We start from the raw sequence: 229688 nt of genomic DNA on the forward strand, positions 1-229688 counted from the left end.
GTCGTCCTATCCTTCCACAAATTCCTCGCGCCGATAGCCTTGCGCGTACAACAGCGCGGTGAGGTCGCCGTAGTCGATCCGCGCCGCTGCCGCCGCCGCAACCGCGGGCTTCGCGTGATAGGCGACGCCAAGCCCCGCCGCCTGGATCATGCCGAGGTCGTTGGCGCCGTCGCCGGTCACCAGCGTATCGATCTTGTCGAGGTCGAAGGTTTCGCGCAGCTCGATGAGGGTAGCCAGCTTGGCGGCGCGGCCGAGGATCGGCTCGGCAACCTCGCCGCTGAATTTTCCGTCTCGCACCTTCAGCTCGTTGGCGCGGTTTTCCTGGAAGCCGATCTTGGCCGCGACCGCATGGGTGAACAGCGTGAAGCCGCCCGAAATCAGACAGGTCCAGGCGCCGTTGGCGCGCATGGTGGCAACCAATTCGCGGCCTCCCGGCGTGGGTGTGATGCGTTTGGCGAGGACCTCATCGACCACGCTGACCGGCAGGTCCTTCAGAAGCGCGACACGCTCGCGCAGCGCCGGCTCGAATTCGATTTCGCCGCGCATCGCGCGCTCGGTGATGGCGGCGACATGCGCTTTCAGCCCGGCGAAATCGGCCAACTCGTCGATGCATTCCTGTCCGATCATGGTGGAATCCATGTCCGCCAGAAAAAGCTTCTTGCGCCTGAACGCGGCGGGCTGCACGACAATGTCGATCGGCAGGTCGCCGCGCGCCTGTTGCAGGCGGGTTTCGATCGCCTTGATCGCGTCCGGGCTCTTGACCTGGCTGTCAAAGGGAATGTCGACTGCCACTTCGTCAAACAGCCATTGCGCCGTTCCCGGCGAGGGGAGTACGGCCAGCGCGCCGTCGACAATGGTGGTGTCGAGCGCGGGATTGGCCGGATTGCAGATGAGGGTGGCGACCAGGGACATGCAGGCGTATCAGCTAGATTTGAGCAAGGCCGTGCTTATCGCAGGGCCGACCGCCAGCGGCAAGTCGGCCCTGGCGCTCGAACTGGCGCAAAGGACCGGCGGGGTCATCATCAACACCGATTCCATGCAGGTCTACCGAGATCTCCGCATCATCACGGCGCGACCGACAATGGAGGAGGAGGCGCGGGTGCCGCATCGGCTCTATGGCCATGTCGATGCGTCGGTCAATTTCTCGGCGGGCGCCTGGGTGGCGGACGCGGAAAAAGTGCTGTCGGAGGCGCGCGCGGCAAAGCGTCTGCCGATCTTCATCGGCGGCTCCGGCCTGTACTTCAAGGCATTGACGCGCGGTCTGTCCGCGGTGCCGCCGATCCCGGCCGAGGTGCGGGATGCCGTTCGCGCGCGGCTGGAATGCGATGGCGTCGAGGCGTTGCACACTGAGCTGGCGCGGCGCGATCCGGTCTCCGCCGAACGGCTGAAGCCACGCGACCGCACCCGGATTGCGCGTGCGCTGGAGGTCGTCGAAGCCACCGGACGCGCGCTGCCGGACTGGCATCGCGAAGGGCTGCCGCCGCTATTGCCACCGGGCGAATTCTCCGCGCTGTTCCTGGCGCCCGAACGCGAACAACTCTATGCGCGCATCGATGCACGGTTTGACGTGATGCTGGGGGGAGGCGCCCTCGAGGAGGTCGCTGCATTAGCGGCGCGAAAGCTCGATCCGCTGTTGCCGGCGATGAAGGCCCATGGCGTGCCGGCGTTGATCCGGTACTTGCACGGCGAGATCACGCGCGAGCAGGCCGCCGAAATCGGCCGCGCCGACACCCGCCATTACGCCAAGCGCCAATTCACCTGGTTCAGGCACCAACTGCCGGAGTTCGAATGGATCGCGCCGGAGGCGGCGAGGGGGTGGGTTGCCACCGTCATTACGGGGCGCTCGTGAAACGAACGAACTAAGATGTGCAATTGCACATCTGAGAACCTCGAGATTCCAGGTCTGGTCCTTCGGACCATCCCGGAATGACGTCGGACTGACGGCGCCCGCATGGCTGCACACATGAAATTCCCCCTCGCCGAATGCCCGGAACACCGCTACACTGGCCAAATCGCGCGGAAAGCGTCCGTCTCTTGACTTTCGAGGGCCGAACGGTATAACCCGCGCAACCTTTGGGAAGTCCGAGCCGCAAGATGCGTAATATTATTACCAAACTCCTTATCGTCGTCGTACCCAGGCGCACCGCCGGGGATGGCTAGCGGCCATCCAAATTCAGGCGGTGTGCATGGGGCCTCTCGGGCCCTTTTTTATTTCCCAAAACAGACAACCGAAAGAAGCCGCGCCCACAGCGCATCCGGAGCAGACCATGACCGACAAGAGCCACGACCCCAATCAGATGACCGGCGCCGCGATGATCGTGCGCGCACTCATCGATCATGGCGTTCAGCACATCTTCGGCTATCCCGGCGGCGCGGTGCTCCCGATCTATGACGAGATTTTCCAGCAGAGCGAGGTCGAGCACATCCTGGTGCGGCACGAGCAGGGCGCCGGCCACGCCGCGGAAGGCTATGCGCGCTCGACCGGCAAGCCCGGCGTGGCGCTGGTGACATCGGGCCCCGGCGCCACCAACATGGTGACACCGCTGACGGATGCGCTGATGGATTCGATTCCGTTGGTCTGCATCACCGGCCAGGTCCCGACCCATCTGATCGGCAACGACGCGTTCCAGGAATGCGACACGGTCGGCATCACGCGTCCTTGCACAAAGCACAACTGGCTGGTGCGCGACGTCAACGATCTGGCGAAAGTGTTGCACGAGGCGTTCTATGTCGCGACCACGGGTCGTCCCGGCCCGGTGCTGGTCGACGTGCCCAAGGATGTGCAGTTCGCAACGGGCACTTACCATCCGCCGCGCAAGGACGACGTCCATGTCTCCTACACGCCGCGGGTGAAGGGCGATGCCGCGCAGATCCGCAAAGCCGTCGCACTGCTCGCGTCTGCCAGGCGCCCGGTGATCTATTCCGGCGGCGGCGTCATCAATTCCGGACCCGAAGCCTCGAAGCTGCTGCGTGAGCTCGTAGATGTCACGGGATTTCCGATCACATCGACCCTGATGGGCCTCGGCGCTTACCCGGCCACCGGCAAGAACTGGCTCGGCATGCTCGGCATGCATGGCACCTACGAGGCAAACATGGCGATGCATGATTGCGACGTCATGCTGTGCGTCGGCGCGCGTTTCGACGACCGTATCACCGGTCGCGTCGACGCGTTCTCGCCGGGCTCGAAGAAGATCCACATCGACATCGATCCGTCCTCGATCAACAAGAACATCCGCGTCGACATTCCGATCATCGGCGACGCCGGCAACGTGCTCGGCGATCTCTTGCAGGTGTTCAAGACGGAAGCGAAGAAGCCCGACATCAAGACCTGGTGGCAGGAGATTGCCACGTGGCGGGCGCGCAATTCGCTCGCCTACAAGAAGAGCAACGATATCATCCTGCCGCAATACGCCATCGAACGCCTGTTCGCGGCGACACGCGGCCACGACACCTACATCACGACAGAGGTCGGCCAGCACCAGATGTGGGCGGCACAGTTCTTCGGTTTTGAGGAGCCGCATCGCTGGATGACGTCCGGCGGATTGGGCACCATGGGCTACGGCCTGCCGGCGGCGCTCGGCGTGCAGGTCGCCCATCCCGACAGCCTCGTGATCGACATCGCGGGCGATGCCTCGGTGCAGATGACGATGCAGGAGATGTCGACGGCGGTTCAGTTTGAATTGCCGATCAAGATCTTCATCCTGAACAACCAGTATATGGGCATGGTGCGGCAGTGGCAGCAGCTTCTGCACGGCAACCGGCTGTCGCATTCTTACTCCGAGGCGCTGCCGGATTTCGTCAAGCTGGCGGACGCCTTCGGCTGCGTGGGCCTGCAGGCGATCAAGCCCGGCGATCTCGACGGCGCGCTCAAGGAGATGATCAAGGTCAGGCGTCCGGTGCTGTTCGATTGCCGCGTCGCCGCGCTGGAAAACTGTTTCCCGATGATTCCGTCGGGCAAGGCGCACAACGAAATGCTGTTGCCGGTGGAAGCGACCGATGAAGCCACCGCCGCGGCGTTCGCGGGCGGCAAGGCGCTGGTGTGAGGAAATTCCGCTGTCATCGCCCGGCTCGACCGGGCGATCCAGTACGCCGCGGCGTCCCAGTTACTCTCGGGCGTCTCTGGAATACTGGATCCCCGCCTTCGCGACGATGACAGGAACGAGGAAAGATAGACTGGAAGACCAACATGTTTGACCTCGCAGAGCTCGAACGCGCGCACGGAATCGTAGGGCAGGCGGTGCCGCCGACGCCGGTGCATGCCTGGCCGCTGTTGGCCGAGCGGCTCGGCACGACGGTGATCGTCAAGCATGAGAACCACACGCCGACAGGCGCGTTCAAGGTGCGCGGCGGACTGGTGTATTTCGATCGCCTGAAGCGCGAGCGGCCCGGCGTCGCCGGTCTGATCTCGGCGACGCGAGGCAATCACGGTCAAAGCCTTGCTTTTGCGGCGAGCCGTTACAAGCTTCCGGTGACGATCTACGTGCCGCGCGGTAATTCGGTCGAGCAGAATCGTGCCATACGGGCGTTCGGCGCCGAGCTTGTCGAATATGGTGAGGATTTTCAGGCCGCGCGCGAGGAAGCCTATCGCCGTGCCGAGAGCAACGGCCTTGAAATCGTACCGGCGTTTCATCCCGATCTGGTCCTGGGCGTCGCGACCTACGCGCTCGAATTATTGCGAAAGGCGCCGGATATCGACGTGCTCTATGTGCCGATCGGGCAGGGCTCCGGCATCTGCGGCTGCATCTTGGCGCGCGATCTCTTGGGCTTGAAGACGGAAATTGTCGGAGTGCAGTCGACTGAGGCACCAGCGTATGCGCTGTCGTTTGCGGCGGGCATGGTCGTGACGACCGAGACCAGCAACACGCGCGCCGACGGCGTGGCGACGCGCATTCCCGATGCCGACGCAGTCGCGATCATGCACAAGGGTGCTTCGCGCATGGTGCAGGTCACGGATGACGAGATCGCCGCAGCGATGCGGGCCTACTGGACCGACACTCACAATCTTGCGGAGGGCGCCGGCGCGGCCGCGCTCGCAGCCGCGTTGCAGGAAAAGAACCGACTTCAAGGCAAACGCATCGGCCTGGTTCTGACCGGCGGCAATGTCGATTTCGATCGGTTCCGAACATGGGTCGGGACGGAGGTTGCTGTCACCGACAGGATGGCGGTGTGAGGATGGCTATCCGCCTGCCGCAAATAGTAACGTCATCGTCCGGCTTGGCCGGACGATCCGGTACGCCGCGGCCTTGCGATCAATCGCAGGCGCCGGCGATTACTGGATGTCCGCCTTCGCGGGCATGACACCGGAGAATGACAAGGGGACGACAATGAACCAGCCCGCATCCGCCTACTTCCTGGAAGAGCGCCACGACCCCAACGAGACGCACACCCTCTCGGTGCTGGTGCAGAACGAGCCCGGCGTGCTCGCGCGCGTGATCGGCCTGTTCTCCGGCCGCGGCTATAACATCGATAGTCTCACCGTCTCCGAGACGGAGAGCCAGAAACATCTCTCCCGCATCACCATCGTCACCACAGGCACGCCGATGGTGATCGAGCAGATCAAGCACCAGCTCGACCGCATGATTCCGGTCTACCGCGTCGTCGACATGACCATCACCGGGCGCTCGATCGAGCGGGAACTCGCCATGGTGAAAGTACGCGGCCATGGCGACAGCCGGGTCGAGGCGCTGCGGCTGGCGGATGCGTTCCGCGCCCGGGTGATCGATGCCACGACCGAGAGTTTTGTGTTCGAGATCACAGGCAATTCCGCCAAGATCAGTCAATTCATCGACCTGATGCGCCCGCTCGGCCTTGTCGAGGTGTCGCGCACTGGCGTTGCCGCGATCGGGCGCGGGCCTGAGGGGATGTGAACATGCTGGCGCGTGACTGGTATTACACTCAAAGGCGGCGGCTCGGGCTCGATTCGGCGGTCGCCTCGCTCTACGACCGCCACGACGACAGCGACGAACGCGCACGCGCCGCGCTCACCATGCTCGGCGTGCAGCGCGGTTGGCGGGTGGCCGATATCGGTTGCGGCAATGGTGTACTGGCCTGCGAGGCGGCGCTGATGGGTGCCGAGGTCGATGCGATAGACATTTCGCCGGCCATGCTGGCGCTCGCCAACATTCACGCGCGCGACCGAAGGGCGTCGATCCGCACCCAACCCGCGGGTCTGTTGAGCTTCGCCTATCAGCCGAATTCCTACGACCTGATCGTCAGCGAATTCACGCTGCACCATCTGCCTGACTTCTGGAAGGCAGTGGCGCTGGCGCGGATCTATGCCGCGCTGAAGCCCGGCGCGAATTTCTACCTGCGCGACATCGTGTTCGTCAGCATGCCCGACGGCGTCGAGCGCGATGTCGAGCAATGGGCCGATTTCACCATCAAGAACCACGATTTCCAGCGCGAAGGCGTGGTCACCCATATGCGCGACGAATACTCGACCTTCGGCTGGGTGATCGAGCGCATGCTGACCGATATCGGATTCACGCTGGAATCGGTCGACTATCACGCGCCCCTCCACGGCACCTACCTGCTGCGCAAACCAAAGCCGGACCAACAGAGCTAAAAAAATGAAACCGGCCGATGTCTGCATCGCCGTGCTAGTGGCGATGATCTGGGGGCTTGCTTTCGTGGCGAGCCGGATCGCGCTCAACGAATTTTCGCCGGAACTGATGACGACGCTGCGCTTTTCCATCGCGGCCTTGCCCTGCCTGTTCGTGGCGCGTCCCAAGGTTTCATGGAAGGTGCTGATCGCGATCAGCTTCACGCTGTTTCTCGGCCAGTTTCTCGCCCAGGCTTTTGCCATTGCGCACGGCGTTCCCGTCGGCCTCTCCAGCGTGATCGTCCAAAGCCAGGCGCTGTTCACGATCGGCTTTGCCGCGCTCCTGTTCCGTGAGCGGCCGAGCCTGTGGCAGACAGTCGGCATTGCTATTGCCACCGCAGGCCTGCTCATGATCTGCGGCACCGTCGGTTACGATTTCAGCGTCGGCGCCTTCGCGATTTTGATGATCTCGCCGCTCAGCTTTGCGGCCGGCAATCTGCTGCTGCGGCGCGCGCAGGGCGTACCGATGTTCGACCTGTTCGCATGGCTGTGCCTCGTCGCCGCCGTGCCGCTGCTCGCCCTGACGCTGGTCAGCAACGGTCCGCAGCCGACCTGGCATGCGCTGACCCATATGTCCCTGACCGGCTTGCTGTGCATGATTGGGCTCGGCGGCGTCTCCACCAGCATTGCCTATTGGCTGTGGGGGAGGCTGCTACGGGATTACCCGGCGGCGCAGGTGGTGCCGTTCGCGCTGTTGGTGCCGTTCGTCGGTTCCGCGGCATCGAGCGTGGTGTTCGGCGAAACCTTCGGGCCGCTTCGGCTCGCCGGCATGATCACGGTGGTCGGCGGCATCGCCGTCATGCTGCTGTCCAAACGTACCAAGGCTTCAGAAAAACAAGTTCTGCCAAAGATCGCATGAGGCCTCCATGTCGCAATCGCTTTTCATCGCCTTCGTGATGTTCGCCACCGTGATGTTCTTCACGCCGGGGCCGAACAACATCATGCTGCTGTCATCAGGGCTCACTTACGGCTTCCGTCCGACCATCCCGCACATCCTCGGCATCACCATCGGCTTCGCCTTCATGATCGGTGCGGTTGGCCTCGGCCTCGGCACCATCTTCATCGCCTATCCCGCGTTGCAGACGATCCTGAAATATGCCGGCGTGGCCTACCTGGTCTATCTGGCCTGGGCGATTGCGATGTCAGAGCCGCCTTCGGTAGATCAGGACAAGCATCGCGAAGGCCGCCCGATGACGTTCTGGGGCGCCGCCATGTTCCAGTGGGTCAACGCCAAAGGCTGGGTCATGGTGATCGGCACCATCACCGCCTATGCGGCGATCGCCGCTTACCCCTGGAACATCGCGATCCAGGTCGGCCTCAGTCTAATCCTGGGCATCCTGTCGTGCACCGCCTGGGCCCTGTTCGGCACTGCGCTCCGGCCGATCCTGACCTCCCCGCGGGCGGTGCGGGCTTTTAACATCGTGATGGCGGTGCTGCTGCTGGCCTCGCTCTACCCGGTCTTCATGGACGCATGATGCCGCAGCGGGCCATGCATAAACAGGTTTCCCCTGGAGCGGAAAATGCTCTAGACAACGCCGGAAATTCGCGGGCGACCGGCGGTCCCACCTGTCCAAATGCCTGATTAACCGGCCGTTTTTGGCCATCTATTGAGGAAACGACCATGCGTGTTTATTACGATCGCGACGCCGACCTGAACCTGATCAAGGGCAAAAAGGTCGTCATCGTCGGCTATGGCAGCCAGGGCCACGCCCATGCGCTGAACCTGAAGGACTCCGGCGTCAAGGAAGTGGCGATCGCGCTCCGCAAGGGTTCGGCCTCGGCCAAGAAGGCGGAAGCCGCCGGCTTCAAAGTGATGGAAGTCGCCGAGGCCGCCAAATGGGCCGATCTCGTGATGATGCTCACCCCGGATGAGCTGCAGGGCGACATCTACCGCGAGCACCTGCACGACAACATGAAGAAGGGCGCGGCGCTGGTCTTCGCCCACGGCCTCAACGTCCATTTCAACCTGCTCGACCCGCGCGCCGACCTCGACGTGCTGATGATCGCGCCGAAGGGCCCCGGCCACACCGTGCGCTCGGAATACCAGCGCGGCGGCGGCGTGCCCTGCCTGATCGCGATTGCCAAGGACGTCTCCGGCAATGCCCATGACCTCGGCCTGAGCTATGCCTCGGCGATCGGCGGCGGCCGCGCCGGCATCATCGAGACCACCTTCAAGGAAGAGTGCGAGACCGACCTGTTCGGCGAGCAGGTGGTGCTCTGCGGCGGCCTGGTCGAGCTGATCAAGGGCGGTTACGAGACGCTGGTCGAAGCCGGCTACGCCCCCGAGATGGCCTATTTCGAGTGCCTGCACGAGGTGAAGCTGATCGTCGACCTGATCTATGAAGGCGGCATCGCCAACATGAACTACTCGATCTCCAATACCGCCGAGTACGGCGAATACGTCACCGGCCCGCGGATTGTCACTGACGAGACCAAGAAGGAGATGAAGCGGGTGCTCAATGACATCCAGTCCGGCAAGTTCGCCCGCGATTGGATGTTGGAGAACAAGGTCAACCAGACCTCGTTCAAGGCGACCCGCGCCAAGCTCGCCGAGCATCCGATCGAGGAAGTCGGCGCCAAGCTCCGTGACATGATGCCGTGGATCAAGAAGGGCGCGCTGGTCGACAAGACCAAGAACTGAAGCAGGGCGGCCGGCAGGTAGGGTCGGCAAAGCGCAGCGTGCCCACCACTCAAGAGGACGGTTGCGGATGAAAATGGGCACGGCGCGAAGTGCGCGCCTTTGCCCACCCCACGACGGCACACCAAATATTAAACCTTGAACGACAATATCCGGCGAGATCGCAACCCGCGGTCTCGCCGTTTCCTTGAAGAACTGGTGACTCAACCACATTCTTCAACGCGCCGCACGAAGCGCGCCAACCAAGCCGAAACGAAAGAACTGACGCTTCATGCACATTCTTGGTGCGAAGCAGCTCAACAACTACATTAGCGACGGATAAGCCAGCGTTTACCGCTTCTAAGCGCGGTTGCTTAATCTGTATTCTCGCCGCGAAAACAGCTCGACGATCTATCGAGCAGCGCGGCCGGACCTTCGCTTCTGCGCTTTCGAATCTCTCATGTGTTGGATCAGCAGCGAACCGGGCTTGACCTCGCGTCCTGCGAATGACGCCCGGTCCATCGGTAGTGTCCAGCATTGCGTGGCATTTATAGGGCCGGGAAGTCGACGCCGCGAAGAGTCACGATCGCTACCGCGCACGGCGTCTCCGTTCCGTCGGCGAGTGACGCCACGTCGACATGCGCCACGCCAATCGTGCTTCCGACCTGGATCGCGCGGGCGCGAGCGATCAGCGATTGGCCCTTCGCCACGGCGAGATAGCTGACTTGCAGATTGATGGTCACGGCAAACCGGCCAGGCGGCATGGCCGTGGTCACGGCGCCGCCGCCGGCATGGTCCGCCAGCCCGGCGATGACGCCGCCATGAAAGAAGCCGTTCGCCTGCAAAAGACCGCCGCTTTTCGCGAGCGACATCACGACATGGCCGGGTTCCGCGCTCTCGACCTTGGTGCCGACGGCGCTCGTGTAGCCGGGCGCGTAGGTGACCCGCTCGACCAATTCGCGGATCGCATCGTGCGCGGTCATCTGCGGTTTCAGATCGTCCATCGGTCCCTCCCGGCTGTTTAAGCGAGCGCCCATGCTCGGGCTAGCGAGAGGCTTAGGCAATCGCGATTGCTCTGATATCGAGCTATAGATATCTTCTATGGATGGACTTTAAGCAGATTAGGTATTTCGTGGCCGTCGCCGAAGCGGGCAGCTTCAGCGCCGGGGCGCGTCGGGCGTTCGTCACGCAGCCGACGCTGTCGGCCGCGATCGCTTCGCTCGAAGCCGAGCTGGGATTCGCAGTGCTGGAGCGTCATGCGCGCGGCGTGAGGCTCACGTCCCGGGGCGGAGAGGTGCTGGAGACCTCGCGGTCGATTCTGCGCCAGACCGAGCGGCTCAAAACGGCGTCCGGCGGCAAGCCATCGGGCAGGCCGCTGCGGCTTGGAATTCTGCCGACGATTTCTCCGCCATTCGTGGCGCAATGCATTGAGCGGTTGCGGGCACTTGAGCCCGCACGGTCGTGGCGGACCGAGGATGCGCCCCTTCCCAAGCTGCGGCAGCGGCTTGCCAACGGTCGTTACGACGTCATCCTTACCGCGCTGGGATCGGCTGCGCGTGGCCACCGGCAGCTGGAGCTGGCGGCAGACCGGCAGACGCTGGCCGTTTCCGCACGCTCGTTCCCCCGCGGGCCGGTCTCTCCGGAGATATTGGCAGGCCAGCCTCTGATCGTGCGCGTGCACTGCGAGCAGTTGCAATCGGCATCGCGGATTCTCGATGCGTGGAAGGTGCGGCCGAGAGTCGTCGCCCAGACGGACAGCGACGCGCGGGCGCTCGCGATGGTCGCCGCGGGCCTCGGGTTCTGTCTGATGCCGGACAGTTTCGAACACCCCGAGGTGCGGATGCTTCACCCCGAGGGGGTCGATCTGACCCGGCGGCTCGGCTTTGAATGGGTCAGAGGCGCCGCCCACGGTTGGTTGGATCGCGAGCTAGGTGGGCCGTGACCACGGCGCCGGCTCAATTCGCCCGGATGATCGGCTCCTTCTCGATCCTGTTGTGAAGCTGCCAGAAGCGCACGGTGCGCTGGGCCGTCTCCATCGATAGCTTCCGGTAGTCGCGCTGCGCGATTTCCAGCGTTTGCTCGTTGATCGGATGTGCCGGGCGGTTGCGCAGAATCGACTCGACCGTCGGCCAGTTCAGCCGCGCCGAGCGGCAGGGAATGAGGATCAGGTCGGCGCGCGGCCCTTCCATCAGCCTGGCTGTCATCTCGACCGGCATGTCGTTGAGGACGGCGAGCGCGACGGTCACTTCGTCGAACTTGTTCGACTCCGCGAATTTGTAGACTGCTGCGTCGTCGAGCTCGTTCAGCCCCTTCATCAGCTTCACGAATTCCTCCGCGACGCCGAAGCTGCGGCTCGGGGGCGGCGCCTCGCGGGCGACCTCGTTCAGGACCCGTTTGATCTCTTCCTGGAGCGCGGGCGGCGCGATGGCCAGAAGCCGCGCGCGAACGGTCTCCTTGGCGCGGCGCAATAGCTCGCCCATGAACTTGACCGGGAAATCGGCGCGAAGGCCGAGGATTTCGACCAGTTCGTCGTCGGCGCCGGCGCGCGCGACGATGGTGGAATAGCCCTGGTCGGAAAACCTGGCGCCGGCATTGTTGGCGAGCTTGCGGATCACCTGGCCTTCGCCGCGGTCGACGATAACGTCGGTCACGGCCGCGGGCAGTTCGGCGCGGCCCGAAATAGCGAGCAGGTGATCCTGCCCCTTGCTGCTGGCGATCTCGACCAGCACCTCGGTGCCGAGCCGGCTGGAATGGGCCAGCACGCTGCCGGCGACCTCGATCTCGTCGTCCCAGGCCAGATGCTGGATGACCTCGAACGGGGCGTAGTCGAGCGGCGCCAGCCGCTTGGAGAGCTCCGCCTTTGCCCGCGTCTCGACGCGCGCGATCAGGAGGCACAGCACGTCGTCGAAGACCTTGACTTGGTCGTCGCTGAGGCGTTCTCCGTCATGGAGGAAGAGATCGGTGACCTGCCGCAGGGTTTCCACCCGCTTGGCGGATGAACCGCCTCTGACGGCATCTTCAAGTTCGGCGATGATCGAGTGCGCCGGCTGTTGCACCATTATGGGCAGCCTGTCTGTTGTTGAAGGGTTGGCGTCCACAATGACGAGCCGAGCCTTACGCTCGCGTTAAGAGCGGGGACCCGGTCGAACTACAGATCGACTGCATCTGAATCGGGCAATACGTCGGCCGCGCGCATTGCGGACATACGCACGTCGGAGCAGGCCACGCATTGCAAATTCTGCGTTCCGAATTGCTTTACCATTCCGATCGAGACGTATGCCGCGATTTTGCGCGATAAATCGCCCGTGTCGAACCGGATCGGCTCTGCGCCGCCGCTTCCGGTATTCCGGTCCCGCTGCTATCCTCACCAAACCGTTCCCGGGAAACTTTGAATAGCAATCTGCCGAACAAGACGCCGTCAAGGCTGGCCGCCTCCGCGGAGGAAGCTCCTGAAGCTGCCGCTTAAGCATTCCTTCACGACGAACTTCATTAAACCTCTTACAAGGGCTTAGGTCATGAGATCTGTTGTCATCACCGGCGCGTCCACCGGCATCGGCTGGGCCAGTGCGAAGCTCTTGCTCGACCGCGGCTTCCGCGTGTTCGGCAGCGTGCGCAAGCAGGCCGACGCCGACCGCCTCAAAGCTGAGTTCGGGGCGAACTTCACGCCACTGATCTTCGATGTCACGGATGAAGCCGCGGTGCTGGCGGCCGCGCGCGAAGTCCGCAATGCCCTCGGCGGCGAAACGCTCGCCGGCCTCGTCAACAACGCCGGCATTGCGGTCTCGGGCCCGGTGCTCGAACTCGCCGCCGACGAATTCCGCCGCCAGATGGAGGTCAACTTCATCGGCCCGATCATTGCGACCCAGGCGTTCGGGCCGCTGCTCGGCTCCGATCCGGCCCTGAAGGGGCCAAAGGGGCGGATCGTGATGATGTCCTCGGTCGCCGGCAGGAACGGCAATCCGATGACTTCAGCCTATTCCGCCTCCAAGCACGCGATCGAGGGGCTGTCGGAGAGCCTGCGCCGCGAACTAATGCTGTTCGGGATCGACGTCATCATCATTGCGCCGGGCGCGGTGAAGACGCCGATCTGGAGCAAGGCCGAGGAGGTCGACATTTCGCCTTACAAGAACTCACCGTACTTGCCGGCGCTGGAGAAGATCCGTGCCTTCATGCTGAACCTGGGCACGACCGGCTTGCCGGCCGAGACAATTGCCGAGAAGGTGTTCGATGCCTTGACGCTGCCCAATCCCAAGGTGCGCTACGTAATCGCGCCGGATCCGATGCGCCAGTTCATGGCGGCGGTGTTGCCCAGGCGCACCCTCGACCGGATCATCGCCAAGCGCCTCGGGCTGATGGCGCAGGGATGAGCAGAGGCATCGGCCGCCAGTGACAACGGGAAAGAGCAGAGCGGAGCTGACGCAAATCGCCGACGCGGCGCTTCGCAGCCAGCCGGGATGCGAAACCGCATCCGTCCCCGCCGTGCGCGCGCTTCCTAACATTCGTGAGGGGCGGAACTGGGAAATTCCCAACGTCGTTCTCGGCGACAGCCTGATCAGCGACATCGACCGGGCCGTCATGTCAGTGCACCGCCGGCTTGGGCGGAAATATCATCTGCTTGCCGGCGACTAAGTCATCCTGCCCGCGCCGGCGCCTGGGCACGCGGCGCCATCGCGATCATCCGCAGCGCGAACACGGCCACGAGCGGTATCAGGAACAGCGCATAGAGCGGCATATCGGGAATCCGCTTGCCGAACGACACCATGAACTGGAACAGCAAATAATAGCCGCCTGCGAGATGCAGCCGGCGCCAGGCGCGTGCGCCGATTGCGGCTGCGGTGCGGTCGAATGAGGTGGCGGTCATCGCGATGATGAAGGCATAGCCGATGCCGCCGAAGATGTAGGACGCGATCGAGGTCGCCGCCGCATAGCCCGCCGGGTCCATCACGGCGAACGCAAAGATGGCTACGGCGTGGATGGCGTGCGAGGCCGCAAAGGTGACGCCGAGATAGCGGCGGTTGCGGCGCAGCCATCGCGTCGAGGCGTTCGGCCATATCAGCGCCAGCGCGGCGGCGGAGAAGGCGAGGCAGAACAGTACCAGCGAGGTGCGCGCGGTGAAGCGGATCACCATGCGCACGCCGTCGACCTCGAAGTCACGCATGCCGGCGATCCAGATGCTGAGTGCAAGCAACGTCAGCGAGAGCAGCGCGAACAGCTGCCAGCCTTCGAACCGGTTTTGACGTGTCGGCATGTTCGTCCCCCGAGTGTCTATGCTGTCTTGCGAGCGAAGCGAAGCAATCCATCCTTCGTTCTTGAAATGGCGGATGGATTGGTTCGCTTCGCTCGCAATGACGTGGATGGTTTGGTACCTATGTAATCACCAGTTACATATGCTTAGCTGGTCGGGTCAATCCGAGTAATCGGTGCTTACATTCACAAACCGGTGATGATAGGAGAGGGCATGCGCCATTCAGCCAAACCTTCCGTCGCGAAATCCTCCGCCGCCAAGCCGCGCCGGCGCGCCTCCCGCGCGGCCACGCCCAAGCGCTACCACCACGGCGATCTCCGGCGCGTCCTGATCGAGGCCGCGCTGCAATTGGTCGGGGAGGGCGGGGCGGAGGCGGTCAGCGTCCGCGAGGCCGCGCGCCGGGCCGGCGTGTCTCCGGGGGCGCCGTTCCGGCATTTCCCGAGCCGCGACGCCCTGATCCAGGCGGTGGCGGAAGAGGCGCAACGGGGGTTCCGCGCGGAGATCGAGGCGGCGCTGCGCGGCGCGCCGGTCGGCGATCCGCTCGGCCGCTTTCGCTGCCTCGGGCTCGCTTACCTGCGCTGGGCGATGCGCAACCCGACCCATTTCGAGATCATTTCCAGCCGCCGCTTGTTCGACCACGACCGGGCGGCCGCCATCTCCAAGGACAATGCAGAGCTGATCGCGCTGACCGAGCAAACGCTGGCGGAAGCCTCTGCGGCGGGCCAGCTCCGCAGCGCCGACCTCAAGCAGGTTCAGATCGCCGGTCGGGCGCTGGTCTATGGTTTTGCCCGGATGAATATCGACGGCCATTTTCCGCGCTGGGGCGTCGCCGGCCCCGAGGCCGAGCGGACGGCCGAGGCGGTGCTGGATCTTTTCATCGAGGGGATTGCGAAGCGGCCTTAACGTGATCGGTCATTCCGGGATGGTCCGAAGGACCAGACCCGGAATCTCGAGATTCCGGGTTCGATGCTCCGCATCGCCTCGGAATGACAGCGCCAATTTACCCTCCCGCGTTCGCCCGAGGGCAAATTCATTGCGCGTTCATGACGATTCCACTACGTTTTTGTGACACGGCACAGGTTCCGGATGGGTCGTGCGTCTCCTGGTCGTCACCAGCCAAGGCTTTGCATTGCGCCGGGTCATGTTGCGTTCCCTCCCATGGCGCCGGCGCCAAATCCTGGGCCCTCCACCACTACTCTTGTCGCCGGCCTTGCCGCGATCGGTTTCTGGCGCCTTTCGGCCGTTGCTGCACCGCACATGGCGGCGCTGGCGATCCTGCTGCACACCGAAAGCGATTTCGGCGGCCGCATGGGCTTTGCCCTGGCCTGGGGCATTCTGAACTTCTGCTTTATTGCGCTGCTGCGCCGTCCGGCGCTGTCGGGCGCTCTGTCGCTCACGCTGGTTGTGCTCTTGGTGCTGCTGTCGCGGCTCAAGCACGACGTCGTGCAGATGACCGCGAACTTCGTCGACCTGATGGTGATCGACCGCGACACCGCGGCCTACTTGTTCACGATTTTTCCCAATCTGCGCTGGAGCGTGGTCGGCGCAGCGTTCGGTATCCTGCCGCTGATGTACGCGCTGTGGTGGCTCGATCCGTTCCGCATTCGCCGCAGGCCGGCCGCGGCCGGCCTGCTGGCCTGTCTCGCCGGCCTAGCCGGTTATTCCGTCGTCTGGCCCGATGAAGCCTGGCGCGGCTATTACGATAACGGCTATCTCTCCAAATTTGCGCGCTCGGGCGTGACGGCGGTTGCTGACTTCGTCAATTACGGCTTCATGGAATCGGAAGCCGCGACTGCCGAACGATTGAAGGTGCCGCTGGTCGATTCCTGTCATGTGGCCGGTCGCCGCCCGCACATCATCATGATCCATGACGAGTCGAGCTTCGACATCCGTCAGGCCGCGGGCGTCAAGGTGCCGCCGGGCTATGGCAGCCATTTCAAGTCCTTTGACGGCCGCGAACGCAAGTTCATGGCCGAGAGCAGCGGCGGCGCAAGTTGGATGGCCGAGTACAACGTGCTGGCCGGCTTGTCGTCCCGGTCGTTCGGCCGCTTTTCCTATTTCGTCACCCGCATTGCGTCGGGCCGAGTCGAGCGCGGATTGCCACTGGCCCTGCGCCGCTGCGGCTACAACACCATCTCGCTCTATCCGGCCTACGGCGCCTTCATGGGCGCGCGCGGCTTCCAGACCTCGACCGGCATCCAGCACTTCTATGACGCGCGCGCTCTCGGCGCGAAAGGCATCGAGCCCGACAGCTTCTTCTACGACAAGGCGCTGAATCTGATCGCCGAACAGCCGGCCAAGACGCCGCTGTTCACCTTCGTCTATCTCGCCGCCAACCACTTCCCTTGGGAAACCAAATTCCGCCCCGACCTGCTGCCGTCCTGGCGGGCCCCCGGCAACGAGCCCGTGGTCGACGAATATCTGCGCCGCCAGACATTGAGCGCCGGCGACTATGCAGCGTTCTTAGCCAGCCTGAAGAAGAAGTTCCCGGCGCAGCCGTTCCTGATCGTGCGCTACGGCGACCATCAGCCGGAGTTTTCCTCGAACCTGCTCGATCCCGGCCTGGATGAAGCCAAGCTCGCCCGCAAGTTCGATACCCACGACCCGCGCTACTTCACCACCTATTACGCGATCGACGCCATCAACTTTGAGCCGGTGAAGAGTTCCGCGATCATGGACACGATCGACGCGCCCTATCTGCCGCTGGTGATTCAGGAGGCTGCCGGCATTCCGCTCGACCCGTCTTTCGAGGAGCAAAAGAACATCATGCTCCGCTGCAAGGGTATATTCTACGCCTGCAAGGATGGCGCCGAGGCGCGCAGGTTCAACCGGTTATTGATCGAGGCAGGTTTCATTAAAGGGCTTTGAGGACCCGAGATGTCAGTCGTTGCGGGACCTGGAATGAGTGAAGACGCTCGCGCAGACGCGCGCAGCGTCCGGTTCTTTGTTCAGGCCGGCCTGGTCGCGGCCGTCCATCTGGTGGGGCTGGCCGTGCTCTTGACCGCCGAATACGGGCCGTTTGCGATCACGCTTGCCGTGCTGACGTGGATATTCGTGAACTGCTTCCTGCTGGTCGTGCTGCAGCGGCCCGGCGTGTGTGCGGCGATTGCGGTGACGCTCATCGTGATCCTGATCGCGCTGTCGCGCTTCAAGTTCGGTATCCTGCAGCTTACCCTGACGTTCCTCGACTTCCTGATCATCGACCGCGACACATTCTCGTTCCTGCTTTCGGTGTTCCCGCGCCTGCAGATGCAATTGATATTGGCGGCGCTGATTGCGGCTCCGGTGTTGTGGGCGCTCTGGCGCTTCGATCCGTTCCGAGTGCGCCGCGCTTTCGCGTTGACTGGCCTTGCCGCGTCGGCGGTCTTGATATCGGCGATGTCGCTCGCTTCCCCCGAGCAGCCCTGGGAGCCGTTCCAGGGCGTCAATCACATTTCCAGTCTGGCGCGTTCCGGCGTGGTGGCGGTATCGCGGCTGGCTTCGACCGGCTGGATCGAGGCAAATCCGCCGGCTGACGGCGCGCTGCGCCTGGCGTCGGATGCACATGCTGCCCTTTCTCCGGTGCTGCCGCCTGCTACCGCTTGCGATCCGGGGGCCAAGCGGCCGCACATCATCCTGCTGCTCGACGAGTCGAGCTTCGACGTCACCTCGGCGCCCGGCATCAAGGTGCCGGCGGGATATGCCGATCACTTCAAGTCGGCCGACGGCAAGCGGCGGACCATGATGGCGGAATCGACCGGCGGTCCGACCTGGTACACCGAGTTCAACGTGCTGACCGGCCTGTCGGCGCGCTCGTTCGGCGATCTGAAATTCTACGTCACGCGCATTGCCGCCGGCCGCGTGACGCGCGGATTGCCGCAGTCGCTGCAGAATTGCGGCTACAAGACCGTCTCGCTCTATCCGACCTACGGCGACTTTCTCAGCGCGCGCGCCTTCCAGAAGGGCACGGGCATCGACCGCTTCATCGACATGGCCGAGATGGGCGTGAACGAGGACATGCAGCCCGACAGCTTCTATTACGATCAGGCGCTGAAGGCGTTTGCACGCGAAGAGCCGTCGCGGTCACCGGTCTTCATGTTCGTCTATCTCACGGCCAATCATTTTCCCTGGACCGATGTCTACCGGCCCGACCTGACGCCCGAGGGCTGGATGCCGCCCGGCAACACCGCCGAGATCGATGAGTACATCCGCCGCCAGACCATGACGGCCAACGACTATCGCGAATTCACCGAGCGGCTGAAGCGCGACTATCCGGACGAGTCTTTTCTCATCCTGCGTTTCGGTGATCACCAGCCGGCGATCTCGCAGAAGCTGCTGGAGCCCGGGATCGATCGGAAATTGCTGGCGAAGCGCCTGATGGCATCAGACCGACGCTATTATTCCACCTATTACGCGATCGATGGCATCAATTACCAGCCGCGCAATCTGTCATCGGCGCTCGAAACGCTCGACGCGGCCTACATCCCCGTCGTGCTGCAGGAAGCCGCCGGCATCCCGCTCGATCCGAGCTTTGCGGAGCAGAAGAGCATCATGCTCCGCTGCAAGGGCATATTCTATGCTTGCAAGAAGGGCAGCGAGGCGCGCCGCTTCAACCGCCTTTTGATCGACGCCGGCATGATCAAGGGGCTTTGATTCCGCGTTATCCCCGTCACTGCGAGGAGCGATCGCGACGAAGCAATCCATGCGTCCGCTTGTGGTGAGGTGGATTGCTTCGCTGCGCTCGCAACGGGGCCGCGGCAAATCCTCACTTCTTCCCCAGCTTCTCCCAGAGCCATTGCGCCACCGCATCCGGCGAACTCGCCGCATCATTGCCGGCTGCGCGCAGATTCGCCTCGCGCATGGTGGCGATGTCGATCTTGCCGAGCAGCGGTGCCAGCGCCTTGCGCAGGGCCTCGTCATTGGCGCGCTTCGGCGCCAGCAGCACGATCGCGTCGTAGGGCGGGATGGCGTGCCTGGGATCGCCGAGCGCCACCAGATCGTATTTCGCGATCAGCCCGTCGCTGGTGTAGCCGGCGATGACGTCGATTTCGCCGGAGGCGACCGCTGCATACATGAAGTCCGGCTGCATCTGCCGCTGCCCACGGAATGACAGGCCGTAGGCCCGCCGCAACGCAGCCCATTCGGGGCGCGAGAAGAATTCATAGTCGCCGGCGATCGACATGTTCGCCGCGCGTGAGGCAAGATCGGCGATGGTGCGGATGCCCAATTGCTCCGCGCGTCTGCGCGGCATGACCAGCGCATAGGCGTTCTCGAAGCCGAGTTCGCCTGATAGTGTGATGTTCTGCCGCGCCAGCATCGTCCTCAGTTCGGCCAATAATTCCTGGCGCGGCTTGATGTCGGTGCGGTGAAACTGGTTGGCCCAGAGCGTGCCGGAATAGTCGATGTAGACGTCGATATCGTTGGAAGCCAGCGCCTCGAAGATCACGTTGGAGCCGAGACCTTCGCGCGTCGTCGCGGAAAGTCCGGCGGCTTTCAGTCGCTGCGCCATCAATGCCGACAGCACGTATTGCTCGGTAAAGGTCTTGGCGCCCACGACGTAATTCGTTTGCGCGCGCATCATGGTCGGCACCAACGTGGCAACGACCAAAGCCGCGATGCCGACGCCGCCAAGCGCCGCACGAAGGCGGCTGCGGTTGCGCAAGCCGCTTTCGATCAGCGCCAGCAACTGATCGACCGCGAGCGCCAGCACCGCGGCGGCAAGGCAGCCGAACAGCACGAACACCCAGTTCTGGGTCTGTAGCCCGGCAAAGATGTAATTGCCGAGGCTGGTCTGGCCGATCGGCGTCGACAGCGTTGCGGTGCCAATCACCCAGACTGCGGCAGTGCGAATGCCCGCCATCATCACCGGCAGCGCCAGCGGCAATTCCACGGTGAACAGCGATTGCCGCGGCGTCATGCCGACGCCCTGCGCCGCTTCCAGGATCGCGGCGTCGACACCTTGCAGCCCGGTGATGGTGTTGCGCAGCACCGGCAGCATCGAATAGAGCGCCAGCGCCAGCACTGCGGGCAAAAATCCGAACGCGGAAAAACCGAAGCCGAACCACGACAGCGACAGCGCCGCGAGCGCCAAGAGCAGCGGATAGAACAGCGCCAGCAACGCCAGCCCCGGCACCGTCTGGACGATGCTGGCAAGCCCGAGCAGCGCCCCGCGCAGCACCGGCTGACGCCGTGAGATGATCGCAAGCGGCAGGCTGAGGAGCAACCCCAGCGCCAGCGCGGCGACACTGACGCGAACATGGCTGCCGAGATAATCGGGCAGGTGGCCCAGCGCTTCAGCCCAGCGCGGATCGGCGAAGATGCTCATGCCGCACCCTCGCGAGGCAGCAGGGCGCCGAGCCGCTCGGCCTGCCGGCGCGGCGTGCGCAGGAGTTCGCCGACGTAAGCGTCACCGCTTTCGGAAAGCTCGGCCGGCGTGCCCTGCGCCAGCAGTTTTCCGCCGCGCATCACAGCGATGCGGTCAGCAAGCAGGATCGCTTCGGTCATGTCATGGGTGATCATGACCGTGGTCAGGCCGAGTTTCCCGTGCAGCTCGCGAAAATCATCACCCAGCGCATCGCGGGTTAAGGGATCGAGCGCGCCGAACGGCTCGTCCATCAGCACGATGCGCGGGCGTGCGGCCAATGCACGGGCCACGCCGACGCGCTGGCGCTGGCCGCCGGAAAGTTCGTGCGGCAGGCGGTCGCGATATGGCGCGCGATCGAGCCTGACCAGGTCGAGCAGTTCGTCAACCCGCGCGGAAATCTCGGCGGGCGCTGTGCCAAGAAGCTTCGGCGTGATGCCGATATTGCCGGCGACGGTCAGGTGCGGAAAGAGCCCGCCGCTCTGGAACACGTAGCCGATCCGCCGCCGCAGCAGGATCGGATCGACGCTGCGCACGTCGTCGCCTTCGATCGTGATCGAGCCGGCGTCCGCCTCTATCAGCCGGTTGGCGAGCCGCAGCAGCGTGGTCTTGCCCGAGCCGGAGCCGCCGACGATAGCGACGAATTCACCCTCGGCGACATCGAGCGAGACGTCGTCGACGGCGATGACGCGGGTGCCGTCAAAGGTCTTGCTGACATTCGCGTAAGCAATCAGGGGAGGGCTCATGCGGTCTCAGATCCTTCACCCTCCCTGGACGGGAGGGTCGACGTGACCAAAGGGAGCGGCGGGATGGGGTGAAGCTCTCTCCACTCGAACAGTGGCCGAGCTGAGAGATCACCCGCACCCCATCGAGCATCTTGCTTCGCGCGATGCTCGCCGACCCTCCCCCTCCAGGGGAGGGTGAACATCAACTACCACGTCGCGTCGCTTCGTTGAACTTCTCCTTCGTAACCGCTAAGGCATCACTGCAAACGTTGGGGAGACAAACATGGCAGATACCGCACAACCGGCAGCGGTCGCACTCGAAAACGCGACGGTGGCGTTCCGCGTGGCCGGGGATCGCGTCTATACGGCCGTGGAAAAGGCCAATTTGTCCGTCGCGCACGGCGAATTCGTTGCCATCGTCGGGCCGACGGGATGCGGAAAATCGACGCTGCTCAACGTCGCCGCGGGGCTTCTGAGACCGGCATCAGGATCGGTGAAGATCTTCGACCAGCCGCTAACGGGTTTGAACCGCGACGCCGGCTATCTGTTTCAGGCCGACGCGCTGTTTCCATGGAAGACCGCGCTCGACAACGTCGCCATCGGGCTCGAAATCAAGGGCGCGCCGCGCGAACAGGCGCTGCAGCGCGCGCAGGGCTGGCTCACCTCGGTAGGGCTCGGCGCGTTCGCCAACCGCTACCCGCACATGCTCTCCGGCGGACAGCGCAAGCGCGTCGGTCTGGCGCAGGTCCTGATCCGCGATCCCAAGATACTGCTGATGGACGAGCCGTTCGGCCCGCTTGACGCTCAGACAAGGCAGATCATGGGCAATCTCCTGCTCGAACTGTGGAACGCCGACCGCAAGGCGGTGCTGTTCGTCACCCACGATCTCGAAGAGGCGATCGCGCTGGCCGACCGTGTCGTGATCATGTCGGCGGGGCCTTCGGCGCGCATCATTGGCGATTGGCGGGTGCCGCTGCCGCGCCCGCGCGACATCTCCGAAATCCGCATGGAAAAGGATTTCCATGCGCTGCACCGGGAAATCTGGAGCCTGTTGAAGGACGAAGTGATGAAGGGTTATGCGCAATCCTCGCTAAGCGCGGAGGCAGTCTGATGTCGCGCCCGATGCTGCTCCTCTCGCAATTGCTGGTCGCAATCGTCGCATTGGCGTTGTGGCAGTTCCTCACGTCAGTGCCGGTGTTCGGCCGCATCCTGCTGCCGCCATTCTTCTTCTCCAATCCGGTCGATGTCGCCGGCCAGATCGTCAAATGGTTTTCTTCCGGCGTGATCTGGAAGCACCTGATCATCACGCTCTGGGAATCGATCCTCGCTTTCGTGATCGGCTCGCTCGCCGGCGTTCTCGTCGGGTTCTGGTTCGCGCGCCAGCCGCGCGTTGCCGCGGTATTCGATCCCTATGTGAAAATGGTCAACGCGCTGCCGCGCGTGGTGCTGGCGCCGATCTTCACGCTGTGGCTGGGGCTCGGCATCTGGTCCAAGGTCGCGCTCGGCGTCACGCTGGTGTTCTTCATCGTGTTCTTCAACGTCTATCAGGGCGTCAAGGAAGTTTCCAATACCGTGCTCGACAATGGCCGCATGCTCGGCATGAACGAGCGGCAACTGATGCGGCATGTCTACTGGCCCTCGGCGCTGTCCTGGATGTTCTCCTCCCTGCACACCTCCGTCGGCTTTGCGGTGGTCGGCGCCGTCGTCGGCGAATATCTGGGCTCGGCCGCCGGCCTCGGCTATCTGATCCAGCAGGCCGAAGGCGTGTTCGACGTCGCCGGCGTGTTCGCCGGCATGTTCGTGCTGTCCGCCTTCGTCATCCTGATCGACATGGGCGTAACGCTGGTCGAGCGGCGGCTTCTGGTCTGGCGGCCGACGGCGGCGGAGGGCAGGGGGTAGGCATTCCGCTCCCTCCACCGTCATTGCGAGCAATCCATTTCTCCGGCGGAAGAAAGAATGGATTGCTTCGTCGCTTACGCTTCTCGCAATGATGGAGGAGGGGCCGATCCCTGGAATGACGGCCGACGCCTTCTCAAGCCCCACCCGTTGCCTTATCTTGCTGCCAACGAATGGAGGAACCCATGAAGAAACTATTCGGCCGGCTGGCCGCTTCGCTGCTGGCGCTCACCCTGACCTCGGGATTTGCCGCAGCGCAAAGCAAGGTCACCATCGCGGTCGGGGGCGGCGCGTGCCTATGCTATCTGCCGACGGTGTTGGCAAAACAGCTCGGTGAATATGAGAAGGCGGGCGTGGCCGTCGAACTGGTCGACCTCAAGGGCGGGTCGGACGCGCTGAAAGCCGTGCTCGGCGGCAGCGCCGACGTGGTGTCGGGCTATTTCGACCATTGCGTCAACTTGGCCGCCAAGAAGCAGGAGCTGCAGTCTTTCGTGATCTACGACCGTTATCCCGGGCTGGTGCTTGTCGTGTCGCCCGCGCACACCAATGAGATCAAGTCGATCAAGGATCTTGCCGGCAAGAAGGTCGGCGTCAGCGCGCCGGGCTCCTCGACCGATTTCTTCCTGAAATATCTGTTGAAGAAGAACGGCCTCGATCCGACCAGCGCCGCCGTGATCGGCGTCGGCCTCGGCGCCACCGCGGTGGCGGCGATGCAGCAGGGCCAGATCGACGCCGCCGTGATGCTCGATCCGTCCGTCACCGTTTTGCAGGGCGGCCATCCGGATTTGAAGATACTGGCCGACACCCGCACGCAAAAGGATACGCTCGCCGTGTTCGGCGGCGAGTATCCGGGCGGCGCGCTCTACACCACGACGGCCTGGATCAATTCGCACGAAAAGGAAGTGCAGGCGCTCACGGGCGCGATCGTCAACACGCTCAACTGGATCCATTCGCATTCGCCGGAAGAGATCATGGCGAAGATGCCGGAGGGAATGGTCGGCAAGGACAAGGCGCTTTATCTCGCCGCGCTGAAGAACACGATTCCGATGTACTCGCTGACCGGCTTGATGGACCCCAAGGGAGCCGACGCAGTGCTCGCCGTCTTCAGCGAAGGCTCGCCCGAGGTGGCGAAAGCCAATATCGACGTGACCAAGACGTACACCAACAAATACGTCGAACAGGTCAAGAAGACCACCGGCGTGAATCCTAAGTGAAGAAAGGATAGGATCGGCGTGAAATCGAGCGAAGTCAGGCGATGAGTGGCATGAGACCTCCGGCCATTCATCGCGTCAGCACGCTCGATCTCACGGTCGAAGCGTGGGCGTGGCCGTTCGCGGACGCGCGACGCGCGGACATCGATGCGCATTTCGCCGATAGGCAACGCGAAAGGCCTGCACTGTGGAACGGCCGCGTCCTTCTCGGGCGCAGCCCGGTATTTGCCGGCGATTGTTTCAGCGCCAGCTATTTCGAAACCGATTTCGCCAGTTTTCTGGCGTGGCGCGACTGGGGCTTTCCCGATGCCTCCGTCTTCAACGGTTTCGGCATGGGCGCGCTACTCTGCGCCGACGGAGCCTTCGTGCTCGGCGAGATGGGTCCGCACACGGCGAATGCCGGGCGCATCTATTTTCCATCAGGCACGCCCGACCTCGACGACATCAGGGACGGCACGGTCGATATATCCGGCAGCGTCGTGCGCGAGCTCGAGGAGGAGACAGGACTTGCCCCCGGCGAATACGAGCGTGAGGCGCATTGGTACTGCGTCTACACCGGGCCGGCGCTCGCGATGATCCGCGTCCTGCGCGTCGACATGCCCGGCGACGCGCTGCGCGACCGGATCGAGCGCAACCTGGCCGCGCAGCGTGAGCCGGAATTATCCGCCATCCACCTCGTGCGCAGCGCGCGCGATCTCAATTCGGCAATGCCGCGTTTTGTCACGGCGTTTATCGAGGCGCAGCTCGCTTCCAGGCCCTGACCAAGTAATGCGCTTGACATCTGGTCGCGCTATCAATGTGATAGGCGCTAACCAAGAACAAGAAAATGCAGTGCACAAAAATAATCCAGGGAGGATTCCATGCCGGGGCGCAAAGCTGCACGCCTTCTCGTCGGGCTGTCTGCCGCAATCGCGGTGCTGGGGATGGCGGTTTCCGCCGAGTCTCAGGAAAAGAAAATCAAGATCGGCGTCATCTACGACCTGACCGGGCCGCTCGCCGGCGGCGGTTCGGAGCTGCAGTATATCGGCGCCAAGATCATGCTCGACCAGTTCGCCAAGACCGGCGTCGAGGGTTACAAGGTCGAAGCGGTTTACGCCGACGCGCAGAGCAAGCCTGATGTCGCGATCAACGAGGCGGTCCGGCTGATCGAGCAGGAAAAGGTCAACATGCTGCTCGGCTTCTTCTCCTCGGCGCAATGTGTGCCGGTCGCCGCGCGGGTCGAGCAGCTCAAGAATTTCATGTGGATCACCACCTGCATCTCATCCGCGGTGCTGGCCGACAAGAACTTCAAGTATGTTTTCCGTCCGCAGGCCTCGGGCGACCAGTTCGGCATGATGACGATGGATTTCATCGCGCAGAATTCCAAGGAAAAGCTCGGCAAGGAGCCGAAGGATCTGCGCGTTGCCATCATCCACGAGGACGGCGCCTATGGCGTCGACGTGTCGAAGGGCAACGAGGCCGGCGCCAAGAAGGCCGGCTTCAACATCGTGCTGAAGGAAGGCTATTCCGCTACCGCGCCCGATCTTTCCGCACTGGTGACCAAGCTGAAGCGCGCGCGGCCCGACGTGATCTTCCACACCGGCTACAATCCGGATATCACTTTGTTCGGCCGCCAGGCGCGCGAGCAGGGCCTGAAATTCGCGGCCCTAGTCGGCCACGGTGCGGGCTATGGCGTCTACGAGAAGCTGAAGGAAGGTCTTGGCGCCGACGTCAATTACGTCTTCAACACCGATCCGATCTCGATCTGGCTCGCCAACCAGAAAGCGATGGATCCGAAATTGCCACCGGTCATCAAGATGGTCGGCGAGGAATTCGACAAGGCCAAGCCGGGAGTCGCAATCCGCTCCGCGCATGTCGGCATGGCGGCGTCCAATACCTACCTGTTCCTGACCGACGTGCTGCCGCGCGCCATCAAGAAATATGGCGGCATCGATCCCGATGCCTTGCGCAAGGCCGCGCTCGAGACCGATATTCCCGAAGGCGGCACCATGCTGGGCTTCGGCGTCAAGTTCCACGGCGAGGGCACCCAGATGGCCGGCCAGAACGAACGCTCGTTCCCGGTGGTCATCCAGTACATCGACGACAAGTCGTATGTGGTGTGGCCGAAGAGCCAGGCGCAGCGCGAGGCCGTGCTGCCGCTGCCGAAAGGAACGACGTTCAGCAACCAGTAACGCGGAGCATCTGGCGTGCTGACTGTAGAAGGATTGGTGAAGCGCTTTGGCGGCTTCACCGCTGTGAACAACGTGTCGTTCCGGGTCGAGCAGGGCGAGATTCTTGGCCTGATCGGCCCGAACGGCTCCGGCAAGAGCACGATCTTCAACATGCTGTCGGGCACGCTGATCCCGACGGCGGGATCGATCCTGTTCGATGGCGCTGAGATCGCCGGCAAGGCGCCGCACCGCATCATCAACAGCGGCATCGGCCGCACCTTTCAGATCCCGCGGCCGTTTCACCGCCTCACGATATTCGAGAATGTGGCGCTCGCAGGCTATTACGGCCAGGGCAGCCACAGCCGCGCCAGGGCGGACGAGGCCGCCGAACGCGCGCTGGCCATGGTCGGCCTGCCGACGAACCGTCACGCCGGCGTCGATGGCTTAGGTGCCGCCGGCCTGAAAAAGCTCGAACTCGCCAAGGCGCTCGCGACCGGGCCGAAACTTCTGCTCGCCGACGAAAGCCTCGGCGGGCTCGACGAGCACGAGATGGATCAGGCCGCCGACATGCTGCGCAAGATCCGCGACGAACTCGGCATCACCATCATCTGGGTCGAGCACATTATGGGCGTGTTGATGCGGGTGGTCGATCGCGTGATGGTGCTCGATCACGGCGAGAAGATTTCGGAAGGCCTGCCGAGCGCGGTGGCGAGCGATCCGCGCGTGATCGAGGTCTATCTCGGCACGGACGCGGATTCGAGCCAGGCCGCAGCGGCGGAAGCGCGCCGGCGGGCAGGGGTGTAGGTATGCTCGAACTCAGATCGCTCGACGCGGGCTACGGCAGCTTCCAGGCATTGTTCGGCATCAATCTCGACGTGAAAGCGGGCGAAGCCGTCGGCGTGATCGGCCCGAACGGCGCCGGCAAGACTACGCTGATGCGCGTGATCTCAGGCTTGATCCGGCCCGGCAAAGGCACGATTACGATGGAGGGCCGCGATGTCGTGGCGACGCCTTCGCACCGGATCGTCGATCTCGGCATTGCCCACGTGCCGGAGAACCGTCGGCTATTTCCGCGGCTGACCGTCGACGACAACCTGAAGATGGGCGCCTACATGCCGGGCGCGCGCGCCAAATATGCCGAGCGGCTGGAATTCGTATTCGACCTGTTCCCGCGCATGAAGGAACGGCGCAGCCAGATGGCCGGCACCATGTCGGGCGGCGAGCAGCAGATGTGCGCAATCGGCCGTGCGCTGATGTCGGATCCGAAATTGCTCCTGCTCGATGAGCCCTCGGCAGGACTTGCCCCGGTCGTGGTGCAGCAGGTGTTCGAGCTGGTGAAGCGAATTCGCTCCGGCGGGCTGACGGTTCTGATCGTCGAGCAGAACGTGCAGCAGGTACTGAAGGTGGTCGACCGCGCGTACTTGCTGGAGGCCGGCACCATCCGCGCATCGGGCACGTCGGAGGAGATGATGAAGACGGACACGATCAAGCAGGCATATCTCGGGGTCTAGGCGTGATGGCGAGAATGGCGACCGCGATGCAACTGCACTCCCTCTTCCGCTTGCGGGGGAGGCATAGGCGGCCTATGGCCGCCGTTCTTTGGAAGAACGCCGATGCGCAGCATCGGCTACGGGTGGGAGTGCCGCCGCGAGTCAAACTGCCCGTATGGAGAGAATTCCCCCACCCGGATCGCATCTACCGATGCGATCCGACCTCCCCCGCAAGCGGGAGAGGTGAAGGATAGCACCAATGCAGGCATTCCTCGATATCTTCGACATCTACCTGCTGGAGGCCGTGGTCAACGGCATCCTGCTCGGCGGCGTGCTGGCGCTGCTCGCGCTCGGGCTCAATTTGATCTTCGGCGTCATCGACGTCACCTGGATCTGCTACGCCGAACTCGTCATGATCGGCATGTACGGCATGTACTACATGGTCCAGGTGTTCGGGCTGCCGTACTGGGTTGCTGCGCCGTTCGCGATCCTGCTGGTCGCGGCCCTTGGCGCGGCGCTGCACTACATCGTCATCGCGCCGCTACTCACCGCACCGCCGATCAACCAGTTGCTCGCCACCGGCGGCGTGCTGTTTATCCTGCAGAGCTTTGCCACCGTTGCCTTCGGCATCGATTTCCGCAACCTCGGCATCCGCCTGCCAGTGCTGGCGATCGGCGAGATGCATTTCAGCTATTCGCGGCTGCTCGCCTTCATTGCCGCCTTGCTCGGTATGCTGGCGGTCTACTTCTTCATGACGCGCACCTATACCGGCACCGCGATCCGCGCCATCTCGCAGGACCGCCAGATCATGTCGCTGATGGGCGTCGACACAAAACGCATCTATCTCATCACCTCGGCGCTCGGCGGCGCGCTCGCCGGCCTCGCCGCCTGCCTGCTGGTGTTGCAATATGACGTGCATCCCTTTGTCGGGCTGTCGTTCGGGCCGATCACGTTTCTGATCTGCGTGCTCGGGGGGTTAGGCAATTTCGTCGGCGGTTTCATCGCGGCCTTCGTGTTTGCCGAGATCATTTCGCTGGGCGGCCTGTTCTCCGACCTCGAATGGGGCTACGTGCTGGCGTTCGCCTTCTTCATCGTCATGATGTTCATCCGGCCCGCGGGCCTTCTGGCGAGGCGCTCGTGAATTCCCGTCATGCCGCCTGGGGCATCGGCCTCGCAGCGCTGATCGCGCTGCCGTTCGTATACCGCGACCCCTATCACCTGCACATTCTCGTGCTGATCCTGATCTGGTCGTTCGCCTACACCGCGTGGTCGATCATGGGCCGCTTCGGCCTGGTGTCGCTCGGCCATGGCGGCTTCATGGGCGTCGGCGCCTATATTACCGCGCTGTTGTGGAATCATCTCGGCGTTTCGCCGTGGATCGGCATTCCCGTCAGCATGGTGGCGGCGGGGATATTGGCGCTGATCGTCGCTTACCCCTGTTTCCGCTTCCGCATCACCGGGCACTATTTCGTGCTGGTGACGCTGGCGTTATCAGGCATCGTGCTGCAGGTCATCACCGCGACGCGCGACTACACCGGCGGCTCGCTCGGCTATACGCCGAACCGTGCCCCCAGCGGTCACGGGCTGATGGCGCTGCAGTTCGACGACAAGACGACATGGTATCTGATCGCGCTCGCCGTCTGGGTGCTGGGCCTTCTGATCTGGCGCTGGGTCGACCGCAGCATGAGCCGCTACGCCATGGAGGCGATCTCGGAAGACGAGGACGCCGCCGCCGCGGCCGGCGTCAACGTGACAGCCGAAAAGCTCAAGATCACGCTGATCTCGGCGCTGATGACGGCGCTCGCCGGCGCGCTGTACTGCCAGTACCAGATGTTCATCTCGCCCGATACGGTCAGCGGCATTGCGGTGTCGCTGCAGATGGTGTTCGCCGTCATCGTCGGCGGGCTCTATGTTTCGCTCGGGCCCACTGTCGGCGCCGTCATCACCATCCTGCTTGCCGAAGTGCTGCGCATCGGCTTCGGCACCAAGGCGGTCGGCTGGGACAACCTCGTCTACGGCGTGCTGCTGGTGATCTTCATCATATTTCTTCCCAAGGGCATTCTTGGTAGCGTCCTCGACAGATTGAAGACGCAACCCAAGCCCTCCGGGTCGAAATGAGCAAAAAATCCTCGCAGCCGATTGCCGATGAATTGAAATCCTACGTCGCCCCGTTCCGCTACGACGGCTCGGGCGAATTTCATCTCAAGTCGCACAAGACCAATGAGAAGGGCGGGCTCGACAAGGAGAGGGCGACGAAAATCATCGAGGCGAACCGCGAGCGATTGGCCGAATTTCAGGAAAAACTCTACGCGCAGGACCGCTGGTCGCTGCTGCTGATCTTCCAGGGCATGGACGCAGCCGGCAAGGATTCCGCGATCAAGAGCGTATTCGAAGGCGTCAATCCGCAGGGCTGCGAGGTCACCGCGTTCAAGCAGCCGTCGACCAAGGAACTCGACCACGATTTCCTGTGGCGCAGCATGATCGCGCTGCCGGAGCGCGGCCGCATCGGCATCTTCAACCGTTCCTATTATGAGGAATGCCTGGTGGTGCGGGTGCACCCGGAAATTCTCGCCAAGCAGAAGATCCCGCCTCGGCTGGTGACCAAGGACATCTGGAAGGAACGCTTCGAGGACATCTCCGCCATGGAACGCTATCTTGCGCGCAACGGCACCGTGATCCTGAAATTCTTTCTCAACGTCTCCAAGGAGGAACAGCGCGAGCGCTTTCTCGAGCGGCTGGAAGAGCCCGCCAAGAACTGGAAATTCTCGCTGGCCGACATCGGCGAGCGCGCGCTGTGGGCGAAATACCAGGCCGCCTACCAGGACCTGATCCGCCACACCTCGACGAAAGCCGCCCCGTGGATCGTGGTCCCCGCCGACCACAAATGGTTCGCGCGCGTGGTGATCGGCTCGACGATCGTCGCAGCTCTCGACAACCTCGATCTGCATTTTCCAAAGGTCGACAAGGCCGACCGCAGCGAGTTCGCCAAGGTCCGCGAGGCATTGGTGAGTGAGGGGAAAGCGACGAAGAAGTAGGGTGCGAAGGCGCACTTGCGCCCGTGCCGACCATTGGCACCGAGTACGCGGGCGGAATGGTGGGCACGCTGCGCTTTGTCCACCCTACGAATTCTGGATCACCCGGCTTCGCCAGCGGGCGGCAGCCAGCACCCGGGGCAAGGCAGTGCCGTAAACAAATATTAACCAAAGGGTAGCGTTGTAAACGAATTATTAACCAATTGGGTTCGGGATTGGTGACGCGACAAACCTGCACCAAGGGAGAAGCTGATGGACACCTCAACGTCTGCCGCACCCGACGAAAACACGTCTCCGGCGGAATCGGCTTTGGCGACACAACTCAGCAAATCGGAAGCGCAAGAGAAGTCGAAACCCTCTGGCCCACTGGAGATCAGCGCCGAACGAATCAGCTCTTCCGTCGCCCGGTTGACCTCAAATTCGATAGACGAGCTTCAGGGGTTAGTTTCCGAACTGCAAAAGATGCAGGAATTCCTGAAGTCCGAGGTCAACAACGTGCAGCGCCAAATCGACAGCGCGTTGGCCGGAATTAACATCATCGTCGAAACCATTAGTCCGTGGAAAAGTATCGCGGGCTCACAAACACATTCATCCGGCACTCGCAATGTCCGCGCGGGGGGACCGGCGGCCAATATTGAGCAACGCATGCGGGTCGGGTAGCAGCGGCGGGCGCGCCGCTCGCCGATATTTGCTGGCTCGGTACCTGGTGCGAACTCAGACCACACTCCCGGCAGAACTGCCGTCGGCGTAGGATACTCGGCTTCATCCCGCCTGTGCGAGCGCGTCGGTTGAGGCGTACGGTGTGCACAAGAATGAACACCGGATCGCCACCGCCACGTCACCAAATCGCCTAACGACTCAACGACGCCTGCTGCAGCGGGCCGCGGGCGATGCGCATGGGTGTATCAATGATGCGCTTTTGGTCCAATCTATATCTAACTCCGGCCCTGAGTGGGCTGATTATGGTCGCACTGCTCGTGCTTGGCGCGATCATCGTTCAAAGTGTCGGACCGGCTGAAAATGGTGGCGGAGTCATCACTGCGTCCGAACGCAGTGATGTCCGCACGCGCACAACCCCCGAGAGCGGTGGCCGAGTCACCCTGGATATCGGTGTTGCAGACCTGAGAGGATCGCTGCCGTAAGATAACTTGTTGGACGGAAACGCGCGGATTGTTCTGTTGGCGCACAGCGCGGAGTAATGCCTTGGTCCAGCGAGTTCGACGATCCGATCGTCCTGCCCGACGGCAAGAAGCTCGCGACCCTACGCGATACGATCCAGCATCTGCGGATCGGAATGCTTGGGAGATTGAACAGAAGCGAGGCGTGAGCCGCGGGCGGACCCGTTCGAGGTTTGGAATCGCGCTGGTCCCTCGACGAGTCCGCATTCGCCGCGCCGCTTTGCCTGCCCCAGGGCAAGGCAAGGCTACCCTTCATGCCAAGTTCGTCTGCACATTAATGAGCACAAAGGGGGGGGAACCTAGTTGGTGTGGCAATGCGGTTACGCCTCGATCCTCTTGATCATGCCAAGTCGCTCACGCGAGCAGCGTCGAGGAAATCGCGGTGCCACCGGCACCGACACGAATAGAAGGTGCTACGAGACCCCTACGGATTTCCGCTACGAAAAGCTCCAGAGTAACTCCGTGGCTTCCCCGAAAATGATCTGCCAGCCTTTTCGGGTATCCATATAGTCGCGAACCTGCTTGATGCGACCACGTGACCGGGCGGCAATAGATCCGCGTGGTCCGCACCGCCGTGAAGAAGCACTCATCCCGCGTGAGGTAAGCGCACTGGTCAGGCTCCCTCCCCCCTTGCGGGACCCTTGCGGGGGAGGGTGGGGAGAGGGGTAAGCCCCGGGCAAGATGATCGATGAGAGGCACCGGCTTCTCAATTTAGGTCGCTACGGCATAGTCCATTAGGTCACCCCTCCTGACCCTCTTTTGGCATTGCGGCCGGCCAACATTCTCGTTTAGAACAGGCCCGGATCGCCGTCCCGGCAACGAACCGTCAATGGTTTTGGCCGAGGATTCCGGCGTCCAAAAGGGTCTGGCGATGCTGATTCGCAGCGAAAAGTTGGGAGTTCGGGGTGGAGCGGCGAATGCTGCCCCTGCTCGCCCGGCTGCGACCGCGCCCACCCTGCTTGTTGGCGGGCTTCTGCTTCTTATCGGCCCCTGAGGGCCGTCTGGGCGTTTGCGCCTGGGCACTCAGGGGTTCGCGCGAGATCACCAGACCCTTCAGCGCCCATAGAACCGGCGCGATTACCCAAAAGGAATTCAGCATATGACGTCCGCCAATAAGTCCGAGAAGGACCGCGTTATCATTTTCGACACCACCTTGCGTGACGGCGAGCAGTGCCCGGGCGCGACCATGACGTTCGAGGAAAAGCTCGAGGTCGCCGAAATGCTCGACGACATGGGCGTGGACGTCATCGAGGCCGGTTTCCCGATCACCTCGGAAGGCGATTTTCAGGCGGTCAGCGAGATCGGCCGCCGCTCCAAGAACGCCGTGATCGCCGGCCTGTCGCGTGCGCACCCGAAGGACATCGACCGCTGCGCCGAGGCGGTGAAGTTTGCAAAACGCGGCCGCGTCCACACCGTGATCGCGACCTCGCCGCTGCACATGCGCGTCAAATTGAACATGACGCCGGAGCAGGTGGTCGAGCTCTCGATCGCCAACGTCACCCGCGCCCGGAACCAGATCGACGACGTCGAATGGTCGGCCGAGGACGGCACCCGCAGCGAGATGGATTTCCTCTGCCGCATCGTGGAAGCCGTCATCAAGGCCGGCGCCACCACGGTCAACATCCCCGATACGGTGGGCTACACCGTGCCGGAGGAATACACCCACTTCATGAAGACGCTGATCGAGCGCGTGCCGAACTCGGACAAGGCGATCTTCTCCGTCCACTGCCATAACGACCTCGGCATGGCGGTGGCGAACTCGCTGGCCGGCATCGCCGGCGGCGCGCGCCAGGTCGAATGCACCGTCAACGGCATCGGCGAGCGGGCGGGCAACGCTGCGCTCGAAGAGATCGTGATGGCGATCAACGTGCGCAACGACAAGTTTCCGTGGTGGAACAAGATCGACACCACGCAACTGACGCGCGCCTCGAAACTGGTATCGGCGGCGACCTCGTTCCCGGTCCAGTACAACAAGGCGATCGTCGGCCGTAACGCGTTCGCGCATGAGAGCGGCATCCATCAGGACGGGGTGCTGAAGGACGCATCGACCTACGAGATCATGCGGCCCGAAATGGTCGGCCTGAAGCAGTCGTCGCTGGTGCTGGGCAAGCATTCCGGACGTCACGCGTTTGTCCACAAGCTGGAAGAGATGGGTTACAAGCTCGGCCCGAACCAGCTCGAAGACGCCTTTGCGCGGATGAAGGCGCTCGCCGACCGCAAGAAGGACATCTACGACGAGGACATCGAGGCGCTGGTCGACGAGGAAATGGCGGCTTCGCATGATCGCATCAAGCTGACCTCGCTGACGGTGATCGCCGGCACCCATGGTCCGCAGCGCGCCACCATGAAGCTCGACGTCGAGGGCCAGACCAGGATCGAGGAGGCCGAGGGCAACGGCCCGGTCGATGCCGTGTTCAATTGCATCAAGCGCCTGGTGCCGCATGAAGCAAAGCTGGAACTGTACCAGGTACACGCCGTCACCGAAGGCACCGACGCGCAGGCCGAAGTCTCGGTGCGGCTCTCCCATGAGGGCCGTTCGATGACAGCGCGCGCGGCAGATCCGGATACGCTGGTCGCCTCGGCAAAGGCCTATCTCGGCGCGCTCAACAAGATCGTCATGAAGCGCCAGCGCGATATGCCGGCGCAGGCGGCGGGGTAAGGCCCTTCTCTTCGGCGGACTTACGGAAACGCGGCGTCTTTGGTGCCGCGTTTTTCTTTGACGCCGACTATGACGGCTCTGGATTATTCTCCGACGTCATTGCGAGGAGCGAAGCGATGAAGCAATCCATGCCTCCTTTTGGTGAAATGGATTGCTTCGCTGCGCTCGCGATGACGTTGTCCCAACATCACAGATATCGGCTCGGCACAAACGCCGCAGCATCGAACGGCGGCTCTGCACCGCTGATCATGGCTGCGATCGCAACACCGGTCGCTGGGCCTGTCGTGAAACCAATATGTTGGTGGCCGAACGCCAGCCACAGACCGTTATGCCGTGGCGCGGGCCCGATCATCGGCAAACTATCGGGCAGCGTCGGTCGCGCGCCGCGCCAGGGCTTCGCGACGGCCTCGCCGAATTCGACGACGCCCCGGGCGAGCGGGATCACCGCGTCGAGTTGCGCAAACGAGGAGGGCGCATCGCGTGACGTCAGTTCGACGCCGCTCGTGACGCGAATGCCGTTTTCCATCGGCGTCATCAGGAAGGCGCCATCGGCATCGTGAATAGGCCGCGACAGCGGACGCGCCGCGTTCGGTGTGAACTCCTGATGATAGCCGCGTTCGACGGCCAATGGCACCCGATAGCCGAGCGGCCGCAACAGGTCGGCGGACCACGGTCCAAGCGCCACCACGACATGACGCGCGCGAACGGCGCCGTCTGTCGTCACCACGCGCCAGCCGTCGCCGTCGGGCTCGATGGCGCGGATCTCGGTATTGCGGAGTTCGCCGCCCGCGCCCGTGAACATCCGCGCATAGGCCTTCACCACGGCGCCAGGGGAATTCACCGACGCGGTCTGGGTGTGCAGCAGTCCCACCTTGTAGACGGGCAGGATGTTGGGCTCGAGCGCGGAGATCGCCGGGCGATCCAACAGCTCGCTTTCGATGCCATATTCCGCCAGCCTCGCCTGTTCGGCTTTCGCCGTGGCGACAGCGTCGCTGCGCCATACCTTGAGCCAGCCGGTCTCGCGGATCCGCTCGGACGCCTCGGCCTTGACGATCCATTCGCGGTGCAGTTTCAGCGAGGGGCGGATCAGCCCACGCAGCGCAAGGGCTCTCGCCCTGGTGTTTGCCGGCGTCGCGTTGGCCAGAAACCGGATCAGCCAGCCTGCGTTTCGGATCGCCCAGGGAATATTCCAGCGCAGCGCGGCGTGCCGGTTCGTCAAATATTTCGGCAGCGATTTCCACAGCGACGGCTGATTGATCGGAAATATCGAGCCGCTGGAAAGAATGCCGGTATTGCCATACGAGGTTTCGCTGCCCGGCTCACACCGGTCCACGAGGAGAACCGATAGACCCTCTTGCCGCGCAGCATAGGCCGCGGACACACCGACGATGCCCGCGCCCAGCACGACGACATCCAAATCCTTGTTTATTACAATTTCCGCCATCGCCTGGAACGCCGTTCTGAAGTAGCTCTCACTGCCTGAAGTAGCTCTCACTGCGACATTATAGGGAACGTAATGACAAACAAGACCGCAGGGTCGGCGAAGCGATAGCGTGCTCACCATGTGACGGATCACATGAACGAGGCTTCCTTGTTGTAGCGCGGTGTTCTGTTTTTCAACGCTACGTCACGCGGAAAACCGAATACTCGATACTGCCGGTACCGAGCAGCCGGCCTGCCGCGATGAACAGGCTTTGATTCAGCCACGCATACCGGCGATCGCCGGTGTTGAAGATCAGGGACAGGCGCATGTACTGATCGTCCCAGGCGGTGGGTCCATTGGTTTCGGCGGCTTGCTTGAACGGCGCCGTTTGTTCGACCAGCCCGACGTAGCTCATCAGGATCACGGCGCCATCGTCTGTCAGGAATTGCGCGCGGACATTCGGCCGCCAAAATCCGTCCTCGCTCACTTGCATCCAGTCGATTCCAGTCGCGGCCAGTTGGGCCTTGATGCGCGGCCCGTTCCGATAGGTTCGAGCAAGGCTGCCTGAGTTGGACAGAATGTCGCATTTTGCAGCGCAGCAAGGTCCGCCAGGCAGGCCCCTGCTAACGGGCAATGGCAATTCGGCGGGCTTGTCTGTATTGGTGCACCTGGCATGCAAGCTTCGGAGCCCGCGCTGGCGCGCCGAAGAAATAACGGGAGGAAACATGCGCAAACTGATTTTGGCCGCGGCGTCGATCGCGGCACTTGCTCTGATCGGACCGGCCGCGGCGCAGTCGCCGATTGTAATCAAATTCAGCCACGTGGTGGCGACCAACACGCCGAAAGGTCTGGCGGCCGAGAAGTTCAAGGAGCTGGCGGAGAAGTACACGGGCGGCAAGGTCAAGGTCGAAGTCTATCCAAACTCGCAGCTCTACAAGGACAAGGAAGAGCTGGAGGCGCTGCAGCTCGGCGCGGTGCAGATGCTGGCGCCCTCGAACTCGAAATTCGGCCCGATCGGGGTCAAGGAATTCGAAGTGTTCGATCTGCCCTACATCCTTCCCGACCTGAAGACGCTGCGGAAGGTCACCGATGGTCCTCTCGGCGCGAAGCTGTTGAAGCTGCTCGATGCCAAGGGCATGACCGGCCTTGCCTACTGGGACAACGGCTTCAAGCAGATGAGTGCCAACAGGAAGCTTGTCACGCCGGCGGATTACAAGGGCCTCAAATTCCGCATCCAGTCCTCCAAGGTGCTGGAAGCACAGTTCCGTTCACTCGGCGTGATCCCGCAGGTGATGGCGTTCTCCGAAGTCTACCAGGCGCTGCAGACCGGCGTGGTCGACGGCCAGGAGAACACCTGGTCCAACATCTACACCCAGAAGATGCATGAAGTGCAGAAGTATATCACCAACACCAACCACGGCTACATCGGCTACGTCGTCGTCACCAACAAGAAGTTCTGGGACGGCCTGCCGGCCGACGTGCGCGCCGCTTGTGAAAAGGCGATGAAGGAAGCAACCGAGTACGGCAACGGCCAGTCGGCGAAGGAAAACGAAGACGCGCTCGCCGAAATCAAGAAGACCGGCAAGAGCGAGATCGTGTCGCTGACGCCGGAGCAGGATGCGGCCATGCGCAAGGCGATGGAGCCGGTCTACAAGGATGTCGCCAACCGCGTCGGCCAGCCCCTGATCGACGAGTTCCTCAAGGAAACGCGGGGCGCGACCAACTAAATGATGTTGGGGGCTTCCGTGCTTCGGCGCGGAAGCCCTTTTTATTGTTCGAACTATGCTATGAATGGCTGGGGACTGCGGACCGCAACAGGTGCCGCGGAATAGCGCAGGGTCAGGCCGGGACAACGAGGGTCGATCCTTCAGGGGGACATTGATGCTGCTTCGCATCCTCGATCGGCTTGAGGAGATATTGATCGCGACGCTGATGGCGTTGGCGACGACGATCATCTTCGTGGCGGTGATGCACCGCTATCTCATCGGCATTCCCATCCTTTATCCCATCCTGTTTCCGATCAACCTGTCCTGGGCCCAGGAACTGTGCATCTACATGTTCGTGTGGGTGGCGAAGTTCGGCGCGGCGTACGGCGTACGCACCGGCATCCATGTCGGCGTCGACGTGTTGGTCAACCAGCTCAGGTCGCCCTGGCGCAATGCCGTCGTGCTGTTCGGATTGTTCTGCGGCGCATTCTTCACCGCCGTGATCGGCACCATGGGCGCGAAATTCGTCTACGGGCTGATGCAGACGGACCAAGTCTCGCCCGATCTCGAGATCCCGAGCTGGTTCGTCTATCTCTGCATTCCGCTCGGCTCCTATTTGATGTGCTTCCGCTTTCTGCAGGTCGCGTACGCCTATTGGCGCACCGGTGAACTGCCGCACCATGACCATGCCCATGTCGAGGGCGTCGAGGTCGATGGGCCCGGCGCTGGTGCGGCGGAGGTCACCCGATGAGCGCCCTGATCATTTTCACCCTGCTGATTGCGCTGATGCTGACGGGCATGCCGATCTCGATCGCGCTCGGCATGACGGTTCTGACTTTCATCTTCACGATGACCAACGTGCCGACCGAGTCGGTGGCGCTAAAACTGTTCACCGGGATCGACAATTTCGAGATCATGGCGATCCCGTTCTTCATCCTCGCCGGCAATTTCCTGACCCATGGCGGCGTCGCGCGCCGCATGATCGATTTTGCGACCTCGATGGTCGGACACTGGTATGGCGGCCTTGGGCTCGCCGGCGTGATGGCGTGCGCACTGTTCGCCGCGGTGTCCGGCTCGTCGCCGGCGACCGTGATCGCGATCGGCGCAATCATGTTGCCGGCGATGGTGAAGCAGGGATTTCCCAAGCGCTTCGGCGCCGGCGTCATCACCACCTCGGGCGCGCTCGGCATTCTGATCCCGCCCTCGATTGTGATGGTGATCTATTGTGTGGCGACTGGCGGCAGCATCGCGCTGGATCCCGCCGGCCACCGCGTTTCCTCGGCCTCCGTCGGCCAGATGTTCATGGCGGGCGTCATCCCGGGCATGATGCTGGCGACGCTATTGGGCGTCACCACCTTCTATCGCGCGTACAAGTTCGACTATCCGCGGTTGCCGAAGGCAAGCTGGACCGAGCGCTTCGTGGCGTTCCGCAAGTGCATGTGGGGCTTGCTGCTGATCCTGATCGTGCTGGGCGGCATCTATGCCGGCATGTTCACGCCGACGGAAGCTGCCGCCATCAGCGCGGTCTACGCCTTCGTGATCGCGGTCTTCGTCTATCGCGACATGTCGCTGAAGGACGTACCGAAGGTGCTGCTCGGCTCCGCCAACATGAGCGCGATGATCCTCTACATCATCACCAACGCGGTGCTGTTCTCGTTCCTGATGGCGAACGAGAACATTCCGCAGCAGATCGCGGCCTGGATCACCTCGGTGGGTGTCGACTGGATCATCTTCCTGCTGATCGTCAATGTGCTGCTCTTGGTCGCCGGCAATGTGATGGAGCCGTCATCGATCGTGCTGATCATGGCGCCGATCCTGTTTCCGGTGGCGGTCAAGCTCGGTATCCATCCGGTGCATTTGGGCATCCTGATGGTCGTTAACATGGAAGTCGGCATGTGCCATCCGCCGGTCGGGCTCAACCTTTACGTGGCCTCCGGCATCGCCAAGATGGGCATCACCGAACTGACCGTCGCAGTGTGGCCATGGCTTTTGACCATGCTGATCTTCCTCGGCATCGTCACCTACGTGCCGGAGCTCTCGTTGTGGTTGCCGCGCGCGTTGGGGATGCTCTAGCTGCGCCGCATTGCGATGGATCAGGCGGCGTCACATTACATCTTGGTAAGGGAGCCTCCCTTGCCAATCCTTAAGTTGAAGGCTGGCTGAGGCCAGCCCATCTTCAGGCAACCTTTCACAGGAGGTTCGCATGAGGAAATTCACCATCGCCGCCGTCGCGGTTCTTGCCATCGCCGGCTCGACCGCCGTCTATGCCCAGCACCGCCATTGGGGCTACGGCCATATGCGGATGAGCCCGGAGGATCGGGCGGCGTATGCTGACGCGCGGATCGCAGCGGTCCATGCCGGTCTCAAATTGACCGCCGAGCAGGAAAAACTGTGGCCGCCGGTCGAGGCCGCGGTCCGGGAGTTCGCCAAGCTCAGGATCGATCGCGCCAACGCCCGGATGAACCCGCCGCGGGACGATTCCAGCCAGCAGAAGCCGGATGATCCGGTGACGCGGCTGCGCGACCGGGCGGAAACCATGTCGGCGACGGCTACCGCGATGAAGAAGATCGCCGACGCGGCCGACCCGCTCTACAAGACGCTGGATGACGGCCAGAAGCGCCGGCTCGCTGTCCTGACCCGTATGGACCGGTTCGGGGGCAGGGAAGGCTGGCGCCATCACCGGTTCGAGCGCGAAATGGATATGGACCGCGACTTTGACCGGCATCACGGCTATGGCCGAAATCGCGATGACCGGGACGGCGGCCCGGACCGTGGCGGCCCCGAGCGGCTCTGACGCTCCCCTGATCGGAGCGCTCTTCGAACATGGGCGGAAGCCGCTGAAATCCAGCGGCTTTTCGCCGGTACGGCCCTCCGCCAAAGCCCGGGAAAACTTACTCCGGCTTGCTGGACATCCCGGGATCGCTTTGCTAAACGACGCCCTCTCGCGAAGGTTTTTCCGGACCTAAAGCATCCGGGCGCATAGCTCAGTTGGTAGAGCAGCTGACTCTTAATCAGCGGGTCCCAGGTTCGAGCCCTGGTGCGCCCACCAAGCCTTTCAAGGACTTAGTGACCTCGCGAAGCGGCCATTCCGAAAGGCGGTCAGCGGCTATTCCGACAAACCGGCTGCCTTTGTTCGCTCTTCCCGACGCTTCTTCGTGCCCGAAATGAGCTGCTTGCGTGTACGCTTCGCATATGTCGGGAGCTGCCTTGAGGACCGGTGCCGCCCGGCTGCGCGCAATTCAGCATCCGTGAGGTCGCTGTCTGCTCCCTCTGTAAAGCCACTGTGGCGAAACGAGGTGAACGACAGTTCTTCTCAGAGACCGGCGGACCGGATGATTTCCTTCACCACATCACGCAGATAGCGAAGGTTTTCTTTTCAGTAACAAGGCAGTGGCGTGCGAGATCTACGGTGCGCGTGATCCCGCCGGAAAACGAGGCCTGAGACCGTCGTCTTCTTGATTTCGTCGAGTTCGGCCATCGGCTCCGGGAAGAGCGCTTCACCGGCCTCATCGAACAACGGCCATCACGCTTCCTCCCCGTTCTTGAGGTGCACGATCCTGACGCTATTCGGACGCTCCTTCGGTCGATAATGAGCGATCTCGAAGGCGCCGAAGACATGCTCTTCCCGCTGCCGCCATTCCCAAGTTACAGGCGAGGCTGTCGCGACCGATCGATAGCCAAGGCGCTTCGCGGCGGCCCGGAATGCAACGAGTTCTTCCCAGGTCGCGGTCGGCGTGTCGCGCATGGCTTGACCGGGCGCCCGCGCCTTCAGCCCCATGCGCGAGAACGGATTGATAGCTGGGACCTTCTTCTCTTCTGCGCGCTGACCGACGAACCAGGCCCGCCGGCGGCGACCATCGCGGCGTTCGCAAAGCGGCGGCGCTCTCGCCTTACGATGTTGCCATCTGCGTCCTTTTCCTCGACGACGAGCAACTTCGCATAGACCGCGTCCACGAAACCCTTCATGAAATCCGAAATCTGCTTCGAGCCAGCTCGCGTGCCATCCTTCAGCCTGTGGTTGGCGAACAGCGACAAACCCTGCTCGTAGAGACGCTGTGTCTTGTGATCGATCTCCTTCCACTTCTGGTGCGCCTTGAACACGCCCACTAACCAGTCAAACGAACCCGGCGTCACGGCTGCCGGGACCCATGTCCGCTAGGCCGCGAGACCGCCAGCTATCGAAGGCTGGCAGGAGGACGTTCTCCGCCCGATCGACGGCGGCCTGGCCCAATGCTTCAGCTTCAATTTGGCGACCCTGCGTGCGGGCCCAAGTCGGCGGCTCAAAAAAGTATGCCCATCGACCATTCTTCAACGGCTTTCGCCGACAATAGCGCGGGAGCCTCAATGCAGTGCGGGGTGGTTTCATACGAGCTGGATCCGGCTCGATGAAGTTGTCAATGGCGGCCTTAGACCAGATTGGTTCTCTCGCGCGCCCAATTCCGTGATGGCCGATCGGTGGGGGCGCCTCACCCCGGCTCACCCCGCGTGCCAACTCACTTGTATCACGATAATCAAGGTATGTGGCTGCCATATCGGCACTCATAAACGCAGGCCGTGCGCCGGTCGGAGGATAGCGGGCGGGAAGGGGAGAGGTTGGCGACATGGCGCTTCCTCGGGCTCGTCACGCTTCAATCGAACCCGAGTTACAAGATTCTGCTCTTGGCGGCTTCGCTCCGCAATGCCGCGTCACTTCCCACCTCCGCGCTCCGTCAACTCCATCAGTAGGGAACAGACAAAAGCGTCCGCGAAAAGCAACACGGGCGAACGTGCGGGGATTCGGCAAGCGTGGAGTATGAATCGGATGGCCGCCCGAGCAGTGGCGCGTCATCGCTTGTGCGACGTGGTTGGCCGCGTCAGTACTGAACGATGAGTGCGGCTAGATAACTTTGCGACGATGAGCGCGATCCTTGAACCTGCAACCAGACCGTTATGAGCGACGGGACAAAGGACGCGTTCGTTGATTTTCTTGCGTTTTCGTTCGGGTTCGATCGCGTTCGTCGTGTTTCGCTTATGCTGTTTCTGGTGCGAAACTGGTGCAGTGCCCTTGGAGGGCAATTGCCCCGGGGCTCTGCTTGAGACTTCCCCTTCCGGACCGAAGCGAGCGATTGCTGGTTGGTAGAGGTCGGCCGGTGGTCCACGAGCGGAAGTTCGCAGCAGCTGTTCCTCGGTTACTGCCCGTATCACGAAGGCGGCCTATCGATCGCGCGCTCGCGCCAATCCAGCCAGGGCTCGGTTTGCCAGTCGTGCACAAAGCAACCCATCGGGAGATCATTGACGACCAGATCGCAGCCGGACATACGCTGGAATCCAGTCCCTTCGAGAAGAGGCGCAAAGTGATCCGGATGGACGGCGACCACGACATAGAACCGCAGATTGGGTTCGGTTGCCCAAAGCGTGGAGTGGCACATCTGCAAGGCGTTCATCGCCGGGTTTGGTCCGCGTCTTTCGCCCTCAGGTATGTTGAAGCGAGATATTAGCGATACCGTTGCCCCGCCCGGGTCGTGTAGTGCGTCGCCTAGCGCTCGCCGCGCTGCATCCACCACCGGATCGACTGCTGCGCTGCGGTCGTCCAGTTGGTCCAGCCTTAGGATGACGGTCACTCCACATACCTTGTTGTCACGATGACGCGCCACCAGCGTGCGCGTCGCGCTGTGTCCGCGCCAATGATCGAACATCGCGCGTTCGGCGGGCGGCAGAGCGGCATCACGCAAGCATGCGATGCCGCTCGCGTCAGCCTCTGTCGCGGGGCCGACCATCACGCTACCCAGTGTGGAATAATCGAAGTAGCGCTGCATCAGCGGCGAATGGCGACCAAGGAACTGCAGTTCGACTGCGGTGCGTGAAATGTCCCGGCCTTCCCGGAGCCGCAGAATCAGATGCCGATTGATCGCGTGTTGAAGCGCTCGCGAGGTCTGAGGGTCTCGCCAACGCAGCTCTTCATCGATCGCCACCCGCACCAGCTCATGCGGCTGAAGGCCGTGCGGACTTGCCTTCACGTAGTCCTGCGCAGCGAGCCACTCGAACAGCATAGCTGCGCTTGCCGCATCCACTACGTCCGACAACAACGGGACTGTCGTCGTCAGCGCTAGCGCGCAGGCCTCGAGCGCCGCCCGGTGCAGCGGGGTCGGGGCTTGGGCGACGCAACGGCCAGTCAACTCCCGGACAAGGTCTGGTCCCAGTCCCTGAGGGATATGGTCAAGGCGCCGCACTTCAGCGGCAAGCATGACCAGGGCCAGCGGATGTCCGTGGCAGAGACCAAGGATCGCAGCACGAAAACCCTCGGCAACATCGTGGGCCTCCAGCAGACGCGCGGATTCCGCGCGAGACAGTGAATCCAGACTGATGCAGTGCATTCCTGTGCACCACAACGGATGCGCCGTCCAACGTGAATCAGGCGGTTGACGTCCGGCCAGCACCACGGTCACTTGGGAAGGTAAGCTTGGGAGCAGTGTATCGCGAACCCAGCTGCTAACCGGCTCCAGATGTTCAAACGAATCGATCGCCAAGATGTTGCGTTTGGATGCCAGTCGACTTGAAGCAAGGGTCTCAAGGCCGCGCGCCGCGTCCAGCTCCAACGCGCCTGTTATCGCAGCGGTGAGCGCATCAGGTTTCGGCGGGATACCAGCGGCGTCAAATGTGACAAATCCGATGCCGCCCGCGACCGCTTCGGTGCGCAGTCGTTCCAGCAAGGTGGTTTTGCCGATCCCGCCCGGCCCGTGAACGAAATACAGCGGCGTAGGCGGCGGGCTCTTTGAAATTGCGTCGCGCAGCTGGCCGAGTTCGACGTCTCGTCCGACGAAGCGTTGCGAGGCTTCGGTGCGGAGGCGATCACCCAGGCTGGTGGAGCTCGTCGCCGCAGTGCGCTGCGGCACGACCGTATCGGTTCGGTCGTCAGCTGCGACCAGCATGTATCCCCGACGCGGCAGCGTTCGCAGAGCCATTCGGCCGGACGTCCCAAGAGCCCGTCGAATGTCGCCGATGGCCTGAACAAGCGAGTCCTCGGTCACCACGGAGTCGCCCCAGACCTCCGCCAGGAGCTCGTTCTTGCTGACCACGCTACCGGCGCGATGTGCGAGAAACTTAAGCACCAGCCAGGCGCGCGGGCGCAGCGGGACGATGGCGCCGCGGGGGTCGATCAGCAACTCGCGAAACAGGTCCAAGGTGTGGTCGCCGATTGCGATGTTCTGCGGCGGTGGCATGGCCAAATCCTGCCCCGGCGGTTTCGGAAAATTTCGTCTATGTTTCGGGACTTGGCGCCATTCATACCGCATTATTCGCTACCGGATCAAAGCATGGAGGCGCGTCCATGAGGCGTTCTCTGGTTCTCGCGGCCCTGTTGGCCGCAGCAGTCCCTTCGGAGGCATTTTCCCAAAAAAGCTATGGACCGGGGGTCACAGATACCGAGATAAGGATCGGGCAGACGGTGCCCTACAAGGGGCCGCTCTCGGCGCTGGCCATCTTTGGCCGCGTTGAGGCGGCTTACGTGAGGAAAATCAATCAGGCCGGCGGTATCAACGGCCGCAAGGTCACGTTGATTTCGCTCGACGATGCCTTCTCGCCGCCAAAGACCGTCGAGCAAACGCGGAAGCTGGTGGAGGATAATGGCGTCCTTGCGATCGTGGGATCGACCGGCACGCCAACAAACCTCGCTGTCGCGAAATATCTCAACGCTAACAAGGTTCCACAAATCCTGATTCTGGCTAGCTCGCCGAAGCTTCATGATCCGGAAAATTTGCCATGGACCACGACGTTTTTCATGTCGCAGGCCGTCGAGATGAAATTCTACGCCGATTATCTGTTGAGCTCGAAGCCCGGCGCCAAGGTTGCCGTGCTCTATCAAAACGACGATCTCGGCAAAGGCAATCTCAGCGCGTTTCGGACGGCTCTCGGAGCTGAAGTTTCAACCATGATCGTCAGGGAAGCCGCCTATGACGTGGCGGACCCGACCGTCGATTCGCAGATCGTGGCGCTGAAGGCGTCCGGCGCAAACACGCTGTTCCATGCATCGTCGCCCAAATTTGCGGCGCAGTCGATCCGAAAGGCCCACGAGCTCGGCTGGAAGGTCGAACACATCCTGCTCTCGGGTGTCAGCGACATTCCAACGGTGCTTCGGCCCGCGGGACTCGAGGCCTCTCGCGGGGCGGTGACGGCACGCTGGGTCAAGTCGCTCGATGATCCGACATGGGCCGATGATCCTGCCGTGAAGGATTACCTCGCCTTCCTGAAGCAATGGATGCCGGGGGAGACCAATGACGACCCGGGGGCGATCTTGGCCTATTCAACAGCTCAAATGATCGAGGAAGTGCTGAGGCGCTGTGGTAACGACCTCACGCGTGAAAATCTGCTCAGACAGGCCACAAACGTTCGCGATCTTCAGCTTCCAATGTTCCTGCCGGGCGTGAAGGTGAATATCTCGCCGAACGATCGCATTCCTTGGCGTCAAGCGCGAATGGCGCGTTTCGATGGCACCCAATGGGTGTACTTCGGCGACATCGTCAGCGCACCTAGTTCCAGCGATTGAGGAATGCGAATGAGCCGTAAACTAGAAGGAAACGGCCGGCAGGCCGGGGCCGGTTGGCGCACGGCAAAACGAGCGCACACCCTCGCGACTGCGATGCTCTGCACCGCACATAGCTTTCTATTGGCGAGCGACGCGAGAGCTCAATGCACGGCACGGGATGTCTTGCAGAACCAACTTAAGCTCAAGAACATCCCCACAACCGCAGCGCCGCCAATTCCGATTAGATCCGTCCGCCATGTTCCGGTCTGGAAGACGATTACGGTGGGGACGTTTGCGGATTCGTTCGCTCTAACGAGCGCACTAGATGCGGTGGGTTGCGGTATCGGAAGCTTGGCGGCGGAAGTTATCGCTCGACCGGCCTTTTCCTTGAGCCCCACGAAGCGCAAAGTGGACCTCTTTGCAATGTCAGCAGCCGAACTCGGCTTTCAGAATGATACTGCGCCGCTCGCGGGCATTTATGCTCGCGCGCAGCAGCTTGGTTTTGGACTCGCGGCAGCAGAGGTTGCCCTGCAATTGAGGCTGCAATATTTTGACCAACCGATCGGTGAGTTTCTCATCGTCGGGATGGAGCCAATCAAGACGTGGAAGGGCGAGCCGGTCATTCTAACAATAGCTAATGGCGGAGCGGGACTCATCGTCATTGGCCAAGATGGCAGCGCGGACGCGCAAATCTCGGTGCTATCCCGTTTTCTATTTGTACGGGCCATTGATTCCGACCGGTCTGAGGAGGCCAGGGCGCTCCTTCCACCCTGATAATCCAACGACCAAGCGCAAGATCTTTACTTTCATGACGCGAGTTCTCTTCGTGCGCGGGATCCACTCACTCAGCATTCCTGCTTCCCGCGGTTGAGGCATACGATGCGCCGCAAGCTTGAAGTCGCTATCGCCGGCGGAGGCATTGGCGGATTGACGGCTGCCCTGGCTCTGCAGGCACGAGGCTTGAACGTGGCCGTGTTTGAGCAGGCCCCTGCATTCCGCGAGATTGGATCCGGAATTGCGCTCGGCGCAAATGCGGTGCGCTTGCTGAACAGGATCGGCCTGGAAAACTGTCTCAAGACCATCGGCTCCGCCAATAATGGCCTCATGCTGCTGTCACATCACGGAGTGCCCGTCACGACCTCCTCCCGGGCAACAACGCCCCCGCCGGCCGGCAATGCCGGCGGTTACACCGTTCACAGGGCCGAATTTGTGAGCCTGCTGATCGATGCGCAACCCGAAGGGACGCTCCATTTCGGTCATCGATGCGTCAGGGCGGAAGAGACGAGCGATCGGGTGCGGCTGACCTTCGCCAGCGGAGCTACCATCGAGGCTGACATCTTCGTCGGAGCCGACGGTATCCATTCCGTCGGTCAACGCGAGATCGGCCTGGAAACACGCCCAACGAGCGAAGGCTGCATGGCGTACCGAGGCGTGATCCCGGCCGAGCGGCTGCCGTGGGCGAACAATCTCAATTCGCTGAAGATGTGGATCGGATCGGGTCGCAGTTTCATCTGTTATCCGGTCTCGCGCGGACGCCTCATCAATGTCGTGGCATTTGTGCCGACCGATCGGGAGTGCGTGGAGACTTGGTCAGCTCCTGGCGATCTCAATAAGCTGGCTGCGGAGTATTCGGACTGGGACGCTCCTGTCTTGCAGATGATCGGCGCGCTGGATGAAACGTTTTGCTGGGGCATCTATGATCGGGCACCGTTGCCGTATTGGTCGACGGCTCGGATGACTCTGCTTGGGGACGCCGCCCATCCGATGGTACCACACTTTGGACAAGGCGCTGGTCAGGCGATCGAAGACGGCTTTGCTCTTGCGGTCTTGTTAGAGCATGCCGCCACAGAACAGGTGCCCGCTCGGCTGAGGGCATATCAACGACTGCGAATTGAGCGCACGAGCCGAGTGCAGGCTATCTCGCGCGAAGCAGGTAGGTTCTATCGCTCCGAGCACCGAAATGCCTCCGAGAGAGAGCAGCAGCTGGCAAGTTGGACGTCGGCGGGAAGATGGATCTTCGGCTATGACGTCGAGGAAGCCGCGAGAGAGCTCCTTTCCGAAGTCGCGTAGGCTGGGCACCGTCTGAGCTGGGTCAAAGTGCGAGTTCGCGATAAGAGCCCCTATCGGTGCAGAGCCGACATTTCGAAATGTCGTCGACCGTTGGCCGTTCGATGATAGAGGGCGCATCGCGCTATTTGGCCTTTCTTGGGATAAAGCCGCCGAATCTACGATTGAACACCGGAGGACCTGGTCAGATCGAAGGTCCAGCAATAATTTTTCCGCCGCCGAGGTTGACAGGTGCAGACACGCAATCGTGGGTGCGATGACGGATTTGTCCTGCTGATTTGCCCGACGTGTCAACGTCTTTGCGGCGTCGCTCAACGCATCCCGCGCGCCGGCGACTGCCCAGCTACTTTGCATGGGGTTGTTTTCGATATTTTGGTTGGGAGCAAGACCCGCGCCGGTCTCGCTGCTTGTCGGTGATGATCGAGGGCTGGCTTGCCAAGCCGTAGCTTGCGAGTCACAGTTGGACGTTCTTCGCAATGGCGAAACGATATCGAAGACGGTAAGCCTCGGCGAACTGCCGAATGACCGGCAGGCGAATGTCAAAGAGAACGGATCTGATCACACGTCCACAACCCCTCATCTTGGCCTTAGCCTTGCGCCGGCCAACGAGGTTGCGGGATCGGGTCAGAAGGGCGTCGTCGTAACGGATGTTGAACCCGGTGGACCTGCGGCCGAACGCGGTATCCATGCCGGTGACGCCATTCTTGAGGTCGGCGGGAAAGCGGTTGCCGACGTCGGCGACGTGCGTGCGGCGCTCGGGCAGGCTGGCGAAAATGGCAAGCGCAGCGTCTTGATGCGGGTCAAGACCGCGGACGCAACGCGATTCGTCGCGGTGCCGCTCGCCAATGGATGAACTGAACTGACGGGGGCGGCAAGGGACGATTTCAGATCGTCCCTTCCGTTTGTTCGCGACCAGCCGAGGGCGTCAGCCGCCCGTCGTGAACCCCGGAAAAAGCGTCATGCCGCCGTCGACGAACAACGTCGCTCCGGTCACGTAATCGGCGGCGTCGGAGGCGAGCCAGACGGCCGCCCGGGCAATATCGTCTGGTTGGCCGATCCGCTTGTAAGGCACCAGCGTCATCAGTTCCTTGTAGGCTTCCGGCGTGCTCCAGGCCGCCGTATTGATCGGCGTCCTGATTGCGCCGGGTGCGATGCTGTTGGCTCGGATGCGGTATGGCGCAAGCTCCTGAGCGATGGTCTTCATCAACAGCATTACTCCGCCCTTGGATGCCGCGTAGTTGGCGTGGCCCGCCCACGGGATTTCCTGGTGGACCGAACTCATGCAGATTATCTTGCCGGCCGCCACCGAAACTGTCTCGACGACGCCTCGCCGTTTGAATTCGCGCGCCGCCTCGCGCGTGCAGAGGAACTGGCCGGTCAGGTTGACGCCGATGACCGTGTTCCATTGCTCAATCGTCATCTGGTCGAACGGCGAGTCCCGCTGCAGGCCGGCATTACTGCAGACCACATGCAACGTGCCGAAATGTTTGACCGCCTGCGAGAACATCGCAACCACGTCCTCTTCGCGGCTGACATCGGCCCTAATGGCGATCGCCCGTCGGCCAAGCGCCTCGATCTGGTGGGCGACTTCATCCGCGGTTTGAGGGTTTGTGACATAATTGACTACCACGTCGGCCCCTGCCGCGGCCAGGCCGAGCGCCACCGCCTTTCCGATCCCGGAATTGGCGCCGGTGACCAGCGCGGGTTGGCCCCTCAGCAGCGTCGGATACGGAATGTTCGGAAGCGGCTGCAAGCCGGGTTCGGCAGGCGCTGCCGGATTCTTCTCAGTCATGGACACGGAACGTTCCTGATTACGGCCAGTGTGTTGGACTCACAATCGCATTCGGACAAGGACGCAGTCCTGCCACCCGGACCTCCTATTGACCGGGCACATTCTGGGCAAATAGCACCACACGCCTTTGACGCCGATCCTCGGAAGCAACGGGCTACATCCGCGAGCTCCGGCATCCCGAGAGATATGGCTGTTTGCTAACGGTTCTTCACACTGCTCGAGCGGAGCGACTTTGCTGCCTCAAGGTGCTTCTGTAAGACGTCGAGCTGACCTCTAGCGTACTCGCCGGCGGCGTCAGCCTGCTTTGCCTCCTTTTTGTATTCCGCAATATCCTTCTGATGGTCAGCGATCATGTGCGTTGCGAAATCGCGGTCAAACTGGGCGCCGGACATTTTGGACATTTTGTCGTAATCGGCCTTTTGCTTGGCATTTGGTCCGTCCGGCGGCGTCATGCCCATCGACTTTGCTGCGTCTATCGCCTTCTGATTTGCAGCGGTATGATCATCCATAAGCATTTGACCGAACTTGCTCACGTTGTCTTTTTGACCTTTTTGCTGCGCGAGTTTTCCCATCTCGACCTCGGCATAGTTGCCTTCGATCGCTTTCTTCAGGAAGGTCTGGCTTGGCTTTTCCGCCGCATAGGCCGACGAAGCGAGAAAGATCGCGAGAATCGTAAAAGTGGTGGCCTTCATGGAAACTCCTTGTTTGTTTCTGGCGCCTTTCATCAAAACACTGTGCCTGAGAGGTCGTTCCGACGGGCCGCCCCCAATGGCAACGCGTCAAGCCCTTCGGCGCAGCAGCATCGGCGCCCGGATCGCATCCCGGGTAGTACTCCTCTCCGCCTCGAGAGCTCGAACTTCCGGGCGGCACACCCGATCTCCATCGAAGCTTTGGTCCAGAGTCCTGTACCGGAGATGCGGACCGGCCAATCGTTGCTTAAACCCCTTGCGTCATCAGCGTGTATGTGGGCGACAGCGCGAACGCCAGACGCTGGGGCTTGGGCCCGTCGCCCAGAAAGTGAGAGGGCCATGCGCTTGGTACGAAACTGCACAGTGCGCGGTGCGGTTGGACGTTGCTTTCTCCGAACGCCAGTATGAGCCCAGGCTGAGACGGGAGATGACCATGAGCACAACCGGAGCGATTTTTCAGCCCGAACTGATCGAGTTGATGAAGTCCGTGCTTGACCAGGCCACGCTAACTATACCAGAGCCCAAGCGAACGTCGGCAATGAAAGCTGAGATTGCGTCTCACATCCTTGCATGCGCGGCTAAAGGCGAGCGAAATCCGGCGGCGTTGAAAATGGCTGCTCTTGCGGCCGTGGTGGAGTGTTCGCACTACTCTCACGATATTCCTCCGCAGCGCAGGGGCGTTCCTCTTCCTTGAGCGACGCCTCTAACGTGTGACTTTGGTTGGATTGTGCGCGCCTTACTATGTCGTGTCACGAAATGTTCCGGCATTTTGCCTTGCAACATGAGACGGTCCTGAGGAATGCAGGTCTATCCAGGAAATCCGTCTCCGCCCGTACGGAAGGGATGACAGAACCGCCGCGAGGACCTGACCAAATTGATCTTTCCAGGATAGACGGAATGACGGCAAAGCCGAAACGAGAGGAAAAATTTTTCTCTGCGTCCGCTCCGCACCGGCAATTCTCTATCCGCAATGTGTCGTGATATCATTTCGAGGATTCTCAACAGGTGAAATCTCGAAGATCGAAGTCGCAGAAGCCTTGGAGAGCTCGACGCGCCGCAGGAATACCCGAATGTCGCTAGCGCTTCAGAAGATAATCCGACGATTGCTACGTTCACCAAGCGAGTAATCTTCATTTCTGCGAGCAGATAGGTATCGTCGGCGTCTCAACCGTCAGCTGGCGCAGACCTTAAAATCGCATGCGTCGCGAGCCGAGACATTGACAACACAAGGTCATAAAAATGGTTCTGTTTGAAAAACGAAAGCGATTGCGGCCGCGTAGACCTGAGAGCAGCAAAAGAAGGGGAAACACGCTAAACACCGTCGACTACGAAGCCCTTGCCCAATTTCGCTACAGGCTGAGACTCTTCCTTGCTTTTAGCGACATGAAGGCCAAGAACGCGGGCATAACCTCGCAGCAATATCAGGCACTTCTTGCTGTAAAAGGCTTCTCTAGTCAAACACCGATGGTTGTCGGTGAGCTCTCCCGACTTTTGCTCATCAAACATCACACCACGGTTGAACTCGTGGATCGAATGGTAAAACTCGGGCTTTTGCAACGGACGGTCGACGTGCACGACAGAAGGCGCGTGCTGGTGACCCTCACGAAACGAGGTCAATTGCTCTTGCAGAGGGTGGCCGCCATTCACTTTAAGCACCTTGGCTCTTCAAGTCGAATGCTTCGCAAAGTTTCGAAACTGCTCGGCAGCGTTTAGCAATAGTCGAGAAAGACGCCACAGGTGGCTTATGTGCGTGGCATCGACCGGTTGCGACGCAGCATAACCATCAGCTAGCCCAACCGCCCGTTACGACAAGGGCAGCCTGAATTGGACCGCGATGCAGCTTGATATTATATCGTAACACGATATAATATGCGCATGTGAGTTATTTGTGAGCTGGTTGATCGTATTGCGAGGTGATGGCGTCTGCTCCTGCGCTGAATTGGACACTGAAAACAGGTAACGGACATGAAAGATCCGAAACCCGTTAACGCGTTTTGTGACAAAGCCGGCGAACGTGGTGGACCGGTCTCAGAGACCGATCGCGTCTGGTTTGAGAGACATCCGGAGCGCGTCCACAGACTTCGCGGCTTGGTTCCGTTCGAGTCCCGAGAGCCCTTGGGTTTGCCACCGCTTGGAATGACTTGGCGGATACTCGTAACTCGGGTTGAGACAGGTGGACGGCTCAGGCTTCCGGTTCCCCTTCCCAGCAACGTTTCGAATGAAAATGCCGATGATCAGCAGCTTGCGTTGATTTTTGATCAGATCGCCCCGCCGGATCTACGGAAAATACGTGCGGTCACGATGAAGAAGAGGCTTCAAACATAGCTGCCCCGGGGCGTACCGCTCGCTCGGACGAAATGGAGGCTCTCAAATGTCAGCAACGAAACTATCGAACTGGCGCAGCGAATCGATTCTGGACATTTATAACCTTTCCTTCGCTGCCTTCCTGTTCGTATCCCCGTGGCTTTTCGCCTACGCGCAGCAAAATGCGAGGATAGACATCTTGGCCAGCAGCGCGGCCGTTGCTGTGACCGCGATCTCAGCCATCTTTGCCTACGCCAACTGGAAGGAATGGCTAAACGTTCTGCTTGGAGTCTGGCTAATCGTTTCACCTTGGGTGCTGGGCTTCGCTCATACAAGGGCCATGCACTTCTGCATTGGAATAGGAATTGCCGTCGCATTCATGGCCATAGTCGAGCTTTTGGTCGTTAACTGCGCCGACGGCAAATCCGCCATCGAGTGAGTAACAACGCCGGTTACGCCGGAGGGCAAGCGAAGACTGATCCGCGATCGCCGATTGGCATGCAAGAAAGAGCGCCTTCGTGCGCCAGTTTTCGAAGACGCTCCCTGCGTTCGGGAAAAGATGCTCCAGCCGTTCGTTGGATCTTCAGGAACGCACGAGGACATCTTTTTTCCGTTAATCCGGTACCGATCGGAACGTCGTATGGCCAGCATTCTGTTCGTCGGGTGGCATATCCGCTGCTGCCGGTCGCAACGCTGCCCTGACCATTCAGGTATCGGCAAGCTTGCCGGGTGCCAGCCCCGAAACCGCGGCCTGCTCAGTAGGGCAGCCGCTGGAGGGGCAGGTCGCGCATATTCCGGCAATCGGATCAATCCCGCCGACTTCCCGATCCTTACCTGGTTGCGACCTCAGACACCGTGCCGCTGACCAGAGCTCAGCAACTTTCATAAATTTAATTTTGGGCCAGCGGTACGGCCTCGCCGCCTGCGCGTTTTTTACACCATCTATTGAATAGAAGTGATTGGGATGGAACGATGAAGAGGGGAGTTGCTATATTGGCATGCCTCTGTGCCCTCACCGGCGCCGTGTATTTTGGAATTAGCAAATGGGGCATTCGGCACGATCCGCTGAACCTTTTCGATGCCGCTCGACAGCGGCCTGTCGCTGTCGATCTTGCCGTACGTACTGACTATGAGATGAAGGCCAATGCAGGCTATTGGAAGCTTCCCGTAGCGATCATCAGCAACGGGAATACTGTCAAGAACACTGAGTATTCATTCCTGGCCAACGTGTTTGCTGCACGGGGTTATCTGGTTGCCAGCATTCAGCAAGACCTTCCGAGTGATCCGCCGCTGATAACCAAGGTCGGGCTGCCCTACGTCGGCCGGCGCGGAGTGTATGAAAAAGATGAAGCCAACATTCTGTTTGTACTTGGGCAATTGAAAAAATTGCAGCCGAACGCGGACTACAGTCATCTGACGCTTGTTGGACATTCCAATGGCGGAGACGTTGCGATGTACTTCGCCAAGCAACATCCCGAACTGGTATCAAAGGTGATCACCCTCGATAATTTGCGCGTTCCCTTCGTGCTCAGCCACAAGCTGAAGATCCTGTCCCTTCGCTCGAAAGACCCGCGTTTCAAAACCGATCCCGGCGTGCTGCCGACCCCTGAGCAGGCCGGGGCGGACGACATCGATATCGTTCATACACCGTTCCAGCATACTGATATGAGCGACCGTGGTCCCCCTTCCGTTAAGGAAAAGATACAGGCCACGCTCGATGAATTTCTGGGTGACGCGAATAGCAGCGAACTGGCGCCCGTGCCTACGGATAACCCTATCGTTTCCAATGCCGGAAGCCCGCTTTCATAGCGCTTTTCATAAGGTGATCGAAAGTTTGCCGCCGTTTTCGGGATATCCAGCAATCGGAAGCAGACAGCGTTGACTGCTAGACTGGCAACGCCAAGCCAGCCAAAAAATAGAAATTCAGGACGCAGCGTCGGCAAATCCACACCTGGGATGGGCTGAACTTGGGGGGCCAGGAGTTTATTGCCTTTGGAAGGGATTATATCGCACTGCGATATGGTGAGCTGATCTCTGCAGCTAAAGTCTATCGGCATCGACCGGAACACTTAACCGAACAATGCGTTCTGCGAAAAAGAGCCTATTCCGATCTGGCTCTGGGGGGTGTTGCGGAGGAGCTGCTCATGGCAACACTCAATGTCGACATCCCTTCTCGCCATCCGAACATCTATCAGCCCGCGCCCGTCATCGCGGGCGGCCCGGCGCCATAGGTCATTACGCTGGTCGCGACAGCGCTGATCACTGACTACACCGGGAAGGATATTAGCGCTGCAGGCATGTATGAATAACGGAGATAAGGCAAAGCGGAAGACCTTGCATCATGGACTGGTGACGATTGCTAGATTTGTGCAACCTGCTGCCGTCGATGCTCCCGTTCTATCGATGGCTCTTTGCGCGCAAATGAGGCGGCGACAGATGGTTATTGCGGCTCATTCCGGCACCTTGCCAGTGACCTAAAACATAATCCAGTGGACGAGGCATCCTCTCATCCCGATCCGCCTCGTCCAACTGAACTACGAGAGGAGGACGGATATGGAGATAAGCAGAATTCCGCGTGTCACCAGGCGCCGGTTCTTGAAGGAAACGGGCCTTACGCTTGGAGCCGCCGGTGTTGCCCCTTTGATTTCCGCGCCATTCGTGTCGTCGGCGTTAGCCGACACCAAGACGCTGACCATCGTGCAATGGAGCCACTTCGTTCCGGAGTACGACAAGTGGTTCGACGATTTCACGAAGGACTGGGGCTCGAAGAACAAGATCGAGGTTACCGTCGACCACATTCCCGTCGCCAACGTTGCCGCTCGCGCGGCCGCGGAAGCATCGGCGGGATCTGGTCATGACCTGTTCGGATGGAATGGCGCGGGCGGCGCGCACCTCTACCGTAAATTCCTCGTCGACGTGACGAGCTTGGTCGAGTCCGTCGAGAAGAAATACGGCAAGGTCAGCGTGATTGGCCGGCAGATCGGCTACAATCAGGACGACAAGACCTGGTCAGCGTTCCCCGATTTCTACATCAACTTTCCCTCCATGTATCGCAAGAGCATGTGGGATGAGATCGGGATGAAGCCGGATACCTGGGACAATGTGCGCATCGGCGGCGCCAAGCTGAAAGCCAAAGGCCATCCGATCGGCATTTCGCTCGGGCACAGCAACGACCCAAATACGACGTGGCGCGGCCTGCTGTGGAGTTTCGGCGGCGCTCTTCAGGATGCCGAAGCCAAGAGTATCGTCCTCAACAGCAAAGAAACGGTCGAAGCCGTAAAATTCGTCGCCGCGCTCTACAACGAAGCGATGTCGCCAGAAGTGCTGTCATGGGACGATTCGAGCAACAACCGATATCTAGTTGCGGGGATCGGCTCGCTGATCGTCAATCCGATCTCGGCCTATCGGACATACCAGAAAGCCAACAAGAAAGGCGCCGACGACACGTTCGTGATGGAGCCTCCCAAGGGACCGGCCCGCCGCATCATGGGCGGCGCATCCGAATTCTACGGTATCTGGAAATTTGCCAAGAACAAGGAAGGCGCGATCGAGTTCCTCAAATACTACGCCGATCACTGGCCCGAAGCTTTCAAAGCGAGCGAAGGGTACAACAATCCCTGCTTCGCCAACCTCGTGCCAAAGCCGATGCCGATTCTGTCAAACGATCCGACCTCGACGCCGAACGACAAGCTCGCGGTGTTGCAGAACTCGGACGAGTGGTCGGCGTCTCCCGGATATCCGGGGCCGTCCTGGCCTGCCGTCGACGAGGTCTACAACGATTTCGTCATCTGCGACATGATGGCGAAAGCAGCGACCGGCGCCATGACCGCGGAAGAATCGGTCAAGTGGGCCACGCAACAGGCTGAAGCCATCTTCAAGAAATGGCACGGCAAGACCTGATTGCCGCCACCCGGACCGCGCAGTCGTGCGCGGTCCGGGATACCCGCAACGGTTCTGGCTGTTGGCAAAACGAATTGAGTGCTGCATCGAGTGATTGGCGGAAGTAGCGCCACGCCTTGATCCTGGGAGGTTCAATGGCTGCCGTATTGACCAGGGATATCGTCAAGACATTCGGCGAGATCACCGCCGTCAATGGTATTTCGCTCACGGTGCCGGACGCCGAATTCATGGTGCTGCTCGGCCCATCAGGCTGCGGCAAGACGACATTCCTGCGCATCATCTGCGGGCTCGATCAACAGACGAGCGGCGATCTTCTGATCGGCGGCCGCATCGTCAACGACATCCCGCCGCGCGCCCGCGGCGTGGCGATGATGTTCCAGAGCTACGGCCTCTACCCGCATTATACGGTGCGCAACAACATCGCATTTCCATTGCGCACGCAGCGACTGCCCCGGGATGAAATCGAAAAAAAGGTCCAGTGGGCGTCGCAATTGCTTGGTATTGGCCACCTTCTCGACCGCCGGCCGCGGCAGTTGTCCGGCGGCGAGCGCCAGCGTGTTGCGCTCGCGCGCGCCCTCGTGCGCGAGCCGACTGCGCTCCTGCTCGACGAGCCGCTGTCCAATCTCGACGCCAAATTGCGCACCTCGGCTCGACAGGAGATCAAAAACTTTCAGCAGCGCGTTGGCCTCACCACGATTTACGTGACTCACGACCAGGTGGAAGCGATGGGGATGGGCGACCGGATTGCAGTCATCGACCACGGGCGGGTTCGGCAGGTGGGCACACCGAAGGAAATCTATGACGACCCCGCCGACCTTTTTGTCGCGACCTTTGTCGGCGCGCCGCCAATGAATATCGTCACCCACAACGGCGGCGGCTATCTCGGCTTCCGTCCCGAGAATTTCTTGCCCACGGATATGATCGAAAACGGCGCTGCGACCGAATTTTCGTTTCGTGTCGACCGCTCCGAATATCTGGGGTCCGAGCGAATCGTATACGGCGTGATGGACGGCTTCGATTCAAAGCAGCCGATCACGGCGAAGTTGCCGCCGGCCCACGTGGCAGCAGAACGTATTCGGCCCGGTGAGTGGCATCCGTTCGCCGTGAAGAACAGCGCGCTCCGCCATTTCGACAAAAACGGCAATCGCACCAGTCGCCACTGAACCGAGATTTCACCAATGGCCGTCATCGCAGAACCTGTTACCAAGCCGGTCTCCCGCCTTCATTTCATGCTGGACCGGCGGGAGGTGCTCGAAAATATCCTGATCGCACCGGCGATCATCTACGTCCTGCTACTGGTCGGTTTGCCGCTTCTTCTCGCCATGTATTATTCGGTCAGTGCTTATACGATTTACAATCCAACGTGGCAGTTTGTTGGTCTCGCGAATTTCACGCAGATTATCGATAACCCAAATTTCCTCCAAACCCTGGGTAATACCTTCATCTTCACGTTCGGGTCGCAACTGCTCGGCCTCGTGCTCGGAAAATTCGGCGCCTTCTTGCTGTTGCGGCCCTTCCCCGGCCGCAAGATCGTGCGGGCGCTCATCATTCTGCCTTTCGCGGTGCCGGTCGCGCTCGCCACAATCGCCTGGCAGTGGATGTTTGATTCGCTCTATAGCGTGATCAACTGGACATTGATTGCGGCCAGCATCGTCACTCGCGAGGATGCGCCGAACTGGCTCGGCAATCCGTACCTCGCGATGCTGTGTGTGATCATTATCAACGCCTGGCGCTTCTTTCCATTTGCCATTGTGATCTTCCTCGCGGGCATCACCGCGATTCCGCAGGACATTATCGATGCGGCCACGGTCGACGGCGCCGGCTTCTGGCGTCGCAACTACCAGATTATCCTGCCGATGATCCTGCCAATCGTGGCCATCGGCCTGATCTTCGGCATCGTGTTCACGTTTACCGATCTCTCCATTGTCTTCCTGCTGACCATGGGCGGTCCCGTCGGCGCAACCTCCGTACTGGGATTTGCGGGTTTTCAGACCGGCATCGTGTCCGGCGACGTGTCGCATGGCGCCGCCATCTCGCTGTTCATGCTTCCGGTGCTGCTCGTTGTGGTAATCATTACGCTGCGCTTCATTCGTCGCCGGGAGATCTGACATGCCACGCGCTTTTTCCCGCTCGCTCCGCGAGGTTGCGTTCTTCTTCGGTATCACATTTTTCGTCATCCTGGCCGCATTCCCGTTCTATTGGATGGTGATTACGGCGTTCAAGCCGAACAGCGATCTCTATGATGTCACTAACGTCCCGTTCTGGTTCAACGAACCGCCGACGTTAGAACACTTGACCTATCTGTTCAAAGAGACACTGTTCGCGCGCTGGCTGTTGAACTCGCTAATGATCGGAGTGTGCGTCACCATGATCACGCTGGTCACTGCCGTGCCGGCTGGTTACAGCCTGGCACGCATGACCAGCCGCAAGGGCGAAGCGCTGGGGATAGCAATTTTCTTGACCTACCTGGTGCCGCCGACCCTGCTGTTCTTGCCACTATCACGGATTATCGCCGAGCTCGGGCTGCAGAATTCGATGTGGTCGCTGGTGCTGGTGTATCCCACATTTACCATTCCGTTCTGCTCCTGGCTGCTGATGGGCTTTTTCAAGGCGCTGCCGCCGGAGATCGAGGAGGCGGCGATCGTCGATGGCTGCAGTCTCTTTGGCGCCTTCATCAAAATGGCTATCCCGCTGTCGCTGCCGGCGATCCTGACGGTGGTGATCTTCACGTTCACGCTGACATTGCAGGAGTTCGTCTACGCGCTGACCTTCGTGTCTTCGTCCTCGCAGAAACCGGTCACGCTTGGGGTGTCAACCGACCTGATCCGCGGCGACGTGTTCTTCTGGGGCGAGATCATGGCCGGTGCGTTGATCGCCGCCGTCCCGGTGGCCGTTGCCTATAACCTTTTCCTTGATCGCTTTATCTCCGGTATCACGGGCGGCGCCATTAAATAGTGATGGTCAATTACGTTAGCAAAGGACTGTTGGAGATGAGAGCATGGCGATGGCCACTCATTGAGGCGGACGCGCCCTGGCGGAATTCCAAGCAAGCGAGTACTCGCATGAAGGGCTGACCTTCGTTTTTGAGAATAGGGGCCAGCAAGGGCGCTGCCCAAAACGCGTGACACTGGGATTTCGGCACCGCCTCAGCCCTAAGCGGACATGCGCTGCTGCACCGACTGACGTCTGCATTCGGCTGGGCATGCCGCTCAAGCGGGCCTGCTTCCGTTTTGTGAAGGGTTTCTGATGCCGGCGGCACGATGGTGCGGCAAGCTCTGGTGAAAGGCGTCCAAAGGAGGAAACCGCGCATGTTGTGGTTGTCTCTGGAACCAGCCGCAGCTTTCGTATTTTTCCTTCTGGGAAGCAAGCCATGGGCAGCTAGCTGCGAGGACCCTCGGCAATGAAAGGGGTGGCATTTGAGACCGGAATGATGATTGAGCAAAACAATCAAGACGCTGTTCCAGAGTCGCCGACACGCAACAGGCTCCTGCAGCTGATACCCCGCGATGAACTTGTCGTGCTGCGGGCAAATCGGAAGAGGTGCAGATGGCAGCCCGACAGGTTCTGCATCACTGGCGATTGCCGATGGAATACGTGTATTTCATCGAGCGCGGCCTAGTCTCTGTTTCGGCACGCATTGACGAGAATCATTTCGTTGAAGCAACGCCTAGGCTAGGCGAAACCTGTTTTCCACGTAGCTCAAATGGTGGTTTTTGGTCCGGGAAGGTCGAAAATGCTTATCTTTCAATGGGGATTGACTGACACTCTCTCCGCCGCACTGCTTCTCCATTGCATCGGGGCGTTCGAAGCGACAGCAAATCAATCAATAGTGCGGCCAACGGCTGTTGCGGCTAGTTCCGTGATGCTAGTTCAACTGATTTTGATTCCGCCATTCTGAGATTCGCTCAAGCCGAATGTTACTGCCGAACTCAAAGATATTGCAGTCGGCTTCGGTTGTTCATTTGGAAGTCAGCCATTTGGAAAAGCGCTGCTTGGCTGGCGACCGGAAGCTAGTCCCACCCGGGCATCCAAAGATTTCAGGTCTTCAGCACCCACGTTCTCGTCTAGAAATGCCGCAACGAAATCGCAACGAATTGGGTGAAATGAACGTGAACAGAACGCGACCAGTGCGGCTTCCACGTCAAGAAAGATCAATAAGTTAGAAGATGCTCACTGCGTTCGGGACGAAGGGGCTCTGCTATTTCCACCCGTCCTCTCAAGTTCAATATTTGTGGGCGTACTTCAGCTATGTCCTTCGATCTGAAGTGCGCGCAGATCAAGGATGTCGGCGAGGATCTTGCGCCTTCGATGCACAGCCGCAATGAAAAACTCACTCCGGCTGAATATTGGCATCCTTTACAACCTTGGCCCATTTCTGGATCTCGGCGCGAATATGATCTGCGAATTGTGATGGCGTTCCGCCGACGGGTTCGACGCCCTGGTCCACGAAACGGCGCTTCACATCGTCCATTTTGAAGATCGCGTTCATCTGGGCATTCAGCTTTTGCACGATCTCCGGCCGCATGCCCGCGGGTCCAACGATGCCGAACCAGACGGTGACCTCGTATCCGGAAACGCCGGCCTCCGAGACCGTCGGCACGTTTGCGGCGAGCGCCGAGCGCGTCTTGCTGCTGACGCCAAGCGCCCGCAACTTGTCGGCTTTAACTTGGGGCAACACGTTCGGCGTGTTGTCGAAGGCGATATCGATGTGCCCGCCGAGCATGTCGTTCACCATTGGCGCACTGCCTTTATAAGGCACATGCACGAGGTCGATCCCTGCCATGCTCTTGAACAATTCCATCGAGAGATGGTTGGACGAACCGATACCGGTCGAGCCGTAGCTGACCTTGGCGGGATTCTTTTTGGCGTAGTCGATCAGCTCCTTCACGGAATTGATCGGCATCGAGGGCTTTATCACAAGAAGGTTCTGCGTCTGGCCCGCGAAGATCAGCGGCGTAAAATCCTTCACCGTATCGTAGGGCAGATTCTTGTAGATGCTGGGATTGGCGCCGAACGGAAACGCGACGCCGAGCAGGGTGTAGCCGTCGGGCGGTGCCTTGGCGACAGCTTCGGTACCGATCAGCGTGCCGCCGCCCGGCCGGTTCTCGACCACGACGGGAACGCCCCAGGCCTCGTTGAGCTTTTGCGCTACGATCCGCCCCAGCGTGTCGTTGAATCCGCCGGGCGGGTAGGGAACGACGTAGCGGATGGTCCGGCTCGGGTAGTTGTCCGGATCGGCCGGTATTGCCGGGGCGGTCTGCGCCGATGCTGCGGTGGCGCCAAGGAGAATAAGGAGAGCGCAGCAGGCGAAGTGAACAAGTCGGCGTGCGCTCGATGCAACTTCAGCCCGCTGCGTTTCAGACATAGCACGGTCCCTCGATCAGCGGATGGGCATTGATGAAGGCTTCATTGATCTCGACGCCAAGCCCTGGCGTTTCCGACGGCTTGACGCATCCGTCCGTATCTAACGCGTAGGGGCTGCCACCAACCTCATCGCGGAACGGGTTGTGCTTGGCGACATCGCCCTCGAAATATCCCGGGAGATCGACGGCCGCGAGCACGTTGATGCTCGCAGCCATGTTGATGCCGGTTGCCGAGGTATGCGGATTGAACGACAGCTTCCACGCATAGGCCATGCCGGCGATCCGGACCGCCTCGGTGACGCCGCCGGTCTTGGACAGATCCGGCTGCACGAAGCTCACGGCGCGGTCTTCGATCAGGCGCGTGAATTCGAAGCGGGTGTAGTGGTTTTCGCCGGCCGCCAGCGGCGTGGTGCCGAGCGATGCGGCCGTTTGGTACGAGCGGTAGTCTTGTGCCGGAAACGGTTCTTCGAGCCATCCGATCTGCAGCTCTTCATAGGCTGGCATCACGCGGCGCACGTCGTCGACGGTGTATCCGGTGTTGGCGTCCACCAGGATCTCGATTTCGTCTCCGACCGCTTCGCGGACGGCGGTGGCGCGGGCAACGTCGTCGCGGGGATTGTCGCCGACGCGAAGCTTGATCGCCCGATACCCCTGCGCGACATAGCCGAGGGCTTCCTGCGCGAGCGATTGCGGCGGCTGATAGCCGAGCGAAATGCCGCCCGCATAGGCCTTGATCGGCTTTGAAGCGCCGCCGAGCAGTTTGTACAGCGGCCAGCCGGCCGCCTTGGCCCTGATATCCCACAGCGCGAGATCGAGGCCGCTCAAGGCCATCGCGGCGGCATACCCCATGCCATGGCTCGCGAGCTGCATCTGGTAGACGCGTTGCCAGACGCCGACGACGTTCATCGCATCCATGCCGACGACGAGCTCGGAGATCGTGGTATCGATCAGCTTGGCGATCGCGCCCGGGCAGCGGCCGTGATGGGCTTCGCCCCATCCGGTGAGGCCTTGATCGGTGGTGACTTTGACCAATACCGCGTCGCGCTTGACGGCGCGGCCGATACCGAGCCTGACGTTCTGTCCCTCCGGCACGCGGTAGGAGATCGGGACGGCTTTGATCGATGTAATGCGCATGTTGGGGACCTCATGCCGCCTTGTAGGCGGGATTGACGAGATTGAGCGGTTGTTCGCCGCGCAGGATACGAAGCATTTCCTCGGCTGAGCCGACGGCCATCGCTCGGCCGCTGGTGGCGGTGATGCCCGCGGTATGCGGCGTCAGCAACAGGTTCGGACAATCGAACAGGACGTCGTTCGACGGCAAGGGTTGCACGTCGAACACGTCGAGCGCCGCACCGCCGATCTTCTGCGACTTCAGCGCGTCGATCAGCGCAGGCGTCTCGATCACGGCGCCGCGCGAGACGTTCACCAGCAGGGCAGACGGCTTCATCCGGCCGATCAGGTCGCGGCTGACCATGCCTCTTGTCTCGTCGGTCAGCGCGCAGCACACCGCGATGGCATCGCTGCGGGCGAACAGGTCTGCGAGCGAGACTTCTTCGATACCGGCGGGCAGCGATCCCTTGCGGCGCGAGGTGCCGAGCACTTTCATCCCAAAGCCGCCACGTGCGATACCTGCGAGGTGACGGCCGATAGTGCCGACCCCGAGGATACCGAGCGTTGTCGTGCTGAGTTCGGTAAAGCTGTCAGCCGCCGGGCGCGCGGTATTCCAGCCATCGCTGCGCAAGCTTTTGTCCAGGCGGTAGAGCGGCCGGCGCAGATACATCAAGGCCGACATCACATATTCGGCCACCGCGTTGGTATTGCTTCCCGGCAGGTTGGCCACCGCTATGCCGTGCGCGGTGGCGGCGGCGACCGGGATGAAGTCGAGGCCGACGCCGTGGCGGACGATGCCCTTGAGGCGCGGCGCATGATCGACGATATCGTCGGGCAGCTTGGCGCGCACGATGATGCCATCGGCATCCCCAGCGAAATTACGCAAGGTTTCCGGACGTGCGTCGGGCGGGACGATCAGACTGACATGCGGCGCGAGAATCGCCTCGCCGTCGGGATGCATCGCATTGGTCAAGAGGACGGTTGGTTTTTCAGGCATCTGGCGCGGATCCTTCGATGACGGGATTTCGCAGTCGGCCAAGGCCTTCGACCTCGACTTCGACGGTCGAGCCTGGCGTGAGCCACGCCGGCGGTTTGTGCAGGGCGGCGACGCCGGCCGGTGTGCCTGTTGCGATGATGTCGCCGGGCTCGAGCGGCTGCAGGACGGACAAATAGGAGACGAGATCGGCGACGTCGAACAGCATGTCGCGCGTCGACCCGGACTGCAGCACACGGCCGTCGACCTTCAGCGATACCGCCAGCGCGTGAGGGTCCCTGACTTCATCGCGAGACGCGAGATACGGGCCAAACGGCCCAAACGTCGCAAAATTCTTGCCGCGATCGAAATGGCCGTCCGTCTTGATGATTTCGCTGGCGCTGATGTCGTTGAAGCAGCCATAGGCAACGACGTGATCGAGCGCCCGGTCCTTGCCGACCTTCTCGGCGCGGGTACCGATCACGGCAGCAAGTTCGGCTTCATAGGTGACGCCGCCGATTCCCGCCGGCAGAACGATCGCCTGTCCGGCCCCGGTAATCGTTCGCAGCGCTTTCATGAACAGCACCGGCTTCTCCGGCGGTGGCATGCCGCGCTCGGCCAGCGCATCGCGGTAGTTATGTGCAATGCCGAAGATCCGTCGCGGCGCGGGCAGCGGCGCGGTCAGTGTGACGGAAGCGATGGAAAGTTTTGCTTCCTCTGCAAGGCGGTGCGCGCGGATTCGTTCGACGACGTCGGGAAGGCCGGCCTCGATCAAAGCAAGCATTTGCGGCGCAACGCCTCGCAGCGCCTCGCGCATCGACGGATGCGCGAGATCGACGACCTGGTCGTTGTGGCCGGCGCCATTCCCGAGCAGCACGCCCGCGCGGACAAAACCCTGCTTGCTGAAGCTGACGAATTTCATGCTTGTAGCAACCTGTTCAGGCGACGCGGTAGCGATCGAGCACGCCGCGATCGATCTCGATGCCGAGACCGGCGCGGTGCGGGACAGCAATCGTGCCCTTGACCTGGCGGATCGGCTCGACGGCCAAGTGATCGCGGAACGGATTTTCCTCCTGCTCGAATTCCAGCATCGGCGGCATTGGGAACAGGCTCTGCGGCTGGTTTGGTATAGACGCCAGGAAGTGGATGGTGGCGGCGAGACCGACCACGGAACCCCATGCATGTGGCACGCATTCCACGCCATGTATCGAGGCCAGCGCCGCGATTTTCTTGCATTCGGTAATACCGCCCGCCGCGCAGACGTCAGGCTGTACGATATCCATCGCCTTGCGCACAATGGCGTCGCGAAAACCCCAGCGGGTGAACTCGTTCTCGCCACCCGCCACCGACATGTCGAGCGCGCGCGACACCTCGACATAGCCATCGATGTCCTCCGGCGAGATCGGCTCCTCGAACCATTCGATATCGAGTTCTTCCAGCTTGCGGCCAAGCCGGATCGCGGCGGGAACGGTAAGGCAATGATTGGCGTCGACCATCAGCTTGACGTCGGGGCCGATGGCCTCACGCACCGCCTTGACGCGATCGAAATCGCGCTTGATCGAACCGAGGCCGATCTTCATCTTGATCGCCCTGAACCCTTTTCTGACGTAGGCCGAGGCTTCCTCGACCGCCTCGTCGACCAGCCGGTCCATGTCGGTGAAGTAAAGCCCGGTGGCATAGGCATCGACTTCGGTGCGGAACGCACCGCCGATCAATTTGTGAACCGGCTTGTTGCAGGCCTTGCCGACGATGTCCCACAGCGCGAGGTCGATGCCGCTGATCGCGGCGATCGACATGCCCTTCGGGCCGTAATCCTTGATCCGATTATAGAGATCCTCCCAGATCACCTCGACGTCGAACGGATCGCGGCCGATCACGCGCGGCGCCAACTGGGTGTCGATGAAGGCCTTGGCGACGGCAGAGGGGCCGTAGCATTCGCCCCAGCCGACGATGCCGTCATCGGTCTCGATCTCGACCAGGCAGGTGCCGCGGGTCTTGTAAAGCCAGCCGCGCGAGGAGGTGAAGGGCCGCGCGACCGGAGCTGCAACGACGTGACAGGTGATTTTCTTGATGGACAAGCGCTTAGGCCTTTGTCTTGTTGTGAGGAGGGCAGGGCGGCGAGGCGCCGGTTATTCTTTCTGGTCCTTCGGGAAGACCTGCGCTGCCACGGTGCCGAGCGCGTTGGCGACGCTGTCGACTTCCTTGGTCAGGGCATCGCCGGTGAGATCGTCGACGAGGAACGCGTTCTTCTTGGAAAATTCCTTGAAGCGCGGATCCTGGATGGCCGCGCGGAAGGCGGTGATGAGCTTGGTCTTGACATCGGCGGGAAGGCCGGCCGGCGCGACTACATAGGCCATCTGCACGACGGGACCGAATGGGAAGACGTCGTATCCCCTGTCCTTGAAGGTCGGTACATCCGGAAACATCTCCAGTCGCTCATTGGCGAAGATGCCAATCGGCTTGAGCAGGCCTTCCTGAATCTGCCCGATCGTTTCCGACGGCTTGAGCACGCCGGAAGTGACGTGCCCGCCGAGCAGGTCGGCGACCACCTTCGAGCCACCGGTGTAGGGCACGTTGACATAGTTGACGCCGGCAGCGCGCGCCGTCATCGACGCAAAGATGTGGTTGAGGTTGTAGTTGCCGGGCGTGCCGATCGTCACCTTGTCGGGATTGTCCTTCATCAGCTTGACGAAATCGTCGAGCGATTTCTGCTCGGCCTTGGTCGGCACCAGCAACATCAACGGATCGGTCGAGACGCGGGCGATGTGGGTGAACTGCGCATTGGTGAGCGGCGTCTTGCCCTGCGCGATCAGCGCCAGCGTCGAACTGGTGCCCATGCCGATCGTGTAGCCGTCGGGGGTTGCTGTTGCCACGCGGCGCATGCCGATCGTGCCGGTGGCGCCGGCCACGTTCTCGATCACGAGCTTAATACCGTGTTCGCGCAGGATCGGATCGAGCGCCCGCACCGCGACATCGTTCGAGCCGCCGGCATTCCAGGGCACGATGAAGGTGACGTCCCGCGCAGGATAGGCGGATTGAGCCTCGGCGGCTGTGAACTGAAAACTGGCAATAGCGCACGCCAGAATAATCGAGCTCGGCTTGAGCATTGTTGTTTCCTTCCATTGTGTTGTTTGTTATAACAAACAACGTCGGGCGGTCAATAGACCGCCTTGCGAGGGAATTTGCGCCATGTCGCGCGCTGGGATAGCGAGCGTCCGATGACGACGGCATTGAAGCGAATCGAACGTGAGCCACTGTGGGATCTCGCGCACGCGCAGCTGCGCGATGCGCTGCTGGCCGGGAAGTTCGAGCCCGGCACGGTCCTGACCTTGCGCGCGCTGGCCGAAAGTTTTGGGACGTCGATTACGCCGGTACGCGACGCCGTCACCCGGCTGGTTGCGCAAGGTGTGCTGCAGCAGGGGCCGCGCAATTCGGCGATCGTGCCGAACCTGTCACGCAAGGAGCTCGCAGATCTGACGGTGGTGCGCTGCGCACTCGAAGGACGCGCGGCGCGGGAAGCCGCACTGCAACGGCACGACGACGCCACGCTGCGCCGTCTTGAAGAACGGCTTGCGACGATGCAGTCGCTGATCCAGGCGCGAAAGCTGGAAAGCTATCTCGAGCATCACCGGAAATTCCATTTCGGGATTTACGCGATGTCGGGCATCCCGCTGATGGTCGAGACCATCGAGAACATGTGGCTGCGGTGCGGCCCGGTGTTGTCCTTCGTGATCCCCGAATATGTCGTTCTGTTAAAAGGGTGGGACCATCACACCGCGTCGCTGAAGGCGATCATGGCGGGTGACGCTGATGGTGCAGAGCGTGAGATTGTCGCCGACATCAGCGAAGCCGCGCACTATCTTGCCGGTCTTGCAGATTCGAAGGGGCAAATAAGGCGGCCGTCCAGCTAGTTGGGCTTGCATTTAGAAAATCTCGCGGCCGACGTTCAGATCTTCCGTATCGTTGCACCTGGTGTCAAAGGACGAGGTTCAGCGGCTGCTGGGGGCATGCCTGATAACAGTAGAGAACGGCGGGAGGATACATGAAACAAACAAGAAACTGTGTCGAGATTTTGCGATAGTTTGCCTGGCCCTGAGGGCGTCTCGACTATTGCGATCTTGCCAATACCAATGGTCTGAACCGGAGAAAACGTAATGTCAGCGACTGTCCGACCGACCACCATGAAGGGGCCCGCAATTTTTCTGGCGCAGTTCATCGGCGATGCACAGCCGTTTGACAGCTTCGATGCCATCTGCGGCTGGGCCGCAGGACTCGGTTACAAGGGCGTTCAGGTCCCGACCTCCGATCCACGACTGATCGATCTCGACAAGGCTGCGGCCTCTCAGACCTATTGCGATGAAATTGCCGGCGTGGCCGCGAGCCACGGTCTCGTGATCACCGAATTGTCCACCCACCTGCAGGGACAGCTCGTCGCGGTCCACCCAGCCTACAACGAAGCCTTCGACGCTTTTGCACCGCCAGCAGTCAGGGGCAGGCCGAACGAACGTCAGATCTGGGCCATAAATCAAATGGTGAAGGCCGCGCAGGCGTCTCGCCGCCTCGGCCTCACCGGCAGCGTGAGCTTCACCGGCGCGCTGGCCTGGCCGTTTCTTTATCCCTGGCCGCAGCGGCCGCCGGGCCTGATCGAGACAGCGTTCGACGAACTCGCGCGTCGCTGGCGTCCGATCCTCGATGCATATGAGGAAGTGGGCGTCGACCTCTGCTACGAAATCCATCCAGGCGAGGACGTATGCGACGGCATTACCTTCGAGATGTTCTACGAGCGCACCGGCAATCACCCCCGTTGCGCGATCAACTACGATCCGTCCCATTTCGTCCTGCAGCAACTGGACTATCTGGCCTTCGTCGACATTTACGCCGAGCGCATCCGCGCCTTCCATGTCAAGGACGCGGAGTTCAATCCGACCGGGCGGCAGGGCGTCTATTCGGGCTTCCAGCCTTGGATCAATCGCGCCGGGCGCTTTCGCTCGCTTGGTGACGGGCAGGTTGACTTCAAGGCGATCTTCTCGCGGCTGGCCGCCATTGGTTTCGACCGGTGGGCGGTGCTGGAGTGGGAGTGCTGTTTGAAGAACGCGGAGGACGGCGCGCGCGAAGGCGCCGCCTTTATCCGCGACCACATCATCCGCGTTACCGAGCGAGCCTTCGACGACTTCGCCGGCGGCACCAGCGACGAGAGGCAGATCCGACGAACATTGGGCCTCATTTGAGCGCCGGAATAAATTGACAGGAGCGTGCGACATGGCTGAGCCACGCATTCGACTTGGAATGGTAGGCGGTGGGGAAGGCGCCTTCATCGGCGCCGTCCACCGTATCGCCGCGCGCTTGGACAACCGTTACGAACTCGTCGCTGGCGCGCTTTCGGCCTCGCCCGATAAAGCGATCCGATCGGCGGCGGCTATCGGCCTTGGGGCCGATCGATCCTATCCTGACTATGGGACCATGGCGCAGGCCGAGGCTGCGCGAACAGACGGTATCGAGGCGGTCGCGATCGTTACCCCAAACCATATGCACGCACCTGTCGCCGACACCTTCCTGGATGCGGGTGTTCACATCATCTGCGACAAACCGTTGACAACTACCCTTGAGGAGGCGCGCCGCTTGCGCGACAAGGCACGCGCGAGCGGACTGATATTTGCCGTCACCTATAATTATTCCGGTTATCCGCTTGTCCGCCATGCACGCTTGATGATTCAGGGCGGCGAACTCGGCGCGATCCGGATCGTGCAGGTCGAATACCCGCAGGATTGGCTGGCCGATCCGCTTGAGGCTGCGGGCCAGAAGCAGGCCGACTGGCGCACCGACCCAGCGCGCTCGGGTGCTGGCGGCTGCGTCAGCGACATCGGTACCCATGCATATCAGCTGGCGCATTTTGTCACCGGGATGATGCCTGAGCAGATTCTGGCCGAGGCGACGATCTTCGTGCCGGGCCGCCGTGTCGATGACAACGTGCAAGTCCTGCTGCGTTACGGGAACGGCGCGCGGGGCGCATTATGGGCTAGCCAGGTTGCACCCGGAAACGATAACGGGCTGCGATTACGGATCTTCGGCGAGAAGGGCGGCTTGGATTGGCGGCAGGAAGAGCCGAACCTTCTCACCTGGTCGCCGCTCGGTGACGCACCACGATCGATCCGCCGCGGCACAACGTCCATGAACGCCGCCGGTCAGCGCGTCAATCGTATTCCAGCCGGCCATCCTGAGGGATACCTGGAAGCGTTCGCGACGATTTATACCGAAGTGGCCACAGCTATTGTGGCCAGTCGTACCGCTTCCCTTGCCGACCCGGGGCTGACCTTTCCAACGATTGAAGATGGCTTTGCCGGTGTTGCGATGGTGGACGCCGTCCTGCGCTCGAGCACAGCCGGAGGGGTCTGGATGCCGGTTGAATTGTGAAAGCGCCGACCACACCATCGTCCCTGTTACATGGGTGTGCGGAGGCCACTTATAATGCGAGGTCTGCGTCGTGACGGAGATGGGGCTACTCGGTGGGAGGGAACGAATGGTCGCCTGGAGTTATCGTAGAGCGACGCTCTGCGACGTGCCTCGCGATCACCTTCGATACCCGTCAAATCGCACGACGGCCTCTGCGGAATCGAGCTCACGAAAGTTGACTATCTCCGCCACGCTCCCCTCCAGCTCTGCGATCGTTCGTTCTTAGGATCGGCCTTGCAGCGTGAAATGGGGGAAGGGGAGTATATCGGCAGCGACCAACACTCGAACCCCAACGCCTTTGAGTTGTCTGGACTGCGCCGAACTCGCTGGTGCGGCATTCCGACAGGAGGAAATTAAACTGCCGGTTCAATGTAGGTTTAACGACACGTTTGTCGGAATAGCCCTTGATTTTCCTGCGAAATCACACGCCTCTTAATCAGCGGGTCCCAGGTTCGAGCCTTGGTGCGCTCACCAAACATATCAAGACCTTAGCCAGAGAAACCGTTTGAGGAAACCGAACTAAAGCGGTTTTTCAAACGGTGTTTTTCTGTGAGGCGCGAACAGCTCTCGATAATGTGACTGACAGCCCGCTGCTAAGATAAAGGCAGTCGGTTTGGCTGTATCCCTGACGACGTTCCTTCAGCCCTGACGCGGCTACGCGATCGGGCAACGGACGAATTTCTCGACCGTGCCGTCGAGAAACATTCGCTCGAGATGATGGCCTGCCCCTTCGACACGACTGCGCGCGAACCGCGGCGTGTCGCGGCTTAGCCTGGAGCCGGCTCGTGGCACTCATTCCAGCCGCGTACGCACTCTATCAGGCACACCGATTTGTCCCCCTTCGCCCGTTCGAGGGCGTTTATGAAGGAATCCCAGCAGCTTGTTCTGAGCCTTGATCTGACGAGCCGCTAAGGCGCGCGCCCCCAATGCGTTGTCAGGTCTACGGGCGTCGTTTCCTCAAGATGAGTTGCGTACCTCAAAGAACCTCTGCTAGCCTTCAGCCCATGAAGGAGCCGGACGCCAACAGCCCTCTCACGCTCAGGGACATCGCCCGCCAGGCTGGCGTCAGCCTCGCCACGGTCGATCGCGTCCTGCACAACCGTCCCGGCGTGCGGCCGGACACGGTCCGCCGGGTCAAGGAGACGATCGCCCGCAACTCCTTTCAGCCGCATGTGGCCGGCGCCGAGCTCGCCCGTGGCCGTTTCAGGCGCTTCGCCTTCGTGATGCCGTCGGGGCCGAACCTGTTCATGCAGCAGATCCAGTCCTATCTCGGCGAGATGTCGGGCTGGCTGTCGGCCCGCCGCCTCGCGGTCGAGATGGTCGCGACCGACGTGTTCGACGCCTTCGTTCTCGCGAGCTCGCTAGAGGCCCTTGCCGGCGAGTATGACGGCGTCGCGGTCGTCGCGCTCGATCATCCGAGCGTGCGGGCCGCCATCAACGATCTCGTCGATGGCGGCGCCAAGGTGGTGACGCTGGTCTCTGATGTGCCGTCGTCGCGCCGCCATCATTATGTCGGCATCGACAATATCGCCGCCGGGCGCACCGCCGGCGCGCTGGTCGGCCGCCTCGTTGGTCCGCGATCCGGCAAGGTCGCGATCGTCGCCGGCTCGCAAGGCCTGCGCGACCATGCCGAGCGCATCTTCGGCTTCAATCAGGTGATGGCGTCGGAGTTTCCTGGGCTTAACGTGCTGCCCGTGCTCGAAGGGCGCGACGAGGACGAGCGCTCGGAACAGCTCATGTCGCGTCTGCTCGGCAAACATCCTGACGTCGTCGGCCTCTACAATGTCGGCGCCGGCACGCCAGGCGTTGCCAAGGCCCTGATCGATTCCGGTCGCGAGAAGCAGGTGGTGTTCGTCGGACACGACGTCACCGTGCTGACGCGCAAGCTCTTGTTGCAAGGCGTGATGGATGCGGCGATCTCGCAAAACCCGGGACACGAGGCCCGCGCCGCCGTGCGCGTGCTGCTCGCGCTCGCCCGCGGCGAGCCGATCCTGAGTGAACAAGAGAAGATCCGGATCGACATCGTGATGCGGGACAATCTGCCATAGCCTGTAGAACGATTTGCAAGGCGGCCCGATGTGGGAAAAGGCGACAAAGATCGCCAACCGGGCCGGAAGGGAGGACGACGACGTGTATCTCGGGGTGGACATCGGCACATCCGGTGTGAAGGCGTGAACGAGGCTGGCGCAATCGTCGCGACAGCCGCGCGCGAGCTTGCGTTCTCGCATCCCGCACCGCTGTGGTCCGAGCAGGATCCGGACGCCTGGGGTGATGCAGCGATCGGCGCCATCGACGATCTCGCATCCGTTCATCCGCGCGTCGTCGCGCAGGTGCGTGGCATCGGTCTCTCCGGTCAGATGCATGGCGCTACCTTGCTTGGCGAGGACGGCCGTCCGCTGCGTCCGGCAATCCTGTGGAATGACGGCCGGTCCCATGCCGAATGCGAGAGGCTCGAGGGCCGCTGTCCCTCGCTCCACGCTATCGCTGGCAATCTCGCGATGCCAGGCTTCACCGCGCCAAAGCTGCTCTGGGTGGCCCGCCATGAGCCCGAGATCTTCGATCGGGTGGCAAAAGTGCTGCTGCCAAAGGCCTATGTGCGCTACCGCCTGACCGACGAGATGGTCGAGGACATGTCGGACGCCGCCGGCACGCTCTGGCTCGATGTCGGTCAGCGCCGCTGGTCTGCGTTGCTGCTACATGTCACGGGGCTCGATCTTCACCACATGCCGCGCTTGGTCGAAGGCAGCGAGATCAGCGCGGCACTCGCTCCCGAGTTTTCGAAGCGCTGGGGCATGACGAACGATGTCATGGTTGCCGGCGGTGCGGGGGACTGTGCCGCGAGCGCGATCGGGCTCGGCGCCATCACGCCTGGCGATGCGTTCCTGTCGCTGGGAACTTCAGGCGTCGTGTTTCGTGTCACTGACAGTTTTGCGCCGGCGCCCGCGTCGGCTGTGCACGCCTTCTGTCATGCGCTTCCGGGTCTCTGGGACCAGATGGGCGTGATGCTGGCGGCGGCCGCCTCGCTCGCCTGGCTTTCAGGCGTGATGGCGACGCCTGCCGCCGCGCTGCTGGCGCCGCTCGGCGAGACCGTCCGCGGACCGAGCCCGGTCAAGTTCCTTCCCTATCTCAATGGCGAGCGCACGCCACACAACGACGCTGCTGCCAGCGGCGGGTTCGTGGGTCTTCGCGGCGCGACAGGGCGCGATCAGATCGTCCAGGCCGTGCTCGAAGGCGTGGCCTTCGCCGCGCGCGACAACCTCGCGGCGCTCGGCAACGCCAGCTCCGCGATCACGGAGTTCGATCTTGTGGGCGGCGGCTCGCGCTCGGCGCTGTGGGCCCAGATCTGCGCCGATGTGCTCGGCATTCCTGTCCACCGCGTCGAGGAGGGCGAGTTCGGTGCAGCGCTTGGCGCTGCACGGCTCGGCCGGCTTGCTGCAACCAACGAAAACCCTGCGCAGATCTGCACGCGTCCGCGGCGGCTTGCGAGCTTCACGCCGCGTGCGTCTGCCGAAGCCGCCTACGATGAAGCCTATCACCGGTGGCGAAAACTATATCCCGCGCTGAAGGAGTTCTCCCTGTGAACGTGTCACCCAAATTTTTCGGGGCGAGTGCGCCGGTCGCCTACGGCGGCAAGGACGCCGAAAGCCCGCTCGCGTTCCGCTGGTACGACAGGGATCGCGTCGTGCGCGGACGGCGGCTCGAGGATCACCTGCGTTTCGCGGTCTGCTACTGGCACTCGTTCTGTTGGCCCGGCGGCGATCCCTTCGGCGGCGAGACATTCCTGCGGTCCTGGCATCGTGGCGCGGACATGATGGCGCTGGCACGGGCCAAGGCCGATATCGCCTTCGAGCTGTTCCGCCTGCTCGATGTGCCCTTCTTCACCTTCCACGACGTCGATGTCGCGCCGGAAGGCGCCTCGCTTGCCGAATCCGTAGCCAACCTCAACGCCATTGCCGCTCTCTTCGAACAGAAGATGGCGTCTTCCAAGGTGCGTCTACTCTGGGGTACGGCCAATCTGTTCACGCATCGCCGCTACATGGCCGGCGCAGCGACCAATCCGGATCCGGACATTTTCACCTATGCCGCCGGCCAGGTACGGGCTGCGCTCGAGGTGACTCACCGTTTGGGCGGGCAGAACTATGTGCTCTGGGGCGGACGCGAAGGCTACGAGACGCTGCTCAACACCGACATCAAGCGCGAGCTCGACCAGCTCGGCCGCTTCGTCTCGCTGGTCGTCGAGCACAAGCACAAGATCGGTTTCAAGGGACCGATCCTGATCGAGCCGAAGCCGAAGGAGCCGACCAAGCATCAATATGATTTCGACGTCGCCACATGCTACGGGTTCCTCCAGCGCTATGACCTTCTGAAAGATGTCAAGCTCAACATCGAACAGAACCATGCCATCCTTGCCGGCCATTCGTTCCAGCACGAGATCGGGCTGGCCCAGGCGCTCGGTGTGTTCGGCTCGCTCGACATCAACCGCGGTGACGATCTGCTCGGCTGGGATACCGACCAGTTCGCGATGAACGTGCCGGAGCTGGCGCTGGCGTTCCACGATATCCTGAAGGCCGGCGGCTTCACGACGGGCGGTCTCAATTTCGACGCCAAGATCAGGCGGCAATCGATCGATCCGGACGATCTGATCCACGCCCATGTCGGCTCGATGGACGCCTGCGCGCGGGCGTTCCTTGCCGCCGCCGACATGCTCGATGCCGAGGCGCTGACGATGCCGGTTGCGGAACGTTACGCCGGATGGGCTGATGCCGAGGGACGCGCGATCCTCGCTGGCCAGCGTTCGCTTGCCGATCTTGCTGATCGCGCGCTGGCACCCGGTTTCGATCCACAGCCGCGCTCAGGTCGTCAGGAATATCTGGAATCACTGGTCAACCGGTACGTCTGAACGAGGCCGAGCATGGAAACCGCAGGTGCAGCCGGGCAACCGGTTCTGGAATTGACAGGGATCGGCAAGGAGTTCGGCGCGATCCGCGCGCTGCACGGCGTCGACATGCAGGTCTTCCCCGGCGAGGTGGTCGGCCTGATGGGCGACAACGGTGCGGGCAAGTCGACACTCGTGAAAATCATCGCCGGCAACTTCCGCCCCACCCATGGCGAGGTCCGCTTCGACGGCAACGCGGTCCATTTCTACCGTCCCATCGATGCTCGTGCAGTCGGTATCGAGGTCGTCTATCAGGACCTGGCGCTCGCCGACAATCTCACGGCGGCGGCCAATGTCTTCCTTGGCCGCGAGCTCAAGCGCAAATTCGGCCCGTTCGCCTTCCTCGATCACAATGCGATGGCGGCGCGCGCGCTGGAGCTGTTCGGCGAGCTGCGCTCCGAGACGAGACCGCATGATCTCGTCAAGCAGATGTCGGGCGGCCAGCGCCAGGCGGTTGCGATCGCACGCACCCGCCTGTCGAACGCCAAGCTCGTGATGATGGACGAGCCGACCGCGGCGATCTCGGTCCGCCAAGTCGAGCAGGTCCTGGGCCTGATCCATCGGCTGAAAGAGCAGGGCGTCGCCGTCATGCTGATCTCCCACCGCATGCCCGACGTCTTCGCGGTCTGCGACCGCGTCGTCGTCATGCGCCGCGGCGAGAAGCGGGCGGATAAGTCGATCCGTGATACCAGTCCCGAGGAAATCACTGCCCTCATCACCGGCGCGAAGGAGGCTGCGTGATGGCTATGCCCCTGGAATCCCCGATCTCCTTCACCAATATCGGCCGTATCAGGTGGTGGCAGCGCGGCATCTTTGCGTCCCAAACCGGCTACGTTCTGCTGGCGCTGCTGGGGCTACTGATCGTCATGCATTTTGCGAGCCCTTACTTCTTCACGCAGGGCAACATGCAGAACGTGGCGAAGAACTTTTCCTTCATCGCCATTGCCACCCTCGGCATCACCTTCGTGATCATCACCGGCGGCATCGATCTCTCGGTGGGATCGATGATGTGCTTCTCCGCCATGATCACATCCATGGTGATGTCGGGCCTGTCGACGCCGGGCATGCCCGGCGCGTTCCTGTTCGTGCATCTGGCTGCGGACGGCAAGACCGTGGTCGCCAATGTACCGGGGCTGATCCTGCTTGTCTCGATCCTGGCGGGACTTGTCACCGCACTGATCGTCGGGCTCGTCAACGGCTTCTGCATCACCGTGCTCGGGCTGTCGCCCTTTGTCACCACGCTCGGCATGCTCTCGATCGTCCGCGGTCTCGGCTATGTCGTCTCTAACGGGCGCGGCAGCTTTCCGGGCGGACCAGATGCCGACTATTTCTACGCGCTGACATCGGGCGATCTGTTCGGCGTACCGGCCCCATTCATCTATCTGGTGATCCTCGCGGCGGTAATGGCGATCGTGCTGCACCACACGAGCTTCGGCCGTCATGTCTTCGCGCTCGGCGGCAACGAGAAGGCGGCGGAATTGACCGGCATCCCGGTCGTACGGGTCAAGATCGAGGTCTACGTGATTTGTGCGCTGGCCGCAGGGCTGCAGGGCATCATCATCTCGGGCTGGCTGGGGTCTGCGCCCGCGAACATGGCGACATCCTACGAGCTCAACGTGATCGCGGCGGCGGTCATCGGCGGCGCCAATCTCGCGGGAGGCGTCGGCGGCCCGCTTGGGGCCATCGTCGGCTGTGTGCTGCTCGAGGTGATCCGCAACGGCCTCGTGCTCGCGCAGGTCAGCTCCTACTGGCAGCAGACGCTCGTGGGCGTGATCATCATCCTGGCCGTGCTAGTCGACCGCATCCGCTCACGCATCGCTTGAGGTTACTCCGGGAGGCAACGAACACATCGTCTATCCGCCTTCTGGAGCATTCAATTCAAAAGGATAGGCACAAGAGTGTGGAGGGAGCCAATGAGGAAGATACTTCTCGCCGGCATGGCCATCGCGATGATGGCGACACCGGCATTCGCCCAGACCTACAAGTTCGTGATCGTGCCCAAGGCGATGAACAATCCGTTCTTCGACGTCGCGCGCGACGGTTGCCTGAAGCGCGCCAAGGAGCTCGGTAACGTCGAATGCATTTATAAGGGGCCGGTCGAGCATGAGCCGGCGACGCAGGCGCAGATCATCCAGGATTTCATTACGCAAAAGGTGGATGGACTTGCGATTTCGGTCGCGGATGTCGCGGCGATGACCAAGTCGATCGAGGCGGCGACCGCGGCCGGTATTCCCGTCATCACCTTCGATGCGGATGCGCCCGGCTCCAAGCGCATCGCCTATATCGGCACCAACAACAAGGACTTCGGCCTCGCGCTCGGCAAGCAATTGCTGCAGCTCAAGCCTGAGGGCGGCAAGTATGCCGTCGTCTCCGGTGGTCCGGGCGCCAAGAACCTCGCCGAGCGCGTCGATGGCGTGCGCGAGGCGCTCAAGGGCTCGAAGTGGGTCGAGGTCGCGGGCTCGCCGACCTTCTGCAATGACGATCCTGCGCTCGCGGTCCAGCAGATGGCGGACCTGCGCACCGCGACGCCCGACTTGGGGGCGATCGTGCCGGTTGGCGGCTGGCCGATGTTCGCGCCCGAAGGCTACAAGGCCTTCGTCAACAAGAACAAGAAGGACATCGACGCTGGCAAGCTGACGCTCGTCGTCGCCGATACGCTGAAGATGCAGCTTGAGCTCTTGCGCGACGGCTACTCCAACGCCCTTACGGGACAGCGCCCGTTCGAGATGGGCGAAAAGGCGATGGATGTCCTGCTCGCGATCAAGAAGGGCGAGAAGGTTCCCGAGATCGTCTACACCGGCCTCGATCTCGTCACCAAGGAGAACGTCGCTCAACTGTTGAAGTAGGAACGTTCGCAGCCCCAACGTTCCTGCGCTACACTCCCTCTCCCGCTTTGCGGGGGAGGGAGTGCTGCTTTCGGCCTTGGAAGTTCATCGGAATGAAGCGCGCGCGGCTTGCGGATGGGCTCGATGCCACGGCGATCGACCTTGGCCGCGCCAAGAATCGCCGCGTTGAATTGATACCACAGTAGTTTCGCGCTGCGTGGATCTCGATCGGTCACAACAATGGAAGAGAATGCAAGTGTATCACATAGGTTTGGCCGGCGAGGATGGCCGAAGCGGCGATGGTTCGGCCGAACCACGCGCCGAGAGGCAATCCCAAGGAATACCGCATTCATATCCGTTGCTCGTTCGTGATTATGGTCTGGCGACGGCGCTGGGGTTGCTGGTCAAGACTTTGCCTTATGCCCTCGCGCGGTGAGGAGTTTGGTGGCAGCGGCCGCAGCGTGCGTCGTCTGGTCGGGATCGGCGCAGGAGGCGCGGTATGGCTCGCTGTACACATCTCCATGATATTCGGCGTCTGCTGGCTTTTTGGTATTGTCCTTGCCGGTGGACGGATCTGGGCAACAGTCCTGCGATATGTGCCCCAAAGTGCGGGCCACTTAATGCCCTTCGTGAAGGGCCGGACACCGGATACGAGTCTTGCAATCTCCTGGCTTCGAATTGACTTCCGCTCGGGCCCTGTCGGTGGCAAAATCACCATGCAGCGGGTGGATACGGCTTGCAGTTGCAGGGTTTTCCTGTGAGCGGAAGTAGTGCAGTGGCAGGCAAGCTGAAGAAAACGCGCACCAACATAACTGGGCAATGGCCAGGAAAGAGCAGGTCCATATGAACCCGGTGCTCACAGTGCCACGCCGTGCTCTTGGCCGGACGCGGCTTGAGGTTTCAGTCCTGGGATTCGGAACCGCGCCGCTTGGCGATCTCTACGCGCAACTGGACGACGAAACGGCCATCGATGCGGTGAGCCGCGCGTTCGAGCTGGACATCAATCTCCTCGATACTTCCCCGCTCTATGGAAATGGACTTGCCGAACATCGCTGCGGCGCCGCGCTCAGGCGCGTGTCGCGCCAGGACATCGTGGTTTGCACCAAGGTCGGTCGCTGGATGGATCCGTTTCGCGGGCGAGACGACAGTTCCGGCTTTATAGGAGGGTTGCCGCACCGGGCGGTGGTCGATTATTCATATGACGGCACCATGCGATCGGTCGAGCAGTCGCTGTTGCGGCTAGGGACCGACCGGCTGGACCTGTTGCTGATCCACGACGTTGACGTCTGGACTCACGGCATCGACGTCATTGAGCAGCGGTTTCGAGAAGCGATGACTGGCGCGTACGTGGCGCTGGACCGGCTTCGTGGAGAGGGCGTGGTCGCGGGCATCGGAATCGGCGTGAACGAGGCCGAGATGTGCGTGCGTTTCGCGCAAGCCGGATCGTTCGACACCATGCTGCTCGCCGGGCGCTATTCCTTGCTGGAACAGCCAGCGTTGGCGCACTTTCTGCCGCTGGCCCAGCAACAGGGAATTGGCGTGCTGCTCGGCGGCGTATTCAATTCAGGAATTCTGGCGACCGGCGCGGTGAGGGGTGCCAAGTACAATTACAGGGATGCTCCACCCGAGATCCTGGCAAAAGTGGCGCAGATCCAACGCGTCTGTGATGCGCACAACGTGGCGCTGCCAACCGCGGCACTGCATTTTGCGCTGGGTCATCCAGCTGTGGCGAGCGTTGTGCTTGGGGGCCAGAGTCCGAGGGAGGTCGAGTCCAATGTGACGGCGCTGTCCAGGAAGGTGCCGACGGCGCTTTGGGCCGATCTGAAGGCGGAGCGTTTGCTGGACTCGGAAACGCCCGTTCCGTTATCGGAACCCGGCTGATGCGGATCGATGCGCATCACCATTTGTGGACTCTCGCTCGGGGCGATTATGGTTGGCTGACGCCAGCGCTCGCGCCGATCTTCCGTGACTTTTCCCTCTCGGACCTGGCGCCGCACCTGGCCGCCGCGAAGATCGACGGGACGATTCTGGTGCAGGCTGCATCGACCGAGGCGGAGACGACCTTTCTGCTCGATATCGCGGAGAAGGCGCAGCTGGTGCGAGGCGTGGTTGGCTGGATCGATTTCGACGCAGCCGACGCCATGGCACGCATTGATGCACTGGCTGGGCGCGAACTTTTGGTCGGACTGCGGCCGATGGTGCAGGACCTTCCCGATGACGATTGGCTGCTTCGCCCGGCATTGGCGCCGCTATTGGCGGCCATGGCACGAAACAGCCTGGTATTCGATGCGTTGGTGCTGCCGCGGCATTTGCCGCGCCTGCTGCGGCTCGCCGATGATCACCCGGATCTGCAATTCGTGCTCGACCATTGCGCCAAGCCGCGGCTTGCAACCGGCGAGCTTGCGGTATGGCAGGACGATATCGCCTCGCTCGCCGAACGCCCCAACATCGTCTGCAAGCTATCGGGATTGGCGACAGAGGCGCCACCGGACTGGCAAGTTGCGGATCTACGAAAAGCGGTGGATCACGTCGTTGGGTGCTTCGGGCTACACCGGCTGCTGTGGGGAAGCGACTGGCCGGTGGTCAATCTGGCCGGAGGCTATGAAAAATGGTTTGCCGCCGCCGAAGTCCTGCTGGCCGGTGTGTCTCCGGATGAAAAGGCAGCAGTCTTCGGCGGTAATGCGGCGCGCATCTATCTCTCAAGCCGGGGGCGCCATGTTGAGTCCGGGGCCATCTGACCGCCCGGCTATTTTCCCGCGCCCGTCGTCAGACCACTGACGATGTAGCGTTCAAGGAATATTCCGACGATGACGAGCGGGGCGATTGCCGCTGTCGACAGCGCTGCCATCGACCACCAGTTGATGCCTTGCGACCCAGTTTGGCTGGCCACCATGACGGGTAGGGTTTTGGCGTCGGTACTCGTCAGCAGCGCTGCGAAGAAGTACTCGTTCCAGCACAACACAAGCGAGAGGATGAACGCCGCAGCCATCCCGGGGACGGCCAGCGGTAATATGATGCGAAGGAAGGCGCCCCAGGTTGAAAGCCCGTCGACGAAAGCGGCCTCATCGAGCTCGATCGGGATCGAATTGAACTGGTCGCGCATGATCCAGATCACGATCGGCAGCACCGTCAAGGTGTAGAGCAGGATCAGACCAAATCTGGTGTCGAGCAGAGACAACGCCTTGTAAAGCACCAGGAACGGCAGCGCGAGGACGACCGGCGGCAGGATCAGTTGCGACATGAAGAAGAAGAGGATGTCGTCGTTGCGCATCCATGCAAACTTATAGCGGAAGCGGCTCAAACCATAAGCTGCCAGTGACCCGAGAATGAGAGCCAAGATCGACGCACCGACCGATGTGATGATGCTGTTTGCGAATCGGCTCACGAACTCGCTTCGGGCAGTAGAGATTCCGAAAATCGTATCCGGTGACAGGCCGAGCGAACGCCAGCCTTTCCAATCCGGCTGAAAGTCTACCCAGGGGACCAGGTGGCCTTGCGTGACGTCGATCGCCGATTTGAATGAGGTCGTGACGGTCCAATAGATCGGAAACAGGCAAACGAACGACCAGAACAGTAATGCAGCATAGATCAAGACGCGCGATGCGATCCGGTTGGTCCGCGCCGCTGCGCCGCGCTTTCGGCCGCGCTTCGATTCCGATGTCAAGATGGCCAATCGAGCAACTCCTTCGAGCGATATCCGTCTACGCGACCTTCTGCGTCCAGCGCCTGGACAAGCGCAGCAGCAACGTGAGGAACAGGATGATCATGAGAAGATAGAACATCGCTAGCCCCGTGCCATATCCGACGTTCGAGCGGTCGCGGTACACGCGGTATATGAAGCTTGATACCGTATCGGTCGCGCCGCCGGGCCCTCCCGCCGTGACGTTGATCACGATGTCTGCGAGCTTCAATTTGAAGATGATCCGGATGATCAGGACGGTGATGCTCACCGGGAGCATGATCGGAAACGTGACATGCCAGAACGACTGCCAGCTGTTGGCGCCGTCGACCTTGGCGGCCTCCAGCACCTCCTTGGGCATCGCCTGCAGGCCTGCGAGCAGGATGATCATGATGAAGGGAATGGATACCCAGGCATCCATCACCTCGATGCTCAGCCACGCCGACCAGGGCGAGGCGAAGAACGCCGGATTGTCCCACCCCAGATAGCGCGCCAGCGTAGCCGCCGGGCCGAACCGATACTCCATGAGCGACTTTCCGATCATCCAGCTCACGGCTACCGGACTGAGCATCATCGGCAGCAGGAATACCACACGGAAGAGTTTTCGAGCACGGATCTGGCCGCTCAGCAGGAGGGCGAGTCCAAAGGCAATCGCATATTCGGCCAGCACCGCGATCGTGTAGAAGCCCATGTTGCCGAGTGCGTTCCAGTAATAGGTGTCGTGAAACAGTCCAATGAGATTGTTGAAGCCGCTGAAGCGGGGACCTTCAAGTGAACTGAGATTCCAATCCAGTGTGGCGATGTAGATTCCGAACATCGTCGGAAAGATCACGACCGCGATCGTGAAGAAAACGGCAGGCAGCAGAAACAGCGCCCGCAGCCCGCGTTCACCCCGGATGACCACGAGGCCGATTCCGATCGCAATGGCCCAAAGCAGGTAAGCAACAAGGACGGGGCGCCAATCTGCGAAGCCGATCGCCGTCGCGCCGGTCGCGTGCAGAAGCTGGACCAGGAGCAGGAGCAGGAATGCCAGCGAGGCCAGCACCACGATCGCGTATCCAGCATTCCGCCGACCGGCAAGGATGTGCCGAGACGCCGGCTTGGGCCGATCATCTACCTTCGAGTCAGCTAACGGCGATGAAGTCTGCATCAGAGTTGCAACCTCTATTTCAGACGTTGAACGATCAAAAGTCTTTCGGCTGGCGCTCGATGCGGCGCCAGCCGGAATGTGAGGCGGAGCCGAATGGAGCTACACGCCGAGAGACGCCTTATAGAGTGCAATCTGCTTCTCGCGGCCGATCTGGTCGGTCAGCTTTTCCCATGCGGCGGCGATGTTGTTCGCGCCGGTCTGCGCGTCAACTCTGCCGGCGAAGATCTTGGTCAGTTCGTCTTCCGCGATACTGTAATACTGGAAGATACCCGGAATGCGCGGTTCGACCGCGCGATTGGGATGATTGTAGGAAGAAAGCTGCGAGTTCAGATAGGACGTGATGTACTTCCGGTCATAGCCCGCCGCCACCCACTCATCGAAGTTGAAGTGGCTGGTCCGGTGCGCCTGGAAGCCCGATGGATACATGACCATCCAGAGCGAAAGGTCCTTGCCGCCAAGATGCGCTGCCGCACTCCAGGCCGCCCTGTGCTTGCGCTCGTCGCCTGCGACCCTTGCCATGACGTAGATGCCCCAGCCGAGATAGGCGCAGTTCGGCGCATGGTTTGGACCGCTTGCGAGCTTATCCCACTTGCCTGTCTTGGAATTGTAAACGTCTTCCGATCCAGGCAGGATGTCGAAGCCGACGACATCGCCGACCACGGAGGTGTCGCTTGCCTTCGCCACTTGGCCTATGTCTCCCCACCACGGAATCATCGAGCCGATGCCGGCCAGGAATTGCTGGAAGCCGGTGGTGTTGGGGTCTGCGTTGAGCTGATCAGCGGGCTCGGATGGCAACGCATCGATGACGTCCTGGATGGCGCGAACCCAGGCCGGATTGTTGATGCGCGGCTTCATCGTATCGATATCGAACAGCCAGGCCTTATCATCCGGATGCTTGGCATAGGCAGAGGCGCGGCTGGCAAGGAAATAGAAGCCGAAGCCGCCCCAGGGCTTGGGCGCATCGAGGTAGCCGTACGCGTTCTGGCCCTTGATCTTCTTGCCCTTGAGGAATTTTGTGACCGCCTGGACCTGCTGCCAGGTCTTAGGCACGCCCCATTCGCCTTGATTGCCGGCGTCCTTCCAGGCCTTGGCAAGAGCGGGATCGGAGAAGTAGTCGGTTCTGTAGTTGAAGTTGTGGCAATCGCCATCGATCGTTACGCGATAGGTCTTGCCGTTCCAGGTTCCGACGGGCGGCTTCAGATAGTCGACATAATCGTCGATATCGATCTGCTTCTTGACCCAGTCCGGCATCTCCGACGCCAACCCTTTGCCGCACACGTCTCCCTCGAATGGCGCGCCCATTTCGAGGATGTCGAAATCGACTGTGCCGGTCGCGATCGCTTGCTGCAGTCGCGGGTTGTAGTCGGCCTGAGCAAGGTCGATCCACGAAATCTTCGCACCCGTATAGGCCTCCCATGGTTTCAGGAACCCACGGAACAGCAGGTTGTGCAGATTCTGGTTGTTCAATCCCATGAAGGAGAGCTCGACGCCCTTGAATTCTCCTTCCTTGACACTGGCCTTGGTCGGGCCGAGGCAGAGTTCGCCGACCTTCTGCCAATCGGCATCGGTTGGCGCGCCTTTCCCAACGCCCGGAATCTGTGAGATCTGAGACCGCAGATTGCTCTGAGCCAAGGCAAGCTCAGAGAACGAGCCGAGCGCGCCTGTCGTCCCCAAGGCAGCGGCGCTGGCTGCTCCCTTCAGGACGGTACGCCGGTTCGGCTTCATTACGGAATGCTGATCGTGTCCTTGCTGTTTCATTTTGTAACCTCCCTGTTTTCTTATGGCGATTGCTTATGCCTGTTCTGCAGCTCGCTGAGCGCTGATGGGCAATGCGACCTGCAGAAATTATCTTCGCGGCAACGGCTAGCCGTGAAGAGGACCGGCGCTGTTACGGACTGATGTTTGGCGGCGCAAAGGTTTAGTTGCTTCACGGCTTTTTCACGGCTTTGTTGGCAGTTGGCTAGGTTGCGTCGGGAGCGATGACACCCTTCTTGAAGACGAAGCAACCGTAGAAGCGGCGTTCGCCGGTCTGGATCGCACAATAGGCATTCTTCGCGCGTTCATAGAAGGCAAATCGCTCGACCGGTCCCATCGGCAAGGAGCGGCCCTCGGCGGCATCGATCTCTTTCTGCACCTCGCGCTGCACGGGAGGAATCTCGTCGGGCTGACCGACGATTTCCATCCGCAATGCGGGTCTTTCGACAAAGGAATCGAGCGGCAGGACTGAAAGAATGGCGCGTGTGGCGCGGCTCGCACTGACGTTATCGATGCGGAGCAGCCTGCCCAGCACGGTCTGACGAGCAACCGCGTCGGCAGGAAAATTGGTGTCGCAGAGGACGAGATCGTCGCCATGGCCCATGGCGCGCAACGCGTAGAGGACGTCTGCATTCAGGATTGGATCGATCGATTTCAGCATGCTGCACCTCTGATGACTCCGACCGGCTCTTTTGGGCGACTGGCTGTCTGGCTCAACCATGCAGCCACATCCGCTTGCCCACTATAGGGCCCGGATTGAACGAACGGCCAGCCGCCATGCCTGCGGTTCTCTGCGATCTCATTCAGTGAATGGTCGCCTTTATGCAAAGCTTATCCTCTCCGGTCGCTGCGGTACATCGCCCGCATCCGCGCTGCGCGTTCGCCGAGCAAGGGAGCGGCGGCGCGATCAGGCGAAAAGCTCGCGCGGATCGCCGGCTTGACGCAGACCTCTTGCTCGCGAACGCCGGCCGCGATCATGCCCAGGCGTGCCGCACCGAAGGCCGCACCGAGCTCGGCGCTGCTCGGCACGTCGAGGGCGAGGCCGGTCGCATCCGCCAGCAACTGGGCCCAGTAGGAACTCCGCGAGCCGCCGCCGACCATCAGGCAGGAGGTCGGCGCCGCGCCCGCGTCGACGAGCACGTCAAGGCAGTCGCGCAACGCAAACGCAACCCCTTCGAGGACGGCGTAAGCTAGCGCTTCGGGACCGTGATCGGCGCAGAGCCCGGCGAATGCGGCGGTCGCGTGCGGATCGTTGTGCGGCGTTCTCTCGCCGGTCAGGTAGGGTAGAAAGACCGGTGCGTGGGCGCGCCGCTCCGGCTCCGATGCGAAGCGCTCTACACGCGCGAGCAATCCCTGGATGTCACCGCCGGCGCCGGTGATCCCAGCGATCCAGGATAGAGCCGACGCCGCCGAGAGGGCTACCGTCATGCCGTGCCAGCGCCCGGGGAGCGCATGACAGAAGGCATGCAGCGTACGCTCTGGCAGGGCCACCGGATGATCCGTGACAGTGAAGATGACGCCGGACGTCCCGAGCGAGAGGAAACCGTCGCCGGCACGCGTCGCGCCGATACCGACGGCGGAACAGGCATTGTCGCCGCCGCCGCCCGCGATGGGAATCTTGCGGCCCACAAGTCCCCATTCGGCTGCAACCTGCGCCGAGAGACAGGCCGAGACCTGCGAGCCTTCGACGACGCGCGGCATCTGCGCTTCCGTCAGGCCGCAGGCGGCGAGCAGGGTGGCGTCCCATCGACGCTCTGCGACGTTGAGCCATAGCGTGCCGGCGCTGTCGGACATCTCGGAAACATATTCGCCCGACATGCGGAAGCGCACATAGTCCTTCGGCAGGAGGACCATCGCCGTCTTCGCGAACACCTCCGGCTCATGCTTCGCGACCCACAGCAGCTTCGGCGCGGTGAAGCCCGGCATCGTGGTATTGCAGGCGCGCGTCGTGAAGTCCGTCACGCTGTCGAGCAATTCGCGGCATTCGGCGCCTGAGCGTCCGTCGTTCCAGAGAATGCAGGGCCGCAGCGCTTTGCCGGCCGCGTCGAGCAATGTCGCGCCGTGCTGCTGCCCGGAAAGGCCGATCGAGGCAAGTTCGTCCCATTCGCTCGGCGCCGCTGCGGCCAAGGCGGAGATCGCGCTCTGAGTCGCAGTCCACCAGCTCTCCGGGTCCTGCTCTGACCACAATGGGCGCGGCCGGTCGACCTCGAGCGGTGCCGAGCTTTCGGCGATGAGATTCTGGCGCGAGCCGATGAGGACCGCCTTGACCGACGAGGTACCGATGTCGATGCCGAGATGGCTGGTCACGTCAGATCCCCACTCTTGTGCCTTCCTTGTGGCGCTGCATTCACATTGCAATCCCGTCGGCGTCGAACAGATAGACCCGCCCTGAGGCGAGGCCGACCGGCAGCGTAGCTCCCCGAACGATGGCCCGCCGTCCATTCGCGAGGATCGCAATCTGAGGCGCGTCGGTTGCGGTGGCATAGATCTGGGTGTGGCCGCCGAGATTTTCGGAGAAATCCGCGGTCAGGTTGAGAATGGGGTTGGGGCTACCGATCGTGAGATTGTCCGGCCGCAGCCCCACCGTGACGGGGGCGCCCGGCGACACCGGACGCAGCGGCGCGCGTTCGACGGTCAGTGTTCCCCCTACAAAGGCGGGATGCGAGAGCGTGATCGCGTTGTCCGCGACAGCGCCGATCCTGGCCTCAATGAAGTTCATCTTGGGTGAGCCGATGAAGCCCGCGACAAAGCGGTTGGCCGGCTCATCGTAAAGCGTGCTCGGCGAGCCGACCTGTTCGATCTGGCCGGCGCGTAGCACGACGATGCGATCTGCGAGGGTCATCGCCTCGACCTGGTCGTGCGTCACATAGACCATGGTGACGCCGAGATTGCGGTGCAGCCGAGCGATCTCGACGCGCATTTGCGCTCGCAATTCGGCATCGAGGTTGGAAAGCGGCTCGTCGAACAGGAATAGCTTCGGGTGGCGCACGATCGCCCGGCCGATCGCGACGCGTTGTCGCTGGCCGCCGGAGAGCTGGCGCGGCTTGCGCGACAGCAGCGGACCAATCTGAAGGATGCTGGCCGCTTCGTCGACGCGTCCGATGATCTGGTCGGCGGGCATTTTCGCCATCTTGAGGCCGAAGGCGATGTTGTCGAATACGCTCATGTGCGGATAGAGCGCGTAAGACTGGAAAACCATCGATACTTCGCGATCGGCCGGCGCGACGCTCGTGACGACCCGGCCGTCGATCGAGACATCGCCTGCGGAGATCTCCTCGAGGCCCGCGATCATGCGCAACAGTGTCGACTTCCCGCAGCCCGACGGGCCGACGAAGACGACGAACTCGCCCTTTTTCGCCTCCAGGCTTACGCCGTGGATTACAGGGATCGAGCCGTAGCGTTTGACAACCTTATCGAGCTTGAGAAAGGACATTGCGTTCAGAATACTCCTGTGGACGCGGAGGGATGACCAGCCAGCCGTCGACCCTCGACCTCGATTTCGTTGCGGATGGCGAATAGCTTCAGGTAGGTCGAATAGGCAACGTCGTTGGCCGTCGCCCATGTCGGATCTGCCGTGTGGATGGTCTGCTCCGGCGCCATCGCGTCGAGCGCGGCGAACAGATCCGGATGCAGCCCGGCGGCAACGGCGGCGACCATTGCAGTGCCGAGCAGCACCGGTTCGGGCGCGTGGGAGATCACGAGATCCGCGCCAAGCGCATCGCGATACAGGCGCACCATCAGTGGGTTCTTGGCATGTCCGCCGGAGAGGCAGACGCGATCGATTGCATAACCGTGCGCGTTTAGATGTTCGCGGATGTGCCGGCTTTGCAGCGCGAGCGCGCGGGCCGTCGCGTAATAGTGCTCGAGGAACGAGCGCGGGCTCGTCTCCAGGCCGATGCCGCTGACCAGCGCGCGCACTGTCCCATCGCCATAGGGCGCGCGATTGCCGAGCCAGTCGGGGATGACATGCCGTCGTGCGGCGAAGGCGGGGCCTTCGAGATCGAGCAGCGCGAGGATGTCGCGGGCGGCCTCCGCGTGCCGCTCCGCCGAAGCCTTGCCCGGGCTCGCGGGATGCTGATCCAGCACGGTGTCGAGCGCAGCGCCCGAGATGCTCATGCCGGCCTCGTGCATCCAGTAGCCGGGAAATATCGCGTCCTTGAAAGGCCCCCAGATGCCGGAGATGTGCCGCTCATCCTCCGCCCAGCACATGTAGCAGGTTGACGTGCCGCCGATCAGCGCCAGGGAGCGATTCATCTTGTCACGAAAACCGCGGCTTGCGACGCCGAGAGCGCCTGCTTCCGCGTCGATCAGGCCGATCGCGACCGGCGCGCCGGGCGCGATGCCGAGCGCCTGCGCCGCCTCCGAGGAAACCGTCCCTTGAACTTCGCCGACCCGGCCAGGCGGCTCGGCGAGATTGCCACGCTGCAGAAGATCGGAGAGGCCGAGCGCTGCGAGCAGTTCGCGGCGCCACGGGTTGGGGTCAGCGGGCAGGTAGGGAAACTTGCAGGCAAGCCCGCAGACAGAGTGACGATCGACGCCGGTTAGGCGACGGGCCACTTCATCCGAGAGATCGCGTACAGCGGTGATGCGCGCCCAAGCCTCCGGCCTGTGTCGCTTCACCCACAGAATCTTGGGCAAATACATCTCCGGGGAGACCGTGCCGCCGACATGATCGAGATAGCGGTCGCCGGAAGCCCCGATCTCTTCGGCCTCGCGCTCGCCGCGGTGGTCCATCCAGCAGATGACATCCGCGTCGCCTTCAAGCGGCCGTTCGCCTTTCGCCTCGAAAAAAGTGGATGATGTGGCGTCGACAGCAATACCCGCAATCGCAGCCGCCGCGCCTGGCGCTTCACTGATAGCCGCCCGGATTGCGGCACACACTGCTGCCCAGATATCGTCCATTCTATAGACGGCGTGGTTTTCCGCAGGGCGCAGCAGTTCGAACGGATGACTGCGTGCCGTCACCAGCCGGCCTGACGCGTCGAACAGACCGGCGCGAGCCGACAGGGTGCCAACATCGATGGCCAGAAGCAGGCTCATTGCAGCAGCGCCTCCGCCGCCGATTCGTCGGTGACAAGACAGCGCACGTAGCGCGCATTCAGAATGCCTCGGATCACCGGCGCCTTGGGTACCCCGCCCGAAGCCAAGATCGAGATCGGGTATGCCTTCAGTTCCTGTGGACTCAGGGCCATGACGCGGGAGTTGAGGGGATGGTCAATCGGCCGGCCATATTCGTCGAGGAACGTTCCGAGCAGGTCACCGACTGCGCCGGCCTTCCGCAGCCCGTCCAGCGCTTCGCTGACGATATGGGTCGACGCAAGCAGCGAGCGTGGTGTCAGGTCGCCGCAGGACACAAGCGCGATCTGGCCTTCGCGCGCTCGGCGCATTACGTCCGCAAGTCCGTAGTGGGTCAGGAGCGTCGAACGGCTCTCGACCGACGGGCAATAGATCGGTGCAGCGACATAGTAGCATTCGGCGCCGATCAGGCGCGCAAACTCGGTCGCGACCTCGAAGGTGTTAGTGCCGGCGCCGCGTGTCAAGCCGCCCATCAGCGAAGTCACCCAACCCTGAGCGAATCGTCGCTGCTTGAGCGCGCGCGCAGCGGCGCTCAATGTGCGACCCCAGCCGACGCCGAGGCCGATGCCATCCTTCAGCAGGGGGTGAAGCATCGTGCTCGCGGCTTCGCCGACCACCTGCTGCAGTGCGTCGGGATCGGGCAAGGTCGGCACTACGGAAACATCATCGAGCGCAAAGCGCGCCTTCAGCCTCTCTTCCAGCGCGACGCAATTGGCGAGCGGCAGCTTGATCTCGACGCTGACGAGCCCGTCCTGCCGCGCTTGTCCAAGCAGCTTGTTGACCCTGAGCCGCGTCAGCCCCAGTCGATCGGCGATCTCCTGCTGTGTCATCGCGCCGACATAGTAGTACCAACAGGCTCGCGCCTGGATTTGCGCTTCAGTCAGGTCCTCCGCGTTCATGCGCATTGTCGTCGTGTCTCTGTTGTGTGTGTCGCTCACCGCCCCCTCACGCATACGCCGGCTTCAAGATTGCAACCGACCGCTTGACCGCCTCGAGCACGGAAGCGTCGTCGCGCTCGAAGGGATAAAAGACTTCTAGAAATACAGGTGTTTGGCCGAGTCCGTGCGCCCTTTGCAGCGCAGCCGTCGCAACGGGATCGAGCCGGCCGGGCTCGGTAAAATCCCAGTGTCGGTCATACTGGAAATCGGTTTGCTGCACATGGATCACACCGATTTTAACCCCGAGCGCCGCAAACCAGTCGGCCATGCCGGCCCGGTATCTTCCGTAGAGCGGCTCGAACGTCCCATGGCCCCAATCCAGGCAGAACTTCCACGGCACCGCCGACGTCTCGAGGTCGGTGGCCATCGTGAGCGCCTGATCCACGGTCCAGGGCCACTCGCGCCGCATCGGCGTAGGCTCAACGTAAAGTTCGACGATCCCTTCGGCCTTTGCGGCGTCAGCCAACCTATGCATGCGTGCGATCAGGTCTTCATAGTCTGCGCGCAGCAGGGTGTCGGCCTCGCGACCATCGCGGCGTGAGGCAACCGCGCCGAGCGGCCCGCCAACGCGCGCGATGCCGGCGCTAGCCGCAAAACGATAGGCGCGTCTCATCCAGACTTCTGCGACATCGCGGACGCGAGGATCGGGATGCAGCAGCTGGTTGAACGTGTAGTGAGCAAGGCCGATGAAAGCGCTATGCACGTTGATGCCAGCCCTGTCCGTGCATTGGCGGATGTCGCGGGCAAGCGATACCAGTAGATCGTCGGGCCAGGTCGGATCGACGAGATCGAACGACAGCTGAACGAGATCCAGGCCAAGATCTTCGCGGACCAGCGGGGCCCAGAGCTCAGGCGTTACCCAGCGCTTGACGCAGAAAGAAAGATTCACGCCGAATGGCATGGTCTCGGATTCCCGTTATTTGGTCGCGCCCATAGTCAGTCCGCGTATCATGTGCCGGCTGACGAGCATCGCAAAGACCGTCACCGGCAGCACGATCACCGTACCCGTCGCCATGATCTTTCCCCAGGGTAGCTCGTAGCCCGACATGAAGTTCGTGGCCACCACTGGAGCGGTCTTGAGCCCCTGGCTTGTGATCAGCACGAGCGCATAGAGCAGTTCGTTCCAGGAGAAGATGAACGCGAAGATGGCGGAAACAGCGACGCCGGGCAGACCGAGGGGCAGGTAGATCCGCCAGAATATGTCGAACTGCGATGCGCCCTCCAGCCGCGCCGACTGCTCCAGATCTGGCGGAATTGAGCGGAATTGGTCGGTACAGATCCAAACGACGATCGGAAGGTTGAAGGTGAGATAGATCAGCACGAGCACCAGGCGCGTATTTAATAGGCCGACCTGCCTCGACAGCAGGTAAACCGGCAGCGCGAGCACGATCGGGCTGATCATGCGGTTCGAGATGAACCAGAACCAGAGGTCGGCCTTGCCGCGAAACTCGAAGCGCGCAAGGGCGTAGGCCGCCGGCGTGCCGAGGATGACGGACAACAGCGTGGTCGAGACCGCGACGATCAGCGAATTGAGGACTGCCGTGGTCACCTTCGTGTCGGCAAAGATGTCCATGTAATTCGAGAGCGTCGGGTGGAAAAACCAGACGGGTGGCGAGGCGAGCAGCTCGGTCTGGTCCTTCAGACTGGAAGTGACCATCCAATAGAAGGGAAACAGCGCGAAGGCGAGAACGATTAGCAGGCCAAGCGCGTGCAGCAGCGAGCCAATTCGTGTTGCGGCCATCACTCGATCTCCTGATAGAAGATGTGAATGTAGAGGCGGCTGAGCACAATGGTGAGAATCAGCAGCAGGATCGCCTGTGCGGAGGCGAGCCCGAGGTCGAAAACTTTGAAGCCGACCCGCTGGACATAGATCGAGATGAGATCGGTCGCCGCGCCAGGTCCGCCGCGCGTCATCACGAACACCGTATCGAATAGTTTCAGCACGTCAGCGGAGCGCAGGATCAAGATCGCGGTAAGACCCGGCAGCATGTAGGGAAGCTGTACGTAGCGGAGCAAGGCCCAGGGGCTCTTCGTCTCAAGTCGAGCGGCTTCCTCGATCTCGACCGGCACCATCGACAAGCCCGCGAGAAAGATCAGCGCGACGAACGGCGTCCACTGCCAGATGTCCATCACGACGATCGCGAGAAAGGCTCCCGTCGGATTGCCAAGCCAGTCGGACGAGGAGACGCCGAGCCAGCTCATGAACTGGTTCGCGACGCCAAAGTCGCGATTGAAGATGAGGCGGCCAATCAACCCCACGACTGCATAGGTCGTCGCCAGTGGGACCACCAGCGAAACGCGGGTGATCGCGCGCAACAGGCTCCAGCCTGGCCGATGCAGCATCAGCGCGATCAAAATGCCGAGCGCGATCTGCACCGGCACCACGCTGAGATAAAACTTGCCGGTGAGCAGAAGGCTATCCCAGAAACCCCTGTCGTGGAGCACGGTGAAATAATTGTCGAAACCGACGAAAGGGAAACCGTCCTGCTGGTCGGCGCGTCGCGTGATGTTGTAGCGCCGGAATGACGTCGCGATCGCGAAGAGAGTCGGATAAATGCCGATCGAGAACAGGACGATGACCGCCGGCGCGAGGAAGAAGAAAGGCGTCCAGCGACCATAGCCGGGGTGATGGCGCCGCGCGCCGCTGGCGGCGGGTGGCGCCAATCGCGTGGACAGATTTTGCGGTACCGACGTCAAAACGTTATTCCAGGTTCGTGTGGTTAGCGCGCATCGCCTCCGGGGTGACCCCGAGACGTTCCCGCAGCCGAAGGATCATGATCTCGAACAGGATGTACTGGGCACCTTCAAAGAGGGACCCCATCGGCAGCACCGAGCCGGAGGGGCCCGTATCGTCGGCCATGGTCTGTGCGGGGACCGGGAGCACGGCATCGGCCGCGCGCGCGCATTCGCCGTTCGGCTGAGCGGTGACAACCAGGGTCCGGGCTCCATCACGGCGTGCGACGCCTATCAGAGCCGCCACGGTTGAGAAATGGCCCGGGCCCGCTGAGGTGATCAGCAGGTCACCTGTCCCAAGGTGCGGCGTCGTCATGTCGCCGACCATCGCCGCCTGGCGGCCAAGGTGGAACAGGCGCATACAGAATCCCCTGATCTGCAGGCCCTCGCGGCCGACGCCGTAAAGCGCGATGCATTTCGCCCTGGCGATCTCATCGATGGCTCGGTCGACGGCGCTTTCATCGATGCGGTCGAACACACACGCGAGTTCGTCGAGTGCGGCGCGATAGAGCGTCGTCATGACCTGACCCTCCGAGGACGAGCATCCGCGTTGCGGATGCCTGGAGCAAGGACAGCGAACGCAGGAAAAACGCGTTCGCCGTCAGGCGGCTCACTGCCGCAGGGCTTTCTTGCCGTCGTAGTAGCCTTCCTTCTTGAGGATGTCTTCCATGCGGGCGCCGATTTGCTTGGCGCCGTCTTCGGTCGAAACCTCGCCGAGCATCATCTTCGAGCCGACCTCGGCAACGATCTCGGAGATCGCGGCCCAGGCCGGAAAGCGCGGTCGAAACTCCGGCACGCCCTTCTGCCAGGAGGCGACCATCGGCTCGACGAACTTGTACTTCGCCTTGATGTCCGCCTGTTCGTATACCGAGCTGCGCCCGGAGACGCCGCCCGCCTCTACATAGGCGCGCGCGATATCCTCCGAGGTTGCCCATTGGATGAACAGCCAGGATGCCTTCTGTTGCTGCGGGCTGGCCTGTGATGCGACGGCGAGCGAGAAGCCACCAAGTGCGGGTAGACGGCCGGCCGGTCCGGCGGGTTCGGGTGCGACCGCGAGGCAATCGCCGAGCTTGGAGGTCTTCGGATCGGTCAGCGTGCCATAGAAGGCCGACCATTCCGTGATCATCGCCACCTGGCCCTGGGCCAGCGCGTTGACCGCCTCGACGTGGTCATAGGAGACGACCCCCGGCGGCATGTACTTCATAAGGTCCTGGCGGAACTTCAAGCCAGTCTGGCTTTCCTTCGACATCAGGTTCGAATGGAACGTCTTGTCGAGCAGGGAGCCGCCGAAAGGCCAGAGCACGCGCATGAAGCTGTCGGCCGACTGCGTCTCGCCGCGCAATGACTGCAGGGCGAAGGCGTATTGTTTCTTCTCGGGGTTGGTCAGCTTCGGGGCGTAAGTGGTGTAGAGGTCTTGCCAGGTCGCGGGCGGCTTGTCGAACCCAGCGTCCTTCAGCATGCATTTGTTGTAGAAGAGCAGGCCCGAATAGTTGTCGAAGGGCAGGCCGTAGACCTTGCCGCCCCACGAGCCGAAGGCGTCTAGCAGCAGCGGGAAGAAGCCCTTGAGGTCGAGCCCGGGGTCGGTGATGGATGCGTCGCTGGTGAACTTCTCAATCGGAACTATCCAGCCATTCTCTGCGAACTCGCCGATCCACACCAGATCGACCAGTGCCATGGTCAGATCGCCTTTCGAGCTGAAGTTGAGGACCTGCTTCTCGCGGCTGTTCTCATATGGAACGATTTCGTAGTTGACCTTGATGCCGGTTTTTTTCTCGAACTCAGGCAGCAGCTTGATGATGGCGCGATAGCCAGGGCGATCGAGGAAGATGATGTTGATTTCGGTGCCTTTGTAAGGCGCGGCTGCCTTGTCGAGCGCCCATTCGGCCCGGGCGAGGGTGGGGTCGCCGACGGCAGCACCCGCAGTAATGACGAGCGCGCTAAGCGTCGCCAGAAGCCATTTTCTCATCGTATTCCTCCCTTTTTGTTATCTCGTCAGCTACGTGTCATTCCGCATCGGGTCATATCCTCTTCAAATCGACGAGGACCTTGACATACCCCGGTGCGTTCTCGGCGAGCGCCGTGAGCACGCCGGGCGTTTCCTCCAGCCCGATGCGATGGGTGACGATCGAGCGCACGTCGACCTTCCCCGCTGCGAGGAACTCGATGGCGAGCGGATAGACGTCTCCCATCCGCCGCGCGAACTTGATGTTGAGGCCGCGGCGACGCGCATCCGCGGCAGGCAAGGTGTAGATGTCGCCGTCCGGAATGCCGACGAGCACGATGCGGCCGCCGATGCGTGTCGCGGTCACGGCGTCGCGGAAGCCGAACGGTGAATTCGTCGCCTCCATCACGAGAGGACAGCCGCCTTTGGACCATTCGATCAGATCGGCGGCGGTTTCGCCAACCCGGTCCGCGCCGATTCTTTCGGCCATTGCACGGCGATGCGCCAGCGGATCGCAGGCGAAGACTTCTCCAGCGCCGGTCGCCTTCAGCACCTGGACAATGAGCAGGCCAATCGGGCCGCAGCCTAGTACGGCCACACGTTCCAGCATGCGCGGCTTGGCGAGTTTGACGGCGTGAATTGCGACGCCGAGTGGCTCCAGCATCACAGCGTCGAGTGCGTCGAAGCTCTCCGGCAGTGCAACGAGCTGCGATTTTGGCGCCCAGATGCGTTCCGTCATTGCGCCGTCGAATGGGGGAGCGCCAATAAACTCAACATTAGGACACAGATTGTGATGGCCTTCACGGCACCAGTCGCACTGACCGCACGCCTTATTCGGGTCGACGGCAACGAGCTGCCCGCGCGTGAGACCGAGCTCTTCCACGTCTTCACAAAGATAGCCGCCGAACTCATGCCCGGGGACAAACGGCTCCTTGATAACCGTGGCGCCGATACCGCCGTCCTTGAAATAATGCAGATCGCTGCCGCAGACGCCGACCGAGGCGACCTGCATGAGGACTTCGCCCGCGCGTCCCTCCCGCAGATTGAACTGCGCTACGCGCGCCTTGTTTGCGCCGTGGACGAAAAGAGCTCGGCTCATCAACCTGTCATCCGCGTTGCACCGGGGTCCTTTGCGCCAACGCGCCATCGTGGAACCCAAGCTATACATTCGTATTTCGCTAAGTGCAACATATGAATAGTTATAAAAACATTTGTACCATTCCGGACTCTTGAATACGATTCCGCCTAGCGTTTTCAGGTTGGCTGCTGGCGATTATTCCGCGCCGATATGGATTATTCATTCGCCAGGGCGTGCGCAGCCGGCGTAGAGGCTGAACTCTCAAAGACGGCCACAAAGAGCTGAGCGGTCGGTTCGCCGAGACGGGGATCCAGCGAAATGAGTGATCACAGGTCCCGACGGCCTCCATATTTTCTATATCGCTTGTTGGCAGTCATCCTGTTCGGCGGTTATGTGCTGTTCAATGTCTTTCAGGAGGACAACTCCGCAACCATGGCCCCGAATCTGACACTCAATCGCTGACGTCTCGCGCGCTTTTTCCTTGGGAGCCACGCCGGCACGCCCGCGCGGGCAAGTGGATCCATCCGCTTGCTTGCCAAGAGCCGACATTCAGAATGAAAGAGGCCGCCAATTGAGGCGGCTCGGTGAAGCATGATCGGCATTTTGCGGCTGTCTAGCAAGATGCGTACTGCGTCACCGTGATAGGTCTTGCCCACGACGACATCAGTGGCGACGCTCGCCGTCGTGAGAAGGCCATCTCACGGCAGAGTTCGACGAAGCGTGCACGCACCTTGCGAAGGGGGAGGCCATTGTCTTTGCGGAAGTCCGCGATCGTCTTGTGATCAGGAGCGAGCCGACCGAGCAGAAGCGCTGAACCGCGCGTGCCCCCGACTGGAGTACGCGGCCTCTTATCGCGTGAAGCACGGAAATTGCCTAAATCGACGAAATCTAGCGTTCGTCAGTATGTCCGCTCTTAGCGGTTAGAGCGGAAACGGCTAGTGAAAGAGCGACGCGGTTGACCCGTTGCTGACATCTGCTTTTTGGTTGATTATGAAATGCGATCTCATTGACCGCCGCCAATGACGCTTGGCAGCAGGTTTCAAATTCCTGTGACGGCTGCTTTTCGTTCGCCACTGGCGCGATCGCAATAGCGGCCCACGGTTCACATGAATTCAGGTCCCCGAAATGATAGCCGGAAACCTTGGTTGGAGATTGAGATGGATAATCGAACTGTGCGGCTAGCGTTGCAGCGCCATTGGAATGCTTCGGACGCGAGCGATTTCGAGATCGAGCATGAGATATACCACGAGGAGGCTGTGCTTGAATATCCGCAATCCGGCGAGCGGATTTGCGGCCGGCACAAGATTCAAGAGAGCCGGTTCGTCCAGCCAAACAAGAAGCGTTTTACGGTCCGGCGAATTATCGGGAGCGGCGATCTGTGGGTGACAGAATTCGTGCTTAGCTACGACGGCATACCATCATACGCGGTGAGCATCATGGAGTTCCGCGAAGGATTGGTCGCCAACGAAACGCAATATTTCGCCGATCGCTTTGACCCGGCACCCTCGCGTGCGCATCTTGTTGAGCGAATAGGCTAGAACGAATCTTTGTCTTCGCGACTGCTAATGGCCCCAACGCGAAGTCCAGCAGGATTCTGAAATTGTCTGCTTATCGGGGTAGACCGGAAGATCTAAATGGGGCTTTTGACCCTCAATGGGAAATTTGGCCGGGCTGACGGCAAGCGCGCTATCGGCCTGAACATTCGATAGCGACAAGAGCTATTGCGAAATAGCGACCAGAGGTCGATCCCACAGCTGTAGGAAAATGGCGCGGCAAAGTCTTGGGCCGGGTTATAGTCCCAGGGTAGTCTCAGCCCATTTCAACATGATTTCGCTATTTAGGAACTCCAGCACGGCTGGCTCTATTGACGTGGACGCACCATGTTGAAGCAGAACCGTCGCCGCCACCATGTCGCAACGCTGGTTGAATGCGAGTGAGATGACGGCTCCATTTCGGTTTTGAGCAGCGCTAACGCTATAGGCCCGAGTGCGGCCCCGCATTGAGCCGACGGTGATCGGCCGGCCGGCGCCCAACGGCTTCGCTTGGCCGCCAATCAAAGCCAGATCGCCCATTTGCTCGAGGTCCGTGTCGTCAGCGATGCCAGTGGCGCAGTTGCAAAAACCAAGCTTGGCGCGAACGTAAAGGTGGACTTCGCTGCCGCAATCGGCCGCCCTGCACCGGAACGCTTTGCCCTTGCCCCAAGGATCCGTTGGAAAAGGCCAATGTGCTTCAGTCCACACTGGTCGCAAAGCGCGCAACACGCTCTTGTTTGCCAACTCGGTGGAGAGAATCGGCAAAACAGCGATTGCTGCCACGAGGATGAGCGCAGCGCTCACGGTGACTGCGAAGGTTCTACCCGTCAGGCGCATGGAGCTGCTTCGCACCCTGACTAATTCTTTGCCATGAATTTCCGCGCGGCCGCCAAGTCCTGCCGACCAGGGTCGCCATTTCGGGCCATGTCAACGATCTTGGCGTAATGCTGCCGCGCCTTTGCTGCGTCACCCGCCTTGTCGGCTGCTTGTGCGGCACCGATAGCTGCGCCAAAACGATTCGGCTCCTTACGCAGGGTGCCCTCGAACGCGGCAAGCGCCTCAGTTGCCATACCCCTTTCGAGCAGCATGGTCCCGTAGAGCTCCCGCGCTGGGGCGAGCGGTCCTGGCGTGACAATGGATTTCTCCGTCTTATCCTCCGCATCGGCAGCGACGCGCATAGCATCCAGCGCTTCCGCGTGCTTGCCCTGTGCGTTGAGCAGCCAAGCCGTTGCGACCTGCTGTTGGATGTCGACGATCCCAGCCCAATAGGTATCCTTGTCCTGCTGCAGCTTGTCCCGTAACTCCGAAAGCTTCGCGATGTCGGCCCGTGCCGCATCAGGGTCGCCCGAGCGCGCGGCGCCAAGCGCACGCGCGAAGTGGGTGATCGCGTCGACATATGCGAACCGGCTTGGCTCGACCTTTAATGCAGCGGCGCCTCGCCAATCGCCGCGCTCGACCGTATAGCGCGCTTGGCTGGCAGCCACCGCGTACGGCCCGGTGCGGACGTTCGGCGCATAGCCCTTGGTTGCGATCATGTCCTCAACTACCTCGCGGGCCTCCTTGTCCTGCGCGAGTTGGAGGTGGGCGTACACGAGATAATCCTCGGCGTGCAGTTGTTCGTGGGGCTCCTTGCCCTCCTTCGCGGCGCGAGCAGAGCGGCTGTTCGCGGCAATGGATTCGTTCCAATAACCGACGCGCGTGAAAATGTGGGAAGGCATGTGCTGGGCGTGCGGTGCCGCTGGGGCGATCTCGGCATATCGCTTAGCGGCATCCAGACCCTGCTCCGCTATCGGTGGGTAGTCGTAGAGATGAATGAGGTAATGAGCAACGCCTGGGTGCCGCGGCTGTCGCTTAAAGATTGGCTCCAGAATGGCAGCCCCCTTGAGCTGGTTGGCATAGGTCTTGTCATTTGGGGAGGCGGCGACATTCAGGGTAATGGCGTAGGCGATCTGCGCCTCGTCATCATCTGGATAGCGCGCTGCGAGTGCTTCCGTGGCCTTGAGGTAGCCTTGCACACGCTGGCCAAAGGAAACCTTCTCATCTCCCAAGTAGAAAGCGAGAAGCGCATCGATGTAGTCACGCTCCCGTTCGCTCTTGGCGCCAATTGCTTTAGCCTTTTGCAAAACCGCAAGGCCTTCGGCGAGGTTCTCTTTCGGTGCGGGGAAGTGCGGGTTCGACAAAAGGCTGAGGGCAATGCCCCAGTAGGCGATAGCACATTCGGGATCCGCTTTGAGCGTCTCTTCGAAAATCTCTTTCGCGGGCCGATACCAGAACGAGTGCTGATAGCGCATCCCGCGGTCAAAGCGGCGTTGCGCCACCTCGTTGCACGATGTCTGAAAATGAACTTTGCCGAACTGGTCGTCGGCGCCATCTTGTGCGATAGCGGCTGGCTTGGTGAATACAGAACCTAATGCAGCCAAGGCGATAAGAGAGACGGTCCTCAAGGCGAGCGCACGCATCGGCCCCTCCCGTAAACAGCTTATCGAAAATCTTTTCCCTGAAGCCGGCCTACAAGTCGGCTTGCCGAAGTTCGGCAGCGTCGCAAATTGCCAATCGTAATTCTCCAAAGGATCCGCGCATTAGCAATCGGAGTCAAGAAGAATAGAATTGTGGAGGAGCTCTGGCCGTCCGGTCGGTAGCACTGGGCATACTCGCATGCTGGCCGCCGTCTGCTCCTGGGGAGGACCGCACATCGAAACCCAGCGGCTGCCCATGTCCGATTCTGGCCGATATTGTGGAAAGAGTCGGAAACTCTCAACTCCAGATCGCCACCAGCGAATGTCGCATCGGTGATTGCTCCTCCCACCCACGACCTGATGCAGGAACGTACAGCGTTCGAGATCGAGCGAACGGGAGTTAGTTGTTGGCCAGGACTCGGAGTTGCGTCGTGAGTGAGGCGATGCAGGCCACCGGCTTGGCAATTGCCGCAGGGCAAACCTATACCCCTGCACCGAGCCGTATTTATGATCCGGGAGAAGGACTCCGGACCGATTTAAGCAAGGAAGAATGTCGCTCGAAGCGCTTGGCTCTCTTGGGAAAACTGGAGCGATAGGATTGCGCACCCAGCGGGCCCCAGGTTCGCGCCCTGGTGCGCCCACCAAGCCTTTCAAGAACTTAGCGCGCAAAGCCGTTTGACGCCGGGCCGCTTAACGAACGATCGAGCGGAATGCCGCAGCTTGTCGAACCTCGCTCATTGGGGCTCGATACCTGCTTGCTTGATGATGCGCGACCATTTGGTAGTTTCGGCCCGAAGGTAGGCGTCGAGCGCCGCGGGCGTGGCCTGCTCTTCCTCGACGGCGTCATGCTCAGCTCGGCGAAGCGGCTGACCAGCGGCGGATCCTTAAGCGCCTTCTGCAAGGCGGCGACCAGCGCATCCACAATCGGCTTGGGCGTGTTGCGCGGCGCATACATTCCGTACCAGGTGGTGACGTCGAACGCCGGTACGCCAGCCTCTGCCGAGGTTGGCACGTTCGGCAGGGTCGCCGCCCGCTTCTTGCTGGTAATCGCATAACCCGGAATGGTGCCGGCCTGGATATGGGGCGTCGGTCCGGTTGCAGGATCGCAATAGACGTCGATGTGACCTGCGATGATGTCGTTGAGCGCCGGTCCGCCGCCCTTGTAATAGATCGGCGTGAGCTTTGCATCGATCGCGTTCATGAACATCAATCCGCAAAGATGCGAGGCGGAGCCGAGGCCCACATTGCCGTAGGTGACCTTGTCGCCTTGGGCGCGCACATAGGCGACAAGCTCCTTCAGGTCCTTTGCTGGAAAATTCGCTCGCGCCACCAGAAGCATCGGAACATCCGTGACGAGACCGATCGGTGCGAAATCGCCGATCGGATCGAACGGCAGCTTGGCATAGAGCGCCGGTGCGGTCGCCTGGCCGACATGCATCAGCAGCAGCGTGTATCCATCCGGCGCTGCCTTGGCGACGCGATTGGTGCCGAGTGTGCCGCCGGCGCCCACGACGTTCTCGATCACGATCGACTGCTTCAGCGTCGCGCTCATCGATGTTCCAAGCAGCCGCGCGATCACGTCGCCAGGTCCGCCGGCCGAGAAGGGAACGACGAGGGTGACCGGTCGGTTCGGGTATTCCTGTGCGAGGGCCGACGGCACCGACAACGACAACAGCAAGAGCAGCGGAAAAATCGTTTTAAAAAACTTCATTTGGAATTTCCTATCTGCCGCTCGTCCGTCGATAAGCCTTGGCGGGACCGGCTATTCCTCCACCACTGCTTTTTCCCTAGGCGCGGATGTTTGCTCGATCATGCTGAGTGCGGCCACCGCGGCCGCCTTGACGTGGTCGACGCAACACTGCTCGGCGAGGTCTGGATCGCCATTCTGGATCGCGCGCCAGATCGCGGTGACCTCGCGCAAGCTCTTGTTGATACGTTTCGGGTGCGACATCGACGTAATTCGCAACAGAGTAATGCGGTCGTGCAGGGGTCTTAGCATTCGCTCGATGAAGGCATTCTGGCAGCCGCCAATCAGCGCCGCATAGAAATCCGTCTTGGCTTCCAGGGCGGCGGTCAAGTCGCCTTCGGCGAATGCTGCCTTCAATCGCGCCAGCGCGTCCCCGATTCTGCGCACCACGTCTGGATCGCGGAGACGGGCGCATTCACGGCCGGCAAATCCTTCGAGCACGGCGCGCGCCGCGTACAGCTGTTTTGCTTCCTCGAGGCTGATGGTGCTGACCACCGGACCGCGATGAGGGATGGTATTGACCAAGCCGTCCGCCTCCAGCACCCGGAGCGCCTCGCGGATGGACGGCCGGCTTACGCCCATCATCTCGCAGAGCTCCCGTTCGACCAGGCGCTGGCCCGGCTTCAGCCTTCCCGACATGATCGCTTCGCGCAGCTTTTGCGCGACCATCGAGCGAACGGTCGGAACGTCCTCGATTCGAAGCGTGAATTGCAGTTCACCGCGTTTGTCCATCGTCTACCGCCCTGGTACCGGCATTGGTTCAATAGCGATTTACGGGCAGAATCATCATCTCCGCAATCTGAACATGCCGCCGGCCGCCCCGGTCAGTATGATATTGCAGCTTGATGCTTCAGCCCTTGAATCCCTCACGAAGGGTCGATCATTTGTGCTCACGCGACGGCCCAGCCTCCATCAATCGGCAGGATCGCGCCGGTGATGTCCTGTCCAGCCGGGCTGGAGAGGAAGACAACCATCGCTCCGACGTTTTCCATCCCGATGAACCGCCCGCTTGGCTGGCGCGCCGCGAGGTAGTCGCGCGTGGTCTCCTCAGCGCTCCGGCCTTCGTCGGCGGCGACCGATGCAATCTTTCGCTGGATAGCCGGCGTCGGCAGGGTGCCCGGGCTGATCGCGTTGCAGGTGATCCCGCTCGTCGCCGTCTCGATCGCGACGGCCCGGGTCATGCCGAGGATGGCGGTCTTGGTCGTCACGTAGTCGATGCGGTCGGCGACAGCGCGGGTCGAGTAGATCGAGGCCATATTGATGATGCGGCCCCAGTTGCGCTTCTTCATCGCGGGTAGTGCAAGGCGGATCAGATGAAACGGCGCCGACAGGTTCACCGCCAGCGCTTCGTCCCATCGTTCCGGTGCAAAGTCCTCGACCGGCGCGAAATGCCGGACCACAGCGTTGTTCACCAGGATGTCAATCGCCCCCGGCCCGAGCAAATCGGCCATCATGGTTTCGATGCATGCGCGCTGCGACAGGTCCGCGGCAACGCTCGTCACCTCGACATCAAAGCGCGACCGAAGCTGGGCTGCCGTCTCCTTCGGTTCGATGAGATCATGAAGGATGATGTTGGAGCCCGCGCCGGCAAGGCTTTCCGCCACGGCAAGCCCTAGCCCTGCCGTCGCGCCGGTGACGAGTGCGCGTTTTCCGTTCAGCATCGCGGTTGCGGCTCCCGGGTTACTTCTTCTGATCCAGCTCGTCGAACACTTCGCGCGCATTGCGAAAGGCGTCGACGCCGGCCGGCACGCCGCAATAGATTGCGACCTGCATGAAGACCTCGCGTATTTCCTCGCGGGTGGCGCCGTTAGTGAGCGCGCCCCGAACGTGAGTCTTGAGCTCGTGCGGACGATTGAGCGCGCACAGCATTGCGAGGTTGAGGAAGCTGCGGGTCTTGTGCGAGAGGCCGTCGCGGCCCCACACATAGCCCCAACAATATTCTGTCGTGAGGTCCTGCATCGGACGATTGAAGTCATCGGCCGTCGCGATGGCCTTGTCGACGAATTCATCACCGAGGACGCTTTTGCGAATTTCGAGTCCCCGGTCGTATGTTGCCTTGTCCATGACGATTTCCAGATCCTTGCGAGTTGGAGTGCGCTAATTCTTCGGCTAGATCTTGGGCCAGAACGGCTGGGCCAACGCCAGTTGTGGCGGGAACACGGTGACGGGCACGCCGGATTGCCACTGCACGATGGTCATGCCGGCGCCGACGCGACGGCCCTTTTCGTCGAACTTGATCTCGCCGAGCGGATAATATTTCGAGGGGCCGCCATCCATTGAGCGCAAGGCTTCGGCGACCGAGACCCGGTCGGCCTTGCCGGCCTTCTCGAGCGCGTCCTTGATGATCCACATGTCGCCGTAGGTGGAGATCGCGTTCTGCGTCATCCACGGTTCCTTGTAGCGGGATTTGAGCTCGGCGATCAGCGTCTCGTGGCCCTTGGCGCCCCAGCTAGCGACGCAGGTGAGCACGCCCTGCAGCAATTCCGGGCTGACTGTCTGCAGCATATCAGGCTCGGCGATGGCGATGCCGAACGAGATGGTCGGGATCTTGCCTTGTCCCAGCCCAAACTCGTTCATCTTTTCGAGCAGCAGTTTTGCGTCGGAAATCACTGTCGGCAGGAAGAAGAGCAGGTCGGGCTTCGCCGCTCGGACCTTTTGAACCAGCGAGGTGGCGTCGGCGAGCGGCGGGGTGAAGGTTTCATCGACGATCAGTTGCAGGCCGTTCTCGGCAAGCAGGCCTTCCCGCATCGACTTCGCGGAGGCGACCGATGCGCCGGTATTGTCGGTGACGATCGCAACCGTCTTGGGCTTCTTGCCCGACGCGGCTTCCGCAAGCTTCACGATCTGCGGCAGGGCCTGCTTGGCCTGAGAGCCGGCGGTTGCGGACGTCTGGAAGACATATTTGAAGCCGCGATCGGTGATTAGATCGGAGTAGGAAAGGGTGAGCACCGGCAGATTGGCGCGCTCCGTCACTTCGGTAACCGCGAGCGTAAACGAACTCAGATAGGCGCCGCTCGCTGCTACCAAGTCTGGCTCCTGCGCCACCATCCGTTGCGCCGCGTTCTTCGCCTTTTCCGTGGTGTCGCCGGAATCGAGCACGACCAGCTTGAGCTTGGCGCCGCCGAGCGACTTCACGCCGCCCTGCGCGTTAATGTGATCCACAGCCATCTCGGCCCCATGGCGCATCACCAGTCCCGGCCGTGCATAGAGGCCGGAGACCGGCACCAGCAATCCAACTTTCACTTCAGATGGTGCTTGCGCCCACGCACGGGGCGTCATTAATCCGATCGAGGCGCCGGCAAGCAGCGTTCGTCGCGTAATCTTGCTCATGACAATGGCTCCTTGAAAATCTCGAAAGAGGCTTGTTCAGATCAGGAGGATTTCTTCGGCCAGAAAGGCGCCGCCTGCGCGAGATCAGGCGGATAGACGGTGACGGGCACGCCAGACTGCCACTGCACGACCACCACGCCGGCGCCGACACGACGGCCCTTTTCGTCGAACTTCAACTGACCGCCGGGATAGTGTTTCGAGGGGCCGCCATCCATTGTCCGGAACGCTTCTGCAACCGCACGCCGATCGGCCTTGCCGGCCTTTTCGAGCGCCAGCTTCATCAGCCACATGTCGCCGTAGGTCGAGATGACGTTCTGCGTCATCCAGGGCTCCTTGTACTTGGCCTTGAGCTCGGCGATCAGGTCCTCATGGCCTTTCGAGCCCCAGTTCGCGACGATCGTCATGATGCCCTGGACGACTTCGGGGCTGACACTTTGCAGCATGTCGGGTTCGGCAATCGTGATCGAAAACGAGACCGTCGGAATCTTGCCCTGGCCCAGCCCGAACTCGTTGATTTTCTCAAGACCGAGTTTGGCGTCGGATACCGCGTTGGGCATGAAGAGCAGCAGGTCCGGACGGGCTGACCTGACCTTCTGGATCAGCGGCGTGGCGTCGGAAAGCGGCGGCGTCCAGACTTCCTCCAGAATCAACTGAAGGCCCTCCTGCGCGAAGATCTTCTCTTTCAGCGCCTTCGCGGTCGCAACCGACGTCGCAGTATTGTCCATCAGCATCGCCACCGTCTTCGGACGCTTGCCCGACGCCTTTTCGGCGAGCTTCATCAGTTCGGGCAGGCCGAGTTCGGACTGCCGGCTTGCGGGTGCCGCGGTCTGGAAGATGTATTTGAAGCCACGCTCGGTCAGCAGATCCGAATAGGAGAGGGTGAGCATCGGCAGTTCGGCGCGCTCGGTGACCTCGGTCACCGCCAGCGTGAAGGAGCTGAGATATGAGCCGGTGGCGGCGACCAGATCGGTCTCCTGCGCCACCATACGCTGCGCAGCGTTCTTGGCCTTTTCGGTGGTATCGCCGCAATCGATCACGACGAGCTTGAGCTTGGCGCCGCCGAGCGACTTGATGCCGCCCTGCGCATTGATGTGTTCGATGCCCATCTCAGCGCCCATGCGCATCACTTGGCCGGGGCGGGTATAGATGCCGGAAAGCGGCACGATCAGGCCGACCTTGACCTCGGCCGGCGCTTGCGCCCGCGCGATCGTCGAAAGTCCCATGGCGGCTGCGCCGGAAAGCACGGTTCGGCGCGTGAGCGACGTTTTTGACGTCTTGTTATTTTGTTGGCTCATTTTTCCTCCCAATGGCTTGTTGATCGTTTGTTGTCACATGCCGAGATAGGCCTTGCGCACGCGGTCGTCCGCTCGCAAGGTTTCGTTGTTGCCTTCGAGCGCGACGCGACCGGCTTCGAGGACGTAGCCGTGATCGGCGGATTCCAGTGCTTCCGCCACGCGCTGTTCGACCAATAGAATTGTCAGCTTCGATTGCCGGCGGATCTCGATCAGCCGTTCGAAGATGAAATCGGCTACCGTGGGCGCGAGGCCCATCGAAGGTTCATCCAGCATCAGAAGTTTTGGCGACGACGCCAATCCCCGGCCGACCGCCAGCATCTGCTGCTGTCCGCCCGACAATGTTCCTGCGAACTGGTCGCGGCGCTCGGCGAGCACGGGCAGCCATTCGAAGATGCGCTCGATGTTGCGCTTCCAGTCGCGGTGGCCTGCTTCGGTCATCGCACCCATCTCGAGATTTTCCATCACCGTGAGCGAGGGAAAAACCTGTCGGCCTTCGGGGACATGGGCGATGCCGAGATGCGGGCGGCGCGCGGGATGGATCGACAACAGGTCGGTCCCCTCGAACGTGATCGTGCCGGCGCTCGGCCGCACGATTCCGGAGATCGTCTTGAACAGCGTGGTCTTGCCGGCGCCGTTCGGGCCGACGATGGCGACGAACTGCCCCTGTTCGACCTTGATCGAGACGCCGTTCAGAACCGGAATTGCCGAATAGCCGGCGGTCAGCCCTTCAATTTGGAGCATGGGCCATCCATCTTTTGCCGAGATAGGCCTCGATGACGCGGCTGTCGCGCGTGACAGCTTCCGGTTCGCCCTCCACAATCACTGCGCCATGATCGAGAACGAGGAAACTGTCGACCAGGCGGACCATGGCCTGCATGGTATGCTCGATGATCGCGATCGTCATGCCGTCGCGGGCGAGACGCTGGATCACCGTCACGACCTCGTTGGCTTCGTCATGCCCGAGGCCCGCCAGCGTTTCGTCGAGCAACAGGATTCGGGGTTGCCCGGCGAGCGCACGGGCCAGTTCCATCAGCCGCAATTCCTTGGTCGTGAGCTCGCCGGCGATGCGGTCGGCAATGTCGGACAAGCCGACACGCGTGATCGCCTCGGTCGCCAGCTGCTTTGCTTCGGCGTCCGTCCTGGCGCGGACATAGGCGCCCACCACGACATTGTCCGAAATCGACATACGCAGGAACGGACGCATGATCTGGAAGGTCCGGCCGATGCCGGCCTCGCAGAGCTCGTGTGGCTTGCGGCCTGACATGTCGCGCCCGTCGAGCAGAATCTCGCCGGTGCCGGGTCGCAGGAATCCGTTCAGCAGATTGAATAGTGTGGTCTTGCCGGCGCCATTCGGGCCGATGATTCCAAGGATCTCATTGCGCCGCAGTTTGAAGCTGACGTTTTGGACCGCCTTTAGTCCGCCAAAGGACCGCGACAGGTTGCGGACTTCGAGCACCACTTCGCCGGCGCCCTTAGGCCGTTCCGGGCGTGACCGGCTGGCGATGGCGGCGGCAGGTTGAACTGGCGCGCTCGGGGTCGCCGCAGCGGGCGAGGTCACGCGCTTCCGCAAGAAATCGCGCAATTTCCAGAACAGTCCCTCAGGCGCGACCAGGATGACCGATATGATCGCAAGACCGAAGATCACGCCTTGAATGCCGGGAAAGCGCGAACCCGCCTCAGCGTTGAGGGTTTCGGCAAGCGGGATCAGGATCACGGAGCCGATCACCGGTCCCCAGACCGTTCCTACCCCTCCGAACATCGCGACCGTCAGCGCCTGCGCGGATACCAGCATGCCGAACACCGATTGCGGGGTCACCACCAGCAGCACGACGGCGTAGAACCCGCCGATCGCCCCGGCAATCGCCCCGCTCAAGGTGATGGCGCGCAGCTTCCAGGCCAACGTGTTGATGCCGGCTGCCTCGGCCGCGGCTTCGTTCTGCTTGATCGCCAGCAGTGCCATGCCGAACCGCGATTTTTCGATCACCCGGGTGAGCAGGATCGTCCCGAGCATCATGGCGAGCGCCAGCAAAGTGTAGAGACGGGGATCCGAAAACTGCATGTAGGCGATCGGATTGTCGCGCTTGATCGGTAATGTAACTTCCTGGAAGCCGAGCCATTCGAACACGTAGAGAATGGCGAGCGGATAGGCGAGCATCGCCAGCGCGAAGTAGTGTCCCGACAGCCGGAATGTCGGAAATCCGATCAGGAACCCGGCGATGCCGCCAAGCATGGCTGCGATCGGGATCAGCATCCACGGCGAAAGATCGAAATAGATCTGACCGAGCGCAGTGGTGTAGGCGCCAATTCCGAAGAACGCGGCATGGCCGAACGAGATCAGGCCGGTATATCCGCTGAGCAGATTCCAGGATAAGCCGAACACCGCCCACACCGGCACCAGCGTCATCACCAGCTGGTAATACGAATTGGTGACGCTCAGCGACAGCGCAGCATAGAGCGCGGTGAAAACAAGAATGGGGAGGAGCGATCGCAGGTTTTGCATCGTCACGTCCTCTCGACCATGCGTCCGAAGAAGCCTTGCGGACGGAAGAAGATGATCAGGAGGAAGACGGCGAAGATCGCCGCGTTCTGCAGTTGCGTCGGCAGCACCAGCGTCGACATCTGCTGCACCAGGCCGATGGTCATGCCGCCCCAGAAGGCGCCGATAATGCTGCCCATGCCGCCGAGCACGACGCCGGCATACATGACGATGACATATTCAACGCCAACGAAGGGATGAAACGGATAGTTGGTGGCGAGCAGGCCGCCGGCAATCGCTGTTATGCCGGTGCCGAGCGCGAAGGCAACCCGATGCGCGCGATCGACGTCGATCCCCATATAGGTTGCCGCCGTCGGATTATCGGCTGCGGCCCGCAGCGACTTTCCGAGCCGCGATCGCGTGATCAACAGCGTCAGCAGTATCATCGTTACCAGGGAGACTACGGCGTCGATGCCGCGCGCCTTGTTGACGAAGACACTGACGTCATGGAACAACGGCCCGAGCTCCCAGGCCGAGCTCGACAGCGGCGTGCGAATCGATGCCAGCACCGAACCGAACACGATCAGGCCGCCGTTTTGCAGGATCAGCGCGATCCCGAGCGTCAGAATGAGCTGGGCGTAGTGACCTTCACCCTCGAGGGAGGTGGTGCGCGTGCCTGATACGCGCGAGATCAGGGCGAGATGGACCGCGTAACCGAACACCGCGAGCACTGGACCGGCAAGAAGAATTGCCACGAACGGCCCAATGGCGTTGCCGAAAGTGGCCTGCACGCCGAGCGCGGTGAAGAAGTAGAACGCCGAATACATGCCGAGCATCATGAAGTCGCCCTGGGCGAAGTTGATGACCCGCATGACGCCGAAAATCAGGCCGAGCCCGACACACATCAGGCCATAGACCGCGCCGATCAGAAGCCCGGCGGTCAAAGCCTGCAGAAATCCTTCGAGCGCTGCGGTCACCGCTCACCTCGCATCACGCGGAATAATATGGGACTTGGACTTGCTGCCGGCGTCATCGGCCCTCGTTTGCTCATTGCGTCCCCTATCTTCTTGTTCTCATTCATCATGATGCTGGCCGGAGCAGCCGCCCCGCCGGCTCGAGCCGGCATTGTCTGGCGATGACGCCGCTGTCCGGCAGCAGTTCGCAGCCGTCGACAAGCTCCTCCAGACTGCGCGCGCGATTGCCACCGATGGCGTCAGTGGCGGCCTGACGAAAGCGGGTGCGGATTTCCCGCGGCGTGGCCGCTATGACATTGTCAAGGCGCCGCCGGACCGTATTTCCATTGCGCAGGACGATCGAGATTTCGGCGCCCTGCTGAGCCGGGAAGGCGGCGGTGAAGGTGGAATCACATTGCAGGTCGGTCTGCTCGACCAGACGCAGGATCTTGGGATCATTGATCTCTGCGTAATTGTCCTCTTCGATTGCGCCGCGGGCGAGCACCGCGGCGACGCTGAAGGGAATGCTCATCTTGGCTTGCAGCGCATTCCGGTAAGGCCCTCGGGAATCGCAGCCGGGATAACGCGCCGCCGCTTCGGCAACGAGGATCGAAACCGCCTCGATCTCTTCCGGATTCTTAAGCTCGCGAGCCGCCCGCAACGCGGCCTGCGCGGCGGTTTGCGCAAAATTGCAGGCAGGAACCTGCTTGTTGTAGACGGCCATGATTTCCGGCTCCGAGCCTGCAAACAAACGGATGCCGGTAGGCGCGGGCTGGCGCCGGTAGGCCGCAAACAGTCCGGCTTCGCCTTCGAGGATGGTTTCCGAAGCACAGGCGCCGGCTTCCGCCAGTTCAATCGCCGTGATGGCGTTGCGGGCGGCAAAGCCCGGGTGGAAATACATCTCCGAACCGCCGGCATGCGGCCATTCGTTCAGGCCGGACGATGTATTGGCGGCAACCGAAATTGCGCTCGTCGCTGCATCTTCGGTAAGACCCAACGCGCGACTTCCCGCAAGAGCTGCTCCCAGCGGAGCGACGAGGCCGGTCGGCCGATAGAGGCGCGCCAGATCGGCGTCGAAGAGGGCTCGCCCGATCTGCGCGCCGGCCTCGTAGCCGACGATCGCAGCCGCAAGCAGGGTGGCGCCAGACAGCGACGTTCGTTCGGACAGCGCGAGCAGCGTCGGCCAGTTCACGACGCCATGATGGCAGATGCTGGCGGCGTGCATGTCTTCGCGCACCAAGCCATGGCCGAGCGTCGCGTTGGCGAAGGCCGCGTCGCCTGGCGTCGCAAGCTTGCTTGTCCCGATGATGGTCGCGCCGTTCTCGGTGTGGCGCGCGACGCTGATCGCCTGACGGCTCCACGGATGATGACGTGCCTCGAATGCGCAGGAAAGGAAGTCCAGAAGGCAAATCTTGGCCTTGGCGATGACGCTCTCGTCGAATTGGCCGATCTCGACGGCGAGCGACGCGCGGGCCAGTTGCCGCGCCAGAGGCGTCTCGTTCGATCCGCTCGACCCGATTGTCATCGCAATCGTTCCTCGCTCGGCTTTCCCAGATCTTAGCCGCGCATTTCCACACCGGCCCACTCTTCAAGGACCTTTGCGATCGACGTGAAATCGGACGACGCGCCATACTTGGCGTTGGTGATCGCAAGCATCTGCCGAACCACGGATCCGCAGACCATTGGCACACCCATGGCCTCGGCTTCATCGATGCAAAGCCGCACATCCTTGTAGGAAAGACCAGTGGTGAAACCGAAATCGAAGGTGCCGGGAAGCACGGCGCGCGGAAACTTGTCTTCGGATGCGCTGTTGCGGCCGCTGCTGACATTGATGATGTCGATCAGCACCTTGGCGTCGACGCCGCCCTTGACGCCCATAGCGACCGCTTCCGACGTGATCACCAGGGCGGCCGCCGCCATCAGATTGTTGGCGAGCTTTGCAGTCTGCGCCGTGCCCGGTTTGTCGCCGGTATAAAACAGTTTTCCGAAGTGCTTCAGGATCGGCTGCACCGTCTCATAGGTGTCCTTGGGGCATGACACCATGACGGCGAGCGTGCCGTTCACCGCGCCCTTGATGCCGCCGCTGACGGGAGCATCCACCAGCGTCAGATTTCTGGATTTGAACCCTTCTGCGATCAGCTTGGCCGCGCCGGGGCCGCTGGTGGACAGGTCGATTACGATGCTGGCGCGGTTTCCCGCAATGATTCCGTCGGGTCCCAGCGTGACGGTCTTGACGATGTCGGGAGTCGGCAGGCTCGCCAACACGATATCCGCCGACGAAGCAACCTCGGCTGGGGATTTTGCCAGACGCGCCCCGCGCGCGACGAGCGGATTGGTGGCCTCGCTTTGCGTGTCGTAGACGCACAGGGAGTAGCCGGCATCCATCAATCGTCCGGCCATCGGCCCACCCATGCGGCCCGTTCCCACGAAGCCGATCGTCTCTCCCGCCATCGTCTCACTCCTTGTCGCGCCGCCTGAGGCGGGCGTTCGTTGTTCTTGTCGCGGCAGGGCCTCCCGGCCGCGTTTCGTCGAATTTCAAGATTGTCAGTCAATCTGTCAAGCATAAGATTCTTGTCGACAGGTCGCGGTGCGTCGGAATAGGGTCGGAAAAACAAGGTCCGAGGAATTCGCTCCGTGCGGCAAGATGAAGCGCAAGGCGCCAGCACAACGCTCGCCGATTTCGTTGCCAGCATCGCGTGGGCGGATGTCGCGGCGCAAAGTCACGAGGCGAAACGCTCGATCCTGAATTTCTTCGCGACCGCGCTGGGATCGGCGAATGACCCTGCCGTTACCGGCGCGTTGCGGACGCTATTGCCATTCAGCGGCGCTGCGACATCCGCGGTGATCGGCCGTCCGGAACGGCTCGATGCGATGGGCGCGGCGTTCGTCAACGCCGTTTCGGCCAATCTGCTTGATTTCGACGACACCCACCTCGATACGATCATTCATCCAGCGGCGCCGGTCGCGGCGCCCGTGCTTTCGTTGGCGCAAGCGCGAGGATTTTCGGGGCAAGCCGTTCTCACCGCATTCACTCTCGGCGTGGAAATTGAATGCCGCGTCGGCAACGCCGTATCCCCGGGACATTATGCACGTGGCTGGCACATCACCTCGACCTGCGGGGTGTTTGGCGCCGCCGCTGCCTGTGCCTGGCTGCTCGGGCTTTCGGCAGGCCAGATTGCACATGCGATCGGAATTGCGGCCAGTCAGTCGGCGGGGATTGTCGAAAATCTGCCGAGCGCAGCCAAGAATGTCAGTGTCGGCAATGCAGCGCGCAATGGCCTATTCGCGGCGTTGCTCGCGGCCGAGGACTATACCGCATCGCCACAGGCGATTGAAGGGCCGCTGGGCTGGGCTCGCGCCATGGGAGACGAACCCGATATTGGGCGTCTGACGGGAAATCTCGGCAAGACCTGGGAAATCGCGAAGAATACCTACAAGCCGTATCCGGCGGGCATCGTGTTTCATGCCGTGATCGACGCCTGCTTCAATTTGCGGGCAAAGCTTAACCGGCGCATCGACGATATCGCCCTCATCACGGTGCAGGGCTCCGCGCTTCTGCTGGCGCGGGGCGACCGTCCGGTTCGCAACGAACGTGATGCGCGGGTCAGCATTCATCATTGCGCCGCCTGCGCGCTGCTGCTGGGTACGGCCGGTGTCGCCGAATTCTCGGACGCGATCGTGTTTCGGCCCGATATCGCGGCTTTGCGTCAGAAGGTAGGGGCGGTGCTCGACGCTTCGCTTCCGGATGGCGCTGCGCGCGTCACGATCCAACTGGCGTCCGGAGAGACGTTCAGCGAGGCCGTGATGGCTGCAAGGGGCAGTCTTGCCGACCCGTTGTCGGATGGCGATATCGAAGCGAAATTGCGCGATTGCGCGCGGCTGGGTGGAAGCGATTGGGATATCGATCGCATCATCGGCGACGTTTGGCGTCTCGACACGCTTGCTGACGTCTCGAGTCTGGTGAGGGTGCATGGCTGAGCCCGCCGGTTGAAAGCCGTACTCAAACAATGGAAGGAGCCGATGATGACTGAGTTGTTCGACAAGGGGTTGAAGGTCCGCAAGGAAGTGCTTGGCGAAGAGTACGTCAACAAATCCATCGCAGGCGCCGACGAATTCACCCGGACGATGGCGGAGTGGTCGACCGAGTTTTGCTGGGGCGCATTGTGGACCCGGCCTGGACTCGACCGCCGCACCCGCAGCATCGTCAATCTGGCGATGCTTGGAGCGCTGAACCGGCCTCACGAACTGAAGCTGCATGTCAAGGGAGCGCTGAAGAACGGCCTCACCAAGGATGAGATCAAGGAGATTCTGCTTCAGGTCGCCGTGTATTGCGGCATCCCCTCGGGTATCGATGCGTTCCGAAACGCGCGGGAGGCGTTCAATGAAGTTGAAACGAAATCCTGATCATGGCCGAGGAGGAGTATGAACTCTTTGCCATCCGTTATGCTACCCGCGATGCGCGGCGGAGCGAGCATTTCATCGGTGGCGATCCGCATGATGGGCCAATGCCAATGGACTACTTCGTGTGGGTCGCAAGGGGCGGAGGCCGTACCTTTGTCATCGATACCGGATTCAACGTGGAAGTCTCGAACAAACGAAAGCGGACGTTCCTGCGCTGCCCGGTGGAGACGCTCAGTGCGTTTGGTATCAATGCGAACGAGGTCGAGGATGTCATCCTTACACATCTGCATTACGACCACGTCGGCAATTTCGACCGCTTCCCCAACGCGCGATTCCATCTGCAGGAGCGCGAGCTGACGTATGCCACGGGACGCTTCATGCGATATCCGAGGTTATCGCATTCATTCGAGGTCGATGATATCTGCGGGATTGTACGGCTGAACTATGCGCGACGCGTCTTGTTCTATGATGGCGACGCGGAGCTCGCTCCCGGCCTTACGGTACACGCGGCCGGCGGCCATTCCGCCGGGCTTCAATTCGTTCGCGTCAGGACCCGCCGAGGATTTGTCGTACTCGCCTCCGATGTCAGCCATTTTTACGAGAACATGGCAGCGGAACGTCCGTTTACGACCGCGCTGCATATCGGCGAAATGCTGGAAGGGTTCGCCCGTCTGCTGGCGCTAGCGCCGGACGAAAGCCATATCGTTCCAGGACACGACCCACTGGTGATGAAGCTTTATCCGTCCCCGAGCCCGCAGCTCGAGGGCGTCGCCGTGCGCCTTGATGTGCCGCCATCGGCCGATGCGCCCGTTCGCGCCGACTATCTTTCGCGGCATTAGTCCGGCATCCGGAAAAGTCGATGCCGGCTTCGACGGCGTCATGCGAACGCTGTAGCGCGCGCGGTGCGCTGCCAATGATGTGTCCTCATTTCTCCGCCGCAGCTTTCAGAATCGGCATCAACCGCTCGGATTCGCTTTTTACCAGGTCGGCCAGGGCCTTTGGCCCGCGGCGGTCCGGCTCCACGATATCGGCGCCTAGATCCGCAAACCGCTTTTGCACCGACTGTTCGCTGAGGCCCTTGCTCAGGGCCTCGGCCAGCTTGTCGACAATTGGCTGCGGCGTGCCGCTTGGCGCGAATACCGCGTAAAACGGCGCGCAGTCGAATTCGGGCAGCCCCTGTTCGTGCGAAGTTGGCACATCCGGTAACATTGAGCTCCGTTTCTTGGCGGCGACCGCCAGTGCCTTGACGTTGCCAGCCCGTACCTGACTCAATGTACCGAGCACGGGATCGCATTCATAATCGATTTCACCCGCCAGCATTGCATTCAACACCGGAGCTGTGCCTGTAAACGGCACCATAGTCGGCTTGATGCCGATAGCCGAGTTGAGAAGGAGACAGCCGATGTAGGATACCGAGCCAAGGCCGGCGTGCCCAACATTGAGCTTGCTCGCATTGGATCGGGCATGGGCGATGAATTCTTTGAGACTATTGGCAGGGAAATCTTTGCGGACAACCAGCAATTCGGGATACTCGGCGGTCAGTCCGATCGGCTCGAAGTCCTTCCGTGGATCGTAGCCGAGATTCGGATAAAACGCCGACGCCAGTGCATTTGTGCCCAGGTGACCGGACAAGATCGTGTATCCGTCAGCCGCAGCGCGAGCGGCGCGCAGCGCCCCAATGGTGCCGCCGGCCCCTCCGACATTCTCCACCACGAATTTCTGGCCGAGATGGCGACTGAAAATATCGGCGACGATCCTGCCCGTGACGTCAGCGGGCCCGCCGGCTGCGAATGGAACGATGATGGTAACTGTTCTCGCGGGATAGTCCTGGGCCCATGCCCCAGTCGATCTCGCTAACATCAGAAGGATAGCCGCCGCTACGAACTTTGCCATTTATCGCCTCCCTGACATCATATTGTTATTTGTTGTGACCATATCCCAGTTAGCTGGCAGGCAAATTCTTGGCCTGATCCAGCGCGGAAGTATTCACTCGGATCAGGAGCGCGAAGGCTATCGACGGTGCTATTTTCATATCTCACCGCCAAAGGGAGCATGCATGTCGATCAGGACGACAATCGATGGCGAAAGAAACTCTGGCCTGAATTAAAATCGTAAAAGGTGAGAGAGTGCCCGTCTGCAACGACCCTGCTCCTGAAAGACCAACACAAATGCCTTCACAACCTGGTTACCAACCGGGCTCTCAAACAAGCTCTCAACAAGCTCTCAAACAAGCTCGTCGTCTCATTGTATTCGTTAGTAACCTTCATACGAAAGCTTAATAAACAAGTTTGCTTGCGATGCGATTCAAAGCTGGCAAGGTAGCACCACCAAGCAAAAAAACAGATGCAAGGCGCACCAAGCAACGTCGCTGATAATCTCCGCATTGGTTTCGAGAATATACGAATGAAAAGCCAAAAATACGAAGGCAGCGTTAGCCATGTTCCTGTTAACACTTGAAAACTGGGCAGTAGTTTAGATATTTGGTGCACCGTTTTTGCTCAGTCCTGATCAAGGGAAATAGTGTTCGAACAAGACATACGATAGCTGGCGGATGCCTGCTCGAGGGACATTAGGAGTGGTTTTGTGGATCAATTTATCGCACCAAGTATCGAATTCGAACAAAGTAGGCTCCCGGCAAGAATTGGGCGATCGCTGGGTCAGCTTCGATCCGCACGATCTGCCTGTCGCTCGCTGTTGACTGATCTGCCTACCAGTGACTGGCTTCAATCTCAGATTGATATTCGAATCCGGCTCCTGAGCAACCTGCGGCGGGTTCGGTTTCATCTTGGCCAGCATCTGGATGAACTTCTGCCGCATGGCCCAACCCGTTCTGGTCGCCGGCCCACACGGGCAAGAACCTATACGCGCTCAGCACACAGAAAAGGGTCGGGCGCGCGCCGAATATAGCCAGCAGAGGCGGGGAGACTTGCAACATGGCGAGTCTAATTGTTCCTTGTGCGAAGCGCTCCAAGGAAGCGACGCGGCTAACACGTGCAAGTCGTTGATCCAGACCGCTCGGGAGCATACTCGAAGGGGTTGCCGAACGAACTTGGCTCTTTCTGGATCCCGCAAAACAGTGTGGCCCTAGCGGCAATCGCCCTGTCTACAACCAGAAGTAGCTCCCGGCCGTCGTCGTTGCCGGATTGACCCCGTCGCATCCACAGGCGCAGACTGCCCCAGCAGGGAGGGCGCGAAGGTGGGTTGAACGTGGGATAATACGTCAATATGTTATCGTGGATCCGAATCAGAAAACATTGTTGAAGCCCATGGAAAAGTTGGAACTTGAGGCGATGCCTCTTGATGATCTGTGGTCTCTCCACGAGCAACTCACCGCTGTTTTATCCAGGCGGATTATTGCGGAGAAGCGCCAGCTTGAAAACCGGCTGGTCCAACTCAACCGCGGAAAAATTGCGCAGGCATCGGTTGCGGTCGATGTAAAATCAACCAAAACAGGTCGTAAGAGTCCTCGGCGCCATTATCCCAGGGTTTTCCCAAAATATCGGAATCCAGCAGTGCCGTCCGAAACCTGGTCTGGACGTGGTAAACAGCCTCGATGGCTGGTTTCCGCTTTGAAGGCCGGTGGCAGGATTGAGGACTTCAAAATCCCCGGTGCGCAGCAGGGCAAGGTGAGAGCGCTGCGTTGATCCGAGCCTAGAAAATCATCTCCGTCTCCCGGCATTCAAATCGCTAGCAAAGCGAGAAGGCCTTTCGCTTCGTGTTTGGCTTGCGGTTTTTGGCGGTTAGGCGGGCTGCCGGCCGGCCATTAACCTCTTTGGTGAGCCTGCTGTGGCGCAAGTGGGCTGCCTAACGGCTTTGAGCCTAAATGCGTTTGGAAGGTACCAGATGCAGCCGAGAAAGAAGTTGGCTCAGGAGGTCGCGGCTGGTCAGCCCGATCATGTAACCCCCCTGAAGGGCGACCGCCGGAATAAGAATGGCCAACAGCACCCCGGAAATGGTCTGGCCGTGCGACGCCGCGGCGGCACCGCAGGCTATGATTGTGGCCAGCGTAAGGGGGACTAAGATCAGGAAGTTGCAGTAAACGCCAAAGAAAACTCCGACCAGAAAGGAAGCGATTAGCAGTTCCACTTACGCCCCCTGGTGCCTGACCGTTGAATTATTGCACTGCGGTGCAGGTGAATTTAATCTGACAGCCATTAACGAAAAGTTATTTTGGCGTTGGTTAGGCGTTCCGTGCTTCCTGATGCATTGAGCCGGCCAGACGGGCGGCAACTGCCCGCTAGGATCTGAAGTCAGGAACCATGAGCGGGGGCGTAGCGAGACAGGTAGCGGTCATTCCTTGACGTTTCCCTGCGAGGCAGTTCCCTACCTGCTTCGACCATGGATACGCTGGTTATTTTACCGCCGGTGCGTTTGGCGGTTTTATTTATCGCTGGGCACAGAAGGCCCCAATCCCGATCTCTACGTTCACTTCGCCTTGGGTCTAATCGCGAGTCACCAGTACTACTTCGGCCGGGCTGCAGCGCGGAGGTCCGGGCAAATCAGGAAGCCGAGTGCCGCGAACGCAACAAAATGTTCAAACGCCAGCCGACGTCGACAAATGGGCCTGTCGTGGATTGGCGCGAGCGTCGTAAAAGCGATGAAAGCGAGCAGCCCACGCGGCGAGGCTAATGAGTTTGTGGAACATGCGGACGTCATCTCCGATCAGATCAAGGAGGGTACCTGAACAGACGGGCGACTACTCACCTTTAGGATACTTTGCCGGGGAAGGTCGCTACCGCGTCGCTCGGGGTAGGAGCTAGGAACGTATCTCGAAGTTTGCGCTGTGCTGCTGGCATTCCTCGGCGCCGTGCTTCTAGATTCTGGACAGGCGGAACCAGGCAAGCCGCGCTAACCCAGGCCTCCTCTTCTCAAGCCTGTATGTCGAATAGTTCCACGCAGGCGGAGACATGTAGGCGGGCTTGCCCCCAAACGTTCTGCACGCCATGCCTCAATGCGCGAGAGCCAAGCGCCAACCTGCATCCGGGCCTGCCTAAGACAACACGCCTAAGTCGGGTCCGGATTTGAGGCAAACGCAAAGCGGCTGTCTAACTTGTCATTGTCTCAGGAAAGGCCTGAAGCTAGGATGGCCTCTAGCAGGTTCTGGGAGGCTCCAATGCGGATGGGCTTTGCTGCGGCCCTAGCGATTGCCCTGTCATCACCAGCGGTGCTGGCGCAACAGTCGCCCGTGACACCAGGCGACGTAATAGGCCATCCCCCGCCGCTTCCTGGTCCTCCGTCCCTCGCTGAGCCACAGCCGGCGCCAGCACCATCTAGTGCCGCTCCAGCACCCCAGGCAAGCCAATCACCCCCCAACGGGGCGCATGCGCCGCCCGGCACACCGCCAGCTCCATATTCTGCCGGCACATTGCCGACGGTGAGTACCGGTCCAGGATTAACCACGGTAGGCCCGGATGGCGTTTCAACCAAGATCGTAAAGGCCGTGCCGTGCGGACTTGTCGCGCGCGAGACCGACGGATTTACGACCTGCGTCGGGATCCCAGATAAGCAGCCAAGAATGAAGCGCAGGTAGCGCCACCTTTTTAATTTCTGATCCCAAGCCTGAACTTTTCGGGGCAGTTTTCGGCGTCACGCTTTCACAAACCTTATTCGTGATGGCCCGCGCATTGAGCAGGGTACGAACGCTGATTCCGGATAACTATACGCGCCAATCGAATAACTACATGCTGTGGGGTCAATCCGAAAAGCCTGCCTCGCGCTCCTTGCGTGTTGGGAGAGCCCGGCCAAACTGGCTTGCCAAAATGTGGACAGGAGGCTTGGGACGTCGATCCCTGCCTCAGCGAACGCCTCAGACATAGCGGTAGGCCTTCTGGCGTGCGGGGGCCGGAAAGCTATGTAAAGGTCTAGGGGACGCGCGACTTCACCGCCGCAGTCCCGAACCGGGTTTGGCTTGCCGATATCACCTACATCCCGACGGCGGAGGGCTGGCTGCACCTGGCTGCGGTCATGGACCTCTTCAGCCTCAAGATCGTCGGTTGGGCGATGCGGGATCAGATGTTGGTCGAACTCGCCTCCTCCGCGCTGACCGTGGCAAGCCAACAGCAGCAACGGCCACAGGCCGGATTGATCCATTATTCCGATTGCGGCGTGCACTACGCCGTACATGCCTACCGTGCGGCCCTGCAGTTGCCGACCTCACCGCATCGATGAGCCGCAAGGCAGACTGCTTCGACAATGCCCCGATGGAGAGCTTCTTCCACACCTTGAATTCCACACCTTGAAGTCCGAGCTCGTTCATCATCGTCAGCGCCGGACCCCGCCGAGGCCCAGCGCGATAGCTTTGCCGTCATCGAAAGCTTCTGTAATCGAACCCCGCTCCACTCCGCGATGTATATCTTCCCCGATCGAGATGGAGTTAAAAGCAGCATAACCAGTCCACTTTTTCGGGGGGGAAGATCAGTCCAGTAATTCCAACTGTCGTGCCGGCTGCGCGGCGATAGAGAAAGGCGACGATCCATCGCGGCATCCGCCTTTGAGAACAGCGCTAGTGAGACTTAGGTTGTCGCCCGCGCAATTGAGCCGGTTGTCGTATTTGCTAGGTTGAAATCGGGAAACCTGGTGAGGAGTGCCGTTCTTAAGAACTGGAAGTGGCCGATGGTTTGTGCAAGCTCACTTAACCGTCGCTGCCCGTTAGCAATCTCGGCACCAAGGGTGTCTTGATTCCGGCTATCTTCAGCTTCACGCGTGAGATATTCGTCCGTGTCATTCCCAAAAGTAACGGCAGCTCGTGCGAGTACTTCGTCGACGCGTGCGGTTAGGCCAGCATGCTCAGCCTTGGCCGCCTGAAGCGCATCTTCGATCGCACGAAAGATAGCTCCAGCTCTGAGACGATCCACTTCGAGGTCCCGCTCTGGAGATCGCGCCTTGAAGTCGTTGATAGCTTGCGGACGCCTGAAAAATCGAAACATTGTCGCAGATCCTCTGACAATTGACGGGACCGACGAGCTCTCGCCGATTCGACCAGAGTAAAGTACCACGAAGATATAAGCTCGGTGCCTTCAGGCAAAGAAACGAGTCATGGCGCTGCGAGCCACTGCCCGTGCCCAACAGATCTTCCTGAACGGCGCTGCAGGCAGAAGGGTGGGTATGCAAACCAGGCTATCGCAAGATCGAAACCGGGCGGCGCTGGTGAATATTACTCCGACAGCGATCGCGGCCGCGCCCAAAATGATAGCGTTCTCAAACGAACCGCCTGAAGAGGTTGTGTTGGTGCGCGCAATTCAGGCGGCGTGAAATATCTTGCGCTGATCCTCCTTCATTTGATGCAGAATGTTAAATGCGCATTAAGCGAGGGGTACGGATAGCTTGAAGCTCCGCTATCAGTTCCGAATCGCTCGTTGCGCAGGGTAGGGCAAATTGGTCGCCTTCAGACCCGCTTCATCGATGTTATCAAGTTCAGTCACGCAGCGATGAGGCAAGCAATGACAATCGTTATCTCAGATTGCACCTGATTACCAAATTCAAGCTTCAATGGATTTCATCGTTTCATCGCTCCCGCTCTTCTTTGTTCGTGAAGAATTTGTCGAAGAAAATCGCTCCTAACCGTACCGCTGTCGGCCCCTGCATGGCGAACAAGGTTGAGATCGCGATCTTGGCATCCAACAAGAGCGACCAGCTCTTGGCATAAGCGCAATCGACGCTAACTCGCTCGCTATACCTCGCCTGACCGCTGACCCGCCAAAGTCCAGTAATGCCGGGCTTGCACGCCAGATAGGCTGCTGCTTTATCGGCATAATAGTCGATTTCGTCGTCGCTGATGGGCCGCGGGCCTACGATGCTCATGTCACCCCGCAGCACATTGAACATCTGCGGCAATTCGTCGAGACCGGCTTTACGAAATACGGCCCCTAAAGGTGTGACGCGCGGTTCGTCCGGTCGCGCTTCGGTTTCCCTTGAGTCGCGGGCGGCAGAATCCGCGCTCGAGCAAAGGTGTACCCGGCGAGTTGATTTCGGTGCGGAGGTCTCGAATTTCAAACAATCAAAAGCACGACCGCGAAAGCCAACCCGCCGATGGCGAGCGATGATCGACCCTCCTGAGGCCAGGAATGTTGCGACCGCGCAGAAAACAAGGAGCGGTAGCAAAAGCCCGATCCCGACTACCGCGAGAATGATGTCAATCAACCGTTTGATCGCCCCTCCAACAGGCGCAACGCTCGCTGTCCTGGCCCTCGCGTCTGAGCTTCGTTTGGCGATTTCCGACATAAAAGTCGCCCCATTCAAAAGTATCGGCCATCAAATGATTCAAATGCGCAATCAATTTTAATATCTTACCGCATTGCGTCATTTGGGCAAGGCGATTATCGGGCGTAGAGGCGTCCTGCCTCGGCCCCGGCGCGGCGCTCTACTCGAGAGAGCCACATCTGATCAAATGCTTCGGCAAGCGAATGGAGGCGGCGTCGGGATCTAACAGGCACTCGGCCCGCGTTTGCGACACGGTACTGTATATCGCCCGTGATTGAGAAAGGAGTGCCGATGACGGAGCTGACATGCCGGCGTGGTCATCTGGTCCGGACCTGAATTGATTCATCTGCCTGTCACGACACTTGCTTATCTTGGCCGGTTTACGCCAGGGCAGTGACTTTTAGCTGTAGACAAAGAGGCGATATCTGAACCTAAAGCGAACTTCAGTTTACTAACGGCTTAGGCGCCAACAATTGGTATCCGAACCGAGTAGATCAGATGCAACAGATCAGTTCCAAGAAAGCCGAAGAAGCTGGGATCGATTGTAATCTTGCCGAGCAGTATGCTGAAATCCTGCGTCTAAGAAACCGGGTTCGGCGGGCGGAATCGGCGCGAAAAAGCGTTCTCCGTCGGCGGACCGTTCGGAAACATCCTGGTATCGATCTTACCAAGCACAAATGACGTTCGCATGCTCGAGTCGCGTTGAACTCGTTGCGATGTCAGGGTGTGCTGGCGAAGGCCGAACCATATAGCAGCAACCGAAAGCCAAGCGAGGCTGCAGGAGAACTGGATAGCCGAAACCAGAGAGAATGCGCTGGCTGCATTCGACGCCTTCGTTGAAACCCGGGGGGCTTTAAATATGACAAGGCGGTCGAGTGCTGGCTCTTCGGTAACTGTTTAGCACGTTGGAGGTTTTGTGCACCCAGCAGCACTGGCCGCGGGTCGGAGGCCACGTCTCGCCGACCGTTTGCCAGAAGCCGGTCTACGCCGGATGGATACACTTTGATCCGCTTGATTGGCTTCTCAGCTATGGGCGGCCGCAGATCGTGGTGCTCCACCACATAGCGCGCCTTATCCATGTGGCATCAGGCTGTCGGACCGAACGCAATGTACAGCAGGATGGCTACGGTCGCGTGCGTGATGACGCCGGCCATAAACATGCTTCGGAGCGGATTGCTTCGTATGAAGACCGGGCGCAAATGCGCGTCCGCCAGAGATCACGGTAATGTTCGACGTGTTGTGAACACTTTGGACTCGAAACGTGGTTCGTATCGTCGGCCGCGAAATGTGCCTTTGGAAAAGGGTCAGTAGGCGTTCTCCAACTCCAGCACTTCGAGTGTGAATTCGCGACCCGGGCGTGCTAAGAAGGCCATTCAGTGATGTGAACTGTGGAATCGATTGGCTTCGACAGCGGTCATTCGACAGGGAAAAATGTGTCGTTTGCTTTGGCAATGCACATGATGTCGCTTTGGAAACTTGTTTCGTACATGCGCCTTTTTAGTGCTCGGGTTGATATCGAACGTCAGTAGAAGAAAGGGAGCGTAGGATGAAAACAGGGCAATTAGTGGTTTGCGTACTGGCCGCTCTTGGAGTTTCGTCTCAATGGGGATCGGTGGACGCTCGCGAGCGAAGGCTTGGCTCGGAAGCGCGGGTCGAGCAAGCACATGGAAATCTGCCGCCGGGCGCAAAAACGATCGATGGCGGAGGCAGACCGGTGAAGGGCGCGCCAGAAGGTGGGACCGGTTCTGCCGCTGCCACAAAGACCGGGCCTACGGCGCCGGTAACCTGTAATCAGCAAAACGCATCCTCGCCGGCGTGTTATAGCGCGACCCAGCAAGCACGCCCTGTCGCGCGATGAGCCTGCTCGGGCTCAGTTTTTGGTGACCACCACCGGCTCGGCTACTGGAGCTGCTGCGACCACATTGACAGGCGCCAGGGCCTTCTGGTGGATGTCGAGCTCCCGCATAAACGCGGCACCGGCCGCCGGATCCTTGAACTCCCAGAGGTTGTTCTTCACGCCTTCAAAGATGAGGGAGTAAACGGCGAGTTGAACACCTTCGCGAACGGCGAGCGTCGCAGGGGAGTTCTTCGTAACGCCAATATCCGCTTGCAGCAGTGCGTCGACTGCGGCGAACTGGAAGGCGTTGCCGCCGACGTTTACGGAATAGATGATCTTCGTGGTCGTAACTGACGCCAACACGCGCCCGGTCTGCACACTGACTGCCCTGAGCGCCACGGTAACGATATCCTGGCGATACGAGACGGCGCCGCCAATGCCGAGGTAGTTCGCACCGATGCCGCCGGTGGTTTCGTTAGTATCGAAGCCGATCACGCCGCCATCAAGAAGCACGCCGGCAAACCGCAGCGGCGGCAGGCTCTGGGCTTTGTTCCCAATCAGTGCGGTGCGCGTATTCTGAATGATTTGCCGTTCTTGCAGCAGTGACTGAAGGTCGGCGCGTTCGGCGACATCGAACCAGGCACCCCCACCGGCCTTGACCAGAACATCGGTGAGGATGGAGCTGCCGCCTTGGGTCACTGCACGCGAAAACTCGGCGAAATTGTCATTCGATTTATTCTGGCCGGTCAGATCTGGAAAATTGTAGACGGCAACATCGAGCTTCTGTTTTGGGGGCGGAAGCGAATCCAGAACCAGGCCAGTCTTGGTCGCAGGCACAAGAGTTGCAGCCGGAGTGACGGGATCCTTGGCCGTGCCGGTAAGGGCACAGCCGCCCGCCGCTAAGGCGAAGAGCGACGCCACCGCCAGCCTGGCACCGAAACAGATCAAGTTAACCCCCCATGCACAGAGTTGGACAGACGCTCCAAACAGGAACGGCTCAGCCGAGGACTATTCCGCAAGTGGACGAAGCAATAGCGAAAGGAAGACCGCTAAATGACGGACTTATGGACTCGTTGGAATGGTCGTCTGACCATTGCCGCCGATGATGATGACGGGCTGCCCGCCGCCGTTGCCTATTCCGCTCAGAGCGTTGGTGAGCCCTGAAAGGTCCGGGCTCTGCTGACCGGACTTAGTGCCATTACCCTGAGCCTGGGCGGTGGAGAGCAGGAAATTACCATTCAACGGGTTGCCGCCGAACGTGGGGCTCACGGGGCGATAAACCTGCTCCGTTGCAGAAGCGGAAGCCGAAACGACAATACCTGCGACCAGACCAGCTACGGAAATAAATAATCTACTCATGGCGATCTCCATTAAAAATAAGTCCATAAAAATCCTGCCCTTTAATTTAACAAAAGCCTGTATGTAAGACCATTGCGGGCCGGCAACACTGCGACGTTATCTCAACGCTCCTCAAACAATCTAAAACTTGGATGTTTTCTGAATGCAGGGCTCACTGGGAAATAGACCTGGGGCATCATCATCAATCCCGACAGAAGGCCGGGCTGCGGAAAACCGAACTTACCCATGTTGCATCTCCTCCAGAGAAATTCGAATGGTTATCGCTTGATCAGCAGCCCGCCGTTGGGAAGCCGCGCGATCAGCACGTTGACCGGCGCCGATCCGTTCGGCTGGATCACGCCCACCGCAAGTCCCTGCGTATTGATCAGGGCGAGATTGGACTTCAGATTGTTGCCGGCCTGCAGGACGCCGACGCTGTTGGCGTAGCCCTTGATGATGCCGACGTTCGAAACATTGCCGGCGCCGAGCTGCGCCTGGAACACCTTGTTGTAGGCGCCGATCTCGAGCGTGCTGGCGAAATTGCCGCCGCTGGCAGGCGTGGCCAGTTCGGGCGCGGCCCGCAGGGTGCCGCTCTTCGGAGCGGTCCAGGCCGGCGCGCCGCCGGTCGCCGAATTCGGCGCGACGGGGAGGGCGACATTGCGCCCCTGGTAAGCCCCGGTCGCCTGCTGAACAAAAGCGCCTTCAGCAAACGCGCCGGGGGTGGGCAGGATCAAAATGGCTAGGTAGCTGGCAATAAGTTTTAGGGCGAGACGCATGAAACGCTCCCGAATTCCTTTGAGTCCAGTGTCAGCCGCGCTCGGTAGTGACCGCGGGCAGACCCATCCAGAACAACTGTGGTCAGTATGGCATCCCGATCGGCATCCAGCGTGAACGCCCCGCTCTGGACGTTCTGGCTGGTGCCGGTCGAACTCTGCTTGAGGATCTCGAAGCGATAGGTCCCGGTCGCGGATGCCCGACCGTTCGCCACCGCCTCAAGCCGAAGCATATCGTTCTGCGGTGTCACCCGGATTTGACAGCCAATTGCCATTGTCGGCTCAGCTGCGGACGAAAGCTGCGCCCGCGTGCAGTTGAGAAAAACAGCAACGGCAATTGCAAACCCAGTGACGAAGGTCGTGCGCAGGCCCGACATGCTCGTCATCCCCTGAAGGAAAGGGCGGCGGATGAAATCCCGCCGCCCTCTCTGGGCTTACTTCTGGACGGTGATCGCGGTGTTGTGCGAGCCGAACTGCGCCGTCACCGACGTGTTCGACACGGCCGCGCTCGCGACCTGCGAGGTCATCGCGGAGTTGCCGTTGCCGACCTGGACAGTTGCCTGCAGGTTGGCGCCGATCATCGGCTGCAAGCCAGTATCGCTCTGACCGACGGTCGCCTTGTTGTTGGCGCCGAATTGAGCGATCATCGATCCGTTTACACCGATGTTAAGCGGGTTAGCGATCGACTGGCTGGTGACTGCGGTATTCTTCGCACCGGCCTGAACCGTGAGCGAGGCGTTCGTCCCCAGACCAGACTTGGAGCCCGTCTGACCGGTCGCGGCGGTGTTCTTGTAGCCAGCCTGCAAGGTGCCCTGAACATTGCCACCGTTGACCTGGCCAACGACCGCGTCGTTGCCAACGCCGAACTGCGCAATGGCCGAGTTGTTGGAGGAGGGCAGCAAGCTACCACCAGACTGGCTCGTCAAGGCCGTGTTGCCCTTACCGACCTGCAGCGTCAACGCGTTGTTATCGACGCCGCCAAGTGCGGTTGGCACATTGAACAGTCCAGGCACAACGATCCCGCTCGCATCTTGCCCGGTCGTGGCCTTGTTGCCCTTGCCAAACTGGAGCGTAGCAGCCGAGTTGTCGCCGCCCGACGCCGAGTTGAACCAACCGATTGAACCGGTCGTGGTCTGCGAGGTTAAGGCTTGGTTGCCATAGCCGCCCTGCAGCGTGAACGCGCCGTTGGTGCCGCCCGTATCAGTGGCCGACTGGCCGGTGGTGGCATTGTTGTGGGCGCCAAACTGCAGTGTGCCCTGCGTGTTGTTGCCGCCAACTTGACCGACCAGGGCCTTATTGTACCAGCCGAACTGCCCAACGAACGAGTCGTTCGAAAGGCTGGTGTTCACGCCGTTGCGCTGCCCGTCCTGCGAAACGCTGGCAAAGTTCTTGCCGCCAAACTGGACGACGCCGGAGTTATTGTCCACACCGGCTTTGGGATTGCCGCCGTTACCGTTGTTGCCGGTCTGTCCGCTACCAGCCGAGTTCTGGCCGACGAGAGCGGTGTTGCCGTAGCCGTTCTGCAGGATGCCTGAGGTGTTGTCACCGCCGGTGCTACCCTTCTTGCCGTGGGACCCGTCCGCCGAGCCCTTCGAGATCTGCGATGTCGTCGCGTTGTTGCCCCAACCGAACTGCGCGGTGGTCGAATCATTCTTGCCCGAGTTGTCCTTGTTGGTCTGCTGACCCGTCACCGACGTATTCTTGCCGCCAACCTGCAGCGTGGTCGAATCGTTGTTGCCGCCGGTTTGTCCCACCAGCGAGTCGTTCTTGTAGCCGAACTGCGCGGTCCCCGAATTGTTGGTCTTGGTGCCGGTCGTGCCTGCCTGCGAAGTGACGGCGTTGTTGCCCACGCCGACCTGAAGCGTACCCTGCGTGTTGTTGCCGCCGTCCTGGCCGACGAGCGCATTGTTATGCGCGCCGAACTGGCCGATGCCGGACTGGTTGGTCTTCGAAGGTGAAGACGGGTTGTTCTGCGAGGTGAGCGCGGTGTTCTTCTTGCCGGCCTGAATCGTGGCCTGCTTGTTGTTGCCGTTGGTCTGGCCGACAACGGCGTTATTCGAGCCGCCGATCTGCGCGATGAAAGATTCGTTGCTCGCCGCAGAAGCGAGCGACGTCGTCGCCATCAGAAATGCAATGATCGTTAAATTTCGCATTTGGAAATCCCTTGTTTCCCATTGGTGGCACAGCGACCATCGCTGCCCTCCTGGGGGGATTTAACGCTTTCTTAAGCATGCTCCGCAAGCGCCAACGCAAACTTTACCCTAATGTTCGTGGTTTAAATTCTGCGACGGCCAACGTTTAGTCGCTGGGAATCCCATTCAACCTTCAGCGGGGATTAATGAATTTTCGGGTTGTTGACTTATATGTCGACACCGTTGGCATCGCCATTACGAGCGCGGTTTGTTGACATGCATGTCGACAAGCGAGGATGTGCTCATCTCCCAGGGGATTTCGCGAATCAAATGGCGATCGCCGATGTCCTTTCGCCGTGCGCCGAATCTCATGGTGTGGACCGAACGGTTCGCTAGCGCATTTCCGCGAGATCACCATGTCGATTGCTATTGTTGATCTGCTCTTCGGGCGCCGCGAGGTCAGGACTTCTGCTTGGCTTGCGATGGAAGGGTAGGCGAGAAACACATGGTTTCTCCTGGCACGCATCGCATGTGAGCGTCGGCCCCAATCTTTGCTGAGGTACTGTGCTCTCTTCGAAATCGAAACGGGTGATCGATCTCGGATAGTGACCGTTGATGGCTGGCGTCTTTCAGGTCTAGGCCGTTCCGGATAGCCGTGAAGTCATTTCGTGCGGCCCAGATGCCTGACTGGTTGCGGTGCAGCAGATGCTCCCGTCCAATCCGGAATCTGTGTCTTCAGCGCCTCAGGTACGAAAATTTTAGGGTTGCGCGCGGCCGAGCCAAATACCATTGTGACGTTCGGAAATGCGCATCGAGCCGCATACCAGCATCGACGGATTTCACGAATTTATGAGCTCAGAGCGGTTGTAGACTTAATATGTCAACGATCGAAGATCTCGTCGCCGCGGGGGCCATTTCGAGGATTGAAGTGGAATTGAGTGGCCGCGAACAGGCGCAACGCCTGCTGTATGGGACGCCTGATTTTATTGAGTGGCTTCGTGGACTCGTAAACGGCGCTGAAGCCGAAGGCCGCCTCGGTCAAGCGACAGCGGCAGAGCAAATCGATCAACTCTTCCACCTGTTTCTAAGCGGCGGGCCTCTTATACATACCCGCCAATTTCGATATATTCGCGCCGAAGAAAATGCTGTATGGGAATTGAAGACGCCGGATATACGCATCTTCGGCTGGTTCATGAAACGAGATTGCTTCGTTTGCGTTTTTGGTGATTGGGCTGATAGAGTTAAAGATCACGAGCTTTATCGTGGCTATCGAATTGCAATAAGAAGAATCCGTCGGCAATTGGACGTTGATAATACTTTATGTGTTCAGGGAGTAGATCCAGGTGACGTCCTTTCAGTTTGATATTGGAAGCAGGGCGCGTAATGCCGGTCGATTTATTGGTCGCGTCAGGAACGAATTGCTGAGGGCGCTCTCAGAGCGGAAAAGAGACGCGAAGCTTTCACAGCAGGAGCTTGCGAAGAAGCTCGAGGTTCATCGCTCGCTGGTTAACCGGCAGCTCTCCGGAGAAGCGAATCTGACGCTGAGGTCACTGGCGGATCTCGCGTGGGCGATGGATATGGAAATCTCATTCGAGCTCAAGAAGCCGGTGGTCGAGGCGGGACAGAATCAGCCGGTGACCACTTCGACGATCAGCCATGGCCAGATCAAGTATATCGATGGCGGCAGGCGACGTACGTCGCTTTGTCAGAAGCTCGTCGTATCTCCGCTTGCGCCGGGCGAGGCAACGAAATCTCTAAGATGAGACGGTACGGCTATTCCATTTTCTGCGACGACATTCGAAGTGAAGCTGGTGGCAAGCTCAGCTTCATAGGCTGTTATAATGCGGTCATGATGACGGCGCAGAACTTCCCGCTAGTCCTGTCCAAGTTCTGCATTCATTTCCACGTGTTCTCGCCCGCGACGCAGCCCTACACGTCTGTGACGGCTCGATGCTATGTGCCGGGCGAGCCGGAGCCGATCGCCGAAGAGCCGATCGAGGTGCCCGGACTGCTGGACCAGCAGAAGCTGCTGGACGGTCTGCCGAAAAATATCGCTGTCCCGCCCTACATCGTCGTGGCGTCGAGCCTGGTGTTCTCGCCACTGGAGATCCGGCAGCCGGGACTGATTCACATTCGCGTTGTGATCAACGAAGGGCCCGACGAATTGCATCTGGGCTCGCTGCAGGTGATATCCGCTTCAGCGTAGTGAAGAATGAGGAGGTTCATCTTCGAGGGATCAGCGTCGCTGATTCACGATGGCCTGATTGCCCACGCCCTGCTGGACGATTGCGGAAAAGTTGTTTCCGCCGGTCTGGGCAACCATTGCGAAGTTGTTCGTGCCAACCTGTGTGACCGAAGAAACGTTGGCATTGGGTGGCGATGTCGTCGTCGCAGCAGCGGCAACTGCGTTCACCTTGACAGGCGCAGCAATCTTCGCGGCCGAGACTGGTTCTTTCGGCCATTTGAAATTGCCGGCTAGCTGCCGGGCTCCCCCGATCTGGGGAACAAAGGCTTCACCCGCTAAGCTGGGCGTATTGGCCGCGGTCAGAAGGGCCGCGAGAACGACTATATGCGCGCGCATTCTACTCTCCTGAAGCATGCGTACTTCTACCGGATCTTTCTTAAGGACCCGTGACCGCTTATTTTTGGTTTGTGTTACCTTTTCGACCTGACAGATTGCGGAGCCGTTCGTTGACGTGTGCGGCGAGCGCTGGGCCGACCCTCAGGTAGTTCTGGATATCGCGGGGCAACATGGTGGGCGACGCATGTCATCTGCATCTGTTGCGCAAAAGGAAATCTCTCTCGAGCAAGGCCATTCCCGCGCCGTCGATCGGTTCGACAAACTTTGTAGGCGCAGGGAAGCCGGGGCTGGCGCCAGAATTGGGCTGGCGATATCTTAGGCTTCTTTTGTCGTCATATCCGCTCAGCGTTTTGTAGTTGGCCGAGCAACGGATCAAAGGCTTTTGTGTTATGCGCGAATTAGTAATGCCCAAGACTCACATCATTCTTGTCACATTTGCTGCAGTCTTTTTTTGTGATGCGGTGCCGCTTCATGCCCAAGACAGGGCTAGTCCGGTTGAGCCTAACGCCGTTTTCATTCCGCAGGCGCAACCGAGGCAAGCCAAGAGCGCGACGGCGCCTGCACGCCGGCCTGCACCAAGAGCGGCCAGGCAAGACCAGGCGCAAGCGACCGTTGCGCCACCTGGTGCGCGAGTTGGCGCATTACCGAATGGTGCTTCCGCAATCAGCGAAACATATGGCGACTGGACCTTGAATTGCAGCACGGACAAGGGAGCGAAGGTTTGCACGCTAAGCCAGGCGCAGGTCAGCAAAGAGGGACAGCGAGGCTTTGCGATCGAGCTGCGGATTGCGAAAGACGGCGCGAGCGAGGGAACGATCTTGATGCCGTTCGGGCTCAAACTGGAGGCCGGCGTCATCCTTAAACTGGACGACAGGGATTTGGGAGAGGGGCTGCGCTTCTCGACTTGTGTGGCGCAAGGCTGTCTACTTCCCGTCACCTTTCCGACTGCCGGCATGAACGCAATACGAAATGCCAAGGCCTTCGCGGTAGCTGCGCTCAGTGTGAGCAATGGTCAATCTCTCACGTTCAACGTATCTCTCAATGGTTTCGCAATTGCGGTCGATCGCGCCATTCAGCTAGCGAGCTAATCCTGAAGGATGGGAGCGCGCCTCCTGGATCATGCCTCCGACACCGCCCTGCAAGAGACCTGCAGCCTGATCTTCTCCATAAAGTGGACAGGCTTAAGCTGCTTTCATCTGAGGTGCGTGAGGTTGAGAAGCGCCTTGCGCAACTTCGGCGCGAGAATGGGACGCACTCTGTTTCGACTGAAACGACAGCTGTGCCTCGCGAAAGATGAAGATGTCCGCGCGTTTAGCCTAAGTATCGAATCCCAGTGAGCCTTCGGAAAACCCTGGTCAGGTCGCGGCAAGCAACCGCGTTGGCTAGCGGCCGCTCTCAAAACCGGCCGCAGGGTAGAGAGTTCAAGATCAGCAAGGCTGAGATTAATGACAAAAACGCTCGCCAATGGCGTGTTTGAGCTGTCGCCGCGTGCTGGGGATTTTTGACCGGCATTGATATTCCGAGATTGCTCACGAAACCGCTCGGGGCGCGATCCTGATCATTACCTTGATTGGGAGGCAATGGACGGCCAGATCTTGAGCAAGGCAAGCTGTCGCTGGCGGATTCCGCCAGCGACGCCAGTTGTGTAAGTTAAAGCGAGTCCTGCAAGCGTGTATGTCCAACTACATTCGGCACGCATTGCGCAGGTGTGAACGCAGACCTGCAGGCAGGGCGATCAAAAGCAGGATTTCGTTAGCTGGCACCAACTCCACGCGCGACATCGATCGGGGTTATCCGATTGAAGAATTAAGGCCGTGAACCCACCTGTGGAGGCCCTTCCAAGTTCAAGCGGCTTTTTGAGAAGAATGGCACGTCTCAGATGCTGCCATCTCTCTGGCCTCTGATGCAGCGATGGAGCTGCGGGCCCGTATGGAAGTTCGCTGATCGGAACCAAATCATGAATGCATGCTCTAGGCACGATTTCATCTGGTTTCTCCTTCCCCGTCTCGCCGACGGTTGCAGCATACCTTCCTTTGACCGACTACACGTCCGACAACTCGGATATGCCAGGCTCGACGCCTTGGCTTCGACCGGAGCTCCGTAGCTTTCCTGCTTTACAAGTAGCGCCGCCGCGGCCAAAAAGCATCGGATGCGTACGAATAACCCGCGACATCCGCCGCCGGTACCGCTCCAAGTCGCCGGTCGCCCACGCTGAAGCCCCCGTTGATCATTCACGATTAATGCCGTTAATATTTGACGCGCCTATTCGACAGTGGTGGACTGGGCTCTGAACCAGAAGTGTAGGAGCTACGTTTCGTGCAGCCCGAAGCAGAGCGGATGCCAAGCCGGCCGCTTTCGCTCGAAGGTATACAGGTTCTCCGGGCAATTGCCGGTATCATTGTCGTGCTGCATCACTCGCTCGAAGAGTCCATAGCGGCTATTGTGCCATTCAGTCCAGACTGGTTCACAACTTTTGGCGCTGCGGGAGTTGATATCTTCTTCGTCATCAGCGGCTTTATTATGCTCTACGTGAATTTCCCTGGAGCTTCGGTCTCCTGCTTCATTTCTTCGTTGAGCGAAGGCTTATTGAGACCTTTCGCGGTCTCCTGGGGCGCCGGTCAGCTTTCACTCCGCCTTCCACATGAAGGGCCGCGTCCTACTGCGCCGTCATGATGTTCGATTTCGCTGCGCCGTCGCAAGCCGGCTTGTGGGCACAGGCAACCGTTCGCGGAAACCCCACGTCCACCAAGTGCGCCGGATCGGGACGACAAAAGGAGCTCTGTAATGCTTCCGAACATCCAGATTCTGCGAGCTGTTGCAGCTTACCTGGTGCTGTTTGTCCATTTAAGGCCGCTGCTGCCAGAGTCGTCTATCGCCACTGTACTGCACGACAAAGGCTACAGCGGCGTAGATCTGTTTTTTGTTATCAGTGGCTTTATCATGGTGTATACAACGTCGCGCAGGAAAGTATCTGCAAGCGAGTTTCTACTCAACAGGGTGAAACGGATTGTTCCTCTGTATTATTTGACTACATTTTTCGTCTTCGTGATCGCGATCTCCCTTCCTTTTCTTCTCCATAGCTCTTCTCCCGATATTGATGCACTGCTAAAATCCCTAGTATTTATACCGTTTGAGAAGTCACCCGGCCGCATCTATCCGGTCTACTATTTAGGATGGACGCTCAATTATGAGATGTTCTTCTATCTGATTTTCGCACTAAGCTTATCCATACGGTACGAGATGAGAGTCGCGCTGTGTGCGACGATGATACTGGGTCTCGTTCTCTTCGGGCTTTACATCCGCAGCCCAAGCAATGTCATCCTACACTTCTACAGCCAAACGATCATGCTTGATTTTTCTCTAGGTATGATCCTTGCGTTGTTTCGCGATCAAATCTCAGCCACCATGCATCGAATTCCGGTGCTTCCGTGGCTAACTCTGTCGCTTGGCTTGGGGTTATTGGTTGCCTTTTCATTTCTTCCAATTACCTCGTCCGTATACGCTCCACCAACCAACACATTGCTGACTTTCGGGGTTCCGGCGGCGTTAATCGTGATGGCGGCGGTCGGATTTGACGATGTCAAAACGCGCGGACAACCTTGGCAGTTCTTGCAGGAGATCGGCAATGCAAGCTATTCGATCTATCTGACGCATTTCTTTGTAGTCGGCGTGCTGAACGCCTTCGCAAACTACGCGCATTTTTCACCGACTCTGCGAATATTGGTCGCGTTGATAGCAATCCCGCTAACAGCAATCGTCGGTATCGGTGTGTATCGCTTTTTCGAGCGTCCCGTCATGTCAATATTGGAGCGCCGGAAACCTGCGGACAATGCCCGGGCTCAACATGTCAGATGGAAAGATCGTGCCAATGGCCCACCTGGTGATCTGAAACAGTCCTAAGCACGCAAACAAGGACACGATCTCGGCGCTTTGGCACTTCGCGTCATTTCGCTGCGCTGCGCAATTTGCTTGTTATCGGTGAATAACGGACTCCGGGGCCTTCCGCGCCGGCGACTTATGCATTCACGGCCTAGTCTGCGCTGCCTTTCTTTTCCCTCGCAGATGCTGGATTGCTGTGACGAAAGGAATTCCAGCGGCTCCGCCGGCCATCTTCTCCAAGCGTCGATCAATGTGCCGTGACGGTCAGGCGTCAGCGTCTGCGCAATTTCCAATAGCACGGCCGATGCAACCCACAAACAGAAGACGTTTGGGGTAGCGAAAGTGAATAGGGCGCCAAGAAACGCGAACGCAATAACATGCTCGAAATGCGCACAAGTACGCATTTCCGGTCCCCTCAAAGGGGCAAGCTTGAAGTAGATCGTGTACACAAAGCCTACATGCGTCAATGTCGCGTAGGCGATCGCGATAATGGCAACCCAAGCGGCGGCCATGATAGCCTGGAGACGTTCTTTCGGTTCATGCGGGGATTTTGCAATGGCGTTGTGTGAAAGGCGAGCGAGCAGGCGGTTTAACGTTATTGGCGGAACGGAGCCAATTGCACCTCAGAACCATGTTATTCGGTCGTTGGATGGTCCGGCCATGGTCGTGCAATTTTTATCGGTCCACGGCAGATAGGTTTTTGGACTTGTTGGGCAGCGATGTTTCCGCAGGCGCATTCTCATATCCGATCAGGACCTTTCGTCCGCTCTATCCCGTTTCACCGCCATCATTTTAAGTGTTTCCTTTTCTGTAAACCGACAATACCTTACCTAAGCTCGAAACCAACCGCCTTCGAACAGGGCGGAAATGGGGACCGCTGGGGTTTCGCATTCTTGAAGAGGCGCTGAGGGGCTATTTTTCCCTGGTTTGGGACGAAATTGAATGAGTCTTCCACTGTTGATAAGCGGTATCAAGGCGCTCGTATTTTGATGCCGTATCCGTACACGTGTCATCGGACGGCTTGGGGTTTTTTGCACGACCTATCGCGCGCGGTGCGAGAACGCGCAAAGCATCGGAGCGAGGGATCAAGGACAAATACAAACACGTCGGCAAAGGACTTCAAAGCGGGGGGAAAAGCGTATGGGCTAATGTTCGATGATGGCTTCACGACGGGCGCACAGCCAAGCGCCAAAACCAACGCCGGCAGCTTTGCCGAGACTCCATCAAATCGCGGACGTATTACGCGCCGCACTGTGCAGCTGTTGATCTGTGATGGATCCAACTAAAATACGGATGAGATACTTGGTCTGTATTCTTGTCGCCGCGGTGACTACCGCGGCCGTCCTCCGCCATACTCTTCATGTTCATGCCGGCTTCACGCGCGTAGAGATTTTCGTATTGGCGCTAGTTGCCCTAGTTGCAATATTGATGGCGGTGGGTCTGGTTCGGCGAATGCGCCGCAACTGATTGCGCGCGATTAATCTGCGTTCTGCCCGACAATATCTCTCCCTTGCGACTGCGTTCTGACTGTCGTCTTGCTGGGCAGGGCTGATCTGAGCCATGACTGCAGGTGTTCCGTGTGCAGTTCAGTCAAGAGTGAAAATACGTAGGCAAATAGGAGGGCAACGCCCACTCCGATGCCGAACTCGGGCCCGGTGATATCTTGTTGGTGGGAAATCCAATGTTTTGGAGTACCGCGATCGTCAGAAAAGGGATCGGGATAAGAGAAGCTCGCCGCCCATTCGAAAGAGGTATCCAACGAGATCAAAGGATCCGCGCTAAGGAAATCAAACAGAGGCGAATGATTTGTCAGCCCGATGCTGCGAAACTCGGTTTCGTTGTGCACTCTGGCCCTCTGGCGTCCGACAAAATGGTTGATGATGAATGCCATAGCGCCGGACATTGACTTTTTGGCTGGTTATCTCGCAGCTGCTAGCGCGTGTTGGGATTCGGACAATCTCCGTTCGAGTGCAGCGACGGTCAGTATCAAATTGTCACGACGCGCTGTCATAGTCCTCACCGCAATCGGATACACGAAGGGGGTTGAGTGTTCTACGCGCGCGGTTTCCTTGTGCCGCTCAATATCGCAGTTGAGCAGCTGAACAAGGCGGCTCAAATCGGTGATCAATGTTTCGATCCGTGACGCATCGGCTAGCGCATTCCCAGAACAAGGCGGATGTTTCATTCGTATCTCCAAAATGCGCCCAGATTTGGCACAGGTTCAAACATCGCGGTGGTGTTGATGAGCCCCTCGCAAGAAGCTTGCCAAGGTTAATCGTGCCTTTTCCAGAGACACGATTCCTGCAGGTCTCGCCCCACCACCTCAGCGTTGCGATGCACTGCCTGGCGGAGATCGAATTTGTCTGCTGCGATGCATTAACCTCAACGAAAGATCGCCAGATCGCACCTTAGGCTTATGCGCTGGCAACCGTGCGGTAGTGACGAGAGGCCTTCCTGGGAGTGACCGCCGCGCACTTCTTTTTTGCGCCACACAAGAACGAGCGTCGGAGGCCCGGAGGGACCAAGCCGTCTCTCCGTTCAATGGAAGACCACCCAGTATTTTACCGGAGTTTCGAATCGTTTGGCCGACGTTACGAATCGCTCTCAGTCGAAGAAAGTGCTGGAGGACGCCTTGATTGTAGATGTCTTGCACGCCGTTATGCTCTACTGCCTGCCAAGCATGGCTCTCCTAGCATGCTTACTTTTCCGCCTAGAACTTAGGTCGGATGAGAGGGGAGAGTTGCCAAATTTGGATCAGAATCACGCGGATACTCCGACGCCTGCCGAGGTGAATTTCGCATAGACACCCGCTTTTGTCGTTCTCAGATTCGCTCGTGGAGGATGCAAGCTTGAGGCGCTGTGGCGGGCTACCAGCCGGTTTTGGGAACGGCGCTCGAAGACACTAAGCTACCTCCGGCGAATCAAGATTTTCGCCGCTATCGAAGACCCTCGACGACAGGGTAGTGCTATTCTGGTTGCGTAGCGGCAGCGATCGAAGGATGTTCCTTCGTCGGGCAATTCAACAATGAGCCGCCGTCATATGATATCTCGTCACCTGATCACTCCATCCAAAATGCGTCGATCGGTGATACGCGCGTGCTTCGCGCTGGGTGTCCTACTCGCCGGATCGCCTCACTGTTTGCTTGCAGCCTCCGATACGGCCGTTGCGACCAGCGATTTTCTCAACAGCATTGGCGTCGTTACCACATTTCCAGATCGAGGCCAGCCATTGGGCAGGACCATCGAGATGGTTCGCTACTGCGGCATTCGATGGGTGAGGGCGGGAATAGAAGGGCTTAGCGAGGAAGGCCCGACAACTATCCAAACCTTTCTGGATTTGCACCGCGAAACCGGTGTTTTGCTGAGCTGGGGCTTGGTCAGTGGTGGGACTGATGTGAACAAGTTAGTGAAAACCGGCAAGATACTCGCTGAAGCCGGTGCACTACTCGCGTTCGAAGGCAACAACGAGCCGAACAACTGGGGCGTCACATACCAGGGCGAGAAAGGCGGAGGCAATTGGCCGTCGTGGATGGCTGTGGCAAAGCTTCAGCGCGACCTGTACCAGACCATCAAGAGCGACCCAGTTCTGGCGAAGTTTCCTGTTTGGTCGGTCTCCGAGCCTGGCGCGCAGCGGGACAACGTCGGCCTCCAGTTTCTTACGATCCCACCAGGCGCCTTAACGCTGATGCCGGCCGGAACGAAGTACGCCGACTACGCTAACGTACACAACTACATCTATCATCCGCATTCGCCGCATCCGATGGACAACAAGGCGTGGAACGCCGCCGATCCAACTGCCGCATCCAAGGTCGACGGGCTATTTGGCAACTTCGGAGTTACTTGGGCGCGACGGTTTCGGGGCTACAACCAGCAACAGCTCGATACGCTGCCGCGTGTCACGACCGAGACCGGTGTGAAGATCGGAGGATTGATCACGGAAGATCTGCACGCCGTCAACTTGATCAACATGTACCTCGCGCAATTCAAGCGTGGCTACGCCTTTACAGCGGTCTATCTGTTGCGGGATCGCACCGATGAAGACGGCAACCAATCCTTCGGCTTTTACCAGAGCGACTATTCACCCCGCAAAGCAGCGATTTATCTTCACAACCTCACGACCATCCTGAGCGACAAGGGTACTCTCGCCAAACCGGGGCAGCTCGACTTTACGATCATGGAGCGACCCAAAACCGTCCACGAGCTGCTTCTGCAGCACAGTGACGGCAGGTTCCAACTGATTGTCTGGGGTGAACGGTTGAGCGGCCAAGACCGCGTGACGATCCGGTTCGGCGTCACGCACGTGTCGGCGAGGATCTATGATCCCACGGTTGGGGTCGATCCCATCGAAGCACTGACTGATTTTAGTTCGCTCGACATTACGCTCAGCAATCATCCAATTGTCATTGCGATTTCACCTGGTACCCGATGAACCCAGTGAAGCGGCTTGGATGCGGCTTGCGCAATCCGGGCTTGAACTCTTGCAAACGCCATCTTTGGACTCTTGCTCAATCAGGATCAAACGCCACGCCGGAAAAATCACCCTCGCGCCAGATCAAGCGGCACCTGCGCAGCGAACTAAAATTGTCGAGCGTTAGCGCGAATTCCAGCGGAATTATTCTGAGATCGTGCAGCCGAATTCCGGCGCCGCTATTGGTTATATCGTAAACGGTACAGGCAAAGACGCCAGGTCTGCCGGCGAAAGACAGCAGTGCGCCTTTGCTTATTCTGGCCCTCTCGATGGATCTTCTATCCCCTATGGTCATCATGTTGATGCCCGAGAAACTGCTTGTATATCCAGTGGCGTCCATCGTGGCGCCGCCACACCCTTCCAAAGACAAGTCGTCCGGTGATTGATCGTCGCGGAAGAAAGACAGTCCAAAGATGCCAGGTCTGTCTCCATGTCGCCGGCGGTCTTAGGTCCAAAGACGTGTCTCTTTTTCTCAAGGCAATCATTTGTGGCACTTTTCAAAAACCAAACGATCGGGTTCAATGAGTAGATCCGACCAGGAAAATTGAGACAGCCTAGCGCTTCCGCGTGCCAGTGCAACGAGCGTCGTTCGTTAAGCTTGATGTCTGCAGCAAAGGTTAAATCTGGAACAGAGGTCAGCAGAGGTCGTGCTGAGCGTAGCTCGTGAAAGCTTATCGCCTGTATCGGATTTGCCGGAGGGCAGCGCTTGTCCTGGAGCCAGAGCATTGGCTCAATGGGATTTGCAGCTGACTACTTGTCCTTCCGTAAGATGCAAACCACACGTCCCAATGTTTGAATCCTCTGGCCGGGAAGAGGAGCATTTATTTCAGCCCTGATGGCTTCGGCAGCTTTGTTGCAAAGCTCTTCTGACGGGAACGACTGAATTTGCTGCGAAGTGGGTTGTGTTGGACTTCCAAATACAATCCATTGCAGAGAGACGAAGAGAACCCAATCCATATTTGTCTCCCATAATCAGTGTTTTCAGGCTAATCTAGTCTGGTTGCCCAAAGCGAAACGAGGACTGTCCATGAAATTCCGCCTCACCATTCTCTGTCTGATCGCCTTCATCAATCCGGCACTGGCGCAGTCTGGTATTTCCAACCAGCGGAACATGTACGGCAATATTGTGCGCGATAACGGGACATATTCGCCGACAGGAGTAAACCAGGGTCCGGTCAACAATGGACCCATCAGGCGCTCGCCAGCTCAGCCGTCGACGACGAACACGGCCCCTAGTAAGGGTGCGAATAGGTAGCGTGGCTTCAATCTTTTCTTGAGCTGATCTCCAGCCTCCGCTCAGCTCGTCACCACCAAACCATCGATCTTTCGGGGGCTCCGCAAACAATCGTACGGTGGCGCTCGATCCCATGCGGAGTTCGGGTAGCTATCGTTTTGATGCAGCCTGGGTAAATGGCGAGATTGTAGTGAAACGGTGGGCCATCGAAGTAACCATGGATTCGGCAAAGATAGGCGAGATCGGGACCACAGCGGGTGAGGGGATACAGGCGCTCGCGAGCCGATGCCGAAGTCGATACGCCGGCAAACACAGTAACGACTAGGGCAAGAGCTATCTTGAAAACGTCCGGCATATTCTGATCCTTGGGGCAGTGTCTTTCGACGGCAATGTTAAGAATGGGACAATAGCCCGCAATTTGCAATTTCGCCAAGCTACGCAAGTCAAAACCATTCGGAAAAATTGCTGCGAGACCTGACGCTGCTATAGGATCGTCTCGGCTCCTGCTCGCGTTGTGAACCAGCTCGTGCCTTGGGGTGCGCTGAGAAGCCAACAGAAAATCCTTTTGTTTCAATGGATTACGAGGTAACTTGTTGCAATCCTTGTGGATCGTTTGCTGGGCATTGATCTAGAATTCTCCAAGATCGATCAGGAGAAGACGGTCTCGCCGCATGCGCAGGAGATCGAATACGCGCTGATTCTCTCGAGGATGATAAATTCGCTTAAGGATGATCCAGTGCAATTGCGCTTGATCGTCGACGAATTTCCGCGGCTGGCTCTTGATACGTCTTGGGCCAATGGACCGGAACGAAATCGGCTCCTGGCCGCACTTGAAACAGCGATCGAGGGGGCGAGGCGTTTTCGGTCCGGCGCGCGAAGGGAAACGCACTTGCCCGGGCAACTAGGGGCTAGGCGGGCTACCTAAGCTCCACAAACAACATATCCAGCTGCGGTTAACGCGCTGGCGCCTGCTCAGCACGACATCCAAGTCGCAAATCGGGCCTGCGCCCAGACGTTCAAACGGTTCTCGAAATCCGAGCCAAAATATTTACGTCTACGATAGTCCGTATTGCTTGGAGTGCTGCTGCTGGGGACGCTCGCGTGCGTCGGTTATTATGGTGAGATATTTCGTCGCTGCGCGATGCTTTGAATTTACCCGGGGTCTACAGCATCGAGAACTTCAAAGCGGATAGTGCAGCCATCTGTTGGGTCCAAAGCGAACCAGACCAAACCGCTGGCGGCGCAAAGAACGGCGCACTTGGCGCACTGCCTTGAGCGAAGCGATGCCGCTAATGGCGCCTTCTTTTCAGAATGCCAGAAGCCATAAGCCAGCGGCGTAGCGTCCAGCAGATCTGCATGAATCAGAGAATGTGACGCACGCCATTAGCTGTAAAAAATGCCCGAGCTACTAATCCTAGGAAATAGCCGGCCTGAGTGATTGTTTGCGCGGCCATGATCGTCAATGCAGTATCGAGAAAACCGAAACCGCTGCTGATCGAAAAGAAGATCGATAGTAGCAGCAGAAGCGCGAGAATCGCCAGCAGGAATCTCAGGCGAAACCACAAGCCTGTAGCAAATCCTATCAGGGCTAATATTGCTGCGGCATAGACCATGCCATGTTCCATATGTTCAGCGAATATCGTTGGCGCGAACACGCAACCCTTGGGACGGCGGTTCGCACCGATTAAGAAAGGGTTTTGATCTTGCTACTTTGTTGCGATTTCCATCGCCAAACAGCGCCTTCTCGCAACTGACATCGAGTAGGCCCACACGGCGGTGACGAATCGCGCCGTGAAGTAAACCACGAAAGACCGCAAATATCAGCCCGATCCGGTCATGCCGATAGCTCACCGGCATCGGCTCAACAATTTTTCGGCGTCGGGGTCACGCACTAGCCGCGGTGGCTCGAATGCCTGGCCTCCGGCCGCCACGCTAAATGCAAGTCCCAAAAAATGGCCCAATGGGTTCAATTTAAAGAAAAATTATGAAAACTCGGTGATAGTGGGCGGTGTGGCTTGATTGCAACTTGCCGCCTAAAACGAGACTTTACGGGCACTCAGGCCTTTGTGGCAGGAGAGTCGCCTTGTACTGTCTGAATGCGTGGCGCTTTACGGGCCGGTTCGCGGCCAAATATCGTCAGAAAAGTCGCAGAATTTGACTACGAAGAAGGCATCCGTGCAGTTTCAGATTACCACGCTATTGGGGATGGGCGACTTGGTCAGGAACTTGGGGTTGTGCGTCCTCGGCCATAAGGGGGCAACCATAAAGCGCATTGGAAGGCCCGCCCTTGCTCTGGTTGCAGCGGCATTGTTGCCTGCCTGTTCGGTGCTGCCGGGTACCGGCCCAACGAGTGATGCCGTGCACGGAAATGCGACCGCCGGCTTGCGTTCCAATGCGGCTCTCCCGTACGCGTTGGTCGATATCAGTGCTGATACGATCGGTTTTCTGTCGCAGCCAAATCTGATCACGTTCCAGGGCGTATTTCCTGACAAGCGGCCCAAACCGCAGCAGGTTGTCGGCGTCGGCGATGTCTTAAATATCTCAATCTTTGAGGCGGCTCCGGGAGGATTGTTCACACCCGCAACTGCCGCTGGCGCGCGTCCCGGCAATTTCGTGGATCTGCCCGCACAGGCTGTCGATCAGAAAGGCGCCATCTACGTTCCTTATGCAGGCGAGATTCCGGCTGCCGCTCGCACCTTGCCAGAAATCCAACAAGCGATTGTCGCTCGTCTGCGAAATCGCGCCATTGAGCCCCAGGTCGTCGTCAGCTTAAACCAGCAGCATTCAAGCGTCGTAAGTGTTCTTGGGGACGTGAACACGCCGGGCGTTCTTGCTCTTAACAGCGTGGGTGAGCGTCTTTTGGCACTGATTGCCCGCGCCGGCGGTCCTAAGTTCGAAGCTGTCGAAAGCTATGTGACGCTTCAGCGCGACGGCAGGCGCGTCAAGGTACTGCTAAGCCGCGTGGTGCACGACCCGCGCGAGAACATCTTCATCCGACCAAACGACGTGATCTTCATCACCCGTGAATCGCCCACCTTTACCGCTTTGGGCGCACTCAATCAGAACGTTTTCGGCTTCAATTCGGAAATCCCATTTGACGTGGAATCGCTGACGCTTGCGCAGGCGATCGGCAAGGCAGGCGGCCTCAATGATCAGCAGTCTGACCCGGCGGAGGTCTACGTCTATCGGTACGAGGACCGCCCGCTTCTTGAGAAGCTGGGCGTCGATACCAAGAGATTTTCCTACGACCGGATACCGACGGTGTATCACCTCAACCTGCGTGATCCAGGGGGTATGCTGCTCGCCGCTGGATTCCAAATGCGAACCAAAGATGTCATGTACGTAGCGAATGCTAAGGTCGTGGATTACTACAAGTTGCTGACGCTCATCAGTAATACGGCCAACACGACTTCCGCCACGGCAAATGCGGTCACGAACGTGAACACGGCGGTCAAGACCAGGTGGTAGGTCCAAGCTTAGCGTTCTCTATCGTAACTCTGATCGCGGACCTCTTTTGAAGTTTCTGCTAGAAACTGTCAGATCAATCCAGCTTTGGCTGACAATTTCAGCGCTAACCTTGGCGCCACTGTTTTTTGGATCCGTTGATCCGCTTTGGGTGGTGATTTGGAGCGTTGTGCTTTCGATCAGCACTCTTTGCGGGCTGGTCATCCCGGTAGCGATTGGGCAGAATCGCATAATACTGATCTTTCTTGCCGTTTGTTGCGCCTACGCGCTTGTCGCGATCGTGCAAGTTGTCCCCAATCTGATTGGACCATTGGCCGATCCGATCTGGCAACGGGCTAGCGGCCTTTTGAATCTTGATCTGGCGGCCAGGATTTCGAGTCGCGCTGAAATATCGCCGGCCGTGGTCGGACACTTTTTGCTGCTTGTGACTTCTTTCCTGAGCGGCATGTTCGTCGGAACATCGCGACGCAGCAGTGACATTGTCATGGAATTCGCACGATATTCGATTCTGTTATACGCCATTTACGGCTTGGCTGCGCTCACGTTCACACCAAATATGGTCTTGTGGGCTCCCAAGCTCGCCTATTTTGGATTTCTGACCACTACTTTCGTCAACCACAACACAGCAGCCACTCTTGTGGGAGCCGGCACCATCCTGTGGCTCTGCTCGGCATATCTTTCGTTTCAGTCGTTAAATAGTTCATCGATCCGACTGCTCCTTCTCATTCCGTCGAACGAGAAGTTGGCTTTCAAGCTCATGTTTCGTTCTGCGGCCGGACTTACCTGTTTCTTTGCCGTGTTGCTGACAGGATCGCGCGGTGGACTGATCTGTACTTGCGTAGGTTTGCTTGTGGCGATCGGCCTGATGGTCTCCGGCAAGATCAAGGTCGGGCTCTGGTATGTTTTCGGATCGGCCATCGCCGCTTTCGCGTTGTTGTCGTTGTGGTTGACTGGTATGGGCAGAATAGGAAGCCAAGGGCTGCTCGACGGCGGCCGATGGGTCGTATATGAAAGCTGCCTCAAATTAATTCGGGAGCGACCGCTACTAGGCACCGGCGCGGGCACGTTTGCAGATTTATTTCCTTCGTTGCGAACGGACGAACTTAGCAGCTGGGGGGTATGGGATTATGCTCACTCGACTTTGCTCGAAATAGCTGTCGAGATGGGCATTCCGATCGCAGCCGCAGTCGTGATCGCGGCTGCTGCTTCGCTGTTCATACTCGGCAGGAGCGCGCTGAGATCAAGGGACTGGAATCGGGGCGCACTGTCGGCAATTACCGGAATCGCGGTCCTCAGCTATCTGCATTCGACAATCGATTTTTCGCTGCAAGTACCTGGCTATCTTGTCGTGTTCGGAATCATTCTCGGTTGCGGGCTGGCGAGAGCGACCTCGGATCGAAAAGTTGTCGGCAAGGGACCAATCGCAGATGTACCATTGTCGCGGAGCACCAATCGGCCGCAGTAGCGGCCTCACAAGTTAGCTTGCGGGGGTTTATTAACGATCGGCCAAACGAACATGTCGGCCGGATCGTGAAATTCGCGCCGGCGTGCGAATCTCGTACCAGAACCTCGCATCCGCGGCTGACTGGATCTTCAACCATTGATAGTCAGTACTCTGCCAAGCGTGAATGGAGTCGGTCAGGTTGTCCAGTACCAGGTCGCCTTTTGTCGTTGCGACCACCAGGACTAGATGGCCAATTCCCGACGGTGTCTTGACCACCGATAGTCTTAGCGCTCTCGAGGGCAAACCACTCTCCAGCAAGCTATGCCGCTTGGTGCTCGCATAATCGTTGCAGTCTCCACTGGTCGGTGCAATCGTCCAGCCGTCTTGAAGTTCCGAACCATAGCTCTTGAGCTTGGGAGCGATCGCCATATTGACGCTGCTGTTCACGCGACGAAGGAGCTCGAGAGTCTCCGCATTCAGATCGATCCGTTCGAATTCCGTCGGGTTCGATTTGCAGTCAGATGGATAGTTCAGACAAAAGCGAACATGTTGGAACGGCGCTAACGTGGGAGACGCTTCAACAATTGCCGTTTGGCTATTAACGTCCTGGTAAAGTCGGTCTCGAGCGTCCGCATCGCGGGGCAACAGAGATCCCGCAACAGCCGAAAGTAGCGACACGATTTGAAGACGTCGCCTCATGTGACAGCCGCCTGACCAGCAAGATGCGATCGCCGGAAGGCGCGCAATCAATCGGCTGATTGTCCCCACCCGGAGTTAAATCTTTGCTAACAACCGCACGTCGCGGAAGGCCGGCTCATATGCGCGCCGGCGATATCAAGAACATGGAGAAATCCGAAGACAGGTCCCGTCGCGTGATCGTTGTGAGGTAAACGACAATCGCGGGACAATGTTCCGGGACATTGTCTTCATCGACAACCAGCGCCTCGGTGAAGCCAGACTGGATCAGCTCACTCGCTTCGGCAACGCCTCTCACAGAGCTTGCGCTGCCATTTGTAGATCAACCCGGTCGAAAGATCGTGCTGCCGCGCACATGCGTCACGCATGCCCCAGGGAAAACGCTTCAGCAGGACTTATAGCCAATATACCGCAAACTGCCTCATCAAGCGCGGCTATAAGCTCACTAAAGAGCGCTCGTCAGCGTGCTGTTAAGGGCGCTCAGACGCAAACCGGAAAGGCGCCCCGCCGAATGGATACGTATTAGTCGAGACCCCTCAAGATCTGCTCGGCAATCTACACGCTTTGGCCGTACACGGGTTGGCGCCCGGGTATGACTTTCGCCAGGTCTGGATTTAGAAATTCAAAGTTAGCGCACGTTGACGCAAATACGATTGTGTCGGAACCCGGCGGCCTGGGCGATCGAGGCAAACTTATCGTTCCAGCCACGTTGTTTGATTGTCAGGAGCCGGACCGATTCAGCAATTTTAGTTGCCGCCGCAAAGAGGTGATCGGGCGCGCCTCGGAATTTGTCGAGTTGGTGCCAGTCGTTCAGAGCCAAACCAAGCAATTGCTCGAGCGCGATGCCAGGCTAAATAACGGTCTTCCAGATTGTGTCAGCGAAATTTGCCACAGCCCGCAATAGTTCGACCATTCCCCAGCCCAAGAAGCCGAGCCAGCCAATCATTGCCGCAGCGATAAGCGCAATGAGCAAGCCAATAACAGCTCTTCTGGTCTTCCGGCTTGAACCCGATCGCGGCTTGATATTCGGATCCGGCAGGTGAACGGGGCTAAGATTATTCATTCGTGTCTTCACCATCTTGTCGTGTGATGAGTAAACGAAAACGAATGAAAGTATCAATCTCTAGGACTAATTAACGTAAAGGAGCACGGTATAGTTTGTATCCTAACAAGTTGTGTCACTATTATTACAATTGTAATGGAGAAAAGGGGGTGCGCCTCGAGTAGTTAGATCATCGAGGATACACATGGATGTGGGATGAGGATAGCCCGCGCTGATTGCCACGAAACAATCGCAAGTACTTGGGTTGCACAAAGACGGCGGAAGTTTCGCCCCCGAAGCAATATAGAAATCACCCGGGAAGCGCATTGATGGTTCTCAAATCATTTTAGACGGCGCAGTCCGAAAGCATGAGCGAAGGCAGAGTGAAAACGATGATTTTGATATCGAGAGCCATTGACCAGTTGTGCGCATAAAAAGCATCGTAAGAGACCCGTTGCTCATACGTCGTGCTACTGCGGCGGCTTACTTGCCAAAGGCCGGTAATCCCCGGCCTGCACGCGAGGTAGCCATCTATCGAACTTCCGTAGCGCTCGAGTTCTTCGTCAGTGACCGGACGAGGACCTACAATACTCATATCTCCCCGCAGCACATTGAATAGCTGCGGAAGTTCGTCAAGGCTGGATTTCCGCAGGATATCACCAATCATGGTGACCCTCGGATCGTGGCGCAACTTGCGGTACGTCGCCCATTCGGCAGCTGCGACAGGGTCTGACTCAAGAAGGCGACGCAAGCGCTCTGGCGCGTCGACAACCATGGTGCGGAACTTCAGGCAGTCGAACTGCTTTCCGTTAAATCCGACCCTGCGGTGGCGAAATACTGCAGGCCCGGGGGAGCTGGCGACAGTCAGGACCAAACAAATGATCAGCAACGGCGCCAACAATATAATTCCGGAAAGCGCCAATACGATATCGACCATCCTCTTTGGAGTTGTTCCGATAGCAACTGCGAATGCCTCCGAGGCAGGTCGCAGAACTCTAGGGGAATCTGCCTCTGCCAAACTATTCATTTGGGTACTCCACAAAAAACTGCTCGAAAAACGGGTCTTCAATATTTTAATTTATGGCTTTTCGTTTACGGATTTTTAGCAAATTAATGGGCATGGCACAATTTGAGAAGTTCAATTTCTATGCAAAATTTTTGCTAAGGTGAACTGGTTAAATCGTTAGATTAATGAGCGATTTGGAAATGTTGTCGCGAAAATTGAGCGCGCCGAGGGTTAAAAAATAGCTGCCCAGCTGGCCATTGGTCGCCCCCGCCGGTCTCGCGCTACCGCAAAAAGCTGCAATTGCGGGCGAGCCGCTGGCTGAACAGCACTAGCGTCGGAGGGCCGGGTTAGGTGCCAACCTGAAGTCGTGGGGCTGACGTTCCTCATCTTTGCCGGTAAAGATAAAGAAGCCCTTGTCAGTGGCGATGATGTCGCCGCGCTGGAGAGTGGGGTCGTTCATTGCGCGTTCCGAGGCTTCGGCGTCCTTCTGATCAGATTGCAGGGGCGCAGCCCTCTGTGCGCGTGCGCTGGCGACAAACTCCTCGGAGCGTTGACGTGCTTCTTCTAGGCGCTGTCGCCACTGTTCGCGTGTCAGGGCGGAATCTGAGAACTCGTCGGGTTCTTGACCAAAACAGTGCGTCGGTATGGCTGCGAGCGAGGTCGCCACCAGAAGTGCTGCGATCCGAGATACCATGGCCGTCCCTTCGGCAGGATAGGCCAGCCTACAGCACTTACTTGATCGTGAGAAGAAATGAGCCCGCAGCCCGCTCTTATGAGCGAAGTTTCTCTAGCTCTTCGGAGAAGAGCTTCTTACTGGACGGGTTGAGCTGTTCGATCCGCGACTCGAGCAGGGCGCGGATTTCCGCAGGGGCATTGAAGTACACACGGGCTGGGATCTCGACAAACCGGTGTCGCACCAGATTCTGGAACTCATCCAGGATCATTCGCTGAATGTGCTCGGGTGCTGCAAGCGCCAGAGGTATCGCAACAATAATCCGACGAAGCCCTACCCATGCTTCATTTGGCGAGGTCTCGTATGATGCTGCAAGCAAATCGAACGAGCGTGCGCTCACCTCGTGTGCAACTTGCAGTCCAAATGCCACGAGCCAGGCAAATGAATCGCGCGGCGTACAGCTTAGAATTCGCCGGGTGCGCGTTTCAAGAGACTGGACGTGCCGGTCGAATTCAGAGGCGGCCCCGGATCGAAGATCGGCGTCTGCGAGGGGCAATTCCATGAGCAAGAGCGCCCTCTGCGAGTGAGTGTCGCATGGACTCAAGGACTGCGTCGCAGCGCTCTCCAAAGTTCTGACAGAAGCAGCGTGGCTGAAACTCTCGAATCGCAGGAGCTGGGCCTCCACGTCCCAAAAGTCGGCGGCAACAGTGCTCTGTCCGAGGTTCGAAATTCCCCAGGCAACTCCGAGGCAACCGAAGACGAACGTCAAGGCTCGCAAGGAAAATGGTCGAAGAGATCGTCCTTGCTTTTCCACGAGAGGCGAAGCCTATACAAGCTCTGCGGGAGTTTTCTTGTCCGGATAGTAATTGCCATAATAACTGTGGAGCCGATCCGAATACCCTTCGAAGCGACGCATAACGGCCGCGTCTGCCTTATTGAGAACTGTGCCAAGCAGTCGTTCTGACAGAACAGGGGAGGTCGCGACCGCTTTGCGAATCTCGTCGGTCGATGTGCTGCCCCATTCGACAACCAGAACGAAGGCGTCGAACAACAGAGCCGCTGCTTTAACATCTACCAACGGTAGGATAGGAGGCAGGTCGACGAGGATGTAATCATAGCTGCTCCGGGCCGCCTTCAACATTTGCTTTACAGCCGGAGAGGTCAAGATATCCGAGCTGTTGGAAGGCCGGATACGTGTCGAGGATGGCAGGAAATCGAACTTGTGTTTCGTGTCGGTAACGACAAGCTCGTCAAATGTCGCCTTGTTTGCGACCATGTCGAGCAGCCCCGGCGTATCCGCGTAGCCAAGATTGTTTGTCATTGTCGGGTTGCGCAAATCGGCATCAATCAGCAGAGTGCGACCGCCGCTCCTTGCCACAAAGGCGGCAAAACCGGCCGCAACGGTGGTTTTCCCCTCGCCGGGCAGCGCAGAAACAATTCCGATGACCTTGCCCCCGGCTGGATGCAGATCGATCGCCACCTTGATGTATCGTAGGGCTTCTGCGGTTTCGGAGAACGGTTCAATTTCACTGATCTGTTGAAATGCTGCCACGTCTTTCCTCTTCCAACCCTTCCCCACGGTGGACGCTTTTGCAGCAAGGGTCGGTAGAACAGCCAGACAGCTGCTTCCTACAAGCTGCTCCAGCTGCGCACGTGTATGAATCTGGCGGTTCATTTGTTCACGGGCGAAAGCCAGCACAACACCAAGACCCAATCCGCAGACTGCAGCCAGCGCCAGAGTGAGACCGATTTTCGGTGAGCTTGGCAAAGAAGGCGGAGACGCGGCGGTTACGACGCGGGCCTCCGTCGAAGGAAACGATTGTTGCTGTACCGATTGAGTGAACCTGGAGAGGAAGGTTTCATAGATGCCACGATAGGTGTTCGCAGCAGTTTCGAGTTCGCGCAAACGGACCTGCGATTGTCGAGTGGCACCGGATTGCTGAAAAACCTCTAGCATACGTCTATCGATGGACTCTTCCTGGGTTTTAGCGATCTGGAGTTCGCTTTTGTAGCTCTCCGCAATACGAGAGATCTCGTCCCAGATCGCTCGTCTGGAGGCGGCCATCTGCGCCCGCAAATTTCTCGCGGCCTGATGGTCGGGCCCATAGCGGCTGCTCCACTCCGATTCTTTGTTTTGATCGTCAAGAAATTGTTGCCGCAGTTTGGTGATTACCGGATTGCTAAGCGCATCCGTCACGACCGGATCCGGGATTGCTGAGTCCTCTTTGTACGGTCGTTGTTCAATCACGCGTGTTATGCGGTCAAGTTTGGCGCGGGCTTGGCTGGTGTCTGCGCGAGCCTTTGCGAGGGCTACGCCAAGCTGATCAAGCTCGACCTCGCTCGCCAACTTGCCTTCGACTCCGATGATGATGCTGTTCTTCGACTTGAAGTCTTGAACTTCCTTGTACGCGTCGCTCGCTTGTTGGCGCAATTCTCCTATTCGCTGCTCCAACCAAATGCTGGCGCGACGGGTAGCCTCGAACTTCGCTTGCAATTGATCTTCGATATAGGCGTCGGCAAATGCATTTGCTATTTGCGCAGCCTTCTCGCGGCTAAGCGAGGTGTATGCGATCTGCTCGATGTAGCTGCGCCCCACTCGAGTGACACGCAGATTGGCCTTTAGCGTTGCGAGGACCCCACGCATTATCTCTTCATCTGAGCGCTCGACCGTCGGCCCTGAACTCAGTTTCAAAACCGCAAAAATTCGCTGCTTCAGGCCCTGGCCGGCTCCAACAAATTCCGCATCTTCATTCAAACGCAATCGACGGATAACGTTCAGGGCTACCTTTTCGGATTTGGTGGTCTCAATCTCACTTTCCACCGCGGGGTCTTCAACCGAGCGATTCTCGGTGGCCAGCTCGGACTGCGACCAGGTCACCCTCTTGGTGTCGATGATCATGTCGGCTTGGGCGGTATATCTGGATGGTGTGACGGCAAGGTACGCCAAGCCGATGATCAGCACCAAGCCCGTAACAAGGGCAATGAAACGCCATTGCCGAATTAGAAAGTCGCGTGCCTGCAGCAATGATAACGTTCCGGCGTGGACATCGCTTTCCGCCGCCGGCGCATATCGCGGAAATTGTCCGGCTACGTTCATCTGCAACTCCTGAAAGCGACGCCGGTATCATCGGATTTGATGCACATCGTCCCGGACATTCAACGAGTTGCGCTTACTGGACTTGCTGCAGTCGACGAGCTTGTACCCGGCCTGCTCGCAACAGCTGTTCCCCCCGAATTAATCTGGAAAATCGCTGTTCTGCCTCCACCGCCAGGATTCTTGGCGGAACCTGGCGATCTATTCGGGTTGACGATGACGACGCTGCCGGCAGAACCTGTTGCGGAAGACAGCGCCGCGCTAGTTGCAGCCGTTGACAGGTCTTCTGCAACGGAAGCGAAGGCACTCTGGAACGGGCCATCGTCGAAGCCGGCAACAGCTTGCTGGATGACCAGCGCCGCGTGCTGGTCGACTGTAGAACAGGCTTTGGCGGCCCGGGCGAGACCCGCGGCAATTGCAATTCGAAATGCCGGCGACACTTCTGCCGCAAGGCGAACGAGATCGGGGGCGACAGACGCATCAGTTGATGCGAGGTCGGCTACAACACCTTCGATTGCACGCGCGTCGGAAGTCGGGGAAACGATGGATTTGGGGTCTGATTTAAACCGGCTGATAGCTTGATCAGTCAGCGGACTAGGGACGCAAGGATTGGCCATCCCCTGACTGGCCGAAAATGCCAGTACTAACTGCGCGAGTAGTATCTTTACGATTAGGTCTGTACGCATACCCGCTCCAACTATTTGATTTGGATTAAAAAATGCTGCTCTAACTCTACAACGACCAGCGGGGCTGTATCAACGGTGCTTCTTTGGCTATGGTTGATTGGCCGCCTCAAACCGACCTTCTCAGGCTTAGTACCTGAATATACATGGTTTTTCTGGATGTGGCCTATCTCAATGGCGCTTCGATATTGGATCGGCGGAAGGTTGCAGGATACAGTCAATGCCACTGGCGCGCTGGATTGAAGGCGGATCGAGGAATATTAATGATTGTTTTTGCCAGCTCGGCGAAAATCAAGTGTTCTATTTACCCCAAGTCGGCGAAGTCCTTGGCGAGGGTGAGTTGACGGCACTCGCGCTTCCAGGCGTTGACCGGCTATGGGTGTTGGGGCGGCGACCTTCGCTGCCGGCTGGCTTAAGGATCTACGCCATAGGCGATATTCACGGGCGTCTTGATCTCCTGGATGAACTGCTTGCCAGGATTGAAACAGATATCGGCGTGCGCCCCGCGATGCGGTCGCTTTACGTTTTCTTGGGTGATTATATCGATCGGGGCCCTTCGTCGCGCGAGACAATCGACCGATTGATCGAACTTGGTGAAAAGAGCGAATGCGTATTCCTCAAGGGCAACCACGAATTGATTGCCATCAAATGCCTCAGCGATCGCAGCCGGTTCGATCAGTGGATGCGATTAGGCGGAGTGGAAACCCTCAACTCCTACAAGATCGCGGCCCAAGGCGTGAGGAATGGAAAACGAATTGTCGAATTGCAAACTGCCTTTCACCAGGCATTACCTCAAGCGCATTTTCGGTTTCTTCGAGATTTACAAACCTCATTCATGCTGGGCGACTTTTTCTTCGCGCACGCAGGCGTGAATCCGAATGTCGACCTTACCAGCCAAAAGGAGAGCGATCTGCTTTGGATTAGAGAAGAGTTCCTTTCCTCAAAGATCGATTTCGGCAAGATTGTTGTTCATGGACACACTCCTGTTTACGAAGTCGATGTCAGCTCGAACAGGGTCAATATTGATACTGGTGCCTTTGCAACAGGGCGCCTTACATGCCTTGTAATCGAAGAAGAATCGCTAGCGGTGATCAGCACATAGCAGAGCGGCGCCAAATGACTGCGAAGCGCCTTCCGTATCAATGCGCTGCAAGCCGCTTATCCAATAGAGTGTCGATATGGGCGCGCATTTTATTGAAGAACTGCTCGCGGCCGAACTGCCGCGCGTGTGTCGCGATCTTGTAGGGATCACATTCCAGATCTGCCAGGCTGATAACCGCTTTGCAGATCGCCTCGACCGTCTGTTCGCCGAAGAACACGCCTGATAAACCTTTCGCCACTGTTTCAGTGGCGCCACCGCGGGCGAATGCGACGACCGGACGTCCGCTCGCCATCGCCTCGACCGGTACCATCCCAAAATCCTCTTCCCCGGGAAAAATCAATGCGCGGCACCGCGAATAATGCTTTTTGAGGACGTCGAATGGCTGGGATCCCATCACCGAGATGGTCGGCCCGGCGATACGGCGGATTTCATCGAGCATCTCACCATTGCCGATCACAACAAGCTTCAATCCCATCTCATTGAATGCACGAACTGCCAGATCCGGTCGCTTGTAGGAAACTAGCTCGCCGGCCATCAAGTAGTAGTCGCCTAGCTCCGAGGGCGCCGCGATCGAAAAAGCTTCGGTGTCGACGGGAGGATGAATCACTATGGAATCACGGCCGTAATATCGTTGGATGCGTTTTGCCACGGTAGCCGAGTTTGCGACGAAGCTGTCAACACGCGAAGCGGACGATATGTCCCACATGCGTAGGTAATGCGATAATGGCGGCATCAGCATTTTCGTGATCTTGCCAGCGCTATCGCGATAGTCATGATACATGTTCCAGATGTAGCGCATCGGGGTGTGGCAGTAGCAAATGTGGAGCGCCTCCGGAGGTGGAATGACCCCCTTGGATGGTCCGGACTCACTGCTGATGACAAGATCATATCCGCGCAGATCGAGCTGCTCGAGCGCTAGCGGCATTAATGGAAGGTAGCTCTTATACATCCGCGCGGCCCGCGGAAGCGAATTAATATAGCTTGGGATGATCCGATGCCGACGAATTCTGTCTGACACCATCTCGGGAACATAAACATGCGTGAAAATATCGGCCTGCGGGTACATCTCGCAGAGGGCCTCGATCACCTTCTCTCCGCCTCGCATACCAACGAGCCAGTAGTGAATAATTGCTACTTTCATTGGAAATGCCTTAGATCGGGTTACGTATCTCGTGTCGGCTGACCTGCGCTTTCTTAGCTCGGCACTTTAACTGGGCCAATATCGCCTCCAAGCTTCAATCAGGTAATGTTAATTCGCGGGAACCCAGTTCCCCAAAGAATACTGTGGCTGCATGAAATCGGAGAAGGCCTTTGCAGGACATTAACCGCGCTGCATATCGGCTCGAGGGCGTCCTGCGCCGTGCTTAACTAAGTCTACAGAATTACGCTGGCGGTGTCCTCCATCTTGTGACGACGGTGCCGTCTTGAGATTAGAACATTTGATCGAACTCCAAAAAGACCTTGCAACGGCGATTCTTTTGAACAGAACATTAGCAATGAGCAACAATTGTCCTGATCATACCTCTGAAAATATTATGGAAGGGGGAAAGCTCAGGATCGCGGTCGGCATTGCAACGGCCGGTCGAAGAGCAATTCTCAATTACACGTTGGACCTGATCGCCCGGCAGACTCGTCCACCGGACGCGCTAATTGTTTGTCCAGCAACTCCCGAAGATTTGCACGCGGAGCTGCTCCTGCGCTTTCCGTACACCACATCAGTTCGGCTAGGCAAGCGCGGGCTCACCGCTCAACGTAATCAGATATTAGCGGCCGCTAACGCCTCTGACGTGATCGTGTTTTTCGACGACGATTTCTTTCCCCAGCTAAACTATCTCGAGGAAATCGAGAGACTGTTTCTAGAATGCGTAGATGTGGTCGCGATAACTGGCCGACCGATCGTTGACGGTGCCAATGGTCCGGGTCTGGAAGCAGAGGCAGCGCTAAGTTTGATCTCGGATGACAGGTCGGCTCCCGGCGATCGTACCGTCGTGCCTACGTACGGCACGTATGGCTGCAACATGGCTTTTCGAATGGCGCCAATCCGCGAGAAAGGGCTGTTGTTCGACGAAAATCTGCCACTTTACGGATGGCAGGAGGATATCGACTTTTCCCGGCAGCTGTCGGGGGCCGGCCGAATAGTCGATGCGAAAGCGCTGCGCGGCGTGCATTTGGGTGCGAAAGGCGGTCGTACTTCAGGCGTGCGATTCGGCTATTCGCAAATCGCAAACCCCGTCTATCTCGTTCGAAAGGGCACCGTGTCTCTTTCGTTCGCGGGGCCGCTCCTTTTTCGGAATGTGTTGGCAAATTTGGCCAGGAGTGTCAGACCGGAGCCCTGGATCGACCGTAGAGGGCGACTGAAGGGAAATTATCTGGCCTTGCGTGATCTGCTCACTGGGCGCATCGCGCCGCAACGCATACTCGAATTAGGCTGATGGATGCCGAATTGCGGCGCTGGATTCGCGTGAGCGGAATAGGTCCGCGCTTGAAAAGCGAATGTTCGAATGACGGTTGAACTGATTGGCGCGATCGCTCTTGTTGTTGGACTGATTGGTCTGTTTGCGCGGCCAAGCTTCATTGTTTATGCGTTCTTCGGGTCGACGCTGCTGGGAGCTGCCGCCGCCTTCATCCTGACTTCCTTGGGCGGGACCACGATCCAGCCGGCGCACCTGCTGCTTAGCTTTCTGGCGGTGAGGCTGCTTGCGGACCGCGACACCCGGATCGGAGCGCTTCAGGCGGTATACCCGGGCAGCCCGGGGTTTTGGTTGCTCGTGACGGTAGCCTATTCAACAATAACCGCATACCTGATGCCACGTCTCTTTCAGGGACAAACGCTCGCATACGCGGTTCGCGCGCAGGGGGAAAACTATCTCTCTGTGCTTGGCCCCACCACTTCGAACTTGACGCAGTCGATTTACTTCATCGGGGACTGCCTTTGCTTTCTCGTCCTGGCCGGATTCGGAGCCAGCGAAGCTGGAAGAAGGTGTCTGGGACGAGCAGCGTTAATGTGCGTGATCCTGAACCTGGTTTTCGGCGTGCTCGACCTGGCTACATACGCAACGAATACCAGCGAGCTGATGTCGTTCATCCGCAATTCGACCTATTCCATCCTGAGCGACAATGAAGCTGCGGGATTCAAGCGAATCATCGGCTCGTTCGTTGAAGCATCCAGCTTTGGCTACTGGACGCTTGGGTATTTTGCATTTGCGACCACGCTTTGGCTCCACGGGATTGGAGCGCGTCTGACGTTGTCATTGAGCATCCTGTCGTTCCTCGCGCTATTGTTCTCAACATCGACCACGGCATATGTAGGGCTGGCCGGCTATCTTGTCGTGCAGTTCGCGATCATAACCATCAATTTCCTGTTCGGACGAATTCGACGGGAGATGGTCATCTTCATGATGTGCACACCTTTTGTGCTTGTCGTTGTTGGTATCGCGATCTGCCTCCACGACGGCTCGTTCGCCTATTTCTCGGAGCTGCTGAATACGTTCGTTCTCAACAAAATGTCGACGTCCTCGGGTATTGAGCGATCGAGATGGAACAGCCAAGCCATACAGAATTTCATCGATACATTCGGCTTTGGAGCAGGTAACGGAAGTGTGCGAGCATCGAGCTTTCCGGTTGCGGTCATCGGCAGCCTCGGAATTCTGGGCGCCGCGAGTTATGCCATGTTCCTGCTCTCGATCTGGTTCAGAAAGAAGAATATTGTGCCGTCTAGCGTCCCTGCGATTCAGGTCGCTGCACGGTCGGCTTGCTTGGCATGGCTGATTGCCGCGACGACGTCTGCCGGCTTTATCGATCTCGGTTTGCCGTTTTTCGCTTTTGCCGCGCTAAGTTGCATAGACTCGCCGAAGGGGAGAACCCAACTGTCAAGCACCCGAACAGCCGTTTCACTAGGACCCGGACATTCTTGATTTGTTCGATCGCGCCGGTTTTAGTAGTTTGCGAGACTTCTCAGGGAGAGTGGCTCATGTTCAACCACGGACCATTCTTAGTCGATACTCGGTCGTCGATGGGCCAGAAGGTTGCTTGCTGGATGTTGTTGATCTCAGCCCTGGCGTTTTGTGTTCCATGTTCTGCGCAGTCGACGAGAACTTCGCTTCCCGCTAGCGATCCGCGAGATGATCGAAGTCCATGGGGAGTGGCGTCGGGGGCGGAATGGTTCTCTGACTATCCTGTCTTCAATCCAATGCTTAAACAGGCAGGCGTTCGATGGCTTCGTGGCTTCTATGAGTGGCAAACGATTCAGCCCCAACAAGGTCATTGGGATTTTACCTTATCTGATAGGCTCGTTGAAAACGCACGTGCAAACGACATACATTTGACCGGTCTGTTTGCGTATTTCGCTCCCTGGGCTTCGGCGGACGGCGGCACACGAAAATTTCCGATAAAGGATATTCGGTTCTGGAGGGATTATGTCACCGGCATGGTTGCCAGATATCATTCCGATATAAAGTATTGGGAAGTTTGGAATGAATTCAACGGCAGCTTTGCCGAAGGCGGATCACCTGGAATATACGCCGAGCTGGTGCGCGAAGCGTCAATCGCAGCGAAGAAAGTCGATCCGACAACGAAGATCGGCATGAGCGTAGCAAACTTCGATGTTCGTTTTCTCGATGCTGCGATCAAAGCGGGCGCAGCCAGCTACTTTGACTACATTTGCATACACCCTTACGAGATTCTGGCTGGGCTCGCGGACGGTGGAGAGCCTGCATTTCTCAACATGACAACGACATTGCGGAAAATGCTGGAGGCGAACCATCAGCCCCCGGATACTCCGCTCTGGATCACGGAGATCGGCTCGGCCGCGCCGGTGAAGCGCGACGATACCTTGGATCAGGCCCAGGCGGTAGCGCTCGCGAAGGCCTATCTGCTGTCGATTGCAGCAGGCTTCCAGCGCGTCTTTTGGTTCGAAGCGAGGGGCCCGTCTTACGGGAACGGTACCGACCTCGGACTCATTCGGTCCGATATGACGCCGCGTCCTTCTTATGACGCTTTAAAGGTGTTGGCGACCACGTTGGGTGCGGAGCCGGCCTCGGCTGGCTGGCTGGATCTTGGCGAGGGAAGCTATGGCTTTGTTTTCAACAACGAGCGAAAGCCTGTGCTGGCGGCGTGGGCGGGTGCAAAGCGCGAAGTCAAGATCGTGTTCGATGGTGACGTACGGCTTTCGAGCCTGAAGGGGGAGAAGAGGGCGCTTCCCGCCGGCGAGTCGCTGACGCTGACCGGCACGCCAGTCCTAGTCGAGGATCTGCCGTTCGCATTGGTCGAGAAGGCGCAGACTCAGCAGAGAAAGCCTTATCCCTGGACGGTCGACTATCGGGGAATCGCGCTGGCGACTTTGCTGTTGGGTGAGCGGAACGTCGAGAACGGGATAAAGCAGATCAGTCGGGATACCACAATCGCCGACCGGGAGTGGCGCCGAACGGATTTTTCGCGATCTGACAAGGAAGGACACTACGTCTATTTCCGGGTGGATCCGCAATTCGCGGCTCTCGACGTGAAGACCTTCGAGATCACGGCGGTTGTGAAGCGGATCGCGTCCGATAAACTGGCAGGGCTCAGCATCGATTATGAATCGAGCCGGGGCTATGTCGGCACTGACTATCGTAACATCCCCGCAAGTGACGCCTGGCAGGAAATATCCTGGACCGTGAAGGATGCAAATTTTGTCGGCGCATGGGGCTGGACGTTCCGGTTGAACGCCATTTCGTCGCCCAACGAGTTCCTAGTAAAGGAAGTCAGGGTCAGGAAATCCCAGTAGTGACGTCGGGCTTAACCAAGAATTCGGCTGTAACTCTACGAGTGGAATTCTTTGGGTTATTGCTGGGTTCGGCACTGTTGTTTTTGGATTTTCCAACGGGCCAGGATGCGAAAAAATAATTCGAATGTTTGTCCCGATACGTACGGCAGTAGTCGTTGAAATTGCAAAGGAACTATCATGATAGCCTTTGGTGGGTTCAGGGAGGTGAGGCGCCTTCTATGCGTCGGCGCACATTCTGACGACATCGAAATCGGCGCCGGCGCAACTGTCCTTCGTATTGTTCGGGAGAATCCCGAAGTCGAAGTGACGTGGTGTGTGCTTTCCGGCAACGAGATTCGCCACGAGGAGGCTCGTCGCGGCGCAGAGCGAATGCTGGGGCCCAACGTCTCGCGGTCAGTCTTGTTGCAGAATTTTGCTGATTCTCGCTTCCCTGAAGATCGAGAGAAGATAAAGGGATTCTTTGAACAGAACTTGAAGTCGATTGATCCGGACCTGATCCTCACGCATACGCGCGGCGACGGGCATCAGGATCATCGCATCATCAACGAGCTGACCTGGAATACCTTTCGATCGCATCAGATTTGGGAGTACGAGATTCCGAAATGGGACGGAGACTTGATGCAGCCGAATCTTTTTGTTCCGCTCGATCCTGACGATGTCGCGGTAAAGATCGCGGTGTTGCGCGACGTGTTCTCAAGTCAGCGGAACAAGCATTGGTTCGACGAGGAGACCTTCCGTGGGCTGATGCGAATCCGCGGGCTTGAAAGCAATACCCGTTATGCGGAGGCGTTTTTCGCCCGAAAATTCGTAGTCGCGTAGGCGGAGCTTGATTAATGGGACCATATCGAAAAACCATGATCTGTCCCACAGCTGTTTGATAGCTCGCTGACGCGTAGGCCAATATTGATCCACGGCAGGATTGACACACCAATCGCATGCTAAATAGATGTGAGTGACGGTTGTCTATCGGTGCGATCTGCCAAGCGACCGTCGCGATATTTTCATCTGAAGGTCTGCCCCTCGGACGCGAGCCGGCGAGTCATCACCAGACCAATGTCTGGGAACTATTTTAAGGTGCCAAACGCTTATTGCGAGGTGCAGTGAGTTTTCGTCGATTATCCATCAACGGAAAATTTCTGGGAGCCAAGCCCACGGGCGTGCATCGTGTGGCCGAACAGCTTATTCGCCAATTGGCGTCTCGCCGTGACGAACTCACGGACCTGTTCAGGACAGCGCCCGGTATCATAGCGCCGAGAAATGTTCGAAATAGTCCCGAATCGTCGTTCGCTATCGAGCGGGGCGGCGTTCTCCGGGGGCAGCTTTGGGAGCAACTGGATCTTCCTCGACTGGCAAGAAGGGACCTTCTGTTAAATCTCTGCAATCTTGGGCCCATGGCGAGCACGGCTGCGATCACGATGATTCATGATGCGCAAGTGTTCATCACTCCAGAATCGTATAGTTGGGCTTTCGCGAACTGGTATCGCAATGTGCTACCTGTGATCGGGCACCGACATCTCAGGATACTTGCTGTATCGGAATTCTCCGCCGCTCAGCTGGTTCGGTTCGGCGTCGCTCGACCCGAGCAGATTTCGGTGATCTCAAACGGCGTCGATCATCTCCTCGCCCACGAGCCACTTACCAAGATCGTTGATCGGCTGCAGTTGAACCGTCGCAAGTTTGTCGTCGCACTTGCCAACGTCCAGGCGCACAAGAATATCGGCTTGTTGCTGAAAGCATTCGCAGATCCCACACTCGCTGCAATAAAGCTGGTGCTGGTGGGGGCTGCCAGCCCAAAGGAATTTGAGGCGTTGGGCCATTCGATTCCGCAAAGCGTGGTTTTCACAGGCAGGATCGACGACGGCGAGCTCCGCGCGCTTCTTGAATCCGCTCTCTGTTTGGCGTTCCCTTCGACGACTGAAGGATTTGGTCTCCCGCCACTGGAGGGCATGACGGTTGGGTGTCCGGCAGTGCTTGCACCAAGCGGAGCGCTGCCTGAAGTGGGAGGTGAGGCGGCAATGTTCGCGGCTGCCGATGATCCGAGGGAATGGGTAGAAGTTATTGGCAAGCTGGCAACCGATCCCGATGTCTGGGAACGGTTTTCTCTTGCAGGCCGGGAACGCTCCCGGTTGTTTTCCTGGAACCGGGCAGGGGAAAAGCTTATCGAAGTAATACGGCGCGTCGTCGCCAGTCAAAGGTCAGGCGTTCACGGTCGCTTTTGATCATGCCGCAGCCGTATCCTTGGACAATCCGACGTCCGGCTGCTCGATTATCTGCGGATCTCGGAGCAGCCGCCGGCGTGGGATCAGACTTTGCTGAGGCAGGCTACTGAAGACTGTCGTTGATATCGCGCGTCGCACCGCCGGTCTTGACAGCCGGCCCTATTACCGACTGTGCCAACCGCGGCGCTGGCCTCGTCCAGACCTGCCACTTGGCCTTTCCAGAGTTCACCATATCATCAAGCATCATTTTCTCTTTGAACGTATCCATGCACGCCCAAAAGCCGTCATATCGATAGGGCGCAAGTTGGTTTGCCGCGATAAGGCGCTTCATGGGTTCCTCGACCATCTCTTCGCCGGGTCTGATGTAGTCGAAGACGTCCTGGCGCATGATCCAATAGCCACCATTGATATAGAGGCCAAGTTGGTCAGCGGGTTTAATTCCGATCAATTCGCCGGCAGCATCGTATTGCACGGCGTGGAAGCTCGAGCTCGGCTTTACGGCGACGAAGCTCATGGTCTTCGTGGACCGCTTGAGCGTATCGATCATGTCGTCGAGTGGCGCGTCGGTAAGGCAGTCAGCATAGCTGCACATGAAATACTCATCGGAAGCAACGTGCTCCCGTACCTTTACCAACCTCTCACCGATATTGGACTCGATTCCCGTATCTACGAACGTGATAGTCCAGTCGTCGATGTCTGATGAGAGTAACTTGACCGTCCTGCCACCGTTGGTGATGACGAAGTCGTTACTCATCGCTTCGCTGTAGTTGAGAAAAAAGTCTTTGATGAATTCGGACTTGTAGCCGAGCGCAAGGATGAAGTCTTTGTGTCCATAATGCGCGAAGTACTTCATCGTATGCCAGACGATCGGCCTCGAGCCGACGGGAACCATTGGCTTTGGAGTGTTCTCGGAAAACTCACGCAGCCGAAGGCCCTTTCCGCCGCAGAAAATGACGACTTTCATTTGAGTGTCCTCGATAAGGGGCCAATAGGTAAGGTCAACGAAATGAGCAAACTTTGCACGTTACGTGCAGAGCCGCAATATTGAATGACGGAGATATAGCCGCACAGTTCCAGCTGGAAGCCGGTGATCGCGTCACATGGTTAAAGCAGCGGCGCAATCAGCACGGTCCGGACCGGCTCAAATACGCCTGCACGGAGGCCGGCGGGCGATGTCCGCTGACCACGCCGTTGCCGCAAGCATCAGGGTCTCGCGCCATTTGCCAGCCTCCGCCTCAAGTGAAAATCGACCGACATTTACAAGGAGTAGATCGAGGCGTCTCTTGCGCTCTTCCGGAGTTAGGCCGGCGAGCAAACGCATCCCGGCGGCAATATCACCCTCGTCCAGCGGATTGACATAGATGGCGCCATCGCCGGCGACCTCCTGCAAAGCGCCGCCATAGGAAAGCAGTGGTATCAGTCCGTGATGGACGGCTTCCGCGGCCGGCAAGCCGAAACCTTCCAGCAAGCTTGGCAGGACAAAACCGGTTGCGTTCCGGTATAGCCAACGGAGCTCGGCGTCGTTGACATACCCGGGCAGGATAATGCCCTGCGTTCGCCTGGCCTGCTCGGCGACCAGGTCCGCGCCTGCCTCGTGCAGGCCGCCACAAATGACGTAGGCGTATCCAGCCTTGGAGAGGCCGGTTGCGTCGAATGCCCTTATGGCGCGCAACTGATTCTTCCGCTCGCCGACGGCACCGACAGTGAGGAAGAACTTTTCCGGAATGCCTTCAACGGGGCGCAGGTCGCTCTGTTGCATGTCCATCCGGAGCGGGGGAGAGACAATCTGCATCGCGGGGTAGTCATCGCCATATCTTGCGACAAACTCCTGCCGGGAAGCCGCGCTGACGAAAATCATGAAAGGCCGGGCGTCTCGAATTTGTTCGAAGGCCTGCCGGTAGATCCGGCTCACGCCAGGATTGTAGAGATCAGGATGGGTAATCGGCCCCATGTCGTGACAGACGACGATGTCACATGACTTCAGTCGATAGAAGAGCACCTCCCGTGGGTCGGTGAAGATCAGCGGACGATGGTGAGGCGATGGTGACAGGAGACGATTGATCAACCCGGTTCCGGATCTGAAATCGACTTCCCAGCGTGCAATTCTTCCAAGGATCCGCGAGAACGTCCGCGACGGGAGTCGGTTCAGCCGTAACCTCCAATAGAGACATGCCCCAATCAGATCTTCGGATGATTGGATCATCTCCTTGCAGAAAAAATACTTCCCCGTGCGGTTATTGAGGGCAAGCGAGAATTCGCAATCAAAGGGCCCGGTGACGGCACTCATCTAACCCTCGTTATTAAACCAATGATCTGATATAATCTATTTGCAGGGCCAGCCGTGTGCAAGCTTGGCGCTTGGGCATTCTCGCTTATGACCAATGAAGACGGGCGTTTACTATTAACAATACTATCATCTTGGCTTGTGACAGGAAACGAGTTTTGACACCTGCCTCCATTCGTAACCGGGCAGGTCGAGATGGGAGGAATAGCGGCACCGTTACCGGTTGGCTCGACTGGGCCGAGCCCGACGCGGGATACCGGTTGTTCATCACCGGTTGCGGCCGTGCACATCGCCGTCCGCAGGACGCAGCAGCAGAAGCTGGCTGGCAGTTGCATGGGGCGGGGGCATCGATGTCATCCTGCAAAATCGCGCGTCAGTAAATCTACTCGCAATGCTTGATGATGACACCGGGCGCCGCTAGCAAGTTCGGCGATGTGCTGGGCGATACTTATGTTTGTTGCAAGGTGCAGGTCTCGTTGTGCGTAGCCGTTAGATCGCGCTGGCGAACGAAAGCCGCTCCTGTAGCGGCCTGCGCGCGGCGGCCCTGGCTCGTGGCTTTGGGCGCGCAAGCGGCGCTGATGGAGACGGCTCTCGCGATAAGCAGGCGTCCTAAGGCGAGCCTTCTGCTAACCATCACTAAATTTAAAATATCTTCGACGAAGACCAAAAAGTTCGATAGGTTGCTATGGCGATTGTTGGAGCGCCCCCCATGGCCAGTCGGGGCGGGTGCTTCTCGTGCCCACGGATCGGGATTCGAATTTATGTCTTCTCGCGGAAGCTGTGTGCAGGATCAACTTAGGATAGCGAACACGTTGTTATATAGTGACCGGTAATTTCTGGCGAACCGATTATTGTAAGAGACCATCGCAATGAAAGATTGCTCAGCGTCGGCTCGACCTCTCGTCGCTGTGGTGACGCCTGTCTACAATGGGGGCACCTATCTCGAAGCCACGATGCGGTGCGTTCAACAGCAGACCTATGACAAACTCATACATGTCATAGTTGATAACTGTAGCTCAGACAGTACGCCGGAGATCATCGATCGCTATCGCTCGCAACGCGTCGAGCTGCTCACGATCCGAAATGACCGTCTGCTTCCGCTGCGGGAGAATTGGACCAAGGCGTTTTGCGCAGTTCCGGCCGAGGCGTCTTATGTGAAGATCCTCTGCGCCGATGATCTGATGCGCCGCGATTGTATCGCGCGCTTCGTGGAGATCGCGCAGTCGGACGAAAAAATCGAGGTCGTTCTTTGCGACGATGTCTTCATAGACAAGGTGCACCGCGCGAATCTGCCCTTGAACCAAACCGTTTTTGATGGGACCGAGGCCGCGCGCAAGATACTGGATGAAAGCATCAATTGGCTTCCCTATCATCACCTGTTTGTCCGCTACCATGGCGGCGCTCAAAGTGCGGAATTTTTCAATGACGCCCCGGTTCATTTTGACTTTGCCGCGGTCGTCCGCCGCTCACTCCGCGGCAAGTTTGCCTATTTGCACGATCCACTCGTCTACACACGCTGGCACGCAAATTCGCTTACCAGCCAGCAACTCGGTGCAGATCAGCTCGAAGGAATACTTGAGCGTTTCGACATCATATGCGCATTCGGCGGCCAGTGCTGGGACGAATCGGCTTTTCGACTTCAGAAGGAACGTATGCGCGCCAGGTTGATGCGCCTGGCGATAAAATGGGCCGTGAAGGGCAGGCCGGATGCAGCTCGAGGGGTCTTGCGGGGTTTGAAAGAACGGCAAGTTGGTCCAAACGCTGCGGATTGGAGCAGGTCGATCATCGGATGGATACCTTACGAGAGATGGAAACGCAGTTGGCGTCTTCCAACTGGTCCTGAAATCGATGAAGCCAAGTTCTGCTCCGAGAGTTTTCTCAAGCAGGGTCCGGAAAAAGCCTGCCCCGCACCTGTATAGTGGGGCGCATCGGTTTTTCCCTTGGCCTAACAAACGAGGAACGCGTTTGCGCGGAGATCATGCCTCAATCAAAAACGAAGAAGCGCGATGGCGATTCAACCCGACCTCCATCGCCCCAAGCCATTCGCAATAGGGCCCGGCCGTGGACTCGTTGATCTCGCAATCCGATGGTGAATTGCTCTCAGACCGCACCCCGGCTCAAAGTATACTGGACAACAATTCCTGCTCGTGTCGTTTGACGCGGAGTTGTGTGGCATCGAGATTCTGCTGGATGATCGCCTGATAATGCTCTTTGCTTTTCAGCAATTTGGAGAGATCCGTCACCAGCCGTTCGACGTCGAGTTCCTCTATGGATTGACAGAAGTTTCCAAGGCCGAGGTCGGCCATCACCGCGTCGTTCTTTGCCTCATACCCGATAGAGATCGTTGGCCGAGCGAGTTTTAGAGCGCAAACGACATTGTGAAAGCGCGTGGCGACAACGACATCGGTGTCGCTGATCTGCCGCATGACGTCGTGCAGAGAGTTGATCGGCTCTGTGACGAGCTGTTGGGCCTTTTGAGGAGGTAGATTGCCATCGATCAGCTGATATCCGCTCGCCTTGGCGATTCGACCGATATCACTCACTGCCTGCGCATCCACGGTTTCGCCGGTCAGCAGGCGAACGCGGTAGCCGCGGTCGAGCAATGAGTTGACGAAACGGCCCATCTTTTCAATGTAGGTCCGGTAGACCGTGGGGTCCGAACCTAAGCGCGGACCTGCGCGCCAGCCGTTGTAGCTCATGAGCCCGACGCCGATAGTGATCGGCTTATCCTGCGTCGTGCCCTGCGCCGGCAATGGTGTTGGTAGCTTAAATACCAGATCCGGATAGACTTGTTCGTTACTGGTATCGATACCGAGCGAGGCCAGGAAGTCCTTGGAAACTTGATCACGGAAGGAACGGAAATGCGCCCACGCTGCCACAGATCTCAACATCCAGCGGCTGACAGGATGCAGGATTGGACCGGCGCCGGTTCCAACGAAACAGAATTTCACCCCGCACAACCGCGCAGCGGCAGCCCAACGGTATAGTCCATAAGACGTTCCAAGTGGACCAGAGCCGTAGTCGTTCAAGGTGGACGTGCCCGGCACGAGGACTATGTCGAACTGCCTGAGATGCTTGATTGCCCGGTACCAGTTCGCCAATCTTCCGATCATTCGCAGGCTGAGCTTGTTGCACAACCTGAAGACTGCATTGGAAGACTCAGGGGCGCTGATCGGTATTGTTGCAATCTGATGAAGTCGCCCTATGGCATCTGGATCAACGCAAACACACGAGATCTCGGCGTCTGGCCTCGCTTCCCGCAGAAAAAGCAAAAATGCTTCCAGCGACGCGTCGTTGCCGAAATTGCCTCCGCCGAACATGCCGAAAAGGCATATTCTCCGTGGTCTTACGCGATCGGCCGCGTAATTGTTACTACGAGCTTCTGAAAGCGACGCGGCGTCAACCATTTTGGCTATTTCGTCGCCACTACGATGTACGCTAGACTGAGTCATAAGATAAAAATATCACAAACTGGAAAGGAACGCATACGAACGATCGCTCGCCGTCAGGGCCGCCGAGGCGCGATGAAGTCGCGCTTAGAGCCCTTAGCTTTACAGGACTGGACGATGCAAGGCAACGAGGCTGCCGATGCCGGGACGGCAATGTCAGAGCTGCGTCTGCCCGACAAGGGGTTAACTGTAAGCACATTAACCAAAATCTCTAATGTGCTGCAGCATTTATTCCGCTAGTCTTCGCTCCTCGTTCCAATTGCCGTTGCGCCGATTTGTCGGAATGGATACCGCTCTTGCGGCGAATATGAGATACGCCGTTTGCTGCTTTGACAAACAATGGAATCTTTGAAGCCTTCAGCGCACAGTATTAGAAGTCGCACCGCCGCCGGTGCGACAATGATGATTGCGTCGCGGTTGATCTCTCGCTGCATCGACTTTGCGGCGCTCATCATTCTCGCGCGCCTGCTGTCGCCGGAAGATTTTGGACTCATCGCAATCGCGATGTCGGTTGTGATGATCGTTGAAGCAATCATGGAATTGCCCTTGGGATATGCGCTTGTCGCGTTGCCGACGCGGACGAGGGCGCACTACGATACTGTCTTCACGCTTCAAGTCTTAAGGGGATTAGCGCTCGCGGCTATCCTGGTGGCTTCGAGTTGGCCGCTGTCACAGATCTATAACGATCATAGATTGATCTGGCTCATTTGCGCGCTCAGCGCTGCGCCCGCATCGCGTGGCCTCACCAGTCCTCGCATTATCGAATTTTCGATGGAGTTCGATTTTTGGCCCAACCTCGTCATCGAGGTCTCGGGCAAGCTGACCGCGCTCGTCTTGTCGGTCGGTTCGGCGTGGTTGACGAGAAGCTACTGGTCGCTTGCGATTGGCGCAATCGCTTCGCCCGTTACCATGTTCATCGTTTCGTTTATCTACGCGCCGTATCTGCCGGTGTTCTCGCTTCGAAAATGGCGCGATCTAGCGGAATATGTTGGATGGAACACGTTTGGGCAGGCCGTACGGGCGTTGGCCTGGCAAATGGATTCGTTGATGCTCGGCCGCTTCGTGAATCGTTTCGAGCTTGGCGCTTTTTCGATGGCTGCAAACCTTGCCGCGCTTCCCGGGCAGATACTGATCGATCAAATGATGAATCCTCTTTTGGTGGCCTTCCGCTCCGTCCGGGAGGACACACGAAGATTGACAATGGCTTATCAGAGGAGCGCCACCGGCATCGTCACGCTTGGCCTTCCGATTATGGTTGGGCTGAGCATGAATGCCGAACCGATACTCCGGCTCGCTTTCGGGGAAAAATGGTTGGCGGCGGCACCCATTCTGCGCTGGCTTTGCTGGGCGGTTATTCCCACGTTTTTCTATGGTCCTCTGGCAGCGCTGGCGATCTCTCTTGAGAAACCTCGGCTAATCACTCGACTTGTCGTGATCGAATTTGTTGTTAAGCTTCCTCTCATGTTCGTCGGGGTAGTGTATGAGGGGATTGCGGGGGCTGTTAGCGCGCGCCTGGTCACTGCGTTGGTGGTTGTGGGATGTGCGATGCTGACTGTGCGCGAATTGATTGGCTTGCGCATAAGAGATCAACTGCTCGGTTCATGGCGGCCAACGATCAGCGTCGCCGTCATGGCAGTCGTGATCGCGCCGCTGGAAATCTCGCTCGGGGAAATATCGGCATATTACCAGCTCATACCCCGCCTGGCGATCGTTGTCGGTGTTGGTGCGGCTGCTTATGCAAGTTTGATGTTCTTGACGTGGAGCCTTGTCGGTCGTCCTGATGGACTTGAGTCCCATATTGCGGGGCTGTTGGGCAGCGGTATGCAGAGAGTTCGCAGGGCGTCGCGGTGAGTAACGTTCTTCACCGCCTGGCTGACGCCAACCGTAGTCCGCAGCACGTCAGCCCTCTCGGATCGCTCGCTCTAGAGAGGATGTCCCTGACCGCGAACGGTCCAGCCTTGATTAACTCTGTTCATCGGGCGCGCCATCCGAAATCGCGGATCGAGTCTCCGATTGGATGAATGACGCATGGCTGTCCGAGCATTTGCGTTTTTGAATACGATCATAACCATAAAGGCTTGCGACCGTGATTAGCCGCAGGGCATTTCAGGTCTCCGCGGCAGCAGGAGCGCTCGCTTTGGTGGGAGGCGTTGTCCTTTTTCGACTTTTTCGTAGATGGGAAGCTCGTGGCGCCGAGGCTCAACCAGTCGCGGGAGAGTGCTCTCCGACCACGCTAAAAGACGACACGGCAAAATGGAAACCGATCGAGCGCCAAAGTGCGACGCCGACGATGTTCCCATTACATCCGGTCGAAGAACAGCGGTACCTTGTGGATGCAGCAGGTCAGGCGTTCCTGATTGTCGGAGATAGTGCGTGGTCGCTGTTAACGCAGCTTACGACCGAGGACGCCGAGCTTTATCTCAGCGACCGCCAGGCGAAAGGCTTCAACACGCTGCTCATCAATCTGCTTGAGCATAAATTTGCCGACGGCGCTCCCAGAAATGTGTATGGCGACGGGCCATTCAAACAGGACGGGGACTTCTCGACGCCGAACGATCGCTATTTCGATCACGCCGAACGGATATTGCGCGACGCCGCGCAAAAGGGGTTCCTTGTGCTGCTGGCACCGGCCTATATCGGGGCGTCAGGTGGCGATGAAGGCTGGTATCGCGAGATGGAAGCGTGCGGCCCGGAAAAATTGCGGGACTATGGCCGCTACGTGGGCAAGCGCTTCAAGCATTTCAAAAACATCATTTGGGTTAACGTGGGCGATTATAATCCGCCAAATAAGACGCTTAGTCAGGCGGTGGCGGAAGGAATCCGGGAGATACTGCCTGATTCCGTTCATACCGCGCATAATGCCCCCGAGATGCATGGTTTGGGATACTGGAGTGCCGGCGAGATCCCGATCGCCATCGACACGCTCTACACCTATGCTCCGGTTGCAGCGGAAGCCTTGCTTCTGGCCGCAAATCGGAAAACGCCTTATTTCCTGATCGAAACCATGTACGAGAACGAGAAGGAAGGAACGCCGCTGAGGACTCGAATTCAGGCATGGCAAGCCGTGCTTTCCGGCGCCGCCGGTCAGCTCTTTGGTAACAACCCGATCTGGCATTTCAACGCGTCGGCAGCCAAACCGCAGCCAATGCAATGGAAGGCGGCGCTGAACAGTCCCGGCACGCTCGGCATCGTCCACTTGCGGAATTTTCTTTTGTCGTTACCCTGGTTCACCTTGGAACCTGATAGCGATGGAATGCTGCTCGTTGGCGGAGCGCTCCGCGGACATTTTCAGGCTGTCGCGGCGCGCTCCAGGGATGGCAAGTTTGGTATCATCTATCTGCCATCTCCGCGCCTGTTCGCCATCGACCTGAAGCAGTTTGCCGGCGACCACGTGACGGTGCGCTGGTTTGACCCGGCAGACGGCCAGTTCTTGAACGCAGATCCGAAGCATCTACCGGCCTCTGGGCGCCAGGAATTCAACGTCCCCGGTTGCAGCCGCGATGGCGATTGGGTGTTGTTGCTTTCCGCGGCGTAGGGAGTATGGCAGAGCTTCGGGTGTCGCAGATCGTGAGACGAATAGAAGAAGTAATAGAGCGTAATTATTGTTATTGGTTTTGCACTATTAAGACGGCATGCCAGCAGAAGACGGCAATCTGACTTGCAAAGAGATCCTGATTCTGGCGCACGGCTATCCGCTGTAACGGAGGGGCAGTATGGCTACCGAACCAATCCAAACCCAGCGGGCTTTTTGGAACGAGTGGAACGCATCAACCCGTTAGAAGAGGCTGGGCGACGTATCGATAGAGCAGGCTGAGGTCGTGGTATCTTGGCTGGAAGCGCTCAACCGAAAGGACTTGCGAATCCCCGATGTCGGGTGCGGTGCGGGTTGGCTATGCTCGCAGCTCACACGCTTCGGTCAGGTTACCGGCACCGATCTTTCCGACGAGGTGCTGGCCCGCGCCGCACGACGCGTGCCAGAGGCGCATTTCGTTGCGGGCGACTTCATGTCGTTGGATCTGCGGTCAGCGACTTACGATGTGGCAATCAGCCTGGAAGTACTGGCCCACGTCTCCGATCAGCCGGCCTTCTTGGGTAAGATCGCGGGGCTATTGAAGCGTGGCGGTTACCTGATGCTTGCGACACAGAACAAGCCCGCCCTGATGCGCAATGATATCCCCGCACCGAAAAAAAGTTGCGGCGCTGGATGGATCGTAAGGAACTTAAGCAACTGCTCGAGTCTCACTTTGCCGTGGAGCAGATGTTCTCGATCACGCCGACGTTTAATCGAGGATTCCTTCGTATCGTCAACTCCAGCCGGCTCAATAGGCTTGCAGAGGCCGTGAAGCTTGGTGCCGTGTTGAGACAGATCAAGCGATGGGAAGAGCGCATGTGGCTCGGTTGGACCATTATGGTATTGGCGAGGCGTGGCTAAAGCAGCCCAACGCGGCGGGCTCGCGGCCGTCAGCTTGCTAGTAGCTTGGCCATTTACGGGCCGAATGTGCCTTAGTGGTGCTCGCCGTCAATTAAACTTCCTGAACACCGGTTTCACCGGCCGACCGATCAGGTAGCGTTCAACGCCGTCTTCCAGTGCCCGCCGGTAGACCTGGAGCGCTTCGCCGATCGCCTCAATCGTTCGATCGATGTCTGCGTCGCTGTGCGAGAAGCTCACGACCAAGGAAGGCATGATCAAGCCGCGCCGAATTGTCTCCTGGAGGAAAAGCGCCCTGAATGCCTGTGAAGGCTGCTGCGACTGGTCGCGCGTCGCGTAGACCATGTTGGAGGGGCGGCCAAGAACCTCAAAACTTCCCTTGAGGCCGAGCGAGTCGATTGCGCGATTGATGCCGGTTCGCAGCCGCTCTCCCTGCCGGTAAAGGTATTCTATGACGTTGTCGCGGCGATAGGTCTGCATCGTCTCGATCGCAGCGGCGAGGGAGTGGGTCTCGGCACCATGCGTCGTGGACAGCAGGAAAACGCGCTCCCGGTCGTGCTGCAAACCTCCGAGTTCCATGATATCCCTGCGGCCGGCCAGAGCCGAAACCGAGAAGCCATTGCCCATGCCCTTGCCGAATGTCGAGAGATCGGGCGAGATCCCATAGACTCTCTTGGCACCGGCGTTATGCCATCGGAAGCCGGTGATCATTTCATCGAGAATGAAGACGGCGCCTTCGCTGCGACAGAGTTCTTGCACCGACCGGAGAAAGTCAGGCTCCGGCTCTACGGCCGTCGCTGCCTCAAGAACAACACAGGCAATTCGGCCTGGGTTCTGTTCGAAAAGCGAGCGAAGGCTATCGATGTTGTTGTAGCGGAATTGAAGGGTCAGTTCCTGTATGGCTTTCGGAATGCCCGCCGACATTGCCGTGTCTCCGATGAACCAGTCATCGACGGAAAAGAACGGCTGATCGGCGCATCTGGCAATCAGGTCGCGCCCCGTATAGGCCCGCGCCAATCGCACCGCTGCGGTGGTCGCATCCGATCCGTTCTTGCCGAATTTCACCATGTCGAAGCCTTCGATCAGGCTCAGGAACTGTTCGGCGCAGTCCAGTTCGATGGCGGCAGGGCGCGTATAGTTCTCACCAAGGAGCATCTGGCGATGGGCCGCTTCGACGACGGGCGCATAAGCATGTCCCAGTGTCACCGCGCGCAGGCCCATCCCATATTCAATGAACTCGTTTCCATCGACGTCCCAAACGTGACAGCCCTTGCCCCGAGCTAGAAATCCCGGCGCCAGTACCGGGTACTGGTCGTCGCCCTTGGCATAAGTGTGGGCGCCACCCGGAATGAGGGCGTGAGCTCGAGCCTGCATTTTGGACGAGGTTGCGAAGGTCTGCGCAAAAGGAGGCTTGGTTGGCGAATTCAAGGAAATCCCTCTCGGATAATTTCATTTCGCTCTATTGCCGGTCTGCGTCCTGGTCGCTGGCACGCTGGTCCAACGGTGAACGATCAGCAACCCCGCAGAAAGACGGGATTGCCACGGCCGGCTCTTCAATCAATATTCTCTTTTACGTCCAAAAAGCAGGACTTACAACGTGGAACAGGGCACCGGGTGCCTATTAACCTGAATCGTACAAAAGGTGCGATCCGGTCCGGAAATGGCGTAAGAAAATGGCGTAAGAGATGGCTTCGGATTTCGATCGCAGTTGTTAGAGGTAAGTACTCTTGAAAATCCTGATTACCGGCAACATGGGTTACGTGGGGCCTGAGGTCGCGAAGTACCTGCGGTCACGGCGCCCGAATGCGACGCTTCACGGATTGGACAATGCCTATTTCGCGCATTGCTTGACCGGCTCTCCCGTTCTCCCCGAGCGATACCTTGACGAACAATTTTACGGTGACGTTCGCAACGTCTCCCTCGATTTGACCGGCTATGACGCAGTCGTCCAACTCGCCGCCATATCCAACGATCCGATGGGAAATAAATTTCAGGCGGTGACGATCGATATCAATCAAAAGACGACAGTGTCGATCGCGCAGGCGGCTGCAGCCGCTGGCGTGAAGAACTTCGTATTTGCATCGAGCTGCAGCGTCTACGGAATCGCCGACGGCCCACCTCGCAAGGAGACCGATCAGCTGAATCCGATCACGGCTTACGCCAAATCGAAGATCGGAGCCGAACAAGAGCTCGCTGCCATCGACAGCGACATGACCGTGACCTGTCTTCGCTTTGCAACTGCTTGCGGGATGTCGGACCGGCTTCGGCTTGACCTGGTCTTGAATGACTTCGTTGCGTGCGCAATCAGTCAGGGATTGATCAGCGTTCTATCCGATGGTTCGCCGTGGCGACCGCTGATCGACGTGGCCGACATGGCCCGCGCCATTGATTGGGCGATCGATCGGCCTGCCGGTACCGGAGGTCGTTATCTGGCCGTCAACGCAGGTTCGGACGATCGCAACTATCAGGTCAAGGATCTGGCCAATGCGGTAGCGAAGGCACTGCCGGGAACCGAGGTGTCGATCAATACTTCGGCGCCGGTGGACAGCCGTTCCTACAAGGTCGATTTTGGGCTGTACCGTTCCCTTGCGCCCAGCCATCAACCGGCCGTAAGCCTCGACCAGTCGATTCAGAATCTGATCGCTGGCCTCAAGAAGATGAACTTCAAAGACAGTGCATTTCGGTCGTCGGACCTGATGCGCCTGAAGGTATTGCAAGATCACATTGACAATGGTCGTCTCGATGAAAACCTTAAATGGAATAAAATCTGACGACAGTCTCCAGACTGGAAGTCCCAATGAATATTAGCATCCCGGCGAATCCCGGCGTTACGCCGAAATGCCGTCACTGCGGACACGACCTGACGCTGAAGCTGATCAGCCTTGGGCTCTCGCCGGTCGCCAACGACTACGTCGAGCCGGCCGACTACATGAAGGCGGAGCCGTTCTATCCACTTGAGGCGTTCGTCTGCAGCGAGTGCCGCCTGGCACAGACCCGCGACCTGCTGTTGGCATCCGACATCTTCCGTGCGGACTATGCCTATTTCTCGTCGCACTCATCCTCCTGGTTGGATCACGCCAAGACCTATGTCGACTACATGTCTGCGCGCTTCGGTCTTGGTGCCGACTCGCGTCACGTCGAGATTGCCTCGAACGACGGCTACCTGCTTCGGTATTCAATCGCCAAAGGCATTAAATGTCTTGGAATCGAACCGTGCGAAAGCGTGGCGCTTGCTGCGCGCAAGATGGGTATCGAAACACGAACTGAGTTCTTCGGCCGCGAATATGCCCAAACCCTGCGCAGCGAGGGCTGGGCTGCCGATTTGATCACCGCCAATAACGTTCTGGCACATGTGCCCGACATCAACGATTTCGTGGCTGGTGTCAGAATGCTGCTTGGGCCGAATGGCGTGGCGACGTTGGAGGTGCAGCACCTGTTGACGTTGATGCAGCGACATCAGTTTGATACGATTTACCACGAGCATTTTTCCTACCTGTCGCTGATCGCGGGACAGCGTATTTTTGCCAAGGCCGGTCTTCGCGTCTTCGACGTTGAGCTGCTCGAGACGCACGGCGGATCGATTAGATTCTTTGTCTGCCACTCCGAGGCCTCACAGCCCGAGAGCCCGCGCGTAGCGGAGGTGTTGGCAAAAGAACGCGCCTACGGGCTGGATCAGGACGATGTCTACATCGCCTGGAATGAATCGGTGAAGGAGACGAAACGCGATCTCCTGGAACTCCTGGTTTCGCTTAAGCGTCAGTCGAAGACCATTGTCGGATACGGGGCGCCAGCGAAGGCTGTGACGCTGCTGAATTATTGCGGCGTTGGAGTCGATTTCGTCGACTTTACCGTCGATCGCGCGGCCTCTAAGCAGGGTCGCTATCTTCCAGGCGTCCGCATTCCGATCTTGCCTCCCGAAGCGATCTTCGAGGCCAAACCGGACTACGTTCTTATTCTGCCATGGAACATCAAGCAGGAAATTAAAACGCAGATGGAGGAAATCCGATCGTGGGGAGGGCGGTTTATCGTGCCTGTTCCAAAAGCAACCATTGAAAGCTGACCGCCGCAAGCAAGGCTCTTCCCTGCGGAGTATGTCAAGACCAACTCATTGTGCTCTTATTGGCGAGGTTCCGAGCCGTGAAGTTCATTGCCCTTGGTGAATCGGATGCGCGATTGATTGAATTGACGCCTCGTGTTGACGAGCGCGGCAGCTTCACGCGAACCTGGTGTGCCGATAGCTTTGCGGCGCAGGGGATCGACTTCCGCCCCATACAGGGCAACAGCTCACTCACTCGAGTCCGGGGGAGCGTTCGCGGAATGCATTTCCAGAGAGCCCCGAAGGCCGATGCGAAGATCGTTCGCTGCACGGCGGGTCGTATCCACGATGTCATCGTTGATGTGCGTCCGACGTCTCCGACCCGGGGACGGATCTTTGTCAGCGAGCTCGCACCATCGTCCGCAACGATGGTCTACATCCCGGCGGGCTTCGCTCATGGGTTCCAGACGTTGGAGGACAATTCGGTGGTCGAATACCTGATGGGAACAGAATATATCGAGGAGCTTTCGGATGGATTTCGGCACGACGATCCCATGGTCGGTATCAAGTGGCCAGAGCCGGTAACGGTGTTGTCACCCAAGGACGCCGCGTGGCCATTGCTAGCAGATCGCCGGCTGTGGTGAGGTACTGGAAGCAGGATGCTGGATAGACCTGAATCATCAGTGTCGGATCGAAAGCCCGCGATCGACCTCTATGGTTTGGTCACGGAGCTGTTTCCGATCAATCGCAGTCTTACAGGCGCTGGAGTTCGCGAGACGCTTGGTCTCGTCGCTCGTCATATCGATTTGAAGATCAGTGAGGTTGCGACTGGGACTGCGGTGCTCGACTGGACCGTGCCCATGGAGTGGAATATCCGCAGTGCCTCGATCTCTACCCTGTCCGGGCGTCGTCTGGTCGACTTCGCCGACAACAATCTTCACGTTTTGGGTTACAGCAAGCCGGTGCAAGGCGTAATAAGTCGTGTCGAGCTTGCGCAGCATGTTCATACATTGCCTGACCAGCCCGACCTCATCCCGTACCGCACCGGATATTTTGCCAACGACTGGGGCTTCTGCCTTTCCCACAAGCTTTGGCAGACCATGACCGATGAGCATTATCGCGTCGAAATCGACAGTGAGCTATCGTCGGGATCGCTGACTTATGGTGAATTGTTTCTGGCCGGGCACACGGCTGAGGAAGTGCTTGTCACCTGCCATATATGCCATCCAAGTCTCGCCAATGACAATCTTTCGGGTATTGCGGTGATGACCGCCCTTGCGATGCGGCAGGCCCAAAGAACCCGTCGGTTAGGATATCGTTTTCTCTTTCTTCCGGCCACCATCGGCGCCATCACATGGCTGGATCGTAATCAGTCGAGACTCGACAGGATCCGGCATGGCCTTGTTCTGACCTGCCTGGGCGACTCCAGCGGATTTCACTACAAGGAGAGCCGCAGCGAAGCCACCATTGATCGAGCTGTGTCGCATGTCTTGCGACATTCCGGCCACCAGTATGAAGTCATGCCGTTCAGCCCCTATGGATATGACGAGCGGCAATTCTGTTCTCCGGGTTTTAATCTGCCGGTTGGTTGTCTCATGAGAGGGGTGCATGGGACGTTTCCCGAATATCACACTTCAGCCGACAACCTTGATTTCGTAAAGCCGGAAGCTCTTGACCAATCCTACGCCCTGATCGAGTCGATCTTGGATGTTCTTGATCAGAATCGCACGTTTGAACGTGTGGACGGTCGGGGCGAACCTCAGCTCGGACGGCGTGGGCTTTACAGGGCCATCGCGGGGCAACGCGAGGCCGGCGGGGCCACACAGATGGATCTCTTATGGTTCCTGAACCTTGCAGACGGTCGGCACAGTCTTCTGGACATGGCGATCCGTGCCGACGTTCCGTTTGCGCGCCTTGAAACTGCGGCGCGGCTCGCACTGGAGGCCTCGCTCGTCCGCGAAGCGATCCAATGATTTGATTTTGGGGGCGAGCAGGCAGAAGGCCGACTCGCTGAATGATCGACCAAAGTAATTCTGGGAAGAGCATTAGTAATTGCAGCAGGCTTCATTGTATTAGGAAGCGCATAATGAGTACCGATGTGTCTGCTAAGAGCAGGCCGGCTATTGATAGCCCCGAAAGAATCGAGCTTGTCCATGTTGGCCGTACGCTTCAAAGCCTGCAACATCTGCGCGTCGTCGCTGCTTCTTTCATCGTGCTCTATCATACAGAATTGCAGATCACGCGGTTGACGGACGGGATTCACCAGCACTCGCTGGGTTTTGGTGCCGCAGGCACAGACCTGTTCTTTGTTATCGGCGGCTTCATTCTGGTCTATACAAGCCACAATCGGAAAGACACGTTCGGTGCATTCTTGTACCGCCGCTTCGTTCGCATCGCTCCCCTCTACTGGCTATTCACGTCTCTCATGCTGGTCGTGCTTCTGATCGCACCTAGCCATCTGCTGACGACGAAGGGCGATTTTTGGCATTTTCTGCTCTCACTAGCTTTCATTCCGTATCCCCATCCGGTTCTTGGAATAGACCGACCCTTTCTGTTTCCGGGTTGGGTGCTAAACCATTTTGCATTCTTCTATCTTTTGTTTGGCTCACTGTTATTCTTGTCGACCGGAAAGCGCGTCTTTTGGGTGAGCGCCGTACTTTGTGCATTAGTGGTATTGAGGGCTTTGTTCGGAGACAAGAGTCACCTGCTGAATTTCTACGGTGCGACAGTGGCGCTGGATTTCGTGCTGGGAATGATCGTTGCTTGGCTATTTTTTGCAAGAAACGAGGCGCCGTGGGTCATCGTCGCAGTGTTTCTCGCCGGTGCGTCGATCTTTGTAGCAGGTGTTCTGCATAACGTTTCAGAGGGCGCCGAGCGGGCATTTTCTTGGGGTGTGGCCGACGCGGCATTGCTATTCGTATGTGTCTCTATCGAGAAGCAGTTGGGTTGGCCAGAATGTCGCTTTCTCAGCAAGCTGGGCGATGCATCCTATTCGGTGTTCGTGTCCCATTTGTTCACCCTTGCGTTGGTGACGAGCATTCTGCGCGGGCTTCGATTGTTCCCGGCACTCGGGGTGTCGGGCGCGAGAATCGTCTTCCTTGGAGCCGCCTGGGCGCTGGGGATGATGATCTACGCGGCGATCGAACGCCCCTTGATGCGGTACCTGGACCGACGGCGAAGACCGCGGGCGAAGGGATTGATTGTTGAAAAGGGACCTTAAATGGGTGGATCGCCCGACGCGGAGGACGCAAGAATCCTGTCGTCCCAAGGCTCGGGAAACGCGCCTGTGCAGCACAGTGGAGGATCGAATGAATAGCGGGCAAGCCGTCCAACACGCCTGCGATAGCGTCGATATTGTAAAAGAGCTGAAGGCTTTGATGATCAATCATGCCTTGCCCTTGTGGTGGCGCGAGGGGTGGGATGCATCCAGGGGCGGCTTTGTAGAGCGGCTCGATCATCAAGGGAATGCGGACTACGTCGCCCCTCGTCGGATTCGCGTACAAGCGCGCCAGATATATAGCTACGCCAAGGCCGCCCAGCTCGGCTGGTATCCCGAAGGTCGCAAGATCGCGATGGAGGGCCTTGAATATCTTCTCGCGAAAGCCAAGGGGCCTGATGGCCAGCCAGGCTTCGTGCACCTGATCGACCGGAACGGATCGACCATTAATCCGTTGCGGGATTCCTACGACCATGCATTCATTCTGTTGGCCCTGGCCACCGTTTACCAGTTGACGGGAGATGCGTCAGTTCAGGAGGAGATAAGATTGCTTTGGGAATTTCTTGATTCTCACCTGCGATCTCCGCATGGCGGATTTATTGAGGGAATCCCGCCTGCCTTGCCGCGCCGGCAAAACCCTCAAATGCATTTATTGGAGGCGATGATCGCGACGTTTGACGCCACGGGCGATGCTGTCTTTAAGAGTTGTGCTAGTGATCTTTTCAGAATCTTCGTAGCGAAATTGTATGATCGGCAGCGTCAGATTTTGGGAGAGTATTTTGAAGAGGATTGGCTGAAAATAGAGCCTAGCGTCGTTGAGCCGGGACATCAGGCGGAATGGGTGTGGCTGCTTAAAGGCTTCGAGCGGATAACGGGATGTCCGACAGGCGAGCATCGCTCTCAGTTACTCGCTTCGGCATTGCGTTATCGCGACGAGACGGGTTGTCTGCTTGACGAGGGCGATGCCGAGGGGAAGGTTCGAAAGTTCACTCGCCGGCTTTGGCCTCAGACGGAGATTGCCAAAGCCTGGATTGCACAAGCCGAAGCAGGAGAGCAGGGCGCAGCTGATCAAGCAATCGTAGCTCTTGCACGATTGGACAAGCATTACCTGCAACATTCGGTTCGCGGGGGCTGGTACGATCAATTTGATTGCGACAATCAGTTGCTGGTCGAGTCGATACCAGCTTCGTCTTTTTATCACGTCATCTGCGCCATCGCCGAAGCTAATCGAGTCTTGAGCTGACCTGTCTATCGGACAAGGAGCCACATGCCCCATAACATTCCCCCAGATGGATGTGCCGATCGCCGGGGCGAGGGCAATGGCTAGGGCGAAGAGTACGATTGGATTGCACACGCTCCAGCTAAAGCGACTGTGCCGTGCGCGCGGCTTGATCGGAGGTTCACTACCGCAGCGGACGCTGAATACCAGCATCGCCAGGTTCTGACATGAAGCGGCGCCTCCGAATTGATTGAAAGGCAACACATTAGATTTTGGGAGTTCCACCCTGGCGGGCGATCGCGTAACATCGTTGCACTCAGGCTATGGTTTACGATTGGTGACAATTAGGAAAAACATTAATAACTCAATTAGTTGGTTGGCGATGTCGAATTCGAATTTCTTGAAGTTCAGAATCCCACCGCGGTTCGGCGAGCGCAAAAGAGCGGAAGCGCGCTCGAATCGCCACGATCATGGACATCGTTTTTCAAGTGCGCCGGCATATCCGTTTCCGGCAGCATGCCTGCGAATTTCATTGCGCCTGGGGTTCTGCGGAAAGCAGCGCTGCTGCGCAAGTTGATTGGGGGCAGGGAGCATGGCTACGGGTTTCGTACGGTTATTTCATCCTGCGAAGCGCTACGGCTTCATCCAGCAAGAATCTGGAGGAGAGGACGTCTTCGTGCACGCTTCAACGGTGAGAATGGCAGGCCTTAAGAAGTTGCGGAAAGGTCAGAAAGTCTACTTTGAGATCTACGACAATCAAGGGAGGCCGGCGGCAAGGAATCTGCGTGTTCAAAAAGACGCGTTGGGGGAGCAGGATCGGTTTCAAGCTCTGGAGGAGCCAGCCCAAAAGGATCCGCCCTCTGGCTCGAGTCCTGCCGGCTCCAATCGATCGGGTGTGAGCCGCAAGAGGATTTCTCGCGCTGATTTGGAACAGGTGTTGGCTGAGGCTGTCAGGACCAGCCATTCGGAGTGCAAATCCTTCGTGGGCGTAATCGTCGAGAAAATTATTTCGAATTCACCTGGTGAAGCAGGTTGGGCTGTCAAAGGTGTAAGATATGGAAATGCCGACCGCACCAAGTGCTCTGCCGCGCTCTCGAATTGTCTGAATGAGCTGCAGCATGGGTACCAGCTCTTGGACTGAGCAGATACGAAAAAAGCGCCGTTAGCACACCTAGATCCGCAATCGGTCGCCTGGGGACCAGCACCGCTCAACCGGATTGGCCACTTCATCTTATGTGAATTGCGTCGGTCTATCCGACGGCAGTTGCGCCTCGCTCAGCTGCGTGATCTCCAATCTGCTGCCACCATGCGACGACTGCAGTACTGTCCCTGCGGCAAGGTTTCCTGTATTTAACTCAGCCCGCTTAATAGCGGGAATTGGTCTCGCCCATGAAATTCGAATTGCTTCAGATTTGGTACAGCCGGACCGAATAGATCCAGGTGCAGACTCGGGTTCTTCAGAACACCATGTTTGATCACGCTTGTGTAACCGTCCCCACCGCGTGGCGGGCGGAGTACCGGCCGGATGTGACATTTGAAGGTGAGCTCTGCTGACCGGCGGACAATCACTGCGCCAAGAGCGAGCGATGAGCAGCGCGATAGTCACTCATCGGACAGCCTGAACTCCCGCTGCATACGCTCGAGGATAGTTTTCAATGCCTTATTGACGGCCGTTCGGTCAGATCTGCCGAACTTGACCCCCCGCAGCGTCCAGTTTGGATCAAAGGGTGATTTCGGTTTCACGTGCTGGACGACCACGCCAACGAATTCCGCGCAACTCGGCCCGGCCCTCTTTGCCGCTTCTGCGATCGCTAGTTCGAGCTTAGGTGCAGTAATTCGAACTTGATCCGATCGCGTTTTCTTCAGCATCGCATCCGTCACGTCGACCACTGGTGCACAGGATTGAACCGACCCTCTAAACCAAGATGGACTCTTGACTGCATCCGCAATTCCAATTGGCTGAGCCGGCCGGCAAATAATTTCGAATGCTGGCTCAATAGGCACTGGCTGCTTAGATGCGCTGCCCTGTGAACTCACTTCGGTTGGCCTTTGCGTAAACTGCTGGGCCTCTAGCATGACTTGATCGATGATCTCCAAACTCTTGGCGATCACGTCGTTCAGTGCTGTAGCAGGTTTCTCGACGGAAGGACCATGCTTCTTGCCGCCATGCAGCTGCGATCGGCCTGGTTGCGCGACCCTACGATGCGCCCGCAGTGCACGAACGTGAAAGGGACTCTTGCGGGGCGCGCAGCTTGATTCTGACCTCCCTGTAGGGTCTCTCGTGGGCAGCTGCCTGAATTTTATCGAACGACCTAAGTTGGCATTGGAGAGCTTCTTGACCTTTTTCGACAGAAGCTGTGCTCGGGAGGGCCGATTCTTGCTTGCCACAAGCATGTCGTCGACGGATCGTGGGGGAAATTTCTGAAAAGCGCTTTTTTCTCCGCCCTTCGGCCGAGCCGCTGTCGACGAGCCAGATCGCATTTTTGAGAGCGTCAAAAAATTGCGCATCAGTCGGTGTCTGGCGGGGGAGCGGACTCGAACTCGGGAAGTTGGCATGGTGAGCTCCGGCAGAATGATCAAAGAACCGCGGATGCACCTGCAGTGGTGAGCACGACCGCATCATCACGCGTTTCGACAAGGTCTAACTCGATCAGTGCGCGCAAATCTTCCGGACTGATGGGCGATAGCTTTGCGCGGTTGCTCTTGATGTCCCTCAGCACCCACCGAAGTGCAATCGCTCGATCTCGATTTTCGGGGGCAGTGTGGATGTGTGGCTCTAGAATTGCCGTTAGAAGGTTCGATTTTGATCCGTCATTCTGAGCCTCCGGACTCGCCGCGAGTGCTTCTGGCGCAGCAGAGGGAATGCCGGACATATTGTCCGAAGGTACGACTTCGCAAGATGGGCGTTGTATAGGTTCTCCAGCGGCGACGGGAGTGTTTCGTGAATTGGCAATACTGTCGTTTGGATGCCCTTCCAGCTTGGTTGAAGCCGCGGGTTCGGGTTCAAGGATTGAGAGCAACCATTCGAGAGAAGGTCCGCGGTCGTGATCGCTCGGTTTGGCTTTCAAACCTTGGGCTTTTTGGATGGTCCAATTAATCAAGCCGACAACTTCCATGCCCACTTCCTCCCTGGCTTGCTCGGCCGCGCAGAGCGCTACACCGCCAGCCCGCATAGGTTCAACAAGGCCGCGGATGTATTCCGGAACAGCAACGGCGTTCGATGTGGAAGTGCCTTTGAATTTCGGCGGCCACATCAAGCAAGGCATCGTAAGACCGAAACCCGTCCGTTCGACCTCAGTCTTGCAGTAAAAGGTGCCCAGCTCGCCAAAGCGGTTGATTCATTGGGCTAATAGTTTGTAGGCCCGTGCGGCGATCAATCTTCGGCATTAAATCATACTCCAGGCGATTTAAAAAGTTATTTGATTGGATTTAGAGAGTGCCTCGCTATTAATAAATCAGCTTTCTTCTGAGGCAGCCCAAGTCGGGTCTGATAGGAGGAGTGCATTGAAAGGTATCTTAGCGCTTGGGGAATGTTCGATTTGAAATGTAGTGGGACGTGGCCACACTGCGGTTTTCGGAGTGGACGCATGCGTTCTTCGACGCAATCCTATATGCGCCGGTCTGGGTCCTCTCGAGATGCCGATATTGCGATCGCCTGTGAGCTGTCAGGTGGGTGCCATCGGCTCTGCGCCGCACTCGATCGCCCGAGTCATCCTTAGACTCACCGGTCCCCGCCCAGTAGACTCCATTTAGACAACTGTTCGCGAGTTTAACCGTTGGACCCTCTTTGCGGGGCGGCAACTCCATGCTGAATGCTGAATGCTGATGTTGAGAAACAAATTGCGCGAAAACTCAACAGCTATAACCGGTCAGTGTTGCTCCATTGCCTCATAGAGATCATGCCGGTCGGACTGAGCGAGGTTGCGCAGGTCTCCAAGTGTTCCGCGTGGAGCTCCACAATGACGACATCTGACCTGGGTAGAGGACGGGGCATTCTCCACATAATCCAGGATGATTCCGAGCGCGTTGCAATTGACGCAGATCAGCTGAAAGGCGGGATGGATGGGCATTCGCGCACTCATTGTAAGACAAAGTCGCCAAATGGAGTACAATCCCATGGGATCCTGCTTGGAAACACCATTGTGTCGATGATGACGCACAAATACTACGCCGCCAACGATCGTCGCGAATTAACTTAACCGATCAACCTTACCGTGAACTCCGCCTTGTATCCACGCGGTGCCTAATGCGTTGTGAAGCTGGCCCCATGGCTGAAGTGGCGAAGCGGCTCACCGCGGCGCTCCACATGCGGGTAGAAATCCAGGCGGAGCTTCAATCGACTTAACAAAACCGCGCCGGCGGGAGCATGCCACAGATCTCTGCTGGGTGAGCAACCAACTCCGCTGGGGGCTTAGATTGAATCGGCTGGCCTCCCTTTTCGAACGTTTGTCTTCGATCAGATGACAATCAAGGGCACCTGATCACGAACACTCCACTTCCGAACGTATTCCCGTGCGGGCTTAAACCTCGTTCGAAGCGGGGTCACGCAACAGCTCGTAGGCTGCATTGAAGGTATTGTCGATCTGCCATTCTGTAGCCTCTGCTGGCAGCGCGCGGACGATCTTGTGGTCCTCATTACACAGGTTGCACTGGCTTAGTACCCGTCAAAATGTCTCCTTCACCCGAGGGGCGGCAATCGACTAGCGCGGCATATTGTACCGCAAGAGAGCCCGTTCAGTAGCGAGCCACCTATGAATATCCCCATACTGCCGCTCCAGCAGCTACCAGGACGCAGCGAGGATTGTCGCAGAACTAACCGCCGCAACTGCAAACCCTAGTACCGTGGCTACCCTACCTCGTGATGGTCAAATCCCGCGAACATAGGAGCTATCCCACATCCGAAACCAACGTGCTCTTTCGTGGAGTGTAGCAACAAAAAGACCGCACGCGGTAGTCGCCGTAAATCTGGAACAAAGCCGCTTGAGCTCCCGTTGTTAATTCAGCCAAAGGGAGCCTGAGATGCGTTTTCCTCGTTCACTCATATTGGCCGCCTGTATCGCCTCACTCCCGTTCGGAACGGCCTGGGGCCAGGGTGCGGCCGCAGGTGGAAGTGCCGGCGCCACAGGTTCCGGCGCTGCCGGTGCAGGTGCGGCCGGGGCTGGCGGGGGACGTGGCGGAGTGGGCACATCGGCTGTTTCGGGCGGAGCAGCCGTCGGAGGCGGTGCCCCAGCCGGACCGGTCGGGGGCGGGACACCCGCTGGGGCGGTCGGTGGAGGAGCCCCGGCTAACAACCCTGCTACGAACAGCGCTGCCGCACCTCCAGGACCAGGACCTAATCCAGGGTACAATCCGGCGATTGCAAACTCACCTGCGGCCAATCCGCCAACCACGGGTGGTGTGATCGGGGGCTTCACGGGGGTTGGCAATCCGCCCGGCACCAACAGCAATGATGTTTCCGGCCAAGCGGGCTCTCCACCGGTCACAGGCCAGACCCAGCCCTCGACCGCCCCAGCTGGAGTTCGCGGCGTGGCCGAGAGCCCGCCAGCTCCGGCTACCGGACTGGTGACGCCTGCAGCGGACGGAGTTTCCACGAAGGTCGTTCCCGCTAAGCCGTGCAGCACGGCCGCTCGCGAAACGGATGGTACAACGACTTGTGTGGGTATCCCGAGCAAACGGCGATAGGCGGTGTGGCCCCACCGCGCAGGCGGCGCTGATGTCGGCGGACCGGGCTTCGAAGTCGCACGGCTGCGCCGGGAGAAGGAACGGCTCCGCATATCTGGCAGATCCATCAGGACAGCAGCCGGCGCTCTGGCAGTCCCCGGGTCCATGCTGCTCTGCGGCACAGAGAACTGGGCCCAGCCGTGACCGGATCGAGCGACTGATGCGCCGGCATGGCATTCGGGCGATCATGCCGTCGCCAGGTCGGGTCCGCAGCACCGACAGTCTGGTCGCGCGCGACTTCACCGCCGCAGTCCCGAACCGGGTTTGGCTTGCCGATATCACCTACATCCCGACGGCGGAGGGCAGGCTGCACCTGGCTGCGGTCATGGACCTCTTCAGCCGCAAGATCGTCGGTTGGGCGATGCGGGATCAGATGTTGGTCGAACTCGCCTCCTCCGCGCTGACCGTGGCAAGCCAACAGCAGCAACGGCCACAGGCCGGATTGATTCATCATTCCGATTGCGGCGTGCACTACGCCGCGCCTGTCTACCGTGCGGCCCTGCAGCCGCCGACCTCACCGCATCGATGAGCCGCAAGGCAGACTGCCCAGTCCACATTCTCGGGGGAAGACCACCTGGCCAGCCGCACAAATGATATCGCAGTAAGCGAGCTTATGGAGGCGAAAGCTCTCAGTAGCGTACTGAGATTGCGCTTGGCGCCTCTGTTCTCGCTTCGCATGTCGCAATAGGTCCATAACGGTACAGGTGGCGGCGAAAGAATGGCTCCCAATTTGCGACGGGATAAATATAGGGTCCGACAGGGGAAGGCAGCACGGGTCCGCAAACAACAGCAATGGTGGCGTAGTCGCTGCGAACATGCCGAGCCTCGGCAGAATTAACCAGCGCTATACTAGTCGCGCAAAGCGCCGTTGCACACAAACTCAAACGAAGACTTCGCATTGTTTTCTCCTACTTCTTCGACACGCCGGTTCACGATAGCCGTATTGTTTTAGGTGCCGCAAGCCATGTATTGGTATCGGATCATGCTCGCTTGGCCGCCAAGCCGAAGGCTGCGACTGCCCAAGCCATCATCTTCCTAGATGAACGGAGTTGTTGACCCCTAAACATGGCTATCGGTGAGGCGAAAACGATTAGCTGAGCAGAACAGTATGAGGCAGTTCTCGGCGAATTGGTCTATTGCCGCTAATCGGCTGTGAAGCAGGCTTGGCAAGGAGACTTCGACCGGCCAGCTCGTGGCAAAGCACTTTTTTGAATTTTGCGCATCGGTGACCCCGCGGTTCTGGCCAGCGCGGCCAAGCTGCTCTGCGCCAGATGGATACCGCGACCGGAAACTATCGAAATGCATGCGGGAGGAAGACGAGCGTCGAAAGCGGCAAAAAGGAGAAGAAAAGAATACTGTCGAGCAAGCCCCGAAGGTTGCTTTCAGGGCGTGGCATCCTCCATGTGTCTTGATATTGCCGGCAGGCGCCTGGTAAAACATCGTCAATCCCTATGGCCGCTGAAATCAAACCCTGTCGCATTTCCATCGCCGACGATGTTCTCGACGATCTCAAACTGCGGCTGCGCAACACGCGCTGGCCGGAGGCCGAACTGGTCGACGACTGGAGCCAGGGCGCGCCGCTGAAGTGGATCAAGGATATCTGCCGCTACTGGGCCGAAGAGTACGACTGGCGCCAGCGCGAAGCGCGGCTCAATCGCTTTGCGCAGTTCACCACCGAGATCGATGGACTCGACATTCATTTTCTGCATCTCCGTTCGCCGCATCCGGACGCGATGCCGCTGATCGTCACGCATGGCTGGCCGGGCTCGGTCGTCGAGTTTCACAAGGTAATCGAGCCGTTGACCGATCCGGCCGCGCACGGCGGCAACGCTGCCGACGCGTTTCATGTCGTTTGCCCGTCGCTGCCGGGCTTCGGATTTTCAGAGAAGCCGAAAACGACCGGCTGGGGCGTCGATCGCATTGCATCGAGCTGGGCGGTGCTGATGGATCGTCTCGGATACGCGCGATACGGCGCGCAGGGCGGCGATTGGGGATCGGCAATCACCACCGCGCTCGGCGCGCAAGACCCCGAACATTGTGCCGGCATCCACATCACGCTTGCAATGTCGATCCGCCCCAATGTGGAAGGCGAACCGACGCCTGAGGAAGCGCGCGCGTTGAAGGGCATCCAGTATTACGCCGACTGGGACTCCGGCTATTCCAAGCAGCAGTCGACCCGACCGCAGACGCTTGGTTACGCCTTGACGGATTCGCCGAGCGGGCAGGCGGCATGGATCCTGGAAAAATTCTGGGCGTGGACCGACTGCGACGGACACCCCGAAAACATCCTCGGCCGCGACGAACTGCTCGACAATGTCATGCTGTACTGGGTCACCGCCACGGCTGCTTCATCGGCGCGCTTGTACTGGGAAAGCTTTGGGCCGAAGCGCCGCATGGCTCACAAAGTAACGGTGCCGACCGGCGTTGCCGCCTTTCCCAAGGAGATCGTCACGCCGGTGCGAAAGTGGATGGAAGCGAGCTACACGAATATCCAGCACTGGAGCGAAATGCCAAAGGGCGGTCACTTCGCGGCTTTCGAGCAGCCGGAGCTGTTCGTGCGGGAGGTGCGGGAGTTTTTCCGAACGTTGCGAAAGGCCTCGGCTTGATGAATTCTCCCGCATGCGGCGGTCTGAGTTCAAACGTGCCTTCAGAGATACCAGGCCAAGACGGCCTTGAGCAGCGTGTTGTCGATCACGGGAAGAACGACGATCTGGTTCATGCAGGCTGCGTGCGCCAATTGCGCCGCAATCGAATCATCGACCTTCAGATATTCGTTGATGGCAGGCATGCCCGTCGCCCAGCCGCCGCCGATGCTGCCTTCGCCCTTGCGTATCGTCTTCGACGCATAAAGCGAGGCCAGATCGGCATTCTTGCTGCAATCGCCGGACTGAAACACCAGTTCCGTTCGCGAGTGATCCGGCACCCAGATCTCAAAACGTCTGGCGATCGGCGTTGCCTGCGCGGACAGGAAGGTCATGACCCAGGTCTGATTCGGCGGAGTCGTATAGGGAATGCCGACGCCGCAATTGATTCCGATTTCGCTCGCTTCCTCCCTACGGAGGAAACTTCTGGCGTTGTGCAGGTCCTTGACAATGAGCGGCATGCCCGCCTTCCAGGCACGGCCGGGCGAGCCGAACCCGCGTGGGAATTTTGTATGCCGTGAATTGAATTCGAACATGTCGGTGGTGCCGTATATCCATCGACGAGGCCCATCTCGTAGGATTTCTCGGGATCGTTGTGCCAGAGCTCGATCGCGCCGACGTGCTTTTCGTCGGCGCCGCAAAACAGCACCATCACGGCCATCAGGAATTCGCCGGCAAAAACCGGCAGCGCCACGCCGCAGGTCAATCCGGCTTCGATCGCCTCGTCCGTGCGCTTGAAATAGGAATTTGCAAATTCGGTGAGGATGACCGGATGGCCGGAGGCCCAGGCTTTGCCGGGCAGCCCTTCGTCAAAGGCGAACAGCGCGTTCTCGCTGACAGCCTTGAACTCCGAATACTCGTCGCTGCAAAGGCAGCCACCGAATTCCAGGCGCGAGCGGGTACGGTCGGGCACCCACAATTCAACGACGCGAATGAATCTCTTCATCGGCACGCACCTGTCGCTACGCCGATATCAGCATCGGCGATTTAGCGACGATATGTGCGATCAAATTACAGGCAGGCTGCGCCAAAGTTGACGCGCGGGGCCAGCCGGCGAAGCCTAGTTCCGATAAGACGGATCGGTGCGATCCAGCTTGCGCAGCAGCGCCGGCCAGGCGAGGTCGCCGTTGCGGGAAGCGCGACCCGGCTTCGGCAGCATCCGCTCATAGGTGTCTTCGAGAATGTTCTGCGGCGGATAGATCAGCTTGGTATTGCAGGACAGCGCCATGACCTGCACCTGGCAGGCACGCTCAAGCCGGAACAATGCGTTGAACGCTGCCGGCACAGTACGACCGACGACGAGCAGGCCGTGGTTGCGCAGGATCATGGCTTTATTGTCGCCGAGGTCTCTCACCAGCCGCTCGCGCTCATCGACATTGTCGGCGATGCCTTCGAAATCGTGATAGGCGATGTGGAGAAAGCGCATCGAGGTCTGCGCCAGCGGCAGCAATCCGCATTCCATCGCCGAGACGGCCATGCCCGCCGGTGTATGCGTATGCGCCACACAGTCGATATCGTGTTTGGCCATGTGGATGGCGCTGTGAATGACGAAGCCGGCGACGTTGACGTCATAGTCGGACGCGTTGAACAGCGTGTTGCCTTCGACATCGACCTTGATCAGGCTGGACGCGTCGATTTCCTCGTAGAGCATTCCGTACGGGTTGATCAGGAACTGGTCAGTTGTCCCCGGCACGCGGCAGGAGATGTGGTTGGCGATCATTTCGGTCATGCTATACATTGCCGTAAGACGGTAGCAGGCCGCGAGATCGACCCGTGCCTGCCATTCCTCCGCGCTCACCTGCTCGCGGACTGATTTGACGACCTTGACGGCGGGGGAGCTGACGGGAGGATTCATGGCGTTTCTCCGCGGAAAGGAATTATCAGGCCCGCTGACTCCGATCATTGGCCGGCAGGATAGCTGCATTTCGCTGTGCGGCAAGGCGAACACCGCAGGCGTTATTGCAGGTCTGGCGGGTGAAAATCGAATACGCTATGGCAGCAGATGAGGTGAGTGCCATGACCGAAGGACGCTACCGGCTGATCGGCTCGACCGCGTCGCCCTACGCCATCAAACTGCGCGCGCTGCTGCGCTATCGCAGAATTCCGTTTGACTGGGTCATCATGACCAAAGCGCTCCGCAAGGCGACCGAGCATTTGCGTCCTAACCTGATTCCGGTACTGCAATATCCTGATGGTACCTACCGCGGCGAGACCACGACGCTGGCTTATGACCTGGAGAGCCGTCACAAGGGCCGGTCCGTAATTCCCGGTGACCGAGCTGTCGCATTCGTGTGCGATCTCCTGGAAGACCTCGCCGACGAATGGACGGTGAAGTCGCTGTTTCTCTATCGCTGGTGGGATCCGGAAGATCAAGCCTATGTCTCGCGCTGGGCGGGCGAGGAGTGGTCGGTGTCGGAGGCCGAGGCCGGCAGTTCGGAGGAGATCGAGCAATTCCGGCAGCGGCAGATTTCGCGCATGGTCATTCTCGGCGCCACCGCGGAAAACAAGCCGCTCTTGGAAGAGAGCTACCTGCGGATATTGGCGGCGTTCGAGCCGCATGTCGGCATGACCAATTATCTGTTCGGCAGCAGGCCCTCGCTCGCCGACTTTGCCTGGTTCGGGCAGCTTAGCGAAATGGCGACGGACCCTACGCCGATGCGGATCATCCGCGCGAAGGCGCCATTCACCGATCACTGGGTACGGCGGTTGGACGATGCCTCCGGCGTGGAGGGGAAATGGTATCCGCGCGAACGGGCGCTCGGCGGCATGGCCGAGGCGTTACTGAAGATCGCCGGCGAGCTTTATCTGCCATTCCTGGTCGCTAACGCCGAGGCCTTCGCAAAAGGACTTGAACGGCTGGAGATGAACGTTTGGGGCCTACCGTATGTGCTCGCGCCATTCAAATATCAGGTGAAGTGCCTGCAGCAGCTTCGCGACAAGTTCGCGGCGTTGGATGAGCAAAACAGGACAGCGTTGCGGTCGCTGCTTGAACGCACCGGGTGTTGGCAGTACTTGGCCAGCGGCTAGGCACACAAGCAGTTGCGTTCATGTCCGATGCCGACTGCCCAGCGCTGTCGCAATCGATTCCGGATTCTGGATGCGCTCGATCAGCATGTCGATGCGATCGCCGCCCCAGAATAATTCGCCGTTGAAGACCATGGTCGGCACGCCGAACACCCCGAGCGCTTCCGCCTCGTCGATGATGCGGTCGTGTTCTGCCCGCGCGGGGCCGTGGACGTAGGCTTCGAATTCTTCTGACGACCCGCCGATCGACGCGATCACGCCGGAAATCTCCGACAGCTCGTCGATTTCAAGATCGTGGCTCCAGAACCGTCGGAACACCGTATCGTGATAGGGGCGGAACAGACCATGACGTTGGGCGAACAGCATGCCGGCGCTGGAATAGAACGCATCATAGATGCGCCGCGGCCCCTTCATGACGAGGCCTTGCGCGTTGGCATAGCGGCGCGCGTCCATATAGGCGTAGCGCACCTTGCGCCAGAAATGCGGCGTGCGCTCCTCTACCGTTCCCATGAACTCGGGAATGCGCAGCGTGTAGGGCAGCCATTCGAGTTCGACGCCGTAAATCTGCTCGAGCTCGAACAGGCGTTTGTTGGCGACGAACGCATAGGGGCTTTTGTAATCGGTGTAGATTCTTACGCGCGGTCTATCCATGGCTTGTCCTTTTCGATCGGATCAGTATCCGCGATCCGAACCGAGCATGGAACCACGTGACGCGGCTTTGACGTTCCAAAAACGAATGGGCCCCGGTGCATTTGAGCATCGCGGGGCCCTACATCTTCGTTATAGGCGAAGGATTTCTGGTAGACACCAGTATGGTCTCAGGATCCGGCGTGCGCGTGGCCTTTGCGCTCCAGTCCTGCGGATAGGTTCGAATTGTTGAAGGCGCAATGAGGCTGGCAGCTGCTTATGACCTCGACCGCGCCTGGACCTTGCGCTGAGCAAGGTCACCGGTCTGACCCGGTGGCGTCATGCTCCTCTCCAAGAGTTGGCCAACGGACGATATGTCCGCTTCCGCTGCGTGTCGTCTCGATCATATAACCGGGGCGCCAATGCCTGCGAAATGGGGAGCCCATACTCCGCGACTCCGGCAGGTGCAGCATGCGAAATGCTGCGGCAGATGGAGCCAGGTGTCAAGTTACACATACACCGGGTTCCCTCGAACATTGGTCTGGGCCTTCGTGTGGCGGTAATGCTGTAAATCAGGATCGTGGGTCATCGCCCAGTAATCCACGAACCGCCACGGCATCGCCGAAAACACCCGGCCCTGGCTGTTGCGGTAATAGGTGGTCATGCCTGGGTGAGTCCAAATCAACTGCGCATGCTCGGCATCAACTTGTCTGACGTATTCATCGTGCGGTTCCGGGCGAACGTCGATCGCAGCGATGCCTTGCTCGATCATTTCAACAAGGCAAGCCGAGATGTAGCGGCTCTGGCATTCCGACTGGAAGATCACGCTGCCGCCATGCGCGGGACCTGAATTGGGCCCGAGCATCACGAAGAGATTGGGAAAGTCGGGCACCGTGAGGCCGAGATAGGCGGTCGGATTGTCGTTGGCCCAGGCCGTCTTCAGATTTTTTCCCTCGCGGCCTGTGATGTTAAGGCGGGCGGCCATTTCGGTGACCTTGAAGCCGGTCGAGATGACGACGATATCCGCGGGCCGCAATTTTCCATCGGAGGCCACGATGCCATCCTGCGCGAAATGGTCGATGCTGTCAGTGACCAGTTCGACATTCGGCTTGGTCAGGGTCTTGAACCAGTTGTTGTCGAGCAGGATGCGCTTGCCATAGGGCGGATAGGTCGGCACGCATTTTTCGATCAGGTCTGGGCGGTCCTTCAATTCCGAGAGGATGAAATTGGTCAGCTCCTCGCGATGCCTGTCATTGCCCTTGTTGACGGCCCGCTCGGGATGCGGCCAGTCCGGATCCTTGCGCAGGAACGGCAGCAGGCCGTCGCCATAGCGCCAGAACATATTGAAACGGTACCACTGCACGTAAAACGGCAGGTTCGCGAGCAGCCAACGCGCGCCCTCGGTGATGGGATCGGAGTAGCCCGCGACGGGGCGCGCCCATTGCGCGGTCCGCTGATAGACGGTGACCGAGGCAACGCGGTCCGCGATCGACGGCACCAGTTGCATGGCAGTCGCGCCGGTGCCGATCACGGCGACGCGCTTGCCGTCGAGCTTGATGTCGTCGGACCACAAAGCGGAGTGCAGCATCACTCCCTTGAAATCTTCCTCGCCCCTGAAGTGCGCCGGGTGGGGGTCGTTGAGCTGACCGATCGCGCTGACCAGCGTGGTCGATTCAAATATCTCTTCGCCATTGGCGGTCTTCAGCGTCGATATCCAGCGTCGCTTGCTCTCGTCCCAGCGCGCCGATGTCAGCTCGGTGTTGAGGCGGAGATGCTTCCGGATGTCGTATTCGAGCGCGACTTTCTTGAGATAGTCGAGCAATTCCTGGCGCTGGGCGAAATAGCGCGTCCATGGATTGCGCGGGCCGAATGAGAACGAGTACGAATGGTTGGGCGTATCGACGCCGCAGCCGGGATAGCGGTTGACGTACCAGGTGCCGCCGAGCTCGTCGTTCTTCTCGACGATAGTGTAGGGAATGCCGAGCCGGCCAAGAGCGACGCCGAGCGCAATGGCGCAAACACCGGCCGACGATCAGCACATGCTGCTGCGCCAGCTTTTCATCCGATGGCGGTTTGGTCCAGCGCGCCTCCCGGGGGATGAAGCCCATCTCCTCGCGCATCAGCGGCGCATATTCCGGCGAGACATTCTCGCCGAGCGTCGCGCGCATCATCTTCAGCATCAGCTCATTGCCGGGATCGGTGACAACAGGCTTGGGTTCGCCGTTGGCGAAGAGCTTCAGCACCGCGGAGCGGATCTCGGCCTGGACTTCCGGCGGTACCCCGGCTTGGGGATCGGGGATCAAACGGACGTCGCGCTTGGGCTTGTAAGGCGGTTCCAGCCAGCGCTCGTCGCCGGTCATGTGAACCAGCACCATCAGCAGGACGCGAATATCGCCCTCGGCGATGGCCGATGACAAATCGAGTTTCTTGCGCGGCAGCTCGATATTCATGCTGATGTCCTCGTTTACGCGCCTGGTGCTTCGGGCATGCCGCCATAGGCCGCCCAGGTGGTGCCGGCGATATAGCCGGCGTCGACGGGCAAGTTGATTCCGGTGACGCCGCTGCTCAGCGGCGAAAGCAGCCACGCGATGGCATGCGCCACCTCGATCGGCTCGACCAGCCGGTTCATCGCGGTCGGGCTTTCCAGCCATTTCTTGTTCAACGCACCCGAGGCGATACCGGCTTCCAGTGCCGCCGTGCGGGTGAAGCCGGGCGAGACTGCATTGACGCGGACGCCGCTGCGCCCCCATTCGGCCGCCAGCGTCTGCGTGATCTGAATGACGCCGGCTTTCGCAGCCGTATAGGCGTGGATCGGGCCCGAGGTCATGCCGGCAACGGAGGCGACATTGACGATCGCTCCATGCCGGCGCTCCGCCATCTTCACGCCGACGCTCCGGGTGACCAGAAAAGTGCCGCGCAGGTCGATATTGATCTCGCGGTCCCATTGATCCATCCGTACGCGTTCGATTTTGTGCATCTTGCCAAAAACGCCTGCCGCATTGACTAGCCCTGTGATCGGGCCATGCGCCGCTTCGATATCGGCGATGCTGCTGACAACAGCGCTTTCGCTCGCGACATCGAACGGCGCGGGCCACAAGATGGTTTGCGTTTCCGCGAGCGGTTCGGGCGCGATATCGACAATAACGACCTTCTGGCCCTGTCCGGCTAGAAGCCTTGCGGTCGCGGCGCCAATGCCGCGGCTGCCGCCGGTCACGAGAACGGTGCCTTCAGCGGTCATGGCCGTTGCCTTTATCCGGTGTGAACAGACCGCGCGTGACCAGTTTTCGGTAGGCGGAGATGACATGGTCGGGCGCCGCCGTTACCGCGCCGCCGGTGTACGAGTAACGCCGGCTCAGATAGCCGCGCGCACCCATGAACATGTGAACAATGGCTTCGAACTCCTCGTCGCTGAAATCCACGATGGCGCCGGCCGTGCGGGCGCGCTGGAGAATGCGCACATAGGCGGTCGCGATATTATCGAGATGCTTCTGGTAGCCGACCGGCGCGAAATACTCGGCCTCGTTGAGGATGCGCAGAAACTCCGGCACCTCGCGGATGAAATCGAAGAAGGCGCTAAAGCGCTCGATCTCCTGCCTTGCGGCATCTGCGGTCCCCGTGCGTTCGCGGATGAAATGAACCATATCGATGCCGATCTTCGGCAGTAATTGATCGAGCAATTCCTGGCGGTTTTCAAAGTGATTGTAGAACGTGCCTTGGGCAACGCCGGCTTCCTCGGTGATGCGGGCGACGGAAGCCTCGGCGTAACCGTGCTTGCCGACGATCTTAGTCGCAGCATCGAATAATCTGCGCTTGGTCCAGGCGTTGCGCTCGACGCGGTTGAGCTTTGCCACTTTGCCGGATGCGGCGTGCGATGATTGCGTCATTGTTGAGATTCCAGTTCGGCGCGCAGCACGCGCTTGAGAACCTTGCCGGAAGGGTTGCGTGGCAGGCTGTCGCGGATGATGAGTTGCTTCGGTACCTTGAAGCCGGCGAGCCGCGCGCGGCAGTGATTGGTGAGATCAGGCAAGTCCAGCGTTGCGCCATTGCCCAGCACCACGACCGCCACCGGCCTTTCGCCCCAGCGCTCGTCCGGCATTCCGACGACGGCGACCTCGCGCACCTGCGGCAGTTCGTAGATGACGCGCTCCACCTCCGAGGAGGCGATGTTCTCGCCGCCTGAGATGATCATGTCCTTCTTGCGGTCGGTCAGATAGAGAAAGCCGTCTTCGTCGAGATAGCCGACGTCGCCGGTGCGGAACCAATCGCCGAAGAACGCGGCGGCGGTCTTTGCCGGATCCTTCCAATAGCCTTGTGTGACCTTCCGTCCGCGCAGGCAGATTTCGCCGTTCTGGCCTGATGGCAGCCGGTTGCCCGCGTGATCGCGGATTTCAATTTCAACGTGCGCGATGGCGCGGCCGGTCGAGCCGATCTTTTCGATCTCGCGGCCGGCTTCCATAAAAGTGTCACCGCCGCAGGTCTCCGTCAGCCCATACGCATCGATGTAGCGGGCGTTTTTGAAATAGTCGGAAAAGGCGCGAATGCGCGCTTCCGGCGTCTTCTCCCCGCCGCCGATCGCCCAGCGCAGGCTCGAGACGTCGTAGCGTTCGCGGGTGGGGCAGGTGAGAATCGCGGTCGTCATGACAGGCGCAAACCAGGCGGCGTTGAGCTTCTCGGCTTCGATGGCGGCGAGCGCCTGCTCGGGTTCGAAATTGCGGTGGATGGAAAGCAGGCCGCCATGCCAGAGCACAGCGATCCCGGGCAAATCGAGCGCGCCGACATGATAGAGCGGACCGACCACCAACAAGCGCGTTTCCGCGCTCAATCCTAGAGCCAACGTCTGATCGGCCGACTTCCAGTACATGTTCTCGTAAGTGAGCATCACGCCCTTGGGGCGATCCGTGGTGCCTGACGTGTACATCAGCCGCATCAGGTCGCGCGGCTGCCTGACCTGCATCGGGACGGGCGCGATGTTGGGCGCGAGCCGTGTGAGTGTGGATTGCGCTGACTCGTCGAGCAGCACCACGGGCGCGCCACCTGCGGCAATGCCTGCGAGTTCTTCGTCCGCAATCAGGATGCGCGCTCCGGAATTGCCGACGATGTAGCCGACTTCGTCTGCGGACAGGCGATAATTGATCGGCAGAAAGACCGCGCCGATATGGCTGGTTGCGAACACCAGTTCGAGAAACGCCGTGCTGTTCTTCATCAGCACCGCAACGACGTTTCCAGGGCCGATATCGCGCGCGGCAAGCCAGCCGCCGACCCGGCGGATGCGCTCATCGAATTCGGCGTAGGAGACATTCTCGCCGCGATATTTCAGCGCACAGCGGTCCGGCGTTCGCCGGGCGTGGAATGCGATAAAGCTGGAAAGGTTGATCATTTTCAGCTCGAACGGCCGGTTGCCGGGGTCGTTTCTCCAAAGATGAATTATGACTCGTAATTCATATTTGGCTTGACGTCACCCCCTTTGCTCTGAAATCCTCAGGCCATACGGAGACGACACGATCTCCGCGAGGGATTTGGGAACGCCAACCCCATAGGGAGGAAACAATGACGAGAACCCGCAAACCGGGCGTAAGCCGACGTGCGACGTTGGCGATGATGGGCGCCGGTGCCCTAACATTCGCGTCACCCTGGTTGGCGCGCGCGCAAGCCAAGACTATCAAGATCGGCATGCCGACCATTCTCTCCGGGCGCGTCGCGCAGCTCGGAACATCGTCGCGCAATGCGGTGATGCTGGAGATCGAAAAGGTCAACGCTGCGGGCGGTCTGGCCGGACGCCAGATCGAAATGGTGATCCGCGATTCAAAGGGACAGCCGCAGGAAGCCGCCCGCGTCGCGCGCGAGCTCGTCAATACAGATGGATGCGAAATCCTGATCGATGCGGAAGCGTCGTCGGGTGCATTCGCGGTGCATGAAGTGGCGCGCGACCTCGGCGTGCTCTGCCTTCATACCAATTCGGAAACCTCGGCGCTATCAGCCGATCCCAAGCAGCACATTCCCAATGCGTTCCGCACGGCGCGCCAGGGCGTCCATGACTCGATCGTCGGCGGCAGCTATGCCGCGGCGATTGCGAAAGCCAAGGGTCTGAAGAAGTGGGCGACCTGTTCGCCCGATTACGCCTATGGCCGCGATACCACCGGGGAATTCGTGACGTATCTGAAGCGCTTCGCGCCCGACATCGAAATCATCAGCGAGTCCTGGCCAAAGCTGTTCCAGCCTGATTATACCGAAGTCGTGACAAAGATCCTGCAGGCCAAGCCGCAAGCGCTGTATTCCTGCCTCTGGGGCGGCGACCTCACATCCTATATCGATCAGGCCAATATCTACGCGCTGTTCAGCCAAATGGAGGTTTTTGCGGTTAACATGGCCGACTACACCGCGCTGACGGTAGTGAAGAACCTGCCGAAGGGCATTCATTCCGGCAACCGCTACATCAAGACCTATCCCGCAACGCCGGAGAATGCCGCCTGGGGCGATGCCTACAAGGCGAAGTACAACGAATATCCCACTAACTGGTCTTGGGAGAATGCGACGGCGATCATGCTGCTCGCCGAAGCGTCGAAGAAGGCGAATTCCGCCGACGGCAAGAAGATCGCGGAAGCGATGCGCGGCCTCAAGATTAAGTCGCCGTTCGGCGCCGACGGCACCGTCACCATGCGCGCCGAGGACCAAACGCTCGTCGGCTATGCGATCGGCTGGGGAACGACGATCCCGCAGGAGCCCTATGTGCCGCAGGTCCAGGCGGGCGACTGGAAGACGATCTTCGAACTCGAAGCCGAGTGGAAGAAGAGCAAGGGCTACACCTGATTGACGGCCAAGGCGGAGGGGGCGCAAGCTGCCTCCCATTCGCCGCCGAATGATTTTCGCGTGCCGCTGTGGTGCGCTGGAATGGATGTGTTCCCTTGGACCTCGACGCGCTTACCGGCTGTCTCGCCAGTTCCGCCTGTCTGGTGACGCAAACCACCAGCGGCTTCATCATCGGCATGTTGCTGTTTCTCGTTGCCGTCGGGCTGACGCTGATCTTCGGCGTGCTGAAGGTCGTCAATTTCAGCCACGGCGCGTTCTATATGTTCGGCGCCTATTTCGCGATGACGGCCTATCAGCTCTCCGGCAGCTTTGCGCTGGCGATGCTGTGCGGCGCGGCGGGCACGGCGATCCTGGGGCTGATCTTCGAACGCGTGTTCATGAGCAGGGTGTATGGCGCGGATGTGCTGATGCAGCTTCTGGTCTGCTACGCCTTCGTGCTGATCTTCGACGATGTCGTGCGGATGATCTGGGGCCCTGAATTCAAATCGATGGGAATGCCGGCGGCGTTCCAGGTGGCGCCGCTGTTCATCGCCGGCGGCGTGGTGCCACCGTACTATCTGCTGCTGATCGGCGTCGCGCTGGCAGCGGCCATGATCCTCGGCCTGGGCCTTGCGCGCACCAGGATCGGAAAAGTGATCCGGGCGGCCGCGCATAATCCTGGCATGGTATCTGCGCTCGGCATCAACACCGGCCTGATCTATGGCGGCGTGTTCGCGCTCGGCGGCATGCTGGCGGGCCTTGCCGGGGCGCTCGCCGCGCCGGTGCGGTCGCTGACGCCCGGCATGGGATTTTCGGTGCTGATCGAATCCTTCATCGTCACTGTGATCGGCGGCATGGGCTCGATCCTCGGTGCATTGATCGGTGCGCTCCTGATCGGCCTGATCCGCTCGTTCGGATCGCTCGGCTTCCCGCTGTTTACCGAGGGGCTGATGTATCTGTTCATGGTGATCGTGCTGGTATCGCGGCCGACCGGCTTGTTCGGCAAGGAGGTCGCATGACCGAATTGCAGGCCGATCAGGGCGCGCAGGCACTCGAAATCCCCCATGCCCAGGCAAAGACGCAGCGTAATCGGGACGCCCTGATTGCGCTTGCGGTGTTTGTCGTGCTTGCGCTGTTGCCGACGGTCTTCAGCAGCAAATTGCTGCTCGACTTCGTGATCCGCTGCGCCGCCTACGGACTGTTCGCGACGTCGCTCAACCTTCTGGTCGGTTACACCGGCCTGATTTCGTTTGGCCACGGCATGTTCTTCGGCCTTGGCGCCTACGGCTTCGGGTTGATGATGCAGAAGACCGGTGTTCCCGTCCCGGTGGCTTTTATTGCAACGCTCGTGATCACGTTTGTCGTCGCCCTCGTCATTGGTGCCATCTGCGTGCGATTGAAGGAAATCTACTTCGCCTTCGTGACACTGGCGTTCCAGATGCTGATCCACTCGACGATCCTCTCGTGGGTGTCGCTGACCGGCGGCGATCAGGGATTGCGCGGCGGCATTCCGCGACCGCCATTCCTGGGAATCGATCTATCGAACCAACTGCATCTCTATGTCGCGAGCTGCGCGCTGCTGGTGATCGGCCTTTACTTGATGCATCGGATCGCGCAGTCGCCGTTCGGCTACACGCTGCGCATGATCCGCGACAACGCGATGCGTGCGAGCTTCATCGGCATCGATGTCTGGCGTGCCAAGCTGACGATCTTTGTGCTCGCAGCACTGTTCGCCTCGACCGGTGGGATCATCATGGCGCTATTCGTCTCCGGGGCCTATCCGGAATTCGCCTATTGGACCATTTCGGGCGAGGGCATCTTCATCAACATGCTCGGCGGCGTGACCACATTCCTCGGACCGATGGTCGGCACCGTGCTGCTCCTGATACTCAACGACACCGTCACCCGGCTGACCGAATATCACGGACTCGTGCTGGGTATCGTGATCCTGTTCTTTGCGATCGGCCTGCGGAAGGGCCTGATGGATTTCGTCGTCGAATGGTACGCGCAACGCCGTAACAATGCTGGGGAGCGCGGTTAGCGATGCTGGAGATACGCTCTCTTTCCAAGTCATTCGGCGGCGTCAAGGCGACCGACAATGTCACGCTGGATTTCGCCGACGGTTCGCTCACCGCCGTGATCGGCCCTAACGGGGCCGGCAAGAGCACCTTCTTTAACCTGATCACCGGCGCGCTGAAGCCCGACTCCGGCCAGATCTTGCTCAATGGCATCGATCTCGCCGGTCGATCGCCGCCGGAAATCGTTCGCCACGGAATCGGCCGCGCGTTTCAGGTTGCGAGCATCTTCCCATCACTGACGGTGCAGGAGACAATGTTGGCCGCTGTTTGCGCCGATCAGCGCAGGGCCAGCGTCATGCATCGGCGTTTCCCCTTGGCCGAGACCCGCGATCGCGCCGAGCATGCGATGGAGCTGTTGGGATTGGCGGGCAAGCGGAACCGCACCGCGGCGACATTGTCCCACGGTGACCAGAAACTGCTCGATATCGCACTCGCTCTGGTGCTCGATCCGAAGGTGCTGCTGCTCGACGAGCCCACGGCCGGCATGGGCACCGAAGAGCGCTGGCGGATGATCGACAAGGTGAGGGAGCTCTGGGAGACGCAGAAGATCACGGTGGTGTTCATCGAGCACGACATGGATATCGTGTTCAAGATCGCGCCCGAGATCATTGTGCTCTGCTACGGCCGCATTCTTGCAACCGGCAGGCCGGATGCGATCCGCCGAAACGAGGCGGTGATCGAGGCCTATCTCGGCACCGAACATCACACCGGAGCCATCGCATGAGTGCGCGACCGGTCGTGCAGGTCGAAGACCTCGACGTCTATTACGGCACCAGCCAGATCTTGTTTGGCGTCGGCCTGTCAGTGCGGCAGGGCGAGACGATGGCGCTGCTCGGCCGCAACGGCGCCGGCAAATCGACTACCATGAAAGCGATCATGGGCCTCGCTCCGGCGCGCCGCGGTACAGTCATTTTGCAAGGCAGGATTGTCTCTGGGTTGAAGCCGCATCACATCGCGCGAGCCGGGCTCGGCTTCGTGCCGGAGGACCGCCAGATCTTCCCCGAACACACGGTCGAGGACAACCTGATCATCGGCACGAAGATGGGGCCGAACGGCGAGGACGAATGGCCGATCCGGCGCATTTACGACGTGTTTCCGCTGCTGGAGCCGCTGCGGCACCGGATCGCGGGACGGCTGTCGGGTGGCGAACAGCAGATGCTGGCGATTGCACGCACGCTGATGGGCAATCCAGCGCTGCTGCTTCTGGACGAGCCGAGCGAGGGCTTGGCGCCGATCATCGTGCAGCGGATCGGCGAACTCTTGCGGCAGCTTCGCGGCACTGGCGCAACCGTGTTGATCGCCGAGCAGAACATGCATTTTTGCCTTGGCCTTGCGAGCCACGCGACGGTTATCGACAAGGGCCAGATCGTCTACACATCCGGGATCGAAGAGCTGAAAGCCAACGACAGTATCCGTCAGCGCTATCTCGCGCTGTAGCTTTCCGCCCGCCTGGGGAACGAGATGACCATCGAACGCGAGGGCCGGTGCGGTGCGCCAGGTCAAGGGAGGCATGCCATGAGCAGCGATCTCGTTCGTTATTCCGTCTCGGGCAATATTGCCGAGATCATGCTGGATCGCCCGCCCGTCAATGCGCTCAGCATGGACCTTATCGATGCGCTGCTGGCGGCGCTTTCGAAAGCGAGAGATGATGAAGCGGTGCGTGCGGTCGTCATCGGCAGCGCGCAGAAGGTATTTTGCGCCGGGCTCGATCTCGATATCGTCAGAGGCAAGCCCGGGATTGAGACTAAGAAGTTCCTCGAGCGGCTGTATTTCGCGCTCAACGATACCCAGTATCGCATGGGCAAGCCGACCATCGCTGCCGTAGACGGCGCCGTGCGCGCCGGCGGCATGACGATCGCGATCTCCTGCGACATGATCATCGCCGGTGATGCCTGCACCTTCGGCTATCCCGAGATTGACGTCGGGCTGATCCCGGCCATTCACTTCGTACAGTTGCCGCGGCTGGTCGGAAAGCACCAGGCTTTCGGACCGTTGTTCCTCGGCGAACCTTTCGATGCCGCGACAGCTTTTCGTATGGGCCTCTTGAGTGAAGTCGTGCCGAAGGGGACCGCACTTAACCGGGCGCGGGAGATTGCTGGAAAGCTCGCTGCCAAATCGCCCATCGTCATGAAGATCGGGCGCGATGCCTTCATGCGGGCGATCGACGCTGATTTCCGTCGCTCGGTCGAAAATGCCGCCGAGAGCTTTGCGCTTGTTGCAACGACGCAGGACTGTCAAGAAGGGCTGAATGCGTTCGTCGAGAAGCGGACGCCGAACTACAGGGGACGCTGATGGCGGGATTATATTTCGAGGAGTTCGAGGTCGGCCGCGAATTCCATCATGAATTCAGCCGTACAGTGACCGAGATGGACAATACGCTGTTCAGCCTTCTGACCATGAATCCGCAGCCGCTGCATATCGATGCGCATTTCGCGGAAAGCACCGAATTCGGCCAACGGCTGTTCAACAGCATCTATACGCTCGGCATCATGATCGGCATGAGCGTCTACGATACGACGCTCGGCACCACGATCGGCAACCTCGGCATGACCGACGTCAAGTTTCCAAAGCCGGTGTTCCACGGCGATACACTCAAGGCGCACACTAAGATCATTTCCAAACGTGAGAGCAAGTCGCGGCCGAACCAGGGTATCGTGGAATTTGAGCACACCATGACCAATCAACGCGGCGAGGTGGTGGCGAGCTGCCGCCGGACCGGCCTGATGCATTGCAAGCCGAAGGCGTAAGCCATGCGATCATTCCTGTTCGTTCCCGGCGACAGCCTACGCAAGTTCGAAAGCGCCAAGAAGACTGCGGCCGACGCGCTGATTCTCGATCTCGAGGATTCGATTGCGCCGGAGGAGAAGGTTGGAGCGAGGCGCACCGTGCGCGAGATGCTCGACGGCCGGAAGCCAAACCAGAAAATGTATGTCCGCGTCAACGCGCTCGACACCGGCTTGACGCTTGGCGACTTGGCCGCCGTCATGCCTGGCCGGCCGGATGGCATCGTGCTGCCGAAATGCGCCGGCGCTGCCGACGTCAACCGCCTCTCACTGTATCTTGATGCCTTCGAGGCTGCCGCCGGGATTGAACAGGGATCGACGAGGATCGTCACCGTGGCGACAGAGACGGCGAGGGCAGTCCTCAAGCTGCTTGATTTCGAGAACATGAGCCCGCGGCTATGGGGCATGATGTGGGGCGCCGAGGATCTCGCCGCGGCGCTCGGTGCGTCGCGTAACCGAACCGCCGGACGGTTCCACGGTCCGTTCCTGCTCGCGCGCGATCTCTGCCTGATCGGTGCGGCTGCTGCCGGCGTGGTTGCCATCGACACCATTGCGACTGACATCAACGATCTCGAAGCGCTGCGTGACGAATCCATTGCCGCGCGACAGGATGGATTCCTCGCCAAGGCGGTGATCCATCCCAAGCATGTCGACGTCGTCAATGCCGCCTTCATGCCGACGGATGAGGAAATCGCCTGGTCGGAGAAGGTCGTCAAAGCGTTCATCGACAACCCGACGTCAGGTGTGGTGAAGATCGACGGCAAGATGATCGACAAGCCGCATCTGCGTGCGGCGGAAAAGATCTTGGCGCTGCGAGGACAGTAGCGCGTAGCATCTAGTAGACCCTTATGATGAGGAGGCGTGAAGCGCCGTCACGAACCACTAGGCCCCGCTGGTGCCATTCATCCTTCGAGACGCCGCTGCGCGGCTCCTCAGGATGAGGTCTGAAAGCCGTCCGGCGGAAAATCTCTAAGCATATCGCCGAGCCACTGACGCAGGCAAAGCCATTTGACTTTGTGACTTGATCGGCTGCAAATGCAGCCAACGAATTTAAGGACGCACACCATGGTTGACGCGCTGATCATCGACGCATGCAGGACGCCGCGAGGCATCGGCAAGACCGGCAAGGGCGCCCTGTCGGGCATTCATCCGCAGCAGCTCGGCGCCACAGTATTGCGCGCGCTGGCCGATCGCACCGGCATTAATACCGCTGATATCGACGACATCATCTGGGGCACCAGTTCGCAACGCGGCCAGCAGAGCGGCGATCTCGGCCGGATGTCGGCGCTCGATGCCGGCTATGACGTTCGCGCCAGCGCAGTGACGCTGGACCGGTTCTGCGGCTCCGGCATTACCAGCGTCAACATGGCGGCCAGCTCGATCATCTCGGGCTCGGAGGACCTCGTTATCGCCGGCGGCACCGAAGTGATGTCGATGGAAGGCCGTCGCGGCGAGGGGCCGTTCATGATGGATAACGGCAATCTCCGCTTGCGCGCCCGGCATCCGCAATCGCACCAGGGCGTCTGCGCCGACGCGGTAGCGACGCTTGAAGGCATCACGCGGCAGGACGTCGATGAACTCGGCCTTGAAAGCCAGAAGCGGGCGGCAGCCGCCATCAAGGGCGGGCATTTCGACAAGAGCCTCGTGCCCGTCTATCGCGAGGACGGCAGCCTTGCGCTTGACCGCGAGGAGTATCCAAGGCCGCAAACCACGCTTGAGGGCTTGGCCGGCCTGAAGCCTGCCTTTCCGGCGGTGGCGGATTATCCGCTCGACGACAAGGGCACAACTTATCGCAAGCTCATTCTGGACAAATACCCCGAGCTCGAGATCAACTTCGTGCATCACGCCGGCAATTCCTCCGGCGTTGTGGACGGGTCTGCGGCCATCCTGCTGGCGTCGCCGGGTTACGCAAAAGCCCATGGTCTCAAGCCGCGTGCCCGGGTCGTCGCGATGGCGAATATGGGAGACTCCCCGACCCTGATGCTGAACGCACCGGTGCCGGCTGCCCGCAAGGTGCTGGCCAAGGCAGGTCTCACGCTCGACGACATCGATCTGTTCGAGATCAACGAGGCCTTTGCTGTGGTCGCCGAAAAGTTCATCAGGGATCTCAAGCTCGATCGTGAGAAGGTCAACGTCAATGGCGGTTCGATCGCGCTCGGCCATCCCATCGGGGCGACCGGCTCGATCCTGATTGGCACCGTGCTCGACGAGCTGGAGCGGCGCGACCTCAAGCGCGGGCTGGTGACGATGTGCGCCGCCGGTGGCATGGCGCCCGCTATCATTATCGAGCGCGTTTGAAGGAAGCTAAGCAGCCGGAAACTGGAGCTCGAACGCGACGCTCTTGTCGGATGGCAAGAGGCGGATCGAGCCGCCGTGGCTGGTCATGATCGCCCGCACGATCGAGAGTCCCATTCCCGTGCCGCCGGTGTCGCGGCGCGTGGTGAAAAAAGCGTCGAAGATCTTTTCCCGGTTCGCTTCGGATATCGGATCGCCGTCATTGCTGGCCGTCATCCTCACGGATCCATTTTCCTCGACCGCGTCGAGCCGCACGCTCTTCGCGTTGTGACGGATGGCGTTGTCGGTCAGATGCGACAACACGATCAGAGCCTTTTCGCTGGACATGCCGATCGAGCGTTCCAGACACCCCGTTGCCTCGATCGCGCGCGTCGGGAATCGGCTCTTCAACCCGCCGATGACCTGCGACAGCTCCGTCTGCTCGTTCTGCGGCGCGGCCTCGGCGCGTGCCAGTTCGCGCAAGCGCTGGCTCATGGCCTCCAGGCGCCCGGTGTCCCCCAGGATGTTCGATATGAAATTCTTCTGCTCCATCCGAGTGAGGGTGTCCGACTTGCTCTGCAGGGAATCCAGCAGGAGTTCGGCGGCACCCTTGATCGACGTCAATGGTGACTTCAATTCGTGGGTAAGATGCGCCGAGAAGGTCGCGATGTAATCCGACCGCCGCGACAATTGTTCGGCCATGTCGAGAAAGCTGTGCGACAACTGGGCGAATTCGCGCGTGCCGTAATGGGCGAGAGGCCGAAATGCATCGCGATCGCCACGGCTGATGCGCGCGGCGCGATCGACCAGCTCGCGCATCGGGCGGGTGATGGTTCGGGAGAATACCAGGCCGATAACGATGGTCGCGAAAACAACCGCAAGCCCCGCCATGATAAATTTGCCGCGCTCCTGATAGAGGTGATCGAAGATGTTGCTCGGCGTCCTCGACGTATAGACGACACCAGCGACGCGGTTGTTGACGATGACAGGCATTGCCGAGAATACGTGCACGCCGACGCCGCGGCTGATCGAGTAGATCGGAGGAGGCGGCTTGTCGGGTTTGCGAATCCGCAGGGCCGCCCGATATTGTCCCTTGAGCGCTGTCGCTATCTCCTCGATATGGGCGAGCGATTGGCCAACCTCGTCGCGACCGGCAATCACGACACCGCGGGGATCGAGAATGCGGAAACCGGCCAAGGTGACTTTCTGGGTTTCCCGGATGATGGGCATCAGCCGCGATCCTATCTCAAGGTAGGCCTGCGATGCCGGCACGCTTGCCGGAAGTGCGTCAGGCCGCCGCCGAAGCAGATCGGCGCCGGCGGCGAGATCGAGCGCGGGCCGGATCGGCGTAAGCTGGTCTTCCCGGTCCAGACGCGCCTCGGGCGGAATTTCGGCGCCGAGCGCAATGCCGGCATTAAAGCGGCTCTCCACTTCCCGCGCATAGACCGCCGCCAGCACCCGGCTTTGAGCGATCAGCTCGGCTTGGGTCTGGTGAATGAGCTGGTTGTCATAGAGGCGGAAGAAGAATAGCCCGACCAGTGGCAGTGTCGCCGCAGAGGCGAGCGCGGCAAAAATGACCTGTCCTACCGACGGTCGCCATTTTTCACCCGTGCGGGACGTCATGCCTGCGGCTCGCATCGCCCGAGCTTGAAGCCGACGCCGTGAATGGTCTCGATGACGTTGTCGCAGTTCATTGCAGACAGCTTGGCACGGATGTTACGGATATGGCTGTCGATGGTGCGATCCGAAACCTGGATGTTGAGCTGATAGGCGGCGCTCATGATCTGCTCGCGGCTGAAAACGAGCGCCGGCCGTGTCAGGAATGCCCTGAGGATTCCAAACTCAATGGCCGTCAGGCGCAGCGGCCTGCCGGCAAACTCGGCGATGTGCTGGCCGGGGTCGACGGACAACTTGCCTTGCGACAGCGTGGCCGTGGATGCCTCTGCGTCCTGCCCACGCGAGGTGATGCGGCGCAGGATGACGTTGACCCTCGCCACGAGTTCGCGCGGGCTGAAGGGTTTTGTGACATAGTCGTCGCCGCCGATCTCCAGGCCCAATACGCGATCGATCTCGTCGTCGCGCGCGGAGAGAAACAGGATCGGAACGTCCGAGGTTTTTCTGATCTCGCGGCAGACATCCAGGCCGTCGAATTCCGGCATGCCGATATCCAGAATGATCAGATCCGGCTTATCGGCGGCAAAGCGGGTCAACGCTTCCTTGCCGTCGCGCGCTTCGAACACCGTCATCCCGGCCTTCTTCAATGCAACACGGATGACCTCGCGGATATGAAGGTCATCGTCAACGATGAGAATGCGGTGCGTCAAACGTCTCTCCCGGCGCAATCGGCTTGCAGTCGAACTAGCCTGTGGTCGAACTCTTTGGTTGGGCGTCCAGGGCGCGCTGGAGGCGCCAGCTCCGAAAGCCCCAGGAGCGCCAGGAAGCCGTTTCTCTCGTTTGCTGTTCTACTAGGCAACCACGGCGGGAAACAAGGGTCTGATCAAACCCAGGAAGGGCGATAGCCCGGTCGATGGCAGGCAATGCCTGCGGCCCGAGGGACAGCAGATAGTTCATGTCGATCCACACTCCCTTGCCGCCGGCTTCGCGGCTGTGGCTGACATTGTAGTCGGCGATGATCGCCGCAAAATTCACCAGTGAGCAGACATAGAGTGTTGCCGCCAAGGTGATGAGGTTGGCGCGGATCAACCAATCATTCGAGCGGTTCAGAACGATGCGGGCGACGATGAGCACAAGCCCCAACGCGACCAGTACCATCCAGATGAAGGCGGCGACGCGCCACCAGGTCAGCAGGTAGATTTGAATATAGAGATCGAGGCGCAGGATCGATGACATCACCAGCAGCACATTTTGCGCCACCCATAGATAGACCAGCGGCCGGATCACCCTGGATTGCTCGGCCGGCCCACCTGGCCTCATGGCGGCCAGGACGAAGCCGGCTGCCAACAGCGCGGTGACAATGAGCGGATAGGCGCCTCGATGCGCATACGAAGCGTAACTGATATCGGAAGGAAGAGTAGCGTTGGCCCAGAGATAGGCCACGTCTAGCGCGGTTTGAACGGCGAATAGCAAATTGAACAGGATCAGCGAACGCAGTATCGTCGCAACGCCGAAGAAGTCGTTGTGGCGGGACGGCATTCCCTGCGCCAGCGCCGCCGCTTCGGCCAAACCTGCCGGCATGTCCCGCTTGGCGCTCCACCGTACGTGGATAAAGGGCCATACGATCGACAGCACCACAATCCAAAACAGTATGCGTCCGAGGCTGATGTACGAAGCCGTGTTGCCGGGGTTCAGCAGGTTGATCCATTTCTCTAGCAATGGATTGGCCGATACCAGCAGAAGCACGAAAATGCAGCCGAGAACGATGGGAATGAACCACACGACAAACCCGGACTTCAGTGCCGGCAGATTGAATGCACCGATGGCATCGCGGAAAAATCTGAACGGGCCAACCAGATAAAGGTCGCATAACGCTGCGGCTCGTTCGCCGAGACCATGCCGATCGCGATTGGTCGTCAGCAGGAGGCCTACGCCGAGAGCCAGCGCCATGAAGGGTAGAGACGCGGCGTTGAATTCCTCGATAGCGGGGATAAGGGCGATCAGCAGGACAGGGCCAGCCAGTAGCACCTGCTTTCGGTTCAAAGTTGCCAGATTGACGAGCAGTGAGGCGCAGGCTACGGCGACCGCAAAGATGGCGGCCGATATTCCAATACCGTGTCCGTAGAACAGCCAGTCGGCCAGCGCAGCAAGCGCGAGAACAATTACTCCTTTGACGGGTAGAGTGATGGCTTCCTGAACGGAGCTGGCATTGGAATCCGGCGCGGTGAAATCGGCCATTGTTGCGTTACCTGTCTGGATGGGAAAATTGCAAGCTATTGCCGTCGCGGGGCGCTCGCATAGCCACCAACCGTCGTTAGCTAATCTTGTGGGAATAGGCATTCGATGATCGTCATTGATTTGCTGGGAGAACTATCCGGCGCCGTTGTGCAATTGCTGGGAACATCATCTGCAAGAGTTCAGGATTTTTATGCAGTTTCCGTGCAGGTGCGGTTATGAGCTCGCGCCGGCGAAACAACTTTGATACGGGCAAGGTCTCGTTCGATCCTCTTGCGCAAATCGTCAGCCATTTTCATGCGAATTATCAAACGTATTGGCCTCTCCCTGGTCTGGCTCGCGGAGCCGTCCTTGTTTTCACCGCAGCCAACAAGAACGATCCCGATCTGATTTCGCTGCGAGGGCCGGGTAATATTGTTCTTGTCGTCCTGAGCATCGTTACTGCCGTCATCCTCATCCGCCGCGGCTATTGGAGGAGGGGTATTGCGGGAAAGGCGCTCATCCTGCTCTGGTGCCTGCCGTCACTGTCGATGCTCGGCGCGCATGTGTCATTTGAGTGGCGCAAACGGAGTGTTTTGCGGACTGATGCGCCGCAGGCACGAAGCCTTGGGCGGCATTTTATCGTTGGATACTCGTCATTCCCGGAGGTTTCAGTTCTCGCTGAGAAGGGCCTGATCTCCGGCGTCTATATCACCAAGCACAATGTCGAGGCATCGTCGGCGAGGCGTCTGAAAGAAGAGATCTCGGCGCTGCAGGAAAACCGGCGCGCTGCCGGCCTGCCACCCCTGATCGTTGCGGCCGACCAGGAAGGCGGCATCGCATCGCATCTGGCGCCACCTTTGACCAAGTTGCCGGCGCTATCGACGCTTACGAGCCTGACGCCGGATGTGCGCGCCGAGAAAGCGGAGGCATTCGGGCGTACTCACGGGCACGAGCTGGCGGCGCTCGGCGTCAACCTAAACCTTGCGCGGGTGCTGGATCTGCGACCTGAACTGAAGCGCAACCGGTTCGACTTCAACACGCTGATCGGCCAACGCGCGATTTCAGATGATCCGGCGCTCGTCGCCGAGATCGCGCGAGCTTATGTGAGCGGCCTGGAAGCGTCTGGCGTCGGAGCAACCGTCAAGCATTTTCCGGGGCTCGGTCGCGTGCGAGCCGACACTCATCATTTCAGCGCCGACTTGGATACGCCTCTCGATGAACTTGAAACGTCTGACTGGATTCCGTTCAGGAAGGTGCTGGCCGGCACCAAAGCGCAGCTGATGATCGGGCATGTGACGCTGACGTCCGTCGACCCGGACCGCGCCGCGTCGCATTCCAAGCGGGTGGTCGACGGCATCATTCGCAAGAAATGGAATTTTCAAGCGTCATCATGACCGACGACCTCGTGATGGGGGCGAACTATCAGCGCAACGTCTGCACGGCGGTGGTCGAAGCGCTCAATGCCGGCGTCGATCTGCTGCTGGTCGCATTTGACGGAGCGCAGTTCTATCGCATCCTTACCTGCGCCGCGGCGGCGTCGGCCGAGGGAAGGCTCGATGCCGCGATATTGGGCGACAGTGAGATGCGGTTGAAAGGAGCGTTCCCTGTGGATTGAGAGATTGCGGGTGAGGCGTGGGAAGTAGCCGGCGGGAACTACTTCGCGAACCGGCCTTCCTCCGACAGCCCCCTCATTGCTTGGGTCCGGAATGCGGGCTTGTGATCTTGCCTCTTGGACCACGACACGTAGTAGGCGACTCCAGTCATGATCGAAATTCCGGCGAAGCTGACGAGGACATGCAGGGCAAGCGAATCCGGACCCGTGATCAGGACGAGATGCGCGGCAAACGAGAGAAACACCCCGGCGCAGAACACGGCTAGCCATTCCTGGCCGCACTTCATGACAGGCTGCAATGCCTGCCATCGGAATCCGCGCCAGCTCCGCGGCACCACGTAGGTAAAGAGAAAGGCCAGCGCCAGGAAATGAAGCACCCTATAAGGGGCGAGGTTTCCCTTGTCATTGGGAAGAAGGGTATCGCGCAAGAAATCCGGCACGATACCAGCTTGCGGAAATTTTCCTGCGACGGTGACGACCAGCGCAAAGAGCAGGTACAGCCATGCCGCAGCGCGCAGGATCGTGAAGCCCTGAAGGGTGCGTACGGCGTGCACCTGCCGCGCGCCGCCCAGGGCGAAACAGGCGCCCAGCACAAACAGGAGCTGCCAGCAGAACGGGTTGAGAGACCAGCGTCCGTCCGGAAACGAAGACAGATTCCAGTCGAGTAGACGGGATGCGACGTAGAGGCCAATCGACCCGGCGACCGTGAGGTTCGGCCGCCGCGTCATGCCGAACAGCACGATCGGGAAGAACGCCATCAGCACGATCAACAGTTGCAGCACATCCAGATTGAGCGGCTTGGCCTGAAGCAACAGGCCGTGAATCAGCGTCCGGATCGCATGATCGACGATCCCCGTAACGTTGAACTCTGCGATCAGTTCGGGTGCACGCGACCTGCGCGCGACATATCCGATCAGTTCGATGTAGATCACGAACAGAACGACGTAGGCGGCGTAAAGCTGCCACAGACGCTTGAAAATACGGGTCGCCGAGACGACGAAACCGCGTTCCAGCATCATCTTTCCATAGAGGATCGCGGCCGTGTAGCCGCCGACGAACACGAATAGATCGGCGGCGCCGCTGAATCCGAAATTTCGCATGGTTAGCAAGCTGACCGCATTGTGCGGTACATGATCCAGAAAAAGAAACCAGGCCGCGATACCAAGCAGGAGGCAGAGTCGGAGATCGCCATCGCGCGCGGCGAACTCAGCCTTCATTGACGGATACATTGTGGAATAAGAACTTTGCAGGTCGGAGGAATCGAATCGCGAATCTAGCGCGATTGTCCGCTCAATCGGAATAGACTTTGCGTGAAGAATAATTAAGCAAGTTTTCGGCGATTGAAGCCCGCTCAACGATCACAATGTTTTGAGGGAATAGCGTGGACCGAACATGATCACGCTCTCTCGTGCTTGCGAAGATCGCGGATGTGATCGAAATCGCTGGCCTGCAGATCGGCGCCCGTTGCGCCTATGTCGGGAGGGGCCGCCTCGCTTAGAATATCGGCCGTGATATCCTCGACCGAGCAATCGGCGATTTCGTGGATGAAACTGATATTCCTGTATTCGCCCGAAGCGACGCGGGAGATGACCTCGCGCCTTGTGATTTCCGGATCGACAATGGCCTCGCGGCCGCGGCGGCCGTAATCGATCATCACGACGAAATACTGCATGCTGGCGGTCTACCCTCATTGCGGGCTCGGGGAGCCCAGCGCCGACAGTATTTCTGAAAATCAGAAACTAGTCAAGTATAAATTCTGAAAAACAGAAATTGTGTCTGCTGGCGTCGACGGCCGTCATTACATCGGCAGAATCAGCCGATTCGGAAGCCGCAACGGCGTTTGCTACTTGTCTGGCGTGCGTCCGCCCGTCGCCCTTATCGCCTTGCGCGTCCGGGCCGCCGCCTTGTTGCGCAATCGCTCGATCTGGCCCCTGGGCAGCGTGACGCAGATCTCGCCGATCCATTCCAGCTTTACGCCGGTGATCGGCTTGGCATTGAAGCTCGTCAGATTGACGGAGCTCGGAGATTTTCCGCGCTCGATCGTCTTCAGATAGCGCTCGCCGGTCTTCAGGCGGACGGCGGCTTCCTCGCCGTAGAAGCTTGACAGCGGATGGCGCTGTTGGCGATAGACGACGATAACATCACCATTCTCGTACTTTGGCAGCATGGAATCGCCGGCCACCTCGAAGGCGATGGTTTCTTCGGCGATGGGGAAAGGCAGTTCGACCTCGCCGAGGCCTTCCGGCGGCACCTGCTCGTGTTCCGGCTCGATCGAGGCGCCGGCGCCCACGCGGCCCATGATCGGCACCGAATTCAGTTCGAGATATTCGATGATCGGCGCGATTTCAGATGCCTTGATCAGCCGTATCCCGGACAAGATTTCGGAAACCGCGCCGGGGCGAACGCCCATCGCGGTCGCCAGCCCACCCTTGGTCTTGCCCGGCTTCTCCAGGCCCCGCTCGATCAACCTGATGTCCAGCATGATTAAACCCTTCCGAATTTCGGAAATGATAGCAGTTCCGATTATCAGAAATCAAGCTTGACTTTCATTTCGGAATATCAGAAATTGATTGCCGGCGTCGGGCGGCGTTGAAGAGCAAGGACAAACAAGATGGAACTTTCGAACTGGGCGCCCGAGCACTCGGAGGCGCTGCGGAAATTTCTTGCCAAAGGCCTGACCTTTTCGGAGGCCGCGCAGGCGATCAATTCACGATTCAATACGTCCTACTCTCGCAGCGCAGCGCTTGGACGCGCCCGGCGCTTGCGGCTGGCGCCGGACGATCGCCGCGAGCCCTCGATGCCCACCAGGCCGGCGCACCTGCACGACATCGGAGAACCTCGTGCCGGCGATTCCAGGGCGTCTGCGCTTCCCTGGCCGGTGCCGTTGTTCAAGGAGACCAAGCCGCTCAAGCTGCGCTGCGTGACGATCGAGCCTCGGCATGTCTCGTTGATTGAACTGGAGCACGGTGACTGCCGCTACCCTTACGGCGGCGATGACGAGGACGAGGTCATCACCTTCTGCGGTCATTCGCGCCGTCCGGGTTCGAGTTACTGTACTCCGCATTTTCATTTGAGCCGCAATCCGATCGTGCCGTCAGCACGCGCGGTGAGCACCTCTGCTGCAGATGTCGGAGACCGCATGAATAACGCTGCCCATCGGATCGCTCATCTGCGTGCGCTGATCGGACTTCAGCCGGAGGGCTGCGGCCGCCGGCATGAATTGACTGAATTGCTGCGCGACGAGATTTCGAGCGGATCAACCGAATAGATATGCCGGTCGGTACCAAAGTTCACTTTTTCAAGGAGCACATCAGATGCCGAGAGCCAAACGCCGAACGCCGTACAATCCCGTCAAGGCGCATGACCGAAGGTCGCGCGATCTGTTGCGCAACGCCGAAGTCGCAACGGTCGAGGTTGACAATCCGCTGGCGTTGGAGCCGGGCGAGAAGATCGTTGCCCTGCGTTCGATCCGCAACGATCCGCTCGCGCGCCTGCATTCCCATCGTCAGATCGATGAAGCGAAGTATCAAGCGGGGAGGGCGTTCCAGAGCGACTGGGAGAAGGCCGAACGCGGCCCGCGCGCCGTCGATCCGATCCGGGAATATGTCGATTGCGGGCAGCAGCGCGAACCGATCACCGAGGGCCAACGCAAGGCCGTGCTGCGGTTGAACAGGGCCGAACGCGAACTCGGCGCCGATGGCTCGGCGCTGGTGCATGACGTCCTGGTACAGGGAATGACCATGGAGCAGGTCGGCCAGCGGAGGGGACTGCGCACCAAGCGGTGGCAGGACTATTTTTCGAGGCGATTGCGCGAATGTCTCGACCGGTTGGCGCTGTTGTATGGGTTTGCGACGGCGCATCCCGTTCCCGTCAAAACCCTCCCGCGCTGAATCGCAGAGGCTGCACCACGTCGTAGGCCGCCTTGGTCAACGGTACAGCGTAGTCGACCGTCAAGGCGCCGAACGGCGAGGCCCAGGTCAGGCCCGCGCCGACCGAAGAGCGCACGACATTCTTGTTGGCGACCTGAAGCGATGCCGTTGATCCGCTGTAGCGGAATACGCTGCCGGCGTCGACGAAGGCCGTGGCCCTGAGACCGTATTCGTTGGGCACGCCGGGGATCGCGCTCTGCAGTTCGGCGGTTGTCGCCCAATAGGCGCTGCCGCCGACATTATCCATCGTGGTGCCGGGCGTCACGTCGCGTGGGCCGAATCCGTTAGGAGCAAATCCACGCACCATGGTGGGGCCGCCGAAGAAATTGTTCATCAGCGGCACCTGCTGGCCGCCCCAACCGGTAACGTAGCCGCCCTGAGCGCGCACCATGCCAACCAGGTCGCTATTGAGCGATTTGTAATAGCGCACGTCTTCCGTGGTCTTCAGGAATTTCACGTCGCCGCCGAGTCCCGCTAGATCCTGACTGAGCTGCGATCTAATCCCGCTGGTCGGGCTCCTTGTGTTGTCCAGCGTGCTGTAGGTCGTCGTACTGCCGGGAGCGGAGACCCACGTCGGGCCGGCGGCGGCCGCCTGCCTGACGGCCAACGAGGGCGTAAAGCCCGAGCCGTTCGGCGATAGCGTGACGTTCTGATTGTAAATCGAGTAGCGCCATTGCACGCCAAGCTCTTCGTTGATCGGCGTGCCCAGTTGCAGCCTCGCCCCGTAGGTGGTGCTGCCGTAGGATTGGTAGCTATTGGCGTCGTTCTGGCGACCGAAAAGTTCGATTCCCGCGGCGACCTTGGTGCCGAGAAAATACGGTTCGGACGCGGCCAGGTTGATGCCGCGCGCATATTGGCCGTAAGTGAAGGTGGCCTGGACGTTCTTACCCGTGCCGTAGAAATTGCGCTCGCCCACTTTGACCTCGACAAGGGCGCCATCAACGGTCGAGTAGCCGCCCGCGATGTTGAAATCGCCGGTCGCCTGGTCAACCGCTTCGACGTCGAGAATGACATGATCGGGCGCCGAGCCCGGCCGGTTCGATATTTTAACCGTCTTGAAGTAGTTCAAGTTCTTCAAGCGCCGTTCGGCGCGGTCGATCAGCGTCTTGTTGTAGGGATCGCCTTCCGCGATGTCGAATTCGCGCCGGATCACGTAGTCGCGGGTGCGCATGTTGCCATGTATCTCGACCCGCTCGACATAGGCGCGAGGCCCCTGTTCGATCACGAAGGCGACGTCGATGCCTTCGGCGGCATCGCGCGTGAGGTGCGGCGTCCCCTGGGCAAAAGGATAGCCGAGCTTTGCCATTTCGATCGCCAGAAGCTCGGTGGTCTTGTCCAGGGTGTTGCCGTCGAACACTGCGCCTGGGTGGGCGGTGGGGAGGGCACGAAGCTTGTCGCAATCCATCCCCGGAATGTTGCAGGTGACGCTGACCTCCCGGAAGTGATAGAGCGGGCCTTCGTCGATTGCGAAGTTCAGCGTGAAGCCGTTCGCCGCGGGATCATATTCGGCCTTCGCCGGTGACACGCTGACATCGGCATAACCTTTGCTACGGTAGTAAAGCCGCAGCTGCTCCTGGTCTTGCGCGACGCGGTCGGGATCGTAGACGTCACCGCCGGTTAGAAAACTCAGCATATGGGTGGCGGAGGTCTTGATTACAGCGCTGAGCTGCCGCTTACCGAAGGCCTTGTTGCCCGTGAAATCGATCCGCCGCACTGGCGTCTTTGCTGCCTCCGTTACGGCATAGATGAGGTCGACCCGACCGTTGCCGCGGTCAATAATCTGTGGATCGACGCGGACCTGGGCGCGACCGACACGCCGGTATGCCTCGATGATGCGGCCGACGTCGGACTGCACGGTGGCGCGTTGCAGCGAGCCGCGCGGCTTTGATTCGATCGCGGCGGCAAGGTCGGTGTCCTTGACCTTCCTGTTGCCTTCAAACGCGACTCGGTCGAGTACAGGCGCTTCGGACAGATGCACCACAAGCCGATCACCGGCGCGTTCGATGGAAACCTTGTCGAACAGGCCGGTTGCGATCAGCGCTTTCAGCGCCGCGTCACGCGCGGCGTCATCGAAATGTCCGTCGGGATTTGCGTGAAAGTATGAGCGTACGGTCTCAGCGTCGACGCGGCGGTTGCCTTCGACGATGACCGATGCTTGCGAAGGCGGTACGGTTTGGGCAACAACAGGCGTTGCCAGCATCAATCCGATGATGCCGGTAAACCAGCGAGCGGCTAGCTCCAATCGAGGCGGTCGGTTGCGTTGCGTGATGCTTCTGATCTCCACGTCCCCGCCGGACTCCTGTTGATCGGTTCGATCGAATTGCTGGGGCGGGGCAAAAAAATGGCTCACGTAAGGTGAGTTGCGGGCGCAGCGACCGCGAAACGCCACAATTTGACCGCTCTTTCTTAATCCGGACTTTCTCAGAATTGTCGCAATGCCTGCTTCATGCTTCGTAGAAAGGGCAGAGGACGCTCGCGCCTGAAACGCCGCACACGTCCACGCCCGCAGGAGCATCACATGCGTTATGCAGCTTTCATTGCCGCCGCGCTCATGCTGATTCAGCCCGCGCATGCGGAGAAGACGCCGGAGGTCGATCCGCGCGCCTCGCTCGGGGTAGTCCAGCAGTGGATCTATAATTACCGGGCGAAGCCGGATTACGCGCATGTCCCGGCAGCCGTACGTGTGCTGTTTCATTCACAGACCTTCAAGGAACCGGAGAATGCCGGAATCTATCTCGGCTTTATCGCCGGTGCGATCGGCTCGAACCCGGCCAAGGCCGAACAGCTCATTGCCAGCTTATTTCCCGTCCGGCCGGAAGACGAATGGGTAATCGTCCGCGCCATCGCCTATTCGGGGCTGCCTGACTGGAGAAACGTTCTACGCCGGGTCGCGCCACGAATGCCGGGGCGGCGGGTCATGATCGACAGCTATCTGGCTGGCAAGCTGCCGACCTTGACCGACATCCCGCTGGAAGAGGTGAAGCCCGGCATGATGGACAAGTTGCGCGGTGCCTTTACCAAGAATCCGTTTGGCAAGGACGAGCGGAAGCTGAACACGACGCTCACGTTGGCGAGCAACCAGGACTTGCTGGATACGCTGTGGGGCTACTATTTTGCGACCGGCTCGCATGCGCCGATCCAGCGCATTATCCAGATGCTGCCATGGAGCAAGAGCCGCGATACGATCGACAAGCTGACGGTCGGAAGCATGGCGCGCTATACGCTGGCAAGCTATGCGATTCGCGATGCCAGTTTGCGCGAATATCTCCGGAGCGAACTTGCAAGGCAACCGGCGGCAGTCAAGGCGCCACTTGCTGAAGTGGTCGAGGCGGCGGATACGGTTCAGATCGCAGCTCTGCGCAAGGATGCGCTGGCCGCCGTGGATGAACTAAAGACCAAGGGCTCCGACAGCCGCCGCGATCTCAGCTTCTGGGGTCAGGTCGGCGTCGGAGCGGTTGCACTCGGCTGTGTCTCCGCGGCTGCGTTAGGGCAGGTGGCGGTCGGCATTCCCTGCGTGATCGGAGGCTCGGCCTCGCAGGGATTGCTGTCATTCTGGGAAAAGCAGCAGTGATCCTGGGCTTCTGCCGCAGTTCATTCCAATCCGGCCCGGCGAAAGCCTTCGAGATAGTGCTCGCGATCGTCGTCGAGCTTCCAGGGTAACTGCGTCGCGATCCAGGCGAGCGAGATATTCGGCTGGGTGCGGCGCAACTCCTGAAGCGCAGTCCGCGCGAGTTCTATCTGGCCGGTCATGCCGGCAGCGACCGTCAGCACCCGATAGGCGCCAGTGAGGTCGCCGCGCTGACGGGTCGCCTCGCGCGCCAGTGCGATGGCTTCCTGATAGTTCCGTCCGACGAACTGGGCGTAGGCGGCAACGCCGTAATAGATCGCGGAAGAGGGGTCGCGGGGGCTCTGGCGGATCGCGCGTTGCGTCGCCGCATAGGCATCCGTCCATCGCCCGGTATAGGACAGCGCCAGGGCATAGTACCCCTGCGCCAGGGAAAAATTTGGATTGAGCTGGAGCGCCAGTTCGAACTCGGCCAGCGAATGGTCGAGCCGGCGCGTGGAGAAATACACGCTGCCGAGGGCCGTATGCGCCCACGCATCTTCGCTGTCGGCGGCAATCGCCGCCAATGCCGCCTGCTCGGCGGCGGGAGCTGCGGTTGCAAGGTCGGTCCAGCCTAGATGCACGCCGAACATATGGTTGGTCGCGAACAGAGCCAATGCCTGGCCGTAGTCCGGATCGAGCGCAATCGCGCGTTCCAGCAGTGCTTGCGCGGCGAGGCTGTCGGGTCGCGTTACACGCCAGTGATGCGACAGCGCCCGCATCACCAGGTCCCATGCATCGATGCTGTTGGGCGGCTTGCGCCGGCTGCGAAAATTCTCCGCGGCGTAAATCTGTGGCTCAATCGCGGTGACGATGGCATCCGTGATCTCATCCTGTACCGCGAATACGTCGCTCAGGTCGCGATCGTAATGCTCCGCCCAGATGTGACTGCCGGTTGCCGTGTCGTTGAGTTGAGCGGTGATGCGTACGCGATCGCCGCTCCTTCGCACGCTGCCTTCGACCACGTAGCGTACGCCAAGCTCGGCAGCGACCTGCCTCATATGCACCGGCTTGCCCTTGTAGGTGAATGACGAATTGCGTGCGATCACGAAGAACCAGCGCAATTTCGACAGCGCGGTGATGAGTCCTCGCTGATTCCATCGGAGAAATATTCCTGTTCCCGATCGCCGCTCATATTGTCGAACGGCAACACGGCGATCGCCGGTCGGTCGGGCAGCGCGAGCCCCGCACGTGGTTGCTCTGCTTCTATCGGCCATGGGGCCTGTGCATCGCACGGCCCATTCACGTCGCCGACGAAGCGAAGCCCTTTGCGCGGAATGGTGCGGATAAGTCTCTGTTCCTTGCCGTTGTCGCCTATCGCGTTTCGGGCGGCGTTAATCCGGCTGTCCAGCGTCGAGTCCGAGACGATCCGCCCTCCCCATACCAGCGAAATGAGATCATCCCGGCTGACCACGCGATCGCGATGCTTCAGCAGGTGAACCAGCAAGTCGAATACTTGCGGCTGCATCGCAACCAGATCGCCGCCACGGCGCAGCTCGCGCCGATCAGTATCCAAGATGTGATTATCGAAGCTGAATTTCACGTGTGCTTTCTCAAGAAACAATCAAGTCCGTCTCATGGAGAGATCAAGCGGCAGGCAAAGTCCTGTCGCCGTTCTTCGTGCATCCTGTCTAAATCGGAATTTGCAGCGCCATTTCCCGTAGTGGAGACAATTTCATGACGGAAACTCAGACCCTCAGCCGGGCGATGCCGGGCAGTCGCGTGCTAAGATTCACTGCATTTGTGTTTGGAGGTGTGGCCTATCTCACATTTCTGTTCACGATTCTGTACGCCATCGGGTTCGTCTCGGGCCTTGCGGTGCCGAAGGCGATCGATATCGGCGCGAAATCGGGGGCATTCGAGGCAATTATGGTCAATCTCGCATTGATGTCGTTATTTGCGGTCCAACATAGCGTCATGGCGCGCAAATCATTTAAATATTGGTGGATGCAGTTTATTCCGAAGTCTGTCGAGCGCAGCACCTATGTGCTGTGCGCAAGCCTGACGCTTCTGCTGCTGTTCTGGCAATGGCGTCCAATGCCGGCCGTCGTCTGGAGCATTCAGGATCCCGACTTGGCCATGGTGATCGTAACATTGTCGTTCTTCGGTTGGGTGATCGTGTTCACGAGCACCTTCCTGATCAATCATTTCGAACTGTTCGGATTGCACCAGGTCACCAACAATCTCGTGGGCCGCGAGATGCCGGCGCCAGTCTTCCGGACACCGTTCTTCTATCGTTTTGTCAGGCACCCGATCTATCTCGGCTTTATCATCGCCTTCTGGGCGGCCCCGACGATGAGCGCCGGGCATCTGCTGTTCGCAGCGGTGACAACGGCTTACATCTTCGTCGGCATCATGTTGGAGGAGCGCGATCTTGTCGGCATGTTCGGCGAGGAGTATCTCCGGTACCGGGAGCGGGTTTCGATGCTGTTCCCCTGGCGCAGATCTAGCTGACCACTTCTCCATTGTCTGTAAGAAGGCGGAAGAATGATGAAGCATACTGGAAGCTGTTTTTGCGGTGCAGTCGAGGTGCAGGTCACGGGCGCGCCGGAAGGAATGGGTTATTGCCACTGCCGTTCCTGCCGCTCATGGTCCGGCGGACCGGTGAACGCGTTCACGCTGTGGAAACCCGAAGCGGTGCGGATCACGGCGGGGGCGCAACACGTTGCGACGTTCGAGAAGACCCCGATGAGCCAGCGCAAGTACTGCGCTGAATGCGGTGGTCATCTGATGACCAATCATCCGACGCTCGGGCTGGTCGACGTCTTCGCCGCAACCCTTCCGACGCTCCCGTTCACGCCCGGCGTGCACGTCAATTACGCCGAGACGGTGCTGCCGATGCGGGATGGGCTACCCAAACTGAAGGATTTTCCCGCCGAACTTGGCGGCTCCGGTGAAGTGATCGCCGAGTAGGAAAAAAGAGCTTCCGCAGAAATAACGATGCCGCAAACGCTATTCGCTGCGCTTCGCATCGATAAGACGCTGCCCGTCCCCGGACCCAACCAGGAGCGGCCGGGTCTTTTTGGCGTACCCGTCACGGTCGGGTAACGCTGCACGCCTGCCTGTCATCTTGAGAGCTATGTCAGCGGCAGGTCCCGCCCTGCAAAATCGGGGTTTGGCGTTGTCCGTCTGGTTCCGGTAAGAAAGTCTTGAAATTGACTGTCGCGGCGAAAGCTTCGTTTCGCCAGGCAGAATAACAAGAGGAAATGCCGGAAATGACCGCCAGACCGCAATTGCCGGAGCGAACGCCGCGCGCCAAGGGCGAACCGACCGCGCTGGATGGTCTGCTGGTCATTGACTTCACCAGAGTCGTTGCCGGTCCGGCCTGCACCCAAACGCTGGCCGATTTCGGCGCCGACGTGATCAAGATCGAAAACCCCGATGGGGGCGACGATACCCGCCACTACGAACACGCGGAAATCGGCGGCGAGAGCGCGGCCTTCCTCAGCCTCAATCGCAACAAGCGCGGCATCACGCTCGATTTCAACAATTCGGCGGCGCTCGAAGTCGCCCGCGAACTGATCGCGAAAGCGGATGTCGTGGTGGAGAATTTCTCCGGCGGCGTGATGAAGAAGTTCGGTCTCGATTATGCGTCCGTCGCGCCGACCAATCCGCGGCTGATCTATTGCTCGATCTCGGCCTATGGCCGCAAGGGTGAGTTCGCGTTGCGTCCAGGCTTCGATCCGATCACCCAGGCCGAAAGCGGCTTCATGTCGCTGAACGGCTTTCCGGATGGCGAGCCGGTGCGGACCGGTCCGCCGATCGTCGATATGGCGACGGGCATGTCGGCATGCAACGCAATCCTGCTGGCGCTGATCGCCCGCGACCGACTCGGCCGCGGCCAGCAGGTTGAGGTCGCGTTGATCGACACCGCCGTGTCGATGACCGGTTTCTATGGAATGGCCTATCTGATCAGCGGCGCGAACCCGGGCCGCTTCGGAAATTCGCCGAACGGCTCGCCCACCGTCGGCGTCTACCAGGCATCCGATGGACCGCTTTACATGGCCTGCGCCAACGACCGCCTGTACCGCCGGCTCGTGGTCGACGTGCTCGATCGGCCGGATCTCGTCACGGATCCCGAGTTCGCCCATAGGAAAAACCGAACTGCCAACAGAGAAAAGTTGCGCGCCATCATCGCCGGCGTCTTTGCGACCGACAGTCTTGAGAACTGGATGGCGAAGATGAAGAAGGCCAACATACCGGTTGGCTATTTGCGCACCGTAGAGGAAGGGTTCAACGCACCGGAAGTGCGCAACCGTCATCGCCTCAGCCGGATTCCGCATCCAACGGCCGGCGCCGTTCCCAATATTGAGACGCCGTTGCAGATGAGCTTGACGCCAACCGTCGATCCAGTGGCGGCGCCGCTGCTGGGTGAGCATACCAGGGAGGTGCTCCGAAAGACGCTCGGATACGATGAGCAGCGTATTGCGGCTCTGGCCGAGGCGGGCGCTTTCGGGAAAACGGGTACTACGGCCTGAGCGGTGCTGATCTTCTTTCTACGCCGATGTATCTCGCGAACGAATGACATCCCTGCGTTTGCACCACACCTAACCCATTCAAAGCGGTAGCTTTTTCCGTTCTTCTGCGGCTAATGTGCCGCCAAAGCGGGAGAGAAACATCATGAACGACGGGACCCCCATCCGGCCGGCGAGAAATGTCGAGCTCGGCGCCAGCGGCGAAGAATTCCAGAACCTCCACGAATTCATCCGAAAAGCGCGCGCCCGCCTCAATCAGAACGCTTGGGATTATATTGTTGGCGCCTCCGAGACGGAGACCACCATGCGTCGCAATCGCATGGCGCTCGACGAGATTGCATTCCGGCCTCGCGTACTGCGCAATGTCGCGGAAGTCGATCCATCGACTGAGGTGTTCGGCCGCCGCCTGCGTTTGCCTGTCATGATTGCGCCGGTCGGCGCGCTCGAGATTTTCGATCCCAATTCAGGCGCCGCCGTCGCGCGCGGAGCAGGGCAGTTCGGCGCCGCTCACATGTTGAGTTCGGTGTCCGAACCGGGGCTGGAGGCGACCGCCAAAGCCGCACCCGGCGCATTGCGTATCTATCAGCTCTATGTCCGCGGCGACGACGCCTTTGTCGAAGACGTTGTCAGCCGCACGATCGAGAATGGTTATGCCGCGTTCTGCCTGACCGTCGACACCGCACATTACAGCCGGCGCGAGCGCGATATCGCCAAGCGGTATGTCCGCGAAAGCCGTATCCGGGCTACCGGCGGCGACTTCCAGAAAGGGCTGGAATGGCGCACGGTGAAGCTGATCAAGGACAAGTACAAAATTCCGCTGGTGATCAAGGGTATTGCCACCGCGGAAGACGCTGCCATCGCGCTCGATCACGGTGTGGACTGGGTCTATGTGTCGAACCATGGCGGGCGCCAGCTCGACCACGGACGCGGCGCGATGCACGTCTTGCCGGAAATCGTCGACGCGGTTGCCGGTCGCGCCAAGATCATGGTCGACGGTTCGTTCTGCCGCGGCACCGACATCGTAAAGGCGATTGCCTCCGGCGCCGATCTGGTCGGCATTGGCCGTCTGCAATGCTGGGCACTCGCGGCCGCAGGCGAGGCCGGCATCGTGCGGATGCTTGAATTGCTGGAGGACGAACTGATCCGCTGTCTCGGGCTGCTCGGCGTCACCAGCCTTGCCGAACTTAACAAGTCCTATCTGCACGCAGCAATGGCGACCAACCCACCCAGTGTGTTCAGCGCCTTTCCGTTGCTGGATATCGAGCCCTATCGTTACTGAGTATCCGAGGGCTACGGCCGGTCCGGAGCGCGGATACCTCTGGTCGGCGTTGCCTTCGCATCGTCCGGAACCTGACGTCGATTACCGCATTATCAGGCGCGCAGGGCCCCGCAGCCACGACAGACCTGATTCAAATGGCCAATAATGGAAGCGAATGGCAGAGAATCCTTTCGCTGAATTCAGCCTCGAGAAGGCTATCGATTTCCGCTGGACGTTGCGGGACATTCAGGCTCACCGACTGAAAATGTCGCCGGTCAGCGACGAAGACTTGAGAGCATTGATAGGTCTCGGCCTGGTCGAAGTGTGCGACATAGGGATCGTGCTGACGCAGGCGGGAATCGCCGTGCTGAACCGGTCGTAATCAGCGCGCCTTCAGAAAACTCTCGCCGGAGTCGCAGGGCCTGCAGCGGTAGGTCAGCACGTCGTAATTCTGGTCGCGTGGCTCGATCGTGGCCAGCCGCATTTGTGCGCCGCATTTCATGCAAGGCATTTCCATGCTGGTTTGAAAGCGGGTGCAGGTCGGCGTCGGTCGAAATGCTTGCAGCATCTTATCTCCATGTCCCAAGAGAGACTTAAAATCAGAGACGCAACGCCACCCACAGCCAAATCCCTAACTCCGAATCACTATGCCACACTGTTGCCACCATTGGAATCGGACGCCGCATCTGTACGGCTACGGGTCGCGAAGGAAGGAAGTTTTTCTTGGTTCATTCGCCGAAATGGGCCGCCCGGATGCCAGGCCGCCGAAGTCTATGTCGGTGCCCGGCCCAATATGGCGCAGACGCAGCCGGGAATTATGCTAACGTGCCGATGTCGACATTGGAGAAGCGACCATGACTGAACCGAAACTCGAAGTCCCGGCCGAGCTGCGCGAGTTGGCCGAGAGAACCATCGATCAGGCAGAAAAGGCGTTCGGCATGTTCTTCGATGCCGCCGGAAAGTCCATGACGTCGATGCCGGGTGCGGGTACGGAAATTTCCAGACAGGCGCTGTCGTTCACCGAACAGAATATGAAGGCTGCGTTCGAGCATGCCCGCAAGCTGGTCCATGCGACCGATCTTCAGGAAGCGATGCGGATCCAGTCTGAATTCCTGCGCAGCCAGTTCACCAACGCCGGCGAACATATGCGACAAATCACCGGCGGCGTCATATCGGCCGCAAAAGATTCGACGAAGGGCAAGCTCTAAGAGCCGCGCTAGCGGCGACGTCCGATCGCGACACCGAACAGAAAGGCGACGAACAGGCTGGCCAGCGGTGCTTCGCGCGTGATCGCGCTGATGGTCGAGAGCGGCATTCCCGGTTGCCGTGCCGCCGTGATTGCGTCGCTGAGACGGCCGACCGCGGCCTGCAGCGCGTCGGACACTTCCGTCAGCGTGCGTGACACATCGGTCGCGGTATCAATGGCGCGTTCCGCCATGCCGGGCTGCGATGGTCCTGAGGTTTCATTCACAATTTGCAACTCACTCGATCGCTTGGCGTCCGCCGAGCGGCGGCTGACGTTGCGACAATGCGTGGCCAGGCCAGTTGTTCCAGAAGGTACGTCCTCTGGCGGCCGCGTGGAACCTCTGTCGTCGCCGGGATTTGATTTGGTCGGAGGAAATCAAAAGTGGATTTCGGGATGGCGAAGGAACTGACTGAAGATCAATTGACCAGAAGCGGCGGCGCGCCGTTGAAGGTTGCGATTGGGGTCGCCATTTTCGGCGTGCTCGGCATGCTGATCGTTGACCATGGGCCATGGAACAAGCCGAAACTACAGCACGCGCTGATCGCCAACTACAGTACCACCGGCGAAGCCGCACGTGCAGCCGGCGCGCAGGTCCTGCCGACCGAACCGAAGCTTGAGGTGGAGCCTGAGCCGCCCATGCCAAAGCCGGTTCACCCGGCCAATCGGACGCCGCCGTGAAGCATCCCATTTGACATGCCACCGGCTTACCGGCATCAGGCGCTTCCGAACGCCAGTGCACGCTTACGAACGCGCCCCACCCGCAGCTAACACTGCAGACACCAGCAAGATCGGTGGATTGTCGCAGAACCGGCTGCCATGTTGGCGCATCGCTACCCAGTGAGCCGATCTATGATGGCTCGCCACATAGAACAAGACCAAAAGAATCGTGAGCGTAACAGCAGCGGAAAACGGCTCCTTGCGCTCCGTTGAGCCGCGGGTTGCGCCATCCAAGGCCGGCGGTTTCGTTTCGATATCGCTGCGCTCGATTTGAATCTGGGTTGCTTCGGCACTTGACGTGTCGGGCAAATCAGGTGCACGATAGCATCATCGCCGATATCGTAAAGCCCGCGCCGGAAACGGTCGCGGGCTTTTCACTTCATGGTCATTCAAGAGAGATTCAGCCAGGGCGGTTTCAAATTGTCGACGCCGCTTCGTCGAATCTTCCGGTATTTTTGACCGCTCGAAAATGGTTTGACATGTCGGGCAAATCACCGGCATAACGTCATCATCGCAAATTGCAAAGCCCGCACGGAGAAATCCGTCGCGGGCTTTTTGTTTGAAATTCTCGAATCGGACGGTGGCCGCACATCGACGCCACAACTCCCAACGCCCCCGCCCGGGCGTCGTAAGCGCGCCGCCGTCCGAACCTTCCATCACCACAGAATTGGCCGGCATGCGCGATGACGCCGGAAAATACCGCCTGATGATGAAAGCGAGGGATGCCGCCGCCGCAAGACCACTGCCGCCCGTCGTGCGGCCTGGCACGTCGCGTACACCTTCGGAACGGCAGCAGGCGGATCTGCGGACGCTTAGCGCTAAACTCTCAAGCTCCGGCGACATCAAGGATGCGGTGGCGCTCTATCACGCGCGGAAGTCCGGCAGCCGCTGAGAAGTCACGCAGACAGGAACGGCGAGGGATCTGCACAAAAATCCTGAAATTATGCGCGCAAATTCCAGGCTCTGTTCACGAATAATCCCCGCGACAGCCGCAGCTTCATAAGACAGAGGGCCAACATAAAGAAAATCTTTCGTGCCTATCGCGGACAAGGCCGGCTCGATGAACCTGGCCCAGATCGCGGGCGAGTCTACCACCCC

At 59.6% G+C, this 229688-nt stretch carries 207 protein-coding genes, 1 tRNA gene and 6 pseudogenes (1 of these 214 running past the window's edge); 118 read left to right on the forward strand and 96 right to left on the reverse strand.

The window, feature by feature from the left end:
* Positions 1 to 6: 6 nt before the first annotated feature.
* On the reverse strand, positions 7 to 912 hold the full coding sequence (gene serB / locus HCN58_RS28945; protein WP_171582777.1) for a phosphoserine phosphatase SerB: 906 nt from the start codon (positions 910 to 912) through the stop codon (positions 7 to 9).
* Between serB and miaA the strand changes: the two genes are divergently transcribed.
* The 8 genes from miaA to ilvC all read left to right on the forward strand — a co-directional run bounded on the left by miaA (position 890) and on the right by ilvC (position 9242).
* A complete protein-coding gene (gene miaA / locus HCN58_RS28950) occupies positions 890 to 1849 on the forward strand; it encodes a tRNA (adenosine(37)-N6)-dimethylallyltransferase MiaA (protein ID WP_235983983.1) in 960 nt (319 codons plus the stop codon). The genes serB and miaA overlap by 23 nt on opposite strands.
* Positions 1850 to 2267: 418 nt before the next feature.
* Positions 2268 to 4043: an acetolactate synthase 3 large subunit gene (locus tag HCN58_RS28955; RefSeq protein WP_171582778.1), complete on the forward strand. Its 1776-nt coding sequence runs from the start codon at positions 2268 to 2270 to the stop codon at positions 4041 to 4043.
* A 143-nt stretch (positions 4044 to 4186) separates the two neighbouring features.
* Entirely contained in the window at positions 4187 to 5170 is a 984-nt protein-coding gene (locus HCN58_RS28960) for a threonine dehydratase (protein WP_171582779.1), read from the forward strand.
* 154 nt (positions 5171 to 5324) lie between these two features.
* The gene (gene ilvN, locus HCN58_RS28965) at positions 5325 to 5867 is read left to right on the forward strand and encodes an acetolactate synthase small subunit (RefSeq protein ID WP_171583000.1); all 543 of its coding nucleotides are present in this window, start codon (positions 5325 to 5327) and stop codon (positions 5865 to 5867) included.
* Positions 5868 to 5869: 2 nt separating this feature from the next.
* A complete protein-coding gene (locus HCN58_RS28970; RefSeq protein WP_171582780.1) occupies positions 5870 to 6565 on the forward strand; it encodes a class I SAM-dependent methyltransferase in 696 nt (231 codons plus the stop codon).
* Positions 6566 to 6569: 4 nt separating this feature from the next.
* Positions 6570 to 7460: an EamA family transporter gene (locus tag HCN58_RS28975; protein WP_171582781.1), complete on the forward strand. Its 891-nt coding sequence runs from the start codon at positions 6570 to 6572 to the stop codon at positions 7458 to 7460.
* Between the two features lie 7 nt (positions 7461 to 7467).
* On the forward strand, positions 7468 to 8076 hold the full coding sequence (locus HCN58_RS28980) for a LysE family translocator (RefSeq protein ID WP_171582782.1): 609 nt from the start codon (positions 7468 to 7470) through the stop codon (positions 8074 to 8076).
* A 146-nt stretch (positions 8077 to 8222) separates the two neighbouring features.
* Positions 8223 to 9242 carry a ketol-acid reductoisomerase gene (gene ilvC / locus HCN58_RS28985; protein ID WP_065749544.1) on the forward strand — a complete coding sequence of 340 codons (1020 nt, stop codon included), beginning with the start codon at positions 8223 to 8225 and terminating at the stop codon, positions 9240 to 9242.
* 524 nt (positions 9243 to 9766) lie between these two features.
* On the opposite strand, the gene HCN58_RS28990 is transcribed toward ilvC, so the two are convergent.
* Positions 9767 to 10222 (reverse strand): PaaI family thioesterase, encoded by a 456-nt coding sequence (locus tag HCN58_RS28990; protein ID WP_171582783.1) that lies wholly within the window; start codon positions 10220 to 10222, stop codon positions 9767 to 9769.
* A 101-nt stretch (positions 10223 to 10323) separates the two neighbouring features.
* Between HCN58_RS28990 and HCN58_RS28995 the strand changes: the two genes are divergently transcribed.
* The gene (locus HCN58_RS28995) at positions 10324 to 11160 is read left to right on the forward strand and encodes a LysR family transcriptional regulator (RefSeq protein ID WP_171582784.1); all 837 of its coding nucleotides are present in this window, start codon (positions 10324 to 10326) and stop codon (positions 11158 to 11160) included.
* Positions 11161 to 11173: 13 nt separating this feature from the next.
* Here the strand turns inward: HCN58_RS28995 and HCN58_RS29000 are convergent, their stop codons facing one another.
* Positions 11174 to 12277, reverse strand: a complete 1104-nt coding sequence (locus HCN58_RS29000) for a DUF2336 domain-containing protein (RefSeq protein ID WP_171582785.1) — start codon at positions 12275 to 12277, stop codon at positions 11174 to 11176.
* 456 nt (positions 12278 to 12733) lie between these two features.
* On the opposite strand from HCN58_RS29000, the gene HCN58_RS29005 reads away from it, so the two are divergent.
* Positions 12734 to 13585, forward strand: coding sequence for an SDR family oxidoreductase (locus HCN58_RS29005; RefSeq protein WP_171582786.1), 852 nt, complete (start codon positions 12734 to 12736; stop codon positions 13583 to 13585).
* A gap of 19 nt (positions 13586 to 13604) precedes the next feature.
* Positions 13605 to 13847: a hypothetical protein gene (locus HCN58_RS29010; protein ID WP_171582787.1), complete on the forward strand. Its 243-nt coding sequence runs from the start codon at positions 13605 to 13607 to the stop codon at positions 13845 to 13847.
* Position 13848: 1 nt separating this feature from the next.
* On the opposite strand, the gene HCN58_RS29015 is transcribed toward HCN58_RS29010, so the two are convergent.
* Positions 13849 to 14466 carry a hypothetical protein gene (locus HCN58_RS29015; RefSeq protein WP_171582788.1) on the reverse strand — a complete coding sequence of 206 codons (618 nt, stop codon included), beginning with the start codon at positions 14464 to 14466 and terminating at the stop codon, positions 13849 to 13851.
* A gap of 210 nt (positions 14467 to 14676) precedes the next feature.
* Between HCN58_RS29015 and HCN58_RS29020 the strand changes: the two genes are divergently transcribed.
* The 3 genes from HCN58_RS29020 (at position 14677) to HCN58_RS29030 (ending at position 19095) form a co-directional block, all read left to right on the forward strand.
* Positions 14677 to 15366 (forward strand): TetR/AcrR family transcriptional regulator, encoded by a 690-nt coding sequence (locus HCN58_RS29020; RefSeq protein WP_171582789.1) that lies wholly within the window; start codon positions 14677 to 14679, stop codon positions 15364 to 15366.
* Between the two features lie 255 nt (positions 15367 to 15621).
* Positions 15622 to 17331, forward strand: coding sequence for a sulfatase-like hydrolase/transferase (locus tag HCN58_RS29025; protein WP_171582790.1), 1710 nt, complete (start codon positions 15622 to 15624; stop codon positions 17329 to 17331).
* A gap of 33 nt (positions 17332 to 17364) precedes the next feature.
* Positions 17365 to 19095, forward strand: a complete 1731-nt coding sequence (locus tag HCN58_RS29030) for a sulfatase-like hydrolase/transferase (RefSeq protein ID WP_235983984.1) — start codon at positions 17365 to 17367, stop codon at positions 19093 to 19095.
* 112 nt (positions 19096 to 19207) lie between these two features.
* On the opposite strand, the gene HCN58_RS29035 is transcribed toward HCN58_RS29030, so the two are convergent.
* Positions 19208 to 20767, reverse strand: coding sequence for a glycine betaine ABC transporter substrate-binding protein (locus tag HCN58_RS29035; RefSeq protein ID WP_171582792.1), 1560 nt, complete (start codon positions 20765 to 20767; stop codon positions 19208 to 19210).
* A complete protein-coding gene (locus tag HCN58_RS29040; RefSeq protein ID WP_171582793.1) occupies positions 20764 to 21549 on the reverse strand; it encodes an ATP-binding cassette domain-containing protein in 786 nt (261 codons plus the stop codon). Before HCN58_RS29040 ends, HCN58_RS29035 begins: the two co-directional genes overlap by 4 nt.
* A 262-nt stretch (positions 21550 to 21811) precedes the next feature.
* On the opposite strand from HCN58_RS29040, the gene HCN58_RS29045 reads away from it, so the two are divergent.
* From HCN58_RS29045 to HCN58_RS36830, 13 genes are all read left to right on the forward strand, one after another.
* Positions 21812 to 22639, forward strand: a complete 828-nt coding sequence (locus HCN58_RS29045; RefSeq protein WP_171582794.1) for an ABC transporter ATP-binding protein — start codon at positions 21812 to 21814, stop codon at positions 22637 to 22639.
* The gene (locus tag HCN58_RS29050) at positions 22639 to 23427 is read left to right on the forward strand and encodes an ABC transporter permease (RefSeq protein WP_171582795.1); all 789 of its coding nucleotides are present in this window, start codon (positions 22639 to 22641) and stop codon (positions 23425 to 23427) included. Before HCN58_RS29045 ends, HCN58_RS29050 begins: the two co-directional genes overlap by 1 nt.
* Positions 23428 to 23609: 182 nt before the next feature.
* Positions 23610 to 24638, forward strand: coding sequence for an ABC transporter substrate-binding protein (locus HCN58_RS29055; protein ID WP_171582796.1), 1029 nt, complete (start codon positions 23610 to 23612; stop codon positions 24636 to 24638).
* Positions 24639 to 24688: 50 nt separating this feature from the next.
* Entirely contained in the window at positions 24689 to 25396 is a 708-nt protein-coding gene (locus tag HCN58_RS29060; RefSeq protein WP_171582797.1) for an NUDIX hydrolase, read from the forward strand.
* Between the two features lie 99 nt (positions 25397 to 25495).
* The gene (locus HCN58_RS29065) at positions 25496 to 26806 is read left to right on the forward strand and encodes an ABC transporter substrate-binding protein (RefSeq protein ID WP_171582798.1); all 1311 of its coding nucleotides are present in this window, start codon (positions 25496 to 25498) and stop codon (positions 26804 to 26806) included.
* A 15-nt stretch (positions 26807 to 26821) separates the two neighbouring features.
* On the forward strand, positions 26822 to 27589 hold the full coding sequence (locus HCN58_RS29070; protein ID WP_065731085.1) for an ABC transporter ATP-binding protein: 768 nt from the start codon (positions 26822 to 26824) through the stop codon (positions 27587 to 27589).
* A gap of 2 nt (positions 27590 to 27591) precedes the next feature.
* Positions 27592 to 28296 (forward strand): ABC transporter ATP-binding protein, encoded by a 705-nt coding sequence (locus HCN58_RS29075; protein WP_171582799.1) that lies wholly within the window; start codon positions 27592 to 27594, stop codon positions 28294 to 28296.
* A 238-nt stretch (positions 28297 to 28534) separates the two neighbouring features.
* The gene (locus HCN58_RS29080) at positions 28535 to 29416 is read left to right on the forward strand and encodes a branched-chain amino acid ABC transporter permease (RefSeq protein WP_171582800.1); all 882 of its coding nucleotides are present in this window, start codon (positions 28535 to 28537) and stop codon (positions 29414 to 29416) included.
* Positions 29413 to 30393 carry a branched-chain amino acid ABC transporter permease gene (locus tag HCN58_RS29085; protein WP_171582801.1) on the forward strand — a complete coding sequence of 327 codons (981 nt, stop codon included), beginning with the start codon at positions 29413 to 29415 and terminating at the stop codon, positions 30391 to 30393. Before HCN58_RS29080 ends, HCN58_RS29085 begins: the two co-directional genes overlap by 4 nt.
* Positions 30390 to 31310: a polyphosphate kinase 2 family protein gene (locus HCN58_RS29090; RefSeq protein ID WP_171582802.1), complete on the forward strand. Its 921-nt coding sequence runs from the start codon at positions 30390 to 30392 to the stop codon at positions 31308 to 31310. Before HCN58_RS29085 ends, HCN58_RS29090 begins: the two co-directional genes overlap by 4 nt.
* Before the next feature lie 249 nt (positions 31311 to 31559).
* Complete coding sequence (locus HCN58_RS29095; protein WP_171582803.1) at positions 31560 to 31967, forward strand: hypothetical protein; 408 nt, start codon at positions 31560 to 31562, stop codon at positions 31965 to 31967.
* A 236-nt stretch (positions 31968 to 32203) separates the two neighbouring features.
* Positions 32204 to 32449, forward strand: coding sequence for a hypothetical protein (locus HCN58_RS29100; protein ID WP_171582804.1), 246 nt, complete (start codon positions 32204 to 32206; stop codon positions 32447 to 32449).
* Positions 32450 to 32505: 56 nt separating this feature from the next.
* Entirely contained in the window at positions 32506 to 32634 is a 129-nt protein-coding gene (locus tag HCN58_RS36830; RefSeq protein WP_283814637.1) for a hypothetical protein, read from the forward strand.
* A 205-nt stretch (positions 32635 to 32839) separates the two neighbouring features.
* Here the strand turns inward: HCN58_RS36830 and HCN58_RS37535 are convergent, their stop codons facing one another.
* Complete coding sequence (locus tag HCN58_RS37535) at positions 32840 to 33184, reverse strand: Ada metal-binding domain-containing protein (RefSeq protein ID WP_210266207.1); 345 nt, start codon at positions 33182 to 33184, stop codon at positions 32840 to 32842.
* 400 nt (positions 33185 to 33584) lie between these two features.
* Here HCN58_RS37535 and HCN58_RS29110 point away from each other — a divergent pair, with 400 nt between their 5' ends.
* Positions 33585 to 35144, forward strand: coding sequence for a 2-isopropylmalate synthase (locus tag HCN58_RS29110; RefSeq protein ID WP_171582806.1), 1560 nt, complete (start codon positions 33585 to 33587; stop codon positions 35142 to 35144).
* A 187-nt stretch (positions 35145 to 35331) separates the two neighbouring features.
* Here HCN58_RS29110 and HCN58_RS29115 read toward each other — a convergent pair whose 3' ends face one another.
* Positions 35332 to 36588, reverse strand: a complete 1257-nt coding sequence (locus HCN58_RS29115; protein WP_171582807.1) for an NAD(P)/FAD-dependent oxidoreductase — start codon at positions 36586 to 36588, stop codon at positions 35332 to 35334.
* Between the two features lie 178 nt (positions 36589 to 36766).
* Positions 36767 to 37294 carry a DUF3237 domain-containing protein gene (locus HCN58_RS36835; RefSeq protein ID WP_283814638.1) on the reverse strand — a complete coding sequence of 176 codons (528 nt, stop codon included), beginning with the start codon at positions 37292 to 37294 and terminating at the stop codon, positions 36767 to 36769.
* On the opposite strand from HCN58_RS36835, the gene HCN58_RS29125 reads away from it, so the two are divergent.
* The 5 genes from HCN58_RS29125 to HCN58_RS29145 all read left to right on the forward strand — a co-directional run bounded on the left by HCN58_RS29125 (position 37293) and on the right by HCN58_RS29145 (position 41322).
* Positions 37293 to 38294: a TRAP transporter substrate-binding protein gene (locus HCN58_RS29125; RefSeq protein WP_171582809.1), complete on the forward strand. Its 1002-nt coding sequence runs from the start codon at positions 37293 to 37295 to the stop codon at positions 38292 to 38294. The genes HCN58_RS36835 and HCN58_RS29125 overlap by 2 nt on opposite strands.
* A 154-nt stretch (positions 38295 to 38448) precedes the next feature.
* Positions 38449 to 39024 (forward strand): TRAP transporter small permease, encoded by a 576-nt coding sequence (locus HCN58_RS29130; RefSeq protein WP_171582810.1) that lies wholly within the window; start codon positions 38449 to 38451, stop codon positions 39022 to 39024.
* Positions 39021 to 40346, forward strand: coding sequence for a TRAP transporter large permease (locus HCN58_RS29135; protein ID WP_171582811.1), 1326 nt, complete (start codon positions 39021 to 39023; stop codon positions 40344 to 40346). Before HCN58_RS29130 ends, HCN58_RS29135 begins: the two co-directional genes overlap by 4 nt.
* Before the next feature lie 130 nt (positions 40347 to 40476).
* A complete protein-coding gene (locus HCN58_RS29140; protein ID WP_171582812.1) occupies positions 40477 to 41067 on the forward strand; it encodes a Spy/CpxP family protein refolding chaperone in 591 nt (196 codons plus the stop codon).
* Between the two features lie 179 nt (positions 41068 to 41246).
* Positions 41247 to 41322 (forward strand) — tRNA-Lys (locus tag HCN58_RS29145).
* 474 nt (positions 41323 to 41796) lie between these two features.
* Here the strand turns inward: HCN58_RS29145 and HCN58_RS29150 are convergent.
* The 3 genes from HCN58_RS29150 to HCN58_RS29160 form a co-directional block, all read right to left on the reverse strand.
* Positions 41797 to 42018, reverse strand: a complete 222-nt coding sequence (locus HCN58_RS29150) for a hypothetical protein (protein WP_171582813.1) — start codon at positions 42016 to 42018, stop codon at positions 41797 to 41799.
* A gap of 23 nt (positions 42019 to 42041) precedes the next feature.
* A complete protein-coding gene (locus HCN58_RS29155) occupies positions 42042 to 42374 on the reverse strand; it encodes a hypothetical protein (RefSeq protein WP_171582814.1) in 333 nt (110 codons plus the stop codon).
* A 1079-nt stretch (positions 42375 to 43453) separates the two neighbouring features.
* Entirely contained in the window at positions 43454 to 45472 is a 2019-nt protein-coding gene (locus HCN58_RS29160; protein WP_171582815.1) for a winged helix-turn-helix domain-containing protein, read from the reverse strand.
* 107 nt (positions 45473 to 45579) lie between these two features.
* On the opposite strand from HCN58_RS29160, the gene HCN58_RS29165 reads away from it, so the two are divergent.
* The 4 genes from HCN58_RS29165 (at position 45580) to HCN58_RS29180 (ending at position 49693) form a co-directional block, all read left to right on the forward strand.
* Positions 45580 to 46794, forward strand: coding sequence for an ABC transporter substrate-binding protein (locus HCN58_RS29165; RefSeq protein WP_171582816.1), 1215 nt, complete (start codon positions 45580 to 45582; stop codon positions 46792 to 46794).
* A 9-nt stretch (positions 46795 to 46803) separates the two neighbouring features.
* Positions 46804 to 47547 (forward strand): hypothetical protein, encoded by a 744-nt coding sequence (locus HCN58_RS29170; RefSeq protein ID WP_210266208.1) that lies wholly within the window; start codon positions 46804 to 46806, stop codon positions 47545 to 47547.
* Between the two features lie 105 nt (positions 47548 to 47652).
* On the forward strand, positions 47653 to 48843 hold the full coding sequence (locus HCN58_RS29175; RefSeq protein WP_171582817.1) for an FAD-dependent monooxygenase: 1191 nt from the start codon (positions 47653 to 47655) through the stop codon (positions 48841 to 48843).
* A 457-nt stretch (positions 48844 to 49300) separates the two neighbouring features.
* Entirely contained in the window at positions 49301 to 49693 is a 393-nt protein-coding gene (locus tag HCN58_RS29180) for a PDZ domain-containing protein (RefSeq protein ID WP_235983986.1), read from the forward strand.
* Positions 49694 to 49765: 72 nt separating this feature from the next.
* On the opposite strand, the gene HCN58_RS29185 is transcribed toward HCN58_RS29180, so the two are convergent.
* Both HCN58_RS29185 and HCN58_RS29190 read right to left on the reverse strand, forming a co-directional pair.
* On the reverse strand, positions 49766 to 50632 hold the full coding sequence (locus HCN58_RS29185; protein WP_171582819.1) for an SDR family oxidoreductase: 867 nt from the start codon (positions 50630 to 50632) through the stop codon (positions 49766 to 49768).
* 197 nt (positions 50633 to 50829) lie between these two features.
* Entirely contained in the window at positions 50830 to 51324 is a 495-nt protein-coding gene (locus tag HCN58_RS29190; protein WP_235983987.1) for a DUF4142 domain-containing protein, read from the reverse strand.
* A gap of 430 nt (positions 51325 to 51754) precedes the next feature.
* On the opposite strand from HCN58_RS29190, the gene HCN58_RS29195 reads away from it, so the two are divergent.
* The 9 genes from HCN58_RS29195 (at position 51755) to HCN58_RS29235 (ending at position 61287) form a co-directional block, all read left to right on the forward strand.
* Positions 51755 to 52015 carry a hypothetical protein gene (locus HCN58_RS29195; RefSeq protein WP_171582821.1) on the forward strand — a complete coding sequence of 87 codons (261 nt, stop codon included), beginning with the start codon at positions 51755 to 51757 and terminating at the stop codon, positions 52013 to 52015.
* A 545-nt stretch (positions 52016 to 52560) separates the two neighbouring features.
* Positions 52561 to 53034, forward strand: coding sequence for a MarR family winged helix-turn-helix transcriptional regulator (locus tag HCN58_RS29200; protein WP_171582822.1), 474 nt, complete (start codon positions 52561 to 52563; stop codon positions 53032 to 53034).
* 658 nt (positions 53035 to 53692) lie between these two features.
* Positions 53693 to 54064: an SPW repeat protein gene (locus HCN58_RS29205; protein WP_171582823.1), complete on the forward strand. Its 372-nt coding sequence runs from the start codon at positions 53693 to 53695 to the stop codon at positions 54062 to 54064.
* Between the two features lie 533 nt (positions 54065 to 54597).
* Positions 54598 to 55434, forward strand: coding sequence for an alpha/beta fold hydrolase (locus HCN58_RS29210; RefSeq protein WP_171582824.1), 837 nt, complete (start codon positions 54598 to 54600; stop codon positions 55432 to 55434).
* Positions 55435 to 56178: 744 nt separating this feature from the next.
* Positions 56179 to 57525 carry an extracellular solute-binding protein gene (locus HCN58_RS29215; RefSeq protein WP_171582825.1) on the forward strand — a complete coding sequence of 449 codons (1347 nt, stop codon included), beginning with the start codon at positions 56179 to 56181 and terminating at the stop codon, positions 57523 to 57525.
* Between the two features lie 134 nt (positions 57526 to 57659).
* Complete coding sequence (locus tag HCN58_RS29220; protein WP_171582826.1) at positions 57660 to 58688, forward strand: ABC transporter ATP-binding protein; 1029 nt, start codon at positions 57660 to 57662, stop codon at positions 58686 to 58688.
* Between the two features lie 15 nt (positions 58689 to 58703).
* Positions 58704 to 59633, forward strand: a complete 930-nt coding sequence (locus tag HCN58_RS29225) for a carbohydrate ABC transporter permease (protein ID WP_171582827.1) — start codon at positions 58704 to 58706, stop codon at positions 59631 to 59633.
* Between the two features lies 1 nt (position 59634).
* Positions 59635 to 60480 carry a carbohydrate ABC transporter permease gene (locus HCN58_RS29230; protein ID WP_171582828.1) on the forward strand — a complete coding sequence of 282 codons (846 nt, stop codon included), beginning with the start codon at positions 59635 to 59637 and terminating at the stop codon, positions 60478 to 60480.
* A 591-nt stretch (positions 60481 to 61071) separates the two neighbouring features.
* Entirely contained in the window at positions 61072 to 61287 is a 216-nt protein-coding gene (locus tag HCN58_RS29235; RefSeq protein ID WP_171582829.1) for a hypothetical protein, read from the forward strand.
* A gap of 568 nt (positions 61288 to 61855) precedes the next feature.
* Here HCN58_RS29235 and HCN58_RS29240 read toward each other — a convergent pair.
* From HCN58_RS29240 to HCN58_RS29265, 6 genes are read right to left on the reverse strand one after another with little or no spacing between them, the layout of a single operon-like run.
* The gene (locus HCN58_RS29240) at positions 61856 to 62890 is read right to left on the reverse strand and encodes a Bug family tripartite tricarboxylate transporter substrate binding protein (RefSeq protein WP_171582830.1); all 1035 of its coding nucleotides are present in this window, start codon (positions 62888 to 62890) and stop codon (positions 61856 to 61858) included.
* The gene (locus tag HCN58_RS29245; RefSeq protein WP_171582831.1) at positions 62883 to 64022 is read right to left on the reverse strand and encodes a mandelate racemase/muconate lactonizing enzyme family protein; all 1140 of its coding nucleotides are present in this window, start codon (positions 64020 to 64022) and stop codon (positions 62883 to 62885) included. Before HCN58_RS29245 ends, HCN58_RS29240 begins: the two co-directional genes overlap by 8 nt.
* A gap of 10 nt (positions 64023 to 64032) precedes the next feature.
* Positions 64033 to 64995: a hydroxyacid dehydrogenase gene (locus HCN58_RS29250; RefSeq protein ID WP_171582832.1), complete on the reverse strand. Its 963-nt coding sequence runs from the start codon at positions 64993 to 64995 to the stop codon at positions 64033 to 64035.
* Positions 64988 to 65893, reverse strand: a complete 906-nt coding sequence (locus tag HCN58_RS29255) for a fumarylacetoacetate hydrolase family protein (RefSeq protein WP_171582833.1) — start codon at positions 65891 to 65893, stop codon at positions 64988 to 64990. Before HCN58_RS29255 ends, HCN58_RS29250 begins: the two co-directional genes overlap by 8 nt.
* 16 nt (positions 65894 to 65909) lie before the next feature.
* Positions 65910 to 67049, reverse strand: a complete 1140-nt coding sequence (locus tag HCN58_RS29260) for a mandelate racemase/muconate lactonizing enzyme family protein (RefSeq protein ID WP_171582834.1) — start codon at positions 67047 to 67049, stop codon at positions 65910 to 65912.
* Between the two features lie 51 nt (positions 67050 to 67100).
* Complete coding sequence (locus HCN58_RS29265) at positions 67101 to 68078, reverse strand: Bug family tripartite tricarboxylate transporter substrate binding protein (RefSeq protein WP_171582835.1); 978 nt, start codon at positions 68076 to 68078, stop codon at positions 67101 to 67103.
* 111 nt (positions 68079 to 68189) lie between these two features.
* On the opposite strand from HCN58_RS29265, the gene HCN58_RS29270 reads away from it, so the two are divergent.
* From HCN58_RS29270 to HCN58_RS29325, 12 genes and pseudogenes are all read left to right on the forward strand, one after another.
* Positions 68190 to 68882: a GntR family transcriptional regulator gene (locus tag HCN58_RS29270; RefSeq protein ID WP_235983988.1), complete on the forward strand. Its 693-nt coding sequence runs from the start codon at positions 68190 to 68192 to the stop codon at positions 68880 to 68882.
* A 243-nt stretch (positions 68883 to 69125) separates the two neighbouring features.
* Positions 69126 to 70199 carry a sugar phosphate isomerase/epimerase family protein gene (locus HCN58_RS29275; protein WP_171582836.1) on the forward strand — a complete coding sequence of 358 codons (1074 nt, stop codon included), beginning with the start codon at positions 69126 to 69128 and terminating at the stop codon, positions 70197 to 70199.
* Positions 70200 to 70230: 31 nt separating this feature from the next.
* On the forward strand, positions 70231 to 71382 hold the full coding sequence (locus HCN58_RS29280; RefSeq protein ID WP_171582837.1) for a Gfo/Idh/MocA family protein: 1152 nt from the start codon (positions 70231 to 70233) through the stop codon (positions 71380 to 71382).
* Between the two features lie 1043 nt (positions 71383 to 72425).
* Entirely contained in the window at positions 72426 to 73469 is a 1044-nt protein-coding gene (locus HCN58_RS29285; RefSeq protein WP_171582838.1) for a LacI family DNA-binding transcriptional regulator, read from the forward strand.
* Between the two features lie 82 nt (positions 73470 to 73551).
* A pseudogene (gene xylB / locus HCN58_RS29290) lies at positions 73552 to 75002 on the forward strand (xylulokinase).
* Positions 74999 to 76321: a xylose isomerase gene (gene xylA / locus HCN58_RS29295; RefSeq protein WP_171582839.1), complete on the forward strand. Its 1323-nt coding sequence runs from the start codon at positions 74999 to 75001 to the stop codon at positions 76319 to 76321. Before xylB (HCN58_RS29290) ends, xylA begins: the two are co-directional and overlap by 4 nt.
* A gap of 12 nt (positions 76322 to 76333) precedes the next feature.
* On the forward strand, positions 76334 to 77098 hold the full coding sequence (locus HCN58_RS29300; protein ID WP_171582840.1) for an ATP-binding cassette domain-containing protein: 765 nt from the start codon (positions 76334 to 76336) through the stop codon (positions 77096 to 77098).
* The gene (locus tag HCN58_RS29305; protein ID WP_171582841.1) at positions 77098 to 78180 is read left to right on the forward strand and encodes an ABC transporter permease; all 1083 of its coding nucleotides are present in this window, start codon (positions 77098 to 77100) and stop codon (positions 78178 to 78180) included. Before HCN58_RS29300 ends, HCN58_RS29305 begins: the two co-directional genes overlap by 1 nt.
* Positions 78181 to 78270: 90 nt before the next feature.
* Positions 78271 to 79203: a sugar-binding protein gene (locus HCN58_RS29310; protein WP_171582842.1), complete on the forward strand. Its 933-nt coding sequence runs from the start codon at positions 78271 to 78273 to the stop codon at positions 79201 to 79203.
* A gap of 263 nt (positions 79204 to 79466) precedes the next feature.
* A complete protein-coding gene (locus HCN58_RS29315) occupies positions 79467 to 79943 on the forward strand; it encodes a hypothetical protein (protein WP_171582843.1) in 477 nt (158 codons plus the stop codon).
* Between the two features lie 82 nt (positions 79944 to 80025).
* Entirely contained in the window at positions 80026 to 81063 is a 1038-nt protein-coding gene (locus tag HCN58_RS29320) for an aldo/keto reductase (protein WP_171582844.1), read from the forward strand.
* The gene (locus tag HCN58_RS29325) at positions 81063 to 81920 is read left to right on the forward strand and encodes an amidohydrolase family protein (protein ID WP_171582845.1); all 858 of its coding nucleotides are present in this window, start codon (positions 81063 to 81065) and stop codon (positions 81918 to 81920) included. Before HCN58_RS29320 ends, HCN58_RS29325 begins: the two co-directional genes overlap by 1 nt.
* 8 nt (positions 81921 to 81928) lie before the next feature.
* Here HCN58_RS29325 and HCN58_RS29330 read toward each other — a convergent pair whose 3' ends face one another.
* From HCN58_RS29330 to HCN58_RS29395, 14 genes are all read right to left on the reverse strand, one after another.
* A complete protein-coding gene (locus HCN58_RS29330) occupies positions 81929 to 82846 on the reverse strand; it encodes a carbohydrate ABC transporter permease (RefSeq protein WP_171583002.1) in 918 nt (305 codons plus the stop codon).
* Between the two features lie 37 nt (positions 82847 to 82883).
* Positions 82884 to 84011 (reverse strand): carbohydrate ABC transporter permease, encoded by a 1128-nt coding sequence (locus tag HCN58_RS29335; RefSeq protein WP_171582846.1) that lies wholly within the window; start codon positions 84009 to 84011, stop codon positions 82884 to 82886.
* A 99-nt stretch (positions 84012 to 84110) separates the two neighbouring features.
* Entirely contained in the window at positions 84111 to 85769 is a 1659-nt protein-coding gene (locus tag HCN58_RS29340) for a substrate-binding domain-containing protein (protein ID WP_171582847.1), read from the reverse strand.
* Positions 85770 to 85971: 202 nt separating this feature from the next.
* Positions 85972 to 86427, reverse strand: a complete 456-nt coding sequence (locus HCN58_RS29345; RefSeq protein WP_171582848.1) for an RbsD/FucU family protein — start codon at positions 86425 to 86427, stop codon at positions 85972 to 85974.
* A 170-nt stretch (positions 86428 to 86597) separates the two neighbouring features.
* Positions 86598 to 88073 (reverse strand): xylulokinase, encoded by a 1476-nt coding sequence (gene xylB, locus HCN58_RS29350; RefSeq protein ID WP_171582849.1) that lies wholly within the window; start codon positions 88071 to 88073, stop codon positions 86598 to 86600.
* A 40-nt stretch (positions 88074 to 88113) separates the two neighbouring features.
* Entirely contained in the window at positions 88114 to 89199 is a 1086-nt protein-coding gene (locus HCN58_RS29355; RefSeq protein ID WP_171582850.1) for an ABC transporter ATP-binding protein, read from the reverse strand.
* 5 nt (positions 89200 to 89204) lie between these two features.
* Entirely contained in the window at positions 89205 to 90806 is a 1602-nt protein-coding gene (locus HCN58_RS29360) for an FGGY-family carbohydrate kinase (protein WP_171582851.1), read from the reverse strand.
* The gene (locus HCN58_RS29365; protein WP_235983989.1) at positions 90803 to 91741 is read right to left on the reverse strand and encodes a sugar-binding transcriptional regulator; all 939 of its coding nucleotides are present in this window, start codon (positions 91739 to 91741) and stop codon (positions 90803 to 90805) included. Before HCN58_RS29365 ends, HCN58_RS29360 begins: the two co-directional genes overlap by 4 nt.
* A 46-nt stretch (positions 91742 to 91787) precedes the next feature.
* Positions 91788 to 92681, reverse strand: coding sequence for a sugar phosphate isomerase/epimerase family protein (locus HCN58_RS29370; RefSeq protein ID WP_171582852.1), 894 nt, complete (start codon positions 92679 to 92681; stop codon positions 91788 to 91790).
* Positions 92682 to 92696: 15 nt separating this feature from the next.
* Positions 92697 to 93521 carry a carbohydrate ABC transporter permease gene (locus HCN58_RS29375; protein WP_171582853.1) on the reverse strand — a complete coding sequence of 275 codons (825 nt, stop codon included), beginning with the start codon at positions 93519 to 93521 and terminating at the stop codon, positions 92697 to 92699.
* On the reverse strand, positions 93521 to 94477 hold the full coding sequence (locus HCN58_RS29380; protein ID WP_235983990.1) for a carbohydrate ABC transporter permease: 957 nt from the start codon (positions 94475 to 94477) through the stop codon (positions 93521 to 93523). Before HCN58_RS29380 ends, HCN58_RS29375 begins: the two co-directional genes overlap by 1 nt.
* A gap of 4 nt (positions 94478 to 94481) precedes the next feature.
* Positions 94482 to 95033: an SIS domain-containing protein gene (locus tag HCN58_RS29385; RefSeq protein ID WP_171582854.1), complete on the reverse strand. Its 552-nt coding sequence runs from the start codon at positions 95031 to 95033 to the stop codon at positions 94482 to 94484.
* A 90-nt stretch (positions 95034 to 95123) separates the two neighbouring features.
* The gene (locus HCN58_RS29390; RefSeq protein WP_171582855.1) at positions 95124 to 96479 is read right to left on the reverse strand and encodes an ABC transporter substrate-binding protein; all 1356 of its coding nucleotides are present in this window, start codon (positions 96477 to 96479) and stop codon (positions 95124 to 95126) included.
* Between the two features lie 52 nt (positions 96480 to 96531).
* Positions 96532 to 97554 carry a zinc-dependent alcohol dehydrogenase gene (locus HCN58_RS29395; protein ID WP_171582856.1) on the reverse strand — a complete coding sequence of 341 codons (1023 nt, stop codon included), beginning with the start codon at positions 97552 to 97554 and terminating at the stop codon, positions 96532 to 96534.
* Between the two features lie 1136 nt (positions 97555 to 98690).
* On the opposite strand from HCN58_RS29395, the gene HCN58_RS29400 reads away from it, so the two are divergent.
* Positions 98691 to 99071, forward strand: a complete 381-nt coding sequence (locus HCN58_RS29400; RefSeq protein ID WP_171583005.1) for a nuclear transport factor 2 family protein — start codon at positions 98691 to 98693, stop codon at positions 99069 to 99071.
* 252 nt (positions 99072 to 99323) lie between these two features.
* Here the strand turns inward: HCN58_RS29400 and HCN58_RS29405 are convergent, their stop codons facing one another.
* The 13 genes and pseudogenes from HCN58_RS29405 to HCN58_RS29465 all read right to left on the reverse strand — a co-directional run bounded on the left by HCN58_RS29405 (position 99324) and on the right by HCN58_RS29465 (position 113830).
* Positions 99324 to 99902, reverse strand: a complete 579-nt coding sequence (locus HCN58_RS29405; protein WP_171582857.1) for a hypothetical protein — start codon at positions 99900 to 99902, stop codon at positions 99324 to 99326.
* Positions 99903 to 99922: 20 nt separating this feature from the next.
* Positions 99923 to 101524 carry a tetratricopeptide repeat protein gene (locus tag HCN58_RS29410; protein WP_171582858.1) on the reverse strand — a complete coding sequence of 534 codons (1602 nt, stop codon included), beginning with the start codon at positions 101522 to 101524 and terminating at the stop codon, positions 99923 to 99925.
* 731 nt (positions 101525 to 102255) lie between these two features.
* Positions 102256 to 103232: pseudogene (locus tag HCN58_RS29415) on the reverse strand (tripartite tricarboxylate transporter substrate-binding protein).
* A 51-nt stretch (positions 103233 to 103283) separates the two neighbouring features.
* Complete coding sequence (locus HCN58_RS29420; RefSeq protein ID WP_171582859.1) at positions 103284 to 104000, reverse strand: GntR family transcriptional regulator; 717 nt, start codon at positions 103998 to 104000, stop codon at positions 103284 to 103286.
* A 158-nt stretch (positions 104001 to 104158) separates the two neighbouring features.
* Positions 104159 to 104929: an SDR family oxidoreductase gene (locus HCN58_RS29425; RefSeq protein WP_171582860.1), complete on the reverse strand. Its 771-nt coding sequence runs from the start codon at positions 104927 to 104929 to the stop codon at positions 104159 to 104161.
* A 19-nt stretch (positions 104930 to 104948) separates the two neighbouring features.
* On the reverse strand, positions 104949 to 105332 hold the full coding sequence (gene pcaC / locus HCN58_RS29430; RefSeq protein ID WP_171582861.1) for a 4-carboxymuconolactone decarboxylase: 384 nt from the start codon (positions 105330 to 105332) through the stop codon (positions 104949 to 104951).
* Positions 105333 to 105377: 45 nt separating this feature from the next.
* Entirely contained in the window at positions 105378 to 106598 is a 1221-nt protein-coding gene (locus tag HCN58_RS29435; protein WP_171582862.1) for an ABC transporter substrate-binding protein, read from the reverse strand.
* A 41-nt stretch (positions 106599 to 106639) separates the two neighbouring features.
* On the reverse strand, positions 106640 to 107893 hold the full coding sequence (locus tag HCN58_RS29440) for an ABC transporter substrate-binding protein (protein ID WP_171582863.1): 1254 nt from the start codon (positions 107891 to 107893) through the stop codon (positions 106640 to 106642).
* A gap of 33 nt (positions 107894 to 107926) precedes the next feature.
* Positions 107927 to 108634 (reverse strand): ABC transporter ATP-binding protein, encoded by a 708-nt coding sequence (locus HCN58_RS29445; protein WP_171582864.1) that lies wholly within the window; start codon positions 108632 to 108634, stop codon positions 107927 to 107929.
* Entirely contained in the window at positions 108621 to 110393 is a 1773-nt protein-coding gene (locus HCN58_RS29450; RefSeq protein ID WP_171582865.1) for a branched-chain amino acid ABC transporter ATP-binding protein/permease, read from the reverse strand. Before HCN58_RS29450 ends, HCN58_RS29445 begins: the two co-directional genes overlap by 14 nt.
* Positions 110394 to 110395: 2 nt before the next feature.
* Positions 110396 to 111346 carry a branched-chain amino acid ABC transporter permease gene (locus HCN58_RS29455; RefSeq protein ID WP_171582866.1) on the reverse strand — a complete coding sequence of 317 codons (951 nt, stop codon included), beginning with the start codon at positions 111344 to 111346 and terminating at the stop codon, positions 110396 to 110398.
* Positions 111347 to 111449: 103 nt separating this feature from the next.
* Entirely contained in the window at positions 111450 to 112847 is a 1398-nt protein-coding gene (locus tag HCN58_RS29460) for an MmgE/PrpD family protein (RefSeq protein ID WP_171582867.1), read from the reverse strand.
* Positions 112848 to 112879: 32 nt separating this feature from the next.
* The gene (locus tag HCN58_RS29465) at positions 112880 to 113830 is read right to left on the reverse strand and encodes an NAD(P)-dependent oxidoreductase (RefSeq protein ID WP_283814648.1); all 951 of its coding nucleotides are present in this window, start codon (positions 113828 to 113830) and stop codon (positions 112880 to 112882) included.
* Positions 113831 to 113956: 126 nt separating this feature from the next.
* On the opposite strand from HCN58_RS29465, the gene HCN58_RS37225 reads away from it, so the two are divergent.
* From HCN58_RS37225 to HCN58_RS29480, 3 genes are read left to right on the forward strand one after another with little or no spacing between them, the layout of a single operon-like run.
* Positions 113957 to 115300: an MmgE/PrpD family protein gene (locus tag HCN58_RS37225; RefSeq protein WP_171582869.1), complete on the forward strand. Its 1344-nt coding sequence runs from the start codon at positions 113957 to 113959 to the stop codon at positions 115298 to 115300.
* Positions 115301 to 115342: 42 nt separating this feature from the next.
* Positions 115343 to 115726, forward strand: a complete 384-nt coding sequence (locus HCN58_RS29475; protein WP_171582870.1) for a carboxymuconolactone decarboxylase family protein — start codon at positions 115343 to 115345, stop codon at positions 115724 to 115726.
* Between the two features lie 2 nt (positions 115727 to 115728).
* Positions 115729 to 116562 carry an N-acyl homoserine lactonase family protein gene (locus HCN58_RS29480; RefSeq protein WP_171582871.1) on the forward strand — a complete coding sequence of 278 codons (834 nt, stop codon included), beginning with the start codon at positions 115729 to 115731 and terminating at the stop codon, positions 116560 to 116562.
* 85 nt (positions 116563 to 116647) lie between these two features.
* On the opposite strand, the gene HCN58_RS29485 is transcribed toward HCN58_RS29480, so the two are convergent.
* Entirely contained in the window at positions 116648 to 117616 is a 969-nt protein-coding gene (locus HCN58_RS29485) for a tripartite tricarboxylate transporter substrate-binding protein (protein ID WP_171582872.1), read from the reverse strand.
* A gap of 1373 nt (positions 117617 to 118989) precedes the next feature.
* Between HCN58_RS29485 and HCN58_RS29490 the strand changes: the two genes are divergently transcribed.
* Positions 118990 to 119367 carry an H-NS histone family protein gene (locus tag HCN58_RS29490; protein ID WP_171582873.1) on the forward strand — a complete coding sequence of 126 codons (378 nt, stop codon included), beginning with the start codon at positions 118990 to 118992 and terminating at the stop codon, positions 119365 to 119367.
* A gap of 175 nt (positions 119368 to 119542) precedes the next feature.
* Here HCN58_RS29490 and HCN58_RS29495 read toward each other — a convergent pair whose 3' ends face one another.
* Entirely contained in the window at positions 119543 to 119809 is a 267-nt protein-coding gene (locus HCN58_RS29495) for a hypothetical protein (protein ID WP_171582874.1), read from the reverse strand.
* A 1818-nt stretch (positions 119810 to 121627) separates the two neighbouring features.
* Between HCN58_RS29495 and HCN58_RS29500 the strand changes: the two are divergent.
* Positions 121628 to 121891, forward strand: a pseudogene (locus HCN58_RS29500) (DDE-type integrase/transposase/recombinase); the annotation flags it as partial.
* Between the two features lie 344 nt (positions 121892 to 122235).
* Here the strand turns inward: HCN58_RS29500 and HCN58_RS29505 are convergent.
* Positions 122236 to 122649 (reverse strand): hypothetical protein, encoded by a 414-nt coding sequence (locus HCN58_RS29505; RefSeq protein ID WP_171582875.1) that lies wholly within the window; start codon positions 122647 to 122649, stop codon positions 122236 to 122238.
* Between the two features lie 109 nt (positions 122650 to 122758).
* Here HCN58_RS29505 and HCN58_RS29510 point away from each other — a divergent pair, with 109 nt between their 5' ends.
* Positions 122759 to 122974 (forward strand): hypothetical protein, encoded by a 216-nt coding sequence (locus tag HCN58_RS29510; RefSeq protein ID WP_171582876.1) that lies wholly within the window; start codon positions 122759 to 122761, stop codon positions 122972 to 122974.
* Between the two features lie 252 nt (positions 122975 to 123226).
* Here the strand turns inward: HCN58_RS29510 and HCN58_RS29515 are convergent, their stop codons facing one another.
* The 7 genes from HCN58_RS29515 to HCN58_RS29540 form a co-directional block, all read right to left on the reverse strand.
* Positions 123227 to 123943: a sugar transferase gene (locus HCN58_RS29515; protein WP_171582877.1), complete on the reverse strand. Its 717-nt coding sequence runs from the start codon at positions 123941 to 123943 to the stop codon at positions 123227 to 123229.
* A 1849-nt stretch (positions 123944 to 125792) separates the two neighbouring features.
* On the reverse strand, positions 125793 to 126704 hold the full coding sequence (locus HCN58_RS29520) for a CsgG/HfaB family protein (RefSeq protein ID WP_171583007.1): 912 nt from the start codon (positions 126702 to 126704) through the stop codon (positions 125793 to 125795).
* A gap of 117 nt (positions 126705 to 126821) precedes the next feature.
* The gene (locus tag HCN58_RS29525; protein WP_171582878.1) at positions 126822 to 127118 is read right to left on the reverse strand and encodes a curli assembly protein CsgF; all 297 of its coding nucleotides are present in this window, start codon (positions 127116 to 127118) and stop codon (positions 126822 to 126824) included.
* A gap of 101 nt (positions 127119 to 127219) precedes the next feature.
* Complete coding sequence (locus HCN58_RS36840; RefSeq protein ID WP_283814641.1) at positions 127220 to 127345, reverse strand: hypothetical protein; 126 nt, start codon at positions 127343 to 127345, stop codon at positions 127220 to 127222.
* Positions 127346 to 127375: 30 nt separating this feature from the next.
* Positions 127376 to 127873, reverse strand: coding sequence for a hypothetical protein (locus tag HCN58_RS29530; RefSeq protein ID WP_171582879.1), 498 nt, complete (start codon positions 127871 to 127873; stop codon positions 127376 to 127378).
* The gene (csgH, locus tag HCN58_RS29535) at positions 127858 to 128247 is read right to left on the reverse strand and encodes a curli-like amyloid fiber formation chaperone CsgH (protein ID WP_171582880.1); all 390 of its coding nucleotides are present in this window, start codon (positions 128245 to 128247) and stop codon (positions 127858 to 127860) included. Before csgH ends, HCN58_RS29530 begins: the two co-directional genes overlap by 16 nt.
* Before the next feature lie 57 nt (positions 128248 to 128304).
* Positions 128305 to 130023, reverse strand: coding sequence for a beta strand repeat-containing protein (locus tag HCN58_RS29540; protein WP_171582881.1), 1719 nt, complete (start codon positions 130021 to 130023; stop codon positions 128305 to 128307).
* A gap of 856 nt (positions 130024 to 130879) precedes the next feature.
* On the opposite strand from HCN58_RS29540, the gene HCN58_RS29545 reads away from it, so the two are divergent.
* The 3 genes from HCN58_RS29545 to HCN58_RS29555 are packed head-to-tail and all read left to right on the forward strand — an operon-like array spanning position 130880 to position 132208.
* On the forward strand, positions 130880 to 131365 hold the full coding sequence (locus HCN58_RS29545; protein WP_171582882.1) for a hypothetical protein: 486 nt from the start codon (positions 130880 to 130882) through the stop codon (positions 131363 to 131365).
* The gene (locus HCN58_RS29550; protein WP_171582883.1) at positions 131346 to 131765 is read left to right on the forward strand and encodes a helix-turn-helix domain-containing protein; all 420 of its coding nucleotides are present in this window, start codon (positions 131346 to 131348) and stop codon (positions 131763 to 131765) included. The genes HCN58_RS29545 and HCN58_RS29550 overlap by 20 nt, the downstream gene beginning before the upstream one ends.
* The gene (locus HCN58_RS29555) at positions 131762 to 132208 is read left to right on the forward strand and encodes a DUF6941 family protein (RefSeq protein ID WP_171582884.1); all 447 of its coding nucleotides are present in this window, start codon (positions 131762 to 131764) and stop codon (positions 132206 to 132208) included. The genes HCN58_RS29550 and HCN58_RS29555 overlap by 4 nt, the downstream gene beginning before the upstream one ends.
* Before the next feature lie 30 nt (positions 132209 to 132238).
* Here HCN58_RS29555 and HCN58_RS29560 read toward each other — a convergent pair whose 3' ends face one another.
* A complete protein-coding gene (locus HCN58_RS29560) occupies positions 132239 to 132583 on the reverse strand; it encodes a curlin repeat-containing protein (protein ID WP_171582885.1) in 345 nt (114 codons plus the stop codon).
* 404 nt (positions 132584 to 132987) lie between these two features.
* Here HCN58_RS29560 and HCN58_RS29565 point away from each other — a divergent pair, with 404 nt between their 5' ends.
* The 4 genes and pseudogenes from HCN58_RS29565 (at position 132988) to HCN58_RS29580 (ending at position 136483) form a co-directional block, all read left to right on the forward strand.
* Positions 132988 to 133671 carry an invasion associated locus B family protein gene (locus tag HCN58_RS29565; protein ID WP_171582886.1) on the forward strand — a complete coding sequence of 228 codons (684 nt, stop codon included), beginning with the start codon at positions 132988 to 132990 and terminating at the stop codon, positions 133669 to 133671.
* 291 nt (positions 133672 to 133962) lie between these two features.
* Positions 133963 to 134088: pseudogene (locus HCN58_RS36220) on the forward strand (hypothetical protein); the annotation flags it as partial.
* Positions 134089 to 134899: 811 nt separating this feature from the next.
* On the forward strand, positions 134900 to 135256 hold the full coding sequence (locus HCN58_RS36845) for an acyltransferase family protein (protein ID WP_311966893.1): 357 nt from the start codon (positions 134900 to 134902) through the stop codon (positions 135254 to 135256).
* Positions 135257 to 135367: 111 nt separating this feature from the next.
* Positions 135368 to 136483, forward strand: coding sequence for an acyltransferase family protein (locus HCN58_RS29580; protein ID WP_171582887.1), 1116 nt, complete (start codon positions 135368 to 135370; stop codon positions 136481 to 136483).
* Between the two features lie 1456 nt (positions 136484 to 137939).
* Here the strand turns inward: HCN58_RS29580 and HCN58_RS29585 are convergent.
* Positions 137940 to 138365: a hypothetical protein gene (locus HCN58_RS29585; protein WP_171582888.1), complete on the reverse strand. Its 426-nt coding sequence runs from the start codon at positions 138363 to 138365 to the stop codon at positions 137940 to 137942.
* Between the two features lie 1122 nt (positions 138366 to 139487).
* Between HCN58_RS29585 and HCN58_RS29590 the strand changes: the two genes are divergently transcribed.
* On the forward strand, positions 139488 to 140891 hold the full coding sequence (locus HCN58_RS29590) for a glycosyl hydrolase (RefSeq protein WP_210266210.1): 1404 nt from the start codon (positions 139488 to 139490) through the stop codon (positions 140889 to 140891).
* Between the two features lie 76 nt (positions 140892 to 140967).
* Here HCN58_RS29590 and HCN58_RS29595 read toward each other — a convergent pair whose 3' ends face one another.
* Positions 140968 to 141270 (reverse strand): PilZ domain-containing protein, encoded by a 303-nt coding sequence (locus tag HCN58_RS29595; protein ID WP_171582889.1) that lies wholly within the window; start codon positions 141268 to 141270, stop codon positions 140968 to 140970.
* Between the two features lie 2255 nt (positions 141271 to 143525).
* Complete coding sequence (locus HCN58_RS29600) at positions 143526 to 143777, reverse strand: hypothetical protein (RefSeq protein WP_171582890.1); 252 nt, start codon at positions 143775 to 143777, stop codon at positions 143526 to 143528.
* A 562-nt stretch (positions 143778 to 144339) separates the two neighbouring features.
* Between HCN58_RS29600 and HCN58_RS29605 the strand changes: the two genes are divergently transcribed.
* Together HCN58_RS29605 and HCN58_RS29610 are read left to right on the forward strand one after the other, a co-directional pair.
* Positions 144340 to 145632: a polysaccharide biosynthesis/export family protein gene (locus tag HCN58_RS29605; protein ID WP_311966894.1), complete on the forward strand. Its 1293-nt coding sequence runs from the start codon at positions 144340 to 144342 to the stop codon at positions 145630 to 145632.
* A 109-nt stretch (positions 145633 to 145741) separates the two neighbouring features.
* On the forward strand, positions 145742 to 147094 hold the full coding sequence (locus tag HCN58_RS29610) for an O-antigen ligase family protein (RefSeq protein ID WP_235983992.1): 1353 nt from the start codon (positions 145742 to 145744) through the stop codon (positions 147092 to 147094).
* 30 nt (positions 147095 to 147124) lie between these two features.
* Here the strand turns inward: HCN58_RS29610 and HCN58_RS29615 are convergent, their stop codons facing one another.
* The 7 genes from HCN58_RS29615 to HCN58_RS29645 all read right to left on the reverse strand — a co-directional run bounded on the left by HCN58_RS29615 (position 147125) and on the right by HCN58_RS29645 (position 154270).
* Positions 147125 to 147718, reverse strand: coding sequence for a transglutaminase-like cysteine peptidase (locus HCN58_RS29615; protein ID WP_235983993.1), 594 nt, complete (start codon positions 147716 to 147718; stop codon positions 147125 to 147127).
* 901 nt (positions 147719 to 148619) lie between these two features.
* Positions 148620 to 148832, reverse strand: a complete 213-nt coding sequence (locus HCN58_RS29620; RefSeq protein WP_171582776.1) for a hypothetical protein — start codon at positions 148830 to 148832, stop codon at positions 148620 to 148622.
* A gap of 325 nt (positions 148833 to 149157) precedes the next feature.
* The gene (locus HCN58_RS29625; RefSeq protein ID WP_235983995.1) at positions 149158 to 149748 is read right to left on the reverse strand and encodes a sugar transferase; all 591 of its coding nucleotides are present in this window, start codon (positions 149746 to 149748) and stop codon (positions 149158 to 149160) included.
* 397 nt (positions 149749 to 150145) lie between these two features.
* The gene (locus HCN58_RS29630) at positions 150146 to 150511 is read right to left on the reverse strand and encodes a hypothetical protein (RefSeq protein ID WP_171582894.1); all 366 of its coding nucleotides are present in this window, start codon (positions 150509 to 150511) and stop codon (positions 150146 to 150148) included.
* Between the two features lie 76 nt (positions 150512 to 150587).
* Positions 150588 to 151052 (reverse strand): hypothetical protein, encoded by a 465-nt coding sequence (locus tag HCN58_RS29635; RefSeq protein ID WP_171582895.1) that lies wholly within the window; start codon positions 151050 to 151052, stop codon positions 150588 to 150590.
* A 264-nt stretch (positions 151053 to 151316) separates the two neighbouring features.
* Positions 151317 to 153587 (reverse strand): polysaccharide biosynthesis tyrosine autokinase, encoded by a 2271-nt coding sequence (locus HCN58_RS29640; protein ID WP_171582896.1) that lies wholly within the window; start codon positions 153585 to 153587, stop codon positions 151317 to 151319.
* Between the two features lie 59 nt (positions 153588 to 153646).
* Positions 153647 to 154270: a hypothetical protein gene (locus HCN58_RS29645; RefSeq protein ID WP_235983997.1), complete on the reverse strand. Its 624-nt coding sequence runs from the start codon at positions 154268 to 154270 to the stop codon at positions 153647 to 153649.
* A 217-nt stretch (positions 154271 to 154487) separates the two neighbouring features.
* Here HCN58_RS29645 and HCN58_RS29650 point away from each other — a divergent pair, with 217 nt between their 5' ends.
* A complete protein-coding gene (locus tag HCN58_RS29650) occupies positions 154488 to 155369 on the forward strand; it encodes a metallophosphoesterase family protein (protein ID WP_171582897.1) in 882 nt (293 codons plus the stop codon).
* Positions 155370 to 155406: 37 nt separating this feature from the next.
* Here HCN58_RS29650 and HCN58_RS29655 read toward each other — a convergent pair whose 3' ends face one another.
* Positions 155407 to 156510 carry a glycosyltransferase gene (locus tag HCN58_RS29655; RefSeq protein ID WP_171582898.1) on the reverse strand — a complete coding sequence of 368 codons (1104 nt, stop codon included), beginning with the start codon at positions 156508 to 156510 and terminating at the stop codon, positions 155407 to 155409.
* A gap of 298 nt (positions 156511 to 156808) precedes the next feature.
* On the opposite strand from HCN58_RS29655, the gene HCN58_RS29660 reads away from it, so the two are divergent.
* From HCN58_RS29660 to HCN58_RS29680, 5 genes are all read left to right on the forward strand, one after another.
* The gene (locus HCN58_RS29660; protein WP_235983999.1) at positions 156809 to 157801 is read left to right on the forward strand and encodes a glycosyltransferase family 2 protein; all 993 of its coding nucleotides are present in this window, start codon (positions 156809 to 156811) and stop codon (positions 157799 to 157801) included.
* Between the two features lie 69 nt (positions 157802 to 157870).
* Positions 157871 to 159283 carry a hypothetical protein gene (locus tag HCN58_RS29665; RefSeq protein WP_171582899.1) on the forward strand — a complete coding sequence of 471 codons (1413 nt, stop codon included), beginning with the start codon at positions 157871 to 157873 and terminating at the stop codon, positions 159281 to 159283.
* Positions 159284 to 159339: 56 nt separating this feature from the next.
* On the forward strand, positions 159340 to 161130 hold the full coding sequence (locus HCN58_RS29670; protein ID WP_171582900.1) for a glycoside hydrolase family protein: 1791 nt from the start codon (positions 159340 to 159342) through the stop codon (positions 161128 to 161130).
* Between the two features lie 177 nt (positions 161131 to 161307).
* Positions 161308 to 161949 carry a PIG-L deacetylase family protein gene (locus tag HCN58_RS29675; protein ID WP_171582901.1) on the forward strand — a complete coding sequence of 214 codons (642 nt, stop codon included), beginning with the start codon at positions 161308 to 161310 and terminating at the stop codon, positions 161947 to 161949.
* A 281-nt stretch (positions 161950 to 162230) separates the two neighbouring features.
* Positions 162231 to 163349, forward strand: a complete 1119-nt coding sequence (locus tag HCN58_RS29680; protein WP_311966895.1) for a glycosyltransferase family 4 protein — start codon at positions 162231 to 162233, stop codon at positions 163347 to 163349.
* A gap of 103 nt (positions 163350 to 163452) precedes the next feature.
* Here the strand turns inward: HCN58_RS29680 and HCN58_RS29685 are convergent, their stop codons facing one another.
* Both HCN58_RS29685 and HCN58_RS29690 read right to left on the reverse strand, forming a co-directional pair.
* Positions 163453 to 164313, reverse strand: a complete 861-nt coding sequence (locus tag HCN58_RS29685) for a sugar phosphate nucleotidyltransferase (RefSeq protein WP_171582903.1) — start codon at positions 164311 to 164313, stop codon at positions 163453 to 163455.
* A 177-nt stretch (positions 164314 to 164490) separates the two neighbouring features.
* The gene (locus HCN58_RS29690) at positions 164491 to 165636 is read right to left on the reverse strand and encodes a glycosyltransferase family 4 protein (protein ID WP_171582904.1); all 1146 of its coding nucleotides are present in this window, start codon (positions 165634 to 165636) and stop codon (positions 164491 to 164493) included.
* 866 nt (positions 165637 to 166502) lie between these two features.
* Here HCN58_RS29690 and HCN58_RS29695 point away from each other — a divergent pair.
* Positions 166503 to 167552 carry a glycosyltransferase family 2 protein gene (locus tag HCN58_RS29695; protein WP_171582905.1) on the forward strand — a complete coding sequence of 350 codons (1050 nt, stop codon included), beginning with the start codon at positions 166503 to 166505 and terminating at the stop codon, positions 167550 to 167552.
* Positions 167553 to 167750: 198 nt separating this feature from the next.
* Here HCN58_RS29695 and HCN58_RS29700 read toward each other — a convergent pair whose 3' ends face one another.
* Positions 167751 to 169040 (reverse strand): polysaccharide pyruvyl transferase family protein, encoded by a 1290-nt coding sequence (locus HCN58_RS29700; protein ID WP_171582906.1) that lies wholly within the window; start codon positions 169038 to 169040, stop codon positions 167751 to 167753.
* 381 nt (positions 169041 to 169421) lie between these two features.
* Here HCN58_RS29700 and HCN58_RS29705 point away from each other — a divergent pair, with 381 nt between their 5' ends.
* From HCN58_RS29705 to HCN58_RS29715, 3 genes are all read left to right on the forward strand, one after another.
* A complete protein-coding gene (locus HCN58_RS29705) occupies positions 169422 to 170933 on the forward strand; it encodes a lipopolysaccharide biosynthesis protein (RefSeq protein WP_171582907.1) in 1512 nt (503 codons plus the stop codon).
* Positions 170934 to 171168: 235 nt separating this feature from the next.
* Positions 171169 to 172617, forward strand: a complete 1449-nt coding sequence (locus HCN58_RS29710; protein ID WP_171582908.1) for a glycoside hydrolase family 140 protein — start codon at positions 171169 to 171171, stop codon at positions 172615 to 172617.
* Positions 172618 to 172900: 283 nt separating this feature from the next.
* Positions 172901 to 173425, forward strand: a complete 525-nt coding sequence (locus HCN58_RS29715) for a class I SAM-dependent methyltransferase (protein WP_311966896.1) — start codon at positions 172901 to 172903, stop codon at positions 173423 to 173425.
* A gap of 176 nt (positions 173426 to 173601) precedes the next feature.
* Here HCN58_RS29715 and HCN58_RS29720 read toward each other — a convergent pair whose 3' ends face one another.
* Positions 173602 to 174885, reverse strand: coding sequence for a glutamate-1-semialdehyde 2,1-aminomutase (locus HCN58_RS29720; RefSeq protein WP_171583012.1), 1284 nt, complete (start codon positions 174883 to 174885; stop codon positions 173602 to 173604).
* Between the two features lie 353 nt (positions 174886 to 175238).
* Between HCN58_RS29720 and HCN58_RS29725 the strand changes: the two genes are divergently transcribed.
* The 7 genes from HCN58_RS29725 (at position 175239) to HCN58_RS37545 (ending at position 183124) form a co-directional block, all read left to right on the forward strand.
* The gene (locus tag HCN58_RS29725; protein ID WP_171582909.1) at positions 175239 to 176282 is read left to right on the forward strand and encodes an NAD-dependent epimerase/dehydratase family protein; all 1044 of its coding nucleotides are present in this window, start codon (positions 175239 to 175241) and stop codon (positions 176280 to 176282) included.
* A 26-nt stretch (positions 176283 to 176308) separates the two neighbouring features.
* Positions 176309 to 177571 (forward strand): class I SAM-dependent methyltransferase, encoded by a 1263-nt coding sequence (locus tag HCN58_RS29730; RefSeq protein ID WP_171582910.1) that lies wholly within the window; start codon positions 176309 to 176311, stop codon positions 177569 to 177571.
* Between the two features lie 77 nt (positions 177572 to 177648).
* Entirely contained in the window at positions 177649 to 178191 is a 543-nt protein-coding gene (locus HCN58_RS29735) for a dTDP-4-dehydrorhamnose 3,5-epimerase family protein (RefSeq protein WP_171582911.1), read from the forward strand.
* A 15-nt stretch (positions 178192 to 178206) separates the two neighbouring features.
* The gene (locus HCN58_RS29740) at positions 178207 to 179520 is read left to right on the forward strand and encodes a DUF4910 domain-containing protein (RefSeq protein WP_171582912.1); all 1314 of its coding nucleotides are present in this window, start codon (positions 178207 to 178209) and stop codon (positions 179518 to 179520) included.
* A 113-nt stretch (positions 179521 to 179633) separates the two neighbouring features.
* A complete protein-coding gene (locus tag HCN58_RS29745; RefSeq protein WP_171582913.1) occupies positions 179634 to 180767 on the forward strand; it encodes an acyltransferase family protein in 1134 nt (377 codons plus the stop codon).
* An 88-nt stretch (positions 180768 to 180855) separates the two neighbouring features.
* Positions 180856 to 182007, forward strand: a complete 1152-nt coding sequence (locus HCN58_RS29750; RefSeq protein ID WP_171582914.1) for an AGE family epimerase/isomerase — start codon at positions 180856 to 180858, stop codon at positions 182005 to 182007.
* 568 nt (positions 182008 to 182575) lie between these two features.
* A complete protein-coding gene (locus HCN58_RS37545) occupies positions 182576 to 183124 on the forward strand; it encodes a cold-shock protein (RefSeq protein ID WP_171582915.1) in 549 nt (182 codons plus the stop codon).
* Between the two features lie 461 nt (positions 183125 to 183585).
* On the opposite strand, the gene HCN58_RS29760 is transcribed toward HCN58_RS37545, so the two are convergent.
* Complete coding sequence (locus HCN58_RS29760; RefSeq protein ID WP_171582916.1) at positions 183586 to 184491, reverse strand: hypothetical protein; 906 nt, start codon at positions 184489 to 184491, stop codon at positions 183586 to 183588.
* A 68-nt stretch (positions 184492 to 184559) separates the two neighbouring features.
* The gene (locus HCN58_RS35365; protein WP_210266229.1) at positions 184560 to 185099 is read right to left on the reverse strand and encodes a hypothetical protein; all 540 of its coding nucleotides are present in this window, start codon (positions 185097 to 185099) and stop codon (positions 184560 to 184562) included.
* Positions 185100 to 187864: 2765 nt separating this feature from the next.
* Here HCN58_RS35365 and HCN58_RS29770 point away from each other — a divergent pair.
* On the forward strand, positions 187865 to 188233 hold the full coding sequence (locus HCN58_RS29770) for a DDE-type integrase/transposase/recombinase (protein WP_171582917.1): 369 nt from the start codon (positions 187865 to 187867) through the stop codon (positions 188231 to 188233).
* 530 nt (positions 188234 to 188763) lie between these two features.
* Here HCN58_RS29770 and HCN58_RS29775 read toward each other — a convergent pair.
* On the reverse strand, positions 188764 to 189144 hold the full coding sequence (locus tag HCN58_RS29775) for a hypothetical protein (RefSeq protein WP_171582918.1): 381 nt from the start codon (positions 189142 to 189144) through the stop codon (positions 188764 to 188766).
* 11 nt (positions 189145 to 189155) lie between these two features.
* On the opposite strand from HCN58_RS29775, the gene HCN58_RS29780 reads away from it, so the two are divergent.
* Complete coding sequence (locus tag HCN58_RS29780) at positions 189156 to 190310, forward strand: epoxide hydrolase family protein (RefSeq protein WP_171582919.1); 1155 nt, start codon at positions 189156 to 189158, stop codon at positions 190308 to 190310.
* 41 nt (positions 190311 to 190351) lie between these two features.
* On the opposite strand, the gene HCN58_RS36240 is transcribed toward HCN58_RS29780, so the two are convergent.
* The 3 genes and pseudogenes from HCN58_RS36240 to HCN58_RS29790 all read right to left on the reverse strand — a co-directional run bounded on the left by HCN58_RS36240 (position 190352) and on the right by HCN58_RS29790 (position 192201).
* A complete protein-coding gene (locus tag HCN58_RS36240; RefSeq protein WP_235984002.1) occupies positions 190352 to 190807 on the reverse strand; it encodes a hypothetical protein in 456 nt (151 codons plus the stop codon).
* 236 nt (positions 190808 to 191043) lie between these two features.
* Positions 191044 to 191292, reverse strand: a pseudogene (locus HCN58_RS37550) (GAF domain-containing protein); the annotation flags it as partial.
* 114 nt (positions 191293 to 191406) lie between these two features.
* A complete protein-coding gene (locus HCN58_RS29790) occupies positions 191407 to 192201 on the reverse strand; it encodes a class II aldolase/adducin family protein (RefSeq protein ID WP_171582920.1) in 795 nt (264 codons plus the stop codon).
* Between HCN58_RS29790 and HCN58_RS29795 the strand changes: the two genes are divergently transcribed.
* Both HCN58_RS29795 and HCN58_RS29800 read left to right on the forward strand, forming a co-directional pair.
* On the forward strand, positions 192200 to 192352 hold the full coding sequence (locus HCN58_RS29795) for a hypothetical protein (protein WP_171582921.1): 153 nt from the start codon (positions 192200 to 192202) through the stop codon (positions 192350 to 192352). The two genes, HCN58_RS29790 and HCN58_RS29795, sit on opposite strands and share 2 nt — an antisense overlap.
* Before the next feature lie 10 nt (positions 192353 to 192362).
* A complete protein-coding gene (locus HCN58_RS29800; protein ID WP_171582922.1) occupies positions 192363 to 193373 on the forward strand; it encodes a glutathione S-transferase N-terminal domain-containing protein in 1011 nt (336 codons plus the stop codon).
* An 18-nt stretch (positions 193374 to 193391) separates the two neighbouring features.
* On the opposite strand, the gene HCN58_RS29805 is transcribed toward HCN58_RS29800, so the two are convergent.
* The 5 genes from HCN58_RS29805 to HCN58_RS29825 all read right to left on the reverse strand — a co-directional run bounded on the left by HCN58_RS29805 (position 193392) and on the right by HCN58_RS29825 (position 199374).
* Positions 193392 to 194021, reverse strand: coding sequence for a 2-hydroxychromene-2-carboxylate isomerase (locus tag HCN58_RS29805; protein WP_171582923.1), 630 nt, complete (start codon positions 194019 to 194021; stop codon positions 193392 to 193394).
* A gap of 484 nt (positions 194022 to 194505) precedes the next feature.
* Positions 194506 to 196008: a flavin-containing monooxygenase gene (locus HCN58_RS29810; RefSeq protein WP_311966901.1), complete on the reverse strand. Its 1503-nt coding sequence runs from the start codon at positions 196006 to 196008 to the stop codon at positions 194506 to 194508.
* 453 nt (positions 196009 to 196461) lie between these two features.
* A complete protein-coding gene (locus HCN58_RS29815; RefSeq protein ID WP_171582924.1) occupies positions 196462 to 197235 on the reverse strand; it encodes an SDR family NAD(P)-dependent oxidoreductase in 774 nt (257 codons plus the stop codon).
* A complete protein-coding gene (locus tag HCN58_RS29820) occupies positions 197225 to 197881 on the reverse strand; it encodes a TetR/AcrR family transcriptional regulator (protein WP_171582925.1) in 657 nt (218 codons plus the stop codon). The genes HCN58_RS29815 and HCN58_RS29820 overlap by 11 nt, the downstream gene beginning before the upstream one ends.
* Positions 197878 to 199374: an AMP-binding protein gene (locus HCN58_RS29825; RefSeq protein ID WP_171582926.1), complete on the reverse strand. Its 1497-nt coding sequence runs from the start codon at positions 199372 to 199374 to the stop codon at positions 197878 to 197880. The genes HCN58_RS29820 and HCN58_RS29825 overlap by 4 nt, the downstream gene beginning before the upstream one ends.
* Positions 199375 to 199544: 170 nt before the next feature.
* Between HCN58_RS29825 and HCN58_RS29830 the strand changes: the two genes are divergently transcribed.
* From HCN58_RS29830 to HCN58_RS29870, 9 genes are all read left to right on the forward strand, one after another.
* Positions 199545 to 200804: an ABC transporter substrate-binding protein gene (locus tag HCN58_RS29830; RefSeq protein ID WP_171582927.1), complete on the forward strand. Its 1260-nt coding sequence runs from the start codon at positions 199545 to 199547 to the stop codon at positions 200802 to 200804.
* 95 nt (positions 200805 to 200899) lie between these two features.
* The gene (locus HCN58_RS29835; protein WP_171582928.1) at positions 200900 to 201802 is read left to right on the forward strand and encodes a branched-chain amino acid ABC transporter permease; all 903 of its coding nucleotides are present in this window, start codon (positions 200900 to 200902) and stop codon (positions 201800 to 201802) included.
* Positions 201799 to 202824, forward strand: a complete 1026-nt coding sequence (locus HCN58_RS29840; RefSeq protein WP_171582929.1) for a branched-chain amino acid ABC transporter permease — start codon at positions 201799 to 201801, stop codon at positions 202822 to 202824. Before HCN58_RS29835 ends, HCN58_RS29840 begins: the two co-directional genes overlap by 4 nt.
* 2 nt (positions 202825 to 202826) lie before the next feature.
* Positions 202827 to 203585, forward strand: coding sequence for an ABC transporter ATP-binding protein (locus tag HCN58_RS29845; RefSeq protein WP_171582930.1), 759 nt, complete (start codon positions 202827 to 202829; stop codon positions 203583 to 203585).
* Positions 203582 to 204298: an ABC transporter ATP-binding protein gene (locus HCN58_RS29850; RefSeq protein WP_171582931.1), complete on the forward strand. Its 717-nt coding sequence runs from the start codon at positions 203582 to 203584 to the stop codon at positions 204296 to 204298. The genes HCN58_RS29845 and HCN58_RS29850 overlap by 4 nt, the downstream gene beginning before the upstream one ends.
* 78 nt (positions 204299 to 204376) lie before the next feature.
* Positions 204377 to 205153 carry an enoyl-CoA hydratase/isomerase family protein gene (locus HCN58_RS29855; protein WP_171582932.1) on the forward strand — a complete coding sequence of 259 codons (777 nt, stop codon included), beginning with the start codon at positions 204377 to 204379 and terminating at the stop codon, positions 205151 to 205153.
* Positions 205153 to 205608, forward strand: coding sequence for a MaoC family dehydratase (locus tag HCN58_RS29860; RefSeq protein ID WP_171582933.1), 456 nt, complete (start codon positions 205153 to 205155; stop codon positions 205606 to 205608). Before HCN58_RS29855 ends, HCN58_RS29860 begins: the two co-directional genes overlap by 1 nt.
* A gap of 3 nt (positions 205609 to 205611) precedes the next feature.
* Positions 205612 to 206469 carry an HpcH/HpaI aldolase/citrate lyase family protein gene (locus HCN58_RS29865; RefSeq protein WP_171582934.1) on the forward strand — a complete coding sequence of 286 codons (858 nt, stop codon included), beginning with the start codon at positions 205612 to 205614 and terminating at the stop codon, positions 206467 to 206469.
* A gap of 240 nt (positions 206470 to 206709) precedes the next feature.
* Positions 206710 to 207942, forward strand: coding sequence for an acetyl-CoA C-acetyltransferase (locus tag HCN58_RS29870; protein ID WP_171582935.1), 1233 nt, complete (start codon positions 206710 to 206712; stop codon positions 207940 to 207942).
* 6 nt (positions 207943 to 207948) lie between these two features.
* Here the strand turns inward: HCN58_RS29870 and HCN58_RS29875 are convergent, their stop codons facing one another.
* Genes HCN58_RS29875 through HCN58_RS29885 form a run of 3 tightly spaced genes read right to left on the reverse strand, consistent with a single transcriptional unit; the run spans position 207949 to position 211770 of the window.
* A complete protein-coding gene (locus tag HCN58_RS29875; protein ID WP_171582936.1) occupies positions 207949 to 209541 on the reverse strand; it encodes an ATP-binding protein in 1593 nt (530 codons plus the stop codon).
* The gene (locus tag HCN58_RS29880) at positions 209538 to 210242 is read right to left on the reverse strand and encodes a response regulator transcription factor (protein ID WP_171582937.1); all 705 of its coding nucleotides are present in this window, start codon (positions 210240 to 210242) and stop codon (positions 209538 to 209540) included. The genes HCN58_RS29875 and HCN58_RS29880 overlap by 4 nt, the downstream gene beginning before the upstream one ends.
* A 34-nt stretch (positions 210243 to 210276) precedes the next feature.
* Positions 210277 to 211770: a DUF4153 domain-containing protein gene (locus HCN58_RS29885; protein WP_171582938.1), complete on the reverse strand. Its 1494-nt coding sequence runs from the start codon at positions 211768 to 211770 to the stop codon at positions 210277 to 210279.
* 215 nt (positions 211771 to 211985) lie between these two features.
* Between HCN58_RS29885 and HCN58_RS29890 the strand changes: the two genes are divergently transcribed.
* Together HCN58_RS29890 and HCN58_RS37230 are read left to right on the forward strand one after the other, a co-directional pair.
* Positions 211986 to 213143 carry a glycoside hydrolase family 3 N-terminal domain-containing protein gene (locus HCN58_RS29890; RefSeq protein WP_311966897.1) on the forward strand — a complete coding sequence of 386 codons (1158 nt, stop codon included), beginning with the start codon at positions 211986 to 211988 and terminating at the stop codon, positions 213141 to 213143.
* Positions 213140 to 213364, forward strand: a complete 225-nt coding sequence (locus HCN58_RS37230) for a hypothetical protein (protein ID WP_311966898.1) — start codon at positions 213140 to 213142, stop codon at positions 213362 to 213364. Before HCN58_RS29890 ends, HCN58_RS37230 begins: the two co-directional genes overlap by 4 nt.
* Before the next feature lie 38 nt (positions 213365 to 213402).
* Here the strand turns inward: HCN58_RS37230 and HCN58_RS29895 are convergent, their stop codons facing one another.
* The 3 genes from HCN58_RS29895 to HCN58_RS29905 all read right to left on the reverse strand — a co-directional run bounded on the left by HCN58_RS29895 (position 213403) and on the right by HCN58_RS29905 (position 215843).
* Positions 213403 to 214590 carry an OpgC domain-containing protein gene (locus tag HCN58_RS29895; RefSeq protein WP_171582939.1) on the reverse strand — a complete coding sequence of 396 codons (1188 nt, stop codon included), beginning with the start codon at positions 214588 to 214590 and terminating at the stop codon, positions 213403 to 213405.
* A gap of 167 nt (positions 214591 to 214757) precedes the next feature.
* A complete protein-coding gene (locus HCN58_RS29900) occupies positions 214758 to 215033 on the reverse strand; it encodes a hypothetical protein (RefSeq protein ID WP_171582940.1) in 276 nt (91 codons plus the stop codon).
* A gap of 171 nt (positions 215034 to 215204) precedes the next feature.
* The gene (locus tag HCN58_RS29905; RefSeq protein ID WP_171582941.1) at positions 215205 to 215843 is read right to left on the reverse strand and encodes a S24 family peptidase; all 639 of its coding nucleotides are present in this window, start codon (positions 215841 to 215843) and stop codon (positions 215205 to 215207) included.
* A 129-nt stretch (positions 215844 to 215972) separates the two neighbouring features.
* Here HCN58_RS29905 and HCN58_RS29910 point away from each other — a divergent pair, with 129 nt between their 5' ends.
* Together HCN58_RS29910 and HCN58_RS29915 are read left to right on the forward strand one after the other, a co-directional pair.
* The gene (locus HCN58_RS29910; RefSeq protein WP_171582942.1) at positions 215973 to 216629 is read left to right on the forward strand and encodes a GcrA family cell cycle regulator; all 657 of its coding nucleotides are present in this window, start codon (positions 215973 to 215975) and stop codon (positions 216627 to 216629) included.
* 46 nt (positions 216630 to 216675) lie between these two features.
* Complete coding sequence (locus HCN58_RS29915) at positions 216676 to 217251, forward strand: DUF6456 domain-containing protein (RefSeq protein ID WP_171582943.1); 576 nt, start codon at positions 216676 to 216678, stop codon at positions 217249 to 217251.
* Here the strand turns inward: HCN58_RS29915 and bamA are convergent.
* Entirely contained in the window at positions 217232 to 219532 is a 2301-nt protein-coding gene (bamA, locus tag HCN58_RS29920; RefSeq protein ID WP_235984005.1) for an outer membrane protein assembly factor BamA, read from the reverse strand. The two genes, HCN58_RS29915 and bamA, sit on opposite strands and share 20 nt — an antisense overlap.
* Before the next feature lie 276 nt (positions 219533 to 219808).
* On the opposite strand from bamA, the gene HCN58_RS29925 reads away from it, so the two are divergent.
* Entirely contained in the window at positions 219809 to 220861 is a 1053-nt protein-coding gene (locus HCN58_RS29925; protein ID WP_171582944.1) for a hypothetical protein, read from the forward strand.
* A 20-nt stretch (positions 220862 to 220881) separates the two neighbouring features.
* Here the strand turns inward: HCN58_RS29925 and HCN58_RS29930 are convergent.
* Positions 220882 to 222437: pseudogene (locus tag HCN58_RS29930) on the reverse strand (winged helix-turn-helix domain-containing protein).
* Positions 222438 to 222571: 134 nt separating this feature from the next.
* Here HCN58_RS29930 and mddA point away from each other — a divergent pair.
* From mddA to HCN58_RS29955, 5 genes are all read left to right on the forward strand, one after another.
* Positions 222572 to 223348, forward strand: coding sequence for a methanethiol S-methyltransferase (gene mddA, locus HCN58_RS29935; protein ID WP_171582945.1), 777 nt, complete (start codon positions 222572 to 222574; stop codon positions 223346 to 223348).
* 36 nt (positions 223349 to 223384) lie between these two features.
* Positions 223385 to 223807, forward strand: coding sequence for a GFA family protein (locus HCN58_RS29940; RefSeq protein WP_171583015.1), 423 nt, complete (start codon positions 223385 to 223387; stop codon positions 223805 to 223807).
* A gap of 302 nt (positions 223808 to 224109) precedes the next feature.
* Entirely contained in the window at positions 224110 to 225372 is a 1263-nt protein-coding gene (locus HCN58_RS29945) for a CaiB/BaiF CoA transferase family protein (RefSeq protein ID WP_171582946.1), read from the forward strand.
* A gap of 142 nt (positions 225373 to 225514) precedes the next feature.
* A complete protein-coding gene (locus HCN58_RS29950; RefSeq protein ID WP_171582947.1) occupies positions 225515 to 226648 on the forward strand; it encodes an alpha-hydroxy acid oxidase in 1134 nt (377 codons plus the stop codon).
* Positions 226649 to 226802: 154 nt separating this feature from the next.
* Positions 226803 to 227009, forward strand: a complete 207-nt coding sequence (locus HCN58_RS29955) for a hypothetical protein (protein ID WP_171582948.1) — start codon at positions 226803 to 226805, stop codon at positions 227007 to 227009.
* On the opposite strand, the gene HCN58_RS29960 is transcribed toward HCN58_RS29955, so the two are convergent.
* On the reverse strand, positions 227010 to 227195 hold the full coding sequence (locus HCN58_RS29960) for a hypothetical protein (RefSeq protein WP_171582949.1): 186 nt from the start codon (positions 227193 to 227195) through the stop codon (positions 227010 to 227012).
* A 286-nt stretch (positions 227196 to 227481) separates the two neighbouring features.
* On the opposite strand from HCN58_RS29960, the gene HCN58_RS29965 reads away from it, so the two are divergent.
* Entirely contained in the window at positions 227482 to 227835 is a 354-nt protein-coding gene (locus tag HCN58_RS29965; RefSeq protein ID WP_171582950.1) for a phasin, read from the forward strand.
* 8 nt (positions 227836 to 227843) lie between these two features.
* Here HCN58_RS29965 and HCN58_RS29970 read toward each other — a convergent pair whose 3' ends face one another.
* Positions 227844 to 228065 carry a hypothetical protein gene (locus HCN58_RS29970; protein ID WP_171583016.1) on the reverse strand — a complete coding sequence of 74 codons (222 nt, stop codon included), beginning with the start codon at positions 228063 to 228065 and terminating at the stop codon, positions 227844 to 227846.
* A gap of 201 nt (positions 228066 to 228266) precedes the next feature.
* On the opposite strand from HCN58_RS29970, the gene HCN58_RS29975 reads away from it, so the two are divergent.
* On the forward strand, positions 228267 to 228551 hold the full coding sequence (locus tag HCN58_RS29975) for a hypothetical protein (protein ID WP_171582951.1): 285 nt from the start codon (positions 228267 to 228269) through the stop codon (positions 228549 to 228551).
* A gap of 366 nt (positions 228552 to 228917) precedes the next feature.
* Here the strand turns inward: HCN58_RS29975 and HCN58_RS29980 are convergent, their stop codons facing one another.
* Positions 228918 to 229268: a hypothetical protein gene (locus HCN58_RS29980; RefSeq protein ID WP_171582952.1), complete on the reverse strand. Its 351-nt coding sequence runs from the start codon at positions 229266 to 229268 to the stop codon at positions 228918 to 228920.
* Between HCN58_RS29980 and HCN58_RS29985 the strand changes: the two genes are divergently transcribed.
* On the forward strand, positions 229267 to 229482 hold the full coding sequence (locus tag HCN58_RS29985) for a hypothetical protein (protein WP_210266211.1): 216 nt from the start codon (positions 229267 to 229269) through the stop codon (positions 229480 to 229482). The genes HCN58_RS29980 and HCN58_RS29985 overlap by 2 nt on opposite strands.
* Here HCN58_RS29985 and HCN58_RS29990 read toward each other — a convergent pair.
* On the reverse strand, positions 229455 to 229688 hold the 3' portion of the coding sequence (locus HCN58_RS29990) for a hypothetical protein (RefSeq protein ID WP_171582953.1). 48 nt of this gene lie beyond the right edge of the window; 234 of the gene's 282 nt are visible here — the last part of the coding sequence; its start codon lies beyond the right edge, outside the window; it ends in the stop codon at positions 229455 to 229457. The genes HCN58_RS29985 and HCN58_RS29990 overlap by 28 nt on opposite strands.

Source organism: Bradyrhizobium australiense (genome assembly GCF_013114825.1).
Taxonomy (GTDB): Bacteria; Pseudomonadota; Alphaproteobacteria; order Rhizobiales; family Xanthobacteraceae; genus Bradyrhizobium; species Bradyrhizobium australiense.

Excerpts from the sequence above, each read along its gene's own strand:
- HCN58_RS29625 (WP_235983995.1), bottom strand. The coding sequence starts at position 149,748 with ATGGTCGATATCGTATTGGCGCTTTCCGGAATTATATTGTTGGCGCCG.
- ilvC (WP_065749544.1), top strand. The coding sequence starts at position 8,223 with ATGCGTGTTTATTACGATCGCGACGCCGACCTGAACCTGATCAAGGGC.
- HCN58_RS29670 (WP_171582900.1), top strand. The coding sequence starts at position 159,340 with ATGTTCAACCACGGACCATTCTTAGTCGATACTCGGTCGTCGATGGGC.
- HCN58_RS29600 (WP_171582890.1), bottom strand. The coding sequence starts at position 143,777 with ATGGTCTATGCCGCAGCAATATTAGCCCTGATAGGATTTGCTACAGGC.
- HCN58_RS29855 (WP_171582932.1), top strand. The coding sequence starts at position 204,377 with ATGAGCAGCGATCTCGTTCGTTATTCCGTCTCGGGCAATATTGCCGAG.
- HCN58_RS29775 (WP_171582918.1), bottom strand. The coding sequence starts at position 189,144 with ATGTTTTACCAGGCGCCTGCCGGCAATATCAAGACACATGGAGGATGC.
- HCN58_RS29240 (WP_171582830.1), bottom strand. The coding sequence starts at position 62,890 with ATGTCTGAAACGCAGCGGGCTGAAGTTGCATCGAGCGCACGCCGACTT.
- HCN58_RS29665 (WP_171582899.1), top strand. The coding sequence starts at position 157,871 with ATGACGGTTGAACTGATTGGCGCGATCGCTCTTGTTGTTGGACTGATT.
- HCN58_RS29325 (WP_171582845.1), top strand. The coding sequence starts at position 81,063 with ATGCGGATCGATGCGCATCACCATTTGTGGACTCTCGCTCGGGGCGAT.
- HCN58_RS36840 (WP_283814641.1), bottom strand. The coding sequence starts at position 127,345 with ATGGGTAAGTTCGGTTTTCCGCAGCCCGGCCTTCTGTCGGGATTGATG.
- HCN58_RS29980 (WP_171582952.1), bottom strand. The coding sequence starts at position 229,268 with ATGCCGGCCAATTCTGTGGTGATGGAAGGTTCGGACGGCGGCGCGCTT.
- HCN58_RS29705 (WP_171582907.1), top strand. The coding sequence starts at position 169,422 with ATGGAATCTTTGAAGCCTTCAGCGCACAGTATTAGAAGTCGCACCGCC.
- HCN58_RS29480 (WP_171582871.1), top strand. The coding sequence starts at position 115,729 with ATGGCCGAGGAGGAGTATGAACTCTTTGCCATCCGTTATGCTACCCGC.
- HCN58_RS29890 (WP_311966897.1), top strand. The coding sequence starts at position 211,986 with ATGAGCTCGCGCCGGCGAAACAACTTTGATACGGGCAAGGTCTCGTTC.
- HCN58_RS29960 (WP_171582949.1), bottom strand. The coding sequence starts at position 227,195 with ATGCTGCAAGCATTTCGACCGACGCCGACCTGCACCCGCTTTCAAACC.
- HCN58_RS29245 (WP_171582831.1), bottom strand. The coding sequence starts at position 64,022 with ATGCGCATTACATCGATCAAAGCCGTCCCGATCTCCTACCGCGTGCCG.
- HCN58_RS29515 (WP_171582877.1), bottom strand. The coding sequence starts at position 123,943 with ATGTCGGAAATCGCCAAACGAAGCTCAGACGCGAGGGCCAGGACAGCG.
- HCN58_RS29845 (WP_171582930.1), top strand. The coding sequence starts at position 202,827 with ATGCTGGAGATACGCTCTCTTTCCAAGTCATTCGGCGGCGTCAAGGCG.
- HCN58_RS36835 (WP_283814638.1), bottom strand. The coding sequence starts at position 37,294 with ATGTTTCCTCCCGTTATTTCTTCGGCGCGCCAGCGCGGGCTCCGAAGC.
- HCN58_RS29795 (WP_171582921.1), top strand. The coding sequence starts at position 192,200 with ATGGCGTTTCTCCGCGGAAAGGAATTATCAGGCCCGCTGACTCCGATC.
- HCN58_RS29065 (WP_171582798.1), top strand. The coding sequence starts at position 25,496 with ATGCCGGGGCGCAAAGCTGCACGCCTTCTCGTCGGGCTGTCTGCCGCA.
- HCN58_RS29150 (WP_171582813.1), bottom strand. The coding sequence starts at position 42,018 with ATGCGCGACACGCCGACCGCGACCTGGGAAGAACTCGTTGCATTCCGG.
- HCN58_RS29435 (WP_171582862.1), bottom strand. The coding sequence starts at position 106,598 with ATGAGCAAGATTACGCGACGAACGCTGCTTGCCGGCGCCTCGATCGGA.
- csgH (WP_171582880.1), bottom strand. The coding sequence starts at position 128,247 with ATGTCGGGCCTGCGCACGACCTTCGTCACTGGGTTTGCAATTGCCGTT.
- HCN58_RS29840 (WP_171582929.1), top strand. The coding sequence starts at position 201,799 with ATGACCGAATTGCAGGCCGATCAGGGCGCGCAGGCACTCGAAATCCCC.
- HCN58_RS28955 (WP_171582778.1), top strand. The coding sequence starts at position 2,268 with ATGACCGACAAGAGCCACGACCCCAATCAGATGACCGGCGCCGCGATG.
- HCN58_RS29695 (WP_171582905.1), top strand. The coding sequence starts at position 166,503 with ATGAAAGATTGCTCAGCGTCGGCTCGACCTCTCGTCGCTGTGGTGACG.
- HCN58_RS29270 (WP_235983988.1), top strand. The coding sequence starts at position 68,190 with ATGACGACGGCATTGAAGCGAATCGAACGTGAGCCACTGTGGGATCTC.
- HCN58_RS36240 (WP_235984002.1), bottom strand. The coding sequence starts at position 190,807 with ATGCCGCTCATTGTCAAGGACCTGCACAACGCCAGAAGTTTCCTCCGT.
- HCN58_RS29720 (WP_171583012.1), bottom strand. The coding sequence starts at position 174,885 with ATGCAGGCTCGAGCTCACGCCCTCATTCCGGGTGGCGCCCACACTTAT.
- HCN58_RS29590 (WP_210266210.1), top strand. The coding sequence starts at position 139,488 with ATGAGCCGCCGTCATATGATATCTCGTCACCTGATCACTCCATCCAAA.
- HCN58_RS29650 (WP_171582897.1), top strand. The coding sequence starts at position 154,488 with ATGCCACTGGCGCGCTGGATTGAAGGCGGATCGAGGAATATTAATGAT.
- HCN58_RS29185 (WP_171582819.1), bottom strand. The coding sequence starts at position 50,632 with ATGACTGAGAAGAATCCGGCAGCGCCTGCCGAACCCGGCTTGCAGCCG.
- HCN58_RS29030 (WP_235983984.1), top strand. The coding sequence starts at position 17,365 with ATGAGTGAAGACGCTCGCGCAGACGCGCGCAGCGTCCGGTTCTTTGTT.
- HCN58_RS29815 (WP_171582924.1), bottom strand. The coding sequence starts at position 197,235 with ATGACCGCTGAAGGCACCGTTCTCGTGACCGGCGGCAGCCGCGGCATT.
- HCN58_RS29620 (WP_171582776.1), bottom strand. The coding sequence starts at position 148,832 with ATGAATAATCTTAGCCCCGTTCACCTGCCGGATCCGAATATCAAGCCG.
- HCN58_RS29745 (WP_171582913.1), top strand. The coding sequence starts at position 179,634 with ATGAGTACCGATGTGTCTGCTAAGAGCAGGCCGGCTATTGATAGCCCC.
- HCN58_RS29975 (WP_171582951.1), top strand. The coding sequence starts at position 228,267 with ATGGCGAAGGAACTGACTGAAGATCAATTGACCAGAAGCGGCGGCGCG.
- HCN58_RS29005 (WP_171582786.1), top strand. The coding sequence starts at position 12,734 with ATGAGATCTGTTGTCATCACCGGCGCGTCCACCGGCATCGGCTGGGCC.
- HCN58_RS29655 (WP_171582898.1), bottom strand. The coding sequence starts at position 156,510 with ATGAAAGTAGCAATTATTCACTACTGGCTCGTTGGTATGCGAGGCGGA.
- HCN58_RS29440 (WP_171582863.1), bottom strand. The coding sequence starts at position 107,893 with ATGAGCCAACAAAATAACAAGACGTCAAAAACGTCGCTCACGCGCCGA.
- HCN58_RS29805 (WP_171582923.1), bottom strand. The coding sequence starts at position 194,021 with ATGGATAGACCGCGCGTAAGAATCTACACCGATTACAAAAGCCCCTAT.
- HCN58_RS29985 (WP_210266211.1), top strand. The coding sequence starts at position 229,267 with ATGCGCGATGACGCCGGAAAATACCGCCTGATGATGAAAGCGAGGGAT.
- HCN58_RS29360 (WP_171582851.1), bottom strand. The coding sequence starts at position 90,806 with ATGAGCCTGCTTCTGGCCATCGATGTTGGCACCCTGTCGGCTCGCGCC.
- HCN58_RS28995 (WP_171582784.1), top strand. The coding sequence starts at position 10,324 with ATGGACTTTAAGCAGATTAGGTATTTCGTGGCCGTCGCCGAAGCGGGC.
- mddA (WP_171582945.1), top strand. The coding sequence starts at position 222,572 with ATGACGGAAACTCAGACCCTCAGCCGGGCGATGCCGGGCAGTCGCGTG.
- HCN58_RS29445 (WP_171582864.1), bottom strand. The coding sequence starts at position 108,634 with ATGCTCCAAATTGAAGGGCTGACCGCCGGCTATTCGGCAATTCCGGTT.
- HCN58_RS29560 (WP_171582885.1), bottom strand. The coding sequence starts at position 132,583 with ATGCGCGCGCATATAGTCGTTCTCGCGGCCCTTCTGACCGCGGCCAAT.
- HCN58_RS29300 (WP_171582840.1), top strand. The coding sequence starts at position 76,334 with ATGGAAACCGCAGGTGCAGCCGGGCAACCGGTTCTGGAATTGACAGGG.
- HCN58_RS29080 (WP_171582800.1), top strand. The coding sequence starts at position 28,535 with ATGCAGGCATTCCTCGATATCTTCGACATCTACCTGCTGGAGGCCGTG.
- ilvN (WP_171583000.1), top strand. The coding sequence starts at position 5,325 with ATGAACCAGCCCGCATCCGCCTACTTCCTGGAAGAGCGCCACGACCCC.
- HCN58_RS29450 (WP_171582865.1), bottom strand. The coding sequence starts at position 110,393 with ATGCAAAACCTGCGATCGCTCCTCCCCATTCTTGTTTTCACCGCGCTC.
- HCN58_RS29895 (WP_171582939.1), bottom strand. The coding sequence starts at position 214,590 with ATGTATCCGTCAATGAAGGCTGAGTTCGCCGCGCGCGATGGCGATCTC.
- HCN58_RS29830 (WP_171582927.1), top strand. The coding sequence starts at position 199,545 with ATGACGAGAACCCGCAAACCGGGCGTAAGCCGACGTGCGACGTTGGCG.
- HCN58_RS29220 (WP_171582826.1), top strand. The coding sequence starts at position 57,660 with ATGGCTGCCGTATTGACCAGGGATATCGTCAAGACATTCGGCGAGATC.
- HCN58_RS29130 (WP_171582810.1), top strand. The coding sequence starts at position 38,449 with ATGCTGCTTCGCATCCTCGATCGGCTTGAGGAGATATTGATCGCGACG.
- HCN58_RS29780 (WP_171582919.1), top strand. The coding sequence starts at position 189,156 with ATGGCCGCTGAAATCAAACCCTGTCGCATTTCCATCGCCGACGATGTT.
- HCN58_RS37545 (WP_171582915.1), top strand. The coding sequence starts at position 182,576 with ATGGCTACGGGTTTCGTACGGTTATTTCATCCTGCGAAGCGCTACGGC.
- HCN58_RS29905 (WP_171582941.1), bottom strand. The coding sequence starts at position 215,843 with ATGCTGGACATCAGGTTGATCGAGCGGGGCCTGGAGAAGCCGGGCAAG.
- HCN58_RS29090 (WP_171582802.1), top strand. The coding sequence starts at position 30,390 with ATGAGCAAAAAATCCTCGCAGCCGATTGCCGATGAATTGAAATCCTAC.
- HCN58_RS29305 (WP_171582841.1), top strand. The coding sequence starts at position 77,098 with ATGGCTATGCCCCTGGAATCCCCGATCTCCTTCACCAATATCGGCCGT.
- HCN58_RS29635 (WP_171582895.1), bottom strand. The coding sequence starts at position 151,052 with ATGGAATTGCCCCTCGCAGACGCCGATCTTCGATCCGGGGCCGCCTCT.
- HCN58_RS29640 (WP_171582896.1), bottom strand. The coding sequence starts at position 153,587 with ATGAACGTAGCCGGACAATTTCCGCGATATGCGCCGGCGGCGGAAAGC.
- HCN58_RS29565 (WP_171582886.1), top strand. The coding sequence starts at position 132,988 with ATGCCCAAGACTCACATCATTCTTGTCACATTTGCTGCAGTCTTTTTT.
- HCN58_RS29685 (WP_171582903.1), bottom strand. The coding sequence starts at position 164,313 with ATGAAAGTCGTCATTTTCTGCGGCGGAAAGGGCCTTCGGCTGCGTGAG.
- HCN58_RS29320 (WP_171582844.1), top strand. The coding sequence starts at position 80,026 with ATGAACCCGGTGCTCACAGTGCCACGCCGTGCTCTTGGCCGGACGCGG.
- HCN58_RS29140 (WP_171582812.1), top strand. The coding sequence starts at position 40,477 with ATGAGGAAATTCACCATCGCCGCCGTCGCGGTTCTTGCCATCGCCGGC.
- HCN58_RS36830 (WP_283814637.1), top strand. The coding sequence starts at position 32,506 with ATGCCTTGGTCCAGCGAGTTCGACGATCCGATCGTCCTGCCCGACGGC.
- HCN58_RS29135 (WP_171582811.1), top strand. The coding sequence starts at position 39,021 with ATGAGCGCCCTGATCATTTTCACCCTGCTGATTGCGCTGATGCTGACG.
- HCN58_RS29460 (WP_171582867.1), bottom strand. The coding sequence starts at position 112,847 with ATGACAATCGGGTCGAGCGGATCGAACGAGACGCCTCTGGCGCGGCAA.
- HCN58_RS28980 (WP_171582782.1), top strand. The coding sequence starts at position 7,468 with ATGTCGCAATCGCTTTTCATCGCCTTCGTGATGTTCGCCACCGTGATG.
- HCN58_RS29390 (WP_171582855.1), bottom strand. The coding sequence starts at position 96,479 with ATGAGAAAATGGCTTCTGGCGACGCTTAGCGCGCTCGTCATTACTGCG.
- HCN58_RS29545 (WP_171582882.1), top strand. The coding sequence starts at position 130,880 with ATGTCAACGATCGAAGATCTCGTCGCCGCGGGGGCCATTTCGAGGATT.
- HCN58_RS29335 (WP_171582846.1), bottom strand. The coding sequence starts at position 84,011 with ATGCAGACTTCATCGCCGTTAGCTGACTCGAAGGTAGATGATCGGCCC.
- HCN58_RS29690 (WP_171582904.1), bottom strand. The coding sequence starts at position 165,636 with ATGAGTGCCGTCACCGGGCCCTTTGATTGCGAATTCTCGCTTGCCCTC.
- HCN58_RS29420 (WP_171582859.1), bottom strand. The coding sequence starts at position 104,000 with ATGGACAAACGCGGTGAACTGCAATTCACGCTTCGAATCGAGGACGTT.
- HCN58_RS29400 (WP_171583005.1), top strand. The coding sequence starts at position 98,691 with ATGGATAATCGAACTGTGCGGCTAGCGTTGCAGCGCCATTGGAATGCT.
- HCN58_RS29410 (WP_171582858.1), bottom strand. The coding sequence starts at position 101,524 with ATGCGTGCGCTCGCCTTGAGGACCGTCTCTCTTATCGCCTTGGCTGCA.
- HCN58_RS29060 (WP_171582797.1), top strand. The coding sequence starts at position 24,689 with ATGAGACCTCCGGCCATTCATCGCGTCAGCACGCTCGATCTCACGGTC.
- HCN58_RS29405 (WP_171582857.1), bottom strand. The coding sequence starts at position 99,902 with ATGCGCCTGACGGGTAGAACCTTCGCAGTCACCGTGAGCGCTGCGCTC.
- HCN58_RS29315 (WP_171582843.1), top strand. The coding sequence starts at position 79,467 with ATGGCCGAAGCGGCGATGGTTCGGCCGAACCACGCGCCGAGAGGCAAT.
- HCN58_RS29820 (WP_171582925.1), bottom strand. The coding sequence starts at position 197,881 with ATGACGCAATCATCGCACGCCGCATCCGGCAAAGTGGCAAAGCTCAAC.
- HCN58_RS29340 (WP_171582847.1), bottom strand. The coding sequence starts at position 85,769 with ATGAAACAGCAAGGACACGATCAGCATTCCGTAATGAAGCCGAACCGG.
- HCN58_RS29580 (WP_171582887.1), top strand. The coding sequence starts at position 135,368 with ATGCTTCCGAACATCCAGATTCTGCGAGCTGTTGCAGCTTACCTGGTG.
- HCN58_RS29190 (WP_235983987.1), bottom strand. The coding sequence starts at position 51,324 with ATGAAGGCCACCACTTTTACGATTCTCGCGATCTTTCTCGCTTCGTCG.
- HCN58_RS29265 (WP_171582835.1), bottom strand. The coding sequence starts at position 68,078 with ATGCTCAAGCCGAGCTCGATTATTCTGGCGTGCGCTATTGCCAGTTTT.
- pcaC (WP_171582861.1), bottom strand. The coding sequence starts at position 105,332 with ATGGACAAGGCAACATACGACCGGGGACTCGAAATTCGCAAAAGCGTC.
- HCN58_RS29595 (WP_171582889.1), bottom strand. The coding sequence starts at position 141,270 with ATGGACGCCACTGGATATACAAGCAGTTTCTCGGGCATCAACATGATG.
- HCN58_RS29525 (WP_171582878.1), bottom strand. The coding sequence starts at position 127,118 with ATGAGTAGATTATTTATTTCCGTAGCTGGTCTGGTCGCAGGTATTGTC.
- HCN58_RS29950 (WP_171582947.1), top strand. The coding sequence starts at position 225,515 with ATGAACGACGGGACCCCCATCCGGCCGGCGAGAAATGTCGAGCTCGGC.
- HCN58_RS29385 (WP_171582854.1), bottom strand. The coding sequence starts at position 95,033 with ATGACGACGCTCTATCGCGCCGCACTCGACGAACTCGCGTGTGTGTTC.
- miaA (WP_235983983.1), top strand. The coding sequence starts at position 890 with ATGAGGGTGGCGACCAGGGACATGCAGGCGTATCAGCTAGATTTGAGC.
- HCN58_RS29000 (WP_171582785.1), bottom strand. The coding sequence starts at position 12,277 with ATGGTGCAACAGCCGGCGCACTCGATCATCGCCGAACTTGAAGATGCC.
- HCN58_RS29915 (WP_171582943.1), top strand. The coding sequence starts at position 216,676 with ATGCCGAGAGCCAAACGCCGAACGCCGTACAATCCCGTCAAGGCGCAT.
- HCN58_RS29025 (WP_171582790.1), top strand. The coding sequence starts at position 15,622 with ATGGCGCCGGCGCCAAATCCTGGGCCCTCCACCACTACTCTTGTCGCC.
- HCN58_RS29365 (WP_235983989.1), bottom strand. The coding sequence starts at position 91,741 with ATGAACGCGGAGGACCTGACTGAAGCGCAAATCCAGGCGCGAGCCTGT.
- HCN58_RS29225 (WP_171582827.1), top strand. The coding sequence starts at position 58,704 with ATGGCCGTCATCGCAGAACCTGTTACCAAGCCGGTCTCCCGCCTTCAT.
- HCN58_RS29355 (WP_171582850.1), bottom strand. The coding sequence starts at position 89,199 with ATGTCCTTTCTCAAGCTCGATAAGGTTGTCAAACGCTACGGCTCGATC.
- HCN58_RS28990 (WP_171582783.1), bottom strand. The coding sequence starts at position 10,222 with ATGGACGATCTGAAACCGCAGATGACCGCGCACGATGCGATCCGCGAA.
- HCN58_RS29285 (WP_171582838.1), top strand. The coding sequence starts at position 72,426 with ATGAAGGAGCCGGACGCCAACAGCCCTCTCACGCTCAGGGACATCGCC.
- HCN58_RS29310 (WP_171582842.1), top strand. The coding sequence starts at position 78,271 with ATGAGGAAGATACTTCTCGCCGGCATGGCCATCGCGATGATGGCGACA.
- HCN58_RS29110 (WP_171582806.1), top strand. The coding sequence starts at position 33,585 with ATGACGTCCGCCAATAAGTCCGAGAAGGACCGCGTTATCATTTTCGAC.
- HCN58_RS29875 (WP_171582936.1), bottom strand. The coding sequence starts at position 209,541 with ATGACGTCCCGCACGGGTGAAAAATGGCGACCGTCGGTAGGACAGGTC.
- HCN58_RS29175 (WP_171582817.1), top strand. The coding sequence starts at position 47,653 with ATGCGCCGCAAGCTTGAAGTCGCTATCGCCGGCGGAGGCATTGGCGGA.
- HCN58_RS29345 (WP_171582848.1), bottom strand. The coding sequence starts at position 86,427 with ATGCTGAAATCGATCGATCCAATCCTGAATGCAGACGTCCTCTACGCG.
- HCN58_RS29925 (WP_171582944.1), top strand. The coding sequence starts at position 219,809 with ATGCGTTATGCAGCTTTCATTGCCGCCGCGCTCATGCTGATTCAGCCC.
- HCN58_RS29770 (WP_171582917.1), top strand. The coding sequence starts at position 187,865 with ATGCGCCGGCATGGCATTCGGGCGATCATGCCGTCGCCAGGTCGGGTC.
- HCN58_RS35365 (WP_210266229.1), bottom strand. The coding sequence starts at position 185,099 with ATGGAAGTTGTCGGCTTGATTAATTGGACCATCCAAAAAGCCCAAGGT.
- HCN58_RS29235 (WP_171582829.1), top strand. The coding sequence starts at position 61,072 with ATGGCAGCCCGACAGGTTCTGCATCACTGGCGATTGCCGATGGAATAC.
- HCN58_RS29100 (WP_171582804.1), top strand. The coding sequence starts at position 32,204 with ATGGGTGTATCAATGATGCGCTTTTGGTCCAATCTATATCTAACTCCG.
- HCN58_RS29900 (WP_171582940.1), bottom strand. The coding sequence starts at position 215,033 with ATGCAGTATTTCGTCGTGATGATCGATTACGGCCGCCGCGGCCGCGAG.
- HCN58_RS29280 (WP_171582837.1), top strand. The coding sequence starts at position 70,231 with ATGGCTGAGCCACGCATTCGACTTGGAATGGTAGGCGGTGGGGAAGGC.
- HCN58_RS29125 (WP_171582809.1), top strand. The coding sequence starts at position 37,293 with ATGCGCAAACTGATTTTGGCCGCGGCGTCGATCGCGGCACTTGCTCTG.
- HCN58_RS29940 (WP_171583015.1), top strand. The coding sequence starts at position 223,385 with ATGAAGCATACTGGAAGCTGTTTTTGCGGTGCAGTCGAGGTGCAGGTC.
- HCN58_RS29750 (WP_171582914.1), top strand. The coding sequence starts at position 180,856 with ATGAATAGCGGGCAAGCCGTCCAACACGCCTGCGATAGCGTCGATATT.
- HCN58_RS29800 (WP_171582922.1), top strand. The coding sequence starts at position 192,363 with ATGACCGAAGGACGCTACCGGCTGATCGGCTCGACCGCGTCGCCCTAC.
- HCN58_RS29945 (WP_171582946.1), top strand. The coding sequence starts at position 224,110 with ATGACCGCCAGACCGCAATTGCCGGAGCGAACGCCGCGCGCCAAGGGC.
- serB (WP_171582777.1), bottom strand. The coding sequence starts at position 912 with ATGTCCCTGGTCGCCACCCTCATCTGCAATCCGGCCAATCCCGCGCTC.
- HCN58_RS29955 (WP_171582948.1), top strand. The coding sequence starts at position 226,803 with ATGGCAGAGAATCCTTTCGCTGAATTCAGCCTCGAGAAGGCTATCGAT.
- HCN58_RS29015 (WP_171582788.1), bottom strand. The coding sequence starts at position 14,466 with ATGCCGACACGTCAAAACCGGTTCGAAGGCTGGCAGCTGTTCGCGCTG.
- HCN58_RS29165 (WP_171582816.1), top strand. The coding sequence starts at position 45,580 with ATGAGGCGTTCTCTGGTTCTCGCGGCCCTGTTGGCCGCAGCAGTCCCT.
- HCN58_RS29375 (WP_171582853.1), bottom strand. The coding sequence starts at position 93,521 with ATGGCCGCAACACGAATTGGCTCGCTGCTGCACGCGCTTGGCCTGCTA.
- HCN58_RS29095 (WP_171582803.1), top strand. The coding sequence starts at position 31,560 with ATGGACACCTCAACGTCTGCCGCACCCGACGAAAACACGTCTCCGGCG.
- HCN58_RS29055 (WP_171582796.1), top strand. The coding sequence starts at position 23,610 with ATGAAGAAACTATTCGGCCGGCTGGCCGCTTCGCTGCTGGCGCTCACC.
- HCN58_RS29020 (WP_171582789.1), top strand. The coding sequence starts at position 14,677 with ATGCGCCATTCAGCCAAACCTTCCGTCGCGAAATCCTCCGCCGCCAAG.
- HCN58_RS29540 (WP_171582881.1), bottom strand. The coding sequence starts at position 130,023 with ATGCGAAATTTAACGATCATTGCATTTCTGATGGCGACGACGTCGCTC.
- HCN58_RS29170 (WP_210266208.1), top strand. The coding sequence starts at position 46,804 with ATGAGCCGTAAACTAGAAGGAAACGGCCGGCAGGCCGGGGCCGGTTGG.
- HCN58_RS29205 (WP_171582823.1), top strand. The coding sequence starts at position 53,693 with ATGTCAGCAACGAAACTATCGAACTGGCGCAGCGAATCGATTCTGGAC.
- HCN58_RS29230 (WP_171582828.1), top strand. The coding sequence starts at position 59,635 with ATGCCACGCGCTTTTTCCCGCTCGCTCCGCGAGGTTGCGTTCTTCTTC.
- HCN58_RS29200 (WP_171582822.1), top strand. The coding sequence starts at position 52,561 with ATGGTTCTGTTTGAAAAACGAAAGCGATTGCGGCCGCGTAGACCTGAG.
- HCN58_RS29160 (WP_171582815.1), bottom strand. The coding sequence starts at position 45,472 with ATGCCACCGCCGCAGAACATCGCAATCGGCGACCACACCTTGGACCTG.
- HCN58_RS29870 (WP_171582935.1), top strand. The coding sequence starts at position 206,710 with ATGGTTGACGCGCTGATCATCGACGCATGCAGGACGCCGCGAGGCATC.
- HCN58_RS29485 (WP_171582872.1), bottom strand. The coding sequence starts at position 117,616 with ATGGCAAAGTTCGTAGCGGCGGCTATCCTTCTGATGTTAGCGAGATCG.
- HCN58_RS29865 (WP_171582934.1), top strand. The coding sequence starts at position 205,612 with ATGCGATCATTCCTGTTCGTTCCCGGCGACAGCCTACGCAAGTTCGAA.
- HCN58_RS29885 (WP_171582938.1), bottom strand. The coding sequence starts at position 211,770 with ATGGCCGATTTCACCGCGCCGGATTCCAATGCCAGCTCCGTTCAGGAA.
- HCN58_RS28975 (WP_171582781.1), top strand. The coding sequence starts at position 6,570 with ATGAAACCGGCCGATGTCTGCATCGCCGTGCTAGTGGCGATGATCTGG.
- HCN58_RS29730 (WP_171582910.1), top strand. The coding sequence starts at position 176,309 with ATGAATATTAGCATCCCGGCGAATCCCGGCGTTACGCCGAAATGCCGT.
- HCN58_RS29585 (WP_171582888.1), bottom strand. The coding sequence starts at position 138,365 with ATGTCCGGCGCTATGGCATTCATCATCAACCATTTTGTCGGACGCCAG.
- HCN58_RS29530 (WP_171582879.1), bottom strand. The coding sequence starts at position 127,873 with ATGCGTCTCGCCCTAAAACTTATTGCCAGCTACCTAGCCATTTTGATC.
- HCN58_RS29050 (WP_171582795.1), top strand. The coding sequence starts at position 22,639 with ATGTCGCGCCCGATGCTGCTCCTCTCGCAATTGCTGGTCGCAATCGTC.
- HCN58_RS37230 (WP_311966898.1), top strand. The coding sequence starts at position 213,140 with ATGACCGACGACCTCGTGATGGGGGCGAACTATCAGCGCAACGTCTGC.
- HCN58_RS29970 (WP_171583016.1), bottom strand. The coding sequence starts at position 228,065 with ATGGCGGAACGCGCCATTGATACCGCGACCGATGTGTCACGCACGCTG.
- HCN58_RS29740 (WP_171582912.1), top strand. The coding sequence starts at position 178,207 with ATGCTGGATAGACCTGAATCATCAGTGTCGGATCGAAAGCCCGCGATC.
- HCN58_RS29850 (WP_171582931.1), top strand. The coding sequence starts at position 203,582 with ATGAGTGCGCGACCGGTCGTGCAGGTCGAAGACCTCGACGTCTATTAC.
- HCN58_RS29645 (WP_235983997.1), bottom strand. The coding sequence starts at position 154,270 with ATGCGTACAGACCTAATCGTAAAGATACTACTCGCGCAGTTAGTACTG.
- HCN58_RS29505 (WP_171582875.1), bottom strand. The coding sequence starts at position 122,649 with ATGTTTCGATTTTTCAGGCGTCCGCAAGCTATCAACGACTTCAAGGCG.
- HCN58_RS29790 (WP_171582920.1), bottom strand. The coding sequence starts at position 192,201 with ATGAATCCTCCCGTCAGCTCCCCCGCCGTCAAGGTCGTCAAATCAGTC.
- HCN58_RS28970 (WP_171582780.1), top strand. The coding sequence starts at position 5,870 with ATGCTGGCGCGTGACTGGTATTACACTCAAAGGCGGCGGCTCGGGCTC.
- HCN58_RS29035 (WP_171582792.1), bottom strand. The coding sequence starts at position 20,767 with ATGAGCATCTTCGCCGATCCGCGCTGGGCTGAAGCGCTGGGCCACCTG.
- HCN58_RS29490 (WP_171582873.1), top strand. The coding sequence starts at position 118,990 with ATGGAAAAGTTGGAACTTGAGGCGATGCCTCTTGATGATCTGTGGTCT.
- HCN58_RS29115 (WP_171582807.1), bottom strand. The coding sequence starts at position 36,588 with ATGGCGGAAATTGTAATAAACAAGGATTTGGATGTCGTCGTGCTGGGC.
- HCN58_RS28960 (WP_171582779.1), top strand. The coding sequence starts at position 4,187 with ATGTTTGACCTCGCAGAGCTCGAACGCGCGCACGGAATCGTAGGGCAG.
- HCN58_RS29395 (WP_171582856.1), bottom strand. The coding sequence starts at position 97,554 with ATGAGCCGAGCTCTTTTCGTCCACGGCGCAAACAAGGCGCGCGTAGCG.
- HCN58_RS29275 (WP_171582836.1), top strand. The coding sequence starts at position 69,126 with ATGTCAGCGACTGTCCGACCGACCACCATGAAGGGGCCCGCAATTTTT.
- HCN58_RS29700 (WP_171582906.1), bottom strand. The coding sequence starts at position 169,040 with ATGGTTGACGCCGCGTCGCTTTCAGAAGCTCGTAGTAACAATTACGCG.
- HCN58_RS29965 (WP_171582950.1), top strand. The coding sequence starts at position 227,482 with ATGACTGAACCGAAACTCGAAGTCCCGGCCGAGCTGCGCGAGTTGGCC.
- HCN58_RS29675 (WP_171582901.1), top strand. The coding sequence starts at position 161,308 with ATGATAGCCTTTGGTGGGTTCAGGGAGGTGAGGCGCCTTCTATGCGTC.
- HCN58_RS29040 (WP_171582793.1), bottom strand. The coding sequence starts at position 21,549 with ATGAGCCCTCCCCTGATTGCTTACGCGAATGTCAGCAAGACCTTTGAC.
- HCN58_RS29250 (WP_171582832.1), bottom strand. The coding sequence starts at position 64,995 with ATGCCTGAAAAACCAACCGTCCTCTTGACCAATGCGATGCATCCCGAC.
- HCN58_RS29910 (WP_171582942.1), top strand. The coding sequence starts at position 215,973 with ATGGAACTTTCGAACTGGGCGCCCGAGCACTCGGAGGCGCTGCGGAAA.
- HCN58_RS29215 (WP_171582825.1), top strand. The coding sequence starts at position 56,179 with ATGGAGATAAGCAGAATTCCGCGTGTCACCAGGCGCCGGTTCTTGAAG.
- HCN58_RS29425 (WP_171582860.1), bottom strand. The coding sequence starts at position 104,929 with ATGCTGAACGGAAAACGCGCACTCGTCACCGGCGCGACGGCAGGGCTA.
- HCN58_RS29075 (WP_171582799.1), top strand. The coding sequence starts at position 27,592 with ATGCTCGAACTCAGATCGCTCGACGCGGGCTACGGCAGCTTCCAGGCA.
- HCN58_RS29825 (WP_171582926.1), bottom strand. The coding sequence starts at position 199,374 with ATGATCAACCTTTCCAGCTTTATCGCATTCCACGCCCGGCGAACGCCG.
- HCN58_RS29255 (WP_171582833.1), bottom strand. The coding sequence starts at position 65,893 with ATGAAATTCGTCAGCTTCAGCAAGCAGGGTTTTGTCCGCGCGGGCGTG.
- HCN58_RS29210 (WP_171582824.1), top strand. The coding sequence starts at position 54,598 with ATGAAGAGGGGAGTTGCTATATTGGCATGCCTCTGTGCCCTCACCGGC.
- HCN58_RS29860 (WP_171582933.1), top strand. The coding sequence starts at position 205,153 with ATGGCGGGATTATATTTCGAGGAGTTCGAGGTCGGCCGCGAATTCCAT.
- HCN58_RS29630 (WP_171582894.1), bottom strand. The coding sequence starts at position 150,511 with ATGGTATCTCGGATCGCAGCACTTCTGGTGGCGACCTCGCTCGCAGCC.
- HCN58_RS29555 (WP_171582884.1), top strand. The coding sequence starts at position 131,762 with ATGAGACGGTACGGCTATTCCATTTTCTGCGACGACATTCGAAGTGAA.
- HCN58_RS29510 (WP_171582876.1), top strand. The coding sequence starts at position 122,759 with ATGGCGCTGCGAGCCACTGCCCGTGCCCAACAGATCTTCCTGAACGGC.
- HCN58_RS29760 (WP_171582916.1), bottom strand. The coding sequence starts at position 184,491 with ATGCGCAATTTTTTGACGCTCTCAAAAATGCGATCTGGCTCGTCGACA.
- HCN58_RS29195 (WP_171582821.1), top strand. The coding sequence starts at position 51,755 with ATGAGCACAACCGGAGCGATTTTTCAGCCCGAACTGATCGAGTTGATG.
- HCN58_RS29045 (WP_171582794.1), top strand. The coding sequence starts at position 21,812 with ATGGCAGATACCGCACAACCGGCAGCGGTCGCACTCGAAAACGCGACG.
- HCN58_RS29475 (WP_171582870.1), top strand. The coding sequence starts at position 115,343 with ATGATGACTGAGTTGTTCGACAAGGGGTTGAAGGTCCGCAAGGAAGTG.
- HCN58_RS29370 (WP_171582852.1), bottom strand. The coding sequence starts at position 92,681 with ATGCCATTCGGCGTGAATCTTTCTTTCTGCGTCAAGCGCTGGGTAACG.